Origin of the sequence: Azospirillum sp. B2RO_4 (assembly GCF_051124815.1) — a bacterium.
Taxonomy (GTDB): Bacteria; Pseudomonadota; Alphaproteobacteria; order Azospirillales; family Azospirillaceae; genus Azospirillum.
In genome coordinates this window covers 57672-282792 of the sequence record NZ_CP118486.1, presented here as the reverse complement: position 1 = coordinate 282792, position 225121 = coordinate 57672, and the positions used below count along the sequence as shown (strand labels likewise).

Below are 225121 nucleotides of genomic sequence, written 5' to 3'. Positions count from 1 at the left end.
ACCAGCGCTATGCGCGGCAGTGCGGCCGAAAGCGCGGGAGAGGAAAGAACGGTATCGGACATCGCGGAAATCCTTCCGCAGGAAGGGGAGGCGACGGCTCAGCCGAGCGTCACCAGAACGGCGTGCGCCTCCGCCCGGCGCAGGGCCAGGGTGTGGTCGTCGATGCGCACGGCAAGCGGATCGGCGCCGGGGAAGCCTTCATGCAGGATTTCCACGCGGGCGCCTTCGATCAGGCCCATCTCGATCATGCGGCGTTCCAGTTCGCCGGGCGGCAGCGGGGTGACGACGGCGGCCTCGTCGAGGCCGGTCACCACCGCGCGCTGACCCTTGCGCAACGCGCCGAGACGGCAGCTGTCGCCGCTGGACGGAGGGTCGGAGGTGGTGCCGGGGGAAATGGGATGTCGCAGGCCGTAGTGAGGGGAGGTCATCAGGGGTCACCTTTCGGCGGCACTGGGCCGCAGGCGCCATCATGATGCGAATAACTCGCAGTAGCGATGTGACGAAGCGTCGCAAAGCTTGCCGGCCGGCGGGCGGCTGATGGGGCGCTTGTCCATTTTGCACCCTTGCCCTGCCGGTGCCGCGGCGACCAAATAGGGACCGGAAATCAGGCCGTTGCCCAGCCGGGGCGGCGGCCGGTCGGGAAGGTACAGGATGACAGAGACACAAAAGGATCCCTTCGCCGCCGCGGCGTCCTTCAATGCCGGCGTCTACGGCACCGCGCTGCGGCCGGTGCGGGCGGACCGCTTGGCGGAAGCGGTGCGGCGCCTGCTGCGGGCGGCCGGAAGCGAGGAGCAGGAGGCGGCGGTCGTCGCCGACCATCTGGTGGAAGCGAACCTGCGTGGGCATGACAGCCACGGCGTCGGTATGCTGGCGATGTATATGCCGGCGATCGCCGCCGGGCTCTTGCGGCCCAACCAGCATGCGACGGTGATCGGCCACTCAGGCCCCTTCCTGGCGGTCGGCGGCGGCAGCGGCTATGGTCAGGTGATCGCGCGCGAGGCGATGGACCTCGCCATCGAACAGGCGCGGCGGGACGGGTTGGCCGTGCTGTCCCTGCGCGACAGCCACCATATCGGTCGCGTCGGCTCCTATGGCGAGCAGTGCAGCGACGCCGGGCTGGTCGCGCTGGCCTTCGTCAACGTCGTCACCCGTCCGGCGGTGGCGCCGCATGACGGCACCCGGCCGCGGCTGGGCACCAACCCGATCTGCATCGCGATTCCCGGTACGGAGGCGACCCCGCCTCTGGTGCTGGATTTCGCCACCAGCGCCGTCGCCGTCGGCAAGTGCCGCGTCGCCATGGGCAAGGGGCAGGAGATGGCCCCCGGCCTGCTGCTCGATCCGCAGGGCGACCCCACGCGGGACCCCGGCGTGATGTTCCAGGACCCGTCGGGCGCCCTGCTGCCGCTGGGCGGGCACAAGGGGTTCGGGCTGGCGCTGATGTGCGACGTGCTGGCCGGGGCGCTGGCCTCGGCGATGCCGGGCACGCCGTCGCACCAGAACTCCGGCCGGGTGATGAACAACATGTTCGCCATCGTCTTCGACCCGGCGCGTGGCGGCAACGCCCAATGGGCGGCCGATCTCGACGATCTGGTCGCCTATGTCCGCGACACGCCGACGGCACCGGGGGCGGACGCCATCCTGATACCGGGCGAGCCGGAAAGCCGCACCCGCCGCCAGCGTCTGGCCGACGGCATCCCGTTGGACGGCGCCACGCTGGCGATGCTGGAAAGCCTGGGGCAGGAGCGTGGGCTGGAACTGGGCGACCTGCTGGCCTGAAGCCGGTCAGCCCAGCAAGCCCAGCGTCGCCTCGTCCGGCTGGCCGCCGCAATAGCGGTCCAGCGCCCTGCGGTAGAGGTCGCCGTCCTTCGCCGTAGCCCGGACGAACAAAGTCATCGAGGATCGGAACTTCAGGTCGTCGGGCGAGCCGAAGATCTCATGAAGCGTCCGCCCCTGCACCGCCAGCACCGCCTCCGTCGCCTGCGCCAGCCGGGCACCGAGGATCGGGTGCGCCAGATAGGCCAGCGCCTCGTCGATGGAGGCGATGCCGTAGAACTGCGCGGTCGGGGAGCGGCCGAGGTCGCGCAGCTGTGGGAAGATGAACCACATCCAATGGCTGCGCTTGTGGCCGGCCCGCAGTTCCTCGAGCACGGTCGCGAAGACCGGATCCTGAGCCTTGACGAAGCGCTGGAGGTCGAAAGGATCGCCGTCCGGCATGGCACCGCTCCTTATCCGTGGTCCGGATCGACAGATCGGATGGGCTGTCCGGATTGGCAACGGCTTTGTGCGATGTCGCCCCTCTCAGTCTTCGCCGATCTCCACCGGCATGCGGACGAGGTCGCGGTTCCAGGTGATCCTGCATTTGTCCAGGTTCAGCCGCGTCATGTAGACGTAGGCGGTCTTGCCGACATCGTCGAAATTGCGGCTCTGGCTGGCGGGGTCGAGCAGGGCGGGATAGTCGAAGGCCGCCTTGTCGCCGCAGGCGTAGCGGAACAGCAGCGGGGCCGCCCACAGCAGTTGCGGCTTCGACCAGCTCACCAGATCCGGCGAGGTGGTGGTCCAGATACCGGTGCGGCCGTCGCGGGTCATCGCCAGCGTGGCGATGAACAGGCCGCTGGCGCGGTGGCGGACGATGCTGCGCACGGTGCCCTGCAGGACATCGGGGGCGACCGGGGCACAGAGATGGGACTCCGGAGCGTCCTTGGCTCGGCCATCGCCAATTTGATCGTCGCGGACGAAGCTGACGGAGAAGGATTTACCGTCCCAGCCGCGCCAGGAGTGCGGATCGGCGAGGTTGTCGGTCCGCATCAGGCAGGCGCCGCGCTTCTGCGCGCCGAACCGCTCGGCCCACAGGAAGGCGTACCAGTGGTCGCCGTTGCGGACGATGTTGCTGGGCGCGAAATAGCCGGTGCGCTGGCCGACATCGCCGCCATAGGGGTAGGGCAGCGTCGCAACGGTGTGGTTGGGCGGTGCGGCGCTCAGGCGGAAGCTCGCTCCCCCGTCGGTGGAGACCGCCGCGGTGATGCTGTTGCGCCAGCAGCGCATGTACTGGCCGGAGGGGCAGAGCGCGGGGCGTTTCTGGGCGTGGAACTCGTTGCTGACCAGGGCGAAGACGGTGGTGCCGTCCGGGGTGTAGAAGGACGAGATCCAACTGCGGTCGTCGTGCAGGCGCGGGTCGTCCTGGCCGTGGCCCTGGAAGATCACCGCGCAGTTCGGCCGCACCGCATCCAGCGACGGGCCGGTCAGCGCCCGCGCGGTGGAATGGGACGCGATCAGGTGCACCGTGCCGCTTGCGTCGCGGAAGGCGCGCGCCGGGGTGTCCGGCGCATCGCTTTCGGCGCAGGCATCGCGCTGCCAGGAGGTGACCGTTTCCGGCTCCCCCGTCCTTTTGATCGTCAGCGCGTGGGCGGGGGCGGCGGCCATGCTCAGCGACAGCAGGAACGCCGCGGTCCGGCGGAGCATGGCGGCCCCCATTTGTCCGGTCACTTGCCGTTCGCGATGGACTTCAGGAAGGGCGCCGGCTGCAGCCGGTTGGCGATCAGGAAGTCCAGATAGCGGGCGGCCGACTCCGCGCGGTGGCGGTCGTAGGCGTCGGGATCGAAGTTGATCAGCGACTTCAGCCGGCTGCGGGTCAGCGGCATCGTCAGGTCGGCGGCGTCGGCATAGGGGACGCCGGTGTTCTCGCACAGCTCGCGCGTGCGGGAATCGATGGTGACCGTCAGGCCCATCCGCTCCGCCTGGATCGCCAGCGCGACGCCGTGATAACGGCAGCCTATGGTCAGATCCTGCTGGCGCAGAGTGTCCATCCAGGCCGGCACGTCATAGTAGGAGCGCATGTAGTTCCGGCACCAGACCTTGAACTCCTCGAAGGAGTAGTGCGGCACGGTGTGGCGGTGGATTTCCTTCAGCGCATGTGGGTCGATGCTGTCGAACAGCCCGCGCGAGGCGCGGATCATCTCGCCCATCGATTGGACGATGTACTGGCCGGGAGCGATGGGATCCATCATCAGGGCGATCAGCTGGTGCTCGATCTCCCGCGTCTTGACCCAGGCCTGATGGCCGCCGGCCACCGTGATCGAGCGCGGCAGGTCGAGCGCCGACCAGTTGGCGTGGATCTTCCGGCCCAGGCCCGGCGCCTGGTTGAGGAAATGCGACGGGCAGCCGCCGGGCAGCGACCCGGTGATGCCCAGCTTGTCCAACTGCGCCGTGGTATAGGCGCCGCGGGTGTAGATGTTGGGCGACGTCGCCGAAGACGGGTTCGACGCCGCGATCACCTGCGCCCAGCGCAGCGTGCCGGGGCTGAGTTCGACGTCGTGGTCGTAGCTGTTCGCCTGGGCGCCGAGGCCGATGGCGACGATCGGCAATCCGGACTTTTCCAGATTCTCCGCCATCTGGCCATAATCGGTGTGGCGGCCGAGCTGGTTGGCGCAGGGAATGACGATGATGTCGGCGTTGTTCCGCAGCGTCTCGGCCGAGGAGCCCCAGCTGAAATGCTTCACCGGGTTGGCGATGTGGCTGCAGATCGAATGCACGAAGGCAAGGTTGCCGTTGTTGTGCCCGATGCCGTTGTAGAGGTCGTCGAAGGCGGCGTTCGAATAGAGGCCGAGATTCGGCGTCTTCCACAGCACCGCGACGCGCAGAGGCTGGGACGATGCACGGCCGCCAGTGTGGCCAGCGCTCTGACTGGCAGTCTGGCCGGAAGAGTGCGGCCGGTCGACAGGAGTGTCGATGACGATGTCTTCAAGCATGTCGGCTCAAGCCTCGGGTCGGTGGATGCTGGAAACAACCGGACGGTAAGCGCAGAAGAGGTATGACTGCAAGTGACATCCGAAAAATACCACGGGGTATTTGTCAATTGCCAGTGTTTAGACTTTCTAAGCAATTTCTGATGTCGATTTGATTTATGTGGCCGTGCCGCTGTTCGGTCAATTGTCTTGTGAAGTTGCATTGAAATTCGAAAGATGTTCGGCCATGGCGTGGGAGGGGTTGAAACCGGCGGAGGGCCGCCCCATCTCCCACAGCGTTCCCGGACACGGACGCGGGAACCGGTCTCAATCAGGGTGCCAGGAAAATTCGCCTGGGCGCCCCTTTAATGCGTTGTCAAAATTCCTATATAGTGTTCGTTGCGTCGCTGATGGCGCCGACCCCGACAGATTGGCCTTGGCCCATATGACTGTTTTCAATTCCTCGGTTCGGCCGCGCTGATCGCCCGGCTCCGCCGTTCCTCTCCGGCCCTGCGGCTTGCTGGCTGCGGCGCCACCTTCCCCGGCGCGGCGCCGCCCGCGGGGCTGGAGAGGGCCCCTCTTTGCCCGTTTCCGCACCGAAGCCCGGTGCACGCCGTCCGGCAGCGTCGAATGCCGGCAACGCAACGAACCAAAAACCCGATCTTCAACAGGACCGACCCGATCAACGCCGGGGCCTTTGCCCGCGGCGCCGCTCCCGTCGGCTGGGAGAAAAAGAGACACCATGCAGCGCAACGCTGAAACCCGCACAGCTCAATCCGATACCGCCCCGACCCGCAACACGGAAACCCGTATCCCAGAACCGCGCACTGCTGAACCGATGCAGCTCTATCTTCAGGACGCCCGCAAGTATCAGTATCTGACGCCGGAACAGGAACTCGATCTCGCCGTCCGCTGGCATGACCATCAGGATCCGGCCGCGCTCGACAAGCTGGTCGGCAGCCATTTGCGTCTCGTCGTCAAGATGGCCCGCGGCTATCTCGGCTATGGCCTGCCGCTGGCCGATCTGGTGGCGGAGGGCAATGTCGGCGTGATGCAGGCAGCGCAGAAGTTCGATCCCGCCAAGGGGTTCCGCTTCGCCACCTATGCGTCGTGGTGGGTGCGTGCGGCGATCCAGGAATATGTCCTGCACAACTGGTCGCTGGTGAAGATCGGCACCACCGCAGGGCAGAAGAAGCTGTTCTTCAGCCTGCGCCGCCTGAAGGCGCGGATGCAGGAGCTGGAGAGCGGCGACCTGTCGCCGGAAGCGGTGGAGAGCATCGCCACCGAACTGAACGTGTCGAAGACCGAGGTGGTGGAGATGAACCGCCGCCTGGGCAACGACCGCTCGCTGAACGTCGGCCTGTCGGAAGAGGGCGATGCCGAGTGGCAGGACCTGCTGGCCGACGAGCGGCCGGATCAGGAGACGACGCTGGCCGACTCCGAGGAACGCCGCCGGCGCCAGCAGTTCCTGAAGCTGGGGCTGGGGGTGCTGGACGACCGCGAGCGCCGGATCCTGGTGGCCCGCCGCCTGCGTGACGAGCCGCTGACGCTGGAAGAGCTGAGCCAGACCTTCCATGTTTCGCGCGAGCGCGTGCGCCAGCTGGAGGTGCGTGCCTTCGAGAAGCTGCAGAAGGCGGTGATCGCCAACGCGAAGACGGAGCAGATGGCGATCGAGAAGAAGCGCCTGCTGACCAATGCCTGATCGGGCGGGTTGCGGCGGTGATCCGAAAAGGCGCGGCTTTTCAAAAGCCGCGCCTTTTTCGTCAGGTGTCCAGACAGCCTCCCTTCGGTGCGACGGTGATTCGGATCAGTTCCGAACCGCCGCCGCCGAAGACGTTGCCGCCGGTATAGGTCAGGCAGCCTTCGTTGCGGTAGATGACTTGAAGACGCTGGGCGTCGTTGCCGAAATAGAAGGGGATCCAGCGCTTGCCCGTCTCGTGCCGGATCATGTTGTCGGGCGCGCCGATCAGGGTGGAGACCTCCTCCATCGTCATGCCGATCTGCAGTTTGGCGAAGCGGCTGCCGGGGGCGGGGGTGCCGATCACCTCGCCCTCATATCGGCCGTCGCGCGATTTCACCATCTTGGCGCCCGGTGTCGACGGCGCGGCGGAGGCGGTCGTCGCCGTTCCGTTGCCGGCCCCGTTGCTGCTGGCCGTACCCTGCTGCCCGGCGCAGCCGATCAGCAGCGCCACGACGGACAATGCCGCCCAAGTCGTCTTCCCCACCATGTTTTTTCCTGTCGGTTCTGTTCCGGCCGTGGCCTTGTAGAGGCAACTATGAGGGCGATAACCGGTCACCAGCATTGGCAAAGGCGGATGAGGAACACCTGAGAGGGGTAGTAACAACAGGCACACCGCCGGCTGATCCGCCGTTACGTCGTGGTCTCGACCTGCCGCTTGCCGCTGTAGTTCTTGAACAGGTCGTAGTCGGTGTCGCATCGCACCTGCGCCAGCCCGGCCGCCGCCATCGCGGCGGTGATGACCTCCGGTTCCACGCAGCGGTCGATGGTCTCCCAGTAATAGCGCATCAGCGTCCGCCCGCTCTCGCCGCCGCCGCTGAGGCGTGAGACCGCCGGCACCACCATGCCGAGATAGGCGTTCATCAGGTGCCGGGTGACCGGGCGGCGCGGCCGGCCGATCTCCATCACCAGCACGGTGCCGCCGGGCCGCAGCACGCGTCGGAACTCGCGGAAGGTGGCGGTCAGGTCGCCGACATGGCGCAGCGCGTAGCCGATGGTGACGAGATCGACGCTTGAATCGGCCAGCGGCAGCGCGTCGGCCACGCCCTGGATCAGTGGGATGGGCAGGCTGCGCCGTGCCTCCGCCAGCATTGCTTCGCTGAGGTCCAGGCCGATGACGTCGTCGGGATTGCCGCAGAGCGTCACCGCCTCCCGCGCGACCAGACCCGTGCCGATGGCCACGTCCAGCACCCGCATGCCCGGACGCAGGCCTGCCCGGCGCAGGCATTGCGCGCGGTACCAGGAGCCGGAGCCCAGCGCGAAGATCGCGTTGATGCGGTCGTAATGGTGGGCGGTGCGGTTGAACAGGCCGCGGACGAAATGCTGCCGTTGCGCCTTGTCGCCATAATAGGCGTCCAGCACCGGGTGCGGTTCGACGGCGATGCCGACGCGGGGGGCGGGTTCAGTCGGCACGGCGGTATCTCCTTCGCGGCCCGGGCTGAAAGGGCATGCGTCGTTGGCAACACACGCACCATCGTCCCCGGTTGAGGCGGTCGTTTCGCGCCGTCGGCATCTTGTGGGCGGTGGGCCCGGTAGGCAAGCGGCATCGCATGTCGCCAAATGGGTAACCAATCAAGACAGTTGCGCAAACTCAAGTGCATCGGCGGAAATTCTGCAGCACTGTGCGGCGGTGTTTCAAATCAATCCGAAACTTTTCTGCGGAGTATATTCGAACAGGAAACAGTGATGTTATCGGTGGGTGGATATATCCTTTGGCTAGGCCCCGGATAAAGGGCAATGTCGGGCTTTTGTCCCTGGATTGCGCGCCAGAGGTTGCGATAAAATCTTCGCAAGAATTGCCGGTCGCATTGCCAGGAACGGGTACCACGTCGAACATCCCACAGCGGGACAAGCGGGAGAGCGGCAAAACCCATGGTGTCGAACGGTTCCGATTACGATTGCGATGTCCTGGTGGTGGGGGGCGGCCCGGCCGGCTCGACCGCTGCAGCGCTGCTGGCCGGCAAGGGCCATCGGGTGGTTCTGCTGGAAAAGGACCATCACCCGCGTTTCCACATCGGCGAATCCCTGCTTCCCTGCAACCTGCCCCTGCTGGAGCGGTTGGGCGTGCTGAAGGAGGTGGAGCGGGTCGGCATGTTGAAATATGGGGCGGAGTTCGTGTCGCCCTACCACGGCAAGGCGGTCACCTTCGATTTCGCCAACGCCTGGGACAAGACCAAGCCCTATGCCTTTCAGGTCCGGCGGTCGGAATTCGACCACATCCTGATCCGCAACGCCGCCGCCAAGGGAGCCTCCGTCGTCGAGGGCTGCAAGGTGACGGACGTCGACATCCGGGGCGCCGAGGGAACCATCGTCACCGCGCGGCAGGAGGACGGCACGATCCGCACCCTGCGCACGCGCTTCCTGGTCGATGCGTCCGGCCGCGATACACTGCTGGCGTCGCGCTTCGGCATCAAGCGGCGCAACCTCAAGCACAACAGCGCGGCGATGTTCGGCCATTTCACCGGCGCCAAGCGGCTGCCGGGCAAGGCCGAAGGCAACATCACCGTCTTCTGGTTCGACCATGGCTGGTTCTGGTTCATCCCGCTGGCGGACGGCACCACCAGCGTCGGCGCGGTCTGCTGGCCCTATTACTTCAAGACGCGCAAGACCGACCAGACCCGCTTCTTCCTCGACACCGTGGCGCTCTGCCCGGCGCTGGCGGAGCGGCTGGAGGGGGCGGAACTGACCGGCCCGGTGACGGGGACCGGCAACTTCTCCTACCAGGCCGACCGCATGTCGGGGCCGGGCTACGTCATGCTGGGCGATGCCTTCGCCTTCATCGACCCGGTGTTCTCCACCGGCGTCTATCTGGCGATGACCAGCGCTTTCGAAGGGGCCGAGGCGGTCGATGCCTGCCTGCGCGAGCCGGCACGGCAGGAACAGGTGCTGAAGCGTTTCGAGCGGACGGTCCGCCAGGGCATCGGCACCTTCTCCTGGTACATCTACCGGGTGACGACGCCGGCGCTGCGCAACCTGTTCATGGGACCACGCAACGTCTTCCGGGTGGAGGAGGCGCTGCTGTCGCTTCTGGCCGGCGACGTCTTTCGCCCATCGCCGATCAAGACGCGGCTGAAGATATTCAAGGCGATCTACTACATGAACGCCCTGCTGGACTTCAAAAGGAACTACATGGCATGGCGGAAACGGCGGCGGAACGTGCGCACCCCCGTGGGCGACGCGGCCTAGGCTTTCTCGGCACGGTCCGGCGGGCCTGGGAGTATCCCCTGTTCTACGGCCTGCTGTTCCTGTTCGGCCTGATGTCGCTCGCCTGGAGCCTGACGGCAGCGCTGATCGGCCCGCTTTTGCCGCGTCGGGTCGCCGGGCCGCTCGGACGGCAGGCGATCAGGACGGGATTCCGCCTGTATCTGGGCACGCTGCGCGCCTGCGGGGTGCTGAAGACCGACCTGTCGGCCCTGGACGAATTGAAGGGCGATGGTGGCCTGCTGATCTGCCCGAACCATCCGTCGATCCTGGACGCCGTGCTGTTGATCTCGCGCCTGCCGGACGTGGTGTGCATCGCCAAGGCCCCGGTCTACGACAACCTTCTTTTCGGCGGCGGTGCGCGGATGGCCGGCTATATCCGCAACGACGCGCCGAACTCACTGGTCAAGGCGGCGGCTCAGCGGGTGCGCGCCGGCCACCAACTGCTGATCTTCCCCGAAGGCACAAGGACGGAGCGGGCGCCGGTCAACCCGCTGAAGGGCGGCTTCGCGCTGATCGCCAAGACGGCGGGGGCACCGGTGCAGACCGTCTTCATCGACGCCAACAGCAATTTCCTCGGCAAGGGCTGGCCGCTGTTCCGCAAGCCGGAGTTCCCGCTGGTCTACACCGTCCGCCTCGGCCGCCGCTTCGATCCGCCGTCGGACGTGCGTGGGCTGGTCGAGGATCTGGAACGCCACTACAGGACAGAGCTGTGACACCCGACCCTTCGACCAGCCATCTGGTCCTGATCCCCAGCTACAACACCGGGCCGAAACTGTTCGAGACGGTGCGGGATGCCCGCGCGCATTGGGCGCCGGTCTGGGTCGTGATCGACGGCAGCACCGACGGAACGGCGGCGGATCTGCGGGCGATGGCCGAGGCGGATCCGCATCTGCGCGTGCTGGAACTGCCGGCCAACCGCGGCAAGGGCGCCGCCGTCCTGCATGGGCTGGCGGAGGCGGAGCGCTGCGGCTTCACTCATGCGCTGACCATGGACGCCGACGGCCAGCATCCGGCCGACCGCATCCCGCAGTTCCAGGGGGTGTCGCTGGCCAACCCCGATGCGCTGGTGCTGGGAAAGCCGGTGTTCGATGCCGGCGCGCCGCGGCTGCGGGTGGGGGGACGCAGGATCTCCAACTGGTGGGCCAATCTGGAAACGCTGTGGGGCGGGATCGGCGATTCGCTGTTCGGCTTCCGCGTCTATCCGATCAAGCCCTTGGCAGCCGTGATGCGGCGCAATCCGTGGATGCGTCGCTTCGACTTCGATCCGGAGGCGGCGGTGCGGCTGTGCTGGGCGGGCCTGCCGACCATCAACGTGCCGGCCCCCGTCCGCTATTTCAAGGTGGAGGAGGGCGGGGTTTCCCACTTCAACTATGTCCGCGACAACGCCCTGCTGACCTGGATGCACACCCGGCTGATGCTGGGCTTCATCGGCCGGCTGCCGATGCTGGCGGTCCGGCGGGTACGCTCCCGTCCGCTCAGATCATCCCCCCGTTGATCGAGACGATCTGGCCGGAAATGTAGGCGGCGCGGTCGGAGGCCAGGAAGGCGACGAGGTCGGCCACCTCCTCCGGCCGGCCGGCACGCTTCATCGGCACCATCCGTCTGACCGTCTCGGCGTCGAAGGCGGCGTCGGCCATCGGCGAGGCGATGATGCCGGGCGCCACCGCGTTGACGGTGATGCCGCGCGGGGCCAGTTCCAGCGCCAGGGATTTGGTGGCGCCATGCAACCCAGACTTGGCGGCGGCGTAGTTGGTCTGGCCACGGTTGCCGGCAATGGCCGCCACCGATGACAGGTTGACGATCCGGCCCCATCGCGTGCCGATCATCGGCATCAGCAGCGGCTGCGTCACGTTGAAGAAGCCGTTCAGCGAGACATCGATGACGCGGCCCCACTGCTCCCGTTGCATCGCCGGCATCACCGCGTCGTCGTGGATACCGGCATTGTTGACCAGGATCTGGATTGGGCCGGACTCCAGCACCCGCTCCAGGGTGGCGGCGGTGGCCTCCGCATCGGTAACGTCGAAGACGATTGCCTCCGCCGATCCGCCGGATGCCACGATCTCCGCCGCCAACGCTTCGGCGCGGGCGGGGGAGCCGTTGGCATGAACCAGCACATGGCGGCCTCCGGCGGCCAGTGCCCTGCAGATGGCGGCACCCAGCGCGCCGCTGCCGCCGGTGACGAGTGCGCGTTTCATGCCCATGGAGAACGCTCATAGTCATCCAGTGCGGATGAATCCCCTCTCCCCCCCGGGGAGAGGGTTAGGGTGAGGGGGACGCGGGGGGAGGATTCTCGGAAGGGCACGCAGTGCCTCCCCCTCACCCCGACCCTCTCCCCGGGGGGGAGAGGGAGATTTCGCCGTATTGCGCTCAACATCCCCCTCATGCCTTCCCCACCCTAATAATCTCGGGGTCGATCACCACCGCCGCCCGGCCGCTCAGCAGTTCTCGGCCGCTGACGGAGACGGCAAAGGCGTAGATCACGCGGCTGCCCTCGCCGGTCAGGTTTTCGGCGTCGATGACCAGTTCCTCCGCGATGTCGTCGAGCCTGGCGACGTGGCAGGCGAGGTCGCGCAGGCTGGCGAGATAGCCGGCAGCGGGGCGCTCGCCGCCGGCCGTCAGCCCGCCATGCACCGCCATCGCCTGGGAGGCGTATTCGACTCCGCACAGCGCGGCGAGCCGCCCGGCATGGCGCAGCGGATTGTCCATGTCGAGGTGGCTGCGGGCGATGCAGCGGATGCGGCTGCGGTCCCAGGACAGAACGCCGTCCAGCAGGCACATGGTGCCGGCATGGGGGATCAGCGCCGCCAGCTGTTCGTGCGTCATCAGCATGGCGCGCCGACCCGCACCACCACCCGCCCGCCCGGCGGCAGGTCGAGCACCACCGTTTCCGGCGTGCCGCCCGCGCCGACCCGTGCCAGCGCCGCCAGCAGCGGCAGGGCGCGGGCGGTCGGGTTGCCGGAGCGCAGGGCCTCCAGCCCGAGATCGGCCATGCGGCTGACCGGTTCCCCTCCGCGCGACAGGGCGATGTCCAGCCGGGCGAGGCAGCGGTCGGTCGGTTGCGGGACCAGCAGCAGGGCGGTGCCGAAGATGCCCGCGATGGGGCGGACCTTGTTCAGCGGCTCCGGATAAGGCAGGTCGTAGGCGATCAGCCCGACGGTCCAGCCATCGGCCGAGACCTCCGCCGCCGCCTCCAGCAGGCCGGTCTGGAAGCTTTCGTCATGGGCCGACAGGCTGGTGGAGGGCTCGCGGCAGCGGGTGGCGATGCTCCAATAGCCGGCCGGCGCGTTGTGGACGGAGTTGTGGAAGCGCGTCGGCGAGATGTCGCGCTCTTCCGTTGCCAGGGTCTCCAGGATCTGGTGCAGCGTGTCGGGATCGCCGCTGGAGGAGGTGAAGACGGTGGCGACGGTGGCCGGGTCGCGGCCGGCCTGCTCCAACGCCTCCGCACCCACCGCCATGGCGAGTTTGACGGTGGGCACGCTGCGCCGCCGTTCGGCTGCGGGCAGGAGCGGACTGGCGGTCAGCATGGCCGGCGCCGCGACATAGAAATTTTCGCCGGCCAGGATGGCGCGCGACTCCGCCCAGCCCGGAAGACCGGGGCCGAGCAGGCCGATGCCCTCGACATAGGCGCGCATCAGGCGGCCCACCCGAAGATCAGGCTGCTGTTGCTGCCGCCGAAGCCGAAGGAGTTGGTCATCACCCGGTCGAGCCGTCCGTTCTCGTTGGCCTGCAGGTAACGGCTGCGCAGGGCGGGGTCGAGGGTACGGGTCTGCGGGCTTCCGGGGATCAGGCCGGTGCGCAGCGCCAGCACGCTGATGATCGCCTCGACGATGCCGGCGGCCCCCAGCGTGTGGCCGGTGTAGCCCTTGGTCGAGCTGACCGGGGTGCGGGTGCCGAGCAGGCCGGTGATCGCCTGATCCTCCGCCGCGTCGCCATAGGTGGTCGCGGTGCCGTGCAGGTTGACGTAGTCGATGTCGCCGGGGCGCAGGCCGGCACTGGCCAGCGCCCGCTCCATCGCCAGTCGGGCGCCCAGCCCTTCCGGATGCGGGGTCGACATGTGGTGCGCGTCGTTGCTTTCGCCGGTTCCCAGCAGATTGATGGTGCCGGGTGCGGGCTTCGGGGCCGCGCGTTCCAGCAGGGCGAAGCCGGCGCCCTCGCCGAGCGAGACGCCGCTGCGCTCCGCATCGAAGGGCCGGCAGGGGGTGGGAGAAACGAGTTCCAGCGAATGGAAGCCGTAGAGCGTCGTCAGGCACAGGCTGTCGGCACCGCCGACCACCGCTGCGTCGCATAGCCCGGTGGCGATCATGCGCGCGGCGTTGGCGAAGACCTTCGACGTCGTGGCGCAGGCGGATGAGACGACGAAGGCCGGCCCCTCGAGATTCAGCCGATGCCGGACGAAGTCGGCGAGCGAGCCGGTGCTGTGGGTGGTAGCGAAGCTGAAGGCGGCGGGCAGTGCCCCGGTCTGCGGATCGCGCGCCCGGAACGCCAGTTCGGCTGACAGGATGCCGGAGGTACTGGTGCCCAGGAAAACCCCGATCCGATGGGCGCCGTAACGCTCGCGGGCCGCGGCGACGGCGTCGGCGAAGCCGTCCTGGTACAGCGCCATCTCGGCCAGCCGGTTGTTGCGGCAATCATAGCTCGCAAGCTCCGGCGGCAGGAGGACGTCCTCCACCCCCGCGACCTCGCCGATGTGCGTGTCGAGCGTGACCGTCTCGAAACTGCAAGGTTTCAGGCCGCCCCGGCCGTTGCGCAGAGCATCCAGGGTTGCATCCTGGCCTGCGCCAAGACCGCTGACGATGCTCATATGGCTTAGGGAAAGTGGATGCACGATGAAGTTCTTATGATCGTTGGGCAGGACGGGCGGTGGTCTGCGGTTTCATTTCCGGTGAAATGCTAGCATTGGGAAATTCACGCCCGGAAGGACAAATTTGGACTGAGGCGTTGCTTCGGCGGCCTATGAACAAGGTGTTGGCAAAGGGTGTGCCCTGGCTCATCGGCAGAGCCTCCGTGTCGAAACCAAAATCGGCCAGCAGGGCCGACCACTCCGCCGCCGCGCGATAAGTCAGGGGCTGGCGCCAGCGGCCACGGGCGGCGCAGGCGACCTGCTCGGTCCAGCGGGTGACCTGAAAGGGCAGGCCGCCGTCGGCGTCGGCTTCCCGCAGCAGCAGCAGTCCGCCCGGCGCCAGTGCGTCGGCGCAGCGGGCGAGCATTGCCGCCTGTTCGCTTCGGCTGAGGTAGAGCAGCACATCGAGAATGACGATGGCGTCGCAGGCCGGCAGGTCGGCGTCACGGATATCGCCCTGGACGACGGCGTCGGCACCCAATGCCGCTTGGGCGATCCGCACCCGTCTGGGCGACAGTTCGACACCCCGTGTGGCGAGGGCGGCGGGAGGTACGGGCCAATCGGCCGGCCAGCCGCCGGCGCCGTGCCGTTCCGCCGCCGTGCGCAGCAGCGCCGTCAGAACCCCTTGGCCGCAGCCGAGGTCAAGCAATCGGCCACGGGAGGGCAGCAGCGGGTGGGTCAGCAGGTGGCGGAAAACGGGGTCGCCGGACAGCTTGCCCTTGGCGAAATGCCAAGCGTAACGGCCGCAACGGCGGTAGGGCCGCGCGGCGGCGACGGCCAGATCGCGGAAAACGGCGTCACTCATCGCCCACCACCTCCAGCGATACGGCGGTAAGCCCACGGGCGGCCAGGGTGTCGAGCAGGCGCGGCAGCACCGTCAGCACCACCGGCCGGCCGTCTTCCCCACGCGCGGCGGACCCGTCATGCAGCATCAGCAGGTCGCCGGCGGCGAGATTGCGGAAGAGGCGCCGCTCCACCCCGGCCGGGTCGCGCCGCACCGCGTCGTAGCCGCGCCGGGTCCAGGTCGCCAGCCGCAGGCCGCAACCGGCGAGCACGGGGTCGAGCAGGGGGTTGCGCAGGCCGGCCGGCGGCTTGAAGAAGCGGGGCGGCTGGCCGGCAAGGTCGGTCAGGATGCGCTGCGCCTCCCCCACTTCGCGGCGGATGGCGCGGATGCCCATGGCGGCGAAGCGGTGGGAATGGTGCCAGCTGTGGTTCTCCACCGTATGGCCGCGGCGGACGATGGAATCGATCAGGGCGGGGTGGTGGGCGGCGCGGTCGGCGATGCAGAAGAAGCTTGCTTTGGCGTTCATGCGGTCGAGCTGGTCGAGGACGGCCGGCGTCACCTCCGGATCCGGGCCGTCGTCGAAGCAGAGGCCGACTTCTCCCCGCCGCGCATTCTCCCCCGGCAGGCGGCGCAGGTTGGGGCCGAGCAAGTTGCTGCGCGGCCAGAGCCCGATGGCGCCGAGCAGGGCATGGTTGCCGGCCATCGCGCCCAGCGCCCAGGGCCATGCCGCGGGCAAAGCCGCCACACCGGCCAGGGCGGCGACATGCAGGGCGGCCGAGGCGTGGAGCAGCGGCGATGGGGTCCAGCGGCGCTCAGCCATGGCCGGGGACCTCCGCTCCGGCGGGCTGCCGGCGGCTCAGCACCGCGGCGAAGGCGAGGCTGAGGAAGGCGCCGATTGCGACCGTCATGCCGATGCCATGCAGCACGGGGATGGCGGAGAATGCCAAGGTGCCGAAGCCGATCACCGTGCAGAGGTTGGCGATGGCGACAGAGGCGACGGTGCGCTCGCGCAAGGCGGCGGACGGCTCCGGCCGCTCGAACAGCAGCGAATAGTTGGAGCCGACACCGACCACCAGCAGCAGGCCCACCAGATGAAAGATCGACAGAGCCTGTCCCAGCGCGGTCAGCAGCGCCATGGTGATCACCACCGCCGCGGCCAGCGGCATCACCGCCGCGATCAGCGAGCGGACGGACCGCAGGGCTGCGGCCAGCAGCAGCGTGATGGCGATGGCGCCGAGGACGGCCAGGGTCAGCGCCTCCTGCCTGTAGGTTCGGTACAGGCCGTCGGATTCCTCCTTCAGGTTCAGCAGGGTTGCGCCCGCTGCCGCCGGATCACCGGCCAGCCGGTCGGCGAGCGCCTTTGGCTCGGTGACACCGCGCAGGGGCAGCATGGCGGTCCAGCCGGTGCCGGTGCGGACCAGAAGGGAGTCGAGTTTCAGCTTCAGGCTGGTGCCGTCCAGGCTGGCCGGCGTCAGCAGCGCCTGGGTGCGCGCCTTTTCCGCGTCGGTCAGGAAGGGGGCGAAGGCGTCCGGGCGAAAGGGCAGACCTTGCAGGGCCTGGGTCAGGGCGGCGCGCAGTTGGTCGGGCGGCGGCAGGGCGGCTTGGCGGGCGCGCTGCGTCTCCAGGCTCGGCAGGACGAGGGCGGGGGAGTCGTAGCCGGTGATCAGATGGTCGCGGGCCAGCGCCTCCAGCGGGGCGGACAGGCGTTCGGCGGCGGCCAGCGCCCCGTCCACCGTCGGTGCGCCGGTGACCAGCAGATGGCCGGCGTCGGGGGCGCCGAGGTCGCGGCGCAATGCCTCATCCAGTTGTTGGTCGGCTTCCGCTATCGGGCTGAGGCTGGAGAGTTCCGCCGACCAGACGGTCGGGCCCTGGTAGGCCAGCCACGCCAGCGACAGCAGCGTCGCGGCGGCCAGCGGCAAGCGTAAGGCCGGGGCGGAGCGGGTCAGGGCGGTCAGCACCGGTGCCAACCGCGCCGGGCGATCGGTCGAGTAGCCCTCTGGCAGCAGCGTCGGCAGCCCCCAGCGGGTGATCGCCAGCGCCACCACCAGTCCGGTGATGGAGAACAGGCCGAGCTGCGCCAGACCGCTGAAGCTGGAGAACAGCATGGTGCCGAAGCCGACGACGGAGGTTGCCACCCCCAACAGCAGCGTCGGCCAGATGCGCAGAAGGGTGCGGCGCGCCGGGCTGCCCGGCTGGGTTTGGGTGAACAGATAGATGGCGTAATCGACGCTCTCGCCCAGCAGGGTGACGCCGAAGCCCAGCGTGATGCCGTGCACCGTGCCGAAGCTCAAGCCCACCGCGGCGACTCCGGCCAGCGCGCCGGTCGCCGCCGGCAGCAGCGACAGGACCAAAGCGCGAAGGGAGCGGTAGACCAGCAGCAGCACTCCCGCCACCAGGACCGTGGCGATGATCGAGGACCGTCGGGCGTCCGCCTCGATCCGGTCGCGGGTCTGGACGGAGAAGACGGCCGGCCCGGTCATCACCAGCCGGGCGGAGCCGGTCGCAGTCTGTGCCTCGTCGAAGGCGTTGCGGATCAGGTCCAGCGTCTTCTGCTGGGCGTCCATGTCGAAGCCGGGGGCGGTGGTCTGCACCAGCAGCAGCGCCCGCGTTCCGTTGGACGATACCCACACGCCGTCGCGGCTGGTCGGACCTGCGGCGTCGCCGAGCATGCGGTCGGTCAGGCGCAGGATCTCGGCGGTGGGGTCAGCCGGCAGGGCCTGCTTCAGGGCCATGCCGGCGGTCGATTGCAGTAGGCGCAGGTCGTTCCGCAGGGCGTCGTGCAGACCCTCGGCGGTGAAGCGGTCGGGGGTGACGGCGGGGCTGAGCAGATAGCGGTTGGACCAGAGATAGGCGCCGTCGGCACCGCGCCCCGTCCGCTCGCCATTCTCGACCGCCGCCACCAGCGGGTTGCCGCGCAGCCGGGCGGCAAGGGCGCGGCTGAGGCCGGTCAGGCGATCCGGTGTGTCGCCTTCGATGGCGACCAGGATCAGGCGGGAGACGACGCCGTCGCGCAACTGATCGACCAGCAATTGCTGGGTGGCGGAGGGGGAGCGCGGCAGGAAGGCGGACAGGTCGGCGGTGACCGGCGTGCGCGCCACCAGCAGGCCGCAGGCGATCAGCCCGGCCAGCCACAGCGCGACGGCCCATCCGCCCCTTCGCACCACGGCCGTCGTCATGCCGGGTCGGGCTGGATGGTCATGATGGAGCGGTCGCCGTCGGCCTGGAGGACCTCGATCCGGCGGATCGTGGCATCGCGTCCGGCGATGACGATGCGCTGCACGGTCTTGCGCGCCTCCTCCGCCCGCGGGGTCAGCCGCATGCGCCAATCCTGCAGCGAACCTTCCAAGTCCACCTCGTAGAAACGCATGATGGTGGGAACGTCGCCGCGCAGGGTGGCGCGGATGCTCTCCACATAGGTCTGGATTTCCGGCATGGCGGAGACCGACAGGATGCGCGACATACCGTCCGCCTGGGTCAGGGTCAGCCGGTCGCCCTCCAGCCGCAGGCCTTCCGGCTGGGGCTGCAGGGTGCGCTTCTCCAGGAAATCGGGGCGGCGGTAGGTCAGCGTGCCGCTGCTCTCCAGCGGCGCGGTCAGCATGCCGACCTCTCGCGTTTCGGTGAAGCGGGCGTTGGAATTGGGGATCCGGGCGAAGCGGGCGAACAAGTCCTCCAGGCCCCAGGGCTCGGCCGCCTGCGACGGGACCGCACCGGTCAGCGCGAGGGCTCCCACGCCCACAAGGAACTGACGGCGGGCCGGTCTATTTCCAGAAATCATAGAAATTGAACCAGTTGTAGGGGGAGGACAGGGCGTGCTGCTCCAGCCGGTCGGCGAAGCGCCCGGCTGCCCAGCGGACAAGGCCCGGCCGGTCCTGTACCGGCACATCGGAGAAGTCGGCGATGCGCTCGAAATGGACGTCGTAGCGTCGGCCGCCTTGATAGATCCCGACCATCAGCACCACCGGCCGCTTCAGCATCGCCGCCAGTTGGAAGGGGCCGAGCGCGAAGCCGGCGGGCTGGCCGAGGAAGGGCAGGCGGACCTCCTCCTCCCCGTCCAGGGTGCGGTCGGCCAGCATGCCGACGAAGTGTCCCTGATCCAGCCTTTCGCGCACACGCAGCATCGAATCCGGCCGGCCCAGCCCGATCACCTCCATCGACAGCAGCGGGTTGATGGCGTTCAGCACCGAATTGATCTTGCGGGCATTCTCCTCGTACATCACCAGACTGACGCGCAGGTCGCGCTGGCGGTGGCCCAGCATGCGGATCGCCTCGAAGCTCCCCATATGGGCGCCGATCAGCAGGCAGCCCTGCCCCCGCTGCATCAGGTCGATGACGATGTCCTCGCCATGGACGTGGATGTCGAAATCGTCGGACTGATCGTTCAGGAAGAAGACGCGGTCGAGCAGACAGGCGGCGAAGACGTGATAGTGGCGGAACAGGTCGCCGAAGCCGGGCTTGCGGCCCAGCGCCTTCGACAGGAACAGCGCCGATGCCCGGCGCGGCTTGCGCGAGAACAGGACGAAATAGAGGCAGATCGGATAGAGCAGCAGCCGTGCGGCCCGCCGGCCGAGCCGCAGGGCGACCCAGACGATGAACTTGATGGCGGCGGTCGTGCTGCGCTCCGGCCGATTCATCCACTCCTTGCGGCGTCGGCGGCGCGGTTGCGGCGGGGCGATGGGAGAGGCGGCTGAGTCCGCTGCCGGATTGGCGCGCAGGGGGATCTTCATGAAGTCACGCTGCCGGTCATGATGGTGGCGGTCATCACGGGACGGCCGTCCACGCTGCCGGTGAAGGCAATGGCACCGGTCGGGGTAGCCTGCCATTCGACCAGCATGCTTTCGCCGGGGCGAACCGGGTGCAGGAACTTGGCGGCGCGCAGGCGGCAGGGGCCGGGGGGCGAGCCTTCCGCCGCGGCGATGGCGGTCAGGGCGGAGTCGAGCAGGACCGCGCCGGGAATGATCGGGTTGCCGGGGAAATGGCCGGCGGCGGTCGGATGGTCGGCGGGGAAATGGACGTCGGTTTGTTTCGGCAAGGGCGGCGTCCCCTAGTCGGGTCGGCTGTCGTCGAGCATCCGCAGCAGCGCCTCGCGCGGCAATTTGCCGGTCGGGTTGCGCGGCAGGGCATCGACGAAGCGCAGGGGGCGCGGCAGGAAGATCGGGTCGATCCGCTCGCGCAGGCGGGCCAGCAGGGTCTCGGCGGTCAGGCCGGGGGCCACCACCAGGGCGGCGAGGCGGGTGGTCCCGCTGTCGCCCTCACGCGGCATGAAGACCACGCCGTCCATCACGCCTTCGACCGAGTTCAGATGGTGATTAAGGAAGGCGAGCGAGCTGCGCTTGCCGGCAATGTTGACCTGATCGGCGGAGCGGCCGTGCAGGATGAAGCGGGTGTCGCTCTTCAGCTCGATCACGTCGGCCAGCAGGGTCTCGCCATCGAGGAAGTCGCCGGAGGCCCAGGTGCCTTGCTCGTCCTGACGCAGGCGGATTCCGTCGATGCACAGCCATTCGGCCGTGGCGCTGGGGCGGCGGACGGCGAGCTGGCCGGTCTCCGAACAGCCGTAGATCTCGTGCAGCGGGGCGCCCAGCTTGGCCTCGGCGTCGACGGCGAGCTGCGGGGCCAGCGGGGCCGTGGCGCAGAGGATGAAGTCGAGCGGGGGCAGGGCGGTGCCGTCGGCGAGCAGGGCCTGGAGATGGACCGGGGTGGTCACCAGGATGCGGCGGCCGGGCAGGCCGGCAAGGCTGGCGGCGATGTCGGCGGGGAACAGCGGCCGGCCGCCATGCAGGACCAAGCCGTGCTGGAGCGCCAGCAGGATGACCGACTCCAGGCCGTACATGTGCTGGTGCGGCACGGTGCCGACCAGACCGGCGGCCCCAAGAGTCGCGATCTCCAGCGCGGTGCCGGCGCCATGGACGCTGCGGACCAGGGTGCCCCAGCTCTTCACCTGCGGCATCGGCCGGCCGGTGGAGCCGGAGGTGAAGGCGATGGCTGCAACCTGATCGGCCGGGAAGGCGAGGTCGGCGTCGAAGGGCGAGCCGGTCAGGCTGTCGAGGCCGTCGGGAGGAAGCGCCTCGACGCAGGTCATGCCGGGGTAGGTCGCGCCGGCATCGGTCAGGCAGATCAGGCCGGGATAGCTTTCTTCCAGTTGTCGCAGCGTGGCCGGGGTGTCGTTTGGGGGGTGCAGGCAGATCTGGCGGCGCAGCAGGGCGGCGCCCAGCCCGACGGCGAAACCCAGACGGTCGCCGCACAGGTTCAGCAGATAGGCCCCGTCCGGCAGGCGGCGGGCCAGATCGCGCACGGCGGCGAGATAGGTCCGCACCGTCACCGGCCGGCCGTCATGCAGGGCGAACAGGTCGTCGGGACCGCCATGGCGCCGCAGCGGCAGGCGGGTGGTTGACAGCATCGTCATGGATTTGGCCGCTCCGAAAAGACGCGGACGACGTCGGCGATGGAGCCGTGGGAGTGGTTCCGGAACTTGCGCAGGCGGTAGGCGTATTCGGTCAGGAACATCGCGGCGACCAGCGGCAGGTCGAGGACGTTGATGAAGAAGGACCAGACCGCCGGCGGAGCGAAGGCGAACAGCAGGGCCGACATCGCCAGCTGGCCGGCGAAGAACAGGCACCAGGCGATGGTGACGCGGCGGGTGTAGACCAGCATCTCCTCGGTCAGGCTGCCGCGGATGCGCCGCGCGATCCAGGTGATCAGCGGCTCCCGTCCCGCCAGCAGGGTGCGGCCGAACAGGGCGAGCAGCCCGACATAGATGGCGGCATGGCTGATCGCCGAGGCGGCCAGCAGCCCGTCGCGGGCGGAGCGCCAGGACAGGCCGAACAGGGCGATGGCGCCGGCCAGCGCGATCCAGCGGAAGCGCGGAGCGGCACGGCTCACCACCAGCCCGGTCACCCCGGCCTGCACCAGTGCCAGCACCAGCGCGGTGTCGGCATCGAGGTCGGCGACGATGGCGCCATGGACCAGCAGGGGATAGAGCGCGAACAGCGACAGGCCGGCGCCCACCGCGGCCCCTCCCCTGGTCCAGGCGGCAGCGGCGGACGGCATCAGGCGGCTTTAAGCTGCTGGATGTGGGTGTTCAGGGTGCGCAGCGAGGAGAAGATCTTCGTGTTGTTCTCGTCATCCGCCCGCAGCTTCACCCCGTATGTCTTGGAGACGGCGAGCGCCACCTCCAGGATGTCGATGGAATCGAGGCCCAGCCCTTCGCCATAGAGGGGGGCGTCCGGGTCGATGTCCTCCGGGTCGGCTTCCAGGGTGAGGGTGTTCACGATCAGCGTCGCCAGATCAAGTTCGGTCGGCGACAGGGTCTGCAAGTCACTCATCATGCCTCACTAAAGCAACGCCTGCCGCTTCCTGGATATTCTACCCCTTTAGATATAACCATTGGGTATAGAATGCCGTATTGGAGTCACAGGATTCGCAATTTCAGGCGTCACGATAGCTAGGCACCCGGAGCCGCGCCATCATTATTTTGGAGTGATCAATTTGTTTTGTTAAAGATTGAGTTTCTTTCTAGAGGTTGTGGTTGGGGGTGGGAGGCGCCCTGGGAGTGGAACGTTTGGAACGCTATGGAACGGTTTTCCGGGTGGTGTTCAGTGTTTCATTCTCCCTCTCCCCCCCGGGGAGAGGGTCGGGGTGAGGGGGTGCATGGAGTGGATTCGGTGGGGAGCGGGGAGTGCGTGATGCTTGGAAATCCTCGCCACGCGACCCCCTCACCCTAACCCTCTCCCCGGGGGGGAGAGGGGATAGTAGGGGCGGACATGGGGAGATGTTGACCCGGAAACTCTAGGGCGTGTCGTCAGTTGAGCCAGATGACAGCCGACACGAGGTAAACAGCCGCCAAAAAAGTGCTGGCAAGCTTGTCGTATCGAGTGGCAATGGCTCGGAAGCCCTTCATCTTGTTGAAGAATCGCTCGACGAGATTACGTTCGCGGTACAAGGCGAAATCGGTATCGCGGGCGATCAGCCGATTCGCCTTGGACGGGATGACGGGGACGATGTCGCGCTCCTTCAAGGCGTCGATCAAGGCGTCGCCATCATAGGCCTTGTCGGCGATGAGGGCCTGCGGCTCGACCGCGTCGAGCAGAGGGGCGGCTTGGCTGAAGTCAGAGGCCTGACCGGGGGTCAGGGAGATCGCCACCGGGTTGCCCAAGGCGTCCACGATGGCATGGATCTTCGTCGTCAGCCCCCCTCGTGATCGGCCGATGGCTTGGCAGGCGCCCCCTTTTTTCGCGCCCCGGCGCTGTGCTGGTGGGCGCGGACGATGGTCGCGTCGAGCATCATGTACTCGTTGTCGCCATCCTCGGCCAGGGCCTTGAAAAGGCGCTCGAACACCCCGCTCTCGCACCAGCGGCGGTAGCGGCGGTGGGTGTTCTTCCAATCCCCGAACCGGGTGGGCAGGTCGCGCCAGGGAATGCCAGCCCGGTAACGGTACAGCACCGCCTCGACAAACAGCCGGTTGTCCTTCGCCGTCCCCCCGACATGGCCCGCCCGCCCCGGCAGAAAAGCCTGGACCCGATCCCACTGGTCGTCGCGCAAAGCATAGCGTCGCATCCGTCGGCCCTCCCGTCAGCCGACCTTCTATGAATCACGCATTCCTACCGCTGGGAATCCCATAACTGACGACACGCCCTAAACCCAGGTCCAAATTCAGACCATGGAAAGCTTCAAAAACGCCTGGCCTCAGCGGCCCAGCAGGCGGTCGATGGCGGCGCGGTCGGGCAGGGAGGGGATGGCGCCGGGGGTGGTGGTGGTCAACGCGCCGGCGGCGTTGGCGAAGTGGCAGATGTCGCGCAGGCGGCCGGGGGTGAAGGCGGTGTCCACATCCTCGAGGATGCCGGCGAGCATGGCGGCGACGAAGGCGTCGCCGGCGCCGGTGGTGTCCACGGCGGTGACCGCGATCCCCGGCACATGGCCCGAGGTGTCGGCGGTCAGGAAGGTGCAACCATTGCGGCCCTGCGTCACCACCAGTAGCCGCAGGTCCTCATGCCACAGGCTGCGGCCGGCGCTGTCGGGGTCGGCGCTGCCGGTCAGGAATTCCAGCTCCTCGTCGCTCAGCTTGACGATGGAGGCGGCGGCGATGCCCTGGCGGATCAGGCGCTCGGCCGTATCGCGGTCGGGCCAGAGGGCGAGGCGCAGGTTGGCGTCGAAGGAGACCAGCCGGCCGTTGCGGCGCGCCGTCTCCACCGCCAGCAGGCCGGCGTCGCGCGCCGATTGGTCGATCAGGCCGATGGAGCCTGAATGCAGCAGGCGGGCGGATGCCACGGCGTCGAAGTCGAGGTCGGCGGAGGAGAATCCCGCCATCGGCTCGCCATAGAACAGGAATTCCCGCTCCCCCTCCTCGTCGAGGGAGACGAAGGCCACGGGTGTCTTGGCGTCGGGGACGAGGCGCAGGCGGGACGCATCGACGCCGGCCCCGGTCAGCGCGCGGGCGAGGAAGCGGCCGAAGCCGTCCGCCGCCGTCCGGCCCATGAAGGCGCTGCGCACCCCCAGCCGGGCCAGACCGACCGCGACATTCGCCGGCGCCCCGCCCGGCGCCGGGTCGAAGGCGCCGATCACGCCGGGCTGCGCCGGGCCGGCGGGCATGAAGTCGATCAGCACCTCGCCCAGGCAAATCACATCGGGCGGTTGCAAAGCGGCGGACGGCATGGCGGTCATGGCGGGGTCGTCCTTCAGCTGGCGACGCCGGTATAGCGGGCGAGCACGGCGCGGGTGCCGTCCGTCCACAGGGCGCGCAGGGCGGCGGAGAAGGCGTCGCGGAAGGGCTGCGCCCGGCCGACCTCGCCATAGACGTCGTCCATGCCGAGCCACGCGGTCGGCTCGCCGCGGGCCTGACGGGCGACGGCGGTCAGGCGGTCCCAGTTGGGGTCGTTCGGTTCGATCGGCTGGCCGTCGTCGGTGGTGCCGAAGCAGTAGCGGCACCACAGCGCCGATTCCAGCGCCAACCCTTCGATGCCGGCGCCGGCCTTCAGCCGGTCGGCGATGGACGGCACGATGAATTTCGGCTGGCGGTTGGAACCGTCCAGGCAGAGCCGGCGGATGGTGTCCTTGATCTTCGGATTGGCGAAGCGGCGCTCGATGATGCCGAAGTAACTGGCGAGGTCGGTGCCCGGCACCGGCGGGACGGTCGGGATGATCTCCTCCCGCTCGATCTTCTGCAGGAAGGCGCGGATCAGCGGGGTTTCCATCGCCTCATGCGCGTAGGTGATGCCGAGCAGCCCGGCGGGATAGGCGATCACCGCATGGCCGCCGTTGAGGATGCGGATCTTCATCGTCTCGAAGGGCGTCACGTCGGGGACGAACTGCACGCCCACCGCCTCCAGCGCCGGGCGGCCGGCGGAGAAGCGGTCCTCCAGCACCCATTGGGTGAAGTCCTCGCAGAAGACCGGCCAGTTGTCGGCGATGCCGAACTCGCGGTCGAGGGTTTCGCGCTCCTGCACGCCGGTGGCCGGGGTGATGCGGTCGACCATGCCGTTGGGGAAGGCGACTTCGGTGTCGATCCAGGCGGCGAGGTCGGCGTCGATGCCCTTGGCGATGCCGAGCACGGCGTTGCGGGTGACGACACCGTTGTGGGGAATGTTGTCGCAGGACATGACGGTGAAGGGCACGGTGCCGACGGCGCGGCGGCGGGCCAGACCGGCGACGATCAGGCCGAAGATTGTGGTCGGCCGGGCGGGCACCGCGATGTCGGCGCGGATCGCCGGGTGGTTGGCGTCGAACTTGCCGGCGGCGTCGATGTAATAGCCGCCCTCCGTCACCGTCAGCGAAACGATGCGGATGGCCGGGTCGGCCAGCTTGGCAATGATGGGGTCGGCGTCGCCGACCGGCAGCATGCCGACCATGGCGCCGGTGACGCGGGCGAGGCTCTGCGCGCCGGATTGCTCGACCACGGTGGTCAGCCAGTCCTGACCCTCCAGCGCGTCGCGCATGCGCTGGTCCGACGGCATCACACCGGCGCCGAGGATCGCCCAGTCATGGTCGCGGCCCTGGGCGAACAGGCTGTCGAGATAGACCGCCTGATGGGCGCGGTGGAAGTTGCCGACGCCGAAATGCAGGATCCCGGCGGTCAGGGCGGAACGGTCGTAGGCCGGCACCGAGGCGCGGGCTGCGATGTCGGGGAGGGTGGCGGCGGACAGGGCGATGGTCATGGCTGGGGTCCTGCGGGGGATCGGGGGATCCACCCTCTCCCCCCCGGGGAGAGGGTCGGGGTGAGGGGGATGCTTGGCGTGGATTCGGTGGGGTGCGAAGCGCTGCCAATCGACAAAAGCCTCGCTGTGCGTCCCCCTCACCCTAACCCTCTCCCCGGGGGGGAGAGGGGATCCCTTCGAGGGAGAGGGGATCCCGGGACGGGAGAGGGAGGTTCTTCAACTCATCCAGTTGCCGCCGTCGACGTTGTAGGTCTGGGCGACGATGTAGTCGGCTTCGGCACTGGCCAGGAAGATCGCCATGCCGGTCAGATCCTCGGCGCGGCCCATGCGGCCGAAGGGGACGGCTTCGCCGACCATGCGCTTCTTCTCGCCGGGCTGAAGGCCCTCATGGCGGGCGAACAGGGCGTCGACGCCGTCCCAATGCTCGCCGTCGACGACGCCGGGGGCGATGGCGTTGACGTTGATGCCGTGCTTGATGAGGTTCAGGCCGGCCGACTGGGTCAGGCTGATGACCGCCGCCTTGGTGGCGCAATAGACGCCGACCAGCGCTTCGCCGCGCCGCCCGGCCTGGGAGGCCATGTTGATGATCTTGCCGCCGCGCCCCTGCGCGATCATCCGCTTCGCCACCGCCTGCAGCGTGAACAGCGTGCCGGCGACGTTGATCGAGAACAGGCGGTCGTAGCTTTGCCGCGTGATCTCGACGATGGGGGCGAGGTCGAACAGGGCGGCGTTGTTGATCAGGATGTCGATGCCGCCGGCCCGCTCCACCACCGTGGCGACCGCCGCGTCGATGGAGGATTGGTCGGTCACGTCGAGCGCCACGGCGTAGGCGCCGGGACCGATCTCCGCCGCCGCCTGCTCCGCCGCCGCGAGGTTGATGTCGGCGATGGCGACCGTCGCGCCCTCCGCGACATAGGCGGCGGCGAAGGCGCGGCCAATGCCGCGGGCGGCGCCGGTGATGATGGCCGATTTGCCGTCGAGACGTTTCATGGGGCCATTTTCCATAGGGCTAGGGCCTTTCATGCCACTTTCATATCGGCGGCGGCGGACAGGGCGTTGCCCTGGGCGTCGAAGCGGTGGAGCTTTTCGGTCTGCGGCGTCAGCCAGACACGGTCGCCGTGATGGACCGGGAACTCGCCGCCGGCCCGCGCCACCATCGTGCCGATGCCCTCCACCTGCACATAGACGAAGGTGTCTGAGCCCAGATGTTCGGACACGGTGACGGTGCCGGCCCAACGGCCGGATTCGGTCGACAGCGCCAGATGCTCGGGACGGATGCCGATGCAGTCGGCGCCGTCGCCGCGCGCCGTCTCCCCCTCGATGAAGTTCATGCGGGGGGAGCCGATGAAGCCGGCGACGAAGCGGTTGCGCGGCCGGCTGTAGAGGTCGATGGGGGAGCCCACCTGCTCGATCCGGCCGGCGTTCAGCACCACGATCTTGTCGGCCATGGTCATGGCCTCGACCTGATCGTGCGTCACGTAGATCATGGTGGTGCCGAGGCTGGCGTGCAGCTCGGAGATCTCCAGCCGCATGTTGACGCGCAGCGCAGCGTCGAGGTTCGACAGCGGTTCGTCGAACAGGAAGGCGGTCGGTTCGCGGACGATGGCGCGGCCGATGGCGACGCGCTGGCGCTGGCCGCCGGAGAGCTGGCCGGGGCGGCGGTCGAGATAGCTGGTCAGGTTCAGCACATTGGCCGCCGCCTCCACCTTGCGGTCGATGGCGGCCTTGTCGAGACGGGCCATCTTCAGCGGGAAAGCGATGTTGTTGCGCACGGTCATGTGCGGATAGAGCGCGTAGGACTGGAACACCATCGCCAGCCCGCGCTGGGCGGGCGGCAGGGCGGTGGCGTCCTTGCCGTCGATGCGGATGGAGCCGGACGACACATCCTCCAGCCCGGCGATCAGCCGCAGCAGCGTGGACTTGCCGCAGCCGGACGGGCCGACGAACACCACGAACTCGCCATTGCCGATGGTGAGGTCCAGCGGCGGGATGACGGCGATGTCGCCGAAGCTCTTGGTGACGCGGTCGAGCGTGATCTGTCCCATAGCGGGGTCCCCCTACTTCACGGCGCCGAAGGTCAGGCCGCGCACCAGCTGCTTCTGGCTGAACCAGCCGAGAACCAGGATCGGCGCGACCGCCATGGTCGAGGCGGCCGACAGTTTCGCGTAGAACAGCCCTTCCGGGCTGGAGTAGCTGGCGATGAAGGCGGTCAGCGGCGCCGATTGCGAGGCGGACAGGTTCAGCGTCCAGAATGCCTCGTTCCACGCCAGGATGATGTTCAGCAGCAGGGTGGAGGCGATGCCGGGAACCGCCATCGGCAGCAGGACGAACAGGATCTCGTCCCGCAGGCCGGCGCCGTCCATGCGGGCGGCTTCCAGGATCTCACCGGGAATTTCACGGAAATAGGTGAACAGCATCCAGACGATGATCGGCAGGTTGATCAGCGTCAGTACGATGACCAGACCGACGCGGGTGTCGAGAAGCCCGAAATCGCGGAACAGCAGGTAGATCGGGATCAGCACGCCGACCGGCGGCAGCATCTTGGTCGACAGCATCCACATCAGCACGTCGCGGGTGCGCTTGCCGGGAACGAAGGCCATCGACCACGCGGCAGGAACCGCGATCATCAGGCCGATCAGCGTCGAGCCGACCGAGATGACCACCGAGTTCCAGAAATGGAGGAAATAGTCGGAGCGCTGCTGAACCTCCGCGTAATTCTCCAGCGTCCAGTGGAAGGCGAGGAAGGAAGGTGGGCTGGCGATGGCCTCGGCTTCGGTCTTGAAGCTGGTCAGCGCGGTCCACAGGATGGGGAAGAAGATCACGATCCCGATGGTCCAGGCGACCAGGGTCACGACCAGCTTCTGGCGGTTGGTTGCGGCGCGCGCCATGGTCAGATGTCCAGGTTGCGGCCGATCATCCTCATCAGGAAGACGGCGACGATGTTGGCGAGGACGACGGCGACGATGCCGCCCGCGGAGCCGCCGCCGACATCGAACTGCAGCAGCGACTGGGCATAGACGAGATAGGTGATGTTGGTGGTGGCGGTGCCGGGGCCGCCGTTGGTCGTCACCAGGATCTCGGCGAAGACCGACAGCAGGAAGATGGTCTGGATCAGCGTCACCACCGTCATCGCACGCGCCAGATGGGGCAGGATGATGTGGATGAAGCGGTCCACAGCGCCGGCGCCGTCCATCTCCGCCGCTTCAAGCCTTTCGCTGTCGAGCGATTGCAGGGCGGTCAGCAGGATCAGCGTGGCGAAGGGCAGCCACTGCCACGTCACGATCAGGATGATCGAGGACAGCGGCGCCTCGGCCAGGAAGTCGAAGGGCTGGAGGCCCAGCCCCTTGGCGATGGCGGCGAACAGGCCGTTCACCGGGTTCATCAGCATGTTCTTCCACACCAGTGCCGAGACGGTGGGCATGACGAAGAAGGGCGCGATTATCAGCAGGCGGACGATCCCCCGCCCCCAGAAGGGCCGGTCGAGCAGCAGGGCCAGCCCGATCCCGCCGGAGATGGTCAGCACCAGCACCCCGCCGACCAGGGTCAGCGTGTTGCCGAGCGCGGCGAAGAAGGCCGGATCGGTCAGGAAATACCGGTAGTTCAGGAAGCCGATCCACTCCTCCTGCCCCGGCATCAGCAGGTTGTAGCGCAGGAAGGAGAAGTAGAGCGTCATCGCGAGCGGGATCAGCATCCAGCCGAGCAGCAGGACGACGGCCGGAGACATCGTCAGGCGCGCGGCTGCACGCGAGTGGGCGGTGGCCATGGCTCGACCCTTGGGGAACGACGTTGCGGGAGGCGTATTCTTCGGCCGTCATCCCCGCGAAGGCGGGGATCCAGGGAGTTCGCGGTTCAGCGGTTGAACCGGCTGGATTCCCGCCTTCGCGGGAATGACGGCTGACAGAGGATCATGCCCTCATCCGGTACAGGGACGATGACTTCCGGTTACTTGATGTAGCCGGCCTTGGTCATCTCGCGGGTGGTCAGGGCCTGGGCGCTCTGCAGGGCCTGGTCGGCGCTCATCTGGCCGGCGAGCGCGGCCGAGAAGGCCTGACCGACGGCGGTTCCGATGCCCTGGAATTCGGGAATGGCGACGAACTGCACGCCGGTGTAGGGGACTTCCTGCACCGTCGGGTGCTGCGGATCGGCGGCCTGGATCGACTTCAGCGTCAGATCGGCGAAGGGCGCGGCCTTGCGGTATTCCGGGTTGGCGTAGAGCGAGCTGCGGGTGCCGGGCGGCACGTTGGCCCAGCCCTCTTCCTTGGCGACGAGGTCGAGATATTCCTTCGACGTCGCCCAGGAAATGAAGGCCTGCGCGGCGTCGCCCTTCTTGCTGCTGGCGGGAACCGCGAGGCTCCAGGCCCACAGCCAGTTGGACCGCTTGCCCAACCCGTTGTCGGGGGCCAGCGCGTAGCCGACCTTGTCGGCGACCTTGCTCTGCGCCGGGTTGGAGACGAAGGAGGCGGCGACGGTGGCGTCGATCCACATCGCGCATTTGCCGGTCTGGAACAGCGCCAGATTCTCGTTGAAGCCGTTGGAGGAAGCGCCCGGCGGGCCGGCGTCCTTCATCAGGCCGAGATAGGTGGTCAGCGTCTGCTTCCACGGCTCGGTGTTGAACTGCGGCTTCCAGCTCATGTCGAACCAGCGCGCGCCGAAGGAGTTCGCCATGGCGCTGAGGAAGGCCATGTTCTCGCCCCAGCCGGCCTTGCCGCGCAGGCAGATGCCGTAGACCTCGTTCTGCTTGTCGGTCAGCTTGCGGGCGGCGTCGCCGATGAAGGCCCAGGTCGGCGCCTCCGGCATGGTCAGGCCGGCCTTCTCGAACAGGTCCTTGCGGTACATGACCATCGAGCTTTCGCCGTAGAAGGGCGCGGCGTAGAGCGTCCCGTCGGTGGTCAGGCCGCTGCGGATGGAGGGCAGCAGATCCTCGACGTCATAGTTGGCGCCGAGCTTGTCGAGCGGCTTCAGCCATTTCTGTTTGGTCCAGATCGGGACCTCGTAGGTGCCGATGGTCAGGACGTCGTACTGGCCGCCCTTGGTGGCGATGTCGGTGGTGATGCGCTGGCGCAGCACGTTCTCTTCCAGCGTCACCCAGTTCAGCGTGATGTCGGGATGGGCCTTGGTGAAATGATCCGCCAGCTTCTGCATGCGGATCATGTCGCCGTTGTTCACCGTGGCGATCGACAGCGTTTCCGCCTGTGCCGAACTGCCGAGAAACGCGGCGACCGCCGCGCCGATCAAGGATAGCGCACGCTTCATTCCAGTTTTCCTCCCCAAATTCCTGTCCGGCCGCGCCCTGGCTTTGCTCCGCCGGCCTATGCGACTGGTCGCCCGACCTCCGCATGCGTCCACGGCATTCGGTTTGTAGGGCACACGAACACTATGGCGCAGGCAGTGGAGGGCTGCAATAGATAAATCACATTGATTTTGATATTCGGTGGCGTATGGCGCTGGTGCGGACCTTGGCGTTGATTGCACTTTCGTATAGGCGGAGTATGGTTCCCTCTCCCGGGGCGGGAGAGGGCCTCGTGCCGCTACTAAGTAAATCACTTTGATTTTGTTATGATCGGTTGTTATACGGATTGTTGGTGAAATCCGAGGCAGGAGGCGGCGGGAGCATGCGGGGCGGCGATACCACCGGGCTGCGCGCCTACAACGAGCGGCTGGTCATGCATGCGCTGTTGCAGGCCGGCATGCTGTCAAAGGCGGAAATCGCGCGGGAAACCGGGCTCAGCGGGCAGGCCGCGTCGGTGATCGTCAACCGCCTGCTGGACGACGGGCTGCTGGTCAAGCTGGACAAGGTTCGCGGGCAGGTCGGCCAACCCTCCACCCCCATCGCGCCGAATCCTGAGGGCGCCTATTCGCTGGGGGTGAAAATCGGCCGGCGCAGCGTCGAGGCGATCCTGATCAACCTGCTGGGCGAGGAGATGGGGGCGAGCCGGGTGCGCTACGACGCGCCGCTGCCGGAACCGACGATCTCCACCGCCATCGCCCAGGCGGTCGGGCTGCTGGGGCATCTGTCGCCGGCGGCGCGGTCGCGGGTGGTCGGGCTGGGCGTCGCCATGCCGGACGAGATCCATGCGTGGTCGGCGGAGCTGGGGCTGGCGCCGGGGGCGCTGGACGGTTGGCGCGATGCCGACATCGGCGGGGCCTTCGCGCGGGAGACCGGTCTACCGGTGACGCGCTACAACGACGCCGCAGCAGCCTGTGCGGCGGAGATGATCGCCGGCCACGCCATCACCAGCCGCAGCGCGCTCTACATCTATCTCGGCACCTTCATCGGCGGCGGGGTGGTGATCGACGGGCGGCTCTACCGCGGCGAGCAGGGCAATGCCGGGGCCATCGGGTCCATGCCGACCGGGCCGACCGGCCGGGGAGAGACGCCGGGGCAACTGATCCACGCCGCCTCGATCTTCCTGCTGGAGCGTGACCTGGAGGCCGCCGGGATCGATCCGTCGGCGGCGCTGTCCGCCGCCCTGGCCGACGGCAGCGGCGAGCGGGCGGACGCCATCTTCGACGCCTGGGCCGAAACCGCCTGCGCCGAGCTGTCGCGCGCCGTCGTGTCGGCGCTCAGTGTCATCGACTTTCAGGAGGTGGTGGTCGACGGCTTCCTGCCGCCGTCCTGGCGCGACCGCTTCACGCAACGGCTGGCGGCGGCGGTGGAAGGCTTCAACCGGTCGGGGCTGAAGGCCGCGCCGGTTCTGGCGGGCTCCATCGGCCCGATGGCCCGCGTGCTGGGGGCGGCGATGCTGCCGCTGAAGGCGCGATTCTCGCCCGACACCGACCTGCTGGTTCGGTCGGGCATGGCGCGGGATCTGGCCTGACGGATCAGATCACGATGCCGGCCAGGGCGGGGCTCTGGTCGAGGGCGTCGGCGAGGGTTTCCAGCATGCGGCGGCAATCGGCGCGGCTCACCGGAGCGCCGAGGCAGATGCGCAAAGCTTCCGGTGCCAAGCCGGCGGTGAGGAAGACGTCGCTGACGGCGGCGGCGATGCCGGCGTTGCGCAGATGGGCGGCGAACTCCCCGCGCGTCCAGGACGGCGGCAGGCTCAACCACAGATGGAAACCGTCCGGATGGGCGGCGAGCGAGTCTGGGGCAAGCAGGTCGCGGGCGATGCGCTGGCGGGCCGACGCCTCGGCACGGATGGCGGTCAGCAGCGCGTCGGCGGTGCCGTCGGCGATCCATTGGGTGGCGACGGCGGCGGGAATCGGCGGCGTGCCGAGGATGGTGGCGCGTTGGGCGGCGGCCAGCCGCATCGCCTGACGGACGTCGGGGGCGGCGACATAGGTGACGCGCAGGCCGGGCGCCACGCATTTGGCGAGGCCGACGACATGGAAGGTCACGTCGGGGGCCAATGCTGCGATCGGCGGCGGGGCGTCCTGCGGCAGCACGCCGTAGATGTCGTCCTCGATGATCGGGATGTTGTTCTGGCGGGCGATGGCGGCGATGGCGGCGCGCCGCTCCGCCGGCAGGGTCGCCGTCGTCGGGTTGTGCAGGGTGGGGGTGCAGTAGAGCGCCTTGGGGGCATGGGCCTCCACCGCCGCGCGCAGCGCGTCGGGGTCGAGCCCGTCGCCGTCCATCGCCACCCCGACCACCCGCAGCCCGAGCTGCCGGGCGATGGCCTTGAAGCCGGGATAGGTCAGCGCCTCGGTACAGACGATGTCGCCGGGGCGGGTGAGCATGCAGAGCAGGGCCAGCAGGGCGCTCTGCGTGCCGGGGCAGACGACGATCCGGCCGGTGTCGGCGAGGTCGGGCAGGCGCCTGCCGAGCCAACGCGCGCCGGCGGCGCGGTCGTCCTCCCCGGCGCGGAATCCGGCGTCGGCCTCCGGATAGCGCAGCAGTGTTTGCGGGTCGAGCCGCAGCATCGCCTGGGCCATCCCCCGCCGGACGCGGTCCAGCAGCTCCGGCGAATCCGGCAGCGGCGGCTGGTTCATGGTCATGTCGATGACCGGGGACGGCGCGGTGGCCGAGGGGCGGGGAGGGACGGGTGCGGCGCTTTCCGACGGCGCATGCGGCGCGCTGACGAAGGTGCCCTGGCCGACACGGGCATCCAGCAGGCCGCGGCGGCGGGCCTCGCTGTAGGCGCGGCTGACCGTGGTCAGATCGACCCCCAAGCGGTCGGCCAGCACCCGCTGCGGCGGCAGCCGCTGTCCCGCCGCGAGACGGCCGGCGGCGATGTCGTCGGCAAGGGCGTCGGCGATGGCGAGATAGACCGGCCGCGCCCGGCTGGTCAGGTCGGGCTGCCAGATGCCGGTGTCCGACGATTCGGCTTGCGCTGCGTTATCGGATTGCATGGATGTCCTGGCCGTTCCCTTGCCTGCCTGCTGCGGCACTGTCGGTAGCATATGCGCGTTCGGGTGCGGGTGCTGCAAGCATTCACATCTCGACGATAACTGCCCTCTCCCGCCCCGGGAGAGGGAGGGGACCCGCCACGAAGTGGCGGGGAGGGTGAGGGGTAAGGCGAGAATCCCGAACCGCATGGTTCCTTGAATCACCCCTCACCCTTCCCATGCTCCGCATGGGCCCCTTCCCTCTCCCGGGGCGGGAGAGGGAGAACTCCCAAGGCGTTTCGATCACGGCGCCAAAAAGACGCTGTCGTGCCGGGCCGGCTGGCCGTCGCCGGTATCGGGGGTCAGGGTGACGGTCACCGGGGTGGAGGAGCCGGTCAGTGCCGCCCGGGGGACGCGGACCCGGATGCGGTAGGTCTCCACCGCATTGGCGCGGGCGGACAGCGACAGCTCGCCGGCCTCCGTGCCGTCGCCGGACAGGCTGAGGCTCGCCTGCGGCAGGCCGGTCAGGGTGAGGCGGTAATGACGCTCCACCAGCGACATGTTGGCGATCTTGATGGTGTAGGCGTTCTGGATGCGGCCGTCGTTGAGCGTGACGAACAGCGGCGCCCGGTCGCGCAGAACGGATATGTCGTTGCTGGACCTCAGCGCCAGCGCGATCGTCATCACCCCGACGACCACGACGAGCATCAGGCCGTAGACGATGGTGCGCGGCCGGATCAGCCGGTAGCGGGGCGGCGGAGCGGCAGCGGCCTTCGCCGACTGGGCCGTCAGGGTGTCGAAGCGGATCAGGTCTCCGGGGCGGTCGATGCGCGCCATCACGTCGTTGCAGGCGTCGACGCACAGGCCGCAGCCGATGCATTCCATCTGGATGCCGTCGCGGATGTCGATGCCGGTCGGGCAGACCTGGACGCATTGCCCGCAGTCGATGCAGTCGCCATGGCCCTGGTGGGTGCGGGCATCCCAGCCCTCGTTCTTGCGCAGCGGCGCGCGTCCCTCGCCGCGCCAGTCCTGATAGGTGACGACCAGACTGTCCTCGTCCAGCATGGCGGCCTGGATGCGCGGCCAGGGGCAGACGTAGAAGCACATCTGTTCGCGCATGAAGCCGGCCATCGCATAGGTGCAGGCGGCGATGAACAGGATCGACCCGGCGGCGAGCGCCGAGGCGTCGAAACGCAGCAGGTCGACCGCCAGCGTCGGCGCGTCGGTCAGATAGGCGATGCCGAGGAAGCCGGTGACCAGCGAGACCGCCAGCCACGCCGCATGCTTGACCGTCTTCTTCGCCAGCCAGCCCGTGGTCCAGGGGTGCCGGTCGAGGCGGATGCGGTCGCCGCGGTCGCCCTCCACCCGCCGCTCCACCCAGACGAACAGGTCGGTCCACACTGTCTGCGGACAGGTGAAGCCGCACCAGACCCGGCCGCCGAGCGCGGTCGCCAGGAACAGGCCGATGGCGGCCAGAATCATCACGCCGGTGATGTAATAGACATGCTGCGGCCACAGCTGCAGGGCGAAGATGTAGAAGCGCTGGCTGCCCAGGTCGAACAGCACCGCCTGATCCGGCAGACCCGGCCCACGATCCCAGCGCAGCCAGGGGATGACGGCGAACAGCACCAGCAGGACCACGCCCAACAGCGTCTTCACGCGCCGGTATCGCCCGCGCACCGCCTTGGGATGGATCTTGCGGTGGGGGGCGTAGGCCGGCGCTGGGGCCGGACCTGGGGCCTGCTCCGGCGGAACGGTCGCATGGTCCGGCCGGCGGGTGACGGTGGGCGCATCGCTGGGCATGGATCACCTGGCACGAAGATGCCGTCCGGCCGCCTGCCCGCGCCTGACAGGCGTATGGAGCAGCGACCCTCCGGCGATGTGCCTTGTATGGATCATTCGTACGGATTGCTCAAGCGCATTGTACGGACAAAGGGGCCGGATGTCCGCCCATGCGGCGGTTTGACGCAAGGAGTTCACGGCTTCGATAAGGGGGCGTGCATGCAATCGGTTCATTCGACGGCAAGCGCCAAAATTGTATGGGCTTGCAGCCTCATCAGCCACCATTGCCGCGCCGGATTTACGGCGCACATTGTCTGCGACTGGAGACGGCCATGCGACAGGACAGATGCGCGGAAAGAAGGACAGGTTTGGCAGGGCGACGGACAACCCCTGCATCGGACTCTGCCGGTTCGGTGGCGACGGTGCCTGCCTGGGCTGCCACCGCACCAAGGCGGAGGTGAAGGGCTGGAAGCGGTTGAGCGACGCCGCCAAAATGGCGATCAACGACAGGATCGCACAACTGGGCAGGAAAGCTCAGGCCGACCCGGCCGAGGGGAAGGCGCAGCGCAAGCGCCTGCGCAAGCTCGACCGCAAGATCGGCAAGCTGGAATCGAAGCTCGCGGCACTCCGGGTCGAGCGCGACTGCGTGGCGGGCGCCGGCCCGGCCGGATAGGTCAGGCGGCGTCAGGGTTTCGAAAGGAAGGCCCGGATCGCTTCGACGACCTCGTCCTCGCATTCGCGGTGGGGGACGTGGCCGGTGTCGGGCAGAAGGCGGACGGTGCCGCGTCCGGCGGCGATGCGGGCGGGGTGCTCGGCCGACCCGTATTCGTCGCGGTCGCCGTGCAGTGCCAGCACCGGGCAGCGGACCTGCGACAGCGGCGTGTCCAGGGTCCAGTCGGCGAAGGCGGCGGACAGCCATGTCTCGGTCCAGGCATCGACCGCCCAGCGCGCCTTGTCGCCCTGGTATCTCGCCAGCCGGGCGAGTTGCGCCGGATCCTGGAAGCCCTGCTTCGCCACGCGGATGCCGTCGAGCGTGCGGTCCTCGACGAAGGCCTGGGCGGCGATGGTCACCAGCGCCCGGCAGCGCGCGGGGAAGCGCGCCGCCGTCTCCACCGCCATGCCGCCGCCGACGCTGTGGCCGCAGGCGATGAAATCGCCGATGCCGAGATGGTCGAGCAGCAGGGGAGCGACCTCCCGCGCCTCGGCCGCGACGAAATCGCGGGGCAGGGCGCCGGGATGGGGATCGGAACGCCCGAAGCCGAGCCGGTCATAGGCGACGACCCGCCGCGCCGTCGCGGCGGCAAGGCTGGCCGGAAAGCTGCGCCACAGATCGACGCAGCCCAGCGAATCGTGGAACAGCAGGATCGGCGGGAGAGTGCCGGCGGTCCCGGTTTCCGGGGTCCAGTCCTTCACATAGAGACGGCCGGCGGGGGTGGGGATCAGGCGGTCCTGGTCGCTGACGGCGGTGGTCATGTCGTCCGGTGGCTGGTGCAGTCGAGGTCGGGCGGCAGGATAGCATGAATGCCGCGCCTCATGCCGCCCTACGCGAAATGACAAGTCGACGGCGGCTTACAGCCGGGCGCGGGTGCTGCGCGGGGTGTTCAGCAGAAGATTCGTCTCGCTGGTGGTGATGCCGGGGATCAGCCGGATGCGGCGCAGCACTCCGTCGAATTCCGGCAGGCTGCCGGCCGACAACTCGACGATCAGGTCCCAGCGTCCGTTGGTGCTGTGGATCTCCATGATCTCGGGGAAGCCGCTGAGCGTCCGCACCACGCGGTCGGTCGCCTGCCCCTCCACCTCGATCAGCATGATGCCGCGCACCGGCGCCTCCACCGTGTCGGCGCGCAGGATCACGGTGTAGCCGGTGATGATGCCGGAGCTTTCCAGCCGCTCCATCCGCGAGCGCACCGTCGCCCGCGAGACGCCCAGTTCGATGGCGAGGTCGGAGATGCTGCGGCGGCCGTCATGGCGCAGCAGGGTGATGAGCTTCTCATCGAGCTGGTCGAGCGTCATGGTCTCAGGTTGCCGGCATTTTGGAAGGCTTGGCTGTTCAGTTTGGTAGGAGAGATGGAGACATTTGTCAAATTGCCCTGTCCGTTTCGCCGGATTCCTGTGGTTTGCTGGTGGAAGGAACAGGCAAGAGACCGAACAATGTCCTACCAGATGACAAAGACGAAGCAGTGCCGGCTGGTCGGCGTGCCGGTGCAGGACGGGGCGGGGCGGCTGGGTTGCGAAATGGGGCCCAGCGCCTACCGTACGGCCGGCATCGCCAAGGCGCTGTCGGATCTGGGCCACAGCGTCACCGACCTCGGCAATGTGGCGCCGCTGCCGCAGCGGCCGATGACGCATGGCAACGCCGCGCTGAAATTCCTGCCGGAGGTGGCGGGCTGGACCGCGGCGCTGACCCAGGTGGCCTACGAGGCGAGTGCCGGTGATGATGCCATGCCGGTCTTCATGGGCGGCGACCACAGCCTTGCCGCCGGCACCCTGACCGGGCTGGCGCAGCGCGCCGCCGAGATGCGCCGTCCGTTGTTCGTGCTGTGGCTGGATGCCCATCCGGATTTCCACACGCTGGAGACGACGGAGAGCGGCAATCTGCATGGCGTGCCGATGGCCTATGCCACCGGCCGGGCCGGCTTCGACGGCTATTTCCCACCGCCGCCGGCCCGGCTCGACCCGCACAATGTCTGCATGATGGGTATCCGCAGCGTCGATCCGGCCGAACGGCGGGCGTTGGAGACCTCCGGCATCACCGTCCATGACATGCGCAAGATCGACGAGCACGGCATCGTTGCCCTGCTGCGCCCGTTCCTGCAGCGGGTGGTGGAGGCGGACGGGCTGCTGCATGTCAGCCTGGACGTCGATTTCCTCGATCCCGGCATCGCGCCCGGCGTCGGCACCACGGTTCCCGGCGGCGCCACCTTCCGCGAGGCGCATCTGGTCATGGAGATGCTGCACGACACCGGTCTGGTCAGCAGCGTCGATCTGGTGGAGCTGAACCCCTTCCTGGACGAGCGCGGCCGGACCGCCACCCTGATGGTGGAACTGCTGGCCAGCCTGATGGGGCGCCGCGTCCTCGACTATCCCACCCGCAGCTTTTGATCGACTGGAGCGTCCGACCATGATCCCGAACCTGAACCTCGTTCCCTTCGTCAGCGTCGATCACATGATGAAGCTGGTGCTGCACATCGGCGTGGAGCGCTTCCTGACCGAGCTGTCCGACTATGTGGAGGAGGATTTCCGCCGCTGGGAGAGCTTCGACAAGACGCCGCGGGTCGCCTCCCACAGCGCGGAAGGCGTGATCGAGCTGATGCCGACCAGCGACGGCCGCACCTATGGCTTCAAGTATGTGAACGGCCATCCGAAGAACACGCGGGAAGGGCGCCAGACCGTCACCGCCTTCGGCGTACTGGCCGATGTCGGCAACGGCTATCCGGTGCTGATGACGGAGATGACCATCCTGACGGCGCTGCGCACCGCCGCCACCTCGGCCGTCGCCGCCAAGCATCTGGCGCCGAAGGATGCGGCCTGCATGGCGATCATCGGCAACGGCGCGCAGGCGGAGTTCCAGGCGCTGGCCTTCAAGGCGCTGCTGGGGATCCGGAAATTGCGGCTTTACGACATCGACCCGGCGGCGACGCAGAAATGCGTGCGCAACCTGCGCGACCAGGGCTTCGAGATCACCGCCTGCAAATCGACCGAAGAGGCGGTGGAGGGCGCGCAGATCATCACCACCGTCACCGCCGACAAGCAGTATGCCACCATCCTGACCGACAACATGGTCGGGGCCGGCGTGCACATCAACGCGGTTGGCGGCGACTGCCCCGGCAAGACGGAGCTGCACCGCGACATCCTGCTGCGCTCCGACATCTTCGTCGAATATCCGCCGCAGACGCGGATCGAGGGCGAAATCCAGCAGCTGGCCCCCGACCATCCGGTGACGGAGCTGTGGACGGTGATGAGCGGGCAGGCGGTCGGACGGCGCGATGCGCGGCAGATCACGCTGTTCGATTCGGTGGGTTTCGCGACGGAGGACTTTTCCGCCCTGCGCTATGTCCGCGACAAGGTGGCGGGGACCGGCTTCTACGAGAATCTGGACATGCTGGCCGACCCGGACGAGCCGCGTGACCTGTTCGGCATGATCCTGCGCGCGGCGAAACCGGCCCCGGTGGGGGAGGCGGCGTAACACCTCCCTTTCACGCGCCGGAAAGGGCTTGAGGGGATCAGGCGGCGGCCGGGGTGGTGGCGGCGGGATGCAGGGCGCAGGCGGCGGTGCCGACCAGCCCCAGCGCGCCGGCAAGCAGCAGCGGCGCGGCGAGGCCGCTGTGCGCCACCAGCGCGGCACCGATGGCGGCGCCGATGAAGATGGCGACGACGCTGCCGATGCGGCGGATCCAGTTGGTGTCGGCTCCGCCCGCCAGCCGGGAATCGGCGGCCAGACCGGTCAGCGTCAGGGTCAGCACCGTGGTGGTCAGGTCGGGCACCTTCAACTGGCGGATCGTCGCGTTGCGGAAGCCCATCGCCAGCGCGGTCAGCAGGATGATGCCGTAGAAGCTGGCCGGCGATACGTCTCCGCCCTGGCGCAGCCATGCCAGCAGGGCGCCCAACCACAGCAGCCCGGCCTCGATGGCGGCGGCCTTCAGCAGCCAGCGGCGCAGCGGCCGGCCGGCATGGGCCTTGCCGGTGCGGCCGGCGATCAGCGCGCCGACCAGGAAGGCGCTGATCGCCGTCAGATAGGGGGCGACGTCGAAGCCCGGCGTGCCGGCGGCGGCGAAGCCGAGAAAGACGATGTTGCCGGTCATGTTGGCGGTGAACACCTTGTCGAGGCCGAGCACGCTGGTGGCGTCGACCAGACCGGTCGTCACCGACAGCAGCATCAGCAGCCAGGGCAGCGGGGCGGCGATCGGCTGGGAGGCGGGCGGAGCCATGGTGCTTTCCCTCGTTCAGTCGTTCGGGCCGAGGCGGCGGCGCATCCGCGAGACGATTGCCGCCAGGGCGAAGCCGCCGACCAGCCCGATATGCTCGAAGAAGGCGTTGGTCGCCATGAAGCGCTCTTGGCCCGCCATGGTCCAGAAATCATTGGCGATCAGCGCGGCCAGAACGGTGAAGACGCCGAGCGCGCCGGCGCCCAGCCAGAGCGCGCGGTCCAGCAGGATCAGCAGCGGGCCGACCAGTTCGACCAGGATGGTCAGCGCCGCCCACAGAGCCGGCGGGGTGAGGCCGAAATGCGCCTGTTCGGCGACGGCGCCCGGCCAGTCGGTCAGCTTCACCAGTCCGCCGAGAAGGTAGGCACCCACCAGCGCCAGACGGGCAATCAGCCATGTGCCGTCCCAGTCGAGGATGCGGTCGACGATGCGCTCTGCCGGGCGTTCGAAGGAGCGGAGGGTCATGGCGAGCCGATCTATCTTGCTGAAGTCGGGGAGGGTGAGGGGGATGCGTGGCGGGACCTTTGGTGAAATCCTGCGGAGCCTCCCCCTCACCCTGACCCTCTCCCCGGGGGTGAGAGGGTCAGGGTGAGGGAAGAGCAGGCGCCTTACACTGCCCAGCAGCCGCAGCCCAAGGCGCCCCAGAAGGATTGCACGTCGGCAGCGGGCACGTCCGCAGCGTAGGCGGCGGCGTGGTCGTGGCCGTGGACGCCGCAGCCGGTGGCGCAGCCGCAGGCCGAGGCGAGCGCCCTGCGCTGGTCGCCCGAACCGGCATCGGCTGACTTGTAATAGCCACCGAAGGTGCGCACCGGCGACCAGTCCGGCATCGGCTTGGGCAGTTGCGGCGCCAGTGGGCCGTAATCGCCCTCGCCATGCACCACGGCGCCGCCAAGGATGGTCAGGACCGAGTTCAGGTGGGCGATGCGGTCCGCCGAAACCGAGAAGAAGTCGTCGGACAGCACGGCGAGGTCGGCCAACTGACCGGCCTTGATCTGGCCCTTCTTGCCCTGCTCGTTGGAGAACCAGGTGTTGGCCTCCGTCCACAGGCGCAGAGCGGTTTCGCGGTCCATCAGGTTGGCCTGGGGATAGAGGCCGAGGCCGCCAACCGTCTTGCCGGTCACCAGCCAGGACAGCGAGACCCACGGGTTGTAGCTGGCAACGCGGGTGGCGTCGGTGCCGGCGCCGACCGGCACGCCCGCCGCCATCATCTTCGCAATCGGCGGGGTGCGTTCAGCCGCCTTGGTGCCATAGCGCTCGACGAAATATTCGCCCTGATAGGCCATGCGGTGCTGGACGGCGATGCCGCCGCCGAGCGCGGCAATGCGGTCGATGTTGCGGTCGCTGATCGTCTCGGCATGGTCGAAGAACCAATGCAGACCGTCGAAGGGGATGTCGCGGTTGACCGTCTCGAACACGTCGAGCGCGCGGCTGATGGTCTGGTCGTAGGTGGCGTGCAGGCGCCAGGGCCAGCGGTTCTCGGCCAGCAGGCGGATCACCGGCTCCAGATCGCCTTCCATGTTCGGCGGCATGTCCGGGCGGGCGACGCGGAAATCCTCGAAGTCGGCGGCGGAATAGACCAGCATCTCGCCGGCGCCGTTGTGGCGGTAGCTGTCGTCGCCATCGCCGGGCTTGACCTTCGACGCCCAGCCGGCGAAGTCGGCCAACTCCTCCTTCGGCTTCTGGGTGAACAGGTTGTAGCTGATGCGCAGGGTCAGTTCGCCGTCGGCATGCAGCTTTTCGATGATGGCGTAATCGTCGGGATAGTTCTGGAAGCCGCCGCCGGCGTCGATCACCCCGGTCACGCCCAGCCGGTTCATCTCGCGCATGAAATGGCGGGTGGAGTTCAGCTGATACTCGGGCGGCAGCTTGGGGCCCTTGGCCAGCGTCGAATAGAGGATCGTCGCGTTGGGCTGGGCCAGCAGCAGGCCGGTCGGGTTGCCGGCGGCGTCGCGCACGATTTCGCCGCCCGGCGGATTCTGGGTGTCCTTGGTGTAGCCGACGGCGCGCAGGGCCGCGGCGTTCAGCAGGGCGCGGTCGTAGAGGTGCAGGATGAAGACCGGCGTGTCGGGGGCGGCGGCGTTCAGCTCCTCGATGGTCGGCAGGCGCTTTTCGGCGAACTGGTATTCGGTGAAGCCGCCGACGACGCGGACCCATTGCGGCGCCGGGGTGACGGCCGCCTGCTGCTTCAGCATCGCCATGGCGTCGGCGAGGCTCGGCACGCCGTCCCAGCGCAGCTCCATGTTGTAGTTCAGGCCACCGCGGATGATGTGCATGTGGCTGTCGATCAGCCCGGGGATCACGCGCCGGCCCTTGGCGTCGATCACAGTCGCCTGGGGCGCCGCGGCGCGCACCTCGGCCTCCGTGCCGACGGCGAGGAAGCGGCCGTCGCGGATGGCGATGGCGCCGGCCTGCGGGTTGGCGCGGTCGAGCGTGGTGACCTTGGCGTTGACGAGGATCAGGTCACCGGTGGGTGCGGTGTTCGGCATGGCGGCATTCCCGGATCTGGACGCGAGGGTGGAGAGTGGCATCGATGCCAGCAGCGACGCGGCGGCGCTTCACGCCTTTTCCCCGCCGCCGGTCTCGGCCTTGGCGACCTGCGGCGGTTCGGCGGCGACATGCGGCCCCAGGACATGGCGGGCGCAATCGGTTTGGATGAAGGCGAGCACCGGCTCGCCGGCCACCAGCCGCTTGACGACCGGCACCACCTGTTCGCCCACCAGCATGCCGAGCAGACCGATCAGGGCGATGGTCGGCGGCGCCGGAGACCGGACTCCGAGCAGCGCATAGATCACGCCGACCAGGATGCCGGCGCCGGCCGAAAGAAGATAGGGCATCATCGTGCCGTCTCCCGCTCTAAACTGGGGGACCGACGCCCGCACTGAACGGGCGCCGGTGTGGTCGTCAGGCTTGCTCGTCAGGCGTGTTCGTCAGGCGTGCTCGTGGGCGGCGGCGCCGGTCACCTTGTGGGCGAACTCGCCGCGCTGCGGGGCCTTGTGGACCATGGTGTAGGCGTAATCGACGCCCATGCCGTAGGCGCCGAAATGCTCGCGAACGATGTTCATCACGCCGTCATAGGTGCCGCGCTTGGCCCAGTCGCGCTGCAGTTCCAGCAGAACGTTGACCGAGGTGATGGAATGGGCGCCGGCCTGCTCCATGCGGCGGATGGCGGCGTCGTGGGCTTCCTGCGAGGTGCCGCCCGAGGCGTCGGTGACGATGTAGACCTCGAAGCCTTCCTCGATGGCGCACAGCGTTGGGAACAGCAGGCAGGCCTCGGTCCACAGCGCGGCGATGACCAGCTTCTTCTTGCCCGTCGCCTTGACGGCGGCCACCAGCTCTTCCGAATCCCAGCTGTTCATCGAGGTGCGCTCGATCGGGTCCTGCTTCAGGACGTCCATCAGCTCCGGCCAGATGTAGCCGGAGAAGCTCTCGGTCTCGACGGCGGTCAGGATGGTCGGGGCGCCGAACAGCTTGGCGGTCTTGGCCAGAGCCACCGTGTTGTTCTTCAGCTGCTGGCGGTCGATGTTGACCACGCCGAAGGACATCTGCGGCTGGTGATCGATGAAGATGAAGGCGGTGTCGTCGGCGTTGATGAGCGACTTGGCCGGGAAGGTCATGATCGTTTCCTGTTCCGTGTGGGTTTCTGAAGGATTGGGCCGCCTGCCGCCGGTGCGTCGTCGGCGCCGTCTGACAGGGACCTTGCCATGGTGGAGTCCGGTCGAACAATCACGTGCAATGGAACATGACTGTTGCATGTAATGGGACAAAGATGGGGATCAGGCGCGGAGGAAGGCCAGCAGTTCCTCGTTCACGATGTCCTTGTGCGTGGTGCACAGGCCGTGCGGGGCGCCGGCGACGACCTTGAGCGTGCCCTTCGGCAGCAGCTTGACGGCGGCCTTGGCGGAGGTGGCGATCGGGACGATCTGGTCATCGTCGCCGTGCAGGACCAGCGTCGGGACGATCATCTTCTTCAGGTCTTCGCGCTGGTCGGTCTCGGAGAAGGCCTTGACGCACTCGTACTCGGCCAGCAGGCCGCCCATCATGCCCTGCATCCAGAAGCTGTCGACCGCGCCCTGCGAAACCTTGGCGCCCGGACGGTTGAAGCCGTAGAAGGGGAGGGCGAGGTCCTTGAAGAACTGCGAGCGGTCGGCCTTCACGCCGGCGCGGATGCCGTCGAACACCTCCATCGGCACGCCGTCGGGGTTCCAGTCGGTCTTGACCATGATTGGCGGGATGGCGCCGATCAGGGCGGCCTTGGCGACGCGCGACACGCCGTGACGGCCGATGTAGCGGGCGACCTCGCCGCCGCCGGTGGAGTGGCCGACATGGACGGCGTTCTTCAGGTCCAGCGCCTCGGTCACGGCGGCCAGATCGTCGGCGTAATGGTCGAGATCGTTGCCGAAGCCCGGCTGCGACGACCGGCCATGGCCGCGGCGGTCATGGGCGATGGTGCGGTAGCCGTGCTGGGCCAGGAACATCATCTGGTCTTCGAAGGCGTCGCCGGTCAGCGGCCAGCCATGGCTGAAGACCACCGGCTGGCCGGTCTGCGGACCCCACTGCTTGACGTAGATCTGGACGCCGTCCTTGGTGGTGACGTGGCTGCCCTGGAGCATCGGTTTCGTTCCTTTGGTCGGGTCTTGACGGGTGGCCGTCTTCTCGGCCGCGGCGGCGGTGCCCGGAATCGCGCCCAGCAGGCCGCTGCCCGCAACGGCGAGGGCGGCGCTGCCGGAGAGGACCGTCCGGCGGGAGGGATGGAAATCGTGGGTGGTCATGCGTAGTCCGTTCAGGACCGGGCGGGCTGGACCGGCGCCGGCTGTCTTGATGAACGGATGGTACGGAATGCGCGGAGAGGGTGATTGCCTCTTCGGAACGGCTTTTGCCGGTTCTGCGCATTATCCCCTCTCCCCCCGCTCACGCGCAAACTTCGTTTGCGCTGACGCGACAGGCGGATCGAAGATCCGCCGAAAGCGGGGAGAGGGTTAGGGTGAGGGGGTCGCATTAGGAGGATCAGGGGGATGTGCGGCGCCTTGCATTTCTTGCAAAGCCACGCGGTGCGCCCCCTCACCCCGACCCTCTCCCCGGGGGGGAGAGGGGGATTTGGTACGGGAGAGGGAATTAATCCGCCAACGAAACCCACGCGGCATTGCGCCGGCTGGACTCCACCGCGCCGTGGATGAAGCGCACGCCGCGCACGCCGTCCTCAACCGTCGGCAACGGCACGTCGGCCGGGGCCGGGCGGCCGTCCAGGCGGGCGGCGATGCGGTCGGCGGCGTCGCGGTAGATCTGGGCGAAGCCTTCCAGATAGCCTTCCGGATGGCCGGCCGGGGTGCGGGCGATGCTGCTCGCCGCCGGCAGGCTGCCGGCGCCGGCACGCAGCAGGGTGCGGGTCGGTTCGCCGAGCGGGGTGAAGCGCAGCTCGTTGGGCTGTTCCTGCTGCCATTCCAGGCCGCCGGCCTCGCCGAAGACGCGCAGGCGCAGGCCGTTGGTGGTGCCGGGGCAGACCTGGGTCGCCCACAGCATGCCGCGGGCGCCGCCGTCGAAGCGCATCATGATGTGGGCGTTGTCGTCCAGCCGCCGGTTGGGGACGAAGGCGGTCAGGTCGGCGGCGAGGTCGGTGCAGGTGAGGCCGGTGACGAACTCGGCGAGATGGAAGGCGTGGGTGCCGATGTCGCCGATGCAGCCGGCGATGCCGCTCCGCGCCGGATCGGTGCGCCAGGACGCCTGCTTCTGGCCGCTGGCCTCCAGGTCGGTCGCCAGCCAGTCCTGGGCATATTCGGCCTGAACCACGCGGATGCGGCCCAGCATGCCGGACGCCACCATGGCGCGGGCCTGCCGAATCATCGGATAGCCGCTGTAATTGTGGGTCAGCACGAAGACAAGGTCGCGGCTGCGCACCAAGGCCGCCAGTTCCTCCGCCTCCGCCACCGTGTGGACCAGCGGCTTGTCGCAGATGACGTGGATGCCGGCCTCGAGAAAGGCCTTGGCGGCAGGGTGATGCAGGTGGTTGGGCGTGACGATGGCGACGGCGTCGATGCCGTCGGGGCGGGCGGCCTCGGCTTTCGCCATGGCGTGGAAGTCGTCGTAGCAGCGGTCGGGCGCCAGGAACAGCTCCGCCCCGCTGGCCCGCGCCCGCTCCGGATCGGAGGACAGGGCGCCGGCGACCAGTTCATAGCGGTCGTCGATGCGGGCGGCGATGCGGTGGACGGCGCCGATGAAGGCGCCCTGGCCGCCGCCGACCATGCCAAGCCTCAGGCGCCTTGCGGGGGTAGGCGAGTGATCCGCGCTCATGCTGCCCCTTTCCCCAGACCGAGAATCCGGCGGTTGGCCGCATCGTCGGTGCCGGCATCGGCGAAATCGTCGAAGGCGCGGTCGGTGACGCGGATGATGTGGTCCTGGATGAAGCGGGCGCCTTCGGCGGCTCCCTGCTCCGGATGCTTGATGCAGCATTCCCATTCCAGCACCGCCCAGCCGTCGAAGCCGTACTGGGTCAGCTTGGAGAAGATGCCGCGGAAATCGACCTGACCGTCGCCCAGCGAGCGGAAGCGCCCGGCCCGGTCCTTCCACGGCGCATAGCCGGAATAGACGCCCTGCCAGGGGGTCGGATTGAACTCCGCATCCTTGACGTGGAACATGCGGATGCGGTCGCGGAAGACGTCGATGTAGCCGAGATAGTCCAGCTGCTGCAGGACGAAATGGCTGGGATCGTACAGGATGTTGCAGCGCTGATGCCCGCCGACGCGGTCGAGGAACATCTGGAAGCTGGTGCCGTCGAACAGGTCCTCGCCGGGGTGGATCTCGTAGCAGAGATCGCAGCCGGCCTCGTCGAAGGCGTCGAGGATCGGGCGCCAGCGCTTGGCCAGTTCGTCGAAGGCGGTTTCGATCAGGCCCGGCGGACGCTGCGGCCAGGGGTAGAGGTAGGGCCAGGCCAGCGCGCCGGAGAAGGTGGCATGGGCGGTCAGGCCGAGGTTGGCGGATGCCTTGGCGGCGAGGTGCAATTGTTCGACCGCCCAGGCTTGGCGCGCGTCGGGGCGGCCGTGGACTTCCACCGGGGCGAAGCCGTCGTAGAGCGCATCGTAGGCGGGGTGGACGGCGACCAGCTGGCCCTGCAGGTGGGTGGACAGCTCGGTCAGTTCGACGCCGGCATCGGCCAGCGTGCCCTTGACCTCGTCGCAATAAGTGCGGCTTGTCGCGGCTTTCTGCAGGTCGAACAGGCGGCGGTCCCAACTGGGGATCTGCACGCCCTTGAAGCCGAGGCCGGCGGCCCAGCGGGCGATGGAGTCCAGCGAATTGAAGGGGGCCGCGTCGCCCGCGAACTGGGCGAGGAAAATCGCGGGGCCTTTGATGGTCTTCATGGGTTTGGGCTCCCTGATGGGGGGAGGTGCGGCCACTTGCCCCCACCCTAACCCTCCCCCGCTCTCGCGGGGGAGGGAACAAGTGCTTTGGCGGGAGAGGAGCGGCAGTCCCTCCCCCGCCCAGCGGGGGAGGATAGGTGGGGGTCTAACTCTGCCAAGAATCAGTACGGCGAATCCGGGAAGTAGAACTCCTTGGCGTTCTCCTTGGTGATCAGCGACGACGGGATGATGTAGGTCGCCGGCAGCTTGTCGCCCTTCAGGCGGGCTTCGGCGGTCATCTTGATGGCGTCGTAGATGAACTTCGGCGAATAGGACACGTCGGCGTGGATCAGCGGGTTGGAGCCGTCCATGATGGTCTTCACCATCGTCTTGGACCCGGCGCCGCCGAACACCTCCTTGATGTCGGTGCGCTTGGCCTGCTCGATGGCCTTCAGCACGCCGAAGGCCATGTCGTCGTCGGCGGCCCAGATGACGTCGATGTCCTTGAAGCGGGTCAGGAAGTCCTGCGTCACCTTGAAGGCGTCGTCACGGTTCCAGTTGGCGTATTTGGCGTCGAGGATCTTGATGTCGGGATACTGCTTCAGCACGCCGGTGAAGGCCTCCCACCGCTCGTTGTCGAGCGTGGTCGGGATGCCGCGGAGCGCCACGATGTTGGCCTTGCCGTTGTATTTCTTGGCGATGTATTCGGCGGGGATGCGGCCGAAGGCGGTGTTGTCGCCGGCGATGTAGGCGTCCTGCGCGCTGGTGTCGGTCAGGCCGCGGTCGACGACGGTGACATAGACGCCCTTCTTCTTGGCCTGCATCACCGGCTGGGTCAGGGCGGCGGATTCGAAGGGGAAGATGACCAGTGAGTCGATCCCGGTCACCGTCACCAGATCCTGAAGCTGGTTCGCCTGTTGCGGCGCGCCGCTGGCGGTCTTGACGGTGATCTTCAGGTTGGGATGGGCCTTTTCCAGCTCCGCCTTCGCCTGGTTGGCCCACCAGACGATGCCGCCGGTGAAGCCGTGGGTGGCGGCCGGGATGCTGACGCCCAGCTTCACCGTCTCAGCCGCAAGGGCGAAGCCGCCGCCGAGGGCCACGGTCGCCGCCATGGCAAGGCCGGCGCCCAGCACAACACGACGAGTGTAACGCGCAACTTCCGACATGACGTTTCTCCTCCTTATCGTTTTTTAGGGGCGCCGGCGCTGCAGGAAGGCGACGGCGATGATGACGCAGCCCTGGACCGCCGCGTTCAGATAGACGCTGATGATGCTGGTCAGGTTCAGGATGTTGCTGATGACCGACAGCAGAATCGCACCGATCACCGTCCCGGCGATCCGGCCCTGTCCCCCCTTGAAGGAGGTGCCGCCGACGATCACCGCGGCGATGGCCTCCAGCTCCCACAGCAGCCCGGTGGTGGGGGAGGCCGATCCCAGGCGCGGCACATAGAGCACGGTGGCGATGCCGACGCAGACGCCGAGCAGGCCGTAGGTCAGCAGCTTCACCCGGTCGACATCCACCGCGGCGAAACGCGCCACCTGCTCGTTGGAGCCGATGGCCTGGACATAGCGGCCGAAGGCGGTGCGGTTCAGCAGCACGGCCCCCGCCGCCGACACGGCCAGGAAGACCCAGACCGGAACCGGGATGCCCAGCAGGCTGCCGTAATAGACCGGGCCGTAGGCGTCGGACAGGTCGTTGTCCAGCGTGATGGCGCCGCCGTCGGCCAGCCAGGTCAGCACCGCGCGGAAGATGCCGAGCGTGCCCAGCGTGACGATGAAGGGCTCGATCCGGCCGCGCGTGATCAGATATCCGTGCGCCAGCCCGAAACCGCCGCCCAGCAGCAGCGCGAACAGGACGCCGAGCGCCACCACCGCGACCGGCGAGCCGACCGACGCGGCGACCGCGTTCATCACCAGGATCATGCTGCCGGCAATCAGCGCCGCCATCGACCCGACCGACAGGTCGATGCCGCCGGAGATGATGACGAAGCACATGCCGATGGAGATGATCCCGATGAAGGCAGTGCGGGTCAGCACGTTCATCAGGTTGCCCCAGGTGGCGAAATCGGGGTTCAGCGCCGTGCCGATCACCAGCAGCAGCACCAGCCCGACGACCGGGCCGAAGCGGTGCGGGTCGAAACGGCGCGCCGGCTTGCCTGCGGACACGGCACGGACCTCAGTTGCGGGTGTGGGTGCTGATGTCGGTCCCGCTGGCATCTGTCCCGATGGCATGGGCAATCAACTCCTCTTCGCTGAGCCGGTCGGCGGGCACGGTCGCGGTCACCCGCCGCCCGCGCATCACGATCACCCGGTGGCAGAGCCCGATCAGTTCGATCAGTTCCGATGAAATGACGATCACGCCGCGCCCTTCGGCGGCCAGACGCGCGATCAGGAAATAGATGTCCCGCTTGGCGCCGACATCGACGCCGCGCGTCGGTTCGTCCAGCACGAAGACGCGCGGGTCCGGCTCCAGGAACTTGGCGATGGCCAGCTTCTGCTGGTTGCCGCCGGACAGCGAGGACGCGGCGCCCCCCGGATCGCCGCGGATGCCGAAAGACGCCACGGCATGCTCCAGCGCCCGGTCCTCCGACGCCGGCGACAGCAGCGGGTGGGCATGGTGGCGCAGCGTCATCAGGGTCAGGTTGTCGCGCAGGCTCATGCCGACATGCAGGCCCTTGCCCTTGCGGTCCTCGCTGAGATAGGTCAGGCCGTTGCGCATCGCCTCGCGCGGGGTGCGCAAACGGACAGGGCGGCCGTCGATCTCGATGGTTCCGGCGCTGCGCGGGCGCAGGCCCAGGATGCCCTCGAACAATTCGGTGCGGCCGGCGCCGACCAGACCGGCGAAGCCCAGGATCTCGCCGGGCTGAAGGTCGAAGCCGACATCCTCCGCCCAGCCGGGAACGGTCAGGCCGCGCACCGCCATCAGCGGCTTGCCCGCGGACGGCGGGAAGCGTTTCTCCGGGAACATGTCGGTCAGCTCGCGCCCGACCATCAGCGTCGCCATGCGCTGGCGCGGCGTTTCGGCCGTGGGAGCGCGGGCGACGAAGCGGCCGTCACGCATCACGATCACCTCGTCGGTGATGCGCTCCACCTCGTCCAGCTTGTGGGAGATGTAGACGATGGTGACGCCGTCCCGGCGCAGCCGGCCGATCAGAGCGAACAGCCGGTCGCATTCCGACGGGGTCAGGCTGGCGGTCGGTTCGTCCATGATCAGCAGGCGGGCGTTGCGCAGCTGCGCCTTGGCGATTTCCACCAGCTGCTTTTCGGCGACGATCAGGTCACCGACCTTGGTGTCGGGATCGCGGTCGAAGCCGACCTGACGCAGGGCCTCGGCCGCCTGCGCGCGCATCGCGCGGTCGTCGAGCAGCCAGCCGCGCTTGATCTCGTGGCCGAGGAACATGTTCTGGGCGACGGTGAGGTCGTCGGCGAGGCTGAGTTCCTGGTGGATCAGCACGATCCCGCGTTTCTCGGCGTCCCGGGAGCTTCTGAACGTCACCGGCTCGCCGTCGATGCTCAGCGTGCCGGAGGTCGGCGCGTGATAGCCGGCGAGGATCTTCATCAGCGTCGATTTGCCGGCGCCATTCTCGCCCAGCAGCCCATGCACCCGGCCGGGATGCAGGTCGAAGCCGACGCCGTGCAGGACGCGCACGGAACCGAATTCCTTGGTGATGCCGTCGAAGGCGACATGCAGGCTCATGGCTCCGCACCCCCTGACGGCCATTCCACCGGCCGCAAGCCTGCGGCGGGGCGGATGCCGTCCATGACGTTTCTCCCATTGCGGAGCGTGTCGTCCCGCAAGACGCCGCTTCGTCAGTTAGGCGGATGGTAAGCCCGGAGCTTTGGACAGACAATGGACGACTTTGAACATAATTTGGCAAAAGTGGGGTGGGTGTGGTAGGGATGGGGTGGTGTTGGCTCCGATTGCCCCCACCCCAACCCTCCCCCGCCGGGCAGGGGAGGGAGCAAGTGCTTGTTCGGAAAGGCAGCGGCAGTCCCTCCCCCGCCCAGCGGGGGAGGTTAGGTGGGGGTCTAACCCCGCAAGACTCAGAAAGGCACGCCTCAATGGTTGACTGGCAACGTCTGTCGGACGGCGAGCGCGCCCTGCTGGAGCGGCTGTTCTGGGCGGGCGGGCTGTCGCGCGGCGAACTGGCGGCGTCGGTCGACTTCTCCAAGAGCAAGGCCAACCTCGCCATTTCCAGCCTGATCGGCCGCGAACTGATCGAGGAGGGCGGGGTGCAGCCGTCTTCGGGCGGCCGGCGGCCGGAGGTGCTGCGGCTGAGCCACCGGATGGGGGTGCTGGCCGGGATCGACATAGGCGCAACCAGCATCGACGTGGCGCTGCTCGCCCCAGACATGACGGTGCTGGATCACCGGTCGGAGGAGGCGGACGTGCGCGACGGCCCGGAAGCGGTGTTCGGGCGGGTGCGCGACCTGCTGCGCGAGGCGCGGGAACGTCTGGGGATCGGGCCGGCACGGGTGCTGGGCATTGGCGTCGGCGTGCCGGGACCGGTCGCCTTCGGCAGCGGCATGCTGGTCAACCCGCCGCTGCTGCCGGGGTGGGAAACGTTTTCAATCAGGGAGTGTCTGGCGGAGGAGTATGCCGCGCCGGTCTTCGTCGACAACGACGTGAACATCATGGCGCTGGGCACCCATTGGCGCCTGCGCGGACAGCTTCAGAACTTCCTGGTCATCAAGATCGGCACCGGCATCGGCTGCGGCATCATCTGCCACGGCATGGTCTATCGCGGACGGGACGGTTCGGCGGGGGACGTCGGGCATATCTGCGTCGATCCCCACGGACCGGTCTGCCATTGCGGCAATGCCGGCTGCGTCGAGGCGATGGCGGCCGGCCCGGCCATCGCCCGCATGGCGGAAGACGCGGCACGCGCCGGGGATAGCCCGCGGCTGATGGAGGTGCTGGAGCGCAACGGCACGCTGACCACCGTCGATCTCGGCAATGCCAGCCGGGCGGGCGACGCGGCGGCCAATGCCATCGTCCAGCAGGCCGGCGGCCATATCGGCCGGATGCTGGCGGCGGTGGTCAATTTCTTCAACCCTTCGCACATCTTCATCGGCGGCGGCGTCGCGCGGATCGGGCCGCTGCTGCTGGCCTCGATCCGGCAGAGCGTCTATCAGCGCTCGCTCGCCCTCTCCACCCGGCATCTCGACATCCAGTATGTGCCGGAGGTCGAGAGCGCCGGGGTGATCGGGGCGGCGGTGATGGCGGTGCAGGAAACCATGCTGGCCAGAGTTGGGCTTGCAGGTGCGGGCGTCACGCCGCGCGAACGGCGGTGATGAAGCTGGTCACCTCGCCGCGCAGGGTCTCGGCCTCGCGCGCGAGGCTGCTGGCGGCGTCCAGCACGTCCGACGCGGCGGAGCCGGTTTCCAGCACCGCCCGGTTGACGCCGACGATGGTGGAGGAGACCTCGGTGGTGCCGCGCGCCGCCTCCGTCACATTGCCGGCGATGTCGCGGGTGGCCGCGCCCTGCTCCTCGATGGCGGCGGCGATGGTGGTGGTGATCTCGCTGATACGGCCGATGGTCTGGCCGATGCCGGCGATGGCGTCCTGGGCGCCGCCGGTGGCCTGCTGGATCTCCTTCACCTTGGCCTGGATCTCGTCGGTGGCGCGGGCGGTCTGGCTGGCCAGCGCCTTCACCTCGCCCGCCACGACGGCGAAGCCCTTTCCGGCCTCACCCGCACGCGCGGCTTCGATGGTGGCGTTCAGCGCCAGCAGATTGGTTTGCGCCGCGATGGTGTTGATCATCTCCACCACATGGCCGATCTGGTCGGCCGCCTCCACCAGCATCCGCATGGTGCTGTTGGTCCGTTCGGCCTGGGTCACTGCCTCGCCCGAAATGCGGGTGGACGCGGCGATCTGACGGCCGATCTCCAGGATGGAGGCCGACAGTTCCTCCGTCGCAGATGCCACCGTCTGCACATTGGCCGACGCCTGTTCGGAAGCCGCGGCGACGGCGGTCGCCTGCGCGCTCGCCTGGGTCGCGGTGGTGGACATGGCGCCGGCGGTGCCCTGCATCTCGGTCGCGGCCGATGCGACGGTCTCCACGATGTGCATCGCCTTGGCGTCGAAATCGCGCATCAGCGCTTCCAGCCGGGCGGCCCGCGCCTCCTTGGCGGCCTGGTCGCGGGCCTGCTCGGCCGCCAGACGGTCGGCGGTGATCATGCTGTCGCGGAAGACGGTGACGGTCGCCGCCATGCCGCCGATCTCGTCGGCGCGGCCAAGGCCGGGGATCGCCACCGCCATGTCGCGGTCGGCCAGACGGCGCATCGCCTCCGTCATCGAGCGGATCGGGTCGCTGACCCGGCGCTTGGCGACGATCAGGCCGGCAACGGTCAGCAGCACGGCGGCCAGCACCAGCAGGCCGGCGATGATGGCGTCGCGGGTCGCGCGCGCGGCCTGCGATTCGGAGCGGACGACCATCCTGTCCACCGCGGCCAGCGCGGCATCGACGATGTAGCCCTGGCTGGCGGTATCCTGCCGGCGCAGCGTGCCGATCTCAACCGGGGAAGGACGGCCCTCGGCTAGAGCGGCGAGCACCGCCTTGCGCTGGTCGACCAGCGGGCCTTCGAAATTCACTTCGGCCTTTCCGATCGCCTCGCGGATGCTGTCCGGCGTGTCGGGGCGGGACGCCGACTCCTTGACGAGGGCCCAGGCCTGCACGGTGCGGCCGACGGCCTCCGCCACCGCCTGCGCGTCGGCCGGCGTCCAGGGCTGGCCGGTGGCGACGGCGGTCTGGATGCGCAACGCCATGCCGCCGGCGTTCAGGCGGGTGTTCCAGGCGGCGCGCTTCATGCCCAGCAGATGGTCGACCACCGGATCGGCCAGCTTCAGCGAGCCGTCGAGCAGGTCGGTGGCGGCGGTCAGCGCGTCGAGATAGGCCACGGGCGCCGTCGCCCAGGCCGCCGCCACCGCCGAATCGCGCGCGGCATTGCGCTGGCGCAGCGCGCCGTCGACCTGCCGACGCAGGGCGGCAAGCGTGTCGTGAGCGGCGCGCAACTTTTCGGCCGCGGACGGCAGGCCGGGCAGGTCGACAGTGGCGAGCTTGGCGGCGATGGCTGCATAGCCCGCCTCCGCCACCGCGCGGTTGGCGGCGATGTCGCGCAGTTCGGCGTCGCCCGCCGGCTCCTCCGCCCCCAGCGCCGGGCCGACCAGACCGCGCTCCAGACGGATCGCCAGCAGCGTGCGCAGCAGGTCGCGGCTGGTCTCGCTGAGGGTGGCGACGCGGTGGGCGTTATGGGTGCGGTCCACGACGTCGACCAGCGTGTAACTGCTGGTGGCGATCAGCAGCAGGCCCAGCGCGGCGACGACAAGTCCAAGGGTGGCGCGGATCGACAGCCGCGAGAGGAGCGTGATCATGGTCGATTCCTGTGTGTGCGGAGAGTTGGAGCCGTGGCGGAAGGTGTCGCACCGTTCCAACGGCATCGACAGTGGTCGGCCTGATCCGCGGTGGCTGATCCGCGGCGGCATTTCTCCGGCGTTGATATATTAATATGCTAAATCTGTGTGGTTTGAGTTTGCAGGCAAATTCGAAGCATGGATCAAATTGCCGCACAACGGAGGCGAAAGTATTTCGGTGGATTTTAAAATAAAAATGAAGCGAATGGAGTGATCCGACGGAAGTGCAGCTTTATGTTGACGGTGCAGAGCATCTGCGCACGCATCAGAAATGCCCGCTCCTGCCGCCGAAGCCACCGCCCGGACCTCCATCGGGACCACCGCCCGGCCCGACCCCAAAGCCACCGCCGAATCCTCCATGGGGGCCGCTGTGCGGCGCACCTCCCGGTCCCCGGTCGGGACCGCCGAACGCACCGCCCGAACCGGGGGGGCCGCCAATGGGGCCGGGGGGCGGCGCTGCTCCGGGACGGGAGCGCATGCCGTCGACCGGACCATCCGGTCCCTCCCTGCCCGGTCCCTCCATGCCCGGCCCCTCCATGCCCGGCGCATCCGGTCCCGGCATCCCTTCGGAGCGCATGCCTTCGGGCCGCATGCCCGCGCCCAGACCGGCGGCGCGGGCGGCGGGATCGGTGCCGGGCAGAGAGCGGCCGCCCAAGTGCGGAGCGCCGAAGGCCCGCCCGCCGCCGATCCCGCCGCCGGAGGTGACCACGCTGTCGATCACCACCCGTGCCGGCGCGGAAAGGCCGTCTGCCCGGTCAATGCGTGGTCCGCCCGGCGCGATGGTCTGGCCGGAGCCATCCACATAGGTTTCGACCGACAGGGCACCGACCGTGGCGCCGAAGGGGTTGAAGGGATCGGGTTCCACCGTCAGCGCCGCACTGCCATCCGCATTTTCGGCGCTGGCGCCGGTGACGCGCACCATGGCGCCGACCTCCGGCAAGGCGCCGTCTAGCCCCCGGCTGTGGGACAGCGTCAGGCCGGCGACGGTCAGCGTCTTCGGCGTGACGGCCTCGAGCCGGCCGCGCAGAAGCCAGCCGCGCGCCGGTTCCCAGGGATCGACACGGCTGGCGTCGATCACGCCGTCGGGCCGGCGCAGGCCGGAGACGGCGACCCAACGTCCGGGTGTCAGCGCGGTGGTGCCCTCGGCCTCGGCGAGGTCGATGCGCTGTCCCAGCACCAGCGCGCCGCCGGCCGCCGCCCGTTCCACCGGGCCGGCGACGGCGAAGCGCACCTCCAGCGTCCGGGCAGTCAGGCCGGTCGGCCCGCCGGGGACGGCGGTCATGGCGACGGTCTGGCCGATGCGGACATCGCCGGGCTGCCCCGGCCGGCCTTCGATCCGCACGGCGGTGGTCGGCGGCAGTTCGACCCGCAGCCCGTTGACCCAGACGCTGCCGAAGGCGGTGACGGTGCCGACGATTCCCGTGCCACCGATGCCGCGGTCGGCGACCGACACCCCGGTGCCGCCGATGCCGCGATCGGCCAGCCCATCATCACGAGTGGGACCACAGCCGGCGGCCAGCAGCAGCGTCAGCAGCAGGGTTCGGGCGAGGGGCTTGCGGGTCACGATGCGCCTGCCCTTCCGCCGGGGCCGGCCTCTTGCGGCGCGGGAACGGGCGCCTCGTCCTCGTCATAGAGATAGAGGCCGGCGGTGAAACGGTGGCTTGCGTCCTCGCGGCCGGCATCGCCGTCGGCGAGATCCGCCGCCATGCGGTTCAGCTCCACCAGCATCGCCATGCCCAGCCGTTCGGCTTCGCGGCGCAAGGCGGCGATGGAGTCGGGGCTGAGCCGGTCATAGGCCAGCGCCCGCTCCAGGAACGGCGGGGAGCCGCCTGCCAGATTGCGGCCAGACGCCGCCAGATGGTCGGCAAGGTTGCGGCCGTAATAATAGGCGAGCTTGTCCATGTCGCCGCGCGGCACATGCGCCGCCTCGACAAGGTGGAGCAGGCCGTCGGGCCGCTCCGTCACCAGCCCGGCATGCAGCAGCTCGTCCAGAAGGGCGCGCGGGCGGATGTCCTTGCTGATGCCGGTCACCAGCGTCTCGAAGCTGGGCTCGCCGTCCGAAGCGGAAGCGCGGGGCAGGGGGCGGGGCAGGGGATGAGGATGGCCGGCGGCGTCGAGGAAGGCGGGATCGGTCAGCCAGCGGCTCAGCACCTGCGATCCCAGCGACGGCGCCGCTGCCGCGGCGGCTTCCGCGGCCGGCGGCGCGGTGCGGATCTGGCTGACGTCCTTGCGGTGGACGCCGGTCAGCAGGGTGATGCGGCTGTCGGTCATCGGCTTTCCGGGCAGCGCAAAATCACGCTCCGCCACCTGGACATAGACCGATTTCAGCAGGGTAGCCAGCATCGGCCAGGAGATGCCGAAGCCGATCAGCGTCCGTGCCAACGGAACCAGCAGCCGGCGCACCGCCGACAGCAGCGCCGGCGGCGGTGCCGTCCCGGTGATGCCTGCCTCCTTGGGGCGGTCCGGCTGGGGGCTGCGGGTGGGCACGCGCCTGACACTCCGGCGGTTGGGGCGGTCTCTGTGGCCCTCCATGGCCGATGTGACAATAGCGCGGCGGTGTCGAAAGGGAATCACCTTTTCGCTTGATGTGGGAAATTTTCCCACGCATTATGCCGGGCATGCGGCCGCCGCCGTTGCCGCGCAGTTTCACGAGGACCGACAAGGTCCGCCCTCGCTTTCCCCAAGGTCAGGAGCGGCCATCCGGCCGGTGCCCGCATGAGCCTGTCGTCGATTGACCAGCCCGCCCGCCGGGACGCTCCGAATCCTGTCGGTGCGCATAAAAATCGGAACCCGTCTTCGGTCCTTCCCTTTCGAACGCGAGCGTCCGACATGGCGTCGTCCATCGCCCGTCACGTGGCCGCCAGCCGGTCGGCCTTGATCCGCAGCATCCTGTTCGGGGCGGCGGCGAACCTGCTGGTGGCCGGCACCGCGCTCTATGCCCGGCCGCTGCAGGACGCCCTGTGGACGGGGGCCGGCGACGGCGGTCTGCTTCTGCTGGTCGCCATCGCGCTGGGGCTGTTCGCCCTGCATGCGCTGTTGGACTTCGGCCAATCGCGCGAACTGGCGCGGCTGGTGCCTACCGGTGTTGTGCCCGGCGTGTCGGCGGGATGGCTGGAGCGGCTGTGGCTGCCGGAAGCGGCATGGGCGCCGGTCCATCTGGCGGTGCTGGCACTGTTGAACCCGCTGATGGGGGCGATGGCGTTGGCGGGGATCACGGCGTTGGCGGCGACGATCGCCGTTGGCGCCACCGGGCCGGCTAGCGCCATCGGCGGGCAATCGCCGCTCACCCGGCTGGCCGGTGCGGACAGTTTCGGCTGCACCGACGGATTCCTTGCCGGGTTGGGCTTCTGTGAGACGGTCTATAGGGTGCTGATCGTCGGGCTGGGAGCGGCGCTGCTGGTGCGTGGCGATCTGGAGCCGGGACTGTTCGCCGCCACGTCGCTGATCGGCATCGCCGCGATGCGGGCCGCCGCGCGGGCCGCCGCCCGCTGGCATGGCGGGCGGCAGGCGGCGGTGATGCTGAGCGTCGGGCGGATGTGACGCGGTAATCGATCGTTCAAAGCCCCGGCCACGCCTCCGCGACCAGACGGCGGACTTCGTCGGCGCTGTCGGTGCCCAGCGCGGCTTCGGCGACGCGGCGGCAATCCTCCATGCGCAGGGTGCGGATGAAGGCCTTCAGGTCGGCGATGACCGCCGGGGTGGCCGAAAGCTCCGTCACGCCGAGCCCGATCAGCAGCGGTGCCGCCATCGGGTCGGAGGCGGAACCGCCGCACACCGCCACCACCCGCTCGTGCGTCTTCGCCCCCATCACCGCAAGGCGGATCAGCCGCAGCACGCCCGGATGCAGTGCGTCGAGCTGGGCCGCCACATGCGGGTTGCCCCGGTCCATCGCCAGCACATACTGGGTCAGGTCGTTGGTGCCGATCGACAGGAAATCCGCCACCGCGCCGATGCGGTCGGCGATCAGGGCGGCGGCCGGCACCTCGATCATCGCGCCCAGTTCGATCGGCTCGGCACGGCCGAGCTTGGCCCGCTCCTCGTCCACCATCGTCCGCACCGCCTGAAGTTCGGACGGCGAGGCGATCATCGGCACCATGATGCGGCAGATGCCGGCCGGTTTGACCAGCAGGATGGCGCGGATCTGGGCGCGCAGAAGCTCCGGCTCGCGCAGGCCGACGCGGACGCCGCGCAGTCCCAGCACCGGGTTCTCCTCCTTCGGCAGCGGCAGGTAGGACAGCGGCTTGTCGCCGCCGACGTCCAGCGTGCGGATCACCAGCGGCCGGCCTTCCAGCGCGTCGGCGATCTGCTGGTACTGCTGGTACTGCTCATCCTCGGTCGGGGCGGACTGGCGTTCCAGGAACAGGAATTCGGTGCGCAGCAGGCCGCAGCCCTCCGCCCCCTCCACCACGGCGCCCGGGGCGTCGCTGACCCGGCCGAGATTGGCGAACACCTCGATCCGCGTGCCGTCGGCCATGCGGCAGTCCTCGCGGGAGGTGCGACGGTTTTCCTCGCGCCGGGCCGCGCGGGCGGCGACGGCGGTGCGGGTGGTCGCCAGCATGTCCTCCGGCGGGAAGACCAGCAGCTCGCCGCGGTTGCCGTCAAGCACCACGGGGGCGCCGTCCGGCACCCGCTCCGCCTGCCGGCCCAGCGCCACCACGGTCGGCACGCCGAGCGCCGCCGCCAGGATGACGGCGTGGGAGGTCGGGCCGCCATGCGCCATGCCGATGCCGGCCAGCCGCCCGGCCGGAACCCCGGCGAGGTCGGAGGGGAGGATCTCGTCGGCCAGCACGATGCTGCCGGCCGGCAGGTCCGCCAGACCGACCGACGGCTCCTTGCCGGACAGGGCGGTCAGCACCTGCTGTTCGAGATCGCGCAGGTCGGCGGCGCGTTCGGCCATGCGCGGATCGGCGAGAGCGGCCAGCGCGTCGGCCTGCACCCGCGCCGTGCGCTGCCACGCCCATTCCGCGCTCTTGCCGGCACGGATGTCGGCGAGGGCGGCGTCCAGCAGTTCGGGGTCGTCCAGAAGCTCGCGGTGGGCCTGGAAGATGGCGGCATGGTCCGGCATGCGCTGCGCCGACTGGGTCAGGCCGGCGACCACGCGGTCGAGCGCCTGCCGCAGCCGCGGTTCCTCGATCTGCGCGCCGGCGCCCTGTTCGGCCACGCGCACGCTGCGGCGGAAACGGCGGACGGCGGTGCCGACGGCCTGACCCGGCACGGCGATGGTGCCCTTCAGCAGCGCCTCCTCGCCGGAAGCGAAGGGCGGGCCGATGTCTTCCTCGGCAGCCGGCTGGACCGGGGTTACGGCGGATGTTGAAGCGGCCGGAGTCGCGGCGCCTTCGACGACGGGATCGCCAAGGCCGCTGTCGATCAGGCCGGCGATGCTCTCCACCACGCCCTGCGCACCGGGGCCGGTCGCGCGGATGGTCAGCCGGTCGCCCAGCACGGTGCCGAGTCCCATCAGCGCAACGACGCTCTTGGCGTTGGCGCTGCGGTCACGGCAGAGGATGGTGACGGTGCCGGGATGCGCCTTGGCCGCGGCGACCAGGGCGGCGGCGGGGCGGGCATGCAGGCCGTGGGCGATGCGCAGGGGCACGGTGCGCTCCGCCGTCTCGCCCGATTCGGCGGCAGCTTCGGCAGCCGGGGTGGGCGCGGCATCGGCGCCGCTGCCGCCATGGACGGTCATCGCCGGGTCGCCGGCGGCGATCTCGCGGTTCACCGACTGGCCGTCGACGGTGTAGCCGTCATTGACCACGACCATCATGCTGACGAGACTCTGCGCCCTGCTGCCCACCAGATCCATGTCGAAGCTGATCAGGCGGTCGCCGGTCTTTACCGATTGCCCGTCCTGGACATGGGCGGTGAAGCCCTCGCCGTTCAGGCCGACGGTGTCGACGCCCAGATGCAGCAGAACCTCCGCCCCGCCGGCGGTGCGGACGGTGCAGGCGTGGCGCGCGCGGTGGACCGACAGCACGGTGCCGTCGCAGGGGCTGCGCAGCTCGTTCACCGTCGGGTCGATGGCCATGCCGGTTCCGACCAGCCCCTGGGCGAAGGCGGGGTCGGGCACTTCGGTCAGCGGCATGGCCCATCCGGCCAGCGGGGCTGCAAGCGTGATCGAGGTCATGATGGTTCGGTCCTCTTTTCTTCTCGCTTCGACCGGGGCGGGTGTCCCATGGCGGGCGTCTCCTGTTGGACGCCATCTGTGCGCAGACGCCGCATAGCCCAAGCGCAATTCCGATTATATGTTATCGAAAGATCCTGTCCGGAAAAGGCGGAAGCCTGCGGCCAATCCGCGCCCCAGCCGACGCATCGGGGATAAGCCGCAAGCTTGCCCGATTCACTATGTCGCCTATGTCGTGAAACCAGAGCATGGGTCAGGTTGTAATTCCGTCCTGAGCAAACGATGTCGCCGCCGCCGGACAATTTGCGGGAGAGCCGCCATGGCATTGAACCCCTTTGCGTTTCTACAGAAAATCGGCAAGTCGCTGATGTTGCCGGTGGCGGTCCTTCCCGTCGCCGGCCTGCTGCTGGGCATCGGTGCGGCGAACTTCGAATGGATGCCGCCCCTGTTGTCGGCGCTGATGAAGAATTCGGGCGACGTGATCTTCGGCAACCTGCCGCTGATCTTCGCCATCGGCGTGGCGTTGGGCTACACCGAGAATGACGGCGTGTCGGCCATCGCCGCCACCATCGGCTATGTCGTGATGCTCGCCACGCTGGGCGTGATGACCGGGGTCTGGGGCATGGAGCCGAAGACCATCATGGGCATCAAGTCGATGGAAACCGGCGTGTTCGGCGGCATCCTGGCCGGCGGTCTGGCGGCGGCGATGTTCAACCGCTTCTACAAGATCACGCTGCCGGCCTATCTCGGATTCTTCGCCGGCAAGCGGTTCGTGCCGATCATCACCGCGCTGGCCGCCATCGTGCTGGGCATCGTGCTGTCGGTGGTGTGGCCGCCGGTGCAGGAGGGCATCAACAGCTTCTCGCGCTGGGCGGCGGTGAACGACCCGCGGATGGCCGCGACCATCTACGGCTTCGTCGAACGGCTGCTGATCCCCTTCGGCCTGCACCATATCTGGAACGTGCCCTTCTTCTTCGAGATCGGCTCCTATCAGACCGCCGCCGGCCAGATCGTCCATGGCGACATCAACCGCTATTTCGCCGGCGACCCCACCGCCGGCATCCTGTCCGGCGCCTTCCTGTTCAAGATGTTCGGCCTGCCGGCCGCAGCCATTGCAATGTGGCATGCCGCCAAGCCGGAGAACCGGGTGCGCGTCGGCGGCATCATGATCTCCGCCGCGCTGACCTCCTTCCTGACCGGCATCACCGAGCCGATCGAGTTCAGCTTCCTGTTCCTGGCGCCGGTTCTCTACCTGATCCATGCGGTGCTGGCGGCGACCTCGCAGTTCATCATGAACTCGCTGGGCGCCCATATGGGCTTCACCTTCTCCCAGGGCGGCATCGACTTCGTGCTGTTCAACGTGCTCAGCCCCTATTCTCAGAAATGGTGGCTGGTGCTGATCCTGGGGCCGGTCTATGCGGCGATCTATTACGTCGTGTTCCGCTACACCATCCAGGCGCTGAACCTGAAGACCCCGGGCCGTGAAGATGCGACGGAGAACGGCGCCAGCACCGCCACCGGCAGCGAGCGGGCGCGCGACCTCGTGCTGGCCTTCGGCGGGCGGGGCAACATCAGCAATCTGGACGCCTGCATCACCCGCCTGCGCGTGGTGGTGAAGGATCCGGGGCGCGTCGACGAGGGCAAGCTGCGCGGCATGGGCGCGTCGGGCGTGCTGCGGGTGCGCGACAGCGTGCAGGCGGTGTTCGGCACCCTGTCGGAGAATCTGAAGACCGAGATGCAGGAGTATCTGCACTCCGCCGGTTCGGAAGCCGACGGCCCGGCCGTTCAGGCGCCGGTCGCGGCGCAACCGGTCGCCGCATCGGCCGCGACGCCGGTGCCGACCGAGCGCGCCACCCGCATCGCCGAGGCGCTGGGCGGGGCCGGCAACATCAAGACGCTGGCCGCCTTCGCCACCACCCGCCTGCGGGTCGAGCTGAGCGACGCCGGCAAGACGAATGCCGAGGCGCTGAAGCGGGCCGGCGTGCGCGCGGTGATGGGGCTGGGCGCCAACGGCATCGACCTGATCGTCGGCAACGACGCCGAGGCGCTGGCCGGCGCGATGACCGGCATGCTGCCGGGCGGGCGGCGCGCCGCGGAATAGCGGACCAGCTGTCTGGTATCTGAGTGGTTTTATCATGCGGCGCGATCTTATCCGGATCGCGCCGCTTTTCTTTTCCGCATTGCGGTTGTCGTCGTGATGCGATTCCACCAATGGACGCTGGCCTCCGGCGCAAGAAGGTCTTACATTGGTATCTATACCAGTCAATCGCGAGCGCCGCCATGACCGATCCGGCCAATCCAGATTTCAAGCCCTCCCGCCCCGCTCCCCTGATGGCGGCGGAGGCGGCGGAGGCACCCGTCGCGGTGGCTCGGCAGATCGCGCGCTGCGGTGCCGGCTTCGCCGAATTGGGCGCGCGCCTGCGTCGCGAGCCGCCGCGCTTCGTCGTCACCTGCGCCCGCGGCAGTTCCGACCATGCCTCGGCCTACGGCAAATACCTGATCGAGACGCGGATCGGCCGGGCGGTGGCCTCCATCGGGCCGTCCATAGCCTCGGTCTATGGCGGGCGTCTGAGCCTGGAGGGGGCGCTGTTCGTCGCCGTCTCCCAGTCGGGGCGCAGCCCGGACCTGCTGCGGCTGGTGGAGGCGGCGAAGGCGGGCGGCGCGCTGGTGGTCGGCTTCGTCAATGCGGAGGATTCGCCGCTGGCCGGAATGTGCGACCATTTCCTGCCGCTGGCGGCCGGGCCGGAGCGCAGCGTCGCCGCGACCAAATCCTGCATCGCCTCGCTGGCTGCCTACCTGCAGCTGGTGGCGCATTGGCAGGACGATCCGGCGTTGAAGGCGACGTTGGCGGCCCTGCCCGACACGCTGGAGGCGGCGAAGGCGCTGGACTGGACACCGGCGCTGATGCCGCTCGCCACCGCGCAGAACCTCTATGTGCTGGGGCGCGGAGTCGGCTTCGGCGCGGCGCTGGAGATGGCGTTGAAGTTCAAGGAGACCTGCCGCCTGCATGCCGAGGCCTTCAGCGCGGCGGAGGTCGTGCATGGTCCGCTGGCGCTGGTCGGTCCCGGATTCCCGGTGCTGGCCCTGACCCAGGCCGATGCGGCGGAACCCCACACCCGCGCGGTGGTCGAGCGCATCGTCGGGCTGGGCGCCGCCGTCGCCGCCACCGAAGCCGGGCTTCTCGGCACCACGGTGCTGCCCAGCCTGCCGGGGATCGGGCCGGAGGCGGCACCTTTGGCGGCGTTGCAGAGCTTCTACGGCGCGGTCTATGAACTGGCGCTGGCCCGCGGCATCGACCCCGACAGCCCGCCCAACCTTGCCAAAGTGACGAAGACCGTCTGATGCGACAGCTCCTGACCGGCGCCCGGATTTTCACGGGCGAGACCATCCTCGACGGCCGCAGTCTGCTGGTCGGCGATGGCCGCATCCTCGACATCGTCGCCCCCGGCCGCACCCCGCCGGAGGTCGAGCGGACGGTGGCGCTGGAGGCGGGCGACCTGCTGGCCCCCGGCTTCCTCGACATTCAGGTCAATGGCGGCGGCGGCGTGCTGTTCAACGAACAGCCGACGGCGGAGGGCGCGCTGGCCATCGCCGCGGCGCACCGGCGCTTCGGCACCACCGGGCTGCTGCCGACCATCATCACCGACACCCCCGACCGCCACCGTGCCGCCGCCGAGGCCGCGGTGAAAGCGGTGGCGCAGCCGGGAAGCGGCGTGCTGGGCATCCATTTCGAAGGGCCGTTCATCAGCCCGCAGCGGGTCGGCGCGCATGACCCGCGCTTCGTCCGCGCGCCGGACGAGGGCGACCTGGACTTCATCGGCGGGCTGCCGGCGCGGATGCCGGGCGGGCGCGTCCTGCTGACGCTGGCGCCGGAATGCGTGGAGGATGCGGCGCTGTCGCGGCTGATGGCGGCCGGGGTGATCCTGTCGGTCGGCCACACGATGGCGAGCGCCGAGCGGGTGGTGGAGGCCTTCGACCTCGGGGTGCGCGGGGTGACGCATCTTTACAATGCGATGCCCGGCATCGCCAACCGCCAGCCCGGTCCGGCCGGGGCGGCGCTCGGCGACGGGCGGCCCTGGTGCGGGCTGATCGCCGACGGGCATCACGTCCACCCGCTGATGATGCGGGCGGCTTTGGCGGCCCGGCCGCGCGGGCGGATGATGCTGGTAACCGACGCGATGCCGCCGACGGGAACCGATGCGGATCGCTTCGAGCTGAACGGGCGGACGATCTATCGGCGCGACGGCCGGCTGGTGCTGGCCGATGGGACGCTGGCCGGGGCGGATCTCGACATGGCGACGGCGGTGCGCAACGCCGGGTCGCTGATCGGCCTGCCGCTGGAGGAGTCGCTGCGCATGGCGTCGCTCTATCCGGCGGAGTTCCTGGGGATGGCCGGCGAGCGCGGGCGGATCGCGCCGGGCTGGCGGGCGGATCTGGTGCTGCTGCGGGCGGATTTGACGGTGAAGGGGACTTGGGTGGAGGGGGAGTGGTGGGGGGCCGAGTGAGGCAGGAAAATATCGGTCATGAGTGTACAGGGTAGCTTATCGGCCGTCATCCCCGCGAAGGCGGGGAACCAGGAAGCTCCGCATCTAAGCCTCGGAAGTGGCTGGATTCCCGCCTTCGCGGGAATGACGGTCGAGAGAAGCACATCAGGAGATTTTGTGGAAAGCTGTTCAGCCTTGCCGAGCGGGTGGTCGGCTACGACAATGAGCGGGGCAAGGGCGACCATCGGCATTACGGTCTGCGCGAGGAACCCTATTCCTTCACCTCGCCGGAGCAGCTGATCAGGGACTTTCTGGCCGATGTCAGGGCAGCAGGAGGCGAGGTATGAGCGACCTACAGATCCATGTCGGCGACAGCGCCGAGGACTTCGCCGGCCGTTTTGCGGATGCATGGCACCGCGCCGAGCGCGGAGAGACGGTGAACGAGCGCCACCTGTCCTTCGACAGCTTCGAGACGCTGGCCCGCGCGCTGACTCCGAAGCGGTTGGAGTTGCTTCGGCATCTCCACCGGACGCCGGCCGCCAGCATCAATGCGCTTGCCAAGTCTGTGGGCCGGGATTATCGCCGCGTGCATGAGGATGTCGAGGCGCTGGTCGCCGCCGGCCTTGTCGATCGCGAGGAGGACGGCACCGGGCTGACCGCGCCATACGACGCGATCTCCACCCGGATCGCCTTGTAAGAGGGGCGCCGCCCCTTCTCAGCCCCCCACCGCCACGATTTCCAGCCCATCCTCCTCCACCCGCACCCGCAGCGCCGTCAGGTCGGGCAGGCACAGGTTGCCGTCCAGTTCGTGCGCCGGCAGTGTCGTGGTCAGCGCGATGACCAGGGCGCCGGCGGCATGGCCGGCCTCCAGGCCCGCCGGGGCGTCCTCGAACACCACGGTGTCGCGCGGGTCGAAGCCCAGCTTCTCGGCGGCGGTGCGGTAGCCTTCGGGGTGGGGCTTGCCGTGGGTGACCATGTCGGCGCCGATCAGCAGGTCGGGCAGGGGCAGGCCGGCCTGGGCGATGCGCTTCCGCGCCATGTCCTGCGGGGCGGAGGTCACCACCGCCCAGCGGTGGCGCGGCAAGGACTGCAGAATCTCCAGCGCGCCGGGGACGGCGCGCACGCCTTCGGTGTCGTTGGTGTAGCACTCCTCCACCAGCCGGACTTCTTCCTCGATGTCGGCGCCGGCGGGGGCGAAGCGGCGGACGGTCTCGATGCTGCGGACGCCGTGGCAGGCGGCGAGGATGGCGTCGGGATCCAGGTCGTGCCGGGCGGCCCAGCTGCGCCAGGAGCGCTCCACGGGACCCTTGGTGTCGATCAGGGTGCCGTCCATGTCAAACAGGATGGCGCGGACACGGAACGGGGTATCAAGGGCAGGCTTCATTGCGCGCTCTCGTCGGATATTTCTTTACGGGAAGGATTGGTCCGGAGGGATCAGACCAGCGACAGCTCCACGACGAAGTCATAGGCGTCGCCGCGGTAGTGGGAACGGACGAACTCCAGGGGGGTTCCGTTCTCCAGGAAGGTGCGGCGCTCAATGTAGAGGGCGGGAGCGCCGTCCGGAACCCCCAGAAGCGTCGCCTGATCCGTCGGCAGGCGAATGGCAGACAAGCGTTGCAGCGCCCGGAAGGGCGGATGGCCGCGTGCGCGCAGGGTCTCATACAGGGACCCCTGCACCAGATCGGGGTCGGGCAGGACGCTGGTCGGCAGGGCGCTGAGTTCGATGGCGAGCGGTGTGCCGTCGGCCAGCCGCAGCCGGTGCAGCCGCACCACCTCCGCCCCCGGCCGCAGCCCCAGCGCCATCGCCTCCTCCGGCGTCGCGGTGGCGACGGAGCGGCCGAGCCAGCGTGAATCGGGCTTCAGGCCGCGCCCGCCGATGTCCTCGGTGAAGCTGGTCAGGGCGGACAGGCGCTGTTCGACATGGGGGCTGCGGTTGATGAAGGTGCCGGCACCCTGGCGCTGGCGCAGCAGCCCCTCCGCGATCAGTTCGCGCAGGGCCTTGCGCACGGTGACGCGCGACACGCCGAACACTTCCGCCAGTTCCCGCTCGCCGGGAAGGGCGTCCTGGTCGGTCAGCCGGCCTTCGACGATCAGCGCCCGCAGATGCCGCGCCAGCTGCAGATAGAGCGGCAGGGGCAGCGCATCCGACAGGGCGGCAGGGTCGAACGGGGCCGCGGGGGCGGCGGTGGACATCGGCAACCACTCCAGTGCTCCGGGACCGGGATGATACCACTGAAAGGCCTTTGGGCAACAGGCCCGGACGGCAGCCGGCGCTGCCGCGCACGATTGTGACCAGTTTCGGATTGCAGAATGTCCGGATTTTGGTATTCTGCACATACAGTCCAATCTAATACCACCAACCTCCGGGTATTGCGCCGGAGCGACAGCGGAGCCGGGGAATGGCAAGCGGCACCGAGGATGCGGCGAACCGGTACAGCCGGCTGGACGTGTGGCCGGCCGCCGAACTGATGACGGCCCTTTGGGAAGGACAGACGCGGGCGCTGGCCGCCTGCGTTCCGGCACTGCCGATGGTCGCCGCCGCCGTGGAGGCCGCGGCCGGGCGGCTGTCGGGTGGGAACGGGCGGCTGGTCTATGCCGGGGCGGGATCGTCGGCGATGGTGGCGGCGCTCGACGGGCTGGATCTGGGGCCGACCTTCGATTGGCCTTCGGCGCGGCTGGTGCTGCTGATTGCCGGTGGGCTCGACCTGTCGCGCGGGCTGGCCGGGGCGGCGGAGGATGACGAGGGGGCGGGGCGGGCCGATGCCGGCCGGGCGGGAATCTCCGCCGCCGACGTGGTCGTCGGGCTGTCGGCCAGCGGGGCCAGCGCCTACACCGTCGGCGTGCTGCACGCCGCGCGGGAGGCGGGGGCGCTGACCATGGGCATTGCCAGCAGCGCCGGCTCCCCCCTGCTGGCGGCGGTGGAGCATCCGGTGCTGACCGCCACGGGAGCGGAGGTGATCGCCGGCTCCACCCGGCTTGGCGCCGGCACCGCGCAGAAGGTGGTGCTGAATTTGTTTTCGACCGGCGTCATGACGGCGCTCGGCAATGTCTACGACAACCTGATGATCAATGTCCGGCCGGAGAACGCCAAGCTCCGCCGCCGCTGCACCGCCATGGTCGCCCGCATCGCCGGCGTCGAAGAAATGGCGGCCGGGGTGGCGCTGGAACGGCATGGCGACGTGCGCCGCGCCGTGCTGGGGCTGGCCGGTCTGGACGGGGCTGACATCGACCGCCTGCTAACCGAGACCGGCGGCAACCTGCGCCGGGCGATGGAGCGGGCCAAACCGACCACCTGATAACGACCAACATGACGGGTCCGGCACAGTGAGGCCGGCGCCCGTTTCACTGGGAGACGTCCGAATGTCTGCTGATCGTTTGCCGGGCGACCGTTTCTCGGGCGTCCAGAGGCTGGGGCGGGCGCTGATGCTGCCGATCGCCGTGCTGCCCATCGCCGGGCTGCTGCTGCGCATCGGCCAACCCGACCTGCTGAACATCGCCTTCATCGCCGCGGCGGGCGACGCCGTCTTCTCCAACCTGGGCGTCCTGTTCGCCGTCGGCATTGCCATCGGCTTCGCGCGGGAGAACCATGGCGCCGCCGGTCTGGCCGGCGCGGTCGGTTATTTCGTCGCGGTGAAGGGTGCGGTGGTGCTGAGCGGCGTCGCGCCGGAGCTGGTGGCGAAGATGTCCAGCCGCATCAGCATTCCGGTCGGCATCCTGATCGGCATCATCGCCGGCCAGCTCTACAACAAGTACAAGGACATCAAGCTGCCGGACTATCTCGCCTTCTTCGGCGGGCGGCGCTTCGTGCCCATCGTCACCGGTCTGGCGGCGCTGGGGATCGCGCTGGTCTTCGGCTATGGCTGGCCCATCGTCGATTCCGGGCTGACCGCGCTGACCACCGGCGTGCTGGGGCTGGGCGAGGTCGGCCTGTTCCTCTACGGCGTGCTGAACCGCATCCTGATCATCACCGGCCTGCACCACATCATCAACAACATCGCCTGGTTCCTGCTGGGCGATTACCAGGGTGTCACCGGCGACCTGAACCGCTTCTTCAAGGGCGATCCGACGGCCGGCGCCTTCATGGCCGGCTTCTTCCCGGTGATGATGTTCGGCCTGCCGGCCGCCTGCCTCGCCATGTACCACACCGCCAAGCCGGAGAACCGGGCGGCGGTCGGCGGCGTGCTGCTGTCGATGGCGCTGACCGCCTTCCTGACCGGCGTGACGGAGCCGGTGGAATTCGCCTTCATGTTCCTGGCGCCGGTGCTGTTCGCCGTCCATGCCGTGCTGACCGGCCTGTCGATGGTGCTGATGGACGTGCTGAACGTGAAGCTGGGCTTCGGATTCTCGGCCGGCCTGTTCGACTATGTGCTGAATTACGGCAAGGCGACCAACCCGATCCTGCTTCTGCCGGTTGGTGCGGTGTACTTCGCCGTCTATTACGGGCTGTTCCGCTTCGTCATCCAGCGCTTCGACCTGAAGACGCTGGGCCGTGACGACATCGCCATTCCGGCCGGTCAGGCTCCGGCCGCCGAGGGCGTCCGTCCCGCTGCCGCGCCGGAGGCGGTCAGCAGCGACCGGGCCGGCGCCTATGTCGCCGCGCTGGGCGGTGCCGGCAACCTGCGCTCGGTGGAGGCCTGCACCACCCGCCTGCGCCTGAGCGTCGCCGATGCCGGCCGCGTCGACGAGGCGGAATTGAAGCGGATCGGTGCGCGCGGCGTTGTGAAGCCGTCGGCCAACTCGGTCCAGGTGATCGTCGGGCCGATCGCCGACCAGCTGGCGGGCGAGATCCAGGACTCGCTGAGGGCATCGGCCGGCATGCGGGTGTGATCGGCGGGGCGGGGCCGGTTCGCATCATCGCTATCGCCAAGCCGGCGGCGATGTGGCACATGCGTTTGCGCGCCCCGTTCTATGATACGTCAGGAGCCTGCCATGACCGTGCCGTCCGCCTCCCTCGCCTCCGCCGCCGACAGGGTTGAGGCGGCGCTCGCCAGGATCGCCGAACCGGAGCGGCAGGGCTCCCTGGTCTTCACGGGGGTCTATGCCGAAGAGGCACGCGCCGCCGCCATGGCCAGCGACCGGCGTGCCGCGGGCGGCAGACGGCTGGGGCCGCTCGACGGGCGGATCGTCTCGGTGAAGGCGCTGTTCGACGTGGCGGGCGAGACCACGGCGGCCGGGTCCGCCATCCTGCGTGGGCAACCGGTTGCCGGGCGCGATGCCCGTGCGGTGGCGCGGCTGCGCGCGGCCGGCGCTGTGATCGTCGGCCGCACCCACATGACGGAATTCGCCTTCTCCGCGGTCGGCACCAATCCCCATTACGGCAATCCCGGCAATCCCCGTGACCGCTCGCGGGTGCCCGGCGGGTCGTCGTCGGGGGCGGTGATCTCGGTCGTGGACGGCATGGCGGAGATCGCGCTGGGCAGCGACACCGGCGGATCGCTGCGCATCCCGGCGGCTTTGTGCGGCGCCGTCGGCTTCAAGCCGTCCGCCGGGCGCCTGCCGTCCGAGGGGGCGTTCCCGCTGTCGCCGACGCTGGACGTCATCGGGCCGATTGCCGCCACCGTCGCCGATGCGGCCTTGCTGGACAGCGTGCTTTCCGACTGCGATCCGGCTCCGTTGGCGGCGCTGCCGGTCGCCGGGCAATCCTTCCTGGTGCCGCGCGGCCGGCTGTTCGACGGCGTCGAGCCCGTCGTCGCCGCAGCGTTCGAGGCGGCGCTGGACCGGCTGCGCGCGGCCGGGGCGCATATCGTGGAGGGATCCATCGAGGCGGAATTGGAATCGCTGGCGGAGTTGGACCGCATCGGCGTCTTCACCGCCATCGAACTGGCGGCGACGCTGGCCGAACTCGGCATCGCGGCGCTCGACGGCATCGATCCGAAGACCCGCGCGCGGATCGAGGCCGGCGCCAAGGCGCCCGCCGCCGACTATGTCCGGATGCAGCGACGCCGGGCCGACCTGATCCGGCTGATGGACGAGCGGCTGACCCGCCATTTGGTCCTGCTGCTGCCGACCGTGCCGATGACCGCGCCCGCCATATCGGAAGTGCTGGAGGATGCGGCCTTCCACCGCGTCAATCTGGCGCTGCTGCGCAACACCCGCGTCGCCAACCTGTTCGACCTGCCGGCCATTTCCCTTCCGGTTCCCGCCGACGTGTTGCCGGTCGGGCTGATGGCGATGGGGCGGCGCGGCAGCGACCGCAGCCTGCTGGGCATCGCCGCCGGGATCGAAGCTGCGCTGCGGGGGTGATCGTCGCGCTATCTCAGCCGACGGCAGGGCTCAGCCTTCTCGGATTGTGATTTGTCATCCTGCCGCAACGGTCCTACTGTTCATTATCGATGAAGGACTCGATTGGATGGGCAACCGATGGATCTGACCCCCGGTACGCTGGACAGGATGACACCCGAACAGGAACGTCATTTCGAATCCCAGCTGGAGCAGGATGACGGGACGGAAATGCGACGGGTACTCCGTGCCGGTGTGCCGGTCTACTACACCCGGGACGACACGCCGCCCGGCTGCGTCATCAAGGAATATCCGCAAGGGCGGAAAGAACTGGTCGACTTCTCGACCGGTGACGAAATTCTGGTTTCGCTGCTCGTGGAATGATCCGGTCGCAGATTTGGGTGCTTGCCGGTCCAAACGGCGCCGGCAAGTCGACCATCGCCCGTCGCTTTATCATCGGACGGCTTCCGTTCGTGAATGCCGATGACATTGCACGAGATCTCGATCCGGATGATGTGAACAGCTTGGTGGCCCACATGCGGGCCGGCCGCGTCGCATTGGAGCTTCGCGAAGAACACCTGCGCCGGCATGAAACCTTCGCGATGGAAACGACGCTTACCGGCAAGAGCGAGTTGGCCTTGATGCGACGGGCGCGGGAAGCCGGCTATAAGGTCAATCTCATCTTCGTCGGCATCGGCAATGTTGCGATTTCCGCAGCGCGCGTGCGGACGCGCGTTCTCCTGGGAGGCCATGACGTGCCGAAGGAAGCTATTATGCGTCGCTATGGGCGTAGCATGGCGGCTTTGGTTGATGCGGTTGCCATTGCACACCGCACGTGGATCTTCGACAATTCCAGCGGACAACGGCGCCTGCTGCTGAAGCGCGAAATGGACCGGACGACCAAACTGGCTTTGAATTTGCCCGCATGGGCAATTGAATCCTTACCGCCGGAGCTTCGCACGTCTCCCGTGTGACGTTGCGCCGCCTGAGCGCCAACGTTACGACAGCCCGTATTTCCTGATCTTGTCGTGCAGCGTGGTCTTGGCGATCTGCAGTTCCTCCGCGGCGCGGGCGAGGCTGTGGTTGGTGCGGCGCAGGGTGTCGGCGATGAGCGCGCGCTCGAAGGCTTCCACCGTCTCGGCCAAGGGCCGGCCGGCGGCGGGGTGGGCGCTGGCGAAGGGGGGGAAGCCCTGTTCGATGCCGAGCACGCAGCGGTCGGCGACATTGTGCAGCTCGCGCACGTTGCCCGGCCAGTCGTAAGCCATCAGGCGGCGCATGCGCTCGGCATCCGGCGGCGGGACAGGGCGGCCGTGGCGGGCGGCGGCCTGCAGGGTGAACTGTTCGAACAGCAGCGGGATGTCCTCGCGCCGGTCGCGCAGCGGCGGCAGGGGCAAGTTGGCGACGTTCAGGCGGTAATAGAGATCGGCACGGAACTGCCCACGGTCGGCCAACTCGCGCAAATCCACCTTGGTCGCGGCGATCACCCGGCAATCGACGTGGACAGGGGTGTTGGAGCCCAGCCGCTCCAGCGTACGCTCCTGAAGCACGCGCAGGAACTTGATCTGCACCGGCATCGGCATGCTCTCGATCTCGTCGAGGAACAGGGTGCCGCCGTTGGCATGCTCCACCTTGCCGATGCGGCGCTTGCCGGCCCCGGTGAAGGCGCCGGCCTCGTGGCCGAAGATTTCGCTGTCGATCAGGCTTTCCGGCAGGCCGCCGCAGTTGATGGCGACGAAGTTGCCGCTTCGGCGCGGGCCGGCGTCGTGCAGGCAGCGGGCGGCCAGCTCTTTGCCGGAGCCGGTTTCGCCATGGATCAGCACGTCGGCGGCGGAGTTGGCGAGTTCGCCGATCAGCCGGCGCACCCGCTCCATCTGCGGCGATCCGCCGACCAGCCGCGCCTCGATGCTGTCGCGATTCTGCAGGCGGGCGCGCAGGTCGCGCACTTCCAGCGTCAGGCGGCGCTTGTCCAGGGCGCGGCGCACCACCTCGACCAGATAGTCGGGTGAGAAGGGCTTCTCGATGAAGTCGTGGGCGCCGAGCTTCATCGCCTGCACCGCCATCGCCACGTCGCCATGGCCGGTCATCAGCACCACCGGCAGGTCGGGGTCGCTTGCCAGCAGTTCGGCCAGCAGCGCCATCCCGTCCATGCCCGGCAGGCGGATGTCGGTGACGATGACGCCGGGAAAGCCGTCGGCCACCAGCCGGCGGGCCTTCTCCGCGCTGTCGACCGCCTGGGTCGGGATGTCTTCCAGTTCCAAAGCCTGCTGGCAGCCGAGGTTGACATTCGGGTCGTCCTCGACGATCAAAACTTTCAGGGGGAGAACCTTCAGGGCGTTGGCGGCAGCGTCGGACATATGAGGTCTCTGGCCTGGACGGCGGTCGGGTCGGTGGGCAGCGCGGCGGCGGGCAGGTCGATGGTGAACACCGCTCCGCCCTCCGGACCATTCGCCCCGGTCAGGGCGCCGCCGAAGTCACGCACGATCCCGGCCGAGATGGCAAGCCCCAAGCCAAGCCCGCCGCCGCCCTCTTTTGCCCCGTCCTTCGCCGCCTCCTTGGTGGTGAAGAAGGGCTCGAACAGGCGGGGCAGCACGTCGGCGGACAGGCCGGGGCCGTTGTCGGCCACGGCGATGCTAACCCGGCCATCCTCCGTCCGGGCGGCGAGCGTCAGCCTGCCGTCCTCGCGCCCGGCCAGCGCGTCCAGCCCATTGGCGACCAGATTGACCAGCACCTGCTCCAGCCGGTTGGGATCGCAGAGCGCGACAACATCCTCCGGCACGTCGAGCTGCACGGCGACGCCGGAGCGCCGCAGCCGCTGATCCAGCAGGAACAGCGCGTTGTCGATGGGCCGCCGCACCGCCACCGGGCGGGGGGCGCCGGAGGATTTGCGGGCGAAGGATTTCAGCTGGCTGGTCAGGGCGCCCATGGCGTCCACCAGATTGGCGATGCGCTCCAGATTGCCCTGCGCGGCGTCGAGATTGCCGCGCTGGAGGAACTTGACGCTGTTGCCGGACAGGGTGCGCAGCGCCGCCAGCGGCTGGTTCAGCTCATGCGCCAGACCGGCGGAGAGCTGGCCGATCACCGCCAGCTTGCCGGCATGGACAAGCTCCTCCTGGGCGGCGCGCAGGTTGCGGGTGCGCTCCTCCACCTTGCGTTCGAGGTCGCGCAGGTGACGGCGGCGCTGCACCCACATCAGCAGCAGGATGCCGAGGAAAGCGCTGCCGACCGCGGCAAGGGCGGCGCGCGTCCAGGCCATGCCGGTCACCTGCGCCACCGGCGACAGCACGGTGATCGTCCAGCCGGTGCCGTGCAAGGGGGCGGTCTGGGCCAGGAAGCCGCCGGATACCGGGAAGACGGTTTCCTCCAGTTGCCCCCCGGCCGGGCGGGGGAGGCGAACAAGCTCGGCATCCTCGGCGATCCGGCTGACCGGCGTCAGGCCCAGCGGCGGCAGTGGGCGGGCGTTGTATTGCAGGGTCTGGTCGAAATGGCGGCGGGTCGGCTCGTCCATCGGCCGAAGGGTGGTGAATTTCCAGGAGGGGACGGAGGCGAGGATCACCACGCCGTTCTCGTCGGTGACAAGGACCGGCGCCTCCACCGTCGACCAGCCCTGTTCCAACTGCTCCAGGCTGACCTTCACCACCGCGACGCCGACGATGGCGCCATCCTCCGACAAAGGGGCGGACAGGTAATAGCCGGCTTCCCCCCGCGTGGTGCCGACGCCGAAGAAGCGGCCCTGGCGGCCGGCGGCGGCCTCGACGAAATAGGGGCGGTAGGACAGATCCTCGCCGATGAAGCTGTCGGGGCGGTTCCAGTTGCTGGCGGCCAGCACCCGGCCCTGGCGGTTCAGCACATAGATCGACAGCGTACCGGCCCGCTCGTTCAGGCGTTCAAGATAACGGTTCAGTCCCCAGGCCAGCGGGGCGCGGCCGGAGACGAGGTCGAGGACGTCGCGCTCCAGCCCCAGCGTGGCCGGGAAATAGGCGTATTTGTCGATCTCCCGCTCCAGGCTCCCGGCATAGAGGTCGAGCCGGTGATGCCCGGTCTCCTGCAGGGCGGCCAGCCCCATACCCTCGCTGACGCGGAAGCCGACGATGCCGGCAAGCAGGGCCAGACCGGCGAGCGCCGGCAGCAGAAGACCGATGGTGCGGAGGCGTCTGGCTAAAGGCATGAAAAAGGCGGGCAGGGAAAGGGGCTGCCGCATCATAGCAGAAGCCCCTGTCCCATGGCCCGCCCGTCTTCCGGACTGGTCCGTCGGGTTACCGGCCCGTCACTCGGCAGCGGCCGGGGCGGGCAGGGCGCCGCCGGCTTCCTCGGCCGCTTCATCCTCGCCGCCCAGCGCGTTCTCCCACTTGGCGACGACGGTGGTGGCGATGCCGTTGCCCAACACGTTGGTGGCGGTGCGGCCCATGTCGAGGAAATGGTCGATGCCCATGATCAGCAGCACGCCGGCCTCCGGCAGGTGGAACATCGGCAGCACGGCGGCGACCACCACAAGCGAGGAGCGCGGTACGCCGGCGATGCCCTTGCTCGACACCATCAGCACCAGCAGCATGACGATCTGCTGCTCCAGCGTCAGGGGCACGCCATAGGCCTGGGCGATGAACAGCGACGCGAAGGTCGTGTAGATCATCGAGCCGTCGAGGTTGAAGGAATAGCCGAGCGGCAGGACGAAGCCGATCACCCGCTCACCAACGCCCAGCGTCTTCAGCTCCTCCATCACGCGGGGATAGGCGGATTCGCTGGACGCGGTGGAGAAGCCCAGCAGCATCGGCTGGCGCATCGCCTTGACCACGCGGAACACGTCGCCCCTCAGCACGACGAAGCCGGCGAAGATCAGCGTCGCCCACAGGACCGCCAGCGTCAGATAGAAGCTGCCCATGAACTTGCCGTAGACGGCCAGCACGCCGAGGCCCTGCGTGGTCACCACGTTGGCGACGGCGGCGAAGACGCCGATGGGGGCGAAGCGCATGACATAGTCGGTGACCTTCAGCATCACCGGCACGACCTCTTCGATCGAGCGGGCGAGCAGGCCGGCCTTGGTGTCGCGCAGCTGGCCGATGGCGAGGCCGACGAAGACCGAGAAGATCAGGATCTGCAGGATCTCGTTGTTCGCCATCGCTTCGAAGAAGTTGCGCGGGAACAGGTGGGTCAGGAAATCCTTCAGGTTCAGGGCGGAGGTCTTCAGACCGGCGCTGGCCCCGGCATCGGGCAGCGGCACGCCGACATTGGCGCCCGGCTGCAGCAGGTTGGCGAAGATCAGCCCGATGAACAGCGACGCGAAGGACGCCATCAGGAACCAGCCGACCGCCTTGCCGCCGATGCGGCCGACGGTGCGGGCGTCGCCCATGCCGGCCATGCCGGCGACCAGGGTGGCGAAGATCAGCGGCGCGATGATCATCTTGATCAGGCGCAGGAAGATGTCCGTCACCATCGCGAAATAGCCGGCGATCTCCTTGGCCGCGGCCGCGTCGAACAGGCTGTTGCAGACATAGCCGGTGACGATGCCCAGCAGCATGGCGACGATGATCAGCGTCGTCTGTTTGTTCATTGTCCTGTTACCTCACCTTATCCCGCCCGCCTTGTTGCGCCGGCCGGGTTGCGGTCGATGGAAACCGGCTCCGAACGGGTCGGGACCGGGGGCGGAACGCCTCCGGACAAGAGCAACGGGCATGCCAAGGCGCATCGGCGGGCGGTGGCCTGCCAAGCGATTGATCTATGACGATTTTACTGTTGGTCAGAGCAGCGCCCGTTCGGATTTCCGGATGCGCCCGCCCATGGGCGTCCGGAAATCCGAACGGAACGTCGAGAGGATCGGCGGATCACTCGCCGAGGCGGCTGGTCCAGTCCTCAACCCGGCCGCTCTCCACCCGCCGGCGTGCGAGGGTGCGCCATCCGGGGGCCAGCGGCTCCAGTTCCGCGATGCCGGCCAGCGTCGGGAGGTCGCCGGTGTCGTGGTAGAAGGCGCGCAGGATGCGGGCCAGCGGCCAGTCGGGCAGGGGACGGTCGATTAGGGAGATTTCGTCGCCGGCGGCGGCGATGCCGGGCTCCAGCACGCGATAATACCAGCCGGTGCGGCCGGTGGCCTGCACCCGCCGCGCCATGTCCTTGACGCCGAAACGGTGGTTCAGCTTCCAGCAGGGCTGGCGGCCCTGGCTGACCTGCAGAATTGCCGTGCCGATGCGGAAGACGTCGCCGACGCAGACCGTCTCCTCGGTCAGGCCCTGGGTCGACAGGTTCTCGCCGAAGGCGCCGACGGCATCCAGCAGCGGGGCGGGGGCGGGCAGGTCGGCGCGCCAGGCTGCGTAATGGTCGAAGGGGTAATGGTGGACCGCCTTGTCGGGGCCGCCATGGTTGCGGCGGTCGGCCTGCTCGTCGCCCTCCAGCCCGGCCGGGCCGATGGCGACCGCGGCGTCGGTCGGATGCTTGCCGATGGCGCTGAGCGTATCCGGGCGGCCGAACGGCACTGCTTTGCCGGTCAGCACTGCGTTCAGCATCGCCTTCGTCATCAGGGGCTTGCTCATTGGCCGTTCTCTCCGGTCTTTTCGTTTCGCCTGCCGTCCCTTATCAGTTTCGGGCCGCCCGTGCCATGAGGGAGCCCAGCCGCGCCATGCCGACCTTTGCCGCCAACCTGACGATGATGTTCACGGAGTGGCCGTTCCTCGACCGCTTCGACGCCGCCGCCGATGTCGGTTTCCGGGCGGTCGAATATCTGTTCCCCTACGACCATGGGCCGGACGAGGTGGCCCGGCGGCTGGAACGCAACGGGCTGACCCAGGCGTTGTTCAACATGCCGCCGGGCGACTGGGCGGCCGGGGAGCGCGGGCTGGCCGCCTTGCCGGAGCGGTTCGGGGAATTCCGCGCCGGCGTGGCCAAGGCGCTGGACTATGCCGCGGCGACGGGTTGCCGGCGGCTGCACATGATGGCCGGGCTGGCCGATCCGACCGATCCGGCGGCGCTCGATTCGTATCGGCGGGCGGTGGCCTATGCGGGCGAGGCGCTGGCGGCGCGCGGGATCGAGCTATTGCTGGAGCCGATCAACGGCCGCGACATGCCGGGCTATTTCCTGAACGATTTCGGTCTTGCCGAGCGGCTGATCGCCAGGGCCGGGCTGCCCAATGTCCGGTTGCAGTTCGACCTCTACCACCGGCAGATCCTGCATGGCGACGTGACCATGGCGCTGCGCCGGCTGATGCCGCTGACCGGCCATGTCCAGATCGCCTCGGTCCCGTCGCGCAACGAGCCGGACGGTGAGGAGCTGAACTGGCCCTTCCTGTTCGGGGAACTGGACCGGCTGGGCTATGACGGCTTCGTCGGCTGCGAATACCGGCCGAGGGCCGCCACGCTGGCGGGGCTGGGCTGGTTCGCCCCCTACCGCGCGGCGGCTGAGGGGGCGCGCTAGTCCAGTTTGTGGACGAAGTGGTGGCAGCCGATCCGATAGCGCTTGCCCATATAGACGCGGTGGGCGTCGCTACGTTCCGGGCCGACGCCGGAATCGAGGTGCAGCGCCGCGCAGCCCAGCCTTTCCGCCTCGGCCTTCGCCCAGTCGAGGGTGAGCGAGGCATAGCCCCGGCCGCGCTGGTCGGGCAGGGTCGCCATGTCGACGATGTAGAAGGACTTGCCCAGCCAGAGGGAATATTGCAGGCGGAATCCCAGCACGCAGGCGGCCGGGCCGCCCGGTTCGGGGACGATGCCGACAAGGCGGTAGCCGTTCGGCCGCAGCACGGTGTCGATGATGCGGGTCATCTCGACCGCATCGTATTTCGGCCAAAGCACCTGCAGGGCCGGCACCGCCGATGCGGTATTTCCTTCGGTAATCTCGATGATTTCCGGCTGCACGATTCTTCCTCTTGGTTCCGGTGCCGGCAGCCAGGATGGTCCGGATGGGAAGCGGGGTGCAAGGCCGGCCTGGGCTTGGCTGCCGTGCGCGCGGTCAGGCGGCGGTGAGGACGATCTTGCCCTGGACATGGCCAGCGGCGGCGCGCTCGTGCGCCTTTCGCGCGTCGGCCAGCGGGAAGACGCTGTCGATGACCACGCGGATGGTGCCGGCGTCGAGAAGCCTTCCGATTTCCGTCAGTTGGGCGCCGTTCGACCGGACCTGCGTGGCCGACACGGTGACGCCCAACTCCGCCGCTTCCGTGCCGGCGTCGAAGCCCAAGGGGAAGATCGGGAACAGGGCGCCACCGCGCTTCAACGTCGGCAGGAAACGGCGGGTGGCCGGGCCGCCGACCGCGTCGATGACCAGATCGGCCCCGCGCACCACGTCCTCCGGCCTCGTCCTGGTGTAGTCGATGACCTCGTCGGCACCGAGGTCGCGCAGCAGCGCCCCGTGCCGGCCGGAGGCCACGGCGATGACGTGCGCACCCTTCCATTTCGCGATCTGCAGCGCCAGATGCCCGACGCCACCGCCGGCGCCGTTCACCAGCACGGTCCTGCCGGCGAGCGGCACCGGCCGATGCTGGTCCGGCTGCAGCGGATTCGGTTCGTCATGGCCGAGATCGACCAGGAATTGCCAAGCGGTCAGCAGAGACATCGGCGCCGCGGCGGCATGCACATGGTCGATGCCCGGCGGCTTGATCCCGAGTTCGGATGCCGGGACCGAGACATACTCGGCATAGGCCCGGCTGTCGCCGGCGAGGCCGGCAGGAAAACGGACCATCGCATAGACCTCGTCGCCGACGGCGACTGTCCTGACGTCGTTGCCGACCGCCTCGACCACGCCGGAAATGTCGGTTCCTGGGATGATGGGGAAGGACACCCGCGGCCGCCATTCGGGCGGAAGCATGCGGTAGCCGTCGCGCAGATACCAGTCGGGAGGATTGAGGCCGACCGCGTGGACGCGGACCAGGACCTCGCCCGCTTTCGGCCGGGGTTTCGGGGCGTCTTCATAGACCAGGACCTCCGGGCCGCCGAAGGCGTGGAGCCGCACCGCTTTCATCATTTCGCTCATCACTGTCTCCTTGGGAGAGGGTCGGACCTGGACGAGCATATGATCGGCGGTTCTGGATTGATAATCGGCCTGGATATCTGTTCAATTATGCCATGAAGGAACAAATGGGCCTGGAACGGCTGACCGGGCTGATCGCATTCGCGCGGGCCGGATCGCTGGGAAGCTTCACCGCCGCGGCGCGGTCGCTGTCGATTTCGCCCTCCGCCGTCAGCAAGAGCGTGCAGCGGCTGGAGCAGCGGCTGGGGGTCTCGCTGTTCACCCGCACCACGCGCTCGCTGGCGCTGACGCCGGAGGGGCGCGAGTTGCATGAACGCGCGGTGAGGCTGCTGCGCGACGCGGAGGAGATCGAGCAGGCGGCGATGGCGGCGCGATCGGAGCCGTCCGGAACCCTGCGGGTCGCGGCCCCGCTGCCGATCGGCGTCCATGTGATCGCGCCGGCATTGCCGGCCTTCCGCAGGCTCCACCCCAAGGTGACAATCGACCTGCGCCTGAACGACCGCATGGCCGACATCGTCGAGGAGAGGATCGACGTCGCCGTGCGCATCGGCGAGCTGGCGGATTCCGGGCTGATGTCGCGACGGCTGGCGCCGCACCGGCTCTGCTGCTTCGCCTCGCCGGACTATCTGGCGGCACGCGGAATGCCGATGCACCCCGACGAGCTGGCGGGGCATGACACCGTCCTCCTGCGCTATCAGAGCAGCGGACAGGCGCTGCGCTGGCCCTTCCGCATCGGCGAGCGGCTGGTGGAGGTCGTGCCGCCGGCCGGCATCGTCGTCGACGTCAGCGACGCGCTGGTCGCCGCGCTGGCGGCCGGCGGCGGCATCGGCATGGCCGCCACCTTCGTCGAGGGTCCGCTGGTGGCGCGCGGTGACCTGATTCCTGTCCTGGCGGATTTCGCGGTGGAGCGGAACAACATCACGGCGCTTTGGCCGGAAAGCCGCCACACCAACCCGGCGGTGCGCGCCTTCCTGGCCCTGCTGCAGACGGTGTTTCAGGAGCGGATGACGGCCGCCGGCTTACCTGCCTGATCCTTTCCAACCAAATCCTTTCCAGCGTTACGGCGGCGGCGGGCGTTGGCGAGGATGTCGGCACCCAGTGCGATCACCAGGGCGACGGTGCCGCACAGGAAGACGGCGGCGTAGCTCTGCCCGCTGTGGGTGAAGAGATAGGAGTAGCCGTAGCCGCCCAGCGCCTGGAACAGGGCAAAAGCGGTGGTGGCCCGGCTCCAGGCCGCGCGTTGCTCGGTCTGGCTGTGCGGCAGCAGCTCGTGGATGCGGCCCAGCACCAGGGGGACGATGCCCGGCGTCAGGGCGCCGATCACCACCGTCGCGGCCCCGACCACCAGCGGATGGCCGCTGAGCGCCAGCGTGGCGACGGCCGCGGCCTGAAGCAGCAGGGCGATCCGGTATGCCGCGGCATAGCCGACCCGGTCGGCCAGCGATCCGGCGGCGACGGGGCCGGCCACCGAGGCCACGCCATACAGGACCCAGTAATAGGCGCCGACTTCGGCACCATTGTGCAGGCCACGGGCGACGTAATCGACCAGCAGCAGCATCACCGGCACCAGCCCCAGGGCATTCAGCGCATATTCCGCGTAGAGCGAGCGCAGGACACCCCCTTCATGGCGCGGCGCATGTTCCACCGCCGGGGCGGCGACGCCCTGCGGCGCGGCGGACGGTGGCCAGCCGAACCAGGACAGCGCCGTCAGCAGCAGCGACAGCCCGCCCAGCCCCAGCCATGTCTCGTGCAGTCCCAGCCGCATCAATGCCGGCACGGCGGTGCCCGACGCGGCGATCCCGAGGCCGATGCCCAGGAAGATCATGCCGCTGACGAAGCCGCGCCGCGACGCCGGGATGTGGGGCAGGATGCTGGTGGCGACCAGGACCATGATGGCGCCGCCGGCAAGGCCGGAAACGAAGCGCCATGCGAAGAACCAGCCGAGCGAGAGCGGGTAGGCACAGGCGATGAAGGCGAGCGACGTCGCCAGCATCAGCAGCCGCAGCAGCGCCCGGTTGGGCAGCAGCCCGGCCAACGGCCGGCCGAGCAGGGCGCCGGCCAGATAGCCGGCGAAATTCGCCGCACCCAGCGTCACGGCATCGCCGGCGGAGAACCAGTGCGCCTCGATCAGCGAAGGGACCAGCGGGGCGTAGGCGAAGCGTGCCAGCCCGATGGCGACGAGGCTTCCCGCCATTCCGGCGAGCGTCGCCATCCAGGCGGCGCCGTTCAGCGGGTCCTTCTGGCGGTTGGCCGGGCGGTTTTGCGCCGCGGTTGCGGATGTGGTGCTCATGGTCGTGCGTCCCCTTCGACGGCGCCGCGGCTGCGGCCCGCCCGGTTGCCGGGATGGCTGGGAATATGACGGCGTGTTGTGGTCGGGAATTAAGCGGTCAGGGCTCCGGCATCGGCGGCAGCCCCAGGCTCGCCAGGGCAGCGCGGGCGGCGCCTTCCAGCAGGCTGCGTTCGGGACGGACGCGGGCGAGGACACGGATGCCCAGGATGCAAGAGAACAGCAGGCGGGCCGCGTCGCCGGCATCGATGCCGGGAGGGATCTCGCCGTTCTGCCGTCCCTTGACGATGGAGCGGCGGAAGAAATCCTCGATGGTCGTCAGTTCGGCGTTCAGGAAGTCGCGCAGGTCCGGATCGGCCGCGGTGACCTCCAGCGCGGAGTTGACCAGCAGGCAACCGCGCCCGCAGCCGTCGCCGAGCGAGCGTTCGATGCTCTCGCGAATGAAGCCGGCGATGGCGGCGGCCGGGGAGGGGGAGGCCTCATGACGGGCGATGCGGGCGCGCAGGGAGCCGTCCAGGTAATGCTCCAGCGAGCGACGGAACAGCGCCCGCTTGTCGCCGAAGGCATTGTGGATGCTGGCGAGCGTCATCCGCATGCTCTCCGCCAGCTCGCGGGTGGAGGTCGCCTCGTAGCCCTGGGTCCAGAAGCGGTCCATCGCCGCGTCCAGCACCGCAGTCTCATCGAACTTCCGCGGCCGAGCCATCGCATCCGCCTCCCGATCCATATTTTAGATCACTTGATCCAAAACATAGACCCGTCGGTTCCGCGGTCAAGAATTTCCGTTGCGCCGCAAACGCCGCCCAGCCCTGCGCCGGCGCGGCGGCTCATTTCGCGACCGCCGTCACTCCAGCGGTTTCAGTTCGCCCAGCAGGGTCGGCAGCAGTTCGGCGACGGTGGGGTGGATGTGGACCGCGCGCTGCAGGGTGGGGTAGGGCGCCTTGGCGTACATCATGTCGAGCACCCCGTGGATCGCCTCGTCGCCGCCGGGGCCGAGGATGGCGGCGCCGAGGATCTCCCGGCTGTCGGCATCGACGACGATCCGCATGAAGCCGTCGGCCTCGCCCTTCTCGACCGCGCGGCCGACGCGGGTCATCGCCCGCTGGCCGACCAGCGCCCGCCGGCCGGAACGGCGGACCGCCTCGTCGGTCATGCCGACGCGGGCGAGCGGCGGGTCGGTGTAGAGCGCATAGGCCTGGATGCGGTCGTCGACGCTGCGCGGGTCGTCGTCCAGCAGGTTGGCGGCGACGATCTCGAAATCATTGTAGGCGGTGTGGGTGAAGGCGCCGCGCCCGTTGCAGTCGCCCATCGCCCAGATGCCCGGCACGTTGGTGCGCAGCCGGTCGTCCACCGTGACGTAGCCGCGTGAATCCGTCGCCACCCCGGCGCGGTCGAGCCCGAGGTCGCCGGTGTTGGGCGTGCGTCCGACCGCCAGCAGCACATGGCTTCCCACCACCGACGGGGTGCCGGAGGCGCAGTTCACCCCGACCTCGATGCCGTCGGCGTGAGGAGCGAAGCGGATGCAGTCGGCCGACAGGCGGACGGTGATTCCCTCCCTCTCCAGCAGGTCCCGGATGGCGTCGGAGACGTCGGGGTCCTCGCGGGCGATCAGCCGCTCCCCCTTCTCCACCACCGTGACCTCGGCGCCGAACCGGCGGTACATCTGGGCGAATTCCAGGCCGATGTAGCTGCCGCCGACCACCACCAGATGCCGCGGGACATGGTCGAGGTCGAGGATGGTGCCGCTGGTGAGGATTTTTACGTCGTGGACGCCGGGCATGTCCGGCACCGCGGCACGGGCGCCGACATTGAGGAAGATGCGCTCCGCAGTCAGCAGCTTGTCGCCGACGCGCACGCTGTTGGCCGATTCGAAGCGGGCATGGCCTTGCAGCACCCGGCAGTTGGGCATGCCGCGCAGCCAGCGTTCGACATTTTGGCGCGAGCGGCCGGAGACCTCGTCCTTGCGCGCCTTGACCCGCGCCATGTCGATACGCACCGGGCCGTCCAGCATCACGCCGTACTCGGCGGCGCGCTGGGCCATCCGCGCCACGCGGGCGCTGGCGATCAGCGTCTTGGTCGGGGTGCAGCCGGTGTTGACGCAGGTGCCGCCGAACAGCTTGCGCTCGACCACGGCCACGCTCATGCCGGCGGCGGTGAGGCGTTCGGCGAGCGGCGGTCCGGCCTGACCGGCTCCGATGATGATGGCGTCGACCATGGCGGGCTCCTGCGGCCTGATGCGTTCGTTTGGGAAAGGCGTGGGGAAGGATGGTAGCGCCGGGGCGGCGGCCTTCTCAACCAACCCAAGGTATGACTGGCGCCGCCGCGTCCAGATCGTTCAAGAAGCGGAAGCCATCGGCAGGCAAGCTGCGGCAATCGGAACGACACACCGCGAGGGTGGAGACGGGCGCATGGGCGCGGATTGGGCGGGCGCGGAGTGGAGCAGTTCGCAGGCGGCGGGCCGGGCGACCGAGCGCCGGCTCGGCGTGCTGGCGATTCCGCTGGCGCTGACCGTGTTCGTCATCGACACCTTCACCGACATCGAAAGCGCCATCGCGGTTCTGTATGTCCTGGTTCTTCTCCTGGCGGCCACCGCGCTGTCCCGGCGCGGCATCCTGCGGGTGGCGACCGGCTGCGGGCTGCTGGCGGTGCTGTCCTTCTTCTTGTCGCACTGGCACGACATGGACCTGTCGGCGGTGCTGCGCTGCGGCGTCTCGCTGGCGGCCATCCTGATCACCGGCGCGCTGCTGGTGCGGGACCATGACTCGCGGGCATTGCTGGTCCGGGCCAACACCGCACTGGCGCGCAGCGAACGGCGCTATCGCGGCATGTTCGAGCAGGCGCGCATTTCGCTGTGGGAGCAGGACTTCACCGCCGTGACGGCTGCGCTCGACGCGCTGCGGGCGGACGGGGTGAGGGACATCGCCGCCCATGCGCAGGCCAATCCCGGCTGGGCGCGGGCGATGGGGGCGTCGGTCGTTACCACCAACGTCAACGACGCCACCCTGGAACTGCTGGGCGCCGCAGGCCGGGCGGAGGTGCTGGGGCCGCTCGGACGCTTCCTTCCCGCCGAGGATCCGGCCTTGCCGCAGATACTTCAGGCGCTTTGGGATGGGCGCGACCGGTACGAGGGACGGGCGCAGCTGATCGCCGCCGACGGGCGCACGCTGACGGTGCTGCTGGGCATCAGCTTTCCGGACGACGGCGTCGGCTTCGACCGGGTCGTGGCCGGCGTCGTCGACATCACCCAGCGCGAACGCACGCAGGAGGCGCTGCTGGCAGCGCAGGCGGAACTCGCCCGTGCCGCGCGCGCCGCCACGCTCGGCGCCCTGTCGGCCTCCATCGCCCACGAGCTGAACCAGCCGCTGGGCGCCATCGTGCTGAACGCGCAGGCCTGCCTGCGCTGGCTGCGCCGCGACCCGCCGGACATCGAGACCGCCGCCAAGGCGGTGGATCGCATCGTCCGCGACGGCAAGCGCGCCGCCGACATCGTGCAGCGCACCCGCGGCATGCTGGTTCGGGACACCCGCTGCGACGAGACCATCGACCTGCGCCAACTGGTGGAGGAGGTGGCGCTGCTGCTGGAGCGCGAGTTGTCGGCCGCCGCGGCGGTGCTGGTCACCGGCTTTGCGCCCGACGTGCCGCCGGTGCGGGGCAGCCGGGTCGGCCTGCAGCAGGTGCTGATCAACCTTGTCACCAATGGCCTGCACGCCATGGCGGAGGCGGGAGCCCCGCGCCGCGAACTGACCGTCACCGTCGAACGGGCCGGAGACGGCGCCGAGGTGAGGGTGGCGGTCCGCGACCGCGGCCGGGGCATCGACGAGGCCAGCCGCGCCCGCCTGTTCGACCCCTTCTTCACCACCCGTCCGGACGGCATGGGCATGGGGCTGTCGATCTGCCGGTCCACCGTCGAATCCTACGGCGGCACGCTGACCGCGCACAACCACGCGGACGGTGGGGCGGTGTTCGAGTTCACCATACCCTCGGCAACGGCCACCGCCGGACCATCGACGGCCGTTCCGGCACGAGAGGATTGACCGCCATGCCGCAATCGCCCGCACCGCCACCGGTTACCGATGATCCGCTGGTTCTCGTCGTTGATGACGATGCCGGCATGCGCGAGGCGGTGGTCGATCTGCTGAGGTCGGTCGGCATCGAAAGCCGCGCTTTCGGCAGCACGGCCGAATTGCTGGCGGCGGCGGTTCCCGACCGGCCGGGCTGCCTGATCCTGGACGTGCGGCTTCCCGGCCTGGGCGGTCTGGAATTCCAGACGAGGCTGGACAGCCTGGGCATTGCGCTGCCGATCGTCTTCATGACCGGCTTCGCCGACGTGCCGATGTCGGTGCGGGCGATGAAGGCGGGAGCGATGGATTTCCTCATCAAGCCGTTCCGCGACCAGGACATGCTGGACGCGGTGGAGGCGGCGATCGCCCGCGACCGGTCCAGGCGGCGCGAGCGTGCCGCCGCGATGACGGTGGAATCGCTGGCCGCGACCCTGACCCCGCGGGAGCGCGAGGTGATGGCCGAGGTGGTCAAGGGCCGGCTGAACAAGCAGATCGCCGGCGATCTCGGCATCAGCGAGGTGACGGTGAAGCTGCACCGCGGCAAGGTGATGCGGAAGATGCAGGTGCGCTCGGTCGCCGACCTCGTCCGCAAGGCGGAGGTGCTGGACCCGGAGGAATAGACCCCGGAGAAATAGACCCCGGAGAAATAGACCTAGGTGTGGTATCTCCCCGCGGTCCCGTCCGTCTAGGATGCGCGTGGCGCCAGGGAACGGCGCCTCCATCCGGTCGAGGCATCACGAATTGTCCAACGCACCCCTGATAGCGGTGGTCGACGACGACGAGGCGATCCGCGAGGCGCTGGACGACCTGCTGCGGTCCGTCGGCTTCCGTTGCCGGTCCTTCGTCTCCGCCGAGGATTTCCTGACGCATTTCCCGGCCGGCACCGACCGCGGCGGCATCGCCTGCATCATCCTGGACGTGCGCATGCCCGGCCTGTCCGGGCTGGAGATGCAGGAGCGGCTGAACGCCGACGGCGGCGGACATCCGCCGATCCTGTTCATGACCTCCTATGCCGACGAGACCACGCGGGCGCGGGCGATCGGCGGCGGCGCCCGCGACGTGCTGGGCAAGCCGGTGGATGCCCATATCCTGATCGCCTCGCTGAACCGCGCCATCGCGGCGGGGTGAGGGCAGGGGCGGCCCGCGCGCCCGCCGGGCCGCCTGACCACTCCCCCTTCTGATCTGTTGTGCTCCGTCGATTGCCCGCCGAACCTGTCCAGCCACGATTGGCGATCGCGAGGCAGCGTTCGGCAACCCCCGGCGTTGATAAGGGGGAGAGGGACCGGACGGGAGGCGGAGCAATGACGGTCGCAGTCCACGGCAACAGGGCCGGAATCAGGGCGCCATGAGCTTCCTGACCCGCCTGCTGCTGCTCGTGTCGCTGGCCCTGGCTCCGATCTGCGCGCTGGAGGTCTGGAACCAGATCGACCTGCGACGCCAGCGTTCGGAGGAAATCCACGACCATGCCCGCCAGCTTCTCAGCCTGCTCGGCGGCGAGCAGAAGCGCCTCGTCGAGGGTGTGCGTCAGATGCTGGAACTGCTGGCCGAAACGCCGGCCGCGCAGGATCTCGATGCGCCGGCCTGCCAGTCGCTGCTGTCGCGCACCGGCGCACGCATTCCCGACTACCTGACGATCACCCTGACCGGAGCGGACGGCATCATCCTCTGCGCCACCAACCCGGCCCTGATCGGACGCCCCATCGCCGACCGGATGCATGTGCGCGCCGCCCTGGAAGGCGGCGGCTTCACCGTCGGCGAGTTCATCCGGCTGCGGCACGACGGCAATCCCGCCATGCCGTTCGGCCTGCCGATCCGCCGCAACAGCGCCGACGGTCCGCCGATCGGCGTGGTCACCGCGCTGATCGATCTCGGCTGGCTGGAGCGCTATCTGTCCGAACATCCGCTTCCCGACAACGCGTCGCTGCTGGTGGCCGACGGCAACGGCACCGTGCTGGCCCAAGCACCGGCAAGTCCGGGAATCGTCGGCACCGTGCTTCCGCAACGCTTCCGCCCCCTGCTGGAGGCCGACGCCGTCGGCACCGCCCAATTGATGGGGATCGACGGTGTCGAGCGGGTGTTCGCCTATGTGCCGCTGTCGGCCGGGGTCCGGCATATCTTCGTGGCCATCGGCATCGACCACGATGCGGCGATGGGCAGCATCGACGATGCGCTGCGGCGGTCGCTGATCCTGATCGCAGCCACCCTGCTGCTCGGCCTGCTGGCGGCTTACGTGATCGCCAGGCGCCATATCTATCGGCCGGTGGCGGCTTTGCTTGCCGCGACCGAGCGCTGGCGTGCCGCCGACCATTCCGTCCGCGTCGGCGCGATCGACGGCCCGGAAATGAGCCGGCTCGGCCTGTCGTTCGATGCGCTTGTCGAAGACCTCGACCGGCAGATGCGCGCCAAGGAGGAGGCTTCCGCCGCGCTGCGGGCCAGCGAGGAGCGGCTCCGCGCCCTGGTCGAGAACGCGCCGCACATGATGTGGGTGAACCATCCGGACGGCACCCTGGAATTCGTCAACGCCGCCTTCCGCGCCTACACCGGCCGCCTGACGACCGAGGGCAACCGGATGGAAGACCTCCATCCCGACGACGTCGGGAATGTCCAGGCAATCCGCGCCCGCGCCATCGCCGCCGGCGCGCCGCACGAATATGAACTGCGCCTGCGCCGGGCCGACGGAGCCTACCGGTGGCATCTCAGCCGCACCCATCCGATCCATCAGGGCGGACGGATCGTCGCCTGGTACGGCGGCGCGGTCGACATCCACGACATCCACCACGCCCGCGACGCCGCGGAGGAGGCCGGCCGCAGCAAGAGCCGCTTTCTTGCCGCCGCCAGCCACGACCTGCGCCAGCCGATGCAGTCGATCCTGCTGTTCGCTGAGGTGCTGCGCCCGCACCTGGGCGACGGCCCCGGCCTCGACGCGCTGGGACGTCTGCAGGATGGTCTGGAAATCCTCAAGGGGCTGCTGGACGGCCTGCTCGACATCTCCCGCCTGGACGCCGGCATCGTGGCGCCGCAGCTGGAGGAGTTCCGCGCGTCCGATCTGCTGAGGAGCGTGGACGACGCCTTTGCGCCGCTCGCCCGGGAAAAGGGGCTGGACTGGCAGGTGAAGCCCTGCCACACCGCGATCCGCAGCGACCGTGTGCTGCTCGGCCGCATGCTGCGCAATCTGGTGGAGAACGCCATCCGCTACACCGACCGCGGCGGCGTCACGGTCGAATGCACCCTGCAGGGAGACCATCTGCTGATCGGGGTGCGCGACAGCGGATGCGGCATCCCGGCCGACCAGATCGACCGCGTCTTCGAAGAGCTGTACCAGATCGACAATCCCGAGCGGGACCGCAACCAGGGGCTGGGACTGGGGCTGGCGATCGTCCGCCGCCTGTCGGACCTGCTGGATCATCCCGTCACCGTGCATTCGCAATCCGGGCAGGGGGCGCTGTTCAGCATCGCCGTCCCGCTCGCCACCGACGACCGCATACCGGAGTCCGAACCGACGGCGGAAGAGCCCACACCGCCGGAGCGGGGGGAGACGCGGCTTGCGGTGGTGGTGGACGACGACCCCATCGTCCTGGCGGGCATGGAGAGCATCCTTCGCGCCTGGAAATTCGACGTGATCGCCGCCGGTTCGACCGACCATGCGGTGGAGGCGCTGGAACGGGACGGCCGGCGGCCGGACATCCTCATCGTCGACTACCGGCTGCGGGACAAGCGCATCGGCACCGAGGCCATCCTGCGCATCCGCGCGATGCACGATCCGGGCATTCCCGGCCTGATCGTCACCGGCGAGATCGGCACCGAGCCGCAGAACGATGCCCTCAGATACGGCTTCCACCTGCTGCACAAGCCGGTCACCCCGCGCACGCTGGCAGCGGCGCTCTGCCGGCATCTGGCGGACGCCGAGGGAGACGGCCGCTCCCCGGTCGCCGACGGTGCCGGCCGGCCCTCGGCCAACCGCTGAGTTATCGGTGGGCGCAATGACACGACCTGTCAATTTCTGAGCCGGAGATTAGCGCCGACGGAACATTTTCCCCACGCCGTGTTTCTCAGCAGACATGGAAGTGAAGGAGCCGTTGGTGCCCAAGCCGATCCCGATTCAGAAAGTGCAGACCGGAATTCCGGAATTCGACCTGATCTTGCGCGGAGGACTGCCGCGCGGCCGAATACATCTGCTGGAAGGCGCACCCGGCACCGGGAAAACCACCATTGCCCTGCAATTCCTGCTGCAGGCGCGCGTAGAAGGTAGGAGGGGGCTCTACATCACGCTGTCGGAAAACGCGCCGGAGCTGGAGGCGACCGCCGCCAGCCACGGCTGGTCGCTGGACGGCATCCCGGTGTTCGACATCGTGCCCATCGAAGCGCAGCTGGATCGCCAGCAGACCGTGCTCTACCCGTCCGAGGTGGAGCTGGGCGAGACGGTCAGACTGATCATCGACCGCATCGAGGCGGAAAATCCCGAGATTCTGGTGATCGACACCGTGTCGGAGCTGCGGCTGCTCACCCAGGATCAGCTGAGCTACCGGCGGCAGGTCCTTGCGCTCAAGCAATACTTGCAGGGCCGCCGCTGCACCACGCTGATCCTCGACGACCTGACCCATCAGGAGAGCACGACGGAGCTGCACAGTCTGGTGCACAGCGTGATCTCGCTGGAGCAGAGCGAACGGTCCTACGGCGCGGCACGCCGCCGTCTGCGCATCGCCAAGATGCGGGGAGCCACATACCAGAGCGGCTGGCACGACTTCGCCATCACCACCGAGAATGTCCTGGTCTTCCCCAGCCTGATCGCCGAGGAGCATCGCAGCGACTTCGAGGCGGAGGGCATGGAAAGCGGATTGCCGGCCTTGGACGAGCTGATGGGCGGCGGTCTGACGCACGGGACCACGACGATCCTCGTCGGTCCGTCGGGCGCCGGAAAGTCATCCCTCGCCCTGCAATATGTCGCGGCGGCGGTCAAGCGTGGTGAACATGCCACCTATTTCTCCTTCGACGAGAATTTCAAGACGCTGGAGCTGCGCAGTTCGGCGCTGGGAATCGACATCGTCGAGGCCGTGCGCCAGGAACGCGTCGGTTGGCATCGCGCCAATCCATCCCGCCTGTCGCCCGGGCAGTTCGTTTGGCAGGTCCGGCGCGAGGTCGAGGACCGCGATGCCCGTATCGTGGTGATCGACAGCCTGAACTCCTACCTCAGCACCATGCCGGAGGAGCAGGCGCTGATCCTGCAGATGCACGAGCTGCTGACATATCTGAACAACAAGGGCGTGGTCACCATCCTGATCCTGGCCCAGCAGGGCATCATCGGCGATGTGCAGAACCCGGTCGATCTTTCCTTTATGAGCGACACCGTCGTCCTGCTGCGCTTCTTCGAAGCCGGCGGCGAGGTGCGCAAGGCGATTTCGGTGGTCAAGAAGCGGACCGGCGTCCACGAACTGTCGATCCGCGAGTTCCGGCTGTTCCCGGAAGGCATGCAGGTCGGTCCGCAACTGATGGAATTCCAGGGCGTGCTGACGGGTGTGCCGCATTACGACGGTCCGGCAGAACCTCTTCTCCGCAGCCATGCAGAGGGCGGGTGATCGACGCCGATGCGCACGTCCATCCTAGTCCTGGCCCCGAAAGGGCGGGATGCCGCGGTGATCGGCTCGGTCCTTGGCGAGATCGGCCTGGAGACGCAATCCTGTCCGGATATGGCGGCGCTGCGCCGAAGCCTTGGCGATGCGACCACGGCGCTGGTGCTGTCCGAAGGGGCGCTGGGCGATGTGAAGCCTCTGGCGGACTGGCTGGAGGGCCAGCCCCCCTGGTCCGACCTGCCCATCGTGATCCTGACCTCGCGCGGCAGCCGGCAGGCGGGCCGTGGGAGACAGGCATTCTTCCAGTCGCTCGGCAACGTCACGCTGCTGGACCGGCCGCTGCACCGCGAGGCGCTGCAGAGCGCCGCGCAGGCCGCGTTGCGCAGCCGGATGCGCCAGTACCGGACCCGCAGCCATCTGGAGGAAATCACCAGGGCCACCAGCCGCCTGGAGGAGCGTGTCGCCGACCGGACGCAGGCCTTGCAGGCCGAAATGGCTGACAGGCGGCGGGCCGAGACGGCCCTGCTCCAGGCTCAGAAGATGGAGGCGCTGGGGCAATTGACCGGCGGCGTGGCGCATGATTTCAACAATCTGCTGCAGGGAATCGTCAGCTGCCTCGCCGTTCTGGAACCCACGGTTCCCGACGGCACGCCGCGCCAGCTGTTCGAGGCGGCGAACCGGTCGATCGAACGGGGGGCAAGTCTGACGCAGTCCCTGCTGTCCTTCGCGCGGCGCCAGATGCTGATGCCGGAGCCCACCCACCTGGAGGAACTGCTGTCCGGCATGGGCCCGCTGCTGGAGCGCACGCTGGGCGGCCAGATCGCCGTCGCGGTCGAGGTGCCGCCCGGACTTCCCGCGGCGCTGATCGACCGGGCGCAGTTCGAATCCGCCATCCTGAACCTCGTCATCAATGCCCGCGACGCGATGCCCACGGGCGGGAGGCTGTCGATGACGGCATTCGCCGCCACGGTGGGCCTTGACAACGGAGGAGATGTGCCGGCGGAGCTGACGCCCGGAATCTATGTGGCGATCCGGGTGGAGGATACCGGAAGCGGCATCGACCCGTCGGTGCTGCCGCACGTCTTCGAGCCCTTCTTCACCACCAAGCCGATTGGCAAGGGATCGGGGCTCGGCCTGTCGATGGTCCAGGGCATGGCGACCCAGTCCGGCGGCGGCGTCCGGATCGACAGCAAGCCGGGCGTCGGAACCGCGATCACCCTGTACCTGCCCAGCGTTCCGGCCGCCACCGCCACGCCGGCCCCGTCCGACGCTGAGATGGCCTCCGGCGCCGGGCGCACCATCCTGCTGGTGGAGGATGATGCGATCGTGCGGATGGGGACGATGGCGGTGCTGGAAAACCTCGGGCACCGCGTCATCGAGGCGGATGGTGGGGAAGAGGCCCTGGCCGTTCTCAGCGACGGGGTGGAGGTCGATGCCCTGGTCACCGACTTCGCCATGCCCGGCATGAACGGCGCCGCCGTGGTGCGGGGCGCCCGGCGGTTGCGCCCCGGAATACCGGCGCTGATCGTGACCGGCTATGCCGACACGCCGGATTTCGGGGAGGCGGTGCGCCTGCTGCGCAAGCCTTTCACCCCCCACCAGATCGCCGACTGCCTCGCCGCCATTCTGCCGGAGTGACGGGCCGGAAGGACCGTCACTTCGGCGCGTAGAGCTTCATCGCCTCCGGCATCAGGCGGTTCAGCTGGCCGATGCGGTCGTCGATGCCGGGGTGGGTGGACAGGAAGACCGGCGGTGACGATCCGGCCTGCCGCATGTTCTGCCACAGCGCCACCGCCTCGCGCGGGTCGTAGCCGGCGCGCGCCATCAGCATCAGCCCGTCGCGGTCGGCCTCCAACTCCTGATTGCGCGAATAGGGCAGGATCAATCCGTACTGCGCGCCGGTGCCGAGCGCCGCGGCGATCTGCTGGCTGGCCGGGACGCCGCCGGCGCCCAGTGCCGCGCCGACGATGCCGGCCCCGGCCTCCGTCGCCATCTGGGTGCTGACACGCTCGGCGGCGTGGGCATCCAGGTTGTGGGCGATCTCGTGCCCGATCACCGCGGCCAGCTGCGCGTCGTTCTTGGCGAAGCGGAACAGCCCTTCGTAGACGCCGATCTTCTGACCGGGGAGGGCGAAGGCGTTGGCCTCCTCGCTCTGGAAGACACGGACCTCCCACTTCGAAGCGTCGAGGCCGGCGGCACGCAGCAGGCGCGCCGACACCTCCTCGGCCCGGCGCTGGTAGGATTGGTTGCTGGTGGCCGGCGTGGAGGAGACGAGGCGTTGCCAATCCTGCTTGCCCAGATCGGCGAGCTGTTCCTGCGAGACGAGGTTGAGGCCGAGTCCCGTCGCCCCGCCGCCGCACCCGGCCAGCGTCAGGCATCCGGCCATCATCGCCGCGAGGCGCAGTGAACGGGTCCTTTCGTTCGGCATGACTGATCGCTCCCTGAAATTGCTTTCGAAGCTTAACCCTGGCGCGGCGCGGCGGTTCCAAGAAAGCCGACGATGAAGGAGCCATCAGTTGGTCCCCTCCCCGGATTTGATGAAGTCGAGAAACGCCCGGAGCGGTGCCGGCACCAGACGACGCCCCGCATAATAGAGGAAGGGGCCGGAAAAGCTCTGCCACCAGGATTCGAGAACCGGCTCCAGCGCGCCGCTGTCCAGATGCGGGCGAAGCCATTGCTCGAACAGATGGATCACGCCGACGCCGGACACCGCCGCGTCGATCGCCAGTTCCATCGCACCGCCCGGCCCCACCACCAACGGACCGGACGGGTCGAGACGGATCACCTCCCCGTCGCGCTCGAACTCCCACAGCGGAACCGCGCCGCTGGCAAAGCGGCCGCGCAGGCAGGAATGATCCATCAGGTCGCGCGGATGCTCCGGCCGGCCGTGTGCACGGAGGTAGGCGGGCGAGGCCGCGGTCGCGAAGCGCTGCTGGCGGGGGCCGATGGGAACCGCGATCATGTCCTGCTCCAGCCGTTCGTCATAACGGATGCCGGCGTCGCAGCCGGCCTCCAGCATGTCCACGAAGCTGTCCTCCGCCATCACCTCCACCCTGATTTCGGGATAGGCGGCGAGGAAACGCGGCAGGATCGCCGGCAGCACCAGCCTTGCCACGCTGACCGGCACATTGAGCCGGAGGGTCCCCGCCACCCGGTCGCGAAAGCCGTTCACCACGTCGAGCGCGGCATCGACCTCGCGCAGCGCGGGGGCGAGCCGGGCCAAAAGACGTTCCCCCGCTTCCGTCAGCACCACGCTGCGCGTGGTCCGGTTGAGCAGCCTCACGCCCAGTTGCGCCTCCAGCCGGCGCACGGCCTCGCTGAGGGCGGAAGCGCTGGCGTTGTTGGCGCGGGCAGCTTCGCGGAAGCCGCGGGCACGGGCCACTGCGACGAAGGCGTTCAGGTCCCCAAGGTCATGCTGCATTGTTCGTCAATCCGCACAGGCCGTCCCGACTGTGCAGACTAATCGAACAGGGCGATGGCGACTAGATTTGCCGAGACCAACAAGGAAGGCCACCATGTCCACTCTCGACAAATCCGGCAGTTTCACCCTCGGGGGCAAGACCGTCAGGCGCCTCGGCTATGGCGCCATGCAGCTTGCCGGTCCCGGCGTGTTCGGACCGCCGAAGGACCATGACGCAGCGATTACCGTGCTTCGCCATGCGGTCGAAGCGGGCGTCAACCACATCGACACCAGCGACTTTTATGGTCCGCATGTCACCAACCGGCTGATCCGCGAGGCGCTGGCGCCCTATCCGGACGATCTGCTGATCGTCACCAAGATCGGCGCCCGGCGCGGCGACGATGCGTCCTGGCTGCCGGCGGTCTCGCCCGACGAGCTGCGGCAGGCGGTGCACGACAACCTGCGCAATCTCGGCCTGGACGCGCTCGATGTCGTCAATTTGCGGGTATGGGGCGACAACGGCCATGCCCCGGCCGAGGGCACGATCGAGCGGGAACTGAGCGTGCTGGCCGACCTGCAGCGGCAGGGGCTGGTCCGCCGCATCGGCCTCAGCAACGTCACCGCCGCCCAGGTCGAGGAGGGCCGCCGCATCTGCGAGATCGTCTGCGTACAGAACCACTACAACCTCGTGCACCGGGCGGACGACGCGCTGATCGACGACCTCGCCGGCAAGGGGATCGCCTATGTGCCGTTCTTCCCGCTCGGCGGCTTTTCACCGCTGCAGTCGGACCAGCTGTCGGATGTCGCCCGCCGGCTCGGCGCGACGCCGATGCAGGTCGCGCTCGCCTGGCTGCTGAAGCGGGCGCCCAATCTGCTGCTGATTCCGGGAACCTCCTCGGTCGGTCACCTGCGGGAGAATCTGGCGGCGGCTGAACTGGATTTGCCCGCCGATGCCCTGGAGCAGTTGAACCGCTTGGTTCCATAGTCCCGGCGGCACCGCGGCTGTCATGGGAGCCGGTCGATCAGAGGGCTGCCCCAACCGGTTCCTATGCCCTACAATCGGCAGAACGAGCGGATCAGCCGTAAGAGGAACAGTCCCGGTGAATCTCTTCTCCCTTCTCGATCAGGCGGCAAGCCGGTTCCCCGAGCGCGGCGCGGTGTTCCGTGGCACCGAGCAGGTGCACAGCTTCGCCGAGTTGCGCTCCCGCGCGCTGCGCATCGCGGGCGGGCTGCGGGCATCGGGGCGGCCGGGCGACCGCATCGCCATTGCGACCGAGAATGTGCCGGAATATGTCGAGCTGTTCTTCGCCATCTGGGCGGCCGGCATGGCGGCGACGCCGGTGAACGCCAAGCTGCATCCGCGCGAGCTGGTGCAGATCCTGGAGGATTCCGGCGCCACCGCCGTCTTCGTCTCGCCCAAGCTCGCCCCCGGATTGGAACAGGCGCTCGACGGATCGCCGGCGGCGTCCTGCCGCAGGATCGTCATCGGCGGGAGCGATTACGCGGCCCTGGCGGCGGGGGAGGAGTGGGCCGGGCCGGTCGATCCCGATCCGCAGGCGCTGGGCTGGCTGTTCTACACCAGCGGCACCACCGGCCGGTCGAAAGGGGCGATGCTGTCGCACCGCAATCTGCTGGCCATGACCATCGCCCATCTCGCCGATGTCGAGGCGGTGGACGAGGAGTGCAGCCTGCTGCACGCGGCGCCGATGTCGCACGGCTCCGGCCTCTACATGGCGGCCTATGTCGCCCGCGGCGCCCGGCAGGTGGTGCCCTTCTCGTCGGCCTTCGAGCCGGCGGAGTTCCTCGATCTCTGCGACCATCATCCCGGCTGCGGCGCCTTTCTGGCCCCGACCATGGTGCAGAGGCTGCGGCTGGAGGCGGAGCGCAGCGGGCGGCGGCCGGCCAATCTGCGCTCCATCGTCTATGGCGGCGGGCCGATGTATGTGGAGGAGCTGCGGCGGTCGCTGGCGGTCTTCGGTCCGGTCTTCGTCCAGATCTACGGCCAGGGCGAGGCGCCGATGACCATCACGTCCTTGCGCCGCCGCGACCATGCGGTGGACGACGATTCGGTGCTGGGATCGGTCGGCTTCGCCCGCAGCGGCGTCGAGGTGGCGGTGGTGGATGCCGACGGCCGTCCGCTGCCGCCGGGCGAGGTGGGCGAGATCGTCTGCCGCGGCGACGTGGTGATGGCGGGCTACTGGAACAACGCCAAGGCGACGGCCGAGGCGCTGCGCGGCGGCTGGCTCTACACCGGCGACATGGGGTCGTTCGACCGGCGCGGCTACCTCACCCTGCGCGACCGCTCGAAGGATGTCATCATCAGTGGCGGCACCAACATCTACCCGCGCGAGGTGGAGGAGGTACTGCTGCGCCATCCGGATGTCGCCGAGGTCTGCGTCACCGGCCAGCCCGATCCGGAGTGGGGTGAGATCGTCGTCGCCTTCATCGTCGCCGAATCCGGCCGCGACATTTCCCCCGACAGCCTCGACGCCCACTGCAACGCCAGCATCGCCCGCTTCAAGCGGCCCAAGCGTTACCTGTTCGTCGAGGCGCTGCCGAAGAACAATTACGGCAAGGTGGTGAAGCGCGAGCTGCGGGCGCGTCTGGCCGGCGGCGCGTAGGACAGGGGAGGTCGGTCAGCGGCCGGCCGCCTGACGGCGCAGCGCCTTCAGCTCCTCGAAGCGGGCGGAGACGTCGCGCATGACGGCGGCCATGCCCAGCATCGCGCCGTCCGCATCCTTCAGCGGCACGATGGTGAACTCCACAGAGATGCGGCTGCCGTCCTTGCGCGTCGCCGGAACCGACAGCAGGTCGCCGCTGCCGTATCGGCTGACCCCCGACTTCATCACCTCGTCATAGCCGTCCCAATGGCGCTGGCGCTGCCGTTCCGGGATGATGATGTCCAGCGACTGGCCCAGCGCCTCTTCGGCGGTGAAGCCGAACACCCGCTCGGCGCCGGCGTTCCAGAACCGGATGAGGCCCTCCCGGTCGGAATAGACGATGGCCTCGGCCGGGCTGCTCAGCAGCGCCAGCCCCAGCCGTTGCAGGTCGTCCTCGGTCATGCGTCCTCTCCCAGTGATCGTTGAAATGGCCGGACTCACAGGTCCAGCACCAGTCTTGCGCTGCGGGCACGCGACACGCACAGCATCATCGTCTTGCCGGCGGCGCGTTCGGCGTCGGACAGCACGCTGTCGCGGTGGTCGGGTTCGCCCTCCAGCACCGTCGTCTCGCAGGTGCCGCAGATGCCCTGTTCGCAGGAGGAGTCAACCGTGACCCCGGCGGCGGCGAGCGCCTCCAGCACGCTGGTCCCCGGCGGCACCGTGACCGTCACGCCCGACCGGGCGCAGACCACCTCGAAGCTGTCGTCTTCCAAGCTGCCGGCGGCCGCATCCTCGCGCACGGGCTCGACCCGCGGCGTGAACCATTCGAAGCGGACATCCTGCGCCGGTTGCGCCGCGGCGGCAACCGCCTCCATCAACCGTTGCGGGCCGCAGCAGTAGACCGGGACATCGGCAGGGGTGGCAGCGAGCAGCGCGTCCACGTCCAGCTTCCGCCCCTCGTCGGCGGCATTGAGTTCGACCCGGCCATGGGACAGAGCGCGGAGTTCGCCGAGGAACGGCGCCGCCGCGGCGCTGCGCACGCAATACTGCAGGGTCCAGTCGGCGCCCCGGCCGGCCGCCGCGCGGATCATCGGCAGCAGCGGCGTGATGCCGATACCCCCGGCGATGAACAGATAGCGCGGCGCCTCGTCGAAGCGGAAATTGTTGCGCGGCAGGCCGATGGCGATGCTGGCGCCCGGCTCCAACTCGCCATGGACGAAGCCCGATCCGCGCCCGCCGGGGACGTTCAGAACGGCGATGCTGTAGGCCTGCCGGTCCATCGGATCGCCGCACAGCGAATAGGACCGCACCGTCCCGTCGGGCAGATGGAGGTCGATGTGCGCCCCCGGCTCGGCCGGCGGCAAGGGCTGGCCGTCGGGATCGCGCAGTTCCACCAGCATGACCTGCGGCGCGACCTGCTCCAGGCGGTGCACACGCAGCGTCCGGGCGGTCGACGGCGGGCGCCGCTGTGTCTCCGGCTGAAGGCTGCTCATCATCGTACCTGCCTGTAAAGTTCATCGGTCGGGATGGTGCTGACGCTTGGTATGCCAGATCCAATGACAGCAGCCTAAAACCTCAACCTAACTTCAGGTCAAGCGGAAATGCCGCGTTCTTCCCCGATGGATCATCCACCCGCTGCCGCGTGTTGTTCGCGAAACGGTGCGCACCGGCACCACAGCGGCCGGCACCACAGCGGGAGGAACTGTTATGGCACGCAAGACGATCATGGTCCTGGTTGCTGCACTCGGGCTGGCTGGAACGCCGGCACTTGCCGCGTCCGGCGACGTCCATGCGGTGGTGGGGGAGAAGGTGAACCTGCGCGCCGGCCCCTCCGACGACGCGGCGGTGCGCTCCACCGTCGCGCGCGGCGACGAGGTGGTGGAACTGCGGCGGGAGGGCAACTGGCTGGGCGTCCGCGTGCTGCGCACCGGGGAGGAGGGCTGGCTGTTCTCCGACCTCGTCAAGCGGCAGACCGCCAGCACGCTGGGCGGTGGTGATGCGGCACCGGCCCAGGCCGGGTTCGAGCGGCTGTCGCCCGGCTTCGACGGGCTGGTCGCGACCATCGGCGAGCGTCTCGGCTACCGCTTCGCCGACAAGGTGGACCAGACCGGCAACGGCGCCCTGCGCGTCGTGCCGACCCAGGAATGGCTCTACAACACCGGCCGCGACGGCAAGATGTACGCGGCGCTGGCCCTGTACCAGATGTGGAAGAACTACAACAACGGCCGTCCGGTGACGGTGACGCTGGGGTCACAGGGGCCGTCGGCCATCACCATCGCCGATGCCGCGAAGGGGCCCGAACTGACCATGCCGGGGCCCAACCCGTCACGCTGACCCCAGAGGCCACGTCTGGATCCGGCGGTGTGCGGCTTGTTGGCGCAGGAGCGGCACCGGCGTCAACTTTTCCGCCGCCGCCGCGCCCGACTTCCCTGAAATACCGCCATATGTAAACCGGGCAGCAATGTTTGCGTTCGAAACTGACATCAGAGGACGTGGCCCGCGCGGCAACGTCCGGCCGATCGAGTTCGAAAAGGTGCCCCCATGTCCGTGTCGCTCACCTCCGTGTCGCCCGTCCGCAAGCGCCTCGTCACCAGGATCATGGGGCCGTCGCTGCTGCTGGCCGCCATCGCCGTCGGGATCGCGGTCTATGGCTTGGTGTCGCTGTCCACCCTGCATGACCGCAACGTCCTGCTGGTGGAGCGCGACGCGGCGCGTCTGGAGATGGCGTTGCGCCTGAACAGCGAGTTGAACGTCACGGCGATCGCCACCTCGAACGCCGTGCTCGCCACCAAGGCGGAGGACGTGAAGACCATCCGCGGACGCTATCAGCAGCGTCTGGCCGCCGTGCTGGAGTATTCCAAGCGGATCCTGGAGACCAACCCCGCACCGGCCATCGCACAGCCGGCGAAGGACATCCAGTCCCTGTCGGGCGACTATGACCGGCTGGCCCAGCGGGCCATCGCCCTGTCCGCCGAAGGCAAGAAGGACGAGGCCTTCCAGGTGATCTTCGGCGAGATGCGCGACGTGCGCTTCAAGATCAACGGCGAGGCGGAAAAACTGGTTGCCGCCGCCAAGGAGGAGATGCAGGCCGCCCAACGGAGCGGCGATGCGGTCTATGACGCCGCCCTGTTCTGGCAGTCGCTGGGATCGGTGTTCGGCATCGCGCTGTCGCTGGGTCTGCTGGTCTGGATCGTCCAGCGTCACGTCTCCCGCCCGCTGACCCGCCTGACCACGGCGACCGAACGGCTGTCGCGCGGCGATCTGGATGTGGAGCTGGAGGCCCTTGGCGAGGGGCGCGGCGACGAGGTCGGCACGCTGGCCCACGCGCTCCACATCTTCCGCGACAACGCGCGGGAGATGCGCCGTCTGGAGGCGCAGCAGCATGAGCAGGAGGCGCTGAAGGACCGGCGCCGGCAGGCAGTCGACGGGCTGATCGCCAATTTCGAGAACGGCATCACCGGGCAGCTCACGGTGCTGACCAACGCCGCCGACCAGATGCAGCAGACCGCCCAGCTGATGAACCGCACCGCGGAGTCGACGCACGAGCGCACCGCCGCCGTGGCCAACGCTTCCGAGGTTGCCTCCGGGAACGTGCAGACGGTCGCCGCCGCCGCCGATGAGCTGACCGCATCCATTGCGGAGATCAGCCGCCAGATCGAACAGGCCAACGGCGTCGCCGGCGAGGCCGTGCAGCAGGTGATGCAGACCAACACGACCGTGGAGGGGCTGTCGTCCGCCGCCGCCCGGATCGGCGAGGTCGCCCATCTGATCACCGAAATCGCCAGCCAGACCAACCTGCTGGCGCTGAACGCCACCATCGAGGCGGCGCGGGCCGGAGAGGCCGGCAAGGGCTTCGCCGTCGTGGCGCAGGAGGTCAAGAACCTCGCCACCTCGACCGCGCGCGCGACGGAGGAGATCACCGCGCAGATCCAGGAGATCCAGTCGGTGAGCGGCGAGACGGTCGCGGCGATCCGCAATGTCGGGACGACGATCCGGTCCATCAGCCAGATCTCCGCCACCATCGCCGCCGCCGTCGAGCAGCAGAGCGCGGCGACGCGGGAGATCGCGCGCAACACCCAGGAGGCGGCGCAGGGAACCAGCCAAGTGTCCTCCCACATCGGCGGTGTGGAGGCCGCGGCCCGCGACACCGAGGCGGCGGCCGATCAGGTCAAGACCGCAGCCGCCGCCCTGTCCGGCGAGGCGGCGTCGCTGCATGCCCAGGTCGCCGCCTTCCTGTCGTCGATCCGGGCAGCCTGAGCGGTCCGTGCCGTCCGGGCGTCATACATCTGTCACGGTGCTGCTGTAGCGTGGCCCGCCGGCCTAAAGCCGCCCAGTCCTTCCGGAGACCCGTCGCATGGATTTCTTCCGCCGCTTCAACTTCCTGGTCTGTGCCCCCGCCTTCGAGGTGGACGAGCTGGAGGGCATGCGGCTTCAGCAGATCCTGTCGGAAGTGGAGCGGATGGGCTTCGAGGTGGTGCGCGCCCGCCGGGTCGAGGATGCCGAGCTGGCGATCCGCACCGACGCCGCCATCGGCTGCATGATCGTCGATTGGGGCAAGCGCGGCGCCGACGGCAAGCAGGCCTCGCTGATCGCCTTCGCCCGCCAGCGCGGGCTGGAGATGCCGATCATCCTGCTGGTCCGCCGCCAGCGGCTGGAGAACATCCCGGTCGACGTGCTGAACCAGGTCGACGGCTACATCTTCCTGGCGGAGGAGACGCCGGAGTTCATCGCCAAGAATCTGGTCAGCCGGTTGAAGCAATATGCCGACACGCTGAAGACGCCCTTCTTCGGCGCGCTGGTCGACTACGCTGAGGAGGGCAACCAGCTCTGGACCTGTCCCGGTCACAATGGCGGCATCTTCTACAGCCGCAGCCCGATCGGCCGCATCTTCGTCGAGCATCTGGGCGAGGCGGTATTCCGCGACGATATCGACAATTCGGTGCTGGAGATGGGCGACCTGCTGGTCCATGAGGGGCCGGCGCTCCAGGCGCAGAAGGAGGCCGCCCGCATCTTTGGAGCCGAGCGCACCTATTTCGTGCTGAACGGCACCTCGGCCTCCAACAAGATCGTGCTGTCGGCGCTGGTGGCGGAGGACGACCTCGTGCTGTTCGACCGCAACAACCACAAGGCGGCCCATCATGGCGGCCTGTTCCTGGGCGGCGGCATCCCGATCTTCCTGGAGACCGAGCGCAACGCCCACGGCCTGATCGGCCCGATCGACCCACAGGCGTTGGACGAAGAGGTGATCCGCGAGCGCATCCGCCGCAACCCGCTGGTCAAGGATCCCGACGCCTGGAAGCGCGAACGCCCCTTCCGCGCCGCGGTGATCCAGCAATGCAGCTACGACGGTACCATATACAACGCCCAGATGATGCTGGAGCGGATCGGCAAGCTCTGCGACTACATCCTGTTCGACGAGGCGTGGGCGGGGTTCCTGAAATTCCATCCGCTGTTCAAGGGCCATTTCGCCATGGGGCTGGAAGGGCTGCATGACGGCCATCCCGGCATCATCGCCACCCAGTCCACCCACAAGCAGCTGGCCAGCTTCTCGCAGGCCTCGCAGATCCATGTGAAGGACAACCACATCAAGGGTCAGCGCCGCAGGGTGGAGCATCGCCGCTTCAACGAGACCTTCCTGCTGCACGCCTCTACCTCGCCCTTCTACCCGCTGTTCGCCTCGCTGGACGTCGGCGCGCAGATGATGAAGGGACGGTCGGGCGAGGTGCTGTGGGACGATACGATCCGGCTGGGCATCGAACTGCGCAAGAAAATCCGCGCGATCCGCCGCGAATTCGAGGAGCGCGAGAGCGACCCGGCCAAGCGCTGGTTCTTCGATCCCTTCGTGCCCGACCGCGTCACCCGCAAGGGCACCGAGACCGCGTGGGAGGAGGTGCCGACCGACGAGTTGGCGACCGACGTGCGCCATTGGGAATTCGCCCCCGGCGCCGACTGGCACGGCTTCCAGCATGTCGGGCCGGGCTATGCCATGACCGACCCCAACAAGCTGACGCTGCTGACTCCCGGCTTCGACCGCCACAGCGGCGCCTACGGCGACCACGGCATTCCGGCCCCGGTGGTAGCGCAGTATCTGCGCGAGAACCGCATCGTTCCGGAAAAGAACGACCTGAACTCCCTGCTGTTCCTGCTGACGCCGGGCGTGGAATCGAGCAAGGCCGGCACGCTGCTGAGCGGTTTGGTCGCCTTCAAGCGGCTGCACGACGACAACGCCCCGCTGGAGGAGGTCATCCCGGAATTCGTCGCCAAGCGGCGCGGCCATTACCTGGGCCGGCGCCTGCGCGACCTCTGCGCCGAGATGCACGCCTTCTACCGCGAGAAGAACACCAGCGCCCTGCAGCGCGCCATCTTCCGGCCGGAGCATCTGCCGACGATGGCGATGCCGCCGCGCGAGGCGACGCGCCATCTGGTGCGCAACAACGTCGATTACCTGCCGATCGACGAGATCGCCGGCCGCATCGCCACCACCCTGTGGGTCGTCTATCCGCCGGGCATCGCCACCATCGTTCCCGGCGAAAGGCTGGACGAGCGGGCGAAGCCGATGATCGACTATCTGAAGGTCTTCCAGGACAGCGCCAACCGCTTCCCCGGCTTCGACAACGAGATCCAGGGCCTGTACCGCGAGACCGACGCGAAGGGCGTGATCCGCTACTTCACCTATGTGGTGAGGGAGTGACGGGCAGCGCTCAGCCCTGACCGGTGCGGTCCTCCAGGGCGATGTGCGCGACCAGGAAATCGAGGAAGGACCGCACCTTCGGCGGCTGGATCCGCCCGCCGGGAAAGACGGCGTGCAGGTCGACATCCGATCCCTTCCAACCGTCCAGCACCCGCACCACCTGCCCGGCCGACCGGTAGGGCCGCATGGCGAAGTCGGTGGCGAGCACCAGCCCGCCACCGGCCAGCAGTGTCGGGACCAGCATCTCCGGATCGTCCGCCGCCATCACCGGATCGATGGAAACATCAAGGTCCTCGGCGATGCGCGCCCCATCGGTCCGGAACAGGCGCCAGCCATAGCCGGAGGAGCGCCGGGCGGTCATGTTGGCCAGGGTAAGATGCCGGGCCAGTTCGTCGGGATGGGTCGGTGTGCCATTAGCAGCACAATAGGACGGAGCGGCGTAGACGTGGCGGGGCAGGACGCCCAGCTTGCGCGCCGCCATGGCCGAGTCCTGCAGCGTCCCCATCCGGATCGCCAGATCGATGTCCCGCGCCACCAGATCCAGATTCTGATGGCTGAGCACCAGATCGATGCGGACATCGGGATAGCGGGCGCGGAAGCCGGGCAGAAGCGGCGCGATCACCTTCATCCCGAAGGACGGCGGGGTGGTGACCCGCAGCCAGCCGCGCGGCGCGTCGCGAAGCTGGGCGACGGCGCTCTCGGCCTGTTCCAACTCCTCGGCGATGCGCCGGCAGCGCTCGAAATAGACGGTCCCCGCCTCGGTCAGCCCGATGCGGCGCGTCGTCCGGTGCAGAAGCTGGATGCCGAGCCGCCGTTCGAGGTCGCGCACCTTGCGGCTGAGAGTCGTCTTGGGCAGCCGCAGCCGCAGGGCGGCCTTCGTGAAGCTGCCTTCCTCCACCACCTTCACGAAGGCGAGGGTGTCGCCCAAATCCTGCATCCGCGCCCGCCGATTGGATCCGATTTCGGCACAATGTTGCCCAAAGCCGGCGGGTAATCAAGCCGGCCCGCCGGTGCTAGGTGATGGGTCTGCGCGGCGGCCGTAACGAACGCCGCCACAGGATCAGACATCCGGATCGCATCAAGGACAGGCACGATGAAACCACAGATGCTTTTGCTGGCCGCCGGCCTGCTGTTCGCCGCTCTCCCGACCGGCCATGCCGCCGAGAAAGCCGCCACCCAGCCGGTCGCACAGTCGGCGGCCCAGCCTGCCGCGGCCGGCGTCTATCGCTTCGCCGTCGGCGATCTCCACATCACCGCGCTCAGCGACGGCACCCTGCCGCTCGGCATCAAGCCGCTGGTCAAGGGGCTGCCGCCGGATCGTATCGACGCGCTGCTGGCCGAACGGTTCGAGCGGGACCCGCTGGAAACCTCGATCAACGCCTTTCTGATCGACGCCGGATCGCGCCTGCTGCTGGTCGACACCGGTGCGGGCCAACTGTTCGGCCCCTATGGCGGCAAGCTTCCGGTCAGCCTCGCGGCGGCCGGCTACCGCCCGGATCAGGTGACCGACATCCTCCTCACCCACATCCACACCGATCATTCCGGCGGGCTGGCGCTGGACGGGCGGATGGTGTTTCCGAACGCCACGGTCCATGTCGGTCAGGCCGATCTGGACTTCTTCCTGAACCGCGACAATACGGCCAAGGGTCTGCAGCCCCGCCATTATGATGAGGCCGTCGCCACCGTCGGCCTCTACGTCAAGGCCGGAAAGGTCAAGCCCTTCACCGGGCAATCCGAAATTCTGCCGGGCGTCACGGCGATCCCCACCCCCGGCCACACGCCCGGCCACGCCTTCTATCGGGTGACCAGCCGCGGCGAGACCATCGAGTTCTGGGGCGACATCATCCATGTCGGGCCGGTGCAGTTCCCGCACCCAGAGGCCACCGTCGCCTTCGACATCGACCAGGATGCCGCGCGCGCCCAGCGTCTGAAGCGCTTCGCCCAGGAGGCGGACAGCGGCCAATTGACCGCCGCCGCCCATCTCAGCTTCCCCGGACTCGGCCGCCTGCGGCGCGACGGCGAGGCCTATCGCTGGGTGCCGGTTGAATACCGCAACCGCGAGTGACGCCGGCTAAAGCGCCGCCAGCACCTCGTCCAGCGTGGCGAGGAACAGCCGGGCGTCGTCGGCCGAGAACACCAGCGGCGGCCGGATCTTCAGGATGTGCCCCTCCTGCCCGGTCGCGCTGATCAGCACGCGGCGCCGCCGCATGTCGTTCACCACGCGGGCGGTTTCCTCCGGCGCCGGGGTCTTCTGCTTGCGGTCGCGCACCATCTCGACGCCGATGAACAGGCCGCTGCCGCGCACGTCGCCGATCAGATCATGCTTGGCGGCGAGCGCGCGCAGGCCATCGATCATCTGCGTGCCGACGGTCAGGGCGTTCTCCTGCAACCGTTCCGTCTTGATGACGCGCAGCACGGCGAGCGCCACGGCACAGGACACCGGGTTGCCGCCGAAGGTGTTGAAATAGCGCTGGCTTTTGCCGAACGTTTCGATCACCTCCGGCCGGAACACCGCGCCGGCCACCGGGTGGCCGTTGCCCATCGGCTTGCCGACGGTCACGATGTCGGGCACCAGCCCGTGGCGGGCGAAGCCCCACATATGGGTGCCGAGCCGGCCGAAGCCGGGCTGCACCTCGTCGGCGATGAAGACGCCGCCGGCCTTGCGCATCGCCTCCACCGCCGGGGCGAGGAAGCCGGCCGGATCGGTGAAGACGCCGCTGCTGGAGAAGATGGTGTCGACCAGCAGCGCCGCCGGGGCGATGCCCTTCCCGCGCAGGTCGGCGATGGCCGCCTCGACCGAGCGGGCGAAGGCGGCGCCGATCTCGGCTTCGGGGATGCGGTAGCTGTCGGGGGCGGGCACGACGCGGACATGGTCGCCCAGCTTCACCGCGCCGCCCAGCGACGGCGACATCTCCGCCAGCGCCGAGGTGACGCCGTGATAGGCGTTGTGCGCGATGACGACGCCGGTCCCGCCGGTGTGATGGCGGGCGACGCGCAAGGCCAGATCGTTGGCCTCGCTGCCGGTGCAGGTCAGCATCAGGTGCGACAGCGGCGCCGGGAACTCCGCCAGGAAGGCTTCGGCGAAGTCGAGGATGCCGTCGGTCAGATAGCGCGTGTGGGTGTTCAGCACCGCCGCCTGCTTCGCCATCGCCTCCACCACCTCCGGCCGGCAATGCCCGACCGAGGCGACGTTGTTGTAGGCATCCAGATAGCGGTTGCCGTCCGCGTCGAAGAGGTACGAGCCCTCCCCCCGCACCACATGGATCGGGTCGGCGTAGAACAGGCGGTAGGCCGGGCCGAGCAGCCTTTCGCGGCGGGCGATCAGGGCGCGCTCGCGCTCCGGCAGGGAACCGGCGGCGTCGGGCGCATAGGCGTTGATCATGGTCATGACGGGTCACACTCTCTGGCAGGCGCGATGGAGCAGACGGTGCGCGGTGGCGGCCTCGTCGCCGGTCAGCTTTTCCAGGCCGGCGAAGGCGCGTTCGGCATTCCGCAGGATGTAGGCGGCATTGGCCGGATATTCGGCGGCCCGCCAGCCGGTGATGGCGATGGTGAGGGCCAGACGGGCGGCCACCAGATCGGGCAGCAGGTCCACCTCGTCATCGGTCAGCGGCAGCACGGCGGTGAAGGCGCCGGTCATCTCGACCAGCGAACCGAAGGGCGTCTCGCCGCTGGTGACGTGATAGGCGAGGGCCGTCGCCAGATCGTTGACCAGCGGCGCCTTCAGCGCGTCGCCGAAATCGATGATGCCGGTGACCGTCTCGTGCCCGACCGGGTCGACCACGGCGTTGTGCGGGTTGAGGTCGTTGTGGATCACCTGATGCCGCAGGCCGGGCAGCCGCGGCGCCACCAGATCGGCGAAGCGGGCGATGAAGCGCTCCACCATCCCGCGGCGCGGGCCGTCCGCCAGATAATGCAGTCGGTCGGCGACGCTGGCGGTGCGCGTGATGTCCCACAGCAGGTCACGTTCCGAGCCGGGATGCTCGTAGTCGGCCAGCGCCAGATCTAGCCGGGCCAGCGTGGCCCCCAGCGCCCGCATCTGCCCCGGTGAGGCCGGAGCGGCGTGAAGCGGCGTGCCGTCGAGATAGGTCAGCAGGCGCAGGACCATGGCGTGGCCGTCGACCCGCACCGTCGCCTGGGCCTCTCCGTCCAGCGTCGGCACGACGCGCGGCACCGGCAGCGACGGGTCGCGGAGGGCGACATGCTGCATCGCCCCGGTCTGGAAGCTGGTGACCAGCGCAGGTTCGGCCGGGTTGGTGAACTTCAGCACATAGCCTTGCCCTTCCGGGGTGGCGATGTGAAAGTTGCGGTCGCGCTCGCTGCTCAGTTCGCGGATGGTGCCGGTCACCCCGAAGCATCGCTGCATCATGGCGCCGGCCTCGATCGCGGAGATCGGCGGTGCGGCGGTGGTCAGAACATCGGGCTGCGTCATGACCGCACTCTCCTCGTCGCTCGAAGCTTTCAATGTTTGATGCATCATCGTCATGAACGGACCGGCCTTGCAAACCGATGTTGGGGGAAGGGGTTCAGGAAACCAGCGCCTTGGACGCAAGGGTGCGAGCAGGGGCGGGGGCAGGATTGGCGGTCGCGCCGTCGATCCGCTCCAGGATCGGGCCGCTGGCCAGCAGGATGTCGGTCTGGATCGCATGGGCGGCGGCCGGGCCGTCGTGACGGCGGATGGCGTCCATCAGCGGGTAATGGTGGTCGATCATCGTGCGCCCGGCACCGCCATAGACGTCGGCGATCAGCGGCCCCATCTGGAGCCACAGCCGCCGCAGAATGTCGCCGAGCACCGGCATGTCGGCGATCTCCGACAGTTTGAAATGGAAGATCTGGTTGAGTTCGGTGGCCCGCGCGGTGTCGCCGGCGGCCAGCGCGTCCTCATTGTGCTTCAGCAATGTTTCCAGCAGCGCGATCTGGGCCGGCGTGGCCTTTTCGGCGGCGCGCGCGGCGGCCAGCCCTTCCAGGTTGACGCGGATATCGCGGATCTCAAGGTAGGCGGCACGGGTCAGCATCGGCACGCGGATGTCGCGCGGCGAGCGCAGCACCAGGGCCTGATCCTGCACCAGACGCAGGATGGCGTCGCGCACCGGGGTGACGCTCGTCCCCAGCCGTTCGGCCAGATCACGGATCTTGAGGCGGTCGTTCGGCTTGAACACGCCCTTCATCAGAGCCTCGCACAGCCGTTGGTAAATCGTGCTGCCGAGATTGTCGTGTTCAAGAAGGGTGAGGTCGAACCCGCTCATCGTCTGCCCTTCACCCGCCGTCCGCTTTTGCTGTATGATGCATCATATTGAGGCGGGATCGGGCGGAGGTCAAGTGCCGCCGCACGTCATGTCCGTACCCGCCCGGCGGAAGACCCAAGAGGGAGAGAGCGCATGAATGCCGACCAGACGGCCAGCTTGCAGGGACCGCGCATCGCCCTGATCCATGCGCTGGAGGAATCGGTGGGTCCGGCAAGGGCCGCCTTCCGGGCGCATTGGCCCGAGGCGCGGATCTTCGACCTTCTCGACACCTCTCTTGCCGTCGATCTGGCCGAAGCCGGCCGGCTCGACGAGGCGATGATGGAGCGCTTCCAAACGCTGGCCGATTATGCCGCCGGCACGGTGGGGGTGGGCGGGCGGACGGCGGGGATTCTGTTCACCTGCTCCGCCTTCGCCCCGGCCATCGACGCGGTCAAGCCGCGCCTGCCGATCCCGGTCTTGCGGCCGAACGAGTCGGCGTTCGAAGCGGCGATGGCAATCGGCGGCCGGATCGGCATCGTCGTCAGCTTCGGCCCCTCCGCCGACTCGCTGCGCACCGAGTTGCTGGCGATGGCCGCAGCGGCCGGCCGCCGGATCGAGGTCACCGTCGCCATCGCCGACGGTGCGCTGGCCGCGCTGAAGAGCGGCGACGGCGACGGCCATGACGACCGTGTAGCAGAGACCGCCGGGCAACTGGCGAACTGCGATGTCGTCATCCTCGGCCAGTTTTCGATGGCGCGTGCCCAGGCAAGGCTGCAGCCGCTGCTGTCCGTCCCGGTGCTCACCACGCCCGCTGCGGCGGTGGAGGCGCTGCGCCGCCTGACGGCACCGCCGTTCCCTCATACATGAAGGTCATGATCTTCGGGCCCGGCAGGTGGCTTTCCGTCAGGTCGGTGATCTCGAATCCGGCCGAGCGGATCAAATCGTCCATCTTGCGGTCCAGGTGGCAGCCGCCCGAACAGCGCGACCACAGCGGCGTCAGGCGGCGCTGCCAGCGCCGGACAGACGGGGCCGGGGCAAGCCCATGCTCGACGAAGCGCAACTCCCCGCCCGGCTTCAGCACCCGGCGCGCCTCCGTCAGGGCGGCGGACGGGTCGGGTATGCTGCACAGGGACCATGTCACCACCACGGTGTCGAAGCTGTCGTCCTCGAACGGCAAGCGTTCGGCGGTTTGTTCCACCAAGCTCACCGGACGGGGCGACTGCGCCGCGGCCTGACGGGCCATGGCGAGAAGTTCGGCGGAGGGATCGACACCGACGATCTCCCCGGCCGCCGCGCCATAGAAGGGCAGGTTGCGGCCGGAGCCGATGCCGACCTCCAGGACACGCCCGCGCGCCAGCCCGGCAACCCTGGCACGGGCCTCCGCGAGCATCGCCTGCCCCATGACCCAGTTGATCATCCGGGGCAGGATGTGGTGGCTGTAGATGGCCATGGTCCCCTTGCCTTTCACATGAACGAGAAACGGTTCAGAGCGCCTCCTGCGTCTCGAACAGCCGCTGAACGGCGTCGGCGGTGCGCTGGTAGTGGTCCTTGAGGGCCGCCACCGCCTCTTCGGCGTTGCGGTCGATGGCACAACTCATGATCCGCTCATGCTCGCGAACCACGTCACGGTTCTGTTTGGGCACGCTGACCGACAGGCGGCGGTAGCGGTCGGCCCGGACGAACAGCTTCTCGCACAGTTCGATCAGGATCGGCGACCCGCAGGCCGAGATCAGGATGCGGTGGAAATCGGCATGCCGCAGGTCCCAATCCTCGCGGATCGCGGTCGGCAGGTCGTCGCGTTCGCGGGGCAGGCGCGACATCATGTGGTGCGCCGCCAGCAGCCGGCCCTCCCATTCCGAGTCGCCATTTTCGATCGACAGGCGCAGCGCCTCGCCCTCCAGCAGTTTGCGGGTGGCGACGATGTCCAGCAATTCGGCAACCGACAGCGGCGCCACCGAAAAGCCGCGGTGATCGTCGGAGACGGTGAAGCCTTCCGCGGTCAGCCGGACCAGCGCCTCGCGCACCGGTGAAACGCTCATGCCGCACAGCGCCTGCAATTCGGCGAAGCGCAGCCGCTGGCCGGGTTGCAGCATACCGGAAAGAATGGCCCGATGAATGACGGCATAGGCATCGCCCGCCAGCGTGCGTGCCTCGGCACGATCCTTCATGACTGCTCCTTCCAAACAGGCACCGACATTTTCGAAAATCCTATCCTCATTCGAAAACCGTTGACAGCATATATGATCCGTGGAAACTGTATGGTAACGCAGCAATCCTGAAAAATTGACCACAAAGCTGGTCGGCGCAAGGAGACGATGTTTTGAAACTCGTTCGCTTCGGGGCTCCGGGAGAAGAGAAGCCGGGCCTGATCGACAAGGACGGTTCCATCCGGGACTTGTCGTCGGTTGTCAAGGATATCGACGGTTCTTCCCTGAATAATGGCAGCCTGGAGAGGATCCGGTCCCTCGCGGTCGATGACCTGCCCGTGGTCTCGGGCGCGGTGCGGCTGGGGCCGTGCGTGACCGGGGTCGGCAACTTCATCGCCGTCGGCCTGAACTATGCCGACCATGCGGCGGAAAGCGGCATGCCGGTTCCGGCGGAGCCGGTGCTGTTCAACAAGGCGCCGTCCTGCATCGTCGGCCCGGACGACACCGTGCTGATCCCGCCGGGGTCGGAGAAGACCGACTGGGAGGTCGAACTCGCCATCGTCATCGGCGAGCGCGCCTCCTACGTGTCGGAAGCCGACGCGCTGAACTATGTCGCCGGCTATTGCGTGTGCAACGACGTGTCGGAACGCGGCTATCAGCTGGAGCGCGGCGGCGGGCAGTGGACGAAGGGCAAGGGCTGCCCGACCTTCGGTCCGCTCGGCCCCTGGCTGGTGACCAAGGACGAGGTTGAGGACGTCCACAACCTCGCCATGACGCTGGCGGTCAACGGCCAGACCATGCAGAACGGCTCCACCCGGACGATGGTGTTCCAGGTGCCGTTCCTGGTTTCCCACATCTCGCAGTTCATGACGCTGATGCCGGGCGACGTCATCACCACCGGAACGCCGCCGGGCGTCGGCATGGGCATGAAGCCGCCGCGCTACCTGAAGCCGGGCGACAGCATCCGCGTCGAAATCCAGGGGCTGGGCGTGCAGAACCAGCGCGTCGCCGCCACCTGACCTGACTTCCGGGCCGCGATCCGTCGCGGCCCGCTTTTCCGGTAACGCGCGGGTTCGGCCTCCAGTTCGGCCACCCCGCCCGTCCCGGCCTTTCTCGGCGTTCCATCGTCGTCCGTACCAGTCAATGCAGAAAGCGGGAACTCGCCGTTGCGCGGGATTGCGCCCGCTCGTTCATCCGAGATTTGCGGCCGGGAGTCGTGGCCGCGTTTTGTGGAGGAAGCGCCCCATGAACATAAAAGACAGAATGGATCGGATTCCCGGCGGCCTGATGCTGGTGCCGCTGCTGCTCGGTGCGCTGTGCAAGACCTTCGTGCCGGAAGCGCCCGGCTATTTCAAAGGCTTCACCCAGGGGATCATGACCGGCGTGGTGCCGATCCTGGCGGTGTGGTTCTTCTGCATGGGCGCGTCGATCAAGCTGAGCGCAACCGGAACGGTGCTGCGCAAGTCCGGCACGCTGGTGCTGACCAAGCTGATCGCCGCCTGGATCATCGTGCTGGTGATGTCGCAGTTCATCCCGCCCGAAGGCATCCACACCGGCTTCTTCGCCGGGTTGTCGATCCTGGCCGTCGTCTGCGCCATGGACATGACCAACGGCGGGCTCTACGCCTCGCTGATGCAGACCTACGGCACCAAGGAGGAGGCCGGCGCCTTCGTGCTGACCTCCATCGAATCCGGTCCGCTGATGAGCATGATCATCCTCGGCGCGTCCGGCGCGGCGCATTTCGAGCCGCAGATCTTCATCGGCGCCGTGCTGCCCTTCCTGGTCGGCTTCGCGCTGGGGAACCTCGATCCGAAGCTGCGTGCCCTGTTCGCGCCGGGCGGCCAGCTGATGATCCCGTTCTTTGCCTTTGCGCTCGGCAACACCATCAATCTCGGCACGCTGTTCTCGCCGCTGCTCGGGCTTGGCGTGCTGCTGGCGCTCGGCGTCATCGTGCTGACCGGCATTCCGCTGATCCTGGCCGACAAAATCATCGGACGCGGCACCGGCACCGCCGGCATCGCCGCTTCCTCCACCGCCGGCGCGGCGGCGGCCAACCCGGTGGCGATCGCCGCCGTCGCCCCGCAATTCGCCCCCGCGGCTGCCGATGCCACCGTTCTTGTGGCGATCTGCATCATCGTCACCTCCGTCGTCGTCCCGGTCATCACCGGCCTCTGGTACAAGCGTTTCGGCCAGGGACTGGCGGAGACGAACCGCGCCGACACCCCGCTGATGCCGGTCGGGGCGACACCGGTGGACTGACGCCGCGACCATCCTTCAACACGCACCGCTTTCAGGAGTAGGACCATGACCGGAAAACTGACCGGCAAGACCGCCGTCATCACGGGTGCGGCCCAGGGGATCGGCCGCGCGACCGCCGAACTGTTCGCCCGCGAAGGGGCGAGGGTCGTCGCCACCGACGTCAACGGCGCCAAGCTGGCCGAACTGGCAGGGCAGGGGATCGAAACGCGGGTGCTGAACGTGCTCGACGATCAGGCGGTGCGGTCGGTCCTGGGCGAGATCGGCCGCGTCGACATCCTGTTCAATTGCGCCGGCGTGGTCCACAACGGCACGATTCTGGAGATGACCGACGATGAACTGGAGTTCGCCCTCGACCTCAACGTCAAGGCGCTGGTCCGCACCACGCGGGCGGTGCTGCCCGCCATGCTGGAGCATGGCGACGGCTGCATCATCAACATGTCGTCGGTGGCGTCCAGCGTGAAGGGGGTGCCCAACCGCTTCGCCTACACCACCACCAAGGCGGCGGTCATCGGGCTGACCAAGTCGGTCGCGGCCGATTACGTCACCAAGGGCATCCGTTGCAACGCCATCTGTCCGGGGACGGTCGAATCGCCGTCGTTGCAGGAGCGGCTGTCGGCCCAGGGCGATTATCAGGCCGCCCGCGCCGCCTTCATCGCCCGTCAGCCGATCGGCCGCATCGGCCAGCCCGAGGAGATCGCCGAACTGGCGCTTCACCTCGCCACCGCCACCTACACCACCGGCCAGATCCACATCATCGACGGCGGCTGGGCGATGTAGGGGCGTCACGACAGGTGCGGTCCCCCGATCCAGGCCAGCGTCAGCCCAAGCCCCTGCAGGGCATGGACGCCGACATAGATCCCGACCAGGATGATGACGGCACTGGACAGGTAGGGGGCGCGCCGCGCGAACTTGCCGAAGGCGTCCGACCAGCGCCGCTCGGCATGGCGCATGCCCAGCGCAGCCACCGCGCCGGCAGCCACCAGGGTCAAGGCCAGGCCGATGCTGAAGCAGACCACCAGGGCGGCGCCGAGCGTGACCTCTTTGAGCTGCAGGCACAGCAGCAGAACGGTGATGGCCGCCGGGCAGGGGATCAGCCCGCCGGTCAGGCCGAACAGCACGATCTGTCCGGTGGTGACGTGCCGGCCGGCGAAGCGGCGCTGTATGTCGCGGGCATGCGCCCGCTCATGCGCATCCTGATACTCTGACTGTCCGAGATCCAATCCGCCGGTGTGCGCATGGGCGTGCCCGCCATGGCTGTGGCCGTGATGGTGGTGCGCATGCCCATGGTGGTGCCCGTGGTCATGGTCTTGCCCATGGTCATGCCCGTGATGATGGTGGTGATCGTGCCCGGACGCCTCGTGCCGCTGTTCCCGCCATGTCCGCGCCGCCATCCACAGCGCCACCGCGATGATCAGAACCGCCGAGGCGAGCTGGAAATAGGGCTCCGTCGTCTCTGCGCTCCAGCCGCGGCCGATCCACATCCCCCCGAGCGCCACCGCCCACACCACCGCCGTGTGCGAAACCGTCGCGGCCAGACCGAGCAGGACCGCCTGCCCGACGGTGCCGCGGATGGCGACGATGAAGGCCGCCATCATCGTCTTTGAATGGCCCGGCTCCAGCCCATGCAGCGCGCCGAGCAGGATGGCGCTGGGAATGAACAGCCAGGCATTGGCGGCGCCTTGCTGCAGAAGTGCGGAGAACTCGGGCATCGCGGGTCTCTACAGGTATTTCGTGATCGCCTTGAACTCGGCGATTGAGGCCCGTGCTTCGGCGGGCGTGGCATCGACCGCCGCGTCCAGGCAGTGATCCAGATGGTCGTGGATCAGCACCTTCTTGGCCTCGCGCACGGCGCTTTCCACCGCATGCAGCTGCTGGGCAAGGTCCAGGCAGGGTCGGCCGGCTTCGATCATCTCGATGATGCCGCGCAGATGTCCGTCGGCCCGCTTGAGGCGCTTGATGATGTCGGGATGGCTGTGGTGCGTGCTCATGCCGAAATGGTATCCCCCCGGATAGGATATCGCAAGGCCGATGACGGCGTCTGTCAATCCGGCCGTTGAGCTTTGATTGCACTGCTTGCCCGGCGGAGTTGACCGCGCGCCCGATCTTGCTCTATCCCCCTGGATAGGATCGCCACGGCAACGCGTGCGGGGCGGGCGTCCGCTCCCGCCGATCCGACGCCCGGCGATCCCGACGGAGGTCTTATGGATGATTTCGCCGGTCTGGCCGGCCTGTTCAGCGCCGCGCTGGTGGCGGCGACGATCCTGCCGGCCCAGTCGGAGGTGATTCTGGCCGGCATGCATATGGCCGGGACCCATTCGGCGTCGACGCTGGTGCTGGTCGCCACCGCCGGCAATGTGCTGGGGTCGGTGGTGAACTGGCTGCTCGGCCGCTACCTGATCCATTTCCGCGACCGCCGCTGGTTTCCGGTCAAGGCCTCGCTGATCGACCGCGCCACCGCCTGGTATCAGAAATGGGGGGTGTGGTCGCTGCTGCTGGCCTGGGCGCCCTTCATCGGCGATCCGCTGACCCTGGTCGCCGGCATCCTGCGGGAGAATTTTTGGATATTCCTGCTGCTGGTGACCATCGGCAAGGCCGCCCGCTACGTGGCGCTGGTGGTCGCCTTCTGATAGTCTTGCCACCTTTAACCGAGGACCAACGATGTCGTCTTGCCCCTGCTGTTCCGGCCGTTCCTTCGAAGACTGCTGCGGTCCCATCCTGGCCGGGGAGCCGGCGCCGACCGCCGAGGCGCTGATGCGGTCGCGCTACACCGCCTTCGTCCGCCACGACATCGACCATGTCGAGCGCACCCACGCTCCGGAAATCCGCGACGACTTCAACCGCGGCGAGGCGGAGCGGGTGGCGGACGAGTCGGAATGGCAGCGGCTCGACATCCTGCGCGCCGACGAGGAAGGCGACAGCGCGGTGGTGGAGTTCCAGATCCAGTTCCGCACACACGGCAAGGACATGCGACACCACGAGCGGGCAAGCTTCCGCCGGGAGGATGGGCGGTGGCTCTATGTCAGCGGCGAGGTCAACCCGAAGGGCGAGCCGCGGCGTGTGGTCAAGGTCGGGCGCAACGAGCCCTGCCCCTGCGGATCCGGCAAAAAGTACAAAGCCTGCTGCGGCAAGTGAGCGGAGGGGCGCCGCGATGGAACCGCGTTTCTCCTGCACCGCCTGCGGCAAATGCTGCCACGGCTGGCTGCCGCTGACGCTGGCGGACGCGGTCGCCCATGCCGGCCGCTTCCCGCTGGCGATGGTGTGGACGCCGGTGCGGCCGAACGCCCGGTCCTACGAGCTGGCGACCCGGCTGGGCGCGACGGTGCGGCTGCCCAACCGCAAGACGGTGGCGGTGCTGATCGTGCCAACCGCCTATCTGCCGACCTCCTTCCCCTGTCCGGAACTGCGGGAGGACGGGCTGTGCGGCATCCATGAGACCAAGCCGTCGCGCTGCCGCACCATGCCCTTCTACCCCTACCGGGAAGAGAAGGATCAGGCCGACCTGCTGATCCCGCGCAAGGGCTGGCAGTGCGACACCTCGGCCGAGGCGCCGGTCGTCTATGCCAATCACGCCATCCTCGACCGCAAGGATTTCGACCGCGAGCGCGGAGACCTGCTCGACCAGGCACCGGTGATCCAGCGTTACGCCGACTATGTGCTGAAATACATGCCGTGGATCGTCGACGAGCTGGCTAAGCTGGCGGCCAAGCCGACGGGCGGCAATCTGGTCACCAGCCTGTCCTCCTTCCTCACCGCCACGCGCCGGCCGGATGCCGTGGACATCGCCGCCGCCCAGGCCCCGCTGTTCCGGGCGATGGCGGAGCGGACCAGGGACGATCCGGCCTTGCGTGACTACCACCGCAATTACAGCGGATGGGCCAAGGAGATGGAGGCGCTTGCCCGACGGAAATAGCCGCCGGTCTTTTCCCTCAGAGTTCGGCCGCGACCGCCTTCACCGCCTTGGCGGTGGCGGCAACCACGATGTCGGCCTCCTCCCGCGTCAGGCAGAGCGGCGGGGCGAAGCCCAGGATGTCGCCCTGCGGCATGGCGCGGGCGATGACGCCGCGTTCCAGCAGTGCGGCGGACAGGCGCGGGCCCACCTTCGCCTCGGCGGGGAAGAAGCGGCGGTCATCCTTGTCTGCGACGAACTCCACCGCCGCCAGCATGCCCTCGCCGCGCACATCGCCGACCATCGGATGCCCGCCCAGCGCGTCGGCCAGCGCGGCGCGGAGATAGCCGCCGGTCTCGCCCGCGTTGGTCACCAGATCGAGCTTGTCGATCAGCTCCAGGTTCGCCACGCCGGCGGCGGCGCAGAGCGGATGGGCCGAATAGGTCCAGCCATGGCCGATGGGCCCGAGCTGGTCGGAGCCCTGTTCCAGCACCTTCCACACCCGCTCGCCGACGATCACGCCCGACAGCGGTGCGTAGGCGGAGGTCAGGCCCTTGGCGATGGTGATGAGGTCCGGCTTGATGCCGTAATGGTCGGACCCGAACATGCTGCCGAGCCTGCCGAACCCGGTCACCACCTCGTCGGCGATCAGCAGGATGTCGTACTTGTTCAGCACCGCCTGGATCTTCTCCCAATAGCCGGCGGGCGGGGGGACGATGCCGCCGGTGCCCAGAACCGGCTCGCCGATGAAGGCGGCGACGGTCTCCGGTCCCTCCGCCAGGATCATCGCCTCCAGCTGGTCGGCGCAATGCTGGGAGAACTGCTCCTCGCTCATGCTGCGGTCGGCGCGGCGGAAGTAATAGGGGGCTTCGGTGTGCAGCACCGGCGGGCGCGGCAGGTCGAAGGCCTTGTGGAACAGCTCCAGCCCGGTCAGGCTGCCGGTCATCACCCCCGACCCGTGATAGCCGCGCCAGCGCGAGATGATCTTCTTCTTCTCCGGCCGGCCGAGGATGTTGTTGTAATACCAGACCAGCTTGATGTTGGTCTCGTTCGCGTCCGACCCCGACAGGCCGAAATAGACGCGCGACATCCCGGCGGGCGCGCGGTCGATGATCATCTTGGCCAGCGTGATCGACGGCTCGCTGCCATGCCCGACATAGGCGTGATAATAGGCGAGCTTGCCGGCTTGCTCGGCGATTGCGTCGGCAATCTCGCGGCGGCCATAGCCGACATTGACGCAATAGAGGCCGGCGAAAGCGTCCAGGCTGCGCTTGCCGTCACGGTCGGAGATGTAGACGCCTTCGCCGCCGGTGACGACGCGGGTCGGCGTGTCGCCGCGGGCATGCGCCGCCATGTGGGTCGACGGGTGGAAGAAATGGTCGCGGTCCCAGGCGGTCAGCTCGTTGGTCAGGTCGGTCATGACGTTTCTTTCCCGATGAAAATGTTTGTTCAGGCGGCGTCGAGGCAGACGTATTTCAGCTCGGTGAAGGCCTCCATCCCATGGCGCGAGCCTTCGCGGCCGAGGCCGGATTGCTTGATCCCGCCGAAGGGAACCGGCGCGCCGGTGATCTTCACCCGGTTGACCGCCACCATGCCGTATTGCAGCGCCCGCGACAGGCGCAGGATCCGGCCGGCGTCGCGGGTCACCAGATAGGCGACGAGGCCATATTCGGTGTCGTTGGCGCGGGCCACCACCTCCGCCTCGTCATCGAAGGGTAGGATGGCGGCGACCGGGCCGAAGGTCTCCTCGCGCAGGATCAGCGAATCCGGTGCCACGTCGGCCAGCACGGTCGGGCGGTAGAACAGCGGTCCGGCGGGATGGACCTCGCCGCCGGTCAGGCAGCGGGCGCCGCGGTCGAGCGCGTCGCGGACGTGGCGGGCGCATTTGTCGACCGCCCGTCCGTTCATCAGCGGCCCGATCTGCACGTCCGGCTCCAGCCCCGGCCCGACGCGCAGCGCGGCGCTGCGGGCGGTGAAGGCGGCGCAGAAGGAATCGTAGAGCGGACGCTGCACATAGATGCGGTTGGCGGCGAGGCAGTCCTGGCCGGAGGTGGCGAACTTCGCGTCGATGGCGATGTCCACCGCCCGCTGAAGATCGGCGTCGGCGAAGACCAGCAGCGGCGCATGGCCGCCCAGTTCCATCACCAGCCGCTTCATGGTGGGCGCGCAGCGGGCGGCAATGCGGCTGCCGATTTCCGTGGAGCCGGTGAAGCTCAAGGCGCGGACGCGGGCGTCGTCGCAAAGCGCGCCGACCAGCGGTTCCGGATCGCCGGTCAGGACGTTGAACACGCCGGCGGGGATGCCCGCGCGCTCCGCCAGTTCCGCCAGCGCCAACGCCGACAGCGGCGTCTCGGAGGATGCATGCGCCACCACGGTGCAGCCCGCCGCCAGCGCTGCCGCCGCCTTGCGCGTCAGCATGGCCGACGGGAAGTTCCACGGCGTCGCCATGCCGACCACGCCCAGCGCTTCCCGCCGCAGCAGCATTTCGGCGCCGGGCAGATGGCTGGCGATGCTCTCGACGCCGCCCCGCTTGGACTCCTCCGCGTACCACTCGACGAAGGAGGCGGCATAGTCGATCTCCCCCCGCGATTCGGCGAGCGGCTTGCCCTGCTCCAGCGTCATCAGCAGGGCGAGATCCTCCTTGGCGGCGGTGATGCGGTCGAACCAGTCGCGCAGACGGGCGGCGCGGTCCTGCGGCAGCCGGGCGCTCCAGGCAGGGAAAGCGGCGGCAGCGGCGGTGACTGCGGCGGTCGCCTGGGAGGATTCCAGCGCCGCGACATGGGCGAGCGTCCGTCCACCGGCCGGATCGGTCACCGGGAAGGTGGCGTTGTCCGATGCCGCGGTCCAGCGTCCGCCGACATAGGCGAGTTCGCGCAGCAGGCGGCGGTCGGTCAGGCGGCTGACGGCGTCGTGACGGTCCAGGCGGGACAGCTGCGCGGTCATGGGCACCTCCGGAAAATTGAGGGGCGCCGAAGCGCCGGTGTCCGGAGTCTAGCGGTGATGCGGTGGAGACTGTGTCCGAACTGGTCACGTGTGGTGGAGACTGTCTCTTTGTCGGGGCGGGGCGGAAGAGAAAGTCTCTCTCACGATGGAACGGACCCGCCCGGCTCCTCCATCAGCGCCTCCAGCGGCATCGCCGCATCGTCCTTCACCGTTCGTGTGACGATGTAGGTGAAATAGCGGTCGATTCCGGCGTCGCCCTCCAGCAGCCGGTCGATGATCCGCTGATAGGCGTCGACATCGCGCGCCACCACCCGCAGGACATAGTCGAGCCCGCCGCCGACCGACCAGCAGGAGACGATGCCGGGCTCCGCCCGCACCGCCCGTTCGAACCGGTCGAAATCGGCTTGCCGGTGGCTGCCCAACGTCACCTCCACCAGCGCCATGGCGAAGGGCGTCACCTGCCGCAGGGCCAGCCGGGCGTGATAGCCGGTGACGATGCCGGCCTCCTCCAGCCGGCGCAGCCGCACCCAGCAGGGCGTCGGCGACAGCCCCACCCGGTCGGCCAGCGCCAGCTTGGTGATGCGGCCGTCGCGCTGGATTTCCGACAGGATGCGCAGGTCGATGGGATCGAGCTTCAGGTCAGACATTGGGCCGGCCGCCTTCGGAAAAGTGACAACCCGACGATGTCCATGCTTTCCGCCATTGTCAAATGTGATGATTTCCAGCAGAAATGTTGCATGACAAAGTGGCACCCCGATGCATCGGCTTTGAGCAGGCCCGTTTATCTCTCGCTGGCCGATCAGGTGCAGCGGGCGATCACGCAAGGCCAACTGGCGGTCGGCGACCAGTTGCCCACCCACCGGCAGCTTGCCGACGAATTGGGCATTTCCGTCCAGACCGTCAGCCGGGCCTACGAGGAATTGATCCGGCGCGGCCTGATCAGCGGGGAGACCGGGCGCGGCACCTTCATCCGCGCAGCGCAAACCGAGGTCGATCCGCCCTATATCCCCCAGCGCACCGACGAGGTGATCGACCTGTCGATCCTGAAGCCGGTCTGCGAGCCGCTGCATGTCGAGGCGATGCGGCAGGCGCTGGTGGAGCTGTCCGCCAACCTGCCGCCGGCCGTGGTGCTGTCCTTCCGCCCCAACACCCTGTTCGCCAGCCACCGGGCGACGGCGGTGTCCTGGCTGCGCCATTGCGGGGTGGAAACCACGGCAAACAACGTCACCCTGACCAACGGCGCCACCGCCGGCATGACCATCGCCCTGATGGCCGCGGCCCCTCCCGGATCGACCGTGGTGACGGAGGAGGTCGGGCACCACACGCTGCTGCCGCTCGCCTCCTATCTCGGCATCAAGCTGCGCGGCGTCGCCATCGACGATGAGGGCATCCGTCCCGACGCGCTCGACGCCGCCTGCCGCGACGGCACGGTGAAGGCCCTGTTCGTCATGCCTAACCCGATCAACGCCACCGCGACCCACATGGGCGAGGCGCGTCGCGCGGAGATCGCGCGGGTTGCCCGGCACCACAATCTGTCGATCGTCGAGAACGACCCGCTCGGCCCCCTTCTGAGCGACCGCCGCCCGCCGCTGGCAGCCCTGGCGCCGGAACGGACGCTCTACGTCACCAGCTTCACCAAGACGGTGATGCCGGGCCTTCGCACCGGCTATCTGGTGGTTCCCGACCGGCTGCTCGCCGCCGTCACCAACCGCCATCTGGTGACCAACTGGATCGCGACGCCCATTGTCGCCGAGATCGCCACCCGCTGGGTCGAGAGCGGATTCGCGATGGAAATGGTGGAGTGGCAGCGCAAGGCCCTGCACCGCCGGCACGCTCTGGCCGCGGAAATCCTGAAGGGCATTCCTCACCGCAGCCATGCCGAGGGGCTGCATCTTTGGCTGCCGCTGGGCGAAGGGCGGCCGGAGGCGACCTTCGTGTCGCACGCCCGTCATCAGGGGGTGGCGCTGGCGCCCGGATCGGCCTTCGCCATCGGCCCCGGCACGCGGCCCGACGCGCTGCGCGTCTCCATCGGCTCCACCACCGAGGCGGAGCTTCACGCCGGCCTGCGGGTGATCGTCAATCTGCTGAACAGCGATCCGGAGCCGGTGCTGCTGGCGATCTGAAGAGACCTGAGGTGAGACTCTTTAGAATTGTCATGATTTTATTTTACGGATTGACATGATTTAGACGGTCCCGCATCGTTTGCGCACATCCACGGTCGCCAACATTGCAAGGGAAGACCGGTGTGACCGACACAATCATCGACATCGACTGCGTCACCAAACGCTACGGCTCGCACACCGTGCTGAAGGATTTATGCTTTTCAGTCCGGCCGGGGGAGAAGCTGGCGCTGATCGGGCCATCCGGTTCCGGCAAGACGACGATCCTGCGGACGCTGATGACGCTGGAAAGCATCGAAGGCGGCACCATCAGCATCGACGGCGAGAACCTGTTCCAGATGGAGCGCAACGGCCGTCTGGTCCCCGCCGACGAGGCGCATCTGCACCGGATGCGGACCAAGATCGGCATGGTGTTCCAGCTGTTCAACCTGTTCCCGCACAAATGCGTGCTGGACAACATCACGCTGGCGCCGATGCTGACCAAGGGCGTCAGGAAGGCGGATGCCGAACGCCGGGCCATGGAACTGCTGGACCTCGTCGGCCTCGCCGACAAGGCCCGCGCCATGCCGGCCCAACTGTCCGGCGGCCAGAAACAGCGGGTGGCCATTGCCCGCGCCCTGGCGCTGCAGCCCAGGATCATGCTGTTCGACGAGGTGACCTCGGCACTCGACCCCGAACTGGTGGAAGAGGTGCTGAACGTCATGCGGATGCTGGGGTCCACCACCGACATGACCATGTTGCTGGTGACCCACGAGATGAGCTTCGCCCACGATTTCGCCGACCGCGTGCTGTTCTTCGACCGTGGCCGCATCGTGGAGGAGGGGCCGCCCGACGTGCTGTTCACCAACCCGTCGCATGAGCGGACCCAGGCTTTTTTGAAAAAGATCATCGCGGCCGGACAGCGTATCTGACGCTTCCTCTCCGCCGAACCACGTCTTTTTCCGCCTTCTTCCCCGAACGCAGGAGGTCTCGGCTTCATGGCTGATTGGGCCGGCTATATGGGCTTGATGCTGGACGGCGCGCTGGTGACGGCGAAGCTGACCGTGCTCGGCTGCGCGCTGGCTCTGCCGGCCGCCTTCCTCGCCGGGCTGGGCCGGCTGTCGCGCTTCTCCGCGGTGCGCGCCGCGTCGGTCGCCTATATCGAGTTCTTCCGCGGCACGTCGATCTTCGTCCAGCTCTTCTGGGCCTATTTCGTCCTGCCGCTGATGGGGGTGACGCTGACGCCGCTGCAGGCCGGCATTCTGGCGCTGGGGCTGAATGTCGGCGCCTACGGTGCGGAGGTGGTGCGGTCGGCGGTGCAGTCGATCGGCCGCGAACAGCACGAGGCCTGCGTCGCCCTGAACCTGACGCGCTGGCAGAGCCTGCGTCACGTCCTGCTGCCGCAGGCGGCGGTGGTGATGGTGCCGACCTTCTGCAACAACGCCATCGAACTGCTGAAGGCGACCTCGGTCGTGTCGCTCATCTCGCTCAGCGACCTGACCTTCCAGGCGCAGGTGGTGCGCTCGCAGACCGGCAGCACCGCCATGCCCTTCCTGACCGTTCTGGTCATCTATTTCGCCTATGCCAGCCTGATCTCGTTCGGCATGAAGGCCCTGGAGCGCCGCATGACCCGCGGCCTCGACGGGCTGCGCTCTTAAGGAAACCGGCCATGGAATGGGATTGGGAGTTCGTCCGCGAAATCATGCCGACGCTGCTGGACGGCCTGCGCATCACGCTGCTGGCCACGCTGCTCGGCTCCGTCCTCGCCGCCGCCGCCGGGCTGGGCTTCGCCCTGCTGCGCCGCTCGAAGAGCCGGGCGGTGGCGCGCACCACCGGCTTCGTGGTGGAGTTCATCCGCGGGACGCCGCTGCTGGTGCAGCTTTATTTCCTGTTCTACGTATTGCCGGAACTGGGTGTGCTGCTGTCGCCGCTGACCGCCGGGGTGGTCGGGCTTGGCCTCCATTACGCCACCTACACGTCGGAAGTCTTCCGCGCCGGCATCGACAACACGCCGTGCGGCCAGTGGGAGGCGGCGAAGGCCTGCAATCTCACGCCGTACCAGACCTGGCGCCATGTGATCCTGCCGCAGGCGATCCCGCCGATGATCCCGGCGTTGGCCAACTACTTCGTCGCGATGTTCAAGGAAACGCCGCTGCTATCCGCCATCACGGTGATCGAGCTGATGAGCGAAGCCCGCAGCGTCGCCAACAGCAACTACCGCTATCTGGAGCCGATGACGCTGGTCGGCGTCCTGTTCCTGTGCATCAGCCTGATCGCCGTGCCCGCCCTGCACATGCTGGAACGCCGCTTCCGGCCCACCCGCTGATACGCTGACCCTGGAGTTCCCGAGCCATGCCCTCCATCCCCATCCTGCGCTCGGACACCATGCTGGACTTCGATGTCCGCCCGGTAGAAAAGCGCGTGGGCCTCGTCGTGCTGGCGACCGACCACACGACCGAGCCGGATTTCCGCCGCATGGTCGCGAGCGAGCACATCGGCGTCTACACCGCGCGCATCGCCTACGCCAACCCGACGACGCCGGAGAATCTGCGCCGCATGCAGCCGCGCCTCGCCGAAGGGGCGGCGCTGATCCTGCCCGACGAACCGCTCGATGCCATCTGCTACTCCTGCACCTCGGCCAGCGTCGTGATGGGCGACGACGCCGTCGAGGAGGCCATCGCCTCGGCCAAGCCGGGCGTTCCCGTCATCACGCCGCCCGCCGCCGCCCGCCAAGCCCTGACGGCGTTTAGGGCTCAGCGGATCGCCGTGCTGACCCCCTACACCGAACAGACCAGCCGGCCGATGGCCGCCTATTTCGGCGTGCATGGTTTCGACATTGCGCGCTTCACCTGCTTCGGGCTGGACGACGACCGCGAAATGGCGCGCATCGCGCCGGCCAGTCTGGTACGCGCCGCCGTCGAAGCGATGACTCCCGACGCCGACGCCCTGTTCATCTCCTGCACCGCCCTGCGCTCTGCCGGCGTCGCCGCCGAGATCGAGGCCGCGACCGGCCGCCCGGTGGTCACCAGCAACCAGGCCACCGCCTGGGCCGCGCTGCGCCTGTGCGGCGACGACCGGTCCCGGTCCGAAGGCGGGCGGCTGATGACCTTGCCGCTGCCGGGGGAGGCATGGTCATGAGTGGGCAGGACATCAGCCTGGAGGACGTCTTCCGCGCCCGCGCGCGGCTGGCCGGGCGGATCGCGGCGACGCCGACGGTCGCCTCGCCCAGCCTGACGGCGCGCTGCGGCGCACCCGTCTTCCTGAAGCTGGAAACCCGGCAGACCACCGGCAGCTTCAAGCTGCGCGGCGCCACCAACGCGCTGTCGGCCCTGCCGCGCGAGGCGCTGGCGACGGGGGTTGCCGCCGCTTCCACCGGCAATCACGGCCGGGCGCTCGCCCACGCCGCCGCCCAGGCCGGAATCCGCTGCGTCGTCTGCATGTCGGCACTGGTGCCAGCCAACAAGGTCGAGGGGATCCGCGCGCTGGGGGCAGAGATCCGCATCGTCGGCCACTCCCAGGACGACGCCCAGGTCGAGGTCGACCGGCTGGTCCACGAGGAGGGGTTCGCGACCGTCCCGCCCTTCGACCATGCCGACGTCATCGCCGGGCAGGGCACGCTGGGGCTGGAGATCATCGAGGCGGTTCCCGACGCCGAGTTGCTGCTGGTGCCGCTGTCGGGCGGCGGCCTGATCGCCGGCGTGGCCCTGGCGGCAAAGGCACTGCGCCCAAGCTTACGGGTGATCGGCGTCTCGATGGAGCGCGGCGCCGCCATGCATGCCAGCCTGAAGGCCGGGCACCCGGTTTTGGTTGAGGAACTGGAGACGCTGGCGGACTCGCTCGGCGGCGGCATCGGCCTCGACAACCGCTACACCCACCGCCTCGCCGCCAGCCTGCTCGACGACGTCGTCCTGCTGACCGAGGCGGAGATCGCAGCCGGCATCGAGCATGCCTATTCCGCCGAGCAGGAGATCGTCGAGGGCGCCGGCGCCGTCGGCATCGCAGCATTGCTCGCCGGCAAGGTGACGCCGCGCGGCCCCGCAATCGCCCTGCTGTCCGGCCGCAACATCGCCATGGACCTGCACCGCCGCATCATCACCGGAGCCCATTCATGCCCCGCATGACCATCCTGACCGAGGCGGAACTGCGGCGGATCGTTCCGCTCGACCGCGATGCCATCGCATGCGTCGAGGACGCCTTCCTGGCGCTTGCCACCCGCCCGGTGGCGATGCCGCCGATCCTGCGGCTCGACATTCCGGAATTTCGCGGAGAAGTCGACGTCAAGACCGCCTATGTTCCCGGCCTCGACGGCTTCGCCATCAAGATCAGTCCCGGCTTCTTCGGCAATCCGGCGCTCGGCCTGCCCAGCGTCAACGGGTTGATGGTGCTGCTGAGCAGCCGGACCGGTCTGGTCGAGGCCCTGCTTCTCGACAACGGCTATCTGACCGACGTGCGCACCGCCGCGGCGGGGGCGGTCGCCGCCAAGCATCTGTCGCGCCCCGACAGCGCCGTCGCCGCCATCTTCGGCGCCGGGGTGCAGGCGGCGTTGCAGTTGGAGGCCCTGACCCTGGTCCGCCCGATCCGCGAGGCCCGCCTCTGGGCACGCCAGCCCGAGCGCGCGGCCGCCACCGCCGCCCGCCTGTCGGAACGGCTGGGCATCCCCGTGCGCGCCGTGAATGACGGCCTGACAGCCGTCGCGGGAGCCGACATCGTCGTCACCACCACTCCGGCCGACCAGCCGATCCTTGCGGTGGACTGGCTCGAACCCGGCCAGCACGTCACCGCCATGGGGTCCGACGCCGAGCACAAGAACGAACTCGATCCCGCCATCCTGTCCCGTGCCGACCTTTATGTCGCCGACCGCCTGACGCAGACCCGCCGGCTGGGCGAACTGCACCACGCGATTGCCGCCGGCACGGTCGCCGCCGACCGCGACTTGCCCGAATTGGGCGCCGTCATCGCCGGGCAGGCCGCCGGCCGGCCGGCCACCGATGCCATCACCGTCTGCGACCTCACCGGAACCGGGGTCCAGGACACAGCCATCGCCACGCTGGCGCGCAGCCGGGCCCAGGCGGCCGGCGCCGGCACCGTTTTCGACGCCTGAACAGCCCTCTTTTCATAAGAGAGACCCCGACATGCTGGAACCGACGCTGAACTTCAGCCGGGCCGAATATGCCGCACGGCTCGTCAAGACCCGTGCCGCCATGGACAAGGCCGGCATCGAGCTGCTGATCGTCACCGATCCGTCGAACATGGCCTGGCTGACCGGCTATGACGGCTGGTCCTTCTATGTCCACCAATGCGTGATCGTGCCGCCGCACGGCGAGCCGATCTGGTACGGCCGCGGCCAGGACGCCAACGGCGCCAAGCGCACCGCCTATCTCGCCCATGACAACATCATCGGCTATCCCGACCATTACGTGCAGTCGACCGAGCGCCACCCGATGGACCTGCTGTCGACGATCCTGGCGGATCGCGGCTGGGGCGGGCTGTCCATCGGCGTCGAGATGGACAATTACTGGTTCACCGCCGCCGCCTACCAGTCGCTGACCACCCATCTGCCCAACGCCCGCTTCAAGAACGCGACGGCGCTGGTCAACTGGCAGCGCGCGGTGAAGAGCAGGCAGGAACTCGACTACATGCGCAAGGCCGCCCGCATCGTCGAGGCGATGCACGCCCGCATCATCGAGCGGGTCGAGCCGGGGATGCGCAAATGCGACCTCGTCGCCGAGATCTACGATGCCGGCATCCGCGGCATCGGCGGCGCAGACGGCTTCGGCGGCGACTATCCCGCCATCGTGCCGCTTCTGCCGTCGGGGGCCGACGCCTCGGCGCCGCACCTGACCTGGGACGACCGGCCGATGAAGCTGGGGGAGGGGACCTTCTTCGAGATCGCCGGCTGCTACAAGCGTTACCACTGTCCGCTTTCGCGCACCGTCTTCCTCGGCAAGCCGACGCAGGCCTTCCTCGACGCCGAGAAGGCGACTCTGGAGGGGATGGAGGCCGGGCTCGCCGCCGCCAAGCCGGGCAACAGCTGCGAAGACATCGCCAACGCCTTCTTCGCCGTCCTGAAACGCTACGGCATCACCAAGGACAACCGCACCGGCTACCCCATCGGCCTCAGCTATCCGCCGGACTGGGGCGAGCGCACCATGAGCCTGCGCCCCGGCGACCGCACCGAACTCCAGCCCGGCATGACCTTCCATTTCATGACCGGCCTGTGGCTGGAGGACATGGGGCTGGAGATCACAGAGAGCATCGCCATCACCGACACCGGCGTCGAATGCCTGGCCGACGTGCCGCGCAAGCTGTTCGTGAAGTCCTGACCATGGCGCCCGTCACACTTGCCCCGTCCCCGATAACCCCGACGGTCGATTTCGACCGCGACGGCGTGCAGCACGGCTTTCTGCGCCTGCCCTACAGCCGGGACGATTCGGCCTGGGGGTCCGTGATGATCCCCATCACCGTGGTGCGCAACGGCGACGGGCCGACCGCCCTGCTGACCGGCGCCAACCATGGCGACGAGTATGAGGGCGCGATCGCCCTGTTCGACCTGTCCCAGACGCTGACCGCCGACCGGGTCGCCGGCCGCGTCATCATCGTCCCGGCGATGAACTACCCGGCCTTTCAGGCGGGGACCCGCACCTCGCCCATCGACAAGGGCAATCTGAACCGCAGCTTTCCCGGCCGCCCGGACGGCACGGTGACGCAGAAGATCGCCGATTACTTCACCCGCGAGTTGCTGCCGCTGGCCGATCTGGTGATGGACATCCATTCCGGCGGCCGGACGCTGGACTTCGTGCCCTTCGCCGCCGCCCACATCCTGCCCGACAAGGACCAGGAGGCGCGCTGCTTCGCCGCCGTCGCCGCCTTCGCCGCGCCCTATTCCATGCGCATGCTGGAGATCGACGCGGTCGGCATGTACGACACCGCGGCGGAGGAGTTGGGCAAGACCTTCGTCACCACCGAACTGGGCGGCGGCGGCACCGGCCGGGCGGAGACCATCGCCATTGCCAAGCGCGGCGTCGGCAATGTGCTGCGCCACGCCGGAATCCTGACGGACGCGCCGCCGGCGGACGGTCAACCGACAAACGGCCGACCGGCGGAGGCCGGCCGCTGGCTCGACATGCCGTCGGCCGACTGTTTCCGCTTCGCCGAGGACAGCGGCCTGATCGAAGCCTGCGTCGACCTGGGCCAGCCGGTGCGGAAGGGTGATCTGCTCGCCCGCATCCATCCCATCGGCCGCACCGGGCTGGCGCCCTCCGAATACCGGGCGGCGCTGGACGGCATCCTGGCAGCCCGCCATTTCCCCGGCCTGGTCAAGGCCGGCGACTGCATCGCGGTGGTCGGCACGGTCGAAGACTGACCACCGCCTGTCGGAACCCGCCTCGGCAGAAGGCGGGCATGCTGCAAGAACGGTAACGACACCGACCAAACAGGGGCCGGCGCCCCAAGAGGAACGCCGGCCGGGCACTCACCAAGTCACGAAAGAGGGACGGCAGACATGAAACACCGAGCCATGAAACACCTCAAGATCGCCCAAAGCTTCGGCATTGCCGCCGCGCTCCTCACGCTCGCCGCGCCGGCCTTCGCCGCCGACACGCTGGAGACTCTGCGCGAACAGGGCTTCGCCCGCATCGGCATCGCCAACGAACCGCCCTACACCGCCGTCAAGCCGGACGGCACCGTGTCGGGCGCCGCCCCGGACGTCGCCCGCGCGGTGATGAAGAAGCTGGGGGTCGGCGACGTCGTCGCCTCGATCTCCGAATATGGCGCGATGATCCCCGGCCTGCAGGCCCGCCGTTTCGACGTCGTGACCGCCGGCCTGTTCATGAAGCCGGAACGCTGCAAGGCCGTCGCCTATTCCGAACCGATCCTCTGCGACGCGGAATCCTTCGCCTTGAAGAAGGGCAACCCGCTGAAGCTGACCTCCTACGAGGACATCGCCAAGAACCCGAACGCCAAGATCGGCGCCCCCGGCGGCGGCACCGAGGAGAAGCTGGCACTGCAGGCCGGCGTGCCGCGCGACCGCGTGATCGTGGTTCCCGACCCGCAGAGCGGCCTGAAGATGCTGCAGGACGGCCGCATCGACGTCTACTCGCTGCCGGTCCTGTCGATCCATGATCTGGTCGGCAAGGCCAACGACCCGAACATCGAGGTGGTCGCCCCGGTCAAGGGCGCCCCGGTCTATTGCGACGGCGCCGCCTTCCGCAAGCAGGACACCGCGCTCCGCGATGCCTTCGACAAGGTTCTGGCCGAGATGAAGGCGTCCGGCGAGTTCGCCAAGATCATCGAACCCTACGGCTTCTCCGCCGAAGCCGCGAAGCAGACCTCCCGCGAGAAGCTCTGCGCCGCCTCCAACTGATCGGGGCGGAAGGTGTCCGTCAGAGTTTCAGGGAGTCGAGAAGCACGTCCAGGAAGCGCGCCGCCATCGGCGACAGGATCGCGCCGTGGCGGCGGACGACGCCGATCGTCCGGGAGATCCTCGGGTGACCCAGCGGCAGGGTCATGATGATCGGATGGCCGGAGGAGGGGGTGGCTAGCTTGGGAAGCACCGCGACGCCAAGCCCCGCCTCCACCAGTCCGAGCGAACTTGCGAGATGCGTGATCTCGTAGGACCAGTTGAGCTTCAGCCCATGTTGCGCCAGGGCGTTGTCGATCAGCGCCCGGTTGCCGCTGGTCCGCCCCACGGTGATAACCCGATGGGCGGCCAGTTCCTCCCAGTTCACCACCTTGTGCGACGCCAGCGGATGATCGTGCCGGCAGGCGACGACGAACGGATCCTCCGCCAGTGGCGTGAATTCGATGTCCGGGTGCGAGGCGCCGATGAAGTTGATGCCGAAATCGGCTTCGCCGCGCGCCACCGCCTCCAGCCCCTCGTTGGCGCCGAGATCCAGGATGCGGATGCGGATGCGCGGGAAGGCGATGCTGAAACGGCTGATCGCGTTCGGCAGGAAGTAGAACACCGCCGTCGGAACGGAGGCGATGGTGATCTGTCCGCCGCTGCGCGCGCCCAGATCACTGATTCCCAACAGCGACGTTTCGAACTCGTCGAGGAAGCGCCGGACCTTCGGCATGAAGTCGCGCCCCACCATGGTCAGGGCGACATGGCGGGTCGAGCGCTCGAACAGCGCCACCCCCAGCGTATCCTCCAACTTCTGGATGCGGCGGCTGAGCGCGGGCTGCGACAGGTTCAGCAGGTCGGCGGCGCGATTGAAGCTGCCCAACTCCGCCACCGCGATGAACGCCTTCAGATCGACCAGTTCGAAGTTCATGCCAGGCTCCGCGCGGGGTTCAGATTGATGCGCATAGTGGAATAATAGCGCGAATCATTGCATTTCACAAATACGGTTCGTGATCGGAATATCGGCGTATCGGCTTTCTTCGCCAACCGGCGAAACCAAGAGAAACCAAGCGCCATGACCCATCTGATCAACCGCCAGATCGGCATTCCCTGCGTGATGATGCGCGGCGGAACCTCACGCGGCCCCTTCTTCCTGGCGTCCGACCTTCCCGCCGCTCCGATGGAGCGCGACGCCCTGCTGCTCTCCGTGATGGGGGCGGGAAACGATCTCGGCATCGACGGCATCGGCGGCGGCAACCCGCTGACCAGCAAGGTCGCCATCGTCGGTCCCGCCACACGGACCGGTGCGGATGTCGATTACCTGTTCGCCCAGGTGCGGGTGCAGGAAGGGGTGGTCGACACCTCGCCCAATTGCGGAAACATGTTGGCCGCCGTCGGGCCCTTCGCCATCGAATCCGGGCTGGTTCCGGCCACGGACGGCGTCACGGTGGTGCGCATCCACAACGTCAACACCGGCAAGCTGATCGAAGCGCGCGTCCAGACGCCCGGCCGGCAGGTGGCTTATGACGGCGAGGCCGTGATCGACGGCGTGCCCGGCACCGCTGCCCCCATCCATCTCGCCTTTCTCGATGCGGCCGGCGCCAATACCGGCCGGCTGCTGCCCACCGGGTCGCCAATCGACCGGATTGACGGCATCGAGGTCTCCTGCATCGACGCCGCCATCCCGGTGATGCTGGTCCGCGCCGCCGATTTGGCCAAGACCGGGTATGAGCCCATCGACAGCTACCGCGCCGACCGCGATTTCATGGCCCGTCTGGAAGCGCTGCGCGTCGAGGCCGGCCGGCGCATGGGCTTCCGCAACGCCGCAGGGATGGTGATCCCGAAGCCGGTGCTGCTGGCCCCGCCGACGCGCGGCGGCACGCTGTCCGTGCGTTATTTCATGCCGCACGACTGCCACCGGGCGATGGCCATCACCGGCGCCGTCGCCACCGCGACCGCCTGCACCATTCCGGAAACGGTGGCCGCCGCACTCGCCGGGCGGCTGACCCTGCCCGGTGACGTCACCTTCGAACATCCGGCCGGGCGGCTGACCGTCCGCCTCGATCCGGGCTCCGGCCAGTCTGCCCCCACCGCCAGCATCCTGCGCACCGCAAGGCGCCTGTTCGAGGGAACCGTGTTCGCACGGCCGTCGACCCCGTCGCGAACCGCCCTTGCGGCCTGACGCCACAGCATAAGAGAGGAGGAAACGCCATGCGTGCACAAACGGGAGATCATACCCAGGCGCCGGCCCCGTCGAAAGCCTTCTACAAGGCTCTCTACTTCCAGGTCGTCGTCGGACTGACCCTGGGCATCCTGGCTGGTCATTTCTGGCCCGACCTCGGCGCCTCGCTGAAGCCGCTGGGCGACGGGTTCGTCAAGCTGGTCAAGATGATGATCGCGCCGGTGGTCTTCTGCACCATCGTCAGTGGCATCACCAGCCTTAACGACACCCGCGAGATCGGCAGGACGATGGTCAAGTCGATGGCGCTGTTCTACGCGCTGACGGTGGCGGCGCTCCTGATCGGGCTGGCAGCGGTCATGATCATCGAACCCGGCGTCGGCATGCATGTGTCGCCCGCCTCGCTCGACCCGACGGTGGCGGCACGCTATGCCAAGCAGGCGGCCCCGGTCGGCTTCGTCAGCTTCATGCTGCACATCATCCCACATTCCTTCTTCGGGGCCTTCGCGGAAGGCGAGGTGCTGCCGGTTCTGCTGATCTCCATCCTGGTCGGCTTCGGGCTGACGCGGGCCGGCAAGGCGGGAGAGCCGGTGGTCCAGGGCATCGACGCCTTCTCCCATGTGCTGTTCGCCGCCTTCGGCTTCATCATGAAGCTGGCCCCGATCGGCGCCTTCGGCGCGATGGCCTTCACCGTCGGCAAGTACGGCATCGACAGCATCGGCTCGCTCGGCCTGCTGATCCTCACCTTCTACATCGCCTGCGGCGTCTTCCTGGTGGGCATCATCGGCACGCTGGCCCGGCTGCACGGCTTCAGCCTGTGGAAGGTCCTGCGTTACTTCCGGGAGGAGCTGCTGATCGTGCTCGGCACCTCGTCCTCCGAACCGGTCCTGCCGCGCGTGCTGCAGAAGCTGGAAACGCTGGGCTGCAGGAAGGGCGTCTCCGGGCTGGTGCTGCCGATGGGCTACTCGTTCAATCTCGACGGCACGGCGATCTATCTGACCCTGGCCTCTCTCTTCATCGCCCAGGCTTGTGACATCCATCTGTCGGCCGGCCAGATCTTCGCCATGCTCGGGATCATGCTGCTGACCTCCAAGGGTGCGGCCGGCGTCACCGGCAGCGGCTTCGTCGCCCTGGTCGCCACCCTGACGGTGATGCCGGACCTTCCGGTGGCGGGCGTCGCGCTGCTGGTCGGCATCGACCGCTTCATGTCCGAAGCCCGCGCCCTGACCAGCATCATCAGCAACTGCGTCGTCAGCATCGTCGTCTCGATCTGGGAAAATGCCTGCGACCGCGAGGTTCTGCTGCGGGAACTGAACCAGGGTGACGCCGCCGCCGAACGGTCGCGGGGAGGGGAGGGTGCAATCCCCGTCATGCCGCTGGCCGCGCGGGCGCCCGCCCAGCCGTCGCACTGATCCTCCTGCTTGAAACAGAGCGCGCCGTCATGCTCGATCCGAACGGGTCGGCATGGCGGCGCGTCCTGTTAGAGACTTCACAGCGCGCCTTTGTGCCGGCCGCCTCCGCCTCCAACGTCCGGCGCCTCCTCGTCCAGCGTACGCAGGACGGCGCCGGCGGCCAGGGTTCGGGCATCGTCTCCGGGCAGTGGTGCGGTAGGACCGTTCACCGTCGCCTCGCCGGCGAAACGGACGGTCACCTCGCGATGGGCGAAGCGGATGCCCTCGCGGCGGAACAGGGCGTGGAGTTCCTGGTACACCCGTTTGCGGACATCCCACTGGTCGCCTGGGCGGGTCATGAACTTGACGCGGAGGATCATCGCCGAATCCTCCATCTGGATGACGCCCTGCGATTTCAGCGGCTGCAGGAACTTCGGCCCCAGTTCCGGATCCTCCAGCAGGGCTTGACCAAGCTGCTTGATGTGCTTGCGCACCTTTTCGACATCGGTGTCGTAGGTGATGCGCAGCGGCAGCTTCATGATCACCCAGTCGCGCGAATAGTTGGTCAACTGGTGGATTTCGCCGAAGGGAACCGTGTGCAGCGGACCGCGATGGTGGCGGAGCTGCATCGACCGGACGGAGATCTTCTCCACCGTGCCGCGGATGTTCCCGATCTCGATATACTCGCCCTTGCGGAAGGCGTCGTCGATCAGGAAGAAGGCGCCGGAGAAGATGTCGCGGATCAGCGTCTGCGCGCCGAAGCCGATGGCGATGCCGGCGATGCCCGCCCCGGCGAACAGCGGCGCGATGTTGACCCCCAGATCCATCAGCACGCTGACCAGCACCGCGCCGATGATCGACAAAAGCACGAAGTTACGCACCAGCGGCAGCAGCGTCGCCAGCCGGCTGGCCGAGGCGTGGCCGCCCCCCTCGTCACCCGGAACCGTTCCGGCCACCGGCCCCTCCTCGGCGATCCGGCGGTCGATCCAGATGCGGATGCTCTGGTGGAGGACGTAGCCGATCAGGCAGATCGTCATGATGCTGGTCAGGTGCTCGGCCGCATCGCCCTGCATGCGCGGGATGTTCCACACCGACAGGGTCACCGTCACCCCGGCGGCGGCGGCCAGGATGCCCGCGACCCGCCGGGCCAGCGCCTCGTAACTGTCGGGGGCGGCGACAGGCGGGGGAGAGGAGGGCAGGGGGTCCCCGTCAGCGGGCTCCTCCACAGACTTCCACAGGGCGCGCCGCGGGTGGAAAAGCCGGTGGGTGGCGTAGGTGACGGTGGCGTAAACGACCAGGATCGCCCCGACGACCGCATAGGCGCCGAGCAGAAGCGGCAGCTCGGTCGGCCAGCCGAGGATCAGGCGGTTGACCAGCACGGCCCACGCGCAGGCGAAATAGGCGACCACCACGGGAAACCACAGGCGCAGGCCCAGCCGCACAAGCGGCGCGACCGCTTCGGCCCTGCGCCCGGCCAGAACGAGGTGTTCGACCGTCCGCCGGTGGACGTAAAGCGCGCCGACCGTCGCCAGCACGGTCAGCAGCCCGAACAGCGCGACCAGCACCGCATGGGGATCGGCGGGCATCCCCAGCGCCTCCAGCCAGACAGTGCTCGTCATCAGGGCGATGCCGACGGCACCGCTGGCGGTCAGATCCCGCCGCAGCCGATGGCCGCCGGGGGGCAGCACCAGCCGCCAGAACAGGCCGATGGCCCAGACCAGCAGATATCCCACTCCGGCGAGGATGACGGTCTTTTCGGTCATCGGCGTCGGGTCCGGCAGCAGCGCGGTGGCGAGCCCGAATGCGATCAGGCTGGCGAGGACCATGCCGACCGCCGTCATCAGCGCGCGGGCGACCAGACCGGGAAAGCGATCGGCCAGGTCCGAACCGCCCGGATCGGCCGCGGCACGGCGCGGCATCAGGCGGCGGGCGACCGGCCGCTCATAAATGACATGCTGCACCGCATGCCCCACTGCCAGCAGGGCGATGACGATGCCGATGACCCGCAGGAAGTGGCCGGGACTGCCGGTCGGGCTCTGGGCCGTCAGGGTCGCCACGATGGCCGAGGGAATGTCCGGCGTGGCGCGGAGCCGCTGGGCGAGCTTCCCGCGGAACCCGGCCATGCGGTCCTGACTCTCGCTCAGCATCTTCATTATCATATCGTCGGCGTCGCCCGGCGCGGCGGCGGTTGCCGATGTGGAAGCGGGAGCCGCCGACGGGATCGTCTGTGCCGAAACCCCGGCCACCGGCATGAGCGCCATCAGAAGCAGCAGCGCGACTATCCGGAGCTGGGAGCGCAGGGCGCTCGCAATAGGCAAGGTTGTGTGCATGGCGTGGCTTTGCGGTCCGTGGCGGTCGACGCCAGCAGAATAGCTCAGCTCACGCGGCCGGGAAGCCTATCGCGGTCGGTCGGGACAAGTCAGCGTGGTGCATGGATGGGGGATTTGCGGGGGACTACGGCTCGCCCCCGTGGACAGCGCAGTGCTTGTCGATGAAGGCGATCATTTCCGAAACGGGCGGTCGAGTTCCGCCCGAGCGAGATACGCCGATGCCTTGCGCAGGATCTCGTTCGCCTGGCGCAGTTCCCGCACCTCATGCTCCAGCGCCTTGATCCGCTCCTGCCCGTCCGTTGTCGGACCGGGGCGCTTGCCCTGATCACGCTCGGCCTGCCGGCCCCAGTTCCGCAGCGTCTCGGGATTGCAGCCGATCTTCGCCGCGATCTTCGTCATGTTGACCCCACTCTCTCAGAAGATGGGGCCTTCAGGAAACCCGGCGCGGTTCAGTGCCGGCCGTCGCCGGTAGCGTGGCCGCCGCGGTCAGGCGGCCGGCGCCCCGGCCGTCCGTGCGGCGAGGTCGTCGAGGAAGGCAGCGAGGTCGTCCTGCAGGTCGGACGGATCCTCCAGCCCGACGCTGATGCGCAGGATCAGGTCCTCGCCGGCCCAGGGGTGGGCGGTGCGGTTGCGCTTGACCGGCATCGGCGCCATCAGGCTGCGGGTGCCGCCCCACGAGGCGCCGATGGCGAAGGTGCGCAGCACGTCGAGGGCCGGCGAGACATGCGGCGTCGCCGCGGGCGTAAACACGACGCTGAAGACGCCGCTGGCCCCGAGGAAGTCGCGCTTCCACACCGCATGGCCAGGAGAGCCGGCGAGAGCCGGATACAGCACCTCCTCCACCAGCGGGTGGCCGGCCAGCCGTTCAACCAGTGCCATCGCCCCGTCGGACGCCTGCCGCATCCGCACGCCCAGTGTCTCCATCCCCCGCAGCACCAGCGATGCGTCATCGGGCGAAACGCCGATCCCGTAGCGGCCGAGAGCGCTGCGGATTGGCGTGATCAGGGCCTCGTCCCGCACGGTGAGAGACCCCATCAGCAGATCGGAATGGCCGCTGACGTACTTCGTCAACGCTTCGGTCACCAGATCGGCGCCATGGTCCAGCGGCTTGAAGTTCAGCGGGGTGGCCCAGGTGTTGTCGCAGCCGACCAGGGCACCATGGCGGTGCGCCACACCCGCGATGGCCGGCAGGTCCTGGACCTCCATGGTGGTGGAGCCGGGGGATTCGCACCAGACGACCTTGGTGCGTCCATCGATCCGCTGTTCCAGGTCGGCGACGGAGGTCGGATGGTAGTAGTCGACCTCAATGCCGAATTTGACCAGATCGCGGTTGGCGAAGTCGCGCATCGGTGGATAGGAGGTGTCGGCGATCAACATCCTGTCGCCGGCTTGCAGGAAGGGCAGCACGGCAAAGCTGTTGGCTGCCTGTCCGGACGGCAGAAGGAAGGTCCAGACGCCGTTTTCAAGCGCCGTCAGCTTGGCCTCCAGCGTCCGGGTCGTTGGGGTGCCGTAAAGGCCGTAGGTATAGCCGGTGTGTCCGCGTTCGCCACGTGTCGCGTAGCCTTCGGCATTGGCAAATACGATTGTCGATCCACGATGGACGGGCACGCTGAGGCTGTCGAATCCTTCGGTGGCAACCGAGGGATTCACCACGCATTGGGTGAGATCTTTCATTGGAGACGTCCTTTGACTGACGCCCACGATTTGACGCCACAGCACCCATTTCGTCCAATATTGATTTCCGGATAGTCTATTCCCCTGGGTTATAGGAAGGCCACCATGAATCTGCGACAGGTCGAGGTGTTCCACGCCGTGATGACCAATGGCACGGCGTCGCGCGCGGCCGAGGTGCTGCGCATTTCGCAGCCCGCCGTCAGCAAGGCGATTCAGGAGTTGGAGCGGGAGATCGGCTTTTCGCTGTTCCATCGCGCGAAGGGGCGCATGATCGCGACGGAGGAGGCGCGGCTGTTCTTCCAGGAGGTGTCCTCGTCCTTCTCGGGCCTGATCCATCTGCGCGCCGCGGCCGCCCGCATCCGCGATTTCGGCTCGGGCGAAATCCGGGTCGCCTGCCAGTCGGCGATCAGCACCACCATCCTTCCGAAAGCGCTGCGCGCTTTCCAACTGCGGCATCCCGATGTGTCGATCACAGTCCAAGCGCACATGTCCTCGGTGGTGAAGGACCTGATCGCCTCCGGCCAGTTCGACGTCGGGTTGGCAGCCGACGAGATCGACGTCACCGGAGTGGATGCAACGCTGTTCATGCAGCAGCGCTTGGTGATCGCGGTTCCGGCCGACCACCCGCTGGCGCAGCGAAAGGTTCTGCATCCCGCCGATCTTCACGGCACGCCCTTCATCGCCCTCGCTCCCGAGGACACCGCGCGCCGACGGCTGGATGGGGTGCTGGCCGCCCACGGCGTGATGCCGAAGATCGTGTTGGAAACACCCTATTCCACGACGGTCTGCGCAATGGTGCAAGCCGGCATCGGCTGCGGTCTGGTCAGTCCGCTGACCACGGAACCCTATCTCGGCCGTGGTTTGGTCGCTTGCGCGTTTGAACCGGTGATCCGATCCCGCACCCTGCTCCTGCTGCCGCCAAACCGCCGTCCGTCTCGCATCGTTGCCGATTGCATTAAGGATTTGATGGCTTTTTCGTCTATCGAAGCCGGCGCCATCGACTGACTATCAATAGGCCCAAGTCATGTTCAGCATTCGTTTTGAAAAAATAGGCCGGTCATCGCCGAACTATACTGGCATGGAAGCCAGATATATATGGACATTGATAAACAATAATAATTAGATATCAATGATAACTTCATTTATGGAATCTTTTATTCTTGGCGCCACGCGAGGTCATCGACCACCAGGCGTTTGGCGCGGCGTCGTACTCAGCCCAATTCGTCACTGTGCGCTTCGACCGGGGAATGTGATGGCGATGAGCGGCATTGGCCTTGTGCGGCATAGCGGGCGACCAGAACACAGGTTGTTCAGAACTTCAGTTCGCCGACCGACCGTGAAGTTGACAGCACCCCACCGACTCAATCCTCGGCGGAACTTCCTACCGTACCGAGCGACATCAGATACTGCTCTTCCCAATCGCGGCCGGCCTCCAACTCGCCGAACAGCCAGTTGCGGAACAGCTGGATCTTCGGCAACGCGGCGGTCGATCTCAGCGTGACGAAGCCGTGGCCCTGCGCCCGCAGCCCGTTGGTGGGGAAGGGGACGACGAGTTGGCCGGACTGAAGTTCCTGGCGGGCGAGGAGCAGGCTGTCCAGGCACACCCCCATGCCGTTCACAGCGGCGTTGATCGCCATGAAGGAGCGGTCGAAGCGCAGGCCGCGGTCCATGTCCAGGTGGACGCTGCGGTGCCGGCGCATCCAGTCGCGCCAGCCCAGGATGTTGACCTCCGAGTGGATCAGGATGTGGCGGCTGAGATCCTTCGGCTCGCGGATCGGGTTGAGGCCGTTCGCCAGCGCCGGCGAGCACATCGGGACGATGATGTCCTCCGGAAACTGCTCCAGCACGCAGCCGGCCGGCGGCGGGCCCGGGTTGTAGCGGATGTCGACGTCCACCGCTCCCGCCGTCAGGTCGATGGGCGAGACCGAGGCCTGGAGGCGGATGTCGATGGCGGGATGCAGCGCCTTCACCCGGTTGAGCCGCGGCATCAACCATTGGGTGGCGAAGCTGGGCATCGACCGGACGGTGAGGATCGTGGTGCCGCTGCTGGTGCTGGTGACGTTGCGGGTGGCGGCATCCATCCGGGCGAAGGCACCGATGATCTCGTTGGCATAGGTCCGGCCGGCGTCGGTCAGGGTGACCGCCCGGTGAACACGATGGAACAGCGGAAGGCCCAGCTGTTCCTCCAGAATTTTCACCTGATGGCTGATCGCCGACGGCGTCAGCCCCAGATCCTCCGCCGCGGTCGCGAAGGAACCCAGCCTTGCCGCGGCTTCGAAGGCCTGCAATGCCTTGATGGAGACCCGTTTTCGCATCGCACCCTTCAGATGAATTCAGCTCATCAATGAGTGATCTTATTCGTTTGTCGAATTCATCTCAAGACCATAGGATCACATCAATCATCGGCTGAACGAATCATCGGGCAGCCTGATCGAAATCACCACAACCGAGCGAAACCGACGCTCCGTCGCGGCACCCCCCTGTGCCGCCACGGCGGAGCCTGCTTCGACAAGAGGGAGCGAGCATGCTGCTGTCCAACAAGGTCTGCGTGATCACCGGCGCCGCGTCGCGCCGCGGCATCGGCCGGGCGACCGCAAGGCTTTTCGCGCTGCATGGCGGGCGCGCGATCATCCTGGACCTCGACGGCGCGCAGGCGGCCGAAGCCGCCGCCGAACTGGGCGAGGCGCATCGCGGCTTCGCCTGCGACGTGACCGACCGCGACGCCTGCTTCGCCGCCGCCACCCGCGTGGTCGAGGAGTTCGGCCGCATCGACGTGCTGGTCAACAACGCCGGCATCACCCAGCCGCTGAAGTTCATGGACATCGGCCCGAAGAACTACGAGGCGGTGACTGACGTCAGCCTGCGCGGCACGCTGTACATGAGCCAGGCCGTCGTCCCCCACATGCGGGAGCGCAAGTCGGGCTCCATCGTCTGCATCTCGTCGGTATCGGCGCAGCGCGGCGGCGGCATCTTCGGCGGCCCGCACTACAGCGCGGCGAAGGCCGGCGTGCTGGGCCTCGCCAAGGCGATGGCGCGCGAACTCGGGCCGGACAATGTCCGCGTCAATTCGGTGACGCCGGGCCTGATCCAGACCGACATCACCGGCGGCAAGCTGACCGACGAGCTGCGCGCGGAAATCCTGAAGGGCATCCCGCTGAACCGTCTGGGCGACGCCGAGGATGTGGCCCGCTCCTGCCTGTTCCTGGCGTCGGAGCTGTCCTCCTACATCACCGGCGCCACGCTCGACGTCAACGGCGGCATGCTGATCCACTGATCCCGAAATGGATCCCGAAATGCTGGAGACACCTTCCGTGGACACCGCACTCGACACCACCCCGCTCGGGCACAATGTGCCGCTGGCCGAACGCGCCTACCGCATCCGCCGCAACGCCCTGCTGATGGGCGAGGTGCAGGGGCAGGGCTACATCGGCCAGGCGCTGGACATCGCCGACGTGCTGGCGGTCTCCTACTTCCACGCCATGAAGTATCGCCCCGAGGACCCGCATTGGGAGGAGCGCGACCGCTTCCTGCTGTCCAACGGCCACTACGCCATCGCGTTGTACGCCGCCTTGATCGAGGCCGGCATCGTTCCGGCGGAGGAACTGGAGACGTATGGCAGCGACGACAGCCGCCTGCCGATGTCGGGCATGGCCAGCTACACGCCGGGCATGGAGATGTCAGGCGGCTCGCTCGGCCTCGGCCTCAGCATCGCGGTCGGCATCGGCCTGGGGCTGAAGCGCAAGAACTCCGCCGCCCGTGTCTACACGCTGTTCTCCGACGGCGAGCTGGACGAGGGTTCGGTGTGGGAGGCCATCATGTCGGCCGCCCATTACAAGCTCGACAACATGATCGCCATCGTCGACGTCAACAACCAGCAGGCCGATGGGCCGTCCACCCAGGTGATGGCGTTCGAGCCGCTGGTGGACAAGCTGGAGGCCTTCGGCTGGTTCGTCCAGCGGGTCGACGGCAACGACATGGACGCGGTTGTCGCCGCCTTCGACACCGCCAAGTCGCACCAGGAGCCCAAGCCGCGGATGATCGTCTGCGACACGAAGATGGGCAAGGGCGTGCCCTTCCTCGAAGCCCGAGAAAAGAACCACTTCATCCGCGTCGACGCGCACGAATGGCAGCTTGCGCTCGATGCGCTCGACGCCGGGAGGACCGCATGAGCACCGCTGCAAACACCACCGCGAAGCCGCGCCTGAAGACCTCCGCCATGATCGCCTCGATCGCGGCGGAAGGGCAGCGGACCAAGCCGGCGCCCTTCGGCCACGCGCTGGTCGAACTGGCGAAGCAGCGGAACGAGATCGTCGGCATGACCGCCGACCTTGCCAAATACACCGACTTGCACATCTTCGCCCAGGCCTATCCCGACCGCTTCTATCAGATGGGCATGGCCGAGCAGTTGCTGATGGGGGCGGCCTCCGGCATGGCGCATGAGGGGATGATGCCCTTCGTCACCACCTACGCCGTCTTCGCCTCTCGCCGGGCCTACGACTTCGTCCATCAGGCGATCGCGGAGGAGAACCGCAACGTCAAGATCGCCTGCGCCCTGCCGGGCCTGACCTCCGGCTACGGCCCCAGCCATCAGGCGGCGGAGGATCTGGCGCTGTTCCGCGCCATGCCGAACATGGTGGTGATCGACCCCTGCGACGCCCATGAGATCGAGCAGGTGGTGCCCGCCATGGCCGCCCACGACGGCCCGGTCTACATGCGGCTGCTGCGCGGCAACGTCCCGCTGGTTCTGGACGAGTACGATTACAAGTTCGAACTCGGCAAGGCGAAGCTGCTGCGTGACGGCGCCGAGGTTCTGGTCATCTCGTCCGGCATCATGACGATGCGGGCGCTGGAGGTGGCCAAGCTGCTGGAGGCCGACAAGGTCGGCGTCGCGGTTCTGCACGTCCCCACCATCAAGCCGCTCGACACCGAGACCATCCTTCGCGAGGCGGCACGCACCGGCCGCATGGTGGTGGTGGCGGAAAACCACACCGTCATCGGCGGTCTGGGCGAGGCGGTGGCCGGCACCCTGCTGCGCGGCGGCGTCGCCCCGGTCTTCCGCCAGATCGGCCTGCCCGATGAGTTCCTGAAGGCCGGCGCCCTGCCGACCCTGCACGACCTTTACGGCATCTCCACCGACGCCATGGTGGCCAGCATCAAGGGATGGCTGTAAGGCGACACCAGCCCGATCCGAACACACCCGACCAACCAACAAACATCCATTAGGGAGAGAGATCCGATGAAGAAGCTGCTTTTGTCGCTGATGGTGGGCACCGCCCTGGTCGCGTCGCCCGCCGCCTGGGCCCAGCAGGTCCTGCGTCTGGCCCACAACGCGGCGCCGGGCAACCCGAAGGCGGAAGCCTCGCTGAAATTCGCGGAACTCGTCGGCAAGAAGACGGACGGACGGGTGAAGATCGAGGTCGGCGGCAGCGCCCAGTATGGCGACGACGCCGAGGCGCTGACCAGCATGCGGCTCGGCACCCTGGCCTTCAGCGCCAATTCGCAGGGCACCACCTCGGGCGTCGTTCCGGAATATGCGGTGCTGGGCCTGCCCTTCCTGTTCCAGTCGCTGCCGCAGGCCTGGAAGGTGCTGGACGGCCCGGTGGCGAAGAAGCTGGACGAGGCGTCGAAGGCCAAGGGGCTGGTGCTGCTGGCGATGTGGGACAACGGCATCCGCCATGTCTCCAACAATGTCCGGCCGATCACCAAGCCGGAGGATCTGGCCGGTATCAAGATCCGCACCCCGCCGGACCCGATCACGGTCGACATCTTCAAGGCTCTCGGCGCCAACCCGATGCCGCTGGCCTTCTCCGAGCTTTACATCGCGCTTCAGCAGGGCGTGGTCGACGGTCAGGAGAACCCGTTGATGAACATCTACTCGTCCAAGCTCTTCGAGGTGCAGAAATACATCTCGCTGACCGGGCACAAGTATGAATCGACCCCGCTGCTTGCCAGCAAGATCGTCTTCGACACCCTGTCGAAGGCCGATCAGAAGGCGGTGCTGGAAGCGGCGGCCGAGGCCGGCAAGCTGAACCGCGAGATGTCCGCCAAGGCCGACAAGGAACTGCAGGCGAAGATGGAGGACGCCGGCGTGAAGTTCAACACGGTGGACGCAGCGCCCTTCATCGCCAAGACCAAGTCCGTCTATGACAAGTGGGAGAAGCAGTTCCCCGAGCTGGTCGCCCTGGTTCGCAAGGAAGCGGCGGCCGGAGCGGCGCAGTGATGACGGTGTCCCACGAGAGGGAGCATGAGGTGGCGGGATTTCCCGCCACCCTTCTCCAGGCGGCCGACGGTGCCATCACCGTCCTGTCCGCAATCGTGGCGATCCTGTCCCTGATCGTGCTGTTCCTGGCGCTGGGCGCCGAGGTCGTCGTCCGTTACATGACCACCCAGGGGCTCGGCTGGCCGTCCGAACTGCCGAACATCCTGTTCCCCTGGCTGGTGATGGGCGGCGTGGTGCTGGCGGCGCAGAAGGGCGCGCACATCTCGGTCACGCTGCTGCTCGACCTGCTGCCCCGCCCGCTGGCCCGCGCGCTGCTGCTGGCGATGCAGGTGGTGGTGGGAGCGACCTTCTTCTATCTCGCCTACATCGGTCTGGCCGTCATCGAAATCACCGGTGCCGAGATTTATCCGGTGACGGGTGTCAGTGCCCGCTGGGCCTACCTGTCGCTGATCGCCGGTTTCGTCGGCGTCGGCCTGACCGCCGTCACCACATTCCTGCGCCTGCTGATCGCCGAAGACCCGCGGTCCGTCCGCGCCCATGTGTCGGAGGAAGAGCTATGACCGTCGTGATGGTCGCCGTCTTCGGCCTTCTCCTGCTGCTCTCCTTTCCCGTCGGCTATGCGCTGGTCATCAGTTCCGGCGCGGCGGTGATGACGATGGGGTCGGTGCCGACCGTGATCGCGGTCGTCAAGCTGTTCCAGCCGACCCAGAGCTTCCCGCTGCTGGCGATTCCCTTCTTCATCCTGTCCGGCGCGCTGATGATGAGCGGCACGCTGGGCCAGAAGCTGGTCCGTTTCGCCGCCGCCCTGGTCGGGCGCTATCCCGGCGGTCTGGCCCAGGTCACGGTCGTCGGCTCCACCATCTTCGGCGGCGTGTCCGGATCGGCGGTGGCGGAAGCCTCGGCGCTGGGGTCCATGCTGATCCCCTGGCAGAAGCGCGAGGGCTATCCGGCGGCCTTCGGCGCGGCGGCGACCGCCTCCTCGTCGGTGATCGCGGGGCTGATCCCGCCGTCGATCCCGCTGATCCTCTATGCCGCGGTGTCGAACGCCTCCATCGCCTCGCTGTTCCTGGCCGGTATCCTGCCGGGCCTGCTGCTGGCCGGCGGCATGATGGTGGTGTGCTATGTCAGCGGACGCACCCGCAATTTTCCGCTGCTGAAGAGCGAGGGCGGGATGCGGGCTCTGGGGCAGGCGACGCTTTCCGCCCTGCCGGCGCTGCTGATGCCGGCCTTCATCCTGGTTCTGCTGCGCTTCGGCATCGCCACCCCGACGGAGGTCAGCGTCGTCGCCGTCGCCTATGCGCTCCTGGTCAGCGTCCTGATCTACCGCGACCTGACCTGGAAGCGCATCCATGCCGCCCTGATGGGGACGGTGGTAACGACCGGCGTCGTCATGCTGGTGATCGCAGCCTCGAACCTGGTCGGCTATGTGCTGATCACCGAAGCGATCCCGAACGCGGTGGCCTCCTACGCCCAGACCGTGCTGCAGGAGCCGTGGCTGATCATCCTGGCGATGAACCTCATCATGCTCGTGGTCGGCATGTTCCTCGACCTGCCGGCGGCGATCCTGCTGCTGGGTCCGACCTTCGTCGCCGTCGGCGGCGCCATCGGCCTGGACCCGATCCAGTTGGGCATCATGATGGCGGTCAATCTCAGCATCGGCCTGTTCACGCCGCCGATCGGCACCACCCTGTTCATCTCCGCCGCCATCTCCCGCGAGCCCATCGGCGCCATCGTGCGCGAGCTGTGGCCCTTCTATCTGGTGGCGCTGTTCGTGCTGGGCCTCGTGTCCTACGTGCCGGCGACCATCCTGTACTGAGCCGGCTGTCAGTTTGTAGCAACGACTATCGGCCGTCATCCCCGCGAAGGCGGGGATCCAGAGCTTCCAGTGCAAGCGCTTGTGAAGTCTGGATTCCCGCCTTCGCGGGAATGACGGCCGAAGAAAGCTCGTGATGAGTGATGGCGTTTCCCAGGAAGGTTCCTGGACGCTCGCAAACTCTGAGCTGGCGGCACATCAATTCCAAGGATCATGACACGATGACGACAGTCGGTTTCATCGGCCTCGGTTCCATGGGGATGCCCATGGCGCGCAATCTGCTGGCCAAGGGCTTCGCCGTCCAGGGCTTCGACGTGCGGGCCGAGAGCGTCGGGACGCTCGAAGCGGTCGGCGGGAAGGGCGCTTCAAGCGCCGCCGCTGCCGCGGCTGGTGCGGACGCGCTGGTGCTGATGGTGGTGAATGCCGCGCAGGCCGACGCCGCGCTCTTCGCCGACGGCGCGCTGGAGGCCTTGCCGGCAGGCGCTTCGGTAGTCCTGATGGCGACCTGTCCGCCGGGCGCGGTCGCCGCGCTGGCCGGACGGGTGGAGGCGGCGGGCCGCCGCTTCGTCGATGCGCCGGTTTCCGGCGGGGTGGTGGGCGCGGTGGCAGGAACGCTGTCGATTATGGCGGCAGCCGACACCACGACGGTGGAGCGGGTGCGCCCGATCCTGGCGGCGATGGGCGACAAGGTCTTCCATGTCGGCGAGAAGCCGGGGCAGGGCGCCACGGTCAAGACCGTCAACCAGCTGCTGTGCGGTGTCCATATCGCCGTGGTGGCGGAGGCCTTCGCGCTGGCCGCCAAGGTCGGGGTCGATCTCGACATCCTGCTGCAGATCATGAGCGGGTCGTCGGCGTCGAGCTGGATGCTGAAGGACCGCGGCCCGCGCATGCTGGAGTCCGATCCGGAGATCACCAGCGCGGTGGACATCTTCGTCAAGGATCTGGGGATCGTGCTTGAGGCCGGGCGCGACGCCAAGGCGGCGCTGCCGCTGGCCGCCGTCGCCCACCAAATGTTCCTCGCCACCTCCGGGCGCGGCGAAGGGGCGATGGACGACAGTCAGGTCATCCGCAGCTATCACGCGGTGAACGGCACCGCAGTCGGGCGGTCATGATGGACCGCATCGTCTTCCTCGACCACGACACCATGGGGGCGGACATCGCGCTGCGCCGTCCCAACGTCCCGCATGTGTGGAGTGAACACGGCCGCACCGCGCCGGGGCAGATCGTCGAGCGGGCGCGCGGGGCAACCGTCCTGATCGTCAACAAGGTACCGATCCGGGCCGAGATTCTGGAACAACTGCCCGACCTGCGCTTCGTCGCGGTTGCCGCGACCGGGACCGACAATGTCGATGTCGCCGCCTGCCGCGCGCGGGGCATCGCGGTGTCGAACGTCCGCGCCTATGCCATCCATACGGTGCCGGAGCATGTCTTCGCCCTGATGCTGGCGCTGCGCCGGTCGCTGCCGGCCTACCGGGAGTCGGTGGCGGCGGGGGCTTGGCAGGCCTGCGGCCAGTTCACCCTGCTGGACCACCCGATCCGCGATCTGCACGGCTCTACTCTCGGCATCGTCGGGCGCGGCGCCATCGGGCAGGCGGTGGCGACCATCGCCCGTGCCTTCGGCATGCGCGTGCTGTTCGCCGGCCGCAAGGGAGAGGCGGCGAGCGAGCCGGACCATGTGCCGTTCGACGCGGTGCTGGCCGAAAGCGACGTGCTGACTCTGCATTGCCCGCTGACCCCCGCCACCCGCCATCTGCTGGGCGAGGCGGAGTTCGCCCGGATGACGCGCCGGCCGCTGGTCATCAACACATCGCGCGGCGGACTGATCGACGACATGGCCTTGGTCCGCGCGCTGGAAGGCGGGCAGATCTCGGGTGCCGCTGTCGACGCCACGGCGGTGGAGCCGCCGCCGGACGACCACCCCTTCCTCCGCCTTGCCGGGCGCACCGACTTCCTGCTGACCCCGCACATCGGCTGGGCCAGTGTCGAGGCGCGGCAGGCCGTCGCCGAGCAGGTCACCGCCTGCATCGAAGCCTTCGCGGCCGGGCGGCCGATCAATCTGGTGACGTGACGGCGCAACCCCGCACCATTCCGCATTCCCGAAAGGACCACATGATGACCAGCGTCGATCCGCGCCGGATGGCGAACGCGATCCGCTTTCTGTCGATGGATGCCATCGAGCGCGCGGGCGAGGGCCATCCCGGCACCCCACTCGGCGCCGCCGACATCACGACGGCGCTCTTCACCCGGCACTTGAAATTCAACTCCGCCGACCCGCTGTGGTTCGACCGCGACCGCTTCGTCCAGTCGAACGGCCATGGCTCCATGCTGATCTACTCGCTGCTGCATCTCAGCGGCTACGAGGCGATGACGCTGGACGAACTCAAGCGGTTCCGGGTGATGGGATCGCACACCGCCGGCCATCCGGAAATCCACCAGTCCTGCGGCATCGAGGTGACGACCGGCCTCTTGGGGCAGGGCATCGCCAACGCCGCCGGCATGGCGCTGACCGAAGCCTTCCTGAACCACCGTTTCGGTGACGGCATCGTCGATCACCGAACCTGGGCGCTGGTCGGCGACGGCTGCCTGCAGGAGGGGGTGGGGCAGGAGGTCATCGCGCTCGCCGGCCATCTGCGGCTGGGCAAGCTGACCTATCTGTGGGATGACAACCGCATCACCGACGACGGCGGCATCGACCTTGCGCTGTCCGACGACATGGCCGCCCGCTTCCGCGCCAGCAACTGGCATGTGCAGGAGGTCGACGGCCACGACATCGACGCCGTGTCGGAGGCGCTGCGCCTCGCGAAACTCGACCCGCGGCCGTCGATGATCGCCTGCACCACCAGCATCGGCCGCGGGCTGCCGCATGAGGGCCAGCGTGCCGCCCACAGCGCACGGCTGTTCAAGGAGCACACCGACGCGGCCCGGCGGGCGCTGGATTGGCCTTATGCCGCCTTCGAGGTTCCAAACGATGTCCGCACCGCGTGGCTGGAGGCCGGCCGCCGGGGCGGTGCGGAACAGCAGGCTTGGCAGGCGCGCGTCGCCGCGTTGCCCTTGGAAAAGCGGCGAGAGTTGGATCGGCTGCGCGAGGGGCGGCTGCCCGACGGCTGGGCCGACGCGCTGCACGCCTTCAAGCGCCGCATGGCGGAGAGCGGGCACAGCGACCATGGCTACAAGATCTCCGGCGACATCGTCGATCTGATGACGGAAGTCATACCGGAGATGCTGAGCGGCGCGCCGGACCTGGAGGGCGCCACCCTGCACAAGCGGCGGCTGGCCGCCTTCACGGCAGACGACCGCGCCGGCCGCTACGTCCATTACGGCGTGCGCGAGCATGCGATGGGCAGCATGCTGAACGGCATGGCCGCCCATGGCGGGGTGGTGGCGACCGGCATCACCTATCTGGCCTTCTGCGATTACGAACGTCCGGCCATCCGCATGGCGGCGCTGATGGGGCTGCCGGTCACCTTCGTGTTCAGCCACGACTCCATCGGCATCGGCACCAACGGCCCGACTCACCAGCCGGTGGAGGTGCTGGCCGCCCTGCGCGCCATCCCCAACCTGCTGGTGCTGCGCCCGGCCGATGCGGTGGAGGCGGCGGAATGCTGGGAGATCGCGCTGGAGCACCGCTCCGGCCCGACCGCACTGGTCTTCGCCCGCCAGCCGCTGGATCCGGTACGCCGCGCCTTGGATCATGAGGCCGACGCCGCGAACCAGTGCCGTCGCGGCGGCTATGTGCTGGCCGAGGCGGAGGGTGGCGAGCGCCGGGTAACCCTGCTCGCCACCGGGTCGGAGGTCGCCATCGCATTGCAGGCGCGCGATCTGCTGCAGGCCGAGGGCGTGCCGGCCGCCGTGGTCTCGATGCCCTGCTGGGAGCTGTTCGAGCAACAGGATCAGGCCTATCGCCGCGCCGTCATCGACCGCTCCACCGTACGGATCGCCGTCGAGGCGGCGGTGGTTCAGGGCTGGGAGCGATATATCGGCGAGGATGGCGGCTTCGTCGGCATGAGCGGCTTCGGCGCGTCCGGTGCGGTGCCCGACCTCTACCGCCACTTCGGCATCACGCCGGAACGGGTGGCGGAGGAGGCGCGGGCTCGGCTTTGATCACCACCTCGTGGGGCACGACCCGCAACCGCTTTGCGGGCCCGCTACACCGTCGGCTCAAGCTCGGCGCGACATCTGACGGAACCCGCTGGCCGGCAGTTCGAACTCCAGGACGCATAGCGTCGGCGGCAATGCCCGTCATCATCGTCTCGTGCCTGCCGGCAAACTCTGCAACAGAGCCCGGCAACCTGCCAAGCCGGAGCGGCCCATGCCAACCTGTCAATACCCCAGCGCACATCCGTCCTTCCGGTGGTCGGAGCCGCCCAGCAGGGTTCCATGTTCCCAATCGATGGCGATCGCTTGGGCACCGCCGATCGCCGAGTTGGGTGCCGTCACAGTAAAGCCGCGGCGGGCCAATTCCGCTCCCGCCTTGGTGCGGATTGCCGACTCCGCTTCCACGCTGCGGGTGCCGGGCAGGGGGAAGAGGCGCGGCAGGCCGATGGCGCTTTGGATGTCCAGGCCGTGATCGAACAGCTTCGACAGGAAGTGGGCATGGCCCATCGCCTGATAATGCCCGCCCATGACGCCGAAGGTCAGGCTGACGCGCCCGTTTTCGGTGACCATGCCCGGAATGATGGTGTGCATCGGCCGCTTGCGCGGTGCCACCATGTTGGGATGCCCGTCGACCAGGGAGAAGCTCTGGCCCCGGTTGTGGAACAGCACCCCGGAGCGGGGCGCCATCAGCCCGCTGCCATAGGGATGGAAGATCGAGTTGATGAAGCTGACTGCCGTCCGCTGCTTGTCGACGACGGCGATGTAGACCGTGTCCTTGTGCTCGACGCTGTCGAACACCCCGCCGATCTCCAGCGCGCGAGCGGGGTCGATCCGGGCGGCCAACTGGTCGGCCAGCGCATCGGACAGCAGATGCTCCACAATCGACTGTCCGGTTTGCGCCGGATCGGCCAGAAAGGCGTCGCGCGCGGCATAGGCGAGCCGTGTCGCTTCGATCTCCACATGCAGGTTATCGGGGTCGAGCGGATCGCCGGCCGGCCGGAAACGCTTCAGGATGTTCAGAATCATCAGGGCGATGATGCCCTGTCCGTTCGGCGGGCATTCATGGATGGTGCGGCCGCGATAGTCGGTGCTGATCGGCGTCACGTACCCGCCCTTGGCTTCAGCGAAATCCTCCAGGCTGTGAAAGCCGCCCGCCGCCCGCAGTGACTCCGTCATGTCCTCGGCGACGGCGCCGCGGTAGAAGGCGTCCGGTCCTTCGCGCCCGATTGCCTCCAGCGTGTCGGCCAGCAGCGGCTGGGTCTGGACGGTGCCGGCCGCAGGGGCTTTTCCGTCCACTAGGAAGGTGGCGGCGGCGGTCGGGTCCCGGCGCAGCAGATCGGTGTTCTGGGCAAGGTCGTGTGAAACCCGTGGCGTGATGACGTAGCCCTCGCGCGCCAAGGCAATGGCCGGGGCGAGGACCTCGCTCAAAGGCAGGCGGCCATGGTCGGCGACCAGCCGCGTCCAGGCATCCACCGCGCCCGGCACCGTGACCGCGTGGGGAGAGTGGCGGTCGATCGCAGTGACGCCCGCTGCCCGCAGGCGCTCCAGCGTCATCGCCGCCGGGGTGCGGCCGGAGCCGTTGTAGGCGCGGATGTCTGTGCCGCCCAGCGGAGCGACCATGGCGAAGCAGTCGCCGCCGATCCCGGTCGATCCGGCTTCGACCACGCTCTGGACCGCGCAGGCCGCCACGGCGGCATCGATCGCGGTGCCGCCTGCCTTGAGGATCTCGACCGCCGTCAGGGTTGCCGCCGGGTGCGAGGTGGCGGCCATGCCGTTGCGGCCCATGGCGAGCGAACGGCCGGGTTCTTCGAAGTTGCGCATGGTCTCCGTCGGCTCCCCGATGTTGGTCTTTCGCGGTGAAGGGCCGGATGCGAGGGCATCATCCACCGCGCCATCGATATGGTATACCAAATCCCACAGGGGCAAGAAGATTTGAGAAGGGATCGGCCGCCGGTACTCTCCTTTCGTGTCAGGGGCACGTGTGGAACAGCGCGCAACTGGAGCTCTACAGTTCCCACACTTACCAACATGTTTGCTTGCTGAGATCAGCAAAGCCCAACCATCGCCCTGACCCGCAAGCCGAACATCGCCGGAAAGCCGGGCCGCTCATCCTGCCTTTACAGCTTCGGCCGGATGATCTTATCTCCGCATCATGGATCGTCGCAGGCTCCAGTTCTTTGTCGCGCTCTGCGAAGAGCTGCATTTCCACCGTGCCGCCGCGCGGTGCCACATCACGCAGCCCGCCCTCAGCCAGCAATTGCGCCAACTGGAGGAAGAGCTGCAGGTTCAGCTGATCCACCGCAACAAGCGGCGCGTTTCCCTGACGAGAGCCGGCGAGACCTTCCTGGGCGAAGCCCGGAAGATTTTGAATCAGATGGAACGGGCCGCGCAGCTCGCGCGTCAGACGGATCGCGGCGAAATCGGGCAATTGTCGGTCGGTATGACCGCACCGGCGCTCTACATCGTCTTCCCCGAGATCATGCACCGGTTCCGCATGGCATTGCCCAATTTCGGCGTGAACGTTCATGTCATGACGACGTCGGAGCAGGAAGAAGCCTTGAGGGCCGGAGCGATCGATGTCGGCATCTTCCATCCCCCGCTCGACGATCAGTCGCTGTCGTCGCACCCCATCGCGCGCATGCGCTTCAATGTCGTGCTGTCGGATCGCAACCCATTGGCCGAACGGCCGCGCCTGCGGCTTGAGGATCTCTCCAGGCAACGCTTCATCATTTTCCCGCGCGTGATCGGCCCACGCCTCTACGATGAGATCATCAGCCTGTGCCAGCAGGCGGGGTTCAGCCCGGAGCTGATTCTCGAAGCCTCCCCGGCGCAATCGATCATCGCGCTGGCCGCAGCGGATTTCGGGATCGGCCTCATCGCCTCCGATCTTCAGCAATTCGCACGGCCCGGGGTGGTCTACCGTCCGCTCGACGGGCCGGCACCCCACCTGACGCTCGGGGTGGCCTACCAGAGCGACGACACCTCTCCCGCCATTCAGACATTTCTGGACGTCGCGACCGCGGTGGGCGAACTGGTCTCCTGAACGGTCAGCCATTCACCCTGATCACCGAAGGCGCACACACCAGTCGTGTGAAAACTTTTCCTTATCAATCAATCATTTTTAAAAGTTGGACCTACTCAATCCGTTGGCTCTATCGTTCGTGCAACGGAGGATAAAGCCAATGAAAGTCTTCATGATTGGGGAGGCTGCCAATCACAAGGACAAGCTGGCCGCTTTCCTGACCACGCCCTGCGACATCATACCCCTTCCCCGCGAAGCCGCCCATTCGTCCCAATTCGATTCCACCATCACCGCAGACGACGTGGTCGTGTCTTTGCGGTTCTCCCGAAGCGGCGGATCGGCACCTGAATTTCGCCTGTTGCATGTACCAGGAGCCGGACTGGACGGCATCGACATGGCTTCGCTGCCATCCGGCGCCAGCATCTGCAACGTGTTCGAGCATGAAATTCCCATCGCCGAGTTCGTCATGGCGGCGATGTTGAACTGGGAAATCCGCCCCGACACTCTGCGCAGCTCCTTCGCCACGGACACATGGTCCGATGTCTACAGGGCACGGGTGCCCCACGGGGAGATCCACGGCCGGACATTGGGCCTGATCGGGTTCGGCCGGATCGGGCGGACGATAGCCCGGCGGGCAGTGGGTTTCGGCATGCGCATCTTCGCGGTCGACCAGTTCGCCACCGACACCGACGGCTTGGCCGAGGCGATCCTGCCGCCGGAACGCTTGCCGGATTTGCTGGCGCAATCCGATTTCCTGGTGATCGCCTGCCCACTGACCGATCAGACCCGCGGGCTGATCGGGATTGCCGAACTCGCCGCCATGAAGCCGACGGGCGTGCTGATCAACATATCGCGCGCGCCCATCGTCGACGAGGAGGCGCTCTATGATGTGCTGTTGCGCCGGACCATCGGCGGTGCGGTGCTCGACGTCTGGTACGGCTATCCGGCCGGGGCGGACGACCGGGTGGCGCCCGCCAGATTCCGCTTCGAGGATTTGCCCAACGCCGTCTGTACCCCGCATTCGTCGGCCTGGACGAGCCGGCTGCCTGAACGCCGCTATGCGTTCATTGCCCAAAACATCGACCGGCTGGCCGCCGGCGAGCCGCTGCTGAACCTCGTGCGGGCACCTGCTCTCGCCATCCAAAACACGAGCATTCCATGATCCGAGACACCGAGGACCTCGCCCGCCGGACCGCCGGCGTGCCGATCAAGATCACCGGCGTGAAGACCTTCGTCGTCAACGCCGAGATGCGCAACTGGATCTTCGTGAAAGTGCTGACCGACCAGCCCGGCCTCTATGGCTGGGGCGAGGCCAGCCTGAACTGGAAGACGCGGGCGGTCACCGGTGCCGTCGAGGATCTGGAGCCGACCGTGCTGGGACGCGATCCGCGCGACATCGAGCAGTGCGTCCGCGCGATGAACAAGTTCAGCTATTACAAGCTGGGCATGGTCGGCGTGACGGCGATCAGCGGCATCGAGCACGCGCTGTGGGACATCTTCGGCAAGAGCGTCGGCCTGCCGGTCTGGCGCCTGCTCGGCGGCAAGGTCCGCGACCGCGTGCGCGTCTACACCCATCTGGGCCTTGGCGAGATGAAGTCGGTCTACGAGACCTTCGACATCGGCTCGCTGAAGGAACGGGCCGCGGCGGTGACGGAGAAGGGTTACGATGCGCTCAAGGTCGTGTTCATTCCCTATGGCGCCCACAGCGCGCCGATTCCGGCCCAGCGCCATGTCGGCAAGATGATGCAGGCACTGCGCGACACGGTGGGCGACGGCGTCGACATCATGATCGACTTCCACGGTCGCCCCGGCTCCATCGCCGCCGCCATGAGCTACATCCGCGAACTGGAGCCCTACCGGCCGATGTTCTGCGAGGAACCGGTCCAGCCCGGCGATACCGAGGCGCTGCGCCGCATCGCCGAACAGGCGGACTGCCCGATCGCATCCGGCGAACGGCTGGTGGGGCTGAAGGAGTTCCAACCCGTCTTCGCCCAGAAGGCGCTCCATATCGCCCAGCCCGACCTGAACCACACCGGCGGCCTGCTTGAAGGCAAACGGATCGCCGCGTTGGCGGAAGCCGACCTGATCGGCATCGCCCCGCACAATCCCAATGGTCCGCTGGCCGGCGTCGCGGCCCTGCATTTCGACATCTCCACGCCGAACTTCGTCATCCAGGAGGAGATGAGCGGCGCGGTACCCTGGTACGACGACGTGGTGCAGACCCCGATCCGCCGCACCGGCAGCCATTGGGAGGTGCCCGACGCCCCCGGCTTCGGCATCGAGGTGAACGAGACGGAGGCGGCGAAGCACCCGTTCAAGCCGGAGGTGATGCACACGACCTCGGCCGTTCTGGACGACGGCACCATCGTCGATTGGTAAGCGCCGCCCTCACCGACCCATCGGACGGATTTCCATCATGAGAGAATTCAGCACCCCCGGCGACGTGTTCAACGCGCTGCCATCGCGGGTCGTCTTCGGAGCCGGGGCCATCGACCGGATCGACGCGGAGGTGGAGCGGCTGGGCGCGAAGCATGCGCTCGTCGTGTCCACCCCCGGCCGCAGCGCCATGGGCGGGCGCGTCGCCGACCGTCTTGGAAGCCGTTGCATCGGCATCCTGCCGGAAGCGGTTTCCCAGGTGCCCATCGAACTGGCCATCCGGGGCCGGGCCAAGGCACGCGAAATGGGCGCAGACTGCCTGGTCAGCGTCGGCGGCGGAGCCTCCATCGGTTTGGGCAAGGCCATCGCGCTGGAACTCGGGCTGCCGATCATCGCCGTGCCGACCACCTATTCCGGCTCCGAGATGACCGGTTTCTGCGGGATCACCATCGACGGCGTCAAGCGGATGCACCAGAGCCTGCGCATGCTGGCGGGCACCGTCCTTTATGACCCCTCGCTGACGCTCGGGCTGCCGGTGGACGTCAGCACGGCCAGCGCCATGAACGCGCTCGCCCATTGCGTCGACGCCATCTACACCCCCACCATCAGCCCGGTGATCGTGCCGGCGGCGATGGAGGGCGCGCGGGCGATCATGGACGCACTGCCGCGGGTGGCGGCCCGTCCGGACGATGGGCAAGCGCGTGCCGACCTGCTGTACGGCGCCCACCTCGCCGGTGCGGCGCTGGCCGGCGGCTTTGCGCTCCAGCATGGCGTCGCCCATGTCCTGGGCGGCACCTACGGCGTGTCGCACGGATTGTCCCATGCGCTGGTGCTGCCCCATGTCGCAGCCTACAATGCACCCTTCGCCCCCCAGGCGATGGACCGTCTTGCCGCCGCCATCGGCGTGGAAGACATCGGCGCCGCCATTTTCGACATGATGAAATCGGTCGGCCTGCCGACGCGGCTGACGGAGGTCGGCTTTTCCGCCGACCGGATCGAGGAGGCCGCCCGGATCACCGTCGAGACGGATAACGGCTACAACCCCGGACCGGTGACCGAAGAAGCCGTGCGCGGCATCCTCGCGGCGGCTGTGGAGGGGCGTCGCCCAGGATCGCCGTCGGGCCGGTAACGGCCGGCCGGCACGGAGGGCAAACCGGACGAGAGAACACAAAAAGGGAGGGAACCAAGATGTTGATCAAGCGTAGGCAGTTTCTGGCCGCTACCGCGGTGGGCGCCCTGGCCGCGCCCTTCATCTCAAAGGCGCATGCCGCGGAATTCGCATGGAAGTTCGGCCATGGCTTCCCGGCGAGCCACCCGCTGCATGTCCGCGCTGTCGAAGCGGCCGAGCGCATCCGCAAGGAGACCGGCGGCAAGGTCGACATCGCCGTCTTCCCCAACAGCCAGCTCGGCGGCGACAGCGACCTGCTGGCGCAGGTGCGCTCCGGCGGGATCGAGTTCTTCAGCACCGGCGGCCTGATCCTGTCGACCCTGGTCCCGGTTGCGTCGATCAACGGCATGGGGTTCGCGTTCAAGGACTATGACGCCGTCTGGAAGGCGATGGACGGCCAGCTCGGCGGGGTGATCCGCAAAGGCTTCGACAAGGCCGGCCTCCACGCCTTCGACCGCATCTGGGACAACGGCTTCCGCCAGATCACCACCAGCACCAAGCCGATCACCGGGCCGGGCGACCTGGCGGCATTCAAGATCCGCGTCCCGGTCAGCCCGGTCTATGTGTCGCTGTTCAAGGGGCTGGGCGCGTCGCCGACCAGCATCAACCTGGGCGAGGTCTATGCAGCGCTGCAGACCGGCGTGGTCGACGGACAGGAAAATCCGCTGGTGGTGGCCGACACCGCCAAGTTCTACGAGGTGCAGAAATTCTGCTCCATCACGAACCATGTCTGGGACGGTTCGTGGATCGTCACCAACGGCCGCTCCTGGCGTGGACTGCCCGAGGATTTGCGGCAGATCGTCAGCCGGAACCTGAACGACGGCGCGCTGCAGCAGCGCCGGGATATCGCCGGCCTCAACGAGGCGCTGCAGGGTTCGCTCTCGCAAAAGGGGCTGACCTTCAACAAGGTCGATCCGGCGCCTTTCCGCGAAACCCTGCGCAAGTCCGGCTTCTACGGCGAATGGAAGGCCAAATACGGTGAGGAGGCCTGGAGCGCCCTGGAGAGTTCGGTAGGGGCGCTGACATGACGGCGGTGGTGGATCACAAGTCCACCGCCGGCTCGCCCGACGGCGCCAGCCGGTGGCTGGCGCAGGCCGACCGGATTCTGGGCTGGCTGTCCGAACTGCCGGTGGCGCTTCTGGTGGCTGCGGAAGTGGTGATTCTCTTCACCGGCATCGTCGCCCGCTACGTGCTCCACGCCCCGATCACCTGGTCGGACGAACTGGCGTCGATCCTGTTCCTGTGGCTGGCGATGCTGGGAACCGTCGTCGCCTTCCGCCGTGGCGAGCATATGCGGATGACCGCGTTCGTCAGTTGGGCATCGCCACGCGCGCGGGCGTTCCTCGATGTCTTCGCGGTGGCGGCGGCGCTCTGTTTCCTGCTGCTGGTCATCATGCCGGCGGGCGAATTCGCCTGGGAGGAGTTGGAGATCACCACTCCCGCCCTGCAGATCTCGAACATGTGGCGCGCGGCCGCCTTGCCGACCGGCCTTGGGCTGATGATCGCGACGGCTCTGATCCGGCTCGCGCGGGTGGGCGACCTCAAGCTGGTGGCGGGTGCGCTGGCGGCGGTCGCGGCGATCGCCGCATTGTTCTTCGCCCTGCAGCCGGTGCTGGCCGATCTCGGCAAGCTCAACCTGCTGGTCTTCTTTGTGCTCGTGGTTGCAGGGGCCGTGTTCGCCGGCGTGCCCATCGCCTTCGCCTTCGGCCTGTCGAGCTTCGGCTATCTCGCCCTGACCACCAGGGTGCCGCTGCTGGTCGTCGTCGGCCGGATGGATGAGGGCATGTCACACCTGATCCTGCTGTCGGTGCCCCTGTTCGTCTTCTTAGGATTGCTGATCGAGATGACCGGCATGGCCCGCGCGATGGTGGCGGTGCTGGCCAACCTGCTTGGCCATGTGCGCGGCGGCCTGTCCTATGTGCTGATCGGCGCGATGTATCTGGTGTCCGGCATCTCCGGCTCGAAGGCCGCCGACATGGCGGCCGTCGCCCCGGTGCTGTTCCCCGAGATGAAGGCCCGCGGTGCCAAGCCGGGCGATCTGGTGGCGCTGCTGGCGGCGACCGGCGCGCAGACAGAGACCATTCCGCCCAGCATCGTGCTGATCACCATCGGGTCGGTCACCGGCGTTTCCATCGCGGCGCTCTTCACCGGCGGACTGCTGCCCGGCCTGCTGCTGGCGGTCATGCTGTGTCTGGTTGTCCGCCACCGCTACCGCCATGAAAACCTGTCGGGAGTGCGTCGGCCGACCGGTCGCGAATTGGGCCGCAGCCTGGTGGTGGCGCTGCCCGCGCTCGCCCTGCCTTTCGTCATCCGCACCGCGGTGATCGAGGGCGTCGCGACGGCGACCGAGGTTTCGACCATCGGCATCGTCTATGCCGTCGCCGTTGGATTGCTGGTCTATCGCCGCTTCGACTGGGGGCGGGTGGTTCCCATGTTGGTCGAGACCGCGGCGTTGTCGGGAGCGATCCTGTTCATCATCGGCACTGCGACGGCGATGGCCTGGTGCCTGACGCGCTCGGGCTTCTCGACCGATCTGGCGCAGTTCATGGCCGGCCTGCCGGGAGGCGCCTTCACCTTCCTTGCCGTATCCATCGTCGCCTTCATCATCCTCGGCAGCGTGCTGGAGGGCATTCCCGCCATCGTACTGTTCGGCCCGCTGCTGTTCCCCATCGCCCGCGAGATGGGCGTGCATGAGGTGCAGTATGCGATGGTGGTGATCCTTGCCATGGGCCTCGGCCTTTTCGCCCCGCCCTTCGGCGTCGGTTTCTATGTCGCCTCGGCCATTGGCCGGGTCAACCCGGATGAGGGCATGCGCCCGATCCTGGGCTATCTGGCGGCTCTGCTGGTCGGACTGGTGCTGGTCGCCGCAATTCCCTGGCTTTCGACCGGCTTTCTGTGATTGCCGTTCGTCGCAGCCGCCCAAAGCCGGTCCCGGTTCGCTCCGGGGCCGGCTTTGCCGTATCAAGGCGGTCTGCGCGGAACGGCGCCTACACCGGCGCCGGCAGATGGTCGGACCCAATGGGGCATTGGTGCACAACTTGAGGCGCTGACAGAGTTTGCCCTAACCGATCGGTGATCAGGTGATCATGCGGGAGATCGGCATGCCCAGGCTGGTCGGGAAGTTCATGCCTTTGCAGCCGACGGCGTCCTCGACCTTCTGGGCAGGCAGACTTCGAATCCAATGGATCTGGTAAAGGCGACCGCTGACGATTAGCTTGTAAAGCAAACCATTGAAGATTGCCCCGGCGGCCACTGGCTGCCGGCAGGTAGGAAGGGACCGGACGCCATGTCGAAAGCGATGCGCATCCATCAGGGAAGCTTTGGCCGCGTCGCCTTGTTGGACATGGACAATGCGCTGATCCATCACGCGCATCCCCATTGCCACGTGCTGATCAAGGCGTCCGGCGCCGACACCCGCTTCGCGGTGGGGGAGCAGCTCTATCCGCTGCGCGACGACACCGCGGTGCTGGTCAACAGCTGGGAGGCCCATTCCTACGCCCATCAGCCTGGTGCTCCGCGCACTGTCATCCTGGCGTTGTACATCGAGCCGCGCTGGCTCGGCGCCATGCAGCGGGAACTCAATGCCAGCGGCAATCCCGGCTTCTTCGCGCAGTCCTGCGGCGAGCTGACGCCGCACATCCGCCGGCTGGCCGACCGCATGGCGGCTGAACTTCTGTACGACGATCCGTCGGGTGAGCGGATGGAGGAGGCGCTGTTCGATCTGATGATCGCCATCATCGACCGCTTCTCCGAATGGCGGACACTGGCCGGCACGCGCTATGCCGCCCCGGCGGCCGGCGACTTCCGCGTCCGTCAGGCCATCCGTTTCATGCGAGGAACCCTGGGCGAGGAGTTCGACGCCGGCCGCGTCGCCGCCGCAGCCGGACTGTCGCGCGCCCACATGTTCCGGCTGTTCCAGCAGACGATGGCGATCACCCCGGCGCTCTATTTCAATGTGCTGCGGATGGAGGCGGCAATCGATGCCATGGCCGCCGGGCTGGAGAGCGCCACCGAGGTGTCGGGCCGGCTTGGCTTTTCGGCGCCCAGCCATTTCAGCCGCTTTTTCCGCAACCACCAGGGCGTGACGCCCACCGAATACCGCCGCGTCGTCAATCTGGTGGACCGGGTCGGCGGAGGGCCGCCCGAGGCCGGATATGCATGAAAATGAGACGCTAGGGTAAATCGCGACACTCCACGGTAAAAGCTTTGCTTGGCCAACGGTCTAGTCTTCTCCGGTAACCGGAGGATGACGATGACGGCTCCGCAGACCGCCACGCAGACTGTTGAAATCAAAGAAAGTCCGGCGCCATTCGTCGGCCGCGCGATGCCGCGGGTGGAAGACGCGGCGCTGCTGACCGGCGTCGCCCGCTATGCCGACGATCTGCCGGTGAAGCCCGGCACCCTGCACGCTGCGATCCTGCGCTCGCCGCACGCCCATGCCGACCTGCTGGGCATCGACACCGCCGCCGCGCTGGCGGTTCCCGGCGTCGCCGCGGTGGTGACCGGGGCCGACGCCAAACGCCATGCCAGCGCGTTCCTGGTCGGCATCCGCGCGCCGATGGAGCATTGGTGCCTCGCCATCGACCGCGTGCGCCATGTCGGCGAACCGGTGGCGGTGGTGCTGGCCGACAGCCGCTATCTGGCGGAAGACGCGCTCGACCGCATCGAGGTGCGCTACCGCCCGCTGCCGCCTGTGACCTCGATCGCCCAGGCATTGGAGGAGGGATCGGAGCCGCTGCATCCGGCGGTGGGTTCCAACCTCGTCAACAGCCGCAGTTTCCATTACGGCGATCCCGAGGCCGCCTTCGCCCGTGCCGCACGGATCGTGTCGGTCGAGGTCGAGTATCCGCGCAATTCCTGCACCCCGATGGAATGCTTCGTCGTCCTCGCCGACTATGACGCGGCCGAGGAGTCCTACGAGGTGCTGTCGAACTTCTCCGGCCCCTTCGCCGTCCATCCGGTGATGGCGCGGGCGCTGAACGTGCCGGGATCGCGGCTGCGGCTGAAGACGCCGCCCCATTCCGGCGGCAGCTTCGGCAACAAGCAGGCGGTGTTCCCCTATGTCGTGCTGATGGGGCTGTGCGCCCGCGTCGCCGGCCGGCCGGTGAAGTGGGTGGAGGACCGGCTGGAGCATCTGATGGCCGCCACCTCGGCCACCGCGCGCCGCATGCGCATCGACGCGGCGGTGGAGCCGGACGGCCGGGTGCTGGCGCTGCGGATGGAGCAGACCGAGGATTGCGGCGCCTATCTGCGGGCACCGGAGCCGGCCTCGCTCTACCGCAACCACGGCAACCTGACCGGCGCCTACGACATTCCCCATCTGGCGGTGACCAACCGCATCGTCGTCACCAACAAGACGCCGACCGGCCTCAACCGCGGCTTCGGCGGCGGGCAGCTCTATTATGGGCTGGAGCGGCTGATGAACCGGGTGGCGGCGGAGTTGGGGCTCGACCCGCTCGACGTCATCCGCCGCAATCTGGTGGCGGCCGACGCCATGCCCTACCGCACCGCGTCGGGCGGGATGCTCGACAGCGGCGACTACCGCGCGACGCTGGAACAGGCGGTGCGCGAGGGGGCGCTCGACGCGCTGAAGGCACGGCGCGACGCGCTGCGGGCGGAGGGGCGGATCTACGGCATCGGTTACGCTGCGGTGGTCGAGCCGTCGATCTCCAACATGGGCTACATCACCACCGTGCTGACCGCCGAGGAGCGGCGCAAGGCCGGGCCGAAGAACGGCGCGCAGGCGACCGCCAGCGTCGCCGTCGATCCCATCGGCGGCGTGTCGGTGACGGTGGCCTCGGCGCCCCAGGGGCAGGGGCACCGCACCGTGCTGGCCCAGGTGGTGGCCGACGTCTTCGGCCTGCGCTTCGAGGACATTCGCGTGAACACCGACCTCGACACCGGCAAGGATGCCTGGTCGATCGCGTCGGGCAACTATTCCAGCCGCTTCGCCGGGGCGGTGGCGGGGGCGGCGCAGGTGGCGGCGACCCGGCTGCGCGGCCGCATGGCGGCGCTGGTCGCCGGTCAGCTGAACTGCCGGGCCGAGGATGTCCGCTTTGCCGGCGGCAAGGTCTTCTCAGACGCCAACCCGGACAACGGCCTGTCCTTCTCCCGCGCCGCCGCCGCCGGCCACTGGTCGCCGGGCACGTTGCCGGACGGGCAGGAGGCGGCGCTGCGCGAGACCGCCTTCTGGACGCCGGAGCCGCTGAAGGCGCCGACCGACGCCGACCACATCAACAGTTCGGCCTGCTACGGCTTCATCTTCGATTTTTGCGGCGTGGAAATCGACCGGACGACGGGGGCGCTGCGGATCGACCGCTACGTCACCATGCACGATGCCGGCCGGCTGCTGAACCCGCTGCTGGTGGAAGGCCAGATTCTGGGCGGCTTCGCCCATGCGGTCGGCACCGCGCTGTACGAGGAATACGCCTATGGCGAAGACGGCCGGTTCCTGTCCGGCACCTTCGCCGACTATCTGGTGCCGACCGCCTGCGAGGTACCGGTGCCCGTCATCCTCCACCGTGAAAGCCCGTCGCCGGTGACGCCGCTCGGCGCCAAGGGCGTGGGGGAGGGGAATTGCATGAGCACGCCGGTCTGCCTCGCGAACGCGGTGGCCGACGCGCTGTCGGCGATTTCCGTGGACGACGTGCCGTCCCTGCCGATGACCCCGGCCAAGCTGGCGGCGCTGATCCATCCGCCGGAACCGCCGCGCCCGGCATCCGCCGCCGGTTCCAGGGAAACTCCGCCAGCGGCCGCGGCCAAAGGCGGGCGCGGCCTGACCGGGGAGGGCAGCCGCGAGGTGCCGGCGACGCCCGAACAGGTCTGGGCCATCCTGCTCGACCCCAAGGAGCTGGCGGCGCTGCTGCCCGGCTGCGAGGCGCTGGATCTCGTCGGTCCCAACACCTACCGGGCGGAGGTGGTGGTCGGCATCGGCCCGGTGCGCGGCCGCTACACCGCGGAGGTGGCGCTGTCCGACCTCGACCCGCCCAACGCCCTGACCCTGACCGGCAGCGGCACCAGCGCGCTGGGTTCGGGCAGCGGCACCGGGCATGTCACGCTGGAGCGCATGCCCACCGGCACACGCGTCACCTACCGCTACGGCGCGTCGGTGGGCGGCAAGGTCGCCGCGGTCGGCGGACGGATGCTCGACAGCGCGTCGCGCCTGCTGATCGGCCAGTTCTTCGAAAAACTGGTCGCCCGCGCCGGTGGCCCTGCGGCACCGCCCGAACACCCGTCACTTCTGGCGCGCCTGCTGCGCCTTCTGGGACTCAAGCGATGAAACCCGCGTCCTTCGACTATTTGCGGCCGGCGACCGTCGCCGATGCGCTGGCGGCGCTGGCGGCCGGGGGCGACGACGCCCGCGTGATCGCCGGCGGCCAGTCCCTGATGCCGATGTTGAACATGCGGCTGGTGCAGCCGCGCCTGCTGATCGATCTGGGCCGGATCGAGGAACTGCGCACGCTGCGGGTCGAGGATGGCTGGCTGACCATCGGCGCCGCCATCACCCAGGCCGAGGTGCTGGCCCGCCCGACCCTGGCGCAGGAGGTGCCGCTGCTGGCCGCCGCCCTGCCGTGGGTCGGCCATTTCCAGACCCGCAACCGCGGCACGCTCTGCGGCTCCGTCGCCCATGCCGATCCCAGCGCCGAGACACCGCTCTGTCTGGTCGCCACCGTCGGTGAAGTGGTGCTGCGCAACCTGCGCCGCCGCCGCACCGTTCCCGCCGCCAATTTCTTCCTGGGGCCGCTGACCACGGTGAAGGCGGCGGACGAGATCGTCGAATGCGTCCGCTTTCCGCTGGCCCGGCCCGGCAGCGGTCATGCCTTCCGCGAGCAGTCGATGCGGCATGGCGATTTCGCCATCACCGCCTGCGCCGCCACGGTGGATGGGGAGCGCGCGAGCCTCGCCGTCGGCGGGGTGGCCGACCGGCCGACGCTGCGCTCCTGGCCGCTCGCCGCCGGCGGGCTGCCGCCGAATCTCGACGAGGCGCTGAACGCTTTCGCCTGGGATCTCGGCAGCGACGACGATCAGCACGCCACCGCGCGATACCGCCGCGACCTCGTCCGCCGGATCGGCCGCACCGTCCTTGAGGAAGCCCTGTCATGCCGCAGCTGACATCCCGAGAAAGCCAGACCCTGGCGGCGGAGACACGCCACGCCGTCTCCATCGTCCTGAACGGGACGCCGCGCAGCGGCCATGCCCATACGCGCCTGCTGCTGAGCGATTTCCTGCGCCACGAGCTGGGCGCGCATGGCACCCGCGTTGGCTGCGAACATGGCGTCTGCGGCGCCTGCACCGTCCGCATCGACGGCGTGGCGGTCCGCGCCTGCCTGACCCTGGCGGTGCAGGCCGACGGCCGGCGCATCGACACCGTCGAAGGACTGGCACAGGCCAACGAGGGGCGGATGACCGCGCTTCAGGAGGCGTTCCACCGGCATCACGCCCTGCAATGCGGCTTCTGCACCGCCGGCATCCTGATGTCGCTGACCGATTATCTGGGCCGCAATCCCGAACCCACCGAAGAGGAGCTACGCGACATGCTGAGCGGCCATCTTTGCCGCTGCACCGGCTATGCCGGCATCGTGCGCGCCGTGATGGAGGTCACGGGCCGGACGGTGGAGGAGGTCGTCCATGTTTGACCTCGGCCGCAGCATCCTGGCCAGCGCGGAGCGCAGCCCCGGCGCGGTCGCCATCGTCGACGGCGATCTGCGGCTGACCTACGCGGAGTGGCTTGAGCGCATCCGCCGGCTGGTCGGCGCCTTCGACCGGCTCGGCCTGCATCCCGGCGACCGCATCGCCACCGCGCTGCAGAACACTTGGGAGATGGCGACCATTCATTGGGCCTGCCAGCTCGCCGGCATCGCCGTCGTGCCGCTGAACTGGCGGGTGAAGGCCGACGAGCTGGATTATTGCCTGCCCGACGCCGAGGTGCGCGCCCTGTTCTATCAGGACGTCTCGGCCGACGCCGTCCGGGACTCCGCCGCGGCGCGGGCGCTGCCCCGCATCGGGGTGAACGATCCGGGCGATGGATGCGACCACCGCTTCGCCGATCTGCTGGAAAGCGAGATGGCCCAGGCGCAGCCGCGCGCCACGGCGGAGCACGTCTCGCTGTTCCTCTACACCTCCGGCACCACCGGCAAGCCCAAGGGCGTGCCGCGCCGTCACCGGACGGAGCGCGCCTCCGCCATCGCCCATGTCGCCCAGAACTGCTACCGCCGGGGCGAGCGCACTCTGGGGGTGATGCCGCTCTACCACACGATGGGGGTGCGCTCGCTGCTGGCGATGGCGCTGGTCGACGGCTGCTTCGTCTGCCTGCCGCGCTTCGACACCGGACGCGCGCTGGATCTGATCGCGGCCGAACGGCTGAGCTGCCTTTATCTGGTGCCGACGCTCTATCACGACCTGCTGGCCGACCCGAAATTCGCGGGCACCGACGTGTCGTCGGTGCGCAAGCTGGGCTTCGCCGGGGCATCGATGACCGACGGCCTGCTGAAGCGGCTGGACGCCGCCTTCCGGCCCGAGCTGTTCGTCAACCATTACGGCTCCTCCGAGATCTACACCTTCTCCATCGACCAGAACGCGCCGGCCAAGCCGGGATCGGCCGGCAAGGCGGCGCTGAACCAGCGCATCCGCATCGTCCGCCTCGGCAGCTTCGATCCCGACGCGTGCGCCGCGGCCGGGGAGGAGGGCCAGATCGTCGCCGACCTGTCCGGCGACGAAGCCTTCGAAGGGTATTGGAAGCGGCCGGACGCCGACGCCAAGGCGCTGCATGGCGGCTGGTACTTCACCGGCGACATCGGCTTCCTCGACGCCGACGGCGACCTCTTCGTCACCGGCCGGGTCGACGACATGATCATCACCGGCGGCGAGAACGTCTCGCCGGTCGAGATCGAAAGCGTGCTGTCGCTTCATGACGGCGTGCTGGAGGTGGCGGTCGCCGGCCTGCCCGACGAGCGCTGGGGCCAGCGGGTCGTCGCCTTCGTCAAGCGCGCCCGCGGCGTCGAGGCAAAGGATCTCGACGACCATTGCCGCACTTCCGGCCTCGCCAATTTCAAGCGCCCGCGCGAGTACGTCTTCCTCGACGAAATCCCGAAATCGCCGGTCGGCAAGATCCTGCGCCGCAAGCTGCAGGCCGGCGAATTCACCCTTGAGCACAACTCTGCCGAACACAGCCCGGCCGAACACAGCCCGACACTCTCCTGAACACTGCCTTCATCCATGGAGTTTCCGACCGTGACCCCCTACCGTTTCGACAGCACCGACCGCCTGCTCGCCGACCTCGACGGCTTCCGCGTGGAGATCGACGAGGCCAAGGAACGCGCCGACATCGTGCTGCACCGTCCGCCCTTCAACATCGTCAGCATGCTCCAGCGCGACCAGTTCGCCGCGGTGTTCGCGGCACTGGACCGTGATCCCAAGGTGCGGGTGATCGTCCTGCGCGCCGAGGGCGAGAATTTCTCGTCCGGGGGGAACATCGCCGGCTTCATGGAGAAGTCGGCGGAGCATGTGTCGGAGCTGGCGGTCAACATCGCCGCCCCGGAACGTTGCCGCAAGCCGGTGATCGCCCAGGTTCGCGGCTATTGCTTCGGCGTCGGCTTCGAGCTGTCGCTGGCCTGCGATTTCCGCATCGTTTCGGAAACCGCGCAGTTCGCCCTGCCGGAGATGCGCATCGGCATGATCCCCGGCTCCGGCGGCTCGGCCCGCCTGCTGCACATGATCGGCATCTGCCGGACCAAGGACATGGTGATGCGGGCCAAGCGCATCCCCGGCCGTCAGGCCGCCGACTGGGGCTTCGTCACCGACTGCGTCGCCGATGCCGAACTGGAAGCGACCGTCGCCGCCCTGGTCGATGAACTGCGCGGCTTCTCGCCGCTGGCCCAGCGGACCATCAAGGGCGTGCTGAACAGCGGCAACAACGTCTCGGTCAACGGCGCCATCGAGATCGAGGGGCAGGCCTATGGCCGCCTGCGCGGCTCGGAGGATTTCAAGGAAGGCGTCGCCTCCTTCCACGAGAAGCGCAAGCCGGTCTTCACGGGCGTCTGACCGACGCCTCCAAGCATGGGCAACAAAACATGGACAGCATAGGGAGGAACCAAAAATCATGACCAAGACCACGCTTCTCGGCACCGCCGCGCTCGTCCTGCTCGGGCTCACCGGGGTCGCGTCCGCCGCCGAACCGATCCGCATCGGGGTGGTGACCCCGCTGTCGGGCACCTACGCGCCGATCGGCCAGCAGGTCCGCTGGGGCCTGGAACTGGCGACGAAGGAGGTCAACGCCGCCGGCGGCATCATGGGGCGCCAAATCGAACTGCTGTTCGAGGACGAGGAGGCCAATCCCGCCGTCGCCACCCAGAAGGCGGAAAAGCTGTTCCAGGTCAACAAGGTCGATTTCCTGACCGGCACCGTCAATTCCGGCTCCACCCTGGCCGTCGGCCAGCTTGCCGAGCGCAACGGCCGGCTTATCGCCACCACCGTCTCCTTTTCCGATGCCATCACCACCGACAAATGCTCTCCCAACGTCTTCCGGGTGAACGCCCGGGCGGGGCAGCAGTCGGCGGCGCTGGCGGAATGGCTGGCCAAGGACAAGCCGAAGGCCAAGGTCTATTATCTCGGACCCGACTACGAAATGGGCCGATCCACCGTCGCGGCCTTCAAGTCGGCGGCGGAGAAGACCGGCGCGCAATCGACCGGCGAGGTCTTCGCGCCGCTGGGCAGCAAGGATTACTCGCAGTATTTCGGCCAGCTCCGTGCCGCGCGGCCCAGCGTGCTCTACACCTCCACCGCCGGAAACGACACCGTCCGGCTGCTGACGCAGATGAGCGAATACGGGCTGCTGCGCAACCTGACCATCGTCGGCGCGTCGGGCACCGTCACCGCCCAGAACATCGGCGCCATCGGCAAGGCGGCCGACGGATTCGTCACCGGGGTCGGTTATTCGGCGGAACTCCCCACGCCCGAGAACAAAGCCTTCGTCGCCGCCTTCCGCAAGGCCTACGACACCGCACCCGACCTCTACGGCGCCGACAGCTACGGCCTGATCGGCTTCTTCAAGGCGGCGGTGGAGAAGGCCGGCGGCACCGACACCGAGGCGCTGCGCAAGGCGATGGAAGGGTTGAGCTGGAGCACGCCGCAGGGCACCAAGACCATGCGGGCCGGAGACCATCAGGCGGTCCAGGACATGTACGCCGTGCGCATCTCGTCGGACGGCACCAACAACCGCTTCGACGTGGTCGGCACCGTTCCGGGCGAGAAGGCCATCGGGCCGGACCTCTGCACCCGCTTCTGAGGAACGCGTCCAAGGAGCCGATGGCCATGGCCGATCTCATCGACTATCTGCAATTCGTCCTGGCGCCGCAGGCGCTGAACGGTCTTTCGCTCGGGGTTGCCGTCGTCCTGATGGCGCTGGGCCTGACCATCATCTTCGGGCTGCTGGACGTCATCAACATGGCCCATGGCGAGTTCTACGCCATGGGCGCATTCCTGTCCCTGACCCTGGCCGGACTGGGTGTCGGGTTCTGGGCGCTGCTGGTTCTGGTGCCGCTGCTGATGCTGCCCATCGGCTGGCTGGCCGAGCGCTGGCTGATCGCCCGGGTCTTCCACAGCCGCGACCGCCACATCCTGACCCTGCTGCTGACCTTCGGGCTGGGGATGATCCTGGAAGATCTGCTGAAACTGGTCTACGGCCCCAACACCCTGCGGCCCGAGAACCCGATCGAGGGCGGCACCGAGATCCTCGGCATGTTCCTGCCGAACTACCGGCTGTTCCTGATCGGCTTCGGCCTCGCGCTGATCGCCGCGGTCTGGCTGGTGGTCTTCCGCACCGGGCTGGGCGCCATGGTGCGGGCGGCGGCCTTCGACAAGGACATGGCCTCGTCGCTGGGCGTGCCGGTGCGCCGGGTCTATGCCGGCACCTTCGCCTTCGGGGTGGCGCTGGCCGGGCTGGCCGGCGTGCTGCTGGCGCCGATCTATTCGGTGTTCCCAACCATGGGGCGCGACTTCATCCTGATGGCCTTCACCGTGGTGATCGTCGGCGGCATGGGGTCGATCCAGGGGGCGGTGATCGCCGGCCTGTTGCTGACCCAGGTGCAGGCGCTGTCCAGCCTCTACATCTCGCCGGTTTGGTCCGACCCGCTGGTGTTCGGGATCATGGTGCTGGTGCTGATGGTCCGGCCGCAGGGCCTGTTCGGGAGGCTGGGACATGCCTGAGGCCACGCTGCGCACCCTCTCCGACCCCGGCCGCGCCGGGCCGGTTTCCCGGCTTTCCCGTCTGGCCCCGGTCCATTGGCTGGCGCTGGCCTTCCTGGCGGCGGCGCTCGGCTTCGCCGCCGTCGCCTGGGCGACCGGCAACGGATTCTACCTGCGTCTGGCGACCGAGGCGCTGATCTTCGCCGGGCTGGCGATGAGCGTCGACCTGCTGCTCGGCTATACCGGGCTGCTGTCGCTGGGGCAGGCGTTGTATTTCGGGCTTGGCGCCTATGTCTCGGCACTCGTCCTGCGCGACGTCGCCCCCAGCTTCTGGCTGGCGATGGGAGCCGCCTTGCTGGCGGGAAGCGTGGCGGGCCTGATCGGCGGCGTCATCGCCAACCGGGTGAAGGGCGTCTATTTCGCCCTCATCACCTTCGGGCTGGCCCAGGTCGCCGCCAAGACCGTCTACAACACCCGCGCGCTGGGCGCGTCGGACGGGCTGATCGGCATCCCGCAGATCCAGGTGGGCTTCGGGCCGCTCAGCCTCGACACCGCCGATCCGCTGTCCTTCTTCCTGCTGGTGCTGGCCCTGACCGTGGCGGCCTATGCCGGGCTGGCCTATCTGATGGACGCGCCGTTCGGGCGGACGCTGGCCGCCATCCGCGCCAATGAGAAGCGGGTGCCGTTCCTGGGCTTCAATGCCTGGCAGTACAAGCTGGCGGTCTATGTGCTGGCGGCCTGCGTCGCCGCGCTGGCGGGAGCGCTCTACCCAATGCTGCGGGGATTCGTCTCGCCCGAGTTGATGTTCTTCGAGACCTCCGGCAACGCCGTGATCACCGTCATTGTCGGCGGCGTTGGCACGCTGGTCGGGCCGGTGGTGAGCAGTCTGCTGCTGACCGCCCTGCGCTCCGTCGTCGGATCCTGGACCGAGCATCACCTGATCGTCGTGGGGATCATCTTCATGCTGTCCGTCATCTTCCTGCGCAAGGGGCTGGTGGGCGCCCTGCTGGCCCGTTTGAGCCGTCGCGGTGAACAGGGGAGGGCGACACCATGATGGCCACCCCCCTTAAGATCGCGCAGGCCGGCGCAGGCGGTGCCTGCACACTGAGCGTGCGCGACCTGTCGGTGAATTTCGGCGGGCTGCAGGCGGTGGCGGGCGTCGGATTCGAGGCCGCCGCCGGACGGATCACCTCCGTGATCGGGCCCAACGGGGCGGGCAAGAGCACGCTGTTCAACCTGATCAGCGGCGCCATCCGACCCACCGGCGGCCGGGTGACCCTGGGCGGCGCCGACGTTACCGGGCGCTCCCCCGACCGGCTGCTCGCCGCCGGACTGGCGCGGTCCTTCCAGATCACCAACCTGTTCTTCGAGCTGCCGGTGCTGGAAAACCTGCGGATCGCCGCGCAGGTGCTGGAGCGGCCCTGGTACGCGCTGCGACCGGTCGGCCACAGCCGCCGGGCGCTGGCCAAGGCCGAGGCGCTGCTGGAGCGTTTCGGCCTGTCGGCCAAGGCGCGGGAGCTTGCCGGCAATCTCTCCCACGGCGAACAGCGGCGGCTGGAGATCGCGGTGGCGCTGGCCGCCGAACCGCGGGTGCTGCTGCTGGACGAGCCGACCCAGGGCATGAGCCACGGCGACACGGCGGACACCGGCGCGCTGATCCGCTCGCTGGCCGGCGACCTGACCGTGCTGCTGATCGAACACGACATCGGGCTGGTGATGAGCCTGTCGGACCATGTCGTCGTGATGGCCCAGGGTCGGAAGATTGCCGAGGGGCCGCCTGCCGCGGTGCGCGCCGATCCCGCCGTACAGGCCGCCTATTTCGGACACGGGTGACACCCATGCTTTCCATCGAGAATCTGCACACGCATTACGGCCTCAGCCACGTCCTGCAAGGGGTGTCCCTGCAGGCCGGACCGGGCGAGGTGGTCGGGCTGTTCGGCCGCAATGGCGTCGGCAAGACCACCATCCTGAAATCCATCGCCGGCTGGGTACCGGCCAGTTCCGGCGCGATCCGTTTTGACGGCGTCGATCTGGCCGGGCGGACGCCCGACGCGATCGCCCGCCTCGGGCTCGGGCTGGTGCCGGAGGATCGCCGGATCTTTCCAGGCCTCAGCGTCGAGGAAAATCTGCGGCTGGGTCTGCGCCAATGTCCCGGGCGCGCGCGCCGGGAGAATGAACAGGCGATCGGAAATGCCTTCGCCCGCTTTCCCCGTTTGGCCGAGCGGCGGCGGCAGCTTGGCACCACCCTGTCCGGCGGCGAGCAGCAGATGCTGGCGATTGCCCGCGTGATGGTGGGGACCGCCAGGCTGCTGCTGATCGACGAGCCGACGGAAGGGCTGGCGCCGATGATCGTCGACGAGATCTTCGCGATCATCACGGAGCTGAAGCGCGCGGGATTGACCATCCTGCTGGTGGAGCAGAACATCCACCGCGCGCTTAACGTCGCCGACCGCTTCTATGCGGTGGAACGGGGTCGCATCACGCTGCATGGCGAAGCGGCCGTGCCCGCCGACCGCGCTCGGCTGATGGAGATGGTCGCGGTGTGATCCGGCGGTCTGGGTACGTTGTCCCGTCTTCCGGTCCTGGGACTGGGCCCGAGGCGCGGGGTTGGCACCGTCACGGGAACGGTGCCGGCTCGCCGATTGTGACATTTTCCTCCTCGAATTGCGCCGCTCTCGCTTGCCCGCCATCAGTTCCCGCCTGCTGTTATCCAGCATGCAATCTGGCTCTATCTCCGGTTCACGCCGAGCCACATCAGGCCGGAACGGCGCTTCTCGCGCAGCCCCCCATGGGCGTTTGCGTTTGCGTTATCGACATCCCACCGGAAGGCCCATGCCCTTTGCGATCAAGTCCCGGTCAGGCTTTGCCGACGTCCAACACAGCCTGGGCGAAGGCCTTCGGCGCCTCCTGCGGCAGGTTGTGACCGATGCCGCCGGTGATCAGCCGATGCTCGTACCGGCCGGTGAACTTCGCACGGTACATGTCCGGTGAGGGGTGCGGCGCGCCATTGGCGTCGCCTTCCATGGTGATCGTCGGAACCTCGATGGTCGGGAAGGCCGCCAGCGCCCGTTCAAGCGCGTCATACTGCGCTTCCCCGTCCGCAAGGCCGAGCCGCCAGCGGTAGTTGTGGATGCTGATGTCGACATGGTCCGGATTGTCGAGGGAGGCCGCGGACCGTTCGAACGTCGCATCGTCGAATGCCCAGTTGGGAGAGGCGAGTTGCCAGATGAGCCGGGCGAAGTCGTGCGTATACTTCGCGTAGCCGGCCCGCCCGCGGTCGGTCGCGAAGTAATACTGATACCACCATTGCAACTCCGCCTTGGGAGGCAGCGGCGCCCGGTTGAGGTCCTGACTGCCGATCAGATAGCCGCTCACCGAAACCATGCCCTTGCAGCGTTCCGGCCAGAGTGCGGCCATGATGTTTGCCGTCCTGGCGCCCCAATCATAGCCGGCGAGTATCGCGCTCTGAATTTTCAGCGCATCCATCAGGGCGATCATGTCGGCGGCGATGGCCGCCTGCTGGCCGTTGCGCGGCGTTGCGGCGGACAGGAAGCGCGTCGTGCCGTAACCGCGCAGATGGGGAACGATGACGCGGTAGCCGGCCGCCGCCAGGATGGGGGCCACCTCCACATAGCTGTGGATGTCATAGGGCCAGCCGTGGAGGAGGAGAACCACCGGCCCGTCGGCGGGACCATCCTCGGCGTAGCCGATGTTGAGCGGTCCGGCATCGATCTGCTTCAGCGATTTGAATCCGGTGGGCGAGGGAGAGCCTGCCGTCGGCCGGGCCGCGGGTGGTTCCGCTGCCTGCGCCCGTCCCATTCCCAGCCCGAGGCTGGCCGCCGCCGCTGCGAGAGTGGCCGCGCCGATGAAGCGCCGCCGCCCGTGGTCGACCAGGGCCGTGCCGACGGCCTCCGTCTTTATGTCCTGTGCCATCGATTTCTCCTTTGATGCGTTCATTCCGGGCTGCAACATCCAATGCCGATGTATCCCCCGCATGTCGGGCCAAGGGGCATGGTGAAAGCGTCTGTATCGTCCGGCCCATCGGATACAGCGGGATACAAAGTCCCGACGGGGATGACCGTGCCGGTCCCGTTCCGGATCGACGATGCCGGCAGAGGCTAAGCGCTCCCGCCTCCCCGTGGGCCGAGGCTCAGCTGCCGGCCGATGCCGATGTTGGTCATGAAGGTCTCGTCATGGCTGACCAGCAGGATGGCGCCGTCATAGGATCTCAGCCCCGCCTCCATGGCTTCGACCGATTCGATGTCCAGGTGGTTGGTCGGCTCGTCGAGGATCAGCAGCGCCGGTGGCCGCGATCCGCCCAGCGTGCAGGCGAGGCCGGCGCGCAGCATCTGTCCGCCGCTCAGCGTTCCCACCTGTTGCAGGGCTGCGTCCGCCCGGAACAGGAAGCGGGCGAGTGCCGCCCGGCAGGCGTTGTCGGTGGCACCGGGATTGAGGCGCCGGAAGTTGTCGAGGATCGACGCATCGGGGTCGAGGATGCCGACACGCTGGTCGAGCATGGCGAAGTCGACGGCGACCGACACCGTTCCCCGGATCGGGGCGATTCCGCCGGCGATCAGCGTCAGCAGCGTCGTCTTGCCCGATCCGTTCGGTCCGACGATGGCGACCCGTTCCGGCCCCTCCATGGTGAAGGAGAAATCGCGGATGATCGGATGGTCCGGGTCGTGGCCGGCGGTGACGTCGTCCAGCCGCAGGACGGTCCTGTTGGCCGGTAGCCCGGTGGGCGGCAGCGCCACCGAGAGGTCCTGCAGGATCTCGATGCGGGACCGCGCCGATGCGACTGCAGCCTGGGCCTCAGCCTGCTGGCGGTCGGCCAGTTTGGAACCGGCCCCCCGGCTGGCCTCGGCATTGCTCTTTCGTGCGCCCAGCAGGATGCGGGGCATGTCACCTTGCGCTGCCTTCCGTAACCCGGCCGCATCGCGCCGGTCCTGCCGTTCCGCCGCGCGTTGCGCGTTGCGCCGGACCTCGTTCGCCTGCTTTTCCGCGTGGGCCAGATCCTGTTGTGCGGCTTCCAGTTCCGTCGCCTTGCGTGCGCGATAGTGCGTCCAGTTGCCGCCATAGCGGGTGGCGCCCAGCGAGGTCAATTCGACGATGGCGTCCATCCGGTCGAGTAGCTCGCGGTCGTGGCTGACCACGATCGCTCCGGCCCGCCAGCCGGCGAGGAGGGCGTTCACTGCTTCGCGGCCGGAACGGTCGAGGTTGTTGGTCGGCTCGTCCAGCAACAGGAAATCCGGTGCGGCGAAGATCGCCGCCGCAAGGCTGGCGCGCGTCCGCTGGCCGCCCGAAAGTTCCGTCAACCGGGTGTCGGGACCGGCATCGAGACCGACGCGGGCCAAGGCGGCGGTGATGCGCTCCGCCAGTGTCCAGTCGGCGTCCGCGAGTTCTTCAACGCTTGCCGTCCCGGCCTCGGCGCGGCGCAGGAGGGCGAGTGCCCCGGTCACGCCGAACAGATCGGCCACCGTTTCCCGCTCTCCGGGTCGGACCGTCTGCTTCAGCAGGCCAAGCGTGCCGGTGACCCGGACGCTGCCGGCAAGCGGCTGAAGCTCTCCTGCGATGAGTTTCAGCACGGTTGTCTTGCCGACGCCGTTCCGCCCGACAAGGCCGGTGCGCTCTTGCCCGAAATTCAGGTCGACACCAGTCAGGACACTGTGGCCGTCAGGCGTCGCCCAACCGATCCGGGACAGGGAGATTGATGCCATGCGTTGCCCCTTGTTGGAGTCAGAATATCGGCACGCAATCGTGCTGATATCAGATGGCGATGGAAAACGCAACGGAGCTGTGCTGTTTTGCTGGCGGATGGAGAGCGGAAGGGACGTGAACATGGACGCCGGTGGGCGCAAGCCAGGGGGACGGCCGACCAGAGAACAGGCCGTGGCGATCGATGCGCGCATCCTCGACGGCGCCAGGGCCGTCTTCTGCCGCAAGGGCGTCGCCAACAGCGGTTTGGAGGAGATTGCGGCAGAACTCGGTGTGTCCAAGCACACGCTTTACCGCCGTTACCCCAACAAGGCCGCCCTTCTTGAGGCCGTGGTCGGGCGTGACGTCTTACGGTTCCGCGATGCCCTGCTGTCCGCCGCTGCCGGCGGGGAGGGGGAGGGAGCGCTCGACGCCCTGCGGCGCGCCGCGTTCCGTTATGTCGAGATCGGGTCGTCGCGCGACTACGCCGCCTTCTATCTTTCCGTCAGCGCTGAGGCAGCGGTTTCGCCGGTTCTCCGGGAACGGCTGGCGAGTTGGTCGCGTGATGCCTTGGAACCGCTGGTCGGATGCGTCGCTGCCGCCCAAGGCGCGGACGAACTACGGCCCGGCGATCCGGATTCGGTCTGCGGGGTCCTGGTCGACCTGCTGGAGGGCGTCAACAACCGGCTGCGGCTTGGGAATGATGGGCTTGGCAACGACAGGGCGGCGGACGCGCCGTCCCTCTTGCGGCTGTTCGAAGAGCGCTGGGCGGTCTTCACCATCGCCTTCGCAAGCAGCTAGCGCCCCCCGTCAGCCGAGCGTCACCTCGGCACAGAGGCCGCCCGGCGCGAAGCTCCCGGCACAGCACCAGCCCGTCGTCGCCCGGCATCATGATGTCGATCACGATGAGGTCCACCCGGTCGCGCTCCAGGAACGACCGCATCTGCCGTCCGTCGGCGGCGATGGTCACGCGCCGGCCGTTCCGCTTCAGACGGCCGGACACCAGTTCCCTGATGTCGCGGTCGTCGTCGACGATCAGGACGTGGTCGATGTGAGCCATTCGGTCGAATCCCGCTGCTGTTCGGCGGTCTTTTGACGGGTGAAGCGCTGCCCGCGTCCGGCGGTTTGTGTCGGTCTGTATCCGTCCTATCGGCTGATACATGCCGGTACACAAATCTCCCTGCCGCGAGCCGGCATCCGCATCGTTCCGTCTGGACAACCTGCCTTCCGGTAGTGTACTTATCAAAATAATCATTATGATGCAAACTATATGAAGGTATCGCCCCATGGCCCCGTGCAAAGTTCCCGTCGCCGCCCTGATCGTCGAGGCGGCCGAGGCGGTCTCCCAACGACTTCCCAAGTGATCTCCCAATGAATTGCGGGCCGGGCGTCAACCCGTGCCCGGCCTTTCGAAAGGGTTCAGCCATGATCCTCTTTCTTGTCTCCTTCCTGGCGGGCGTCCTGACCATCGTCAGTCCCTGCAGCCTGCCGGTCGTGCCCTTCGTCTTTTCCCGGGCGGGGCAGCCGCTGTTCCGCGGCATCCTGCCGATGCTGTTCGGCATGGTGGCCAGCTTCGCCGGTGTCGCCACGCTGTCCGCTGTCGGCGGAAGTTGGGCGGTGGAGGCGAATGGAGCCGGGCGGGCCGCCGCCATCGCGCTGATGGCCGTGTTCGGATGGACGCTCCTGTCGCCGCGCGCCGCGGCAGTGCTCAGCCGTCCGCTGGTCGCCGCCGGCAACCGGCTGTCCGGTCGGGCCGGTGTCGCCGGATCGCTTCTGCTGGGCGTCGCCACCGGCCTGCTCTGGACACCGTGCGCCGGGCCGATCCTCGGGCTGGTCCTGACCGGTGCGGCGCTTCATGGCGCCAGCCTGCAAACCACGCTGCTGCTGGCCGCCTATGCGGCGGGTGCCGCAACCTCCCTGACGCTCGCCCTTCTGGCCGGCGGCCGGGTGCTGGCGGCGATGAAGCGGTCGCTCGGCGTTGGGGAGCGCCTGCGCCAGGGACTGGGCATCGCCGTTCTTGCCGGTGTCGGCGTCATCGCCTTGGGGCTCGACACCGGGCTGCTGGCCCGGCTGTCCTATGCCGGCACAACGGGAGTCGAACAATCGCTGATCGACAGGTTTGCCCCTGCCTCCACTCCTGCGGCTTCCGGAACCTCGGGTGCGCCGGAGACGTCCGGCACGGGTCTGGTGCTCGCCGATGCCCGGCGGGTCTATCGCAGCAGCCTGCCGGTCGAGGGACTTCTCCCGTCCTTGGACGGCGCGACGGACTGGCTGAACTCAAAGCCGCTCAGTACAGAGGAACTGCGGGGAAAGGTCGTCCTGATCGATTTCTGGACCTACTCCTGCATCAACTGCATCCGCACGCTGCCGTACCTGCGGGCATGGGCGGAGAAGTACCGGGACCAGGGGCTGGTGGTGGTCGGCGTCCATGCCCCGGAATTCGCCTTTGAAAAGCGGATCGGAAACGTGCAGGCGGCGTTGCGGGATTTCGCCATCACCTACCCGGTGGCGATCGACAATGACTTCCGGATCTGGCGGGCGTTCGGCAACAGCTATTGGCCGGCCTTTTATATCGCCGACGCCACGGGCCGGATCCGCCATCATCAGTTCGGCGAGGGCGGGTACGAGCAGACCGAACGGGTCATCCAGGATTTGCTGGCAGAGGCCGCCGGACATCGGGACGAGGAGGGAAGGCTGGTCAGCCCGGCAGGGCAGGGCGCGCAGGCGCCCGCCGACCTCGACGACATCCGCTCCGGCGAAACCTATGTCGGCTATCGGCAGGCTACGAACTTTGCCTCGCCGGAGCGGGACGGCATCGACCGGCCGCAGGACTATACGGTCGGTGCGCTGCGGCTCAATCGCTGGGGGCTCTCCGGCAACTGGACGCTCGGGGCCGAGCAGGCCCGGCTGAACCGGGCGGGCGGGGCGATCGTCTACCGCTTCCGGGCGCGCGACCTGCACCTCATCCTTGGTCCCGCCCAGGATGGCAGGCCGGTCCGTTTCCAGGTCTTGGTCGACGGCATGGCACCGGGGCCGGATCACGGAACGGACACGGACGCCGAGGGCTACGGCACCGTTACGGAAACCAAACTCTATCAGCTGGTGCGACAGGCGGGCGCTGTGCGGGAACGGACGTTCGAGGTGCGTTTTCTCGATCCCGGCGTCGACGCCTACGCCTTCACCTTCGGCTGAGGAGAGGCCTTCATGGCGTCGACCCTCAGCATCCGATCTCTTTCACTTGCCGGCCTGCCGGAGGTTGTCGCGCAGTCGGGCGACCGCTCTCTGGAGCGCGCGGAACTCGTCTGGCGGAAGTCCGGAGGCCTTCACCGTCATCTCGCCGAAGCCAAAGCCCTTCTCGCGAAGTTGCCGGCCGGCCTCCGTCAGAGAGACGCGCACGCTGCGTTCATCCTCGTCGTCACGTGTCCGCGTGACAAAGCCCATCGACTCCAGCCTTTGCAGCATCGGCGTCATGGTGCTGGGTTCGAGGAACAACGTCTCGCTGAGGCTCTTGACGGTCTGCCGATCCTCCTCCCACAGGGCGATGATGGTGATGTACTGGGGATAGGTGACGCCAAGCTGCTCCAGCACCGGCTTGTAGACCCGCGAATAGGCGAGGTTGGCCGAATAGATCGTGAAGCACATGAAATCCGCCAGCATGGCGGTTTGCGACCTCCCGGCCGGCTCAGTGGCCGGCGTGTCGGAGGTGGGGGCGGCGGGTGTGCTGGCGGTCTTGCGGCTCATGTCGTCACCGGGAAATCGGTTGTTCTGATCGCCATCGCGGCACCCGCTCGGTCCAAGCGGCCGGTGCAGGGCGGCGATGTAATTACGATCATAATGTTTATCACACATCCACTGTCGGAGACAGCGCAATGCGTGTCCTTCTTACGCTGGCGGCGGCCATCGGGCTCGCCGCCGCCCCCTGCGCCTGGGACGACGATCCCCACCAGGCGCCCTCCATCCTGGTGCTGCTCTCGCGGCCGCAGCCCCTTCCTTCTTCTGCCACCGCTCTTCCGCACCGGCCCACCGAAGCGTCGGTGCCGGCGACCACTCCCCACCAGTGAGGACCAGTATATGAAGTTGTTCGAAGACCGGATCTCGTCGGCCGTCGCCCGTGTGCTGATCGCGCTGGACCTGAAGGGGGTGGAGGTCGACAGCGTTCCGATCTCCATTCTCGGTGCCCGAAACCGAGCCGCGCCGGATTTCCCGGTGGATGGTCTGCCGGTGACGGCCCAAAGCCTCGGCGATCACCGTCACCGGCAACTTGGCGTCATAGAACCTACCCGCCATGCCACTAAAAAAACACATAAGGCGTATTATGGAAATGATTCATGGTTGAGCATGCGACATCGCATATGGAGCAACTCCGGACATCAGCACTCCGGCAGATTGACCGCGAGTCCGCCCAGGCTGGTTTCCTTGAACTTGCTGCTCATTTCCTCGCCGGTCTGCCGCATCGCCTGGATGCAGTTGTCCAGCGGCATGAAATGCTGGCCGTCGCCGCGCAGAGCCAGGGATGCCGCGGCCACCGCCTTGGTGGCGCCGATGGCGTTGCGTTCGATGCACGGCACCTGCACCAGCCCGGCGACCGGGTCGCAGGTCATGCCGAGGTGATGTTCGAGCGCGATTTCCGCCGCATTCTCAACCTGCTCCGGCGTTCCGCCCAGAACGGCGCAAAGACCGGCGGCGGCCATGGCGGCGGCGGACCCGACCTCGCCCTGGCAACCGGCCTCGGCGCCCGAGATCGAGGCGTTGTGCTTGATCAGGCCGCCGATCGCCGCGGCGGTCAGCAGGAAATCGGCGACCTTGGCCGGTTCGGCCCCGGCGCAATGGTCGAGGTAATAGCGGATCACCGCCGGCACGACGCCGGCCGCCCCGTTGGTCGGCGCCGTCACCACCTTGCCGCCGGCCGCATTCTCCTCGTTGACCGCCATCGCATAGACGCTCAGCCAGTCGTAAGCGACATGCGGCAGGCTGGAATTGACGCCGCGCTCCCGCAACAGCTGCTGGTGGATGGCCTTCGCCCGCCGCTTCACCTTCAGGCTGCCCGGAAGCTGGCCGTCCAGGCTCAGGCCCCGTTCGATGCAGCCGTTCATCACCGCCCAGATGCGGTCCAGGCGCTCGTCCAGCTCCGGCCCGGAGTGATGCACCAGCTCGTTGGCGCGCTTCATGGCAGCAATCGACAGGCCGCTTTCCCTGGCCATGCGCAGCATGGTGGAGGCGCGCTCGAAGGGATAGGGCCAACCGGCGCTCTCCTCGCGCGATGCGGTCGGGGCCGCTTCGCGCTCGGCCGCCGTGACGACGAAACCGCCACCGATGGAATAGAAGGTTTCGGACAGCAGAACCGTCCCCTGCCCGTCCAGCGCTTCGAAGACCAGCCCGTTGGCGTGGCCCGGCAGCGCCGGCCCGAAGTCGAACACCACGTCGGCCTCAGGATCGAAGGCCAGGGCCGGCAGGCCCGGAGGCGTCAGCGTCCGCCCGTTGTAAAGCTCGGCGACGCGGCGGTCGGCCTCGTCGACGTCCAGATTGTCCGGCCGGTAGCCGAGCAGGCCGAGCACGGCCGCCCGATCCGTCGCATGGCCCTTGCCGGTGAAGGCGAGCGACCCGTGCAGCCGGACGCGGACGGCGGCAGGCGTCGTCCCGGTCCATTCCCGCAGCATGGCGAGGAACCGCACCGCGGCGGTCATCGGCCCCATCGTGTGCGACGAGGACGGGCCGATGCCGATCTTGAACACATCGAATACGCTGAGGAACATCGGGCACCTCGTCAAAGTTTGTGAGTTTTTGGAAGCTCTTTTCGGCCGTCATCCCCGCGAAGGCGGGGATCCAGGCGGCTCCACGTCTAAGCTATTCAAACGGTTGGATTCCCGCCTTCGCGGGAATGACGGCCGAGAGATGCTCATGATGAGATCCGGTGCGATGCGGTTCAAATTTGAAGCGTCTCTCTGCAGGACCCACAAAAACTCACAAACTCTCAAGCGTAGATCGGGAAGCGCTCGCACAGTTCCCGGACCACGCCATGCACCCGCTTCTCGACCTCGGGGTTGCCGTCCGGGCCGGCTTCGGCCAGGGCGTCGACCACGGTCAGGATCAGCTCGCCGATGCGTGCGAACTCCTCCTCGCCGAAGCCGCGGGTGGTGCCCGCCGCGGTGCCGAGGCGAATGCCGGAGGTCACCGCCGGTTTTTCCGGATCGAACGGGATGGAGTTCTTGTTGCAGGTCAGACCGGCCCGTTCCAGAGCGCGCTCGGCGTCGCGGCCCTTGACGCCCTTCGGCCGCAGATCGACCAGCACCATGTGGCAGTCGGTGCCGCCGGAGACGATGTCCAGCCCGCCCTTCACCAGCGTTTCGGACAGCACCTTGGCGTTGCTCACCACCTGTCCGGCATAGGCCTTGAACTCCGGCGTCAGCGCCTCGCCGAAGGCGACCGCCTTGGCGGCGATGACATGCATCAGCGGGCCGCCCTGGTTGCCGGGGAACACCGCCGAATTGAACTTCTTCGCCAGCGCCTCGTCATTGGTCAGGATCATGCCGCCGCGAGGGCCGCGCAGGGTCTTGTGCGTGGTGGTGGTCACCACATGGGCGTGCGGCAGCGGGTCCGGGTAATGGCCGGTGGCGACCAGCCCGGCGTAATGGGCCATGTCCACCATCAGATAGGCGCCGATCTCGTCGGCGATGCGGCGGAACTCGGCGAAGTCGATCACCCGCGGATAGGCCGAGGCGCCGGCGACGATCAGCTTCGGCTTGGTTTCCAGCGCCTTGGCCCGCAGCGCTTCATAATCGATCCGCTGATCGGTCTCGCGCACCTCATAGCTGACGATATCGAACCACTTGCCCGACATCGTCACCGGCGAGCCGTGGGTCAGATGGCCGCCATGGGCCAGCGACATGCCCATCACCCGGTCGCCCGGCTGCAGCAGGGCGAGGAACACCGCCTGGTTGGCCTGGGCGCCCGAATGCGGCTGGACATTGACGAAGCCGGCGCCGAACAGCGTCTTGGCGCGGTCGATGGCGATGGTCTCGACCTCATCGACGAACTGGCAGCCGCCGTAATAGCGGCGGCCCGGATAGCCTTCGGCGTACTTGTTGGTGAGAACGGACCCCTGCGCGGCCAGCACGTCCGCCGAGACGATGTTTTCCGAGGCGATCAGCTCGATCTCGTACTTCTGGCGATGCAGTTCGCGGTCGATGGCCGCCGCGATCGCGGTGTCGGCGAGATCGGGCTTCGGCAGGGACTGGTGACGGTTCATGTGAGGTTCTCCCGATCAAATGCCGAGCGCGATTTCGCGGCTGACGGCTTGCAGCAGGCCCCAGACATGGTCGGCGAAAGAGCGCCAGACCTCGATCCGGAAGCGGTTCTTGTCCTCGCGGATCAGGACGATCTGCGCCTTGTCGAAGATGGTGCGGCAGCCGCTGCCGACCGGCATCGCCTCGACGTCGAAGGCGATGGCCGAGCGGAGCGCGAGCGCCGCCGCCTCCCCTTCCACCAGGATGCCGACCTCGCGATGGCCGATGTCGACCAGGCTGTGCGTCTCCTGCAGGGCGGCGAAGGCCTCGGCGATGGCGTCGCTCTCGGCGACCGGCGCCAGCAGCACCCACTCGTCGGGGCCGAGCTGCAGCGCGGTCCGTCCGCCATTCTCCACCATCCCGCCGATGCGGGTGGGAAGCGGCGTGCCGAAGGCGGCCCCGGCCGACTGCGCGGATGCCGGATCGATGCGCAGGCTGAAGCGGGCCACGTCCTCGGCGGCGCGGATGCTCAGCCGGCTTGCAGTGTCGCCGGGGATGGTCTTGCCCAGCAACGGGTGATTGGCCAGAAGCATGGGTAGGCCTCCTATGCGCTGAGACGCTTGTTCTCGGGATCGACGAACACCATGCCGGTGATGGTCGCGGAATGGACCTTGTCCGGCATCGGCACATGCACGGTCTGGCCCTGCAGCGACCGGCCGCCCTGGATCACCGCAAAGGCGATGGACCGCCCCAGCTCGGCGCTCCAGTAGGACGAGGTCACATGGCCGACCATGTCCATCGGCACCGGCTGGTTGGGGTCGAGGACGATCTGCGCCCCCTCCTCCAGCACCGTCTTCGGATCGCTGGTCAGCAGGCCGACCAGCTGCTTGCGGTCCTTCGCCAACATGTCGGGACGCGACAGCGACCGCTTGCCGACGAAGTCCGGCTTGGTCTTGCCGACCGCCCAGGACAGGCCGGCGTCGTCCGGCGTCAGCGTGCCGTCCGTGTCCTGCCCGACGATGATGTAGCCCTTCTCGGCGCGCAGGACGTGCATCGTCTCGGTGCCGTAGGGGGTGATGCCGAAGCGCTGCCCGGCCTCGAACAGCTTCTCCCACACCGCGCGGCCGTAGCGGGCCGGCACGTTGATCTCGAAGCCGAGTTCGCCGGTGAAGGAGACGCGGAACAGCCGGGTCGGCACGCCGCAGATCTTGCCGGTCGCCACCGCCATGTGCGGGAAGGCGCCCTCCGACAGGTCGATGCCCTCGACGAACGGTTCGATCAGCTTGCGGGCGTTCGGACCTTGCAGCGCGATCACCGACCACTGCTCGGTGGTCGAGGTCAGCCAGACCTTCAGGTCCGGCCATTCGGTCTGCAGGTAATCCTCCATCATGCCCAGCACGCGCGCGGCGCCACCGGTGGTGGTGGTGACGTGGAAGCGGTCATGGGCCAGACGCCCGATCACGCCGTCGTCGCGGATGAAGCCGTCCTCGCCCAGCAGCAGGCCGTAGCGGCAGCGTCCGGGCGCCAGCTTGGTCCAGGCGTTGGTGTACATGCGGTTCATGAATTCGGCGGCGTCTGGACCGACGATCTCGATCTTGCCGAGGGTGGAGGCGTCGAACATGCCGACCGACGAGCGCACCGCCTTGCATTCGCGCGCAACCGCCGTGTGCATGTCCTCGCCGACCTGCGGGAAGTACCAGGCGCGGCGCCACAGCGACACCGGCTCGAACACCGCGCCGTTCTCCTCGGCCCAGCCGTCGATCGGCGTCTTGCGCGTCACGTCGAACAGCTCGCCCTTGTTGTAGCCGGCGAAGGTGCCGAAGGTGGTCGGGGTGTAGGGCGGGCGGAAGGTGGTCAGGCCGACGGCCGGGATCGGCCGCTTCAGCGCATCCGACGCGACGGCCAGGCCGTTGATGTTGGACAGCTTGCCCTGGTCGGTCGCCATGCCGTTGGTGGTGTAGCGCTTGATGTGCTCGATCGACTTGAAGCCTTCGCGCACGGCCAGCCGGATGTCCTTGGCCATCACGTCGTTCTGGAAATCGACGAAGGCCTTGGCATGGCCCGGATCGCGGTCGGTCGGCAGCTCGCGACCGGTCACCCCGGTGAAGGACAGCTCGCCCTCCACATGGTAGGACGCCGGCTCGGTGCCGAACCCGGCATCGGCTGCCGCCGCGGCGCCGGCCGCCGCCCCGTCCTCGAAGGCGGCCTTCAGCCCGAAGCGGCCCTTGCCGGCACCGGCCAGACGGCATTCCTCCTTGCCACGGCCGGGCAGGAACATCTGACCGTCCTCGTTCCAGGTCAGCGAACCCTGGGTGTGCGAGAACAGATGGACGCTCGGCGTCCAGCCGCCCGACATCAGCAGGGCGTCGCAGGCGATGGTCTCCGCGCCCCCGACCTTGCCGCCCGTCACCGGATTGACCCGCACCGACGAGACGCGCAGGCGACCCTTGGTGCCGGTGACGGTCCAGCCGATCTTCGTCTTGATGCGCAGCGCGTCGGCGGCGGCAACCAGCTGGGTCGGCACGGTGTCGCGGACATCGACGATGGCGGCGACTTCGACCCCAGCCTTGGCCAGATCGAAGGCGGCATGCCAGGCGCTGTCATGGCTGGTGACGACGACGACCCGGTTGCCGACCTTGACGCCGTAGCGGTTCAGATAGGTCCGAGCGGCGCCGGCCATCATCACGCCCGGCCGGTCGTTGCCGGCGAACACCAGCGGCTTCTCGATGGCGCCCTGGGCCAGCACGACCTGCTTCGCCCGCACCTTCCACATCCGTTCGCGCGGCGCGCCTTCCGGCACGATGGCGAGATGATCGGTCAGACGCTGGCACAGGCCGACGAAATTCTGGTGGTAGTAGCCGATGGCCGTGGTGCGCGGCAGCACGGTGACGTTCGGCATCGCCGCCAGCGCGGCGTTGGCGTCCTCCAGCCAGTCCCAGGCCAGCTGCCCGTTGATTTCGGCCGTGGGCTCCGACAGCAGCGAGCCGCCAAGCTCCGTCTGCTCGTCGCACAGGATGACCGAGGCGCCGCTGCGCCCGGCTTCCAGCGCGGCGGCGAGACCGGCGGCGCCGCCGCCGACGACCAGAACGTCGCAATGGGCGAAGCGGCTGGCATAGACGTCGGGGTCGGGAGCGGTCGGCGGCTTGCCCAGGCCGGCGGCACTGCGGATGAACGGCTCGTAGACCTTGTTCCAGAAGCTCTTCGGCCACATGAAGGTCTTGTAGTAGAAGCCGGCCGAAAACAACATGTAGAGCCCGTCGTTCACCGCGCCGATGTCGCGGGTCAGCGACGGCCAGCGGTTCTGGCTCTCGGTCTTCAGCCCTTCGAAGACCTCCAGCACGGTCGCCCGCGTGTTCGGTTCGAACCGGCCGTTGCCGCGGTCGGTGCCGACCAGCGCGTTCGGCTCCTCCGACCCGGCGGTCAGGAAGCCGCGTGGCCGGTGGTACTTGAAGGAGCGGCCGACGAGATGAACGCCGTTGGCCAGGAGAGCGGACGCCAGGGTGTCGCCCTCGTAACCGGTGTAGTCCACGCCGTCGAAGGAGAAGCGGACCTGACGGCTGCGGTTGACCCTGCCCTTGCCTGCAATGCGGAAATTGCTCATGGACGTGCTTCCTTGACGCTGGAGGCGGCCAGCGCGATCTCCTCGTCGCTCGGACGCGGAGCCCCCGCCTTGTAGGTCATGGCGAATTTGTCGGTCACGGTGTCACGCACCGCGTTGAAGAAGCGGCCGCAGCCGTGCATGTGGCGCCAGCGTTCGAAATGCCGGCCGCGCGGGTTGGTGCGGATGAACAGGAAGTCACGCCATTCGTCGTCCGACAGGGCGGAGGGGTCCGCCGGGCGGGCGATGTGCGCCTCGCCAGCATAGGTGAACTCCAGCTCCGGGCGCTCGGCTTCGCAATATGGGCAGCGGATGAGCAGCATGGTCGTTTCCTCAATGCGCGACGGCGGCGGCGGCGGCCTCGTCGATCAGCCGGCCGGTCTTGAAGCGTTCCAGCGTGAAGGGCGCGTTGATCGGGTGCGGCTCGTCACGGGCGATAGTGTGGGCGAAGACGTTGGCCGAGCCCGGCGTCGCCTTGAAGCCGCCGGTCCCCCAGCCGCAATTGACGTAGAGACCCGGCACCGGCGTCTTGGCGATGATCGGCGAGCGGTCGGGCGTGACGTCGACGATGCCGCCCCATTTGCGCAGCATGCGCATGCGGTTGAAGATCGGGAACACCTCGCAGATAGCGGCGACCGTGTGTTCGATCAGCGGCAGACCGCCGCGCTGGCTGTAGGAAGTGTACTGGTCGGTGCCCGAGCCGATCACCAGCTCGCCCTTGTCGGACTGGCTGATGTAGGCATGCACGGTGTTGGACATCACCACGCAGGGGAAGGCCGGCTTCACCGGCTCCGACACCAGCGCCTGCAGCGGATAGCTTTCCAGCGGCAGCCGGACGCCGGCGGTGTCCATCACCACAGAGGTGTTGCCGGCCGCAGACACCGCGACCTTCTTGGCCTTGATGAAGCCGCGCGCCGTTTCAACGCCGGTGACCCGGCCGGAGGCGTCGCGGCGGATCGCCGTCACCGGGCAGTTCTGGATGATGTCGACCCCGCGCGCCGAGGCGGCGCGAGCATAGCCCCAGGCGACCGCGTCGTGGCGGGCGGTGCCGCCGCGCCGCTGCAGCGCAGCACCCATCACCGGATAGCGGGCGTTGGCGGCGATGTTCAGCGGCGGGCAATATTCCTTGGCCTGCTCCGGCGTCAGCCACTCGTTGTCGATGCCGTTCAGGCGGTTGGAATGGATGTGCCGCTTGAAGCTCTGAACGTCGTGCACCGTGTGCGCCAGCATCATCACGCCGCGCTGCGAGAACATGACGTTGTAGTTCAGCTCCTGGCTCAGCCCTTCCCACAGCTTCACCGCATGCTCGTAGAGCCGGGCGCTTTCGTCGTACAGGTAGTTGGAGCGGATGATGGTGGTGTTGCGGCCGGTGTTGCCGCCGCCGAGCCAGCCCTTCTCCACCACCGCGACATTGGTGATGCCGTGTTCCTTGGCGAGGTAATAGGCCGCCCCCAGACCATGCCCGCCCGCGCCGACGATCACGACGTCATATTCGGCTTTCGGCTCCGCATCGGGCCATTGAGGCTGCCAGTTCTTGTTGCCGGTCAGCGCGTTCGTCAAAAGCGAGGAGAATGAGAAGCGGGTCATGGCAGCACCGCGAAGTTCAACGTGCTGACAGTATCGGGAAGCGACCCTTTGTTGGACAGGACGGATGCGTCAGTTTAATGTCACCCATGCGACGCTGCATCCGTCGGAGGTCACATGACGAACAATACTGGGGCCGGTGGAATCGCGGCAGGCGGCATCAGGACGAACGCCTCCGGGGCCAGCCGGTTCCCGAACCGCCCAGCGGCGCCGCGCCTGTCCGTCGGTTTCATCCTGGCCCACCGCTTCACGCTGTGCGCCTTCGCGAATTTCGTCGACGTGCTGAGGCTCGCCGCCGACGAGGGCGACCGCAGCCGGCCGATCCTGTGCGAGTGGGCGGTGCTGTCGGACCAGATGCGGCCGGTGGCGTCCAGCTGCGGCATGCTGGTCCAGCCGACCGAGCGGCTGGGCGATCCGGCGAAGTTCGACTACATCGTCGTCATCGGCGGGCTGATTGACGAGATCTCCAACCTCAGCCCCGACTACATCCGCTATCTGCGTCAGGCGGCGGCATCGAAGATCCCGCTGGTGGGTGTCTGCACCGGCGCCTTCATCCTGCAGCGGGCCGGGCTGATGGACGGCTACCGCTGCTGCATCAGCTGGTTCCACCATGCCGATTTCCTGGAGCAGTTCGACGGCATCATGCCGGTGTCCGACCAGATCTTCATCGTGGACCGCGACCGTCTGACCTGCTCGGGCGGCACCAGCTCCGCCCATCTCGCGGCATATCTCGTCGAAAAGCATGTCGGCCGCGCCCAGGCGCGCAAGAGCCTGCACATCATGATCATCGACGACGCGCTGCGCGGGGAGAAGCCTCAGCCCGGCATCCCGCTCGACTTCTCAACCAACGACGAGGTGGTGCGGAAGGCGTTGCTGCTGATGCAGCAGAACATCGACGTACCCTTGTCGGTGGCGGAGATGGCGCGCCGGCTGGGAGCGGCCCGGCGCCAGATGGAGCGGCATTTCCAGAATGCGCTGGGAATGACGCCGACCGAGGCCTACCGGATCATGCGGCTGGAACATGCCGAATTCCTGCTGCGCAACACCGAGCAGTCGGTGACGGAGATCGCCGCGGCCGTCGGTTTCTGCGATTCCTCGCACTTCGTCCGCGCCTTCAAGGAACGCCGCGGCATGACGCCGTCCGTCTTCCGCAAGGGTTGAGGCTTTTCCCTCCTGCAAAGCCACGAGGGCGGTTTCATGCAATGCCGGTGACGCACCCGTACAATCGGCGGGTGGATCCCTTCGCCATGCTGCGTCCAACGGAAAGGTCGGGAGCGCAACCATCCACGGTGCCCTCGACCCGCACAGCGGCAATCCGCTCTCCATGGCTTGCCGGACCCACAAGGATGGCGAAAATGCTCGACGAAACCGACACCATGCAGATGCACTGGCGTGAAGCCGGCATTCCCGAAGACCTGTGCCGGGAACTCGCACTCGCATCGATGCCGATGCGCCTGCACGCCCATCCGCCGGTGCGCACCGTCGCCGACGCCGAAGAGCATTGGCGCAGCGTTCCCGGCGTGCACACCAAGAACCTGCTTCTGAAGGACGCCAAGGGCGTTCTGTGGCTGGTCGTGCTGCCGCACGATCAGTCGGTGAACATGAAGGAACTGGCCCCGGTCATCGGCTCGGCCAAGCTGTCCTTCGCCTCCCCTGTCACGCTGGAGCAGGTGCTGTCGATCGAGCCGGGCGGCGTCAGCCCGCTGGCCCTGGTGGCGGACAAGGAGCGCCGCGTCCGTCTGGTGCTGGAGCGCCGCGTTCTGGCCGGCGACACCGTCAATTTCCACCCGATGACCAACCGCGCAACGCTGTCGATGCACCCCGACGACCTGTCGGCCTTCCTCGCCCGGCTCGGCTACGAACCGACGCTCGTCGACCTCGCCTGAGCCCTCCGGCCTTCCCTCCCGCGCGAGACCTGCGATGCGTCAGACTCACAACCCGTTCTACGTGACCGTCAGTTGCCCGAGCCGGCCGGGGATCATCGCGGCCGTTTCGACCTACCTGTCGGAGCGCGGCTGCGACATCATCGAAAGCGCGCAGTTCGTCGATCACGACGGCGAGCACTTCTTCCTGCGGATGGCCTTCGACGCCCCCGAAGCGATCCGCAGCGAAGCCGTTCTGATCGAAGAGCTGCAGCCCATCGTGAACCGCTTCGCGATGACCCTGACGGTGCGGGACGCGCGGCGGCGGCCGAAAATCCTCATCATGGTGTCGAAGTTCGGCCATTGCCTGAACGACCTGCTGTACCGCCACAGCATCGGCGCGCTGCCGGTCGACATCGTCGGCGTCGTGTCGAACCACGACGACTTCAAGTCGCTGGTCGAATCGCACGGCATCACCTTCCACCATCTTCCGGTCTCGGCCGGCACCAAGCGGGACCAGGAAATCCGCCTGATGGAGATCGTGGAGGCGAACGAGGTCGAACTGGTCGTCCTCGCCCGCTACATGCAGGTGCTGTCGCAGGATCTGTGCACGCGGATGGCCGGGCGGATCATCAACATCCATCACAGCTTCCTGCCCAGCTTCAAGGGCGCCAAGCCCTATCACCAGGCCTACAAACGCGGCGTGAAGCTGATCGGCGCCACGGCGCATTACGTCACCGACGATCTCGACGAAGGGCCGATCATCGAGCAGGAAGTGGCGCGCGTCGACCATTCCATGTCGCCCGACGATCTGGTCGCCATCGGCCGCGATGTCGAAAGCGTCGTGCTGGCCCGCGCCATCCGCCTGCACATCGAAGCGCGCGTCATGGTCCACGACCACAGGGCAATCGTGCTGCGCTGACCAGCCCTCCAAAGGAGTCCATGGACATCATGCAACTCATCGACGAAAAGGCCACCCAGGCGGTTCACCGGGCCTTTGCATCGGGCGGTCTGGCCGCGGCGGTGCAGGAACTCCGCCGGCATGTCGTCATCGAAGACGAACGCATGGCGCTGGCCACCATCGAAGCCTTCCTCGCATCCTCCCGGAACGACGCCGCACCGCCGAAGGGCTAGACCTCAGCCCGGACGCGCCACGTCGGCTGCCGTCTCCTCGCCGCAACCGGCTTCGCATCCGAGCGCGACGGCGGCATCGTCGAACCGTTCTTCGAAGCGCTCGATGCGGCCGTCGTTCACGCGCAGGTGGTGGTGTGTCACCGTCTCGATCCGCTTGCCGGTCTTGCGGTAGGTGGCGCCGACCAGATTCGTCACCCGGACATCCTCGCCTTCCACCGTGATGTCCAGCATGTCGTGACGATCGATGCTCCAATCCCGGATCAGCCCGTCGAAATACTGGCGGACGCCCTCCGGCCCCCGGAATGTCCCGGAGATGGGAGCGAAGACGGCCGACTCCCGGTTGGAAACCCATTCCACATCGGGAGACAGGTGATCGAACACCGCCTGCACCTCGCCGGCGCCATAACGCTGGTAAAGGGTCCGCAGCCACGCCAGATCCGCTTGCGCCATGATGTCCTCCCTGCCCTGCCCGGCGCCTGTCGGCGCCATGTTCAGAAGACCGGGAGTCGATCCTACGCCACCTTTCCGACCGGACAAGCAGGCAGTCGGCGTGCCCCGAAGGATGCCGGCGCCCGTCCGTCCGTACACAACCCACGGTCGGGCACGGCCAGGAACGGGCGGCGGTGGCCGGTCCAGGCTCAGAAGCGCTTGTAGGGCAGGAACTTGCCGGACATGGTGATCTTCACGCGGTCGCCCTTGGGGTCCGGCTGCCGGTCCATTTCCATCTCGAAGTCGATGGCGCTCATGATGCCGTCGCCGAACTCCTCCTGGATCAGTTCCTTCCAGGTGGTGCCATAGACCGACACGAGCTCGTAGAAGCGGTAGATCAGCGGATCGGTCGGCACGGCGGTGGGCAGCGAACCGCGATAGGGGATTTCCAGGAGAAGCAGCGTCTCCTCCTCGTCCAGGCCGAACAGTTCCGCCGCGACGGCCGCCTGTTCGGCTGTCATCGGCATCTGTCCCATCAGCGCCGCGGTGATCAGAATGGGAGAGGCGCCGCCGATACGCCCGGCAATCTCCGCCCAGGTCAGCCGCGCCAGACGCTTCTTGCTGAGGATCTTTTCAGTGACGTCTTCGCGCTTCATGGCGGTGCTCCTGTGGTGAAGAGGAAAAGGCGGGATGAAGGCGCAAAGGCTGTGCAACACCCGTACCAGTCCCGTCCTTGACCCTCCGTCAGCACTTTGGTCGCTCCGATGGCGCCCGGACTGCCCGCAAAGCGATCAGGCTGCCCATTGCGCCGCCGGGCCGAAGGCCCCCTGCATGCCGATCCGCAGCGCCCCCCCGCAAGAACTGCAAAGCCATGCCGTTCTGAATAGGCCGACGACTCTTTGGTATGGGTTTCCGCAGGTTTGATCCATGTCAAATCGCCCGCACCTTACCGGGGCGCAAATTTTGATTCCAAGTCGATTGCCTCATCGCCCTCACCGCTCTCTGACGGTTCTGTGGAGACGACCATGTCGTCATCGCATGGCTTTTCGAACAGCGAAGCGCTCTACGCAGAACTCTTGAGCTTTGCTGTCGCCGCACTTGCAAGCGGCTCGCACAGCGATCACGCTCTCCTGCTGCTGCACGAGCGCTACCGCGAATCCGAAGACGGCGAAGCCGCCCGGCGGAACTGGCTGCTGCGCTCGCTCATCTGCACCCCGGCCCAAACCCCGCTCGGCGTCGCCGTCAAGCTGACCGTGGCCTGCCGTCTCGACGGACATCTGGATGCGGCCCAGGAAGCGGCGGACGGCCCCATCGGCAGCCACGTGATCGTTTCCGCCCTGATCGATTCCCTGGCGCAGGCTGAAGTGCTCTCCCAGTTGCATCTGAAAAGCCGGAGCGAGCCGAAACATTAGGCACATGCGAGAAAGGCATCCCATGCGGCCCGAATGCCAATCCTGCCCGGTTCGACGCGACGGGCTATGCGCAAGCGCCTCCGACGCGCAACTCCAGGCGCTGGGCACCATCAAGCACCCGCTCTGGCATGTGCCTGCGGGTGGCTGCGTCTTCGCCGAAGGGGACGGCAGCGAGATGGTGTTCATCGTTCGCCGGGGCTGGGCGGCGGTGTCCGTCTTCCACGAGAACGGGCGTCGACAGGTGCTTCGCTTCGCCATGCCCGGCAGCATGGTCGGGTTCGAGACGACGGCCGACGGCTGCATGCCCTGCACGGTGGAGGCGCTGACCGACCTCACCGCCTGTCCGATCCCGCGCCAGCCGCTTCTGCGATTCTGCCAGTCCGCACCCGAATTGACATCGCGGATGTGGTCGCTTCTGGCGGCGGAGACGATCTCGGACTGGCGTCTGCTGGGCGGGCTCGGCACATGCACAGCGGCCGAACGGATCGCCCGTCTCCTGCTGGCGCTGTGCCAACGCCAGTTCCGGGAGGCCGGAGCCGGCATGGACGAGTTCGCGCTTCCGATCAGCCAGACGGTGATCGCCGACGCGACCGGCCTGACCTCGGTTCACGTCTGCCGGACCTTGAAGGAAATGCGGGCCGCCGGGCTGCTGTCCTTCGCCAAGGGGCGCCTGCGCGTGATGGACTGGCAGCGGCTGGCCGGTCTGGCGGAGATGACCGCAACGCCGGCGCCCTGCTCCGCAGTCCTCCCGTCTCCGCCACTGGAGCCGAACCGCTGGCGCGAGGGCGTCTGGCGCAGTGCCTCCACCCACATCCAATGACCATCCCCCATCGTGCGGGCGCGACCATGCCTCAATGCACCATCAGCACCGGTATGGCGGCCAGCCCCACCACATGGGACGTGGTGCTTCCCAACGTCCACTGCCGCAAGCGGTTGCGGCCATGCCCGCCCATGACGAGCAGGTCGGCGCCGAATTGGGCCGCCATCGCAAGCAGGACGCTGCCGGTCTCGCGCAGGCTTGCCGGCAGATGTTCGGCCTTGGCCTCGACCCCCTGCATCATCAGATAGTCCTGCAGCCGCTCCGTATCGGCGTGAATGCCGTCCCCCAATCCGAAGGTTCCGATGAGGACCTCCTGCGCATGGCGCAGCAGGGGCAACGCCGCCACCATGGCCCTGGTTGCCTGAGGGCTCCCGTTCCACGCGATCATGATTTTCGACCCGATGGGCCGCACGGCCGAGAAGGGAGTCAGGATCACCGGGCGGGCCGTTCCGAACAGGGCGGCATCGAACATCGACCGCCAGACGCTGTCGGTCACGCCGTCATGCTTGGGCTTGGCGAAGAGGATGAGATCCGCGAAGCGCCCTTCCGACGCGATCATCTTGTCGGCCGGCCCTTCGACCTCCCGCCAGACCATCTCCGCATCACGGCCGGCCGCTGCCGCTTGGCGGAGATGCCCTTGCATCCGCTCATGGGCTGCCTCGCAATCCCGCGCGATCTTCGCCTGGACCTCCCGCATGGCGTTTTCCAGCATCGTGCCGGCAAAGCCTTTCCCGAGCACTAGGATCAGGTTCTCCGGGCTGGGGCGCGCATACAGCACCTCGACACGGGATCCGAAGACGCGGCCGATGAAGAGTGCGGCGTCGAGCGCGGCATCCATGCTGCCGGCCGCGTTGGACAGCGGAACAAGGATCTTGCGGTACATGGTCCATCCCTCCGACTGACGGGACCGGGGCGTTCCCGACATTCCCAAGACCAGGATCGGACGATCTCATCGCCGCGGCATTAATCCCGGTTAAGGCCCCACGCTCCGCCCTGCGCCATTCTGTTCCGACATCAACGATGGAGGGCACCATGCACCCTACCCTGTCCGGCGGGCGGCTTTTCGCCCGGATCGTCATGGTCATGGGCATCGCTGCGCTGTGCTCGCCGGCGCTTGCGCAATCGCGCTCCGAAAAGGCCACCGGAAAGTCCGACGAGCCGATCGGTCAATCCTCCTACTTCGCCAACTGCGCGGTGTGCCACGGCCGCTCCGGCCATGGCGACGGTCCCTACGCCGATTACCTCACCAGGAAGCCTGCGGATCTGACCACCATCCGCGAGCGCAACAAGGGCGTCTTCCCGCTCGACTATCTCTATGGGATGATCGATGGGCGCGAGGCGATCGGTGCCCATGGCCCGCGGGAAATGCCGGTCTGGGGATCGGCGTTCAGGGCCGAGTCGGTGCAGGACTTCTGGCCCTGGGGGTCGGAACAGGTCGTGCGCGGCAAGATCCTGGAGCTGGTCTATTACATCCAGACCATACAGGGCAAATGAGGAAGCCTCCCTGCCGGTGCGGGTTCCGCGCCGGCCGGGAGGTGCGGCGATAGCAGCCAGGGGCGCAGCGCATGTCTCGACAGATCGCAAAACGGATCGTCGATCTGGTGCGACGCACGGCGATCGGATCGGCGGTGCTGGCGAGCCTCGGCGCCTGCGCCCTGAACGGCTCCCTCGAATCGCCGTCCCTGCCGCCGAATGCCATGCCGACGCTTGCTCCCATGCTGGAGCGGGTCCTGCCGGGGGTGGTCAGCATCGCGGCAAGCGGCCAGTTCTCCGCCGAGGAGATGGCCCTGATCCGTGACCCGGAGTTCCGCGCCATGCTCGGCCTGCCCAAGCGCATGCAGCCGGAGGAGGGGCGGTTCCTCGTCCAAGGGTCCGGAATCGTCATCGACGCGCCCACCGGCACAATCCTCACCACCCGCCACCTTGTCGATGGGGCGGACGACATCACCGTCACGCTGAAGGACGCACGGAGCCTCCCCGGCCGCATCGTCGGCACCGACGCGGCCGGCGACATCGCGGTGATCCAGGTCGAGGCGCGCGACCTCGTGGCGGTGCCGCTGGGGAATTCCGACGAACTGCGCGTGGGCGATTTCGTGGTGGCGATCGGGAACCCGTTCGGCCTCGCCCAAACCGCGACGCTGGGGATCGTCAGCGGGCTGGGCGCGCGCAATCCGACCGAACCCGACGGTTCCTTCATCCAGACCGACGCCTCGATCAATCCCGGCAATTCGGGCGGCGCGCTGGTGACTCTCCGGGGCGAGCTGGTCGGGGTCAACGACAGCCTGATCGGGTCGGCCGTCGGCAACAGCGGCATCGGCTTCGCCATCCCGATCGACCGGGCGAACCGCAGCGTCGACCGCCTTCTCCGGCGAAACATCGACCGGCCTTAATCCAGATAAAGTCGGCCGGCTCCGCCGGGTGCTAAAAGCCATTGCGTCACAAGGGTAATCCCAAGGAAAAACCAGGAGGATGCCATGACCATGACCGAAACGAACGCCGCCGAAAAGCCGAAGGAAATCAAGAGCACCGGTCTGGCGGCCAAGGAAGTCGCGGAGCGCAATCGCCATCCGCTTTTCGCGCTGCGCGACGAGTTCGACCGCCTGTTCGACGAGGCGTCGTCGATGATGCGCTTCCCGTGGAGCCGCCGCCCGGCATTCGGCCTGGAGCCGCTGTTGCGCGGCGACGCCGACCTGGAGGCGATCGTACCCCCGGCCGAAGTGGAGGAACGGGAGACCGAGTACCGCGTCACCCTGGAAATCCCCGGCATGGACGAGAAGGATGCCGAGGTTTCCATCCAGGACGACATCCTGACCGTCAAGGCCGAGAAGAAGGAGGAGACGGAAGAAAAGGACAAGAACCGCTACTTCTCGGAGCGCCGCTATGGTCTGTACGCCCGCACCTTCCGGTTGCCGGCCAATGTGAAGGCGGAGGCGATCACCGCCAGCATGAAGAACGGCGTGCTCACCATCGTGCTGCCGAAGGCCGAGCCGAGCAAGCCCACCAAGCGCACCATCGAGATCGCCAAGTCCTGACCACGTCCTGATCTCCCGGCCGCGCCAGTAGCGCCGCTGAATACAGGATCGCCGACGGTCAGACCGGCCGCCGGCGATCCCGTCCGTCAGGGATCGACGGTACGGGCGGCCGCATGTTCCTGCAGGAAATGGCACAGGACGAGTTTCAGCAGCACGGTCCGCTCAAGCTGTCCGTGCGCCTTCGCCTCGGCGATGTCGTCCTCGATCATGCGGCGGATTTCGCCCTGCCCCGCTTCGGTCGCGACCAGATAGCTGCCCAGTTCGGAGGCGACGATCTCCGGCAGATGCTCGTGCGTGGCGATCGCGTCGATCTCCTCCTTCGTCAGTCCGCTCATGCCGACACAGTCTTCGAAGGTGATGACCATGGCCCGTCTCCCTATTTTGCGGTTTTGAAATTCGTCAATGGCGGTTTCGCACTCCATTGCCGGCCTCCCTGAACGGCATTCGTGCAACCGAATCGGGAGAATGACTCCATTCAGCCATGGCTTTCCGATGCCGGCCTTAACCGACGTTAAGGCCGGGCTCTCCCCAAGCTGCTGGGATGGGTGACACCGTTGCACAGACGGTTGCCAAGCCAAGGAGAAGAGCCATGCCGATGGCCCAATTGAAAGCCGACCGGCCTGTCGCCCCCGGCCAGTCCGCACCTGCACCCGCCGCGGCTGTTCCGACGGAGATGCCGGGAACGGCGATGCGCAGCCCGGCCTATGGATTTCCCTACCTGCCCTTCAGCGGCGAGATCATCGACCGGCTGGTGCATGCATGGCAGGGACGTTTCACCCTGTCGGTCTCGCCGGCGGCGGTAACGCTGGCCTTTGCCGACTGGGCGATGCATCTGGGCAATGCGCCGGGCAAGCAGGCCGTGCTGGCCGACAAGGCGGTGCGCAAGCTGGTGCGGCTGATGGTCTATGCCGGGGCCGCGGCCATCGACCGCGACACCCCGCCCTGCATCGAACCGCTGCCGGGCGACCGCCGCTTCGCCCATCCCGACTGGCGGCAGTTTCCCTACTCGCTCTATGCCCAGTCCTTTCTGCTGGCGCAACAGTGGATGCACAACGCAACCACCGGCGTCCCCGGCCTGTCGCAAGCCAACGCCCGCATCGTGCCGTTCGTCGCCCGTCAGCTTCTCGACGTGGCGGCGCCGTCCAACACCCCCTTCACCAATCCCGAGACCCTACGCACGGTCATCGCCACCGGCGGACTGAACTTCGCCTTCGGCATGGCCAATTGGGCGGAAGACGCCCTGCGGCTGATGACCGGACAGCAGGCGAAGGGCTTCGATGCGTTCCAAGTCGGCCGGGATGTGGCGGTGACGCCGGGCAGCGTCGTCTTCCGGAACGAGCTGATCGAGTTGATCCAGTACGCACCATCGACTGGGTCGGTCCATGCCGAACCGGTGCTGATCGTGCCGGCCTGGATCATGAAATACTATATCCTCGACCTGTCGCCCGAAAATTCCCTGATCCGTTATCTGGTCGGCCGTGGTTTCACGGTGTTCGCCATCTCCTGGCGCAATCCGGGGCCGGAGATGCGCGACTACGGTCTCGACGAATACCGGCGGCTGGGGGTGATGGCGGCGCTCGACGCCATCTGCGCGATCTGTGGCACGGAAGACCGGCCGCCGCCGCCCGTGCATGCCTGCGGCTATTGCCTGGGCGGCACGCTGCTGACGATCGCCGCCGCCGCAATGGCCCGCGACGGGGACCGCCGGCTGAAGACGATGACTCTTCTGGCGGCCCAGACCGACTTCACGGAAGCCGGCGAACTGATGCTCTTCATCAATGAAAGCCAGGTCGCCTACCTGGAGGACATCATGTGGGAGGCGGGATACCTCGACACCACGCAGATGTCCGGCGCCTTCCAGATGCTGCGATCGAACGACCTGATCTGGTCGCAGGCGGTCCAGCAATATCTGCGCGGCCGGCGGCCCGAGGTGACCGACCTGATGGCCTGGAATGCCGATGGCACGCGGCTGCCCTACCGGATGCATTCGGAATACATGCACCAATTGCTGCTGGGCAACGACCTGTCGGAAGGACGCTACAGGGTGGAGGGCCGCCCGGTCGCCCTGTCCGACATCCGGGCGCCGATTTTCGCCGTCGGAACGCGGCGCGACCATGTGGCACCCTGGCGGTCGGTCTACAAGATCAACCTGCAGAGCGACACCGCCATCACCTTCCTCCTGACCGACGGCGGCCACAATGCCGGCATCGTCGCCGGCCCCGACCGTCCCGACCGCCAATACCGCATGAGCGAGCGGGGACCGGACGACCGCTATGTCGACCCCGACCTGTGGCTGGACTCGACGCCTGCCGCCACCGGGTCGTGGTGGCGCCCCTGGGCCGACTGGCTGGACCGCCAGTCGGACGCGGAGCCGGTGGCGGCGCGCGCCGTCGGGTCGGCGAAGCGCGGCTTCGGCCCGCTCTGCCCGGCGCCGGGACAATATGTCCTTGAACGGTAAGGCGGGGAACGGTGAGGCGGGCTCAACCTCCCGGCAGCCGCTTCTCCAGCTCCATCAGCACGAACAGCCCGGCACCGACGGCGATCATCCCTACCCAGGCGGTGACGCCGACGGCGGCGGTGCCGAACAGGGCCTGCAAGGGCGGCGCGTAGGTGAAGGCCAGTTGCAGCACGATCATCAGGGCGATGGACAGCCAGACCGGCCGGCTGCCGGCCAGACCCGACAGCAGCCCCAGCCGGCCCCCCGCCTCGCCGCGCAGCCCGCGGGCGCTCAGCAGGAAGAAGATCTCCCCCACCACCAGGGCGTTGACGGCGATGGTCCGCGCTATCTCGATCCCGTCGCCCTGCATCCGGTGGTAATGGAAGAAGCCGAAGCTGGCCGCCACCAGCAGCATCAGCACCACCACCATCCGCCACACCAGCCGGCCGACCAGGATCGGCTCGTCGCGCGGGCGCGGCGGGCGGGCCATGACGCCGGGTTCCGGCGCCTCGAAGGCCAGCGCCAGACCCAGCGTCACGGCGGTGACCATGTTGACCCACAGGATCTGCACCGGCGTGATCGGCAGGATGCTGCCGGACAGCACCGCCAGCAGGATCACCACCGCCTGGGCGCCGTTGGTCGGCAGCATGAACAGGATCGTCTTGCGCAGATTGTCGTAGACGGTCCTCCCCTCCTCCACCGCATGGACGATGGAGGCGAAATTGTCGTCGGCCAGCACCATCGCCGCCACCTCCTTGGCCGCCTCCGTACCGTCGCGGCCCATGGCGACGCCGATGTCGGCCCGCTTCAGCGCCGGGGCGTCGTTGACGCCGTCGCCGGTCATGGCGACGGTGTCGCCCGCCGCCTGGAGCACCGCGATCAGCCGCAGCTTGTGTTCCGGCGTGGTGCGGGCGAAGACACTGTTGGCATGGGCCGCGGCGGCGAATCCGGCCTCGTCCAGCCGGTCCAGCTCCGGGCCGCTGATGACGCCGCCGCGCAGGCCGTCGCCCAGGCCGAAGCGCCGGCCGATGGCGGCGGCGGTGGCGGCATGGTCGCCGGTGATCATCTTCACCGTGATGCCGGCCTGCCGGCAGGCGGCGACCGCCACCAGGGCCTCCTCCCGCGGCGGATCGATCAGGCCGCAGAGGCCGAGCAGCTCCAGCCCCTCCTCCCGCAGATCCTCGGCATTCAGTTCCGACAGCTCGATGGAGGTGCGGCGCATCGCCAGCGCCAGCACCCGCTGCCCCTGCCCGGCCAGCTCGGCGGTCAGGGCAGCCCAGCGCGGCAGGTCGAGCGGTGCGGTCGCGTCGCCGTGCCGCTCCCGTTCGCAGAGCGCCAGCACCCGTTCCGGCGCGCCCTTCACCACCAGGATGCCGTGCCCGGCATGGTCGTGATGCAGGGTCGCCATGTACTGGCGTTCGGATTCGAAGGGCAGTGCGTCGCGGCGCGGGGTGCGCCGGGCCTCATCCGCCGGGTCCAGCCCCGCTTTCATCGCCAGCGCCAGCAGCGCGCCGTCGGTCGGGTCGCCGGTCAGCTGCCACGCGCCGCCCGGATCGCGGTGCAGGGCGGCGTCGTTGCACAGCAGCGCCGCGCGCGCCAGATCGAGCAGCAGCGGCTCCCCGGACGGGTCGACCAGCCGGCCGTCGCGGCATATCTCCCCCTCCGGGGCATAGCCGCCGCCGCCGACCCGATAGGTCGCGTCGGCGGTGACGACATCGGTCACCAGCAGTTCGTTGCGTGTCAGCGTCCCTGTCTTGTCGGTGCAGATGGTGCGGACGGACCCCAGCATCTCCACCGCCGGCAGATGGCGGATGATGGCGTTGCGCCGGGCCATGCGGGTCACGCCCACCGCCATGGTGATGGTCATCACCGCCGGCAGCCCTTCCGGGATCGCCGCCACCGCCAGCCCGACCGCGGTCAGAATCATGTCCTGCCACGGCTCGTCCCAGACCAGCCGCCCGTAGGCGACGGTGACCGCCGCCAACAGAAGGATGCCGCCGGTCAGCCAGCGCCCGAACCGCTCCATCGACACCAGCAGCGGCGTCGCAACGGACGACACGGAGGCCAGCAGATGGCCGATGCGCCCGACCTCCGTCGCGTCGCCGGTCGCCACAACGGTGCCGGTGCCCTGGCCCTGGACAACCATCGTGCCGGCATAGGCCATGCCGCCGCGGTCGCCCAGCGCCGCATCGGCGGCGACGGCGGCGGCGGACTTGACGGTGGGAACCGATTCGCCGGTCAGCGCCGCCTCCTGCACCAGCAGGCCCTTGGTCCGGTCGAGCCGCAGATCGGCCGGCACGCGGTCGCCGGAGACCAGGAACACGCGGTCGCCGGGCACCAACTCATCCGCCGCCAGGGTCACGGCATGGCCGTCGCGCAGCACCACCGCGTGGAGCGACAGCAGGTTGCGGATCGCCTCCAGCGCCTGCTCGGCCTTGTCCTCCTGGATATAGCCGATCAGCGCATTGACCAGCACGACGCCGAAGATCACGCCGGCATCCGTCCAATGGCGCAGCAGCAGCGCCACCGTGCCCGACGCCAGCAGCACGTAGATCAGCAGGTTGTGGAACTGCGCCAGGAAGCGCAGCCATGCCGGGCGCCGCTTCGGCGGGGTCAGGCGGTTGGGGCCGAAGTGCTTCAGCCGTGCCGCCGCCTCGTCGCTGCCGAGCCCATCGGCCGGACTGTCGAGCTGGGCGGCGACGGCGGACGCGTCCAGCGCGTGCCATGGTACGTCGACCGGCGAAGGACTGCTTGTGCGTGTCTCTGCGAGATGAGCCATGATCCGTTACTCCCGGGCCTTACAGATTGGTGCTCCGAAGGCGCGGGGAAGTGGGACGGATGGTCGCGCCGGCGACAGGATGCCATAGCCCGCCCGCAATTCTTCGGGCTATGCTGGCGATTATGTGGAAATCACTGATAGTTTCATGTGTCGTACTGATCTCCGCGGCCACCGCAAGGGCCGAGCCCGAAACGGTGCGCGTCGGTGTGCTCGCCTACCGCGGGTCGGAGCGGGCGGCCCATGACTGGGAACCGACGCTGGCCTATCTGGAGCGGGCGATCCCCGACCGCCGCTTCGTCATGCTGCCGCTCGACCTCGCCGGCATGGTGCTGGCCGTCGCCGACCGGCAGGTCGATTTCGTCATCACCAACCCCGGCAGCTACGTCACGCTGGAGGCGCGCTTCGCGGTGACGCGCATCGCGACGCTGGAATCGGGGACACCGGACACGCCCATTGCCGCGGTAGGGTCGACCATCATCCGCCGCACCGACCGGGCCGGGATCGGCAAGCTGGCCGACCTGAAGAAAAAGCGGTTGGCGGTGGTGTCGACCGACGCCTTCGGCGGCTTCCAGATCGCCTGGCGCGAGATGGAGGAGGCAGGCGTCCGCCCCTTCACCGATCTGGCGGAGCTGACGACGGTCGGTTTTCCGATGGAAGGGGTGGTGGATGCGGTGCGCGACGGCAGCGCCGACGCCGGCGTGCTGCGCGCCTGCCTGCTGGAGGAGATGACCGCGCAAGGGCGCATCGCTCCGGACGAGTTCGCGGTGGTCGGCGAAAAGCCGCCCGGCGAGCTGCCCTGCCGGGTGTCGTCGCGGCTGTATCCCGACTGGCCCTTCGCCCGGCTGGCGCACACGCCGCGCGATCTGGCCCGGCGCGTCGCCGCGGCGCTGCTGACAATGCCGACGGCGGACGGGCCGACCTGGACCGCGTCGCTCGACTACACGTCGGTGCATGAACTGTTCCGCACCCTGCACATCGGCCCCTATCCGAAGACCCCGCCGACGCTGGAGGAGGTTCTCAGCGAGAATTGGCATTGGCTGGCGATCGCGGCGGCTGCGGTGCTGTGGTGGATGGTCCATTCCGCCCGTGTCGAGGTTCTGGTCCGCCGCCGCACCGCCGAACTGGTACGCGAGATCGCCGAGCGCGAACGCGCAGAAGCCACCGCTCTGCGCTTGCGCGAGGAGCGCGACCAGCTCTCCCGCCTGGGCATCGTCGGGGAGATGGCCAGCAACATCGCCCATGAGTTGAACCAGCCGCTGGCGGCCATCGGAAATTTCGCCGGCGGCATGAGCCGCATCCTCGACGCCCCCGCACCCGACCTGGGGATGCTGCGCGCCGGGGCGCGGTCGGTCGCCGAGCAGGCGGAGCGGGCCGCGGCGATCATCCAGCGCACCCGCGGCTTCGTCAGCCGCCGCGACGCCCAGCGCTCCGCCCTTTCTGTGAATGCCGTGGTGGAGGAAACCCTGTCACTGTTCGGCGCGCCGACCGACCCCGGACTGTCCATCGTAACCGAGCCGGCCGACGGGCTGCCCGAGGTCAGGGCCGACAAGGTGGAGCTTCAGCAGGTTCTGCTGAACCTGCTGCAGAATGCGGTGGAGGCGACGCGGAGCGGCAATAATGGTGGCGGCGGCGGTGAGATCGTGCTGCGGACCGCGCTGTCCGGCGGGATGGTGATGATCGAGGTGCGCGATTCCGGGCCGGGCGCGCCGGAGGACTCGCGGCGGCGCATGTTCGAGCCCTTCTTCACCACCAAGCCCGGCGGTCTGGGGCTCGGCCTGTCGATCTGCCGCACTATTGTCGAGCGCCATGGCGGCCGCATCTGGGCGGTGCCCGGTGTGCCGCGCGGACTGGCCGTCCGCTTCATCCTGCCGCCGGCCGCAGGGGAAGCCGTATCATCATCGTCCGTCCCATCGTCCATCCAGGAGACCAACACATGACCGACGCCCCCCTGGTTCTGGTGGTGGACGACGACGAGGCGATGCGCAGTTCGGTCCAGTATCTGCTCGCCTCCGTCGGCATCGCCTGCGAGAGCTTCGCGTCGGCCGAGGCATTCCTGGCCTCGCCGCACCTGCGTCCGCCGCTGCGGCCGGGCTGCGTCCTGCTGGACGTCCGCATGCCGGGCATGAGCGGGATCGAACTGCTGCGCCACCTCAAGGACCATGGCTGCAAGCGCCCGGTCATCATGGTCACCGGCCATGGCGACGTGCCGCTGGCCGTCGCCGCGCTGAAGGGCGGGGCCGAGGACTTCATCGAGAAGCCCTGGAAGGATCAGGCGCTGCTCGACACCGTCAACGCCGCCATCCGCAAATGCCGCGAGGTGCTGGTGCGCAGCGCCGGTCGCGAGGCGGTCGAGGCGCGGATGGCCCAACTGAGCCGCCGCGAGCGCGAGGTGCTGGCCCTGGTGCTCGACGGCCGCCAGAACAAGGAGATCGCGACGGCGCTGTCGATCTCCGTCAAGACGGTTGAGGGCCATCGCCAGATGGTGATGGAGAAGATGGGCGCCCGCTCCGTCGCCGAACTCGCGCGATTGGCGCTGACGCCCGGCGACCGGGTTTAGCGAGCGAAATCAGAGGCTTCCGCCGCCACTCCATTCCAAAAGCAAGGGTTTACCCTTGGTCGCCACCGGAATCGACCCGATGGCGGCGATTGTTCGCTGCACGTACCATCGGCGTGACAAAGATACCGGCAGCGAACCGGAAGGAAATGGGACGGACATGAGCAAGTTGCGGCCAACGGGAGAGGCGACTCCCCGAACCGATCCGCTCGTCCCCGGCGCGGATGCACTGTCCGGCCGGTTGCGGCGGGCGCCCGAAAACTTCCTGACCCCCGACGAGATCGGACAGGTCGGCAAGGGACGGCGCGATTTCCTGCGCGCCAGCTTTCTGGCGGCGGCCGGCGCCACCGCCGCGGCGACGCTGGGCGGCCGTACGGCGGCAGCGGCCGACGCGGCCCCCAATGCTGAGGGCGATCCCGACATCCTGAAGCCCACCCCCTGGGGCAGCAGCCTGGGCCAGCCGGTGGCGGCCAATCCCTACGGCCTGCCGTCGAAGCACGAGCGCGGGCTGGTGCGCCGGCAAAGCCCCGGCCTGACCCAGGTCGCCGCCGCCAGCGTGTCGTTTGCGCCGCTGCAGGGTCTGTTCGGCATCATTACGCCCTCCGGCCTGCATTTCGAGCGGCACCACCAGGGTTGGCAGGACATCGACCCGACCCGGCATCGGCTGATGATCAACGGCTCCCGGCCGGAATTCGTGAAGACGCCCAGGGTCTACACGATGGACGACATCATGCGGCTGCCGCCGGTGTCGCGCATGCACTTCATCGAATGCGGCGCCAACACCGGCATGGAGTGGGGCAACGTCGCGGTTCCGACCGTCCAGTACACCCACGGCATGCTGTCCTGCAGCGAGTTCACCGGGGTGCCGCTGCGCACGCTGCTGGAATATTGCGGCGCCGACCTGAAGGCCGCCAAATTCATCCTGGCGGAGGGCGGCGACGGGTCGTCGATGACCCGCACCATCCCGATCGAGCTGGTGATGTCCGGCGAGGTGATGGTCGCCTACGGCCAGAACGGCGAGATGCTGCGGCCGGAGAACGGCTATCCGCTGCGCCTCGTGGTGCCGGGAGTCCAGGGCGTCTCGTGGGTGAAATGGCTGCGCCGGATCGAGGTCGGCGACCGTCCCTATGCCGCCAAGGACGAGGCGGTCCACTACATCGACCTCATGCCCGACGGCCAGCACCGGCAATACACCTCCATCCAGGAATGCAAGTCGGTCATCACCAGCCCGTCGGGTGGCCAGCAACTGCTGGACAAGGGATTTTTCACCATCAGCGGGCTCGCTTGGTCGGGCCGCGGCGCCATCAAGCGGGTGGACGTGTCGGTCGACGGCGGCATCAACTGGACGCAAGCGACCCTGCAGACGCCGGTCCTGTCCAAATGCCTGACCCGCTTCACCCTGCCCTGGAACTGGGACGGCCGGCCGGCGCTGCTGCAGTCGCGCGCCATGGACGAGACCGGCTTCGTCCAGCCCGCCTACGGCCAGCTGCGCGCGGTGCGCGGCACGCGGTCGATCTACCACAACAACGCGATCCAGACCTGGCAGGTCGCCGAAAGCGGGGACGTGAACAATGTCCAGATCCTGTAAAGCGGCCCTCCTGGCATCCGCGTTCGGCGCGATGCTCGCCTGGGCGGCGCCGGTGCTGGCGGACGGTGCCTCCACCGTCGGCCGCCCGGCCACCCCGGCCGAGGTCAAGGCCTGGGACATCGACGTCGGCCCCGACTTCACCGGCCTGCCCAAGGGCTCCGGCACCGTGTCGCGCGGCATGGAGATCTGGGAGGAGAAATGCGCCAGCTGCCACGGCACCTTCGGTGAGAGCAACAGCGTCTTCAACCCGCTGGTCGGCGGCACCACCGCCGAGGACATCAAGACCGGCCATGTCGCAGCGCTGAAGCGCACCGATTTCCCGGCGCGGACGACCTTCATGAAGGTCGCCAGCGTGTCAACCCTCTACGACTACATCCGCCGCGCCATGCCGTGGAACGCGCCGAAGTCGCTGAGCGACGACGACGTCTATGCCGTTCTGGCCTATCTTCTGAACCTCGCGGAGATCGTCCCCGACGACTTCACCCTGACCGACGCGACGATCCGCGACGTGCAGCAGCGGATGCCGAACCGCAACGGCATGACAACCGCCCATTCTTTGTGGCCCGGCCCCGATTTTCCGGGCATGGCGGCCAAGCCCGACACCGCCAACGCCGTCTGCATGACCGACTGCAAGCCGAAGGCCGAACTGGCCTCGCAACTGCCCGAGCATGCCCGCGGCGCCCACGGCAACATCGCCGAGCAGAACCGCGTCATCGGGCCGGTTCGCGGCCAGCGCACCGGTCCCGACACGGCGGCGGCGGAAGCACCCTCCCCCGTCCTGGCGCTGGCGGAGAAGTCCGGCTGCCTGTCCTGCCATGCCGTCGACACCCGCATCGTCGGCCCGAGCTACAGCGAGATCGCCGCCCGCTATCGCGGCAAGAACAATGCCGAGGCCCTGGTGTCCAAGGTCAAGGCTGGCGGCGAGGGGTCCTGGGGCGCCGTGCCGATGCCGCCGCAGGACGACCTCAGCATCGACGACGCCAAGACCCTGGTCGCCTGGATCCTGTCCGGCGCGCCGCAGAAGTAACGAGACCGAGGAGGAGCAACTCTCATGACACAGGCAGCGATGGAACGGCGTCAGGTACTGACCTTCCTGGGGGCGCTGGCGGCGGCCGGGTTCGTGGTGCCGCGGGTGGCGCTTGCCAATTGGGACAAGACCGCCTTCGACGCCAAGACGATGGACGACGCGCTGAAGGCGCTGGGCGCCGGCGCACCGGCCAACAGCGGCGACGTGCAGATCATCGCCTCCGACATCGCGGAGAACGGGGCGGTGGTTCCGGTCCAGGCGGTCAGCAAGCTGCCCAAGACCGAACGGATCGCCATCCTGGTGGAAAAGAACCCCAACATGCTGGCCGCCGCCTTCGACATGGGGCCGGACACCATCCCCGAGGTCACCGCCCGCATCAAGATGGGCCAGACCTCCAACGTCATGGTGCTGGTGAAGGCGGACGGCAAGTTCTACGCGGCCTCCAAGGAAATCAAGGTGACGCTCGGCGGCTGCGGCGGCTGAACGGATAGACGGGAGAGAAGACCATGGGCAATCCGATGAAGATCCGCGCCTCCAACAAGGACGGCGTCACCGAGATCAAGGTGCTGATGAGCCACGAGATGGAGACCGGCCAGCGCAAGGACGCCAGCGGCACGGTCATCCCCGCCTGGTTCATCAACGAGGTCACCGCCAAACTCGACGGCAAGACGGTGATGCAGGCGCAATGGGGGCCGTCGATTTCCAAGAACCCCTACCTCGCCTTCAAGGTCAAGGGCGGCAAGGCCGGCGACAAGGTGTCCGTCACCTGGGTCGACAGCAAGGGCGACACCCGCACCGACGAGGCCACCGTCACTTAAAGGCCGTTACCTGACGCGGCACTTGCGGGCGGACAAGAACAAGGACGGGAGGGGGGAAAAATGGACCGCGTAAGCATTGGGATTGCGGCGTTCCTAGCGGTGTCGGCGACGGCGGCCTACGCCCAGCAGAAGGATGCGGCGCAGGAGGGCATCGAGGCCTACCGCGAGGCCCTGCAGGACGGCAACCCCGCCGAACTGTTCGAGCTGAGCGGCGAGGAGCTGTGGAAGACGCCGGCCGGCCCGAAGAAGGCGTCGCTGGAAAAATGCGATCTCGGCCTCGGCCCCGGCGTGGTCAAGGGCGCCTATGCCCGGCTTCCGCGCTATTTCGCCGACACCGACCGCGTCCAGGATCTGGAATCGCGCCTGCTGACCTGCATGGAGACGCTGCAGGGCAAGGACCCGAAGCCCTACATCGAGGCGTCCTTCACCGCCCCGCCGAAGGAGGAGATGATCGCGCTCGCCGCCTATATCTCCGGCCAGTCCAAGGACGATCCCATCGCGGTAAAGCCCAGCCATCCCAAGGAACAGGCGATGTACGACCTGGGCAAGCGGATGTTCTATTATCAGGGCGGCCCCTACGACTTCGCCTGCGCCACCTGCCACGGTCAGGAGAACACGCGCATCCGCCTGCAGGATCTCCCCTATATTCCGGGACCGAAGGGCGCCGCGGCCGGCTGGGGCAGCTGGCCGGCCTACCGTGTCAGCTCCGGTCAGATGTGGTCGATGCAGTGGCGGCTGAACGACTGCTTCCGCCAGCAGCGCTTCCCCGAACCGGTCTACACCTCCGACGCCACCATCGCCCTGTCGATGTTCATGGCCGCCAACGCCAACGGCGCGCCGATGAAGACACCCGGAATCAAGCGCTGAGGGAGGCCGTCATGAAACACGCCATGAAACACGCTGCCTTCCTTGCCGTCCTGCTGCTGGCCGGCCCCGCCCTTTCCGAGACGAAGGTCGCGCCCTCCTGGGGACCGGGGGCCGACGATGCCGCCTTCTCCCGCATGCTGGCTTCCAGCTTCAAGGACAAGGGCATCGCCAAAATCGACCGCCTGACCCAGGACGAGACGCAGGCCTTCTGCTCCGACCCCGAGGCCGCCGCCAGCCCGGCCGCCGCCGCACAGCGCCAACGCATCGAAGCCGCCAATCTGGCGACGGTGAAATGGCCGTCCGACGGCAAATGGCTGGGCGACTGGAAGGAGGGCGAGAAGATCGCCCAGAGCGGCCGGGGCAACACCTGGACCGACAAGGCCGACACCCCCAACGGCGGCAACTGCTACAACTGCCACCAGATCAGCCCGACCGAGATCTCATACGGCACCATCGGCCCCAGCCTGCTGCAGTACGGGGCGTTGCGCGGCCGGGACGAGGAGACGATGAAGGCGGCTTGGGCCAAGATCTACAACGCCAAATCGGCCAACGCCTGCTCCAACATGCCGCGCGCCGGCCATATGGGCATCCTGGCGGAAGCGCAGATCAAGCACCTGATGGCGCTGCTGTTCGACCCGAACTCTCCCGTCAATGCCAAATCAGGACCGGCACAATGAATCGCCGCGAGTTCCTCACCGTCCTGGCCGCCGCCAACGCCGCCGGCCTGCTTCTGCCCGGCGCCGGCTTGGCCCGCGCCGAAGCGGCGGCCGACGCGGTCTATGACGCGCCGGCCTTCGGCAACGTCTCGCTTCTGCACATCACCGACTGCCACGCCCAGCTGAAGCCGATCCATTTCCGCGAGCCGAGCGTCAATCTCGGCATCGGCGAGATGGCCGGGCGGGCGCCGCATCTGGTGGGCAGCCGGCTGCTGGAGCATTTCAACCTCAAGGCCGGCAGCCGCGAGGCGCACTCCTTCACCTGCCTGGACTTCGAACGGCTGGCCGGGCAGTACGGCAAGGTCGGCGGCTTCGCCCATCTGGCGACGCTGGTCAAGCGGGTGCGGGCAAACCGGCCGGGCGCCCTGCTGCTCGACGGCGGCGATACCTGGCAGGGGTCGGGCACCGCGCTGTGGACGCAAGGGCAGGACATGGTGGAGGCCGCCAAGCTGTTGGGCGTCGACATCATGACGCTGCATTGGGAATGCACCTACGGCCAGGCGCGCGTGCAGGAGATCGCCGAGAAGGACTTCGCCGGCCACATCGAGATCGTCGCCCAGAACATCAAGACCGCCGATTTCGGCGACGACGTGTTCAAGCCCTACAGCCTGCGGAACGTGAACGGCGTTCCGGTGGCGGTGATCGGGCAGGCCTTCCCCTACACGCCGATCGCCAACCCGCGCTACATGGTCGCCGACTGGACCTTCGGCATCCGCGAGGAGGAGATGCAGGCGACCGTCGATGCCGCCCGCGCCGCCGGCGCCGCGGTGGTCGTCGTGCTGTCGCACAACGGCATGGACGTCGATCTGAAGATGGCGTCGCGCGTCCGCGGCATCGACGCCATCCTCGGCGGCCATACCCATGACGGCATGCCGGCGCCCAGCATCGTCGCCAACCCCGGCGGCAAGACGCTGGTCACCAATGCAGGTTCCAACGGCAAGTTCCTGGGCCTGCTCGACCTCCAGGTGACCGGCGGACGGGTCGCCGACTTCCGGTACCGGCTGCTGCCGGTCTTCGCCAACCTGCTGCCCGCCGACCCGGAGATGGAGGCGCTGATCACCCGCGTCCGTGCGCCGTACGAGGCCAAGCTGGGTGAGACGCTGGCGGTGACGGAGGGCACGCTGTACCGGCGCGGCAATTTCAACGGCAGCTTTGACCAGCTGATCCTCGACGCGCTGATGGCGGAAAAGGATGCGGAGATCGCCTTCTCCCCCGGTTTCCGCTGGGGCACCACGCTGCTGCCCGGCCAGCCCATCACCATGGAAAACCTGCTGGATCAGACCGCCATCACCTACCCCTACGTCACGCTGACGCAGATGAGCGGCGAGCAGATCAAGACGGTGCTGGAGGATGTCTGCGACAACCTGTTCAACCCCGACCCCTATTACCAGCAGGGCGGCGACATGGTGCGTGTCGGCGGCCTTTCCTACGCCTGCGACCCCGCCGCCCCGGCCGGCCGGCGCATCCAGGACATGACGCTGAACGGCAAACCGCTGGAGGCGTCGAAGACCTACAAGGTCGCCGGCTGGGCGCCCGTGGCGGAAGAGGCGAAGACGGCCGGCGGCGAGCCGATCTGGGACCTCGTCGCCCGCAACCTGCGCGCCCGCAAGACGGTGGCGCCGCCGCAACTGAATCTGCCGACCCTGAAGGGCGTGGACGGCAATCCCGGCCTCGACGCCTGAGGGCGTGGGCAAGCTCCAATCCGGAAAGGCTCAGACCATGAGCGTTCGTCGTTTCCTGGCACCCCTGCTGATGCTGTTCGCCCTCGGCGCCGCCCCGGCGCTGGCCCAGGACAAGGTCGTCTACCACATCGACAATGCCGCCGAGCAGGGCACCAAGGCGCTGCGCAACATCCGCAACCATCTGGACGTGGCGCCGAAGACCGAGATCCGCGTGGTCACCCATGCCGACGGCGTCGACCTGCTGATGGAGGGCGCCAAGGACACCAAGAACAACATCGACTACGGCCCGCTGATCTCCGACCTGAAGGGCCGTGGCGTCCATTTCGAGGTTTGCGAGATCACCATGAAGCGGCGCAAGCTGAGCAAGGACCAGTTCGTGATGGAGGCGGAATTCACGCCGTCCGGCGTCGTGCGTATCACCGAACTGCAGGCGCGCGACCATTACGCCTACATCAAGCCCTGAGAAGGCAACGGCCATGGGTTTCACCGTCGACGCCCTGATGGAAAGCCTGGGCGAGGACCGTTACATGGCGCTGGGCGGGCTGCTGATCGGCACGCTGTTCGGCGTGGTGGCGCAGCGGTCCCGCTTCTGCCTGCGCGCCTCGACGCTTGAGGTGGCGCATGGCCGGCTCGGCGGGCGGCTGGCGGTGTGGCTGATCGCCTTCTCCACCGCGTTGATGGCGACGCAGGGGTTGATCCTGCTGGGGCTGTTCGACACCGGCAGCGTCCGCCAGCTCAACAACCCCGGCAGCCTGTCGGGCGCGGTCATCGGCGGGCTGATGTTCGGCTGCGGCATGACGCTGACGCGGGCCTGCGCCAGCCGCATGCTGGTGCTGTCGGCCACCGGCAACCTGCGGGCGCTGCTGTCCGGTCTGGTGTTCGCGGTGGTCGCCCAGGCGGCGATGCGCGGCGTCCTGTCGCCGCTGCGCGAGGCGGTCAACGGCTGGTGGGTCATCAGCGGCCAGCAGCGCGACCTGCTGGCGCTGGCCGGCATCGGGCATGGCGGGGCGCTGCTGTTCGGATTGGGCTGGTTCGCGGCGGGCGTGGTGATCGCACGGCGCAACGCCCTGTCGGGATGGTCCTGGCTGGGCGCGGCCGGGGTCGGTGCGACAGTCGCCGCCGCCTGGTGGTTCACATGGCGGGCCGCATCCTCCGCCTTCGATCCGGTGACCGTCCATTCCCTCAGCTTCACCGCGCCGTCGGCCGATTTCCTGATGCTGGTGCTGTCGCCGCCGGGCACCCGCTGGAGCTTCGACACCGGGCTGATCCCCGGCGTGGCGCTGGGCGCCTTCGTCGCCGGGCTGGCCGGGCGCGACCTGAAGCTGGAGGGGTTCAACGACGGCTCCACCATGCGGCGCTACATCATCGGCGGCTGCATGATGGGGTTCGGCAGCGTGCTGGCCGGCGGCTGCGCGGTCGGAGCCGGCGTGTCCGGCGCGTCCATCTTCACGGCGACGGCGTGGCTGGTGCTGTGGTCGATGTGGATCGGTGCCGTGCTGACCGACCTCGCCATCGACCGGCCAGCCCGGGTGCGCGCCGCCGCCATCGCCGCGGTTCCGCCGGTCGCCGCACAGTAACGGTCACAGGAGATCCCGCATGCTTCGCCTGCCCCGCCGCCGCCTGCTGACCGCCGGTGCGGCACTCCTGGCCGCCATACCGGGACTGGGCGCCGTCCGCGCCTTCGCCGCCGGGGTGGAGTCCTTCGTCAAGGGACCGCCGGTGCCCGACCGCCTGCCGGTCCAGGTCAGCCCGCATGTCTGGATCATCCAGGCGCCCGACGGCTTCCCGACGCCGCAGAACCAGGGGATGATGGCGAACATCACCTTCGTCATCGGCCGCGACGGCGTCATCGTCGTCGACAGCGGCGCCTCGCTGCAGATCGGCGAGATGGCGATCCGCATGCTGCGGACGCTGACGCCGAAGCCGGTCGTCGGCATCGTCAACACGCATTATCACGGCGATCACTGGCTGGGTAACCACGCCTTCGCCGAGGCGTTCGGCGAGGATCTGCCCCGCTACGCCCTGCCCCGCACGCGGGAGGCGATCCTGGGGGTGCAGGGCAGCTTCTGGCAAAGCTCCATGGTCAAATGGACGGCGCAGGCCTCCGCCGGGACGCGGATCGTCGCCCCCAACCGCGACGCCAAGCATGGCGACGAGCTGTCGCTGGGCGACGTCCGGCTGCGCCTGCACCATTACGGCACCGCCCACACACCGTCCGACCTGTCGGTTTCGGTGGTGGAGGACGGAGTCATGTGCGTCGGCGATGTGATGATGGACCGCCGCATCGCCAACATGGACGACGGCTCCTATCTCGGCACTTTCGAAACGATGGACCGGCTGCGGGCCGACAGCGACACCCGCATCTGGCTGCCGGCCCACGGCGTGCCCGGCCCCGGCGTTCCGGAGTGGCAGCGCAGCCTGTTCGAAGGCATCTACCAGACATGCGCCGCCGCCGTGAAGGCCGGCCAGCCGATCGAGCAGGCCAAGGCCGCCGTGCTGGCCGATCCGCGCGTCGCCTCCCGCGCGGCGGAGACCAAGGGCTGGGACAGCAACATCGGCAAATACATCAGCCTCGCCTATCTGGAAGCGGAACAGGCCGAGTTCTGAAAGTCCGTGAGCTTTTAGAATCGATTATCGGCCGTCATCCCCGCGAAGGCGGGGATCCAGGAAACTCCGCGGATCAGCGGCGGATGTGGCTGGATTCCCGCCTTCGCGGGAATGACGGCCAAAGAAGTTCATGCGTTCACTCTGACCGCGGGACGGCCGGTCAGAGCGTAAAGGTCAGCACGATGTTCATCAGCACCGCCGCAACGATGCCGAAGGGCGCGGCGCGGAACAGCAGCCGGGTGAACAGCGTGTTGCGGGCGTTTTCCTCCAGCGCCGCGCCGAGGATCAGGCTGCCGCCCGACGAGAAGGGCGAGATCGAGGTCGCCTGCGCACCGACGACGATGGCGGTGAACAGCAGCACCGGGCTCAACGACAGGCTGGTCGCCAACGCCGGCACCAGCGGGAACAGCGTCGGCGTCACCACGCCCAGCGTGCTGGAGAACAGCGACATCGCGGCGGCGACGATGCCGAACACCACCGGCAGGAGGAAGGCCGGGATGCTGCTGCCGAGCCACGCCGCCAGCACGGCGATGGTGCCGGCCTTGATGGCGACGGAGATCAGCATCCCCATGCCGGAAATCATGATCAGCGTCGACCACGGCACCGAGGCGATGGCCTTGCGCTCGTCGCCGAGCTTCAGCAGCAGGGCGATGACGGAGAAGACGCCGGCGATCAGCCCGATGTCGATCTTCGAATTCAGATAGGCCACCGTGGCGTTGCCGGGCATCGCCAGATGCAGCACCGGGCCGAGCAGGACCAGCGCCATCATCGACAGCGTCAGGGTCAGCGTCACGCGCTGCCGTCCGTCGAGCGGCTCCGGCCGGCCGGTGTCGGCGAGCGAGGCGTTCAGGTTGCGGTGGTTGCCGAACAGGAACAGCATCGCGGTGATGACGAAGAACGGGATGATCAGCGTCGCCGCGAAGATGACCCCGCTGTAGAGGAAGGCGTCGGCGTCGCTGGTGCCGTTCGCCGTCATCAGGCCGCGGAAGATGATGCCGCTCTGGCTCGACATGAAGTTGGCGCCGGCCAGCGCGCCGTAATTGGCGCCCATCGCCCCCAGCACCATGTCCAGCCCGGTCCGCCGGCACATCAGCAGCGTGATCGGCGCCATGAAGGCCAGCACGGTGTAATAGCCGGCGCCCATCGCCGCGATCAGCGTCGCCGTCACCAGAATCGCGTAGGGCAGCACCCACGGCACGTTGCGGCAGCGGTACAGCATATGCTCGGCCAGCTTTTCCAGCGTGCCGTTGACCAGGGCGAAGCTGTAGAACAGGCAGACCGAGAAGATGACGAAGAAGATCTTCAGCGGCCACATCTCGATCACCGCGCCCGGCTTCAGCCCGAGCCCGAAACATCCCAGGATATAGGCGAAGGCGATGGCGAACAGGCCGATGTTGATCTTGGTGACATAGCCCAGCACGACGGCCAGGGCGATGGCCAGCACGATGACGAGGGTCATCGGGTTTCCTCCCAAGTTTCTGTATTTCAGGCGAATTGGAATAGCGTTGCCGGATTACGGACGAGGATTTGCGTCCGCTCCGCAGGATCGGGGATCAGCGCATGCAGCCGGGTCACCTCCGTGGCATAGCTGGTCTCCGCCTCATGCTGGGTGTGGGGCCAGTCGCTGCCCCAGACGAAGCGGTCGGAGCCGCCGCAGGCCACGCGCAGCAGGTCGAGGCTGCGCGCCGCGAGGTCGGGCGTCAGCCCGGCGCGGTAGGGGGCGGAGAGCTTGACCCAGACCGACGGGGTCCGGCGCAGCACGTCGAGGAAGTCGGCATGGCGGCGGTTCGCTGGATCGATGCCGCCCTGCGGCAGGCCGAAATGGTCGATCACCACGGTGACGCCGGAGTCGGCGATGGCGGGCACCACCTCTGCGAGGTCGTCGAAACGGCGCTGGATCTCGACCTGCCAGCGGCGGGAGGCCAGGCGGCGGAAGAAGTCCTGCCAGGGTGCCGCCCCGAAATCCTCCAGGTCACGCCCGACGAGATTCAGGCGCGCACCGACGAAGCCGAGGGCGCCGAGCCGGTCCAGTTCCTCTTCCGTCACGCCGGGATCGACGACGGCGACGCCGCGCAGCCGTTCCGGATGGGCGCGCAGGGCGGCTTCGATCAGGCTGTTGTCGGTGCCGAGGAAGCTGGGCTGGATCAGCACGCCATGGCTGAACCCCGCCTTGTCCTGCAGCGCGAACCAGTCGGAAAGCTCCGCCGCATAGTCCGGGCTGTAGCGCCGGCTGGCGGCCATCGGCAGGTCCGGGCGGAAAATATGGGCATGCGTGTCGATGCCCCTGATCGGGGGGTGTGCTGTCATCGATCGATCCATACAGGCAATAGGGGGGCGGCCTCCGCCGCGAGGGGGAGGGTCCGGGAAGGCCGCAAGGAAGGAGCGCGCCGGAAACCGGGTCCGGCGCGGCGGGTCAGCTCAGGCGGCTGCGGTAGCGGAAGCGCTCAGCGGGGCCCTGGGCGATGCGCCATTCGACCGCGGTGCCGTCCACGGTGCAGGCGGTGCGTTCGATCACCGCAGTCGGCGCCCCCGCCGCAAGACCCAGCCGCGCCGCGACCTTGGCATTGGCCGCCGCGAAGCTGACGTCATCGACGGCACTGGCGATGAAGACGTTGAAGCGCTCGTGATAGAGCGGATAGAGCAGCGGCCCGAATTGGGACTCGTCCAGTTCCACGATGCCGTCGAAGCGGGCGCGCGGCAGCCAGATCTCCTCCGACAGCAGCAGGGCGTCGGACTGGCCGCGCAGGCGGTCGAGGCGGATGCAGTCGGCAGTGCCGAGAATCCTGGCGACGGCGGCCGGGGCGGTGGCGGCCGTGCGCGCGATGATGCGGCTCGACGGGATCGTCGCCTCGCCATCGGCGGATTGGACCGCGAAGAAGCGGAACAGCGAGGCGTTGAAGGCGCGCTTGCGCAGATAGGTTCCAGAACCCTGGCGCCGTTCGAGAAGCCCTTCGTCGACCAGCGTCTGGATCGCCTTGCGCACGGTGCCGACCGACAGCCCGGTTTCGGCGGTCAGCTGGTTTTCCGATGGCAGCGCGGTGTCGGGTCCCCATTCGCCGCGCGCCACCCGGGTGGCGAGCGCGTCGCGCAACTGCAGATAGGCCGGCAGGCGCCGATCCGTCATTGACGCGGAATTATGCTGTGGCATCGAGATCCTCCCACAGCCATCCTGTCGCATATGGATGCGTTGGTCAACTAGTTCTATATAGAACTATATGAATGACCGGCGAACATGGCGCTGCCCCCCTTGCAGCGGCGTTTCACAACGCAGCCGCAAGGGGGGCCAACCGATACTGGGGTGCAGAGGCTGCGGGCCGGAACAGCCCGTCAGACCTGCGCCATGCCGCCGTCGGCGAACAGTTCGACGCCATTGATGAAGCTGCTGTCGTCCGACGCCAGGAAGACGGCGGCCTTGGCGATTTCGTCCGGGTCGCCGACACGGCCCAGCGGCACCTGGGCGGCCAGGGCATCGACCAACCCCTGCTGCTGCGCCGCGTCCGGACCGGCCAGTTCGACCAGCCCCGGCGTGCGGACCGGGCCGGGGCTCAACGTGTTGACCCGGATGCCGCGGTCCTTCAGGTCGAGGATCCAGCTGCGGGCGAAGTTGCGCACCGCCGCCTTGCTGGCGCTGTAGACGCTGAAGGCCGGCGTGCCCATGCTGCCGGCGGTGGAGCCGGCAAGGATCACCGACGCGCCACGGCCGAGCAGCGGCAGCGCCTTCTGCACGGTGAACAGCACGCCCTTCACATTGCGGTTGAAGGTGTCGTCGAACTGTTCCTCCGTGATCTCGCCCAACGGCAGCATGCTGCCGCCGCCGGCATTGGCGTAGAGCACGTCAAGCCGGCCCGCCTCTTCCTTGATTTGCGCATAGAGCCGGTCGAGATCGGCGAGGTTGGACGAATCCGCCTGCACCCCGGTCGCCTTGCCGCCTGCGGCAACGATCGCCGTGACTGCGGCCTCCAGTTCGCCCTTGCGGCGGCCGGTGAGATAGACGGTGGCGCCTTCGGCGGCGAAGCGCTTGGCCGCGGCGAGGCCGATGCCGCTGTTGGCGCCGGTGACGAGGGCGATCTTGCCGTCAAGCTTGCCTGACATCTGAAATCTCCTTGGGAATGGGGCATTTTCTGGAGACAAAGCTATCGACGGCGGGCACATATCGAAATAGAAACGATTGAAAACCATCGTTGCAGAATAGTGCAGGATTGGCGATGTCGAAGCTGCCGGATTTCGAAGGGCTGGCGATGTTCGCCAAGGTGGCGGAGGAGCGCTCCTTCGCCGCTGCGGCCCGCGCCATGGGGGTGTCGGTGGCCACCGTGTCGCGTGCGGTCAGCCGGCTGGAGGACCGGCTGGGCGCGCGGCTGTTCAACCGCAGCTCGCGCCGGCTGGCCCTGACCGATTTCGGCCATTCCCTGGCGGAGCGCGCGACCCGCCTCTATGACGAGGCGGAGGCGGCGGAAAATGCGGTGCGCGAGATGTCCAGCCGCCCGCGCGGCCTGATCCGCTTCGCGGTGCCGATGTCGTTCGGACTGCGCTGGGTGGCGCCGCTGCTGCCGGAGTTCTTCCGCCTCTATCCGGAGATCTCCATCGACCTGCACCTGAGCGACGCCACCGTCGATCTGGTCGGCGGCGGCTTCGACGCCGCGCTGCGCATCGCGGTGCTGCCGGACAGTTCGCTGGTGGCGCGGCGGCTGTGCGGGGTATCGCCGGTGGTGCTGGCCGCCCCCGGCTATCTCGCCCATTATGGTGAGCCGCGCCATCCCCGCGAGCTGAACGGCCATCATTGCCTGGGCTATGCCTACCGCCGGCGGCAGGACATCTGGCACTTCACCAACGGTGCCGGCGAGGAGGAAAGCGTCACCCCGTCCGGCCCGCTGCGCGTCACCAACGCCGACGCCCTGGTGCCGATGCTGCTGGAGGGGCTGGCCATCGCCGAACTGCCGGAATTCATGGCCGCCGAGCATCTGGCAACGGGACGGCTGACCGCGATCCTGACCGACTGGTCGCTGCCGAAGGGCGGCCTCTACTTCATCACCCCGTCGGCCCGCACGCGGCCGGCCAAAATCGGCGTGCTGGCCGATTTCCTGATCGAGCGCCTGTCGGAGCCGGCCTGGCGCCGCAGCATCGGCGGCGCCGGACGATAATTCCTCAATCCAGCGCCAGCAGCGGCCCGAACGCCTCCTCCAGGCTGCTGCGGTGCAGGCCGATCTTCGCCGGGTTGCCGGGCGTCACATTCACCGCGCGGATCAGGCGGCGGACCACCCGGCCGGCCGTTACATCGATGTCGATGATGTTGATGCAGCCGTAGTCCTGTTCGAACGCCGACAGGGCCGACAGCCCGGCGCCACAGGCCCAGGACAACAGCATGCGGTTGACGCCGTCATGGGCGACCAGCGCCAGATGGGTCCAGCCCGGTTGCCGGACCAGCACCTCGATGCCCGACACCACGCGGTCGCGCACGGCGGCGAAGCCGTCGCCGCCGGCAAAGCGCCCGTCCTCGCTCGCCGCCTCGAAGCCATAGACGTAGGCCGATTCCCGCTGCTCCTTCGGCACCTCCGACAGCCGGCCGGCGCGGATTTCCAGGAAATCGGGATGGTCCTCCACCGGCAGACCATGCGGCGCGGCGACCGGTTCGGCCGTCTGCCGCGTACGGGCAAGGCCGGAACACAGCACGCGGTCGAGCGGCACCCCGGCCAGCAGGGCGCCGGCCGCCTGCGCCTCCGCCCGCCCGCGGTCGGTCAGCGCGGCCAGCTTCGGGTTCAGCGGCTTGCCAGCGTCGTCGTAATAGGCGACATGGCCGTGGCGCAGCAGATAGAGACGGCGGCGCGCGACCGTGCCGGGCAGGGGCGGAAACAGGCTCATCGGTCGGTGTCCCGTCCTTCGGTGGCCAGACGCTTGGGATTGCTCAGCGCCAGCCTAGCCCGCGTGATGTCCTTCAGCACCGCCCGCAAGGCCGCCTGCCGGTCGGGCGCGTCGAAGCGCCCGGCGTCGATGGCGGCGCAGAGGCTCGGCAGCAAATCCGGAAGATCGCCGTCCTCGCCCAGCAGGCCGCCGACGGCGGCGGCCAGGGCCGGCTCGGCCGCGGTCCCGGCCGCCAGTTCCCGCTCCGCCACCCCCAGCGCGTTGGCGATCATCAGCGCGGTGAAGCGCTGGTCCGCCGGGACCACCGGCAAAATTGCTTCGCGGAAGCTGCGGAGCGCGATGGCGACCAGATCGCGGGCGCCGGGATCGTCGTTGATCATGCTCCACCTCCGGTCATGGGGAATCCACCGACACGGTCGAGATGGCGCAGCAGATCCATTTCGATCTCCGGCAGCATCCGGCCGGTCAGCGCCAGTTCCAGCGACGGTTCGGTGCCGGAGATGTGGCGCTGCGCCTGCTGGATGGCGATGACCGCCCAGCGCATGCAGGCCGCGGCCTCCCAATAGGCGACGGCGTTCGCATCCACCCGCCGCCCGGCGGTCTCCTCATAGCCGGCATAAAGGTCGGCCCGGTCGGCGATGCCGCCAGCCTCGCGGTCGTTGCGGCCGAAGCGCCAGCAGGCGGCACAGAACCAGCCCAGATCCTCCATCGGGTCGGACCAGCCCGCGAATTCCCAATCAATGATCGCGGTCAGCCGGTCACCCTCAACCATGTAGTTGCCGGTGCGGTAGTCGCGATGGCACAGCACGAGATCGCCGGCCGGCGGCGCGTTGCGTTCCAGCCAGCGCAGCCCATAGGCCAGCACCGGATCGCTGGCGGCATAACGCCCGGCCCAGCGGCGGAAATCGGCCGCCGCCTGCAGGGCCGCCGTCGGTTCGGGCGGCGCCAGGAACTCCAGCCCCGCCGCACCCGGCCGCACCCGGTGGATCAGCCCGAGTTGCCGGCCGAGTTCACGGGCCAGATCGCGCCGCGGCTCCTCGCTCTTGACCATGCGGAAACCGGCGGCGATGCCCGCCGCCCGCCGCATGATGTAGAAGGGCGCGCCCAGCATCGCCGGATCGGCGCCGACGAACAACGGTTCCGGCACGGTGGCGCCGGCGGCGAAGACGGCCCGCAGCACCGCGGCCTCCTCCGCCTTGCCCAGGCTGGCCGACACGCCCGACGCCGAGCCGGTGCGCAATACGCAAGGGTGGCGTCCCGCCAGCGGCCCGCCGTCGATCTCCAGCGTGACCGCGAGGTTGAGCGAGATGGCGCCGCCGCTGAGCCGCCCCTCGTCGATGACGGCGACCGCCCGCGCGTCCGCCTGCCCGGCCAGCCAGTACTCCAGCGCCGCTTTCCGGGCTGGCTCCAATCCGCCGGTGGGCTTCGGACCGCCGCTCACCGCCAGCCCCAGAAATCATCGCCCTCGGCGAGGTAGCTGCGGCTCAGCACCATCTTGTGGACCTCCGACGCGCCGTCGACCAGCTTGGCCTGCCGGGCGTAGCGATAGATCCACTCCAGCACCGTGTCCTTGGAATAGCCGCGCGCTCCGCAGAGCTGGATCGCCGTGTCGGCCGCCTTGAACAGCGTGTCGGCGACCTGGACCTTGGCCATCGACACCTCCTTGCGGGCGAAGCTGCCGCTGTCCAGCGCATGCGCCGCCTTCATGGTCAACAGCCGGCCGATCTCGATCTGCATCGCCGTCTCGCCCAGCATCCACTGCACGCCTTCATGCTCGGCCAGCGGCATGCCGAAGCTTTCACGCTCCTTCACATAGGCGCCGGCGATCTCCAGGCAGCGCTTGGCAAGGCCGGTCCAGCGCATGCAGTGGGTCAGCCGCGCCGGGCCAAGGCGGATCTGCGTCGCCTTCAGCCCGTCGCCGACATTCATCAGCACGTTTTCGTCCGCGATCTCCAGCCCGTCGAAGATCAGCTCGCAATGGCCGCCATGTTCCTCCGGCCCCATGATCGGGATGCGGCGTTCGATGCGCCAACCGGGCTGGTCCTTGTCGAACAGGAAGGCGGTCAGCCCCTTGCGCGGATCGTCGGAGGTGCGCGCCATCAGGATGAAATGCTGCGCCGCGTCGGCCCCGGTGATGAACCATTTGCGGCCCGTCACCACCCAGCGGTCGCCCTTGCGCTCGGCCCGCGTCTTCATCATCGACGGGTCGGAGCCGCCACCCGGATGCGGTTCGGTCATGGCGAAGGCGCTGCGCACCCGCCCCTCGACGAGGGGGGCTAGCCAGCGCTCCTTCTGGGCCGGGGTGCCGACCATGCTCAGCAGACGCATGTTGCCGTCGTCTGGCGCGGCGGCGTTGAAGCAGACCGGCCCGAAGATGGAGCGGTTCATCTCCTCGTAGCAGGCGGCGACGCCGACCATCGGCAATCCGTGGCCGCCGACCTCTTTCGGCAACTGCAGCGTCCACAGCCCGGCCGCCTTCGCCTTGGCGCGCAGCGTTGCCAGCGGGGCTTCGGCGATGTTCTCGTGCTCGTCCCAATTGGCGC

General features: G+C 68.2%; 209 protein-coding genes, 2 pseudogenes and 1 other annotated feature (2 of these 212 only partly in view). Of the genes and pseudogenes, 107 read left to right on the top strand and 104 right to left on the bottom strand.

All coding sequences use genetic code 11. The features are described 5' to 3' along the window. Positions 1-62, bottom strand: the 5' portion of a protein-coding gene (gene feoB, locus PWS46_RS15320; protein ID WP_434621803.1) for a ferrous iron transport protein B. Its footprint begins 1849 nt before the window's first position; the window shows 62 of its 1911 coding nt (coding positions 1-62); its start codon is at positions 60-62; its stop codon lies off the left edge, out of view. A gap of 36 nt (positions 63-98) precedes the next feature. After that, positions 99-428, bottom strand: coding sequence for a FeoA family protein (locus PWS46_RS15315; RefSeq protein ID WP_434621800.1), 330 nt, complete (start codon positions 426-428; stop codon positions 99-101). 223 nt (positions 429-651) lie between these two features. Here PWS46_RS15315 and PWS46_RS15310 point away from each other — a divergent pair, with 223 nt between their 5' ends. After that, positions 652-1776: a malate/lactate/ureidoglycolate dehydrogenase gene (locus PWS46_RS15310; RefSeq protein ID WP_434621797.1), complete on the top strand. Its 1125-nt coding sequence runs from the start codon at positions 652-654 to the stop codon at positions 1774-1776. A 6-nt stretch (positions 1777-1782) separates the two neighbouring features. Here the strand turns inward: PWS46_RS15310 and PWS46_RS15305 are convergent, their stop codons facing one another. The 3 genes from PWS46_RS15305 to PWS46_RS15295 all read right to left on the bottom strand — a co-directional run bounded on the left by PWS46_RS15305 (position 1783) and on the right by PWS46_RS15295 (position 4745). Then, positions 1783-2214: a DUF1810 domain-containing protein gene (locus PWS46_RS15305; RefSeq protein ID WP_434621794.1), complete on the bottom strand. Its 432-nt coding sequence runs from the start codon at positions 2212-2214 to the stop codon at positions 1783-1785. Between the two features lie 84 nt (positions 2215-2298). After that, entirely contained in the window at positions 2299-3459 is a 1161-nt protein-coding gene (locus tag PWS46_RS15300) for a hypothetical protein (RefSeq protein ID WP_434621791.1), read from the bottom strand. Between the two features lie 20 nt (positions 3460-3479). Next, positions 3480-4745, bottom strand: a complete 1266-nt coding sequence (locus PWS46_RS15295; protein WP_434621788.1) for a polysaccharide pyruvyl transferase family protein — start codon at positions 4743-4745, stop codon at positions 3480-3482. 814 nt (positions 4746-5559) lie between these two features. On the opposite strand from PWS46_RS15295, the gene rpoH reads away from it, so the two are divergent. Then, positions 5560-6423, top strand: coding sequence for an RNA polymerase sigma factor RpoH (rpoH, locus tag PWS46_RS15290; RefSeq protein WP_434621785.1), 864 nt, complete (start codon positions 5560-5562; stop codon positions 6421-6423). A gap of 61 nt (positions 6424-6484) precedes the next feature. Here the strand turns inward: rpoH and PWS46_RS15285 are convergent, their stop codons facing one another. Together PWS46_RS15285 and PWS46_RS15280 are read right to left on the bottom strand one after the other, a co-directional pair. After that, complete coding sequence (locus PWS46_RS15285) at positions 6485-6949, bottom strand: hypothetical protein (protein ID WP_434621782.1); 465 nt, start codon at positions 6947-6949, stop codon at positions 6485-6487. 143 nt (positions 6950-7092) lie between these two features. Beyond that, positions 7093-7872, bottom strand: a complete 780-nt coding sequence (locus PWS46_RS15280; RefSeq protein WP_434621779.1) for a class I SAM-dependent methyltransferase — start codon at positions 7870-7872, stop codon at positions 7093-7095. 459 nt (positions 7873-8331) lie between these two features. On the opposite strand from PWS46_RS15280, the gene PWS46_RS15275 reads away from it, so the two are divergent. The 3 genes from PWS46_RS15275 to PWS46_RS15265 are packed head-to-tail and all read left to right on the top strand — an operon-like array spanning position 8332 to position 11158. Continuing rightward, a complete protein-coding gene (locus PWS46_RS15275; protein ID WP_434621776.1) occupies positions 8332-9645 on the top strand; it encodes an NAD(P)/FAD-dependent oxidoreductase in 1314 nt (437 codons plus the stop codon). Further along, complete coding sequence (locus PWS46_RS15270) at positions 9594-10376, top strand: lysophospholipid acyltransferase family protein (protein ID WP_434621773.1); 783 nt, start codon at positions 9594-9596, stop codon at positions 10374-10376. Before PWS46_RS15275 ends, PWS46_RS15270 begins: the two co-directional genes overlap by 52 nt. Continuing rightward, positions 10373-11158, top strand: a complete 786-nt coding sequence (locus tag PWS46_RS15265) for a glycosyltransferase family 2 protein (RefSeq protein ID WP_434621770.1) — start codon at positions 10373-10375, stop codon at positions 11156-11158. The genes PWS46_RS15270 and PWS46_RS15265 overlap by 4 nt, the downstream gene beginning before the upstream one ends. On the opposite strand, the gene fabG is transcribed toward PWS46_RS15265, so the two are convergent. The 21 genes from fabG to PWS46_RS15160 form a co-directional block, all read right to left on the bottom strand. After that, a complete protein-coding gene (gene fabG / locus PWS46_RS15260) occupies positions 11139-11864 on the bottom strand; it encodes a 3-oxoacyl-ACP reductase FabG (RefSeq protein WP_434621767.1) in 726 nt (241 codons plus the stop codon). The two genes, PWS46_RS15265 and fabG, sit on opposite strands and share 20 nt — an antisense overlap. Positions 11865-12042: 178 nt before the next feature. After that, positions 12043-12492 (bottom strand): hypothetical protein, encoded by a 450-nt coding sequence (locus tag PWS46_RS15255; protein WP_434621764.1) that lies wholly within the window; start codon positions 12490-12492, stop codon positions 12043-12045. Continuing rightward, a complete protein-coding gene (locus tag PWS46_RS15250) occupies positions 12486-13295 on the bottom strand; it encodes a beta-ketoacyl synthase chain length factor (RefSeq protein ID WP_434621761.1) in 810 nt (269 codons plus the stop codon). Before PWS46_RS15250 ends, PWS46_RS15255 begins: the two co-directional genes overlap by 7 nt. Then, complete coding sequence (locus PWS46_RS15245; protein ID WP_434621758.1) at positions 13295-14464, bottom strand: beta-ketoacyl-[acyl-carrier-protein] synthase family protein; 1170 nt, start codon at positions 14462-14464, stop codon at positions 13295-13297. Before PWS46_RS15245 ends, PWS46_RS15250 begins: the two co-directional genes overlap by 1 nt. 34 nt (positions 14465-14498) lie before the next feature. After that, the gene (locus PWS46_RS15240; protein WP_434621755.1) at positions 14499-15308 is read right to left on the bottom strand and encodes a class I SAM-dependent methyltransferase; all 810 of its coding nucleotides are present in this window, start codon (positions 15306-15308) and stop codon (positions 14499-14501) included. After that, positions 15301-16107, bottom strand: coding sequence for a polysaccharide deacetylase family protein (locus PWS46_RS15235; protein WP_434621752.1), 807 nt, complete (start codon positions 16105-16107; stop codon positions 15301-15303). Before PWS46_RS15235 ends, PWS46_RS15240 begins: the two co-directional genes overlap by 8 nt. Next, positions 16100-18463 carry an MMPL family transporter gene (locus PWS46_RS15230; protein ID WP_434621749.1) on the bottom strand — a complete coding sequence of 788 codons (2364 nt, stop codon included), beginning with the start codon at positions 18461-18463 and terminating at the stop codon, positions 16100-16102. The genes PWS46_RS15235 and PWS46_RS15230 overlap by 8 nt, the downstream gene beginning before the upstream one ends. Then, positions 18460-19017 (bottom strand): LolA-related protein, encoded by a 558-nt coding sequence (locus PWS46_RS15225; RefSeq protein ID WP_434621746.1) that lies wholly within the window; start codon positions 19015-19017, stop codon positions 18460-18462. Before PWS46_RS15225 ends, PWS46_RS15230 begins: the two co-directional genes overlap by 4 nt. 28 nt (positions 19018-19045) lie before the next feature. After that, on the bottom strand, positions 19046-20011 hold the full coding sequence (locus PWS46_RS15220; protein ID WP_434621743.1) for a hypothetical protein: 966 nt from the start codon (positions 20009-20011) through the stop codon (positions 19046-19048). Beyond that, positions 20008-20316 (bottom strand): hypothetical protein, encoded by a 309-nt coding sequence (locus tag PWS46_RS15215; RefSeq protein ID WP_434621740.1) that lies wholly within the window; start codon positions 20314-20316, stop codon positions 20008-20010. Before PWS46_RS15215 ends, PWS46_RS15220 begins: the two co-directional genes overlap by 4 nt. A 12-nt stretch (positions 20317-20328) precedes the next feature. Beyond that, a complete protein-coding gene (locus PWS46_RS15210) occupies positions 20329-21687 on the bottom strand; it encodes an AMP-binding protein (protein ID WP_434621737.1) in 1359 nt (452 codons plus the stop codon). Beyond that, positions 21684-22331 carry a hypothetical protein gene (locus PWS46_RS15205; protein WP_434621734.1) on the bottom strand — a complete coding sequence of 216 codons (648 nt, stop codon included), beginning with the start codon at positions 22329-22331 and terminating at the stop codon, positions 21684-21686. Before PWS46_RS15205 ends, PWS46_RS15210 begins: the two co-directional genes overlap by 4 nt. After that, entirely contained in the window at positions 22331-22609 is a 279-nt protein-coding gene (locus tag PWS46_RS15200) for a phosphopantetheine-binding protein (protein WP_434621731.1), read from the bottom strand. Before PWS46_RS15200 ends, PWS46_RS15205 begins: the two co-directional genes overlap by 1 nt. A 473-nt stretch (positions 22610-23082) precedes the next feature. Then, positions 23083-23837 (bottom strand): IS5 family transposase gene (locus PWS46_RS15195; RefSeq protein ID WP_434613367.1). Its coding sequence is split into 2 segments (ribosomal slippage): positions 23083-23516 and positions 23516-23837, totalling 756 coding nucleotides; the frame shifts between segments, so codons are not numbered across the junction. Between the two features lie 129 nt (positions 23838-23966). Next, complete coding sequence (locus tag PWS46_RS15190; protein WP_434621728.1) at positions 23967-24941, bottom strand: PfkB family carbohydrate kinase; 975 nt, start codon at positions 24939-24941, stop codon at positions 23967-23969. Positions 24942-24955: 14 nt separating this feature from the next. Continuing rightward, entirely contained in the window at positions 24956-26431 is a 1476-nt protein-coding gene (locus PWS46_RS15185; protein WP_434621724.1) for a mannitol dehydrogenase family protein, read from the bottom strand. A 216-nt stretch (positions 26432-26647) separates the two neighbouring features. Beyond that, on the bottom strand, positions 26648-27421 hold the full coding sequence (locus PWS46_RS15180; protein WP_434621721.1) for an L-iditol 2-dehydrogenase: 774 nt from the start codon (positions 27419-27421) through the stop codon (positions 26648-26650). Positions 27422-27450: 29 nt separating this feature from the next. Beyond that, positions 27451-28476 (bottom strand): ABC transporter ATP-binding protein, encoded by a 1026-nt coding sequence (locus PWS46_RS15175; protein ID WP_434621718.1) that lies wholly within the window; start codon positions 28474-28476, stop codon positions 27451-27453. A gap of 12 nt (positions 28477-28488) precedes the next feature. After that, positions 28489-29319 carry a carbohydrate ABC transporter permease gene (locus PWS46_RS15170; protein ID WP_434621715.1) on the bottom strand — a complete coding sequence of 277 codons (831 nt, stop codon included), beginning with the start codon at positions 29317-29319 and terminating at the stop codon, positions 28489-28491. 2 nt (positions 29320-29321) lie between these two features. Beyond that, the gene (locus PWS46_RS15165; RefSeq protein ID WP_434621712.1) at positions 29322-30194 is read right to left on the bottom strand and encodes a carbohydrate ABC transporter permease; all 873 of its coding nucleotides are present in this window, start codon (positions 30192-30194) and stop codon (positions 29322-29324) included. A gap of 179 nt (positions 30195-30373) precedes the next feature. Continuing rightward, the gene (locus PWS46_RS15160; protein ID WP_434621709.1) at positions 30374-31684 is read right to left on the bottom strand and encodes an ABC transporter substrate-binding protein; all 1311 of its coding nucleotides are present in this window, start codon (positions 31682-31684) and stop codon (positions 30374-30376) included. A gap of 359 nt (positions 31685-32043) precedes the next feature. Here PWS46_RS15160 and PWS46_RS15155 point away from each other — a divergent pair, with 359 nt between their 5' ends. Continuing rightward, complete coding sequence (locus tag PWS46_RS15155) at positions 32044-33249, top strand: ROK family transcriptional regulator (protein ID WP_434621706.1); 1206 nt, start codon at positions 32044-32046, stop codon at positions 33247-33249. A 4-nt stretch (positions 33250-33253) separates the two neighbouring features. On the opposite strand, the gene PWS46_RS15150 is transcribed toward PWS46_RS15155, so the two are convergent. Together PWS46_RS15150 and ccoG are read right to left on the bottom strand one after the other, a co-directional pair. Then, the gene (locus tag PWS46_RS15150; protein WP_434621703.1) at positions 33254-34720 is read right to left on the bottom strand and encodes a PLP-dependent aminotransferase family protein; all 1467 of its coding nucleotides are present in this window, start codon (positions 34718-34720) and stop codon (positions 33254-33256) included. Positions 34721-34999: 279 nt separating this feature from the next. After that, positions 35000-36499, bottom strand: a complete 1500-nt coding sequence (ccoG, locus tag PWS46_RS15145) for a cytochrome c oxidase accessory protein CcoG (protein ID WP_434621700.1) — start codon at positions 36497-36499, stop codon at positions 35000-35002. 325 nt (positions 36500-36824) lie between these two features. Between ccoG and PWS46_RS15140 the strand changes: the two genes are divergently transcribed. Next, positions 36825-37151 carry a DUF1289 domain-containing protein gene (locus tag PWS46_RS15140; RefSeq protein WP_434621697.1) on the top strand — a complete coding sequence of 109 codons (327 nt, stop codon included), beginning with the start codon at positions 36825-36827 and terminating at the stop codon, positions 37149-37151. 11 nt (positions 37152-37162) lie between these two features. Here PWS46_RS15140 and PWS46_RS15135 read toward each other — a convergent pair whose 3' ends face one another. Together PWS46_RS15135 and PWS46_RS15130 are read right to left on the bottom strand one after the other, a co-directional pair. Continuing rightward, positions 37163-37951, bottom strand: a complete 789-nt coding sequence (locus PWS46_RS15135; RefSeq protein WP_434621694.1) for an alpha/beta fold hydrolase — start codon at positions 37949-37951, stop codon at positions 37163-37165. Between the two features lie 96 nt (positions 37952-38047). Further along, positions 38048-38491, bottom strand: coding sequence for an Lrp/AsnC family transcriptional regulator (locus PWS46_RS15130; protein ID WP_098736358.1), 444 nt, complete (start codon positions 38489-38491; stop codon positions 38048-38050). Positions 38492-38641: 150 nt separating this feature from the next. Between PWS46_RS15130 and rocF the strand changes: the two genes are divergently transcribed. Next, positions 38642-39580: an arginase gene (gene rocF / locus PWS46_RS15125; RefSeq protein ID WP_434621690.1), complete on the top strand. Its 939-nt coding sequence runs from the start codon at positions 38642-38644 to the stop codon at positions 39578-39580. A gap of 19 nt (positions 39581-39599) precedes the next feature. Next, positions 39600-40664 carry an ornithine cyclodeaminase gene (locus PWS46_RS15120; RefSeq protein ID WP_434621687.1) on the top strand — a complete coding sequence of 355 codons (1065 nt, stop codon included), beginning with the start codon at positions 39600-39602 and terminating at the stop codon, positions 40662-40664. Between the two features lie 37 nt (positions 40665-40701). On the opposite strand, the gene PWS46_RS15115 is transcribed toward PWS46_RS15120, so the two are convergent. From PWS46_RS15115 to PWS46_RS15065, 11 genes are all read right to left on the bottom strand, one after another. Beyond that, positions 40702-41406 carry a YoaK family protein gene (locus PWS46_RS15115; RefSeq protein WP_434621684.1) on the bottom strand — a complete coding sequence of 235 codons (705 nt, stop codon included), beginning with the start codon at positions 41404-41406 and terminating at the stop codon, positions 40702-40704. A 15-nt stretch (positions 41407-41421) separates the two neighbouring features. Then, positions 41422-41868: a DoxX family protein gene (locus PWS46_RS15110; RefSeq protein ID WP_434621681.1), complete on the bottom strand. Its 447-nt coding sequence runs from the start codon at positions 41866-41868 to the stop codon at positions 41422-41424. Positions 41869-42011: 143 nt separating this feature from the next. After that, positions 42012-43889 carry an amidohydrolase gene (locus PWS46_RS15105; RefSeq protein ID WP_434621678.1) on the bottom strand — a complete coding sequence of 626 codons (1878 nt, stop codon included), beginning with the start codon at positions 43887-43889 and terminating at the stop codon, positions 42012-42014. 69 nt (positions 43890-43958) lie between these two features. After that, a complete protein-coding gene (locus PWS46_RS15100) occupies positions 43959-44240 on the bottom strand; it encodes a XapX domain-containing protein (RefSeq protein WP_434621675.1) in 282 nt (93 codons plus the stop codon). A 90-nt stretch (positions 44241-44330) separates the two neighbouring features. Then, the gene (locus PWS46_RS15095; protein ID WP_149268476.1) at positions 44331-45017 is read right to left on the bottom strand and encodes a hydrolase; all 687 of its coding nucleotides are present in this window, start codon (positions 45015-45017) and stop codon (positions 44331-44333) included. 159 nt (positions 45018-45176) lie between these two features. Continuing rightward, positions 45177-46172: an alpha/beta fold hydrolase gene (locus PWS46_RS15090; RefSeq protein WP_434621672.1), complete on the bottom strand. Its 996-nt coding sequence runs from the start codon at positions 46170-46172 to the stop codon at positions 45177-45179. A 343-nt stretch (positions 46173-46515) separates the two neighbouring features. Next, positions 46516-47688 carry a Gfo/Idh/MocA family protein gene (locus PWS46_RS15085; protein ID WP_434621669.1) on the bottom strand — a complete coding sequence of 391 codons (1173 nt, stop codon included), beginning with the start codon at positions 47686-47688 and terminating at the stop codon, positions 46516-46518. After that, positions 47685-48752 (bottom strand): sugar phosphate isomerase/epimerase family protein, encoded by a 1068-nt coding sequence (locus PWS46_RS15080; protein ID WP_434621666.1) that lies wholly within the window; start codon positions 48750-48752, stop codon positions 47685-47687. The genes PWS46_RS15085 and PWS46_RS15080 overlap by 4 nt, the downstream gene beginning before the upstream one ends. Before the next feature lie 161 nt (positions 48753-48913). Beyond that, positions 48914-49897 carry a substrate-binding domain-containing protein gene (locus PWS46_RS15075; protein WP_434621663.1) on the bottom strand — a complete coding sequence of 328 codons (984 nt, stop codon included), beginning with the start codon at positions 49895-49897 and terminating at the stop codon, positions 48914-48916. Between the two features lie 24 nt (positions 49898-49921). Then, positions 49922-50896, bottom strand: coding sequence for an ABC transporter permease (locus PWS46_RS15070; RefSeq protein WP_434621660.1), 975 nt, complete (start codon positions 50894-50896; stop codon positions 49922-49924). A 10-nt stretch (positions 50897-50906) separates the two neighbouring features. Next, the gene (locus PWS46_RS15065; protein ID WP_434621657.1) at positions 50907-52427 is read right to left on the bottom strand and encodes a sugar ABC transporter ATP-binding protein; all 1521 of its coding nucleotides are present in this window, start codon (positions 52425-52427) and stop codon (positions 50907-50909) included. Between the two features lie 365 nt (positions 52428-52792). On the opposite strand from PWS46_RS15065, the gene PWS46_RS15060 reads away from it, so the two are divergent. Then, positions 52793-54025 carry an ROK family protein gene (locus PWS46_RS15060; protein WP_434621650.1) on the top strand — a complete coding sequence of 411 codons (1233 nt, stop codon included), beginning with the start codon at positions 52793-52795 and terminating at the stop codon, positions 54023-54025. Here PWS46_RS15060 and PWS46_RS15055 read toward each other — a convergent pair. The 3 genes from PWS46_RS15055 to PWS46_RS15045 all read right to left on the bottom strand — a co-directional run bounded on the left by PWS46_RS15055 (position 54003) and on the right by PWS46_RS15045 (position 58631). After that, the gene (locus PWS46_RS15055) at positions 54003-56105 is read right to left on the bottom strand and encodes a methyl-accepting chemotaxis protein (RefSeq protein ID WP_434621647.1); all 2103 of its coding nucleotides are present in this window, start codon (positions 56103-56105) and stop codon (positions 54003-54005) included. The genes PWS46_RS15060 and PWS46_RS15055 overlap by 23 nt on opposite strands. Positions 56106-56409: 304 nt before the next feature. Further along, a complete protein-coding gene (locus PWS46_RS15050) occupies positions 56410-57708 on the bottom strand; it encodes a DUF5666 domain-containing protein (RefSeq protein WP_434621644.1) in 1299 nt (432 codons plus the stop codon). Then, positions 57705-58631 (bottom strand): DUF6502 family protein, encoded by a 927-nt coding sequence (locus PWS46_RS15045; protein WP_434621641.1) that lies wholly within the window; start codon positions 58629-58631, stop codon positions 57705-57707. The genes PWS46_RS15050 and PWS46_RS15045 overlap by 4 nt, the downstream gene beginning before the upstream one ends. A gap of 342 nt (positions 58632-58973) precedes the next feature. Between PWS46_RS15045 and PWS46_RS15040 the strand changes: the two genes are divergently transcribed. Beyond that, a complete protein-coding gene (locus PWS46_RS15040) occupies positions 58974-59684 on the top strand; it encodes a hypothetical protein (RefSeq protein ID WP_434621639.1) in 711 nt (236 codons plus the stop codon). A gap of 16 nt (positions 59685-59700) precedes the next feature. Here PWS46_RS15040 and ptsP read toward each other — a convergent pair whose 3' ends face one another. Next, positions 59701-62265, bottom strand: a complete 2565-nt coding sequence (ptsP, locus tag PWS46_RS15035) for a phosphoenolpyruvate--protein phosphotransferase (protein WP_434621636.1) — start codon at positions 62263-62265, stop codon at positions 59701-59703. A gap of 316 nt (positions 62266-62581) precedes the next feature. On the opposite strand from ptsP, the gene ptsG reads away from it, so the two are divergent. From ptsG to PWS46_RS15010, 5 genes are all read left to right on the top strand, one after another. Continuing rightward, positions 62582-64363 carry a PTS glucose transporter subunit IIBC gene (gene ptsG, locus PWS46_RS15030; protein WP_434621633.1) on the top strand — a complete coding sequence of 594 codons (1782 nt, stop codon included), beginning with the start codon at positions 62582-62584 and terminating at the stop codon, positions 64361-64363. Between the two features lie 179 nt (positions 64364-64542). Beyond that, the gene (locus tag PWS46_RS15025) at positions 64543-65604 is read left to right on the top strand and encodes an SIS domain-containing protein (protein WP_434621630.1); all 1062 of its coding nucleotides are present in this window, start codon (positions 64543-64545) and stop codon (positions 65602-65604) included. Further along, a complete protein-coding gene (gene nagA / locus PWS46_RS15020) occupies positions 65604-66767 on the top strand; it encodes an N-acetylglucosamine-6-phosphate deacetylase (protein ID WP_434621627.1) in 1164 nt (387 codons plus the stop codon). Before PWS46_RS15025 ends, nagA begins: the two co-directional genes overlap by 1 nt. Before the next feature lie 185 nt (positions 66768-66952). After that, complete coding sequence (locus PWS46_RS15015) at positions 66953-67093, top strand: toxin-antitoxin system TumE family protein (RefSeq protein WP_434621624.1); 141 nt, start codon at positions 66953-66955, stop codon at positions 67091-67093. Beyond that, positions 67090-67443, top strand: coding sequence for a hypothetical protein (locus tag PWS46_RS15010; protein WP_434621621.1), 354 nt, complete (start codon positions 67090-67092; stop codon positions 67441-67443). The genes PWS46_RS15015 and PWS46_RS15010 overlap by 4 nt, the downstream gene beginning before the upstream one ends. A gap of 18 nt (positions 67444-67461) precedes the next feature. On the opposite strand, the gene PWS46_RS15005 is transcribed toward PWS46_RS15010, so the two are convergent. Next, a complete protein-coding gene (locus PWS46_RS15005) occupies positions 67462-68130 on the bottom strand; it encodes an HAD family hydrolase (protein WP_434621618.1) in 669 nt (222 codons plus the stop codon). A 50-nt stretch (positions 68131-68180) separates the two neighbouring features. After that, a complete protein-coding gene (locus tag PWS46_RS15000; protein ID WP_434621615.1) occupies positions 68181-68939 on the bottom strand; it encodes a GntR family transcriptional regulator in 759 nt (252 codons plus the stop codon). A gap of 206 nt (positions 68940-69145) precedes the next feature. Here PWS46_RS15000 and PWS46_RS14995 point away from each other — a divergent pair, with 206 nt between their 5' ends. The 5 genes from PWS46_RS14995 to PWS46_RS14975 all read left to right on the top strand — a co-directional run bounded on the left by PWS46_RS14995 (position 69146) and on the right by PWS46_RS14975 (position 73939). Then, positions 69146-70042 (top strand): N-acetylmuramic acid 6-phosphate etherase, encoded by an 897-nt coding sequence (locus tag PWS46_RS14995; protein ID WP_434621612.1) that lies wholly within the window; start codon positions 69146-69148, stop codon positions 70040-70042. A gap of 64 nt (positions 70043-70106) precedes the next feature. After that, positions 70107-71573: an N-acetylglucosamine-specific PTS transporter subunit IIBC gene (nagE, locus tag PWS46_RS14990; protein ID WP_434621609.1), complete on the top strand. Its 1467-nt coding sequence runs from the start codon at positions 70107-70109 to the stop codon at positions 71571-71573. 102 nt (positions 71574-71675) lie between these two features. Next, positions 71676-72989, top strand: coding sequence for an amidase (locus PWS46_RS14985; protein ID WP_434621606.1), 1314 nt, complete (start codon positions 71676-71678; stop codon positions 72987-72989). A gap of 117 nt (positions 72990-73106) precedes the next feature. Next, the gene (locus PWS46_RS14980) at positions 73107-73349 is read left to right on the top strand and encodes a hypothetical protein (protein ID WP_434621603.1); all 243 of its coding nucleotides are present in this window, start codon (positions 73107-73109) and stop codon (positions 73347-73349) included. Beyond that, entirely contained in the window at positions 73346-73939 is a 594-nt protein-coding gene (locus PWS46_RS14975) for an AAA family ATPase (RefSeq protein ID WP_434621600.1), read from the top strand. Before PWS46_RS14980 ends, PWS46_RS14975 begins: the two co-directional genes overlap by 4 nt. A gap of 24 nt (positions 73940-73963) precedes the next feature. Here the strand turns inward: PWS46_RS14975 and PWS46_RS14970 are convergent, their stop codons facing one another. The 4 genes from PWS46_RS14970 to PWS46_RS14955 all read right to left on the bottom strand — a co-directional run bounded on the left by PWS46_RS14970 (position 73964) and on the right by PWS46_RS14955 (position 79483). Beyond that, entirely contained in the window at positions 73964-75319 is a 1356-nt protein-coding gene (locus PWS46_RS14970; protein WP_434621597.1) for a sigma-54-dependent transcriptional regulator, read from the bottom strand. After that, on the bottom strand, positions 75292-77130 hold the full coding sequence (locus PWS46_RS14965; RefSeq protein WP_434621594.1) for a sensor histidine kinase: 1839 nt from the start codon (positions 77128-77130) through the stop codon (positions 75292-75294). Before PWS46_RS14965 ends, PWS46_RS14970 begins: the two co-directional genes overlap by 28 nt. 99 nt (positions 77131-77229) lie before the next feature. Then, the gene (locus tag PWS46_RS14960) at positions 77230-78510 is read right to left on the bottom strand and encodes a dicarboxylate/amino acid:cation symporter (RefSeq protein WP_434621591.1); all 1281 of its coding nucleotides are present in this window, start codon (positions 78508-78510) and stop codon (positions 77230-77232) included. A 271-nt stretch (positions 78511-78781) separates the two neighbouring features. Continuing rightward, positions 78782-79483: an MOSC domain-containing protein gene (locus tag PWS46_RS14955; protein ID WP_434621588.1), complete on the bottom strand. Its 702-nt coding sequence runs from the start codon at positions 79481-79483 to the stop codon at positions 78782-78784. An 86-nt stretch (positions 79484-79569) separates the two neighbouring features. Between PWS46_RS14955 and otnI the strand changes: the two genes are divergently transcribed. Next, positions 79570-80361 (top strand): 2-oxo-tetronate isomerase, encoded by a 792-nt coding sequence (gene otnI / locus PWS46_RS14950; protein WP_434621585.1) that lies wholly within the window; start codon positions 79570-79572, stop codon positions 80359-80361. On the opposite strand, the gene PWS46_RS14945 is transcribed toward otnI, so the two are convergent. Both PWS46_RS14945 and PWS46_RS14940 read right to left on the bottom strand, forming a co-directional pair. Next, on the bottom strand, positions 80358-80798 hold the full coding sequence (locus tag PWS46_RS14945) for a GNAT family N-acetyltransferase (protein WP_434621582.1): 441 nt from the start codon (positions 80796-80798) through the stop codon (positions 80358-80360). The genes otnI and PWS46_RS14945 overlap by 4 nt on opposite strands. Before the next feature lie 94 nt (positions 80799-80892). Then, positions 80893-81909 carry an NADP-dependent oxidoreductase gene (locus tag PWS46_RS14940; protein ID WP_434621579.1) on the bottom strand — a complete coding sequence of 339 codons (1017 nt, stop codon included), beginning with the start codon at positions 81907-81909 and terminating at the stop codon, positions 80893-80895. 92 nt (positions 81910-82001) lie between these two features. On the opposite strand from PWS46_RS14940, the gene PWS46_RS14935 reads away from it, so the two are divergent. Further along, positions 82002-82937, top strand: a complete 936-nt coding sequence (locus PWS46_RS14935) for a LysR substrate-binding domain-containing protein (protein WP_434621576.1) — start codon at positions 82002-82004, stop codon at positions 82935-82937. Here PWS46_RS14935 and PWS46_RS14930 read toward each other — a convergent pair. The 3 genes from PWS46_RS14930 to PWS46_RS14920 all read right to left on the bottom strand — a co-directional run bounded on the left by PWS46_RS14930 (position 82901) and on the right by PWS46_RS14920 (position 86405). Then, complete coding sequence (locus PWS46_RS14930) at positions 82901-84196, bottom strand: YbfB/YjiJ family MFS transporter (RefSeq protein ID WP_434621574.1); 1296 nt, start codon at positions 84194-84196, stop codon at positions 82901-82903. The genes PWS46_RS14935 and PWS46_RS14930 overlap by 37 nt on opposite strands. A gap of 97 nt (positions 84197-84293) precedes the next feature. Further along, on the bottom strand, positions 84294-84896 hold the full coding sequence (locus PWS46_RS14925) for a TetR/AcrR family transcriptional regulator (RefSeq protein WP_434621571.1): 603 nt from the start codon (positions 84894-84896) through the stop codon (positions 84294-84296). Between the two features lie 138 nt (positions 84897-85034). After that, positions 85035-86405: an FAD-containing oxidoreductase gene (locus tag PWS46_RS14920; RefSeq protein ID WP_434621568.1), complete on the bottom strand. Its 1371-nt coding sequence runs from the start codon at positions 86403-86405 to the stop codon at positions 85035-85037. Positions 86406-86598: 193 nt separating this feature from the next. Here PWS46_RS14920 and PWS46_RS14915 point away from each other — a divergent pair, with 193 nt between their 5' ends. From PWS46_RS14915 to PWS46_RS14890, 6 genes are all read left to right on the top strand, one after another. Then, the gene (locus PWS46_RS14915) at positions 86599-88224 is read left to right on the top strand and encodes an ATP-binding protein (protein ID WP_434621565.1); all 1626 of its coding nucleotides are present in this window, start codon (positions 86599-86601) and stop codon (positions 88222-88224) included. A 5-nt stretch (positions 88225-88229) separates the two neighbouring features. Further along, positions 88230-88871 carry a response regulator transcription factor gene (locus tag PWS46_RS14910; protein ID WP_434621563.1) on the top strand — a complete coding sequence of 214 codons (642 nt, stop codon included), beginning with the start codon at positions 88230-88232 and terminating at the stop codon, positions 88869-88871. A gap of 121 nt (positions 88872-88992) precedes the next feature. Beyond that, positions 88993-89379, top strand: a complete 387-nt coding sequence (locus tag PWS46_RS14905) for a response regulator transcription factor (RefSeq protein ID WP_434621560.1) — start codon at positions 88993-88995, stop codon at positions 89377-89379. Positions 89380-89596: 217 nt separating this feature from the next. Continuing rightward, the gene (locus tag PWS46_RS14900) at positions 89597-92215 is read left to right on the top strand and encodes an ATP-binding protein (RefSeq protein WP_434621558.1); all 2619 of its coding nucleotides are present in this window, start codon (positions 89597-89599) and stop codon (positions 92213-92215) included. Between the two features lie 115 nt (positions 92216-92330). Then, positions 92331-93824 carry an ATPase domain-containing protein gene (locus PWS46_RS14895; RefSeq protein WP_434621555.1) on the top strand — a complete coding sequence of 498 codons (1494 nt, stop codon included), beginning with the start codon at positions 92331-92333 and terminating at the stop codon, positions 93822-93824. 9 nt (positions 93825-93833) lie between these two features. Continuing rightward, positions 93834-95456, top strand: coding sequence for an ATP-binding protein (locus PWS46_RS14890; protein ID WP_434621552.1), 1623 nt, complete (start codon positions 93834-93836; stop codon positions 95454-95456). A 16-nt stretch (positions 95457-95472) separates the two neighbouring features. On the opposite strand, the gene PWS46_RS14885 is transcribed toward PWS46_RS14890, so the two are convergent. Continuing rightward, positions 95473-96246, bottom strand: coding sequence for a M48 family metallopeptidase (locus PWS46_RS14885; protein WP_434621550.1), 774 nt, complete (start codon positions 96244-96246; stop codon positions 95473-95475). A gap of 84 nt (positions 96247-96330) precedes the next feature. Next, positions 96331-97239, bottom strand: coding sequence for a LysR substrate-binding domain-containing protein (locus PWS46_RS14880; protein ID WP_434621547.1), 909 nt, complete (start codon positions 97237-97239; stop codon positions 96331-96333). A gap of 94 nt (positions 97240-97333) precedes the next feature. Here PWS46_RS14880 and PWS46_RS14875 point away from each other — a divergent pair, with 94 nt between their 5' ends. Both PWS46_RS14875 and PWS46_RS14870 read left to right on the top strand, forming a co-directional pair. Beyond that, positions 97334-98203, top strand: a complete 870-nt coding sequence (locus PWS46_RS14875) for an aldo/keto reductase family oxidoreductase (protein WP_434621544.1) — start codon at positions 97334-97336, stop codon at positions 98201-98203. Positions 98204-98318: 115 nt separating this feature from the next. Beyond that, complete coding sequence (locus PWS46_RS14870) at positions 98319-99839, top strand: AMP-binding protein (RefSeq protein ID WP_434621541.1); 1521 nt, start codon at positions 98319-98321, stop codon at positions 99837-99839. A 15-nt stretch (positions 99840-99854) separates the two neighbouring features. Here the strand turns inward: PWS46_RS14870 and PWS46_RS14865 are convergent, their stop codons facing one another. Further along, positions 99855-100280 (bottom strand): PAS domain-containing protein, encoded by a 426-nt coding sequence (locus tag PWS46_RS14865; RefSeq protein ID WP_434621538.1) that lies wholly within the window; start codon positions 100278-100280, stop codon positions 99855-99857. A 35-nt stretch (positions 100281-100315) separates the two neighbouring features. After that, positions 100316-101314: a PDR/VanB family oxidoreductase gene (locus PWS46_RS14860; RefSeq protein ID WP_434621536.1), complete on the bottom strand. Its 999-nt coding sequence runs from the start codon at positions 101312-101314 to the stop codon at positions 100316-100318. 211 nt (positions 101315-101525) lie between these two features. Between PWS46_RS14860 and PWS46_RS14855 the strand changes: the two genes are divergently transcribed. From PWS46_RS14855 to PWS46_RS14845, 3 genes are all read left to right on the top strand, one after another. Next, positions 101526-102152 (top strand): SH3 domain-containing protein, encoded by a 627-nt coding sequence (locus PWS46_RS14855; protein ID WP_434621533.1) that lies wholly within the window; start codon positions 101526-101528, stop codon positions 102150-102152. Between the two features lie 207 nt (positions 102153-102359). Continuing rightward, positions 102360-104075 (top strand): methyl-accepting chemotaxis protein, encoded by a 1716-nt coding sequence (locus PWS46_RS14850; protein WP_434621530.1) that lies wholly within the window; start codon positions 102360-102362, stop codon positions 104073-104075. Positions 104076-104172: 97 nt separating this feature from the next. Then, positions 104173-106509, top strand: coding sequence for an Orn/Lys/Arg decarboxylase N-terminal domain-containing protein (locus PWS46_RS14845; protein ID WP_434621527.1), 2337 nt, complete (start codon positions 104173-104175; stop codon positions 106507-106509). 10 nt (positions 106510-106519) lie between these two features. On the opposite strand, the gene PWS46_RS14840 is transcribed toward PWS46_RS14845, so the two are convergent. Continuing rightward, positions 106520-107446 (bottom strand): LysR substrate-binding domain-containing protein, encoded by a 927-nt coding sequence (locus tag PWS46_RS14840; protein WP_434621524.1) that lies wholly within the window; start codon positions 107444-107446, stop codon positions 106520-106522. Between the two features lie 156 nt (positions 107447-107602). Between PWS46_RS14840 and PWS46_RS14835 the strand changes: the two genes are divergently transcribed. Continuing rightward, positions 107603-108574 (top strand): MBL fold metallo-hydrolase, encoded by a 972-nt coding sequence (locus tag PWS46_RS14835; RefSeq protein WP_434621521.1) that lies wholly within the window; start codon positions 107603-107605, stop codon positions 108572-108574. A gap of 6 nt (positions 108575-108580) precedes the next feature. Here PWS46_RS14835 and PWS46_RS14830 read toward each other — a convergent pair whose 3' ends face one another. The 3 genes from PWS46_RS14830 to PWS46_RS14820 all read right to left on the bottom strand — a co-directional run bounded on the left by PWS46_RS14830 (position 108581) and on the right by PWS46_RS14820 (position 111755). Beyond that, positions 108581-109897: an aspartate aminotransferase family protein gene (locus PWS46_RS14830; protein ID WP_434621518.1), complete on the bottom strand. Its 1317-nt coding sequence runs from the start codon at positions 109895-109897 to the stop codon at positions 108581-108583. A gap of 6 nt (positions 109898-109903) precedes the next feature. Beyond that, positions 109904-110941: a phosphotransferase gene (locus PWS46_RS14825; protein ID WP_434621515.1), complete on the bottom strand. Its 1038-nt coding sequence runs from the start codon at positions 110939-110941 to the stop codon at positions 109904-109906. Between the two features lie 94 nt (positions 110942-111035). Next, a complete protein-coding gene (locus PWS46_RS14820) occupies positions 111036-111755 on the bottom strand; it encodes a GntR family transcriptional regulator (RefSeq protein WP_434621512.1) in 720 nt (239 codons plus the stop codon). A 132-nt stretch (positions 111756-111887) separates the two neighbouring features. Here PWS46_RS14820 and PWS46_RS14815 point away from each other — a divergent pair, with 132 nt between their 5' ends. Next, on the top strand, positions 111888-112601 hold the full coding sequence (locus PWS46_RS14815; RefSeq protein WP_434621509.1) for an aspartate/glutamate racemase family protein: 714 nt from the start codon (positions 111888-111890) through the stop codon (positions 112599-112601). On the opposite strand, the gene PWS46_RS14810 is transcribed toward PWS46_RS14815, so the two are convergent. Next, on the bottom strand, positions 112534-113184 hold the full coding sequence (locus PWS46_RS14810) for a class I SAM-dependent methyltransferase (RefSeq protein WP_434621506.1): 651 nt from the start codon (positions 113182-113184) through the stop codon (positions 112534-112536). The genes PWS46_RS14815 and PWS46_RS14810 overlap by 68 nt on opposite strands. Positions 113185-113218: 34 nt before the next feature. Beyond that, positions 113219-113902 (bottom strand): GntR family transcriptional regulator, encoded by a 684-nt coding sequence (locus PWS46_RS14805; protein WP_434621503.1) that lies wholly within the window; start codon positions 113900-113902, stop codon positions 113219-113221. 152 nt (positions 113903-114054) lie between these two features. On the opposite strand from PWS46_RS14805, the gene PWS46_RS14800 reads away from it, so the two are divergent. The 3 genes from PWS46_RS14800 to PWS46_RS14790 all read left to right on the top strand — a co-directional run bounded on the left by PWS46_RS14800 (position 114055) and on the right by PWS46_RS14790 (position 116917). Then, positions 114055-114900, top strand: a complete 846-nt coding sequence (locus tag PWS46_RS14800) for a fumarylacetoacetate hydrolase family protein (RefSeq protein WP_434621500.1) — start codon at positions 114055-114057, stop codon at positions 114898-114900. 244 nt (positions 114901-115144) lie between these two features. After that, entirely contained in the window at positions 115145-116140 is a 996-nt protein-coding gene (locus PWS46_RS14795; protein ID WP_434621497.1) for a 2-keto-3-deoxygluconate permease, read from the top strand. Between the two features lie 45 nt (positions 116141-116185). Next, the gene (locus PWS46_RS14790; RefSeq protein ID WP_434621494.1) at positions 116186-116917 is read left to right on the top strand and encodes an SDR family oxidoreductase; all 732 of its coding nucleotides are present in this window, start codon (positions 116186-116188) and stop codon (positions 116915-116917) included. A gap of 5 nt (positions 116918-116922) precedes the next feature. Here the strand turns inward: PWS46_RS14790 and PWS46_RS14785 are convergent, their stop codons facing one another. After that, positions 116923-117849 carry a nickel/cobalt efflux transporter gene (locus PWS46_RS14785; RefSeq protein WP_434621491.1) on the bottom strand — a complete coding sequence of 309 codons (927 nt, stop codon included), beginning with the start codon at positions 117847-117849 and terminating at the stop codon, positions 116923-116925. A 9-nt stretch (positions 117850-117858) separates the two neighbouring features. Beyond that, complete coding sequence (locus PWS46_RS14780) at positions 117859-118128, bottom strand: metal-sensing transcriptional repressor (protein WP_085082254.1); 270 nt, start codon at positions 118126-118128, stop codon at positions 117859-117861. Positions 118129-118341: 213 nt separating this feature from the next. Between PWS46_RS14780 and PWS46_RS14775 the strand changes: the two genes are divergently transcribed. Genes PWS46_RS14775 through PWS46_RS14765 form a run of 3 tightly spaced genes read left to right on the top strand, consistent with a single transcriptional unit; the run spans position 118342 to position 120050 of the window. Then, positions 118342-118767, top strand: coding sequence for a YqaA family protein (locus PWS46_RS14775; protein WP_434621488.1), 426 nt, complete (start codon positions 118342-118344; stop codon positions 118765-118767). A gap of 31 nt (positions 118768-118798) precedes the next feature. Next, positions 118799-119272, top strand: coding sequence for a YchJ family protein (locus PWS46_RS14770; protein ID WP_434621486.1), 474 nt, complete (start codon positions 118799-118801; stop codon positions 119270-119272). A 16-nt stretch (positions 119273-119288) separates the two neighbouring features. Next, positions 119289-120050 (top strand): YkgJ family cysteine cluster protein, encoded by a 762-nt coding sequence (locus PWS46_RS14765; RefSeq protein ID WP_434621483.1) that lies wholly within the window; start codon positions 119289-119291, stop codon positions 120048-120050. A 16-nt stretch (positions 120051-120066) separates the two neighbouring features. Here PWS46_RS14765 and PWS46_RS14760 read toward each other — a convergent pair whose 3' ends face one another. The 3 genes from PWS46_RS14760 to PWS46_RS14750 form a co-directional block, all read right to left on the bottom strand. Beyond that, positions 120067-121446 (bottom strand): aspartate aminotransferase family protein, encoded by a 1380-nt coding sequence (locus tag PWS46_RS14760; protein ID WP_434621480.1) that lies wholly within the window; start codon positions 121444-121446, stop codon positions 120067-120069. 29 nt (positions 121447-121475) lie between these two features. Further along, positions 121476-122969, bottom strand: coding sequence for an NAD-dependent succinate-semialdehyde dehydrogenase (locus PWS46_RS14755; protein WP_434621477.1), 1494 nt, complete (start codon positions 122967-122969; stop codon positions 121476-121478). A 140-nt stretch (positions 122970-123109) separates the two neighbouring features. Next, the gene (locus PWS46_RS14750; protein WP_085082242.1) at positions 123110-123616 is read right to left on the bottom strand and encodes an Lrp/AsnC family transcriptional regulator; all 507 of its coding nucleotides are present in this window, start codon (positions 123614-123616) and stop codon (positions 123110-123112) included. 120 nt (positions 123617-123736) lie between these two features. Here PWS46_RS14750 and PWS46_RS14745 point away from each other — a divergent pair, with 120 nt between their 5' ends. The 10 genes from PWS46_RS14745 to ehuB all read left to right on the top strand — a co-directional run bounded on the left by PWS46_RS14745 (position 123737) and on the right by ehuB (position 133430). After that, positions 123737-125092 carry a PLP-dependent aminotransferase family protein gene (locus PWS46_RS14745; RefSeq protein ID WP_434621473.1) on the top strand — a complete coding sequence of 452 codons (1356 nt, stop codon included), beginning with the start codon at positions 123737-123739 and terminating at the stop codon, positions 125090-125092. 122 nt (positions 125093-125214) lie between these two features. Further along, positions 125215-126000, top strand: coding sequence for an ectoine/hydroxyectoine ABC transporter ATP-binding protein EhuA (gene ehuA / locus PWS46_RS14740; protein ID WP_434621470.1), 786 nt, complete (start codon positions 125215-125217; stop codon positions 125998-126000). A gap of 66 nt (positions 126001-126066) precedes the next feature. Then, the gene (ehuC, locus tag PWS46_RS14735; RefSeq protein WP_149268416.1) at positions 126067-126726 is read left to right on the top strand and encodes an ectoine/hydroxyectoine ABC transporter permease subunit EhuC; all 660 of its coding nucleotides are present in this window, start codon (positions 126067-126069) and stop codon (positions 126724-126726) included. Between the two features lie 11 nt (positions 126727-126737). After that, complete coding sequence (gene ehuD, locus PWS46_RS14730; protein ID WP_434621466.1) at positions 126738-127394, top strand: ectoine/hydroxyectoine ABC transporter permease subunit EhuD; 657 nt, start codon at positions 126738-126740, stop codon at positions 127392-127394. Positions 127395-127420: 26 nt separating this feature from the next. Beyond that, entirely contained in the window at positions 127421-128206 is a 786-nt protein-coding gene (gene eutA / locus PWS46_RS14725; RefSeq protein WP_434621463.1) for an ectoine utilization protein EutA, read from the top strand. After that, the gene (eutB, locus tag PWS46_RS14720) at positions 128203-129189 is read left to right on the top strand and encodes a hydroxyectoine utilization dehydratase EutB (protein ID WP_434621460.1); all 987 of its coding nucleotides are present in this window, start codon (positions 128203-128205) and stop codon (positions 129187-129189) included. Before eutA ends, eutB begins: the two co-directional genes overlap by 4 nt. Next, positions 129177-130169: an ectoine utilization protein EutC gene (gene eutC, locus PWS46_RS14715; protein WP_434621457.1), complete on the top strand. Its 993-nt coding sequence runs from the start codon at positions 129177-129179 to the stop codon at positions 130167-130169. Before eutB ends, eutC begins: the two co-directional genes overlap by 13 nt. A gap of 31 nt (positions 130170-130200) precedes the next feature. Further along, complete coding sequence (gene doeA, locus PWS46_RS14710; RefSeq protein ID WP_434621454.1) at positions 130201-131391, top strand: ectoine hydrolase DoeA; 1191 nt, start codon at positions 130201-130203, stop codon at positions 131389-131391. Between the two features lie 2 nt (positions 131392-131393). Continuing rightward, entirely contained in the window at positions 131394-132431 is a 1038-nt protein-coding gene (gene doeB / locus PWS46_RS14705) for a N(2)-acetyl-L-2,4-diaminobutanoate deacetylase DoeB (RefSeq protein WP_434621451.1), read from the top strand. A gap of 153 nt (positions 132432-132584) precedes the next feature. Beyond that, on the top strand, positions 132585-133430 hold the full coding sequence (gene ehuB, locus PWS46_RS14700) for an ectoine/hydroxyectoine ABC transporter substrate-binding protein EhuB (protein ID WP_434621448.1): 846 nt from the start codon (positions 132585-132587) through the stop codon (positions 133428-133430). 19 nt (positions 133431-133449) lie between these two features. Here ehuB and PWS46_RS14695 read toward each other — a convergent pair whose 3' ends face one another. Further along, on the bottom strand, positions 133450-134340 hold the full coding sequence (locus PWS46_RS14695; protein ID WP_434621445.1) for a LysR family transcriptional regulator: 891 nt from the start codon (positions 134338-134340) through the stop codon (positions 133450-133452). Between the two features lie 144 nt (positions 134341-134484). Here PWS46_RS14695 and PWS46_RS14690 point away from each other — a divergent pair, with 144 nt between their 5' ends. Together PWS46_RS14690 and dctA are read left to right on the top strand one after the other, a co-directional pair. Then, on the top strand, positions 134485-135591 hold the full coding sequence (locus PWS46_RS14690) for a 4-oxalomesaconate tautomerase (RefSeq protein ID WP_434621442.1): 1107 nt from the start codon (positions 134485-134487) through the stop codon (positions 135589-135591). 29 nt (positions 135592-135620) lie between these two features. Next, positions 135621-137000 (top strand): C4-dicarboxylate transporter DctA, encoded by a 1380-nt coding sequence (dctA, locus tag PWS46_RS14685; RefSeq protein WP_434621439.1) that lies wholly within the window; start codon positions 135621-135623, stop codon positions 136998-137000. A 77-nt stretch (positions 137001-137077) separates the two neighbouring features. Here the strand turns inward: dctA and PWS46_RS14680 are convergent, their stop codons facing one another. From PWS46_RS14680 to PWS46_RS14670, 3 genes and pseudogenes are all read right to left on the bottom strand, one after another. Continuing rightward, complete coding sequence (locus PWS46_RS14680; protein WP_434621436.1) at positions 137078-139132, bottom strand: mechanosensitive ion channel family protein; 2055 nt, start codon at positions 139130-139132, stop codon at positions 137078-137080. A 294-nt stretch (positions 139133-139426) separates the two neighbouring features. Beyond that, positions 139427-139526 (bottom strand) — a sequence feature (AL1L pseudoknot). Then, a pseudogene (locus PWS46_RS14675) lies at positions 139437-139699 on the bottom strand (transposase); the annotation flags it as partial. Its footprint overlaps the feature before it by 90 nt. Positions 139700-139795: 96 nt before the next feature. Further along, positions 139796-140983, bottom strand: a complete 1188-nt coding sequence (locus tag PWS46_RS14670; RefSeq protein ID WP_434621433.1) for a trans-sulfuration enzyme family protein — start codon at positions 140981-140983, stop codon at positions 139796-139798. Positions 140984-141088: 105 nt separating this feature from the next. Here PWS46_RS14670 and PWS46_RS14665 point away from each other — a divergent pair, with 105 nt between their 5' ends. Next, entirely contained in the window at positions 141089-141988 is a 900-nt protein-coding gene (locus tag PWS46_RS14665; RefSeq protein WP_434621430.1) for a LysR substrate-binding domain-containing protein, read from the top strand. A gap of 356 nt (positions 141989-142344) precedes the next feature. Here the strand turns inward: PWS46_RS14665 and PWS46_RS14660 are convergent, their stop codons facing one another. Then, positions 142345-143298, bottom strand: a complete 954-nt coding sequence (locus PWS46_RS14660) for a LysR substrate-binding domain-containing protein (protein ID WP_434621427.1) — start codon at positions 143296-143298, stop codon at positions 142345-142347. A 209-nt stretch (positions 143299-143507) separates the two neighbouring features. Between PWS46_RS14660 and PWS46_RS14655 the strand changes: the two genes are divergently transcribed. The 9 genes from PWS46_RS14655 to tkt all read left to right on the top strand — a co-directional run bounded on the left by PWS46_RS14655 (position 143508) and on the right by tkt (position 153117). Then, positions 143508-144257 (top strand): SDR family NAD(P)-dependent oxidoreductase, encoded by a 750-nt coding sequence (locus PWS46_RS14655; protein WP_085091592.1) that lies wholly within the window; start codon positions 143508-143510, stop codon positions 144255-144257. 37 nt (positions 144258-144294) lie between these two features. Then, positions 144295-145152 (top strand): transketolase, encoded by an 858-nt coding sequence (locus tag PWS46_RS14650; RefSeq protein ID WP_434621423.1) that lies wholly within the window; start codon positions 144295-144297, stop codon positions 145150-145152. After that, positions 145149-146153 carry a transketolase family protein gene (locus PWS46_RS14645; RefSeq protein ID WP_434621420.1) on the top strand — a complete coding sequence of 335 codons (1005 nt, stop codon included), beginning with the start codon at positions 145149-145151 and terminating at the stop codon, positions 146151-146153. The genes PWS46_RS14650 and PWS46_RS14645 overlap by 4 nt, the downstream gene beginning before the upstream one ends. Positions 146154-146219: 66 nt before the next feature. Then, positions 146220-147203, top strand: a complete 984-nt coding sequence (locus PWS46_RS14640) for a TRAP transporter substrate-binding protein (protein ID WP_434621417.1) — start codon at positions 146220-146222, stop codon at positions 147201-147203. Further along, on the top strand, positions 147203-147763 hold the full coding sequence (locus tag PWS46_RS14635) for a TRAP transporter small permease (protein WP_434621414.1): 561 nt from the start codon (positions 147203-147205) through the stop codon (positions 147761-147763). Before PWS46_RS14640 ends, PWS46_RS14635 begins: the two co-directional genes overlap by 1 nt. Then, positions 147760-149019 (top strand): TRAP transporter large permease, encoded by a 1260-nt coding sequence (locus tag PWS46_RS14630; protein ID WP_434621411.1) that lies wholly within the window; start codon positions 147760-147762, stop codon positions 149017-149019. Before PWS46_RS14635 ends, PWS46_RS14630 begins: the two co-directional genes overlap by 4 nt. 218 nt (positions 149020-149237) lie before the next feature. Then, positions 149238-150128 carry an NAD(P)-dependent oxidoreductase gene (locus PWS46_RS14625; protein WP_434621408.1) on the top strand — a complete coding sequence of 297 codons (891 nt, stop codon included), beginning with the start codon at positions 149238-149240 and terminating at the stop codon, positions 150126-150128. Beyond that, on the top strand, positions 150125-151084 hold the full coding sequence (locus PWS46_RS14620; RefSeq protein ID WP_434621405.1) for a D-2-hydroxyacid dehydrogenase: 960 nt from the start codon (positions 150125-150127) through the stop codon (positions 151082-151084). Before PWS46_RS14625 ends, PWS46_RS14620 begins: the two co-directional genes overlap by 4 nt. 41 nt (positions 151085-151125) lie before the next feature. Further along, positions 151126-153117 carry a transketolase gene (tkt, locus tag PWS46_RS14615; RefSeq protein WP_434621402.1) on the top strand — a complete coding sequence of 664 codons (1992 nt, stop codon included), beginning with the start codon at positions 151126-151128 and terminating at the stop codon, positions 153115-153117. Positions 153118-153336: 219 nt separating this feature from the next. On the opposite strand, the gene PWS46_RS14610 is transcribed toward tkt, so the two are convergent. Beyond that, on the bottom strand, positions 153337-154932 hold the full coding sequence (locus PWS46_RS14610; protein ID WP_434621399.1) for a gamma-glutamyltransferase family protein: 1596 nt from the start codon (positions 154930-154932) through the stop codon (positions 153337-153339). Positions 154933-155263: 331 nt separating this feature from the next. Between PWS46_RS14610 and PWS46_RS14605 the strand changes: the two genes are divergently transcribed. From PWS46_RS14605 to PWS46_RS14580, 6 genes are all read left to right on the top strand, one after another. Further along, positions 155264-156154 (top strand): LysR family transcriptional regulator, encoded by an 891-nt coding sequence (locus PWS46_RS14605; protein WP_434621396.1) that lies wholly within the window; start codon positions 155264-155266, stop codon positions 156152-156154. 103 nt (positions 156155-156257) lie between these two features. After that, the gene (locus tag PWS46_RS14600) at positions 156258-157295 is read left to right on the top strand and encodes a 2-hydroxyacid dehydrogenase (RefSeq protein WP_434621393.1); all 1038 of its coding nucleotides are present in this window, start codon (positions 156258-156260) and stop codon (positions 157293-157295) included. Beyond that, complete coding sequence (locus tag PWS46_RS14595) at positions 157292-158512, top strand: enolase C-terminal domain-like protein (protein ID WP_434621390.1); 1221 nt, start codon at positions 157292-157294, stop codon at positions 158510-158512. Before PWS46_RS14600 ends, PWS46_RS14595 begins: the two co-directional genes overlap by 4 nt. 37 nt (positions 158513-158549) lie before the next feature. Further along, complete coding sequence (locus PWS46_RS14590) at positions 158550-159638, top strand: maleylacetate reductase (protein WP_434621387.1); 1089 nt, start codon at positions 158550-158552, stop codon at positions 159636-159638. A gap of 59 nt (positions 159639-159697) precedes the next feature. Continuing rightward, positions 159698-160705, top strand: a complete 1008-nt coding sequence (locus PWS46_RS14585; RefSeq protein ID WP_434621384.1) for a TRAP transporter substrate-binding protein — start codon at positions 159698-159700, stop codon at positions 160703-160705. Continuing rightward, positions 160702-162576 (top strand): TRAP transporter large permease, encoded by a 1875-nt coding sequence (locus tag PWS46_RS14580; protein ID WP_434621381.1) that lies wholly within the window; start codon positions 160702-160704, stop codon positions 162574-162576. Before PWS46_RS14585 ends, PWS46_RS14580 begins: the two co-directional genes overlap by 4 nt. Positions 162577-162753: 177 nt before the next feature. On the opposite strand, the gene PWS46_RS14575 is transcribed toward PWS46_RS14580, so the two are convergent. Further along, positions 162754-163041, bottom strand: a complete 288-nt coding sequence (locus PWS46_RS14575) for a hypothetical protein (protein ID WP_434621378.1) — start codon at positions 163039-163041, stop codon at positions 162754-162756. Between PWS46_RS14575 and PWS46_RS14570 the strand changes: the two genes are divergently transcribed. From PWS46_RS14570 to PWS46_RS14520, 11 genes are all read left to right on the top strand, one after another. Then, positions 163021-163839, top strand: a complete 819-nt coding sequence (locus PWS46_RS14570) for an AraC family transcriptional regulator (protein WP_434621375.1) — start codon at positions 163021-163023, stop codon at positions 163837-163839. The two genes, PWS46_RS14575 and PWS46_RS14570, sit on opposite strands and share 21 nt — an antisense overlap. 90 nt (positions 163840-163929) lie before the next feature. Continuing rightward, positions 163930-166956, top strand: a complete 3027-nt coding sequence (locus PWS46_RS14565) for a xanthine dehydrogenase family protein molybdopterin-binding subunit (protein WP_434621372.1) — start codon at positions 163930-163932, stop codon at positions 166954-166956. Further along, positions 166953-167789: an FAD binding domain-containing protein gene (locus PWS46_RS14560; RefSeq protein ID WP_434621369.1), complete on the top strand. Its 837-nt coding sequence runs from the start codon at positions 166953-166955 to the stop codon at positions 167787-167789. The genes PWS46_RS14565 and PWS46_RS14560 overlap by 4 nt, the downstream gene beginning before the upstream one ends. Then, positions 167777-168313 carry a (2Fe-2S)-binding protein gene (locus PWS46_RS14555; RefSeq protein WP_434621366.1) on the top strand — a complete coding sequence of 179 codons (537 nt, stop codon included), beginning with the start codon at positions 167777-167779 and terminating at the stop codon, positions 168311-168313. The genes PWS46_RS14560 and PWS46_RS14555 overlap by 13 nt, the downstream gene beginning before the upstream one ends. Next, entirely contained in the window at positions 168306-169877 is a 1572-nt protein-coding gene (locus tag PWS46_RS14550) for an AMP-binding protein (protein WP_434621363.1), read from the top strand. Before PWS46_RS14555 ends, PWS46_RS14550 begins: the two co-directional genes overlap by 8 nt. Positions 169878-169907: 30 nt before the next feature. Continuing rightward, on the top strand, positions 169908-170717 hold the full coding sequence (locus PWS46_RS14545; protein ID WP_434621360.1) for an enoyl-CoA hydratase/isomerase family protein: 810 nt from the start codon (positions 169908-169910) through the stop codon (positions 170715-170717). A gap of 58 nt (positions 170718-170775) precedes the next feature. After that, a complete protein-coding gene (locus PWS46_RS14540) occupies positions 170776-171960 on the top strand; it encodes an ABC transporter substrate-binding protein (protein ID WP_434621357.1) in 1185 nt (394 codons plus the stop codon). Positions 171961-171986: 26 nt separating this feature from the next. After that, on the top strand, positions 171987-172880 hold the full coding sequence (locus PWS46_RS14535) for a branched-chain amino acid ABC transporter permease (protein WP_434621354.1): 894 nt from the start codon (positions 171987-171989) through the stop codon (positions 172878-172880). Beyond that, positions 172873-173913: a branched-chain amino acid ABC transporter permease gene (locus tag PWS46_RS14530; protein ID WP_434621351.1), complete on the top strand. Its 1041-nt coding sequence runs from the start codon at positions 172873-172875 to the stop codon at positions 173911-173913. The genes PWS46_RS14535 and PWS46_RS14530 overlap by 8 nt, the downstream gene beginning before the upstream one ends. Next, positions 173910-174692, top strand: coding sequence for an ABC transporter ATP-binding protein (locus PWS46_RS14525; RefSeq protein ID WP_434621348.1), 783 nt, complete (start codon positions 173910-173912; stop codon positions 174690-174692). The genes PWS46_RS14530 and PWS46_RS14525 overlap by 4 nt, the downstream gene beginning before the upstream one ends. 5 nt (positions 174693-174697) lie before the next feature. Next, complete coding sequence (locus PWS46_RS14520; RefSeq protein ID WP_434621345.1) at positions 174698-175405, top strand: ABC transporter ATP-binding protein; 708 nt, start codon at positions 174698-174700, stop codon at positions 175403-175405. A gap of 310 nt (positions 175406-175715) precedes the next feature. Here the strand turns inward: PWS46_RS14520 and PWS46_RS14515 are convergent, their stop codons facing one another. Both PWS46_RS14515 and PWS46_RS14510 read right to left on the bottom strand, forming a co-directional pair. Then, on the bottom strand, positions 175716-176792 hold the full coding sequence (locus tag PWS46_RS14515) for an alpha/beta fold hydrolase (RefSeq protein WP_434621342.1): 1077 nt from the start codon (positions 176790-176792) through the stop codon (positions 175716-175718). 185 nt (positions 176793-176977) lie between these two features. Continuing rightward, positions 176978-178576 (bottom strand): ABC-F family ATP-binding cassette domain-containing protein, encoded by a 1599-nt coding sequence (locus tag PWS46_RS14510; protein ID WP_434621339.1) that lies wholly within the window; start codon positions 178574-178576, stop codon positions 176978-176980. A 172-nt stretch (positions 178577-178748) separates the two neighbouring features. Here PWS46_RS14510 and PWS46_RS14505 point away from each other — a divergent pair, with 172 nt between their 5' ends. After that, positions 178749-179354 carry a TetR/AcrR family transcriptional regulator gene (locus tag PWS46_RS14505; RefSeq protein WP_434621336.1) on the top strand — a complete coding sequence of 202 codons (606 nt, stop codon included), beginning with the start codon at positions 178749-178751 and terminating at the stop codon, positions 179352-179354. Here PWS46_RS14505 and PWS46_RS14500 read toward each other — a convergent pair. Continuing rightward, positions 179329-179613, bottom strand: coding sequence for a response regulator (locus tag PWS46_RS14500; RefSeq protein WP_434621333.1), 285 nt, complete (start codon positions 179611-179613; stop codon positions 179329-179331). The two genes, PWS46_RS14505 and PWS46_RS14500, sit on opposite strands and share 26 nt — an antisense overlap. 365 nt (positions 179614-179978) lie before the next feature. Between PWS46_RS14500 and PWS46_RS14495 the strand changes: the two genes are divergently transcribed. Next, complete coding sequence (locus PWS46_RS14495; protein ID WP_434621330.1) at positions 179979-181745, top strand: cytochrome c biogenesis protein DipZ; 1767 nt, start codon at positions 179979-179981, stop codon at positions 181743-181745. A gap of 42 nt (positions 181746-181787) precedes the next feature. Here the strand turns inward: PWS46_RS14495 and PWS46_RS14490 are convergent, their stop codons facing one another. After that, a complete protein-coding gene (locus tag PWS46_RS14490; protein WP_434621327.1) occupies positions 181788-182294 on the bottom strand; it encodes a MarR family winged helix-turn-helix transcriptional regulator in 507 nt (168 codons plus the stop codon). A 128-nt stretch (positions 182295-182422) separates the two neighbouring features. Between PWS46_RS14490 and PWS46_RS14485 the strand changes: the two genes are divergently transcribed. Continuing rightward, the gene (locus PWS46_RS14485) at positions 182423-182614 is read left to right on the top strand and encodes a hypothetical protein (protein WP_434622057.1); all 192 of its coding nucleotides are present in this window, start codon (positions 182423-182425) and stop codon (positions 182612-182614) included. Positions 182615-182744: 130 nt separating this feature from the next. Here PWS46_RS14485 and PWS46_RS14480 read toward each other — a convergent pair. From PWS46_RS14480 to PWS46_RS14450, 7 genes and pseudogenes are all read right to left on the bottom strand, one after another. Further along, positions 182745-182858: pseudogene (locus PWS46_RS14480) on the bottom strand (helix-turn-helix domain-containing protein); the annotation flags it as partial. Between the two features lie 65 nt (positions 182859-182923). Beyond that, positions 182924-184306 carry an L-serine ammonia-lyase gene (locus PWS46_RS14475; RefSeq protein WP_434621324.1) on the bottom strand — a complete coding sequence of 461 codons (1383 nt, stop codon included), beginning with the start codon at positions 184304-184306 and terminating at the stop codon, positions 182924-182926. Between the two features lie 218 nt (positions 184307-184524). After that, the gene (glyA, locus tag PWS46_RS14470) at positions 184525-185799 is read right to left on the bottom strand and encodes a serine hydroxymethyltransferase (protein WP_434621321.1); all 1275 of its coding nucleotides are present in this window, start codon (positions 185797-185799) and stop codon (positions 184525-184527) included. 15 nt (positions 185800-185814) lie between these two features. Continuing rightward, complete coding sequence (locus tag PWS46_RS14465) at positions 185815-186369, bottom strand: sarcosine oxidase subunit gamma (RefSeq protein WP_434621318.1); 555 nt, start codon at positions 186367-186369, stop codon at positions 185815-185817. Between the two features lie 11 nt (positions 186370-186380). Next, positions 186381-189377 (bottom strand): sarcosine oxidase subunit alpha, encoded by a 2997-nt coding sequence (locus PWS46_RS14460; RefSeq protein WP_434621315.1) that lies wholly within the window; start codon positions 189375-189377, stop codon positions 186381-186383. Further along, a complete protein-coding gene (locus PWS46_RS14455; RefSeq protein WP_085082214.1) occupies positions 189374-189697 on the bottom strand; it encodes a sarcosine oxidase subunit delta in 324 nt (107 codons plus the stop codon). Before PWS46_RS14455 ends, PWS46_RS14460 begins: the two co-directional genes overlap by 4 nt. A 10-nt stretch (positions 189698-189707) precedes the next feature. After that, positions 189708-190961, bottom strand: a complete 1254-nt coding sequence (locus PWS46_RS14450; protein WP_085082212.1) for a sarcosine oxidase subunit beta family protein — start codon at positions 190959-190961, stop codon at positions 189708-189710. A gap of 114 nt (positions 190962-191075) precedes the next feature. On the opposite strand from PWS46_RS14450, the gene PWS46_RS14445 reads away from it, so the two are divergent. The 4 genes from PWS46_RS14445 (at position 191076) to PWS46_RS14430 (ending at position 193954) form a co-directional block, all read left to right on the top strand. Next, positions 191076-192119 (top strand): GlxA family transcriptional regulator, encoded by a 1044-nt coding sequence (locus PWS46_RS14445; RefSeq protein WP_434621311.1) that lies wholly within the window; start codon positions 191076-191078, stop codon positions 192117-192119. Positions 192120-192313: 194 nt separating this feature from the next. Continuing rightward, positions 192314-192844, top strand: a complete 531-nt coding sequence (locus tag PWS46_RS14440; RefSeq protein ID WP_434621308.1) for a YbaK/EbsC family protein — start codon at positions 192314-192316, stop codon at positions 192842-192844. A gap of 34 nt (positions 192845-192878) precedes the next feature. Further along, positions 192879-193742 (top strand): formyltetrahydrofolate deformylase, encoded by an 864-nt coding sequence (gene purU / locus PWS46_RS14435; RefSeq protein WP_434621305.1) that lies wholly within the window; start codon positions 192879-192881, stop codon positions 193740-193742. A 29-nt stretch (positions 193743-193771) separates the two neighbouring features. Then, complete coding sequence (locus PWS46_RS14430; protein ID WP_434621302.1) at positions 193772-193954, top strand: hypothetical protein; 183 nt, start codon at positions 193772-193774, stop codon at positions 193952-193954. A 3-nt stretch (positions 193955-193957) separates the two neighbouring features. Here PWS46_RS14430 and PWS46_RS14425 read toward each other — a convergent pair whose 3' ends face one another. Both PWS46_RS14425 and cynS read right to left on the bottom strand, forming a co-directional pair. Then, positions 193958-194404 carry a nuclear transport factor 2 family protein gene (locus PWS46_RS14425; protein ID WP_434621299.1) on the bottom strand — a complete coding sequence of 149 codons (447 nt, stop codon included), beginning with the start codon at positions 194402-194404 and terminating at the stop codon, positions 193958-193960. A 188-nt stretch (positions 194405-194592) separates the two neighbouring features. Next, the gene (gene cynS, locus PWS46_RS14420) at positions 194593-195039 is read right to left on the bottom strand and encodes a cyanase (protein ID WP_434621296.1); all 447 of its coding nucleotides are present in this window, start codon (positions 195037-195039) and stop codon (positions 194593-194595) included. Positions 195040-195408: 369 nt separating this feature from the next. Between cynS and PWS46_RS14415 the strand changes: the two genes are divergently transcribed. Both PWS46_RS14415 and PWS46_RS14410 read left to right on the top strand, forming a co-directional pair. Then, on the top strand, positions 195409-195795 hold the full coding sequence (locus PWS46_RS14415; protein WP_434621293.1) for a hypothetical protein: 387 nt from the start codon (positions 195409-195411) through the stop codon (positions 195793-195795). Positions 195796-195817: 22 nt separating this feature from the next. Beyond that, a complete protein-coding gene (locus PWS46_RS14410) occupies positions 195818-196615 on the top strand; it encodes a Crp/Fnr family transcriptional regulator (RefSeq protein ID WP_434621290.1) in 798 nt (265 codons plus the stop codon). A 31-nt stretch (positions 196616-196646) separates the two neighbouring features. Here the strand turns inward: PWS46_RS14410 and PWS46_RS14405 are convergent, their stop codons facing one another. Beyond that, positions 196647-197453 (bottom strand): universal stress protein, encoded by an 807-nt coding sequence (locus PWS46_RS14405; RefSeq protein ID WP_434621287.1) that lies wholly within the window; start codon positions 197451-197453, stop codon positions 196647-196649. A gap of 194 nt (positions 197454-197647) precedes the next feature. Here PWS46_RS14405 and PWS46_RS14400 point away from each other — a divergent pair, with 194 nt between their 5' ends. From PWS46_RS14400 to PWS46_RS14390, 3 genes are all read left to right on the top strand, one after another. Next, on the top strand, positions 197648-198109 hold the full coding sequence (locus PWS46_RS14400) for a c-type cytochrome (RefSeq protein ID WP_434621284.1): 462 nt from the start codon (positions 197648-197650) through the stop codon (positions 198107-198109). A 71-nt stretch (positions 198110-198180) separates the two neighbouring features. Continuing rightward, positions 198181-199005, top strand: a complete 825-nt coding sequence (locus PWS46_RS14395) for a trypsin-like peptidase domain-containing protein (RefSeq protein WP_434621281.1) — start codon at positions 198181-198183, stop codon at positions 199003-199005. Between the two features lie 84 nt (positions 199006-199089). Beyond that, positions 199090-199647: an Hsp20/alpha crystallin family protein gene (locus PWS46_RS14390; protein ID WP_434621278.1), complete on the top strand. Its 558-nt coding sequence runs from the start codon at positions 199090-199092 to the stop codon at positions 199645-199647. 86 nt (positions 199648-199733) lie between these two features. Here PWS46_RS14390 and PWS46_RS14385 read toward each other — a convergent pair whose 3' ends face one another. Next, positions 199734-200012 carry a hypothetical protein gene (locus PWS46_RS14385; protein WP_434621275.1) on the bottom strand — a complete coding sequence of 93 codons (279 nt, stop codon included), beginning with the start codon at positions 200010-200012 and terminating at the stop codon, positions 199734-199736. A gap of 224 nt (positions 200013-200236) precedes the next feature. On the opposite strand from PWS46_RS14385, the gene PWS46_RS14380 reads away from it, so the two are divergent. Next, complete coding sequence (locus PWS46_RS14380; protein ID WP_434621272.1) at positions 200237-202105, top strand: PHA/PHB synthase family protein; 1869 nt, start codon at positions 200237-200239, stop codon at positions 202103-202105. A 22-nt stretch (positions 202106-202127) separates the two neighbouring features. Here the strand turns inward: PWS46_RS14380 and PWS46_RS14375 are convergent, their stop codons facing one another. Then, positions 202128-204863, bottom strand: a complete 2736-nt coding sequence (locus tag PWS46_RS14375) for an HAD-IC family P-type ATPase (RefSeq protein WP_434621269.1) — start codon at positions 204861-204863, stop codon at positions 202128-202130. A 194-nt stretch (positions 204864-205057) separates the two neighbouring features. Here PWS46_RS14375 and PWS46_RS14370 point away from each other — a divergent pair, with 194 nt between their 5' ends. The 12 genes from PWS46_RS14370 to PWS46_RS14315 all read left to right on the top strand — a co-directional run bounded on the left by PWS46_RS14370 (position 205058) and on the right by PWS46_RS14315 (position 216722). Beyond that, positions 205058-206800, top strand: coding sequence for a sensor histidine kinase (locus PWS46_RS14370; protein ID WP_434621266.1), 1743 nt, complete (start codon positions 205058-205060; stop codon positions 206798-206800). Continuing rightward, the gene (locus tag PWS46_RS14365; protein WP_434621263.1) at positions 206797-207420 is read left to right on the top strand and encodes a response regulator transcription factor; all 624 of its coding nucleotides are present in this window, start codon (positions 206797-206799) and stop codon (positions 207418-207420) included. Before PWS46_RS14370 ends, PWS46_RS14365 begins: the two co-directional genes overlap by 4 nt. 157 nt (positions 207421-207577) lie before the next feature. After that, positions 207578-209005 (top strand): sulfite dehydrogenase, encoded by a 1428-nt coding sequence (gene soxC, locus PWS46_RS14360; RefSeq protein ID WP_434621260.1) that lies wholly within the window; start codon positions 207578-207580, stop codon positions 209003-209005. A gap of 31 nt (positions 209006-209036) precedes the next feature. Beyond that, on the top strand, positions 209037-210032 hold the full coding sequence (locus PWS46_RS14355) for a c-type cytochrome (protein ID WP_434621257.1): 996 nt from the start codon (positions 209037-209039) through the stop codon (positions 210030-210032). A gap of 24 nt (positions 210033-210056) precedes the next feature. Next, positions 210057-210515, top strand: coding sequence for a thiosulfate oxidation carrier protein SoxY (gene soxY / locus PWS46_RS14350; protein WP_434621254.1), 459 nt, complete (start codon positions 210057-210059; stop codon positions 210513-210515). Positions 210516-210538: 23 nt separating this feature from the next. Next, positions 210539-210850 carry a thiosulfate oxidation carrier complex protein SoxZ gene (gene soxZ / locus PWS46_RS14345; protein ID WP_434621252.1) on the top strand — a complete coding sequence of 104 codons (312 nt, stop codon included), beginning with the start codon at positions 210539-210541 and terminating at the stop codon, positions 210848-210850. Between the two features lie 60 nt (positions 210851-210910). Beyond that, positions 210911-211717, top strand: a complete 807-nt coding sequence (gene soxA / locus PWS46_RS14340; protein ID WP_434621249.1) for a sulfur oxidation c-type cytochrome SoxA — start codon at positions 210911-210913, stop codon at positions 211715-211717. Positions 211718-211728: 11 nt separating this feature from the next. Continuing rightward, positions 211729-212394, top strand: a complete 666-nt coding sequence (soxX, locus tag PWS46_RS14335) for a sulfur oxidation c-type cytochrome SoxX (protein WP_434621246.1) — start codon at positions 211729-211731, stop codon at positions 212392-212394. After that, positions 212391-214115, top strand: coding sequence for a thiosulfohydrolase SoxB (soxB, locus tag PWS46_RS14330; protein WP_434621243.1), 1725 nt, complete (start codon positions 212391-212393; stop codon positions 214113-214115). Before soxX ends, soxB begins: the two co-directional genes overlap by 4 nt. 37 nt (positions 214116-214152) lie before the next feature. Further along, on the top strand, positions 214153-214578 hold the full coding sequence (locus PWS46_RS14325; protein WP_434621240.1) for a DsrE family protein: 426 nt from the start codon (positions 214153-214155) through the stop codon (positions 214576-214578). Positions 214579-214591: 13 nt separating this feature from the next. Continuing rightward, on the top strand, positions 214592-215692 hold the full coding sequence (locus PWS46_RS14320) for a YeeE/YedE family protein (protein ID WP_434621237.1): 1101 nt from the start codon (positions 214592-214594) through the stop codon (positions 215690-215692). 19 nt (positions 215693-215711) lie between these two features. Continuing rightward, positions 215712-216722 carry an MBL fold metallo-hydrolase gene (locus PWS46_RS14315; RefSeq protein WP_434621234.1) on the top strand — a complete coding sequence of 337 codons (1011 nt, stop codon included), beginning with the start codon at positions 215712-215714 and terminating at the stop codon, positions 216720-216722. 160 nt (positions 216723-216882) lie between these two features. Here PWS46_RS14315 and PWS46_RS14310 read toward each other — a convergent pair whose 3' ends face one another. The 4 genes from PWS46_RS14310 to PWS46_RS14295 all read right to left on the bottom strand — a co-directional run bounded on the left by PWS46_RS14310 (position 216883) and on the right by PWS46_RS14295 (position 220814). Then, on the bottom strand, positions 216883-218181 hold the full coding sequence (locus PWS46_RS14310; RefSeq protein ID WP_434621231.1) for an SLC13 family permease: 1299 nt from the start codon (positions 218179-218181) through the stop codon (positions 216883-216885). A gap of 26 nt (positions 218182-218207) precedes the next feature. Next, positions 218208-219029, bottom strand: coding sequence for an amidohydrolase family protein (locus PWS46_RS14305; protein WP_434621228.1), 822 nt, complete (start codon positions 219027-219029; stop codon positions 218208-218210). A 106-nt stretch (positions 219030-219135) separates the two neighbouring features. Beyond that, on the bottom strand, positions 219136-219846 hold the full coding sequence (locus PWS46_RS14300) for a GntR family transcriptional regulator (RefSeq protein WP_434621225.1): 711 nt from the start codon (positions 219844-219846) through the stop codon (positions 219136-219138). Between the two features lie 203 nt (positions 219847-220049). Beyond that, on the bottom strand, positions 220050-220814 hold the full coding sequence (locus tag PWS46_RS14295) for an SDR family NAD(P)-dependent oxidoreductase (RefSeq protein ID WP_434621222.1): 765 nt from the start codon (positions 220812-220814) through the stop codon (positions 220050-220052). A 113-nt stretch (positions 220815-220927) separates the two neighbouring features. Between PWS46_RS14295 and PWS46_RS14290 the strand changes: the two genes are divergently transcribed. Further along, a complete protein-coding gene (locus PWS46_RS14290; RefSeq protein ID WP_434621219.1) occupies positions 220928-221860 on the top strand; it encodes a LysR substrate-binding domain-containing protein in 933 nt (310 codons plus the stop codon). Positions 221861-221864: 4 nt separating this feature from the next. On the opposite strand, the gene PWS46_RS14285 is transcribed toward PWS46_RS14290, so the two are convergent. The 4 genes in view from PWS46_RS14285 to PWS46_RS14270 are tightly spaced (each overlapping or abutting the next) and all read right to left on the bottom strand, a layout consistent with a single transcriptional unit that may run on beyond the window. After that, on the bottom strand, positions 221865-222578 hold the full coding sequence (locus PWS46_RS14285) for a histidine phosphatase family protein (protein ID WP_434621217.1): 714 nt from the start codon (positions 222576-222578) through the stop codon (positions 221865-221867). Further along, on the bottom strand, positions 222575-222958 hold the full coding sequence (locus PWS46_RS14280) for a DUF6285 domain-containing protein (protein ID WP_434621214.1): 384 nt from the start codon (positions 222956-222958) through the stop codon (positions 222575-222577). The genes PWS46_RS14285 and PWS46_RS14280 overlap by 4 nt, the downstream gene beginning before the upstream one ends. Next, entirely contained in the window at positions 222955-224019 is a 1065-nt protein-coding gene (locus PWS46_RS14275; protein ID WP_434621211.1) for a phosphotransferase family protein, read from the bottom strand. The genes PWS46_RS14280 and PWS46_RS14275 overlap by 4 nt, the downstream gene beginning before the upstream one ends. After that, a protein-coding gene (locus PWS46_RS14270; RefSeq protein WP_434621208.1) for an acyl-CoA dehydrogenase family protein crosses the window boundary here: on the bottom strand, positions 224016-225121 show its 3' portion. 91 nt of this gene lie beyond the right edge of the window; only the last 1106 of its 1197 coding nucleotides appear in the window; the start codon falls outside the window, past its right edge; it ends in the stop codon at positions 224016-224018. The genes PWS46_RS14275 and PWS46_RS14270 overlap by 4 nt, the downstream gene beginning before the upstream one ends.

Coding starts and splice junctions, on each gene's coding strand:
- PWS46_RS15315 (WP_434621800.1), bottom strand. CDS start 428: ATGACCTCCCCTCACTACGGCCTGCGACATCCCATTTCCCCCGGCACC.
- PWS46_RS15310 (WP_434621797.1), top strand. CDS start 652: ATGACAGAGACACAAAAGGATCCCTTCGCCGCCGCGGCGTCCTTCAAT.
- PWS46_RS15305 (WP_434621794.1), bottom strand. CDS start 2,214: ATGCCGGACGGCGATCCTTTCGACCTCCAGCGCTTCGTCAAGGCTCAG.
- PWS46_RS15300 (WP_434621791.1), bottom strand. CDS start 3,459: ATGCTCCGCCGGACCGCGGCGTTCCTGCTGTCGCTGAGCATGGCCGCC.
- PWS46_RS15295 (WP_434621788.1), bottom strand. CDS start 4,745: ATGCTTGAAGACATCGTCATCGACACTCCTGTCGACCGGCCGCACTCT.
- rpoH (WP_434621785.1), top strand. CDS start 5,560: ATGCAGCTCTATCTTCAGGACGCCCGCAAGTATCAGTATCTGACGCCG.
- PWS46_RS15285 (WP_434621782.1), bottom strand. CDS start 6,949: ATGGTGGGGAAGACGACTTGGGCGGCATTGTCCGTCGTGGCGCTGCTG.
- PWS46_RS15275 (WP_434621776.1), top strand. CDS start 8,332: ATGGTGTCGAACGGTTCCGATTACGATTGCGATGTCCTGGTGGTGGGG.
- PWS46_RS15270 (WP_434621773.1), top strand. CDS start 9,594: ATGGCGGAAACGGCGGCGGAACGTGCGCACCCCCGTGGGCGACGCGGC.
- fabG (WP_434621767.1), bottom strand. CDS start 11,864: ATGGGCATGAAACGCGCACTCGTCACCGGCGGCAGCGGCGCGCTGGGT.
- PWS46_RS15255 (WP_434621764.1), bottom strand. CDS start 12,492: ATGCTGATGACGCACGAACAGCTGGCGGCGCTGATCCCCCATGCCGGC.
- PWS46_RS15250 (WP_434621761.1), bottom strand. CDS start 13,295: ATGCGCGCCTATGTCGAGGGCATCGGCCTGCTCGGCCCCGGTCTTCCG.
- PWS46_RS15245 (WP_434621758.1), bottom strand. CDS start 14,464: ATGAGCATCGTCAGCGGTCTTGGCGCAGGCCAGGATGCAACCCTGGAT.
- PWS46_RS15240 (WP_434621755.1), bottom strand. CDS start 15,308: ATGAGTGACGCCGTTTTCCGCGATCTGGCCGTCGCCGCCGCGCGGCCC.
- PWS46_RS15235 (WP_434621752.1), bottom strand. CDS start 16,107: ATGGCTGAGCGCCGCTGGACCCCATCGCCGCTGCTCCACGCCTCGGCC.
- PWS46_RS15230 (WP_434621749.1), bottom strand. CDS start 18,463: ATGACGACGGCCGTGGTGCGAAGGGGCGGATGGGCCGTCGCGCTGTGG.
- PWS46_RS15220 (WP_434621743.1), bottom strand. CDS start 20,011: ATGAAGATCCCCCTGCGCGCCAATCCGGCAGCGGACTCAGCCGCCTCT.
- PWS46_RS15210 (WP_434621737.1), bottom strand. CDS start 21,687: ATGACGATGCTGTCAACCACCCGCCTGCCGCTGCGGCGCCATGGCGGT.
- PWS46_RS15205 (WP_434621734.1), bottom strand. CDS start 22,331: ATGCCGTCCGCCGCTGCCGCCTGGACCAGGGGAGGGGCCGCGGTGGGC.
- PWS46_RS15200 (WP_434621731.1), bottom strand. CDS start 22,609: ATGATGAGTGACTTGCAGACCCTGTCGCCGACCGAACTTGATCTGGCG.
- PWS46_RS15190 (WP_434621728.1), bottom strand. CDS start 24,941: ATGACCGCCATGCCGTCCGCCGCTTTGCAACCGCCCGATGTGATTTGC.
- PWS46_RS15185 (WP_434621724.1), bottom strand. CDS start 26,431: ATGACCATCGCCCTGTCCGCCGCCACCCTCCCCGACATCGCAGCCCGC.
- PWS46_RS15180 (WP_434621721.1), bottom strand. CDS start 27,421: ATGAAACGTCTCGACGGCAAATCGGCCATCATCACCGGCGCCGCCCGC.
- PWS46_RS15175 (WP_434621718.1), bottom strand. CDS start 28,476: ATGGGACAGATCACGCTCGACCGCGTCACCAAGAGCTTCGGCGACATC.
- PWS46_RS15170 (WP_434621715.1), bottom strand. CDS start 29,319: ATGGCGCGCGCCGCAACCAACCGCCAGAAGCTGGTCGTGACCCTGGTC.
- PWS46_RS15165 (WP_434621712.1), bottom strand. CDS start 30,194: ATGGCCACCGCCCACTCGCGTGCAGCCGCGCGCCTGACGATGTCTCCG.
- PWS46_RS15160 (WP_434621709.1), bottom strand. CDS start 31,684: ATGAAGCGTGCGCTATCCTTGATCGGCGCGGCGGTCGCCGCGTTTCTC.
- PWS46_RS15155 (WP_434621706.1), top strand. CDS start 32,044: ATGCGGGGCGGCGATACCACCGGGCTGCGCGCCTACAACGAGCGGCTG.
- PWS46_RS15150 (WP_434621703.1), bottom strand. CDS start 34,720: ATGCAATCCGATAACGCAGCGCAAGCCGAATCGTCGGACACCGGCATC.
- ccoG (WP_434621700.1), bottom strand. CDS start 36,499: ATGCCCAGCGATGCGCCCACCGTCACCCGCCGGCCGGACCATGCGACC.
- PWS46_RS15140 (WP_434621697.1), top strand. CDS start 36,825: ATGCGCGGAAAGAAGGACAGGTTTGGCAGGGCGACGGACAACCCCTGC.
- PWS46_RS15135 (WP_434621694.1), bottom strand. CDS start 37,951: ATGACCACCGCCGTCAGCGACCAGGACCGCCTGATCCCCACCCCCGCC.
- PWS46_RS15130 (WP_098736358.1), bottom strand. CDS start 38,491: ATGACGCTCGACCAGCTCGATGAGAAGCTCATCACCCTGCTGCGCCAT.
- rocF (WP_434621690.1), top strand. CDS start 38,642: ATGACAAAGACGAAGCAGTGCCGGCTGGTCGGCGTGCCGGTGCAGGAC.
- PWS46_RS15120 (WP_434621687.1), top strand. CDS start 39,600: ATGATCCCGAACCTGAACCTCGTTCCCTTCGTCAGCGTCGATCACATG.
- PWS46_RS15115 (WP_434621684.1), bottom strand. CDS start 41,406: ATGGCTCCGCCCGCCTCCCAGCCGATCGCCGCCCCGCTGCCCTGGCTG.
- PWS46_RS15110 (WP_434621681.1), bottom strand. CDS start 41,868: ATGACCCTCCGCTCCTTCGAACGCCCGGCAGAGCGCATCGTCGACCGC.
- PWS46_RS15105 (WP_434621678.1), bottom strand. CDS start 43,889: ATGCCGAACACCGCACCCACCGGTGACCTGATCCTCGTCAACGCCAAG.
- PWS46_RS15100 (WP_434621675.1), bottom strand. CDS start 44,240: ATGATGCCCTATCTTCTTTCGGCCGGCGCCGGCATCCTGGTCGGCGTG.
- PWS46_RS15095 (WP_149268476.1), bottom strand. CDS start 45,017: ATGACCTTCCCGGCCAAGTCGCTCATCAACGCCGACGACACCGCCTTC.
- PWS46_RS15090 (WP_434621672.1), bottom strand. CDS start 46,172: ATGACCACCCACGATTTCCATCCCTCCCGCCGGACGGTCCTCTCCGGC.
- PWS46_RS15085 (WP_434621669.1), bottom strand. CDS start 47,688: ATGAGCGCGGATCACTCGCCTACCCCCGCAAGGCGCCTGAGGCTTGGC.
- PWS46_RS15080 (WP_434621666.1), bottom strand. CDS start 48,752: ATGAAGACCATCAAAGGCCCCGCGATTTTCCTCGCCCAGTTCGCGGGC.
- PWS46_RS15075 (WP_434621663.1), bottom strand. CDS start 49,897: ATGTCGGAAGTTGCGCGTTACACTCGTCGTGTTGTGCTGGGCGCCGGC.
- PWS46_RS15065 (WP_434621657.1), bottom strand. CDS start 52,427: ATGAGCCTGCATGTCGCCTTCGACGGCATCACCAAGGAATTCGGTTCC.
- PWS46_RS15060 (WP_434621650.1), top strand. CDS start 52,793: ATGGTTGACTGGCAACGTCTGTCGGACGGCGAGCGCGCCCTGCTGGAG.
- PWS46_RS15055 (WP_434621647.1), bottom strand. CDS start 56,105: ATGATCACGCTCCTCTCGCGGCTGTCGATCCGCGCCACCCTTGGACTT.
- PWS46_RS15040 (WP_434621639.1), top strand. CDS start 58,974: ATGGCGTCGTCCATCGCCCGTCACGTGGCCGCCAGCCGGTCGGCCTTG.
- ptsP (WP_434621636.1), bottom strand. CDS start 62,265: ATGACCTCGATCACGCTTGCAGCCCCGCTGGCCGGATGGGCCATGCCG.
- ptsG (WP_434621633.1), top strand. CDS start 62,582: ATGGCATTGAACCCCTTTGCGTTTCTACAGAAAATCGGCAAGTCGCTG.
- PWS46_RS15025 (WP_434621630.1), top strand. CDS start 64,543: ATGACCGATCCGGCCAATCCAGATTTCAAGCCCTCCCGCCCCGCTCCC.
- nagA (WP_434621627.1), top strand. CDS start 65,604: ATGCGACAGCTCCTGACCGGCGCCCGGATTTTCACGGGCGAGACCATC.
- PWS46_RS15010 (WP_434621621.1), top strand. CDS start 67,090: ATGAGCGACCTACAGATCCATGTCGGCGACAGCGCCGAGGACTTCGCC.
- PWS46_RS15005 (WP_434621618.1), bottom strand. CDS start 68,130: ATGAAGCCTGCCCTTGATACCCCGTTCCGTGTCCGCGCCATCCTGTTT.
- PWS46_RS15000 (WP_434621615.1), bottom strand. CDS start 68,939: ATGTCCACCGCCGCCCCCGCGGCCCCGTTCGACCCTGCCGCCCTGTCG.
- PWS46_RS14995 (WP_434621612.1), top strand. CDS start 69,146: ATGGCAAGCGGCACCGAGGATGCGGCGAACCGGTACAGCCGGCTGGAC.
- nagE (WP_434621609.1), top strand. CDS start 70,107: ATGTCTGCTGATCGTTTGCCGGGCGACCGTTTCTCGGGCGTCCAGAGG.
- PWS46_RS14985 (WP_434621606.1), top strand. CDS start 71,676: ATGACCGTGCCGTCCGCCTCCCTCGCCTCCGCCGCCGACAGGGTTGAG.
- PWS46_RS14980 (WP_434621603.1), top strand. CDS start 73,107: ATGGATCTGACCCCCGGTACGCTGGACAGGATGACACCCGAACAGGAA.
- PWS46_RS14975 (WP_434621600.1), top strand. CDS start 73,346: ATGATCCGGTCGCAGATTTGGGTGCTTGCCGGTCCAAACGGCGCCGGC.
- PWS46_RS14970 (WP_434621597.1), bottom strand. CDS start 75,319: ATGTCCGACGCTGCCGCCAACGCCCTGAAGGTTCTCCCCCTGAAAGTT.
- PWS46_RS14965 (WP_434621594.1), bottom strand. CDS start 77,130: ATGCCTTTAGCCAGACGCCTCCGCACCATCGGTCTTCTGCTGCCGGCG.
- PWS46_RS14960 (WP_434621591.1), bottom strand. CDS start 78,510: ATGAACAAACAGACGACGCTGATCATCGTCGCCATGCTGCTGGGCATC.
- PWS46_RS14955 (WP_434621588.1), bottom strand. CDS start 79,483: ATGAGCAAGCCCCTGATGACGAAGGCGATGCTGAACGCAGTGCTGACC.
- otnI (WP_434621585.1), top strand. CDS start 79,570: ATGCCGACCTTTGCCGCCAACCTGACGATGATGTTCACGGAGTGGCCG.
- PWS46_RS14940 (WP_434621579.1), bottom strand. CDS start 81,909: ATGAGCGAAATGATGAAAGCGGTGCGGCTCCACGCCTTCGGCGGCCCG.
- PWS46_RS14935 (WP_434621576.1), top strand. CDS start 82,002: ATGAAGGAACAAATGGGCCTGGAACGGCTGACCGGGCTGATCGCATTC.
- PWS46_RS14930 (WP_434621574.1), bottom strand. CDS start 84,196: ATGAGCACCACATCCGCAACCGCGGCGCAAAACCGCCCGGCCAACCGC.
- PWS46_RS14925 (WP_434621571.1), bottom strand. CDS start 84,896: ATGGCTCGGCCGCGGAAGTTCGATGAGACTGCGGTGCTGGACGCGGCG.
- PWS46_RS14920 (WP_434621568.1), bottom strand. CDS start 86,405: ATGGTCGACGCCATCATCATCGGAGCCGGTCAGGCCGGACCGCCGCTC.
- PWS46_RS14915 (WP_434621565.1), top strand. CDS start 86,599: ATGGGCGCGGATTGGGCGGGCGCGGAGTGGAGCAGTTCGCAGGCGGCG.
- PWS46_RS14910 (WP_434621563.1), top strand. CDS start 88,230: ATGCCGCAATCGCCCGCACCGCCACCGGTTACCGATGATCCGCTGGTT.
- PWS46_RS14900 (WP_434621558.1), top strand. CDS start 89,597: ATGAGCTTCCTGACCCGCCTGCTGCTGCTCGTGTCGCTGGCCCTGGCT.
- PWS46_RS14890 (WP_434621552.1), top strand. CDS start 93,834: ATGCGCACGTCCATCCTAGTCCTGGCCCCGAAAGGGCGGGATGCCGCG.
- PWS46_RS14885 (WP_434621550.1), bottom strand. CDS start 96,246: ATGCCGAACGAAAGGACCCGTTCACTGCGCCTCGCGGCGATGATGGCC.
- PWS46_RS14880 (WP_434621547.1), bottom strand. CDS start 97,239: ATGCAGCATGACCTTGGGGACCTGAACGCCTTCGTCGCAGTGGCCCGT.
- PWS46_RS14875 (WP_434621544.1), top strand. CDS start 97,334: ATGTCCACTCTCGACAAATCCGGCAGTTTCACCCTCGGGGGCAAGACC.
- PWS46_RS14865 (WP_434621538.1), bottom strand. CDS start 100,280: ATGACCGAGGACGACCTGCAACGGCTGGGGCTGGCGCTGCTGAGCAGC.
- PWS46_RS14860 (WP_434621536.1), bottom strand. CDS start 101,314: ATGATGAGCAGCCTTCAGCCGGAGACACAGCGGCGCCCGCCGTCGACC.
- PWS46_RS14855 (WP_434621533.1), top strand. CDS start 101,526: ATGGCACGCAAGACGATCATGGTCCTGGTTGCTGCACTCGGGCTGGCT.
- PWS46_RS14850 (WP_434621530.1), top strand. CDS start 102,360: ATGTCCGTGTCGCTCACCTCCGTGTCGCCCGTCCGCAAGCGCCTCGTC.
- PWS46_RS14845 (WP_434621527.1), top strand. CDS start 104,173: ATGGATTTCTTCCGCCGCTTCAACTTCCTGGTCTGTGCCCCCGCCTTC.
- PWS46_RS14840 (WP_434621524.1), bottom strand. CDS start 107,446: ATGCAGGATTTGGGCGACACCCTCGCCTTCGTGAAGGTGGTGGAGGAA.
- PWS46_RS14835 (WP_434621521.1), top strand. CDS start 107,603: ATGAAACCACAGATGCTTTTGCTGGCCGCCGGCCTGCTGTTCGCCGCT.
- PWS46_RS14830 (WP_434621518.1), bottom strand. CDS start 109,897: ATGACCATGATCAACGCCTATGCGCCCGACGCCGCCGGTTCCCTGCCG.
- PWS46_RS14825 (WP_434621515.1), bottom strand. CDS start 110,941: ATGACGCAGCCCGATGTTCTGACCACCGCCGCACCGCCGATCTCCGCG.
- PWS46_RS14820 (WP_434621512.1), bottom strand. CDS start 111,755: ATGAGCGGGTTCGACCTCACCCTTCTTGAACACGACAATCTCGGCAGC.
- PWS46_RS14815 (WP_434621509.1), top strand. CDS start 111,888: ATGAATGCCGACCAGACGGCCAGCTTGCAGGGACCGCGCATCGCCCTG.
- PWS46_RS14810 (WP_434621506.1), bottom strand. CDS start 113,184: ATGGCCATCTACAGCCACCACATCCTGCCCCGGATGATCAACTGGGTC.
- PWS46_RS14805 (WP_434621503.1), bottom strand. CDS start 113,902: ATGAAGGATCGTGCCGAGGCACGCACGCTGGCGGGCGATGCCTATGCC.
- PWS46_RS14795 (WP_434621497.1), top strand. CDS start 115,145: ATGGATCGGATTCCCGGCGGCCTGATGCTGGTGCCGCTGCTGCTCGGT.
- PWS46_RS14790 (WP_434621494.1), top strand. CDS start 116,186: ATGACCGGAAAACTGACCGGCAAGACCGCCGTCATCACGGGTGCGGCC.
- PWS46_RS14785 (WP_434621491.1), bottom strand. CDS start 117,849: ATGCCCGAGTTCTCCGCACTTCTGCAGCAAGGCGCCGCCAATGCCTGG.
- PWS46_RS14780 (WP_085082254.1), bottom strand. CDS start 118,128: ATGAGCACGCACCACAGCCATCCCGACATCATCAAGCGCCTCAAGCGG.
- PWS46_RS14775 (WP_434621488.1), top strand. CDS start 118,342: ATGGATGATTTCGCCGGTCTGGCCGGCCTGTTCAGCGCCGCGCTGGTG.
- PWS46_RS14770 (WP_434621486.1), top strand. CDS start 118,799: ATGTCGTCTTGCCCCTGCTGTTCCGGCCGTTCCTTCGAAGACTGCTGC.
- PWS46_RS14765 (WP_434621483.1), top strand. CDS start 119,289: ATGGAACCGCGTTTCTCCTGCACCGCCTGCGGCAAATGCTGCCACGGC.
- PWS46_RS14760 (WP_434621480.1), bottom strand. CDS start 121,446: ATGACCGACCTGACCAACGAGCTGACCGCCTGGGACCGCGACCATTTC.
- PWS46_RS14755 (WP_434621477.1), bottom strand. CDS start 122,969: ATGACCGCGCAGCTGTCCCGCCTGGACCGTCACGACGCCGTCAGCCGC.
- PWS46_RS14750 (WP_085082242.1), bottom strand. CDS start 123,616: ATGTCTGACCTGAAGCTCGATCCCATCGACCTGCGCATCCTGTCGGAA.
- ehuC (WP_149268416.1), top strand. CDS start 126,067: ATGGCTGATTGGGCCGGCTATATGGGCTTGATGCTGGACGGCGCGCTG.
- ehuD (WP_434621466.1), top strand. CDS start 126,738: ATGGAATGGGATTGGGAGTTCGTCCGCGAAATCATGCCGACGCTGCTG.
- eutA (WP_434621463.1), top strand. CDS start 127,421: ATGCCCTCCATCCCCATCCTGCGCTCGGACACCATGCTGGACTTCGAT.
- eutB (WP_434621460.1), top strand. CDS start 128,203: ATGAGTGGGCAGGACATCAGCCTGGAGGACGTCTTCCGCGCCCGCGCG.
- eutC (WP_434621457.1), top strand. CDS start 129,177: ATGCCCCGCATGACCATCCTGACCGAGGCGGAACTGCGGCGGATCGTT.
- doeA (WP_434621454.1), top strand. CDS start 130,201: ATGCTGGAACCGACGCTGAACTTCAGCCGGGCCGAATATGCCGCACGG.
- doeB (WP_434621451.1), top strand. CDS start 131,394: ATGGCGCCCGTCACACTTGCCCCGTCCCCGATAACCCCGACGGTCGAT.
- ehuB (WP_434621448.1), top strand. CDS start 132,585: ATGAAACACCTCAAGATCGCCCAAAGCTTCGGCATTGCCGCCGCGCTC.
- PWS46_RS14695 (WP_434621445.1), bottom strand. CDS start 134,340: ATGAACTTCGAACTGGTCGATCTGAAGGCGTTCATCGCGGTGGCGGAG.
- PWS46_RS14690 (WP_434621442.1), top strand. CDS start 134,485: ATGACCCATCTGATCAACCGCCAGATCGGCATTCCCTGCGTGATGATG.
- dctA (WP_434621439.1), top strand. CDS start 135,621: ATGCGTGCACAAACGGGAGATCATACCCAGGCGCCGGCCCCGTCGAAA.
- PWS46_RS14680 (WP_434621436.1), bottom strand. CDS start 139,132: ATGAAGATGCTGAGCGAGAGTCAGGACCGCATGGCCGGGTTCCGCGGG.
- PWS46_RS14670 (WP_434621433.1), bottom strand. CDS start 140,983: ATGAAAGATCTCACCCAATGCGTGGTGAATCCCTCGGTTGCCACCGAA.
- PWS46_RS14665 (WP_434621430.1), top strand. CDS start 141,089: ATGAATCTGCGACAGGTCGAGGTGTTCCACGCCGTGATGACCAATGGC.
- PWS46_RS14660 (WP_434621427.1), bottom strand. CDS start 143,298: ATGCGAAAACGGGTCTCCATCAAGGCATTGCAGGCCTTCGAAGCCGCG.
- PWS46_RS14655 (WP_085091592.1), top strand. CDS start 143,508: ATGCTGCTGTCCAACAAGGTCTGCGTGATCACCGGCGCCGCGTCGCGC.
- PWS46_RS14645 (WP_434621420.1), top strand. CDS start 145,149: ATGAGCACCGCTGCAAACACCACCGCGAAGCCGCGCCTGAAGACCTCC.
- PWS46_RS14640 (WP_434621417.1), top strand. CDS start 146,220: ATGAAGAAGCTGCTTTTGTCGCTGATGGTGGGCACCGCCCTGGTCGCG.
- PWS46_RS14635 (WP_434621414.1), top strand. CDS start 147,203: ATGACGGTGTCCCACGAGAGGGAGCATGAGGTGGCGGGATTTCCCGCC.
- PWS46_RS14630 (WP_434621411.1), top strand. CDS start 147,760: ATGACCGTCGTGATGGTCGCCGTCTTCGGCCTTCTCCTGCTGCTCTCC.
- PWS46_RS14625 (WP_434621408.1), top strand. CDS start 149,238: ATGACGACAGTCGGTTTCATCGGCCTCGGTTCCATGGGGATGCCCATG.
- PWS46_RS14620 (WP_434621405.1), top strand. CDS start 150,125: ATGATGGACCGCATCGTCTTCCTCGACCACGACACCATGGGGGCGGAC.
- tkt (WP_434621402.1), top strand. CDS start 151,126: ATGATGACCAGCGTCGATCCGCGCCGGATGGCGAACGCGATCCGCTTT.
- PWS46_RS14610 (WP_434621399.1), bottom strand. CDS start 154,932: ATGCGCAACTTCGAAGAACCCGGCCGTTCGCTCGCCATGGGCCGCAAC.
- PWS46_RS14605 (WP_434621396.1), top strand. CDS start 155,264: ATGGATCGTCGCAGGCTCCAGTTCTTTGTCGCGCTCTGCGAAGAGCTG.
- PWS46_RS14595 (WP_434621390.1), top strand. CDS start 157,292: ATGATCCGAGACACCGAGGACCTCGCCCGCCGGACCGCCGGCGTGCCG.
- PWS46_RS14590 (WP_434621387.1), top strand. CDS start 158,550: ATGAGAGAATTCAGCACCCCCGGCGACGTGTTCAACGCGCTGCCATCG.
- PWS46_RS14585 (WP_434621384.1), top strand. CDS start 159,698: ATGTTGATCAAGCGTAGGCAGTTTCTGGCCGCTACCGCGGTGGGCGCC.
- PWS46_RS14580 (WP_434621381.1), top strand. CDS start 160,702: ATGACGGCGGTGGTGGATCACAAGTCCACCGCCGGCTCGCCCGACGGC.
- PWS46_RS14570 (WP_434621375.1), top strand. CDS start 163,021: ATGGACAATGCGCTGATCCATCACGCGCATCCCCATTGCCACGTGCTG.
- PWS46_RS14575 (WP_434621378.1), bottom strand. CDS start 163,041: ATGGATCAGCGCATTGTCCATGTCCAACAAGGCGACGCGGCCAAAGCT.
- PWS46_RS14565 (WP_434621372.1), top strand. CDS start 163,930: ATGACGGCTCCGCAGACCGCCACGCAGACTGTTGAAATCAAAGAAAGT.
- PWS46_RS14560 (WP_434621369.1), top strand. CDS start 166,953: ATGAAACCCGCGTCCTTCGACTATTTGCGGCCGGCGACCGTCGCCGAT.
- PWS46_RS14555 (WP_434621366.1), top strand. CDS start 167,777: ATGCCGCAGCTGACATCCCGAGAAAGCCAGACCCTGGCGGCGGAGACA.
- PWS46_RS14550 (WP_434621363.1), top strand. CDS start 168,306: ATGTTTGACCTCGGCCGCAGCATCCTGGCCAGCGCGGAGCGCAGCCCC.
- PWS46_RS14540 (WP_434621357.1), top strand. CDS start 170,776: ATGACCAAGACCACGCTTCTCGGCACCGCCGCGCTCGTCCTGCTCGGG.
- PWS46_RS14535 (WP_434621354.1), top strand. CDS start 171,987: ATGGCCGATCTCATCGACTATCTGCAATTCGTCCTGGCGCCGCAGGCG.
- PWS46_RS14530 (WP_434621351.1), top strand. CDS start 172,873: ATGCCTGAGGCCACGCTGCGCACCCTCTCCGACCCCGGCCGCGCCGGG.
- PWS46_RS14525 (WP_434621348.1), top strand. CDS start 173,910: ATGATGGCCACCCCCCTTAAGATCGCGCAGGCCGGCGCAGGCGGTGCC.
- PWS46_RS14520 (WP_434621345.1), top strand. CDS start 174,698: ATGCTTTCCATCGAGAATCTGCACACGCATTACGGCCTCAGCCACGTC.
- PWS46_RS14515 (WP_434621342.1), bottom strand. CDS start 176,792: ATGGCACAGGACATAAAGACGGAGGCCGTCGGCACGGCCCTGGTCGAC.
- PWS46_RS14510 (WP_434621339.1), bottom strand. CDS start 178,576: ATGGCATCAATCTCCCTGTCCCGGATCGGTTGGGCGACGCCTGACGGC.
- PWS46_RS14500 (WP_434621333.1), bottom strand. CDS start 179,613: ATGGCTCACATCGACCACGTCCTGATCGTCGACGACGACCGCGACATC.
- PWS46_RS14495 (WP_434621330.1), top strand. CDS start 179,979: ATGATCCTCTTTCTTGTCTCCTTCCTGGCGGGCGTCCTGACCATCGTC.
- PWS46_RS14490 (WP_434621327.1), bottom strand. CDS start 182,294: ATGAGCCGCAAGACCGCCAGCACACCCGCCGCCCCCACCTCCGACACG.
- PWS46_RS14485 (WP_434622057.1), top strand. CDS start 182,423: ATGCGTGTCCTTCTTACGCTGGCGGCGGCCATCGGGCTCGCCGCCGCC.
- PWS46_RS14475 (WP_434621324.1), bottom strand. CDS start 184,306: ATGTTCCTCAGCGTATTCGATGTGTTCAAGATCGGCATCGGCCCGTCC.
- glyA (WP_434621321.1), bottom strand. CDS start 185,799: ATGAACCGTCACCAGTCCCTGCCGAAGCCCGATCTCGCCGACACCGCG.
- PWS46_RS14465 (WP_434621318.1), bottom strand. CDS start 186,369: ATGCTTCTGGCCAATCACCCGTTGCTGGGCAAGACCATCCCCGGCGAC.
- PWS46_RS14460 (WP_434621315.1), bottom strand. CDS start 189,377: ATGAGCAATTTCCGCATTGCAGGCAAGGGCAGGGTCAACCGCAGCCGT.
- PWS46_RS14455 (WP_085082214.1), bottom strand. CDS start 189,697: ATGCTGCTCATCCGCTGCCCATATTGCGAAGCCGAGCGCCCGGAGCTG.
- PWS46_RS14450 (WP_085082212.1), bottom strand. CDS start 190,961: ATGACCCGCTTCTCATTCTCCTCGCTTTTGACGAACGCGCTGACCGGC.
- PWS46_RS14445 (WP_434621311.1), top strand. CDS start 191,076: ATGACGAACAATACTGGGGCCGGTGGAATCGCGGCAGGCGGCATCAGG.
- PWS46_RS14440 (WP_434621308.1), top strand. CDS start 192,314: ATGCTCGACGAAACCGACACCATGCAGATGCACTGGCGTGAAGCCGGC.
- purU (WP_434621305.1), top strand. CDS start 192,879: ATGCGTCAGACTCACAACCCGTTCTACGTGACCGTCAGTTGCCCGAGC.
- PWS46_RS14430 (WP_434621302.1), top strand. CDS start 193,772: ATGCAACTCATCGACGAAAAGGCCACCCAGGCGGTTCACCGGGCCTTT.
- PWS46_RS14425 (WP_434621299.1), bottom strand. CDS start 194,404: ATGGCGCAAGCGGATCTGGCGTGGCTGCGGACCCTTTACCAGCGTTAT.
- cynS (WP_434621296.1), bottom strand. CDS start 195,039: ATGAAGCGCGAAGACGTCACTGAAAAGATCCTCAGCAAGAAGCGTCTG.
- PWS46_RS14415 (WP_434621293.1), top strand. CDS start 195,409: ATGTCGTCATCGCATGGCTTTTCGAACAGCGAAGCGCTCTACGCAGAA.
- PWS46_RS14410 (WP_434621290.1), top strand. CDS start 195,818: ATGCGGCCCGAATGCCAATCCTGCCCGGTTCGACGCGACGGGCTATGC.
- PWS46_RS14405 (WP_434621287.1), bottom strand. CDS start 197,453: ATGGATGCCGCGCTCGACGCCGCACTCTTCATCGGCCGCGTCTTCGGA.
- PWS46_RS14400 (WP_434621284.1), top strand. CDS start 197,648: ATGCACCCTACCCTGTCCGGCGGGCGGCTTTTCGCCCGGATCGTCATG.
- PWS46_RS14395 (WP_434621281.1), top strand. CDS start 198,181: ATGTCTCGACAGATCGCAAAACGGATCGTCGATCTGGTGCGACGCACG.
- PWS46_RS14390 (WP_434621278.1), top strand. CDS start 199,090: ATGACCATGACCGAAACGAACGCCGCCGAAAAGCCGAAGGAAATCAAG.
- PWS46_RS14385 (WP_434621275.1), bottom strand. CDS start 200,012: ATGGTCATCACCTTCGAAGACTGTGTCGGCATGAGCGGACTGACGAAG.
- PWS46_RS14380 (WP_434621272.1), top strand. CDS start 200,237: ATGCCGATGGCCCAATTGAAAGCCGACCGGCCTGTCGCCCCCGGCCAG.
- PWS46_RS14375 (WP_434621269.1), bottom strand. CDS start 204,863: ATGGCTCATCTCGCAGAGACACGCACAAGCAGTCCTTCGCCGGTCGAC.
- PWS46_RS14365 (WP_434621263.1), top strand. CDS start 206,797: ATGACCGACGCCCCCCTGGTTCTGGTGGTGGACGACGACGAGGCGATG.
- soxC (WP_434621260.1), top strand. CDS start 207,578: ATGAGCAAGTTGCGGCCAACGGGAGAGGCGACTCCCCGAACCGATCCG.
- PWS46_RS14355 (WP_434621257.1), top strand. CDS start 209,037: ATGCTCGCCTGGGCGGCGCCGGTGCTGGCGGACGGTGCCTCCACCGTC.
- soxY (WP_434621254.1), top strand. CDS start 210,057: ATGACACAGGCAGCGATGGAACGGCGTCAGGTACTGACCTTCCTGGGG.
- soxZ (WP_434621252.1), top strand. CDS start 210,539: ATGGGCAATCCGATGAAGATCCGCGCCTCCAACAAGGACGGCGTCACC.
- soxA (WP_434621249.1), top strand. CDS start 210,911: ATGGACCGCGTAAGCATTGGGATTGCGGCGTTCCTAGCGGTGTCGGCG.
- soxX (WP_434621246.1), top strand. CDS start 211,729: ATGAAACACGCCATGAAACACGCTGCCTTCCTTGCCGTCCTGCTGCTG.
- soxB (WP_434621243.1), top strand. CDS start 212,391: ATGAATCGCCGCGAGTTCCTCACCGTCCTGGCCGCCGCCAACGCCGCC.
- PWS46_RS14325 (WP_434621240.1), top strand. CDS start 214,153: ATGAGCGTTCGTCGTTTCCTGGCACCCCTGCTGATGCTGTTCGCCCTC.
- PWS46_RS14320 (WP_434621237.1), top strand. CDS start 214,592: ATGGGTTTCACCGTCGACGCCCTGATGGAAAGCCTGGGCGAGGACCGT.
- PWS46_RS14315 (WP_434621234.1), top strand. CDS start 215,712: ATGCTTCGCCTGCCCCGCCGCCGCCTGCTGACCGCCGGTGCGGCACTC.
- PWS46_RS14310 (WP_434621231.1), bottom strand. CDS start 218,181: ATGACCCTCGTCATCGTGCTGGCCATCGCCCTGGCCGTCGTGCTGGGC.
- PWS46_RS14305 (WP_434621228.1), bottom strand. CDS start 219,029: ATGACAGCACACCCCCCGATCAGGGGCATCGACACGCATGCCCATATT.
- PWS46_RS14300 (WP_434621225.1), bottom strand. CDS start 219,846: ATGACGGATCGGCGCCTGCCGGCCTATCTGCAGTTGCGCGACGCGCTC.
- PWS46_RS14295 (WP_434621222.1), bottom strand. CDS start 220,814: ATGTCAGGCAAGCTTGACGGCAAGATCGCCCTCGTCACCGGCGCCAAC.
- PWS46_RS14290 (WP_434621219.1), top strand. CDS start 220,928: ATGTCGAAGCTGCCGGATTTCGAAGGGCTGGCGATGTTCGCCAAGGTG.
- PWS46_RS14285 (WP_434621217.1), bottom strand. CDS start 222,578: ATGAGCCTGTTTCCGCCCCTGCCCGGCACGGTCGCGCGCCGCCGTCTC.
- PWS46_RS14280 (WP_434621214.1), bottom strand. CDS start 222,958: ATGATCAACGACGATCCCGGCGCCCGCGATCTGGTCGCCATCGCGCTC.